We start from the raw sequence: 228,736 nt of genomic DNA, 5'->3' as shown, positions 1-228,736 counted from the left end.
CAACAAAGATGTTGAATGTTATGGCCTCATCGCGAGCAGGCTCGCTCCCACATGGAAATTAGTGGTTTTGAGGAGTGGGTGCGGCGGGCAACGGCCGTGCCGGCGTGGTGTTCAGCCAGCTGGCCAGCAGGCGGGTCGACAGCGGAATGAAGAAGTAGACCATCAGTGGGGTCAGGCACAAGGTGCTGACGAATACCCGGCTCAGCAGACCCATGTCGCTCAGCAACGGCCCGAGGACAAAGTTGAACAGCAGGGACACCGGAAAGAACGCCAACCATATCGCCACGGCCTGTTTCCAGCGTGGTGGTCGCTGGCCGGCCGCGCCGAACCAGCCTTCGATGCCACTGACACGATGTTCCGTTGGATGGGCAAACAAGTCACTGCCGCGTGCCAGCCATGCGGTGCGCGATACAGAATGCTCCCAGGCGTGCAGCGTCTGCTCGTCGGCAAAGCGGAAAATAATCTGGAATTCGTCATCGTCGGGCGGCGGAGCGAGTACGCCAGAACCGAGATAGCCGGGAAAATCGGTGGCCAGTTGTTCGCCTTCGTGCAACCAGGCGATCAGGTCTTGATAACGCCCATCGGTGACGCGGCGCGCAACCATCAGCGTGACGGGTGAGGTAGACATTGTGCATCTCCGTATAACAATCGCGTCGCTCCGGGTAGGAGTTTCGCCAGGCGCAGCGCCGGGGTGGTGGGCTGCGTCTTGGAACAAGCAAGGATTATTCCTGATTCTGTCGGGTACGTCAGTGATATTCGTCGCCATTAACGTCTTGAATGGTGTGGGGGCAGGAGAGGTAGAATGGGATCCAATTTCATACATGGACGTAGAAAATCAAAATGCCTGTCCTGACTGACGTGGTCACGGGATTACAGTCCAGTCTTCCTCTCGTACAGGAAGAACTGTTTCCGATTCGCGAAGTCGCGCGCCTGACCGGGGTCAACCCGGTCACGCTACGTGCATGGGAACGCCGCTATGGGCTGATACAGCCTGCGCGTACCGAAAGTGGGCACAGACTGTATTCGATGACCGATATCGAACGAGTCCGCAGCATTCTTGGCTGGATCGAACGCGGCGTTGCTGTCAGTAAAATCGGCAAGATCCTGGCCAGGATTGCACCGCTTCAAACCCTGTCGCACATCATCCCGAATGAACTCGTACACGCTGACTACACGCAATGGCAGCAACAGGTTCAGGCGGCAGTGAATGCCTTTGATGAGGTTCGACTGGAGCAGGTTTATGGACAGATCTTTTCCAGTTATCCCCTGACTGTCGTGTTTCAGGACATTCTGCTTCCGCTCTGGAAGCAACTGCTACAGCGCCATGACGCATTCGGTCAGGCCAGCGAGTGGTTTTTCCTGGATGGATTTTTGCGTTCTCGAGTGTTGCAACGCCTGCTGCTAGTGCGTGTCCTGCAGCCGCGACGGGTGATTGTCTGCGCCCTGAGCGATCAGTGTCGTGAACTCGAAGTGCTGGTCACGGCGCTGTTTCTGAGCGGTGTCGATTCGGCTATTCAAGTGTTGGCTATCGGTCAGCCATTCGATGAATTGACCCTGGTCTGCGAAAGAGTCAAACCCCGGGCGCTGGTGCTGGTTTCCAATCACTCGCCTGCGCCCGAGTTGCCACGGCGATTGAAACGCCTGGCCTTTAGCCTGGATTGTCAGTTGATGCTGGCGGGGGATGCGTCCGATCTGGTGCAGGAAAGCCTGGCTGGATCGTCGATTGGATGTCTGGGTAACGAAGGATTGGTCATGCGTCAGCGTTTGAAACAGTTCCTGACAGGCAACCTGGACACTTGAGTCAGAGATGCATGGCCGGATGCGTCAGCCGATGCTGTTGAAGGATGTACTGGCGCAGACGCTCGGTTTCGTCCTTGTCACCCTGATTCAACTGATAGGCAAAGAAGCCGTGCTCGGTTTCTTTCTCGAAGGTGCCGCGCAATGCGATGCGCTCGTAGCCAGACGGGCTGAACCACAAGGCGAAATGTTTGGGCGGTTTGGTCTTGTTGCGAACTTCCAGCAAAACCCCTTTGAACGACACCTCGTGCACCCACATTGTACCGGGCTGGCCATTGGCATTCTCCAACGCTACCGGTTCTTCGAGTACCAGGCGCCATGGCCGGACCATCGGTCCGTCTTCATAGATGCTGGGGACGCCGAGGCGTAAATGCATTGCGTGAAATTCGTCTTCCACCAGGTGCAGCGGGAAAGTCATTTGCTGATTTTCGAAGTTGGCCTGGATGGTGACTTGCTCATGAGCGGCAAGGCGCGTGAGCAAGTCACGGATTTGTGAACCACCGTTGACGAGCAGGCTCGACGTCGCATCCCGCACATTGAGTTGCGGGTTGTGTTGCATTGTCTGGATAAAATCCAGCTCATCCTGAGTCAGGAGTGCGTCGCGTTGCATGATCTGCTCGACAGAAATAGTTACAAAGTCACTGGTGATTGTAGTTAATGACAATCAATTCTTCGATTTGTTTTCGCCGTTCGTCGCTTTTAGTGCGGCAAGCTCGGCCTGGACCTCAGCCAATTGCGCCTCCAACTGCGCAACTCGCTGCTGCGCCTTGACCTGAAGGGTGACGTCTTTCTGTACACCGATGAAATAAGTCTGTCCGTCATCCGGGTTCTTCACCGTCGAAAGGGATAGCTCGTTCCAGAACGGCGTGCCGTCCTTGCGGTAATTCCTGAGGATTTCCCGGCAGGAACCGCCACTGCTCAACGCCTCGCGAATCAACGGGAGTGCTTCCTGGTCGCGGTCACCAGACTGAAGAAAACGGCAATCCTGGTAGAGGATTTCTTCGCTGGTGTAACCCGTCAGGCGCTCGAATGCGGGGTTGACGTAAATCAGGATGTTGTCCTGCTCGCCTTCCTTTTCGGCAATCACGATGCCGTCGTTGGAAGCGTTGATCACCATTTGCAGCAGTTGGGCGTTAATCATCGGAGAATCCTTTCCAATTTGATTGAGCGCTGCATTCTAGAAGAACACTGAGCACTGTCTACTGGCCATCAGCGTTAATTGAGAGTCAATCGCAGCTTTCTTGCCATGACTGTTAATATCCCCCGTCTTTTTACTCAGCTTCAGGATCAGATTGATGAAAGTCGCCATCCTTTCCGGCTCGGTGTACGGCACGGCTGAAGAAGTCGCCCGCCACGCCGCCAATATTTTAAAAGCTGCGGGTTTCGAAGCCTGGCACAACCCGCGTGCAAGCCTCGCCGATGTTCAGGCCTTTGCTCCCGAAGCTTTCCTGGCGGTGACCTCGACCACCGGCATGGGCGAGTTGCCGGACAACCTGCAACCGTTGTATTTCGCCATTCGCGACCAGTTGCCGGCTGCCTGGCGTGGCTTGCCGGGCGCCGTGATTGGTCTGGGCGATGCGAGTTACGGCGATACGTTCTGCGGTGGCGGCGAGCAAATGCGTGAATTGTTCGGCGAACTGGGCCTACGCGAAGTCCTGCCGATGCTGCGTCTGGACGCCAGCGAAAGCGTGACGCCGGAAACCGACGCCGAACCTTGGCTGGCGGAGCTGGTCAGCGCTCTGCGGGGCTGACCGGTCGCTCGCGCAGCAAGGCGAGCCAGGCTTGCGCGGCTTTTGACAAGTACGCGCCCTGACGCCAGATGAAGGCGATATCCCAGCGCAGATAGCTCGGCGCGTTCAAGGTCAGGCGCACCACGCCTGGCCGCACCAGCCCGCGAGCCACCACGCGCGGCAATAGCACCACACCTTGACCGGCAGCCACCAGCGCCGCAAGAAAGTCAGCCTGGCCGCTGCGACCACCTTCCTTCGGCGTAAAACCCAGTTGCTGGCAGGCTTGCAGCAAGCGGTCGTTGAGCACGAAGCTGCGCTGATACAGCAGGAATGGCGTGTCGGCCAATTCCTCCAGCCCAATCACCGTCTTCGACGCCAGCGGATGATCGGCCGGCAGCAGGGCGTCCAGCGGTTCATCGCAGAAAGGCTGGAAGGCGAACTGCGGGTCCTTCGTCAACAGGCTGCCACCCAGTTCCAGCTCTCCACTCAAAACGGCCTGTTCGATGTTCAGGCTACCGCCCTCAAGCAATTGAATGCTGATGTTGGGGTAGCGTCGCCGGTACTCGGCGAACAGTCCGGCGAACAGCGCGTCGCTGCCCAGTAGCGGCAAACCCAGGCGCAATTCCCCGCGGGCCAGTTGGCTCAAGTCATCCAGCTCACTGAGCAGTTCGTTGCGCAGCCGCAACATGCCTTCGGCCCGTAGAAGGACCACGCTGCCGGCCGCAGTCAGGCGCAGCTGCGAACCCTGCCGCTCGAGCAGCGCAGTGCCGAGGCTCTGTTCCAGCTGAGCGACCTGTTTGCTCACCGCCGATTGACTGATGTGCAGGGTCTTGGCGGCTTGAGTAAAACCACCCTGATGCATGACCTCGACGAAGCTGCGTAACTGTTTGAATTCCATGTGCATGATTCCATATTGGAATAGTGTCGAGTCTAACAATTCGTTTCTGGTATGGAAGCCCGCTCCGTAAAATGAGCACCAGCGAGGACCGAAGACATGAACGCATCAACCTTGAAAAGCTTGGCTCGACTGGCGACCGAATTGGCGGTGCTGCTCGCCATTTACCTGCTCGGCTGCCAGATGGCCGTGTGGTTTGCCTGGCCGATTCCCGGTGGTGTCATCGGCATGGTGTTGTTGCTGCTGGCGTTCGCTTTGGGAGTGGTCAAACCGGCAGCGCTGCAAATGGGCGCCGGCCTGTTGATGGCCGAGATGCTGTTGTTCTTCATTCCGGCGCTCATGAGCCTGCTCGATTACGGCGGTCTGCTGCGCAGCGACGGTTGGCGAATTTTGCTGGTGATTGGCGTCAGCACACTGATGGTGATGCTGGTGACCGCATTTACCGTGGAACTGGTGGTGCGGTTGAGGAGGTCTCGTGAAGCTTGAGCTGATGCCGATGTTCTGGCTGGCCTTCACGCTGCTGGCTTATTTATTCAGCCGCTGGATCTACCGTCGCACCGGGCGCTATGTGCTGTCGCCACTGATTCTGGCCCCGGCCCTTTTGTTGGCACTCGCTGTGCCGCTGCACACCGCGTATGCCGAATACTCGAGCAACACCCATTGGCTGATGCTGGTGCTGGGGCCGGTTACCGTCGCTTTTGCAGTGCCGATCTGGCAGCAGCGGCAGATGCTGATGCGGCATTGGTCGGCGTTGTTGCTGGGGATGCTGGCGGGCAGCGCGGCGTCCATCGGCAGTTCGTTCGGGCTGGCCAAGGCGCTGGCGCTGGACAGTTCGGTGACGATGTCGCTGGTGCCGCGCTCGATCACCACGCCTTTTGCCATGCCGCTGGCCCATGACCTGGGCGGCGTACCGGAACTGACGGCGGTGTTTGTGATGTTCACCGGCGTGTTCGGGGCGATGCTCGGTGGCGTTCTGCTCAAGTGGTTGCCCCTGCGCAGTGCCTTGGCTCGGGGGGCGCTGTTTGGTGTCGGTGCCCACGGTGCCGGGGTCAGTCGGGCACATGAAGTGGGGGGTGAAGAGGGCTCGGTGGCGGGGTTAGTCATGGTTCTGACGGGGCTGCTGAATCTGTTCGCCGCACCCTTGTTGGCGGCAGTACTTTGACATGGATCCACGTTCATTGGCGTACTGACTCGCTAGGCCATCAAGCTGGCTGCCAATGCAACTACACGATTGCCGGGGCGTGACTAGACTCCTGTAACGTCGGTAAACAATAGAAACCCCAAGAATAAAAATTAGAGGTTCCTTGCCGTGTACGTAGCCCCCGTCCAATCGCCACACAGTGTCAAAGACCAGGTCAGCGCCGCCGAGTGGCAAACCCGCGTCGATCTTGCCGCCTGCTATCGTCTGGTCGCCCTGCATGGCTGGGATGACCTGATTTTTACCCACATCTCGGCCAAGGTCCCCGGTACCGAAGACTTTCTGATCAACCCGTTCGGGCTGATGTTCCACGAGATTACTGCGTCCAGCCTGGTCAAGGTGGATCAGGCCGGCAACAAGCTGATGGACAGCCCTTACGAGATCAACCCGGCCGGTTACACCATCCACAGCGCGGTGCACGAGGTTCGTCACGATGTCGTCTGCGTGCTGCACACCCACACCGCTGCCGGTGTCGCCGTGTCGGCGCAGAAACAAGGCATTTTGCCGATCAGCCAACAATCGTTGTTTGTCCTGTCCAGCCTGGCTTATCACGCCTACGAAGGTGTTGCGCTTAACCATGAAGAGAAAGCGCGGCTGCAAGCCGATCTCGGCGAAAACAATTTCCTGATGCTGCACAACCACGGTCTGCTGACCTGCGGCGGCACCATCGCCGACACATTCCTGATGATGTTCACCTTCCAGCGCGCCTGCGATATCCAGGTGCTGGCGCAGAACGGTGGCGCCGAGTTGATCGCCATCGAACCGCAGATTCTGGCGGGCGCCAAGGCGATGATCGCCGGCGTCACCAAAAGTGCTCAAGGGATGGGCGGCGCACTGGCCTGGCCAGCGCTGCTGCGCAAACTCGATAAACAAGACCCGGGTTATAAACTCTAATGCCTCTCGCCGAGATCCCCCTGTGTGTCTGGCGCAAACGCGGCCAGACGTTCGTCTTCCGTGGCCAGACCATCCGTTACTGGACGGCGGGGCAGGGTGAGCCACTGTTGCTCATTCATGGCTTCCCGACCGCCAGTTGGGACTGGCATTTCCTGTGGCAGCCACTGACCCAGCGCTATCGGGTGATTGCCTGCGACATGCTCGGCTTTGGCGACTCCGCCAAACCGGTGGACCACGAATACAGCCTGCTGGAGCAGGCCGATCTGCAACAGGCTTTACTGGCGCATGTGAAGGTCGAGCAGCCAGTGCACCTGTTGGCCCACGATTATGGCGACAGCGTGGCCCAGGAACTGTTGGCCCGGCATTACGAAGCGCGCATTCATATCGCCAGTTGTGTGTTCCTCAATGGCGGCCTGTTTCCCGAAACCCATCGCCCGATACTGATGCAAAAACTCCTGCTCAGCCCCTTGGGCTGGATGATCGGGCGAGCCTTTTCCCGTGACGGTCTGGTGAAGAGTTTCCGGCAGATCTTCGGCCCCCAGAGCCGCCCCACCGAGAGCGAGATGGACGATTTCTGGAGCTTGATCGAGAGCAATCACGGGCCACGGATCATGCACAAATTGATCGCCTACATCCCTGAGCGGCGTGCCCAGCGCGAGCGTTGGGTCAGCGCGATGCAGCGTGGTGAAGTGCCGTTGCGGGTGATCGATGGTGAGGTCGATCCGATCTCCGGCGTTCACATGGTCAAACGTTATCGGGAACTGATCCCGAACCCGGACACGGTCTTGTTGCCCGGTATTGGCCACTACCCTCAAACCGAGGCGCCGGGGCAGGTGCTCAAGCATTATCTGGAGTTTCGCGATCAGCTGGTTTCACCGCCGCGCAAGGTCGCCTGTTCCTGATTATCCCCCTGCCTTATCACGCAACATTCAGCCTCACCCCAGTTCATTGTGACCCGCATCGCCGTGCCTGACACTCGGACTCATTGTCCCCTGGCCTGCTGGAGTCCCCCCAATGAATGAGTCTGTGCGCTTCGAAGATAAAGTCGTGATCATCACGGGTGCAGGCGGCGGTCTGGGCCGGGCCCACGCGCTGCTGTTCGCCAAACAGGGCGCCAAAGTGCTGGTCAACGATCTCGGCGGTTCGGCTCAGGGCGAAGGCGCAAACGCTTCGGCGGCCGACCGGGTGGTGGCCGAAATTCGTGAGGCCGGTGGCATCGCCGAGGCCAACCATGACTCCGTCACCGACGGCGACAAAATCGTTCAGAACGCCTTGGACACCTTCGGCCGTGTCGATGTAGTGGTCAACAACGCCGGGATCCTGCGGGACAAAACCTTCCACAAAATGGAAGACGGCGACTGGGACCTGGTTTACCGCGTCCACGTCGAAGGCGCCTACAAAGTCACCCGCGCCGCCTGGCCGCACCTGCGCGAGCAAAACTACGGCCGCGTCATCTTCACCGCTTCGACCTCGGGCATTTACGGCAACTTCGGTCAGTCCAACTACGGCATGGCCAAACTCGGCCTCTACGGCCTGACCCGCACCCTGGCCATCGAAGGTCGCAAGAACAACATCCTGGTCAACGCCATCGCCCCCACCGGCGGCACCCGCATGACCGAAGGCCTGATCCCGCCGCAAGTCTTCGAACAACTCAAACCGGAACTGGTCAGCCCGCTGGTGGTGTACCTCGCCAGCGAGAACTGCCAGGAAACCTCCGGGCTGTTTGAAGTCGGTGGCGGCTGGATGGGCAAGGTGCGCTGGGAACGAAGCCTCGGCGCGGGGTTTGATCCGCGGATTGGGTTCTCGCCGGAAGATGTGGCGGCGCATTGGCAACAGATCTGCGATTTCGAAGGCGCGGCGCATCCGCAGGACAACCTTGAAGCGCTGAAGGAAATGATGGCGAATTTGCAGAAATATTCGCTTTGATGGAAGCCGGCAAGGTCACCGTGCTTGACCTTGCCGGTTCTGGATAGTCGCCCCCGACATCTGGTTTGCAGCGGTCTTCAAGGAAAATACTTGTGAACCAATGCCGCCAGATTCGCGGCCGTTTGCGCATCCATGATCCCGTCGTACGTGTTCGGGCGAAAGTGCAGCTGAAAGGCCCGAACAAGGTGTGTGAAGCCTTGTTCGGTTGACGCATCGGAAACGTCATACCCGTAAGTCTTGAACAGTTTGAGCAATTCGGATCGGGCTGGAATGCCGGTCTCGCAATATTGCTGCAGATAGGTATCTCGGGTGGCATCGTCGAACCAGGCACCGACGCCTTTCAAGTAAAGGGCATGCCAGGGAAATTTCGGCCCTGGGTCACTCTTGCGACCGACCGCAATATCCGAGTGCCCCAGAACAAGGGTCGGGCTGATATCCGGGTAACGCTCAAGGATGTTTAACGCCAACTCTTCAATGGCGGCAATTTGTTCTGGCTGATACGGCGGAAAGTTGAAAACCCCTTGGCTAAACGTTGCAAGGTTGACGATTTCAACACCGATAGACGTGTCGTTCAGATTGCTTCTGTTGCCCCAGTGACTGACCCCCGCGTGCCACGCGCGCTTGGTTTCGTCGACGAGGTTGAAGACTTCCTGCCCGGTATAACCTGCTTTCAAGTAGCTCGGATCGGTGATGTCGGGAACCAGATAGTGGGCGCTGACATTCGGGCCGGTCAGTGCATTGACCGAACTGGAGAAGTTGCCGGCTGTGTAGTGGAAGATCAGAAAGCGTACGCGGGTGTTAAAACTTTTTGTAGAACGGTACTTGTTGTAGTCAATGGGTTTCATGAAAAGATTGCTCGCAATGAATAAGGTTAGAGTCAGCCCGTAAGTACAAAAGAATGGCTGACTTGTTTTTAACCTTAGTCGCAGGGGCGCTTCATCTGATTACATAACTATGTAGTCGATTTCCGAGAGTTATGTAGGTAATAAAAAGTTAGAGTGGATTAAGTAGTTGGCACCACTTTTAACGCATGCAAATCTTCACCGCCGTCACAAAACCACCGCCCATAAAAAAGGCCGCTGCAAACGCAGCGGCCAAAGTAAGACGATTGATCAAGGAGCAATAAATCAACGTCAGTGAACACGGGGCGATGAGTCGAAAACCTTCAACTCCTCTGAAATCTGTCACCAATGGCGTGGACGGGACACTCGCCATTGCTTCCTGCTTTTCGGCCCGATTGCCGTGAAAGCCCGGCAAGAATAAGCGCTTGAGCCCAAAGGAAAAATAGCAATTCACGACATGAACTGTTGCAGCATGAGTAACAGTGCTGACAGACCCCGCCTACACGCCATGCGCGACGTTGATAACCCCCCATCCAGCCCATCCATAACCCGCGCAAATCCCCGTCCCATGCGGGCATTCATCCTTTGGAGGTACATCGCGAATACCTCCTTGGTGCGCTTATCGCTCCCAACCTGCGGCAGTAGGGTGTGGCCTTCTGTCACTCACCGGGGAAGACGCATGACAAAAACAACAATGCGCGCCATCTTCACGCCGCAAGCGCTGGCCGCTGCGGTTGCCTTGGGTTGCTGCGCCCAGGCGCAGGCTGTTTCATTCAACATCGGGGAAATCGAGGGGACCTTTGACTCTTCGCTGTCCATCGGCGCGAGCTGGGGCATGCGCGATGCCGACAAATCCTTGGTGGGCATCGTCAATGGCGGGACCGGCCAGTCTTCGACCGGGGATGACGGGCGGCTAAACTTCAAGAAGGGCGAAACCTTCTCCAAGATCTTCAAAGGTATTCATGACCTCGAATTGAAGTATGGCGACACCGGGGTGTTCGTGCGTGGCAAGTACTGGTACGACTTCGAACTCAAGGACGAGGACCGCGAGTTCAAACCGATCAGTGACAGCGGCCGTAAAGAAGGCGCCAAGTCCTCCGGAGCACAACTTCTCGACGCCTTCGTCTATCACAACTATTCCATCGCCGATCTGCCGGGCACTGTGCGCGCCGGCAAGCAGGTGGTGAGTTGGGGTGAAAGTACCTTCATCGGCAACTCGATCAACAGCATCAACCCGATCGACGTTTCAGCGTTCCGCCGTCCCGGCGCCGAAATCAAGGAAGGCCTGATTCCGGTGAACATGCTGTTCGCCTCCCAAAGCCTGACCGACCAACTCTCGGTGGAAGGTTTCTATCAACTGGAGTGGGATCAGACTGTCGTCGACAACTGCGGCACCTTCTTCGGTAACGACGTGGTGGCAGACGGTTGCAACAAGAACTACACCGTTGCCAGCCCGGCGATTGCACCGTTGCAACCGATCGCTGCAGCGTTTGGCCAAGGCTTCGAGGTCAGCCAGGAAGGTGTGATCGTCCCGCGTGGCGGTGACCGCGACGCCCGCGACTCCGGGCAGTGGGGGACGGCGCTGCGCTGGCTCGGCGACGACACCGAGTACGGCCTGTACTTCATGAACTATCACAGCCGTAGCCCGACGGTCGGCACCACCACTGCCGGCCTGACAACGCTGGCACGGATCCCGGCCATCGTCGGTGCCGCCAACAGAATCGCGCCGGGCACCGGTTCGGCTCTAGCCCAGAGTGTGATGCTCGGACGCGGTCAGTATTACCTTGAGTACCCGGAAGACATTCGTCTCTACGGCGCGAGCTTTTCCACCACCTTGCCTACCGGCACGGCGTGGACCGGCGAGATCAGCTATCGCCCCAATGCCCCGGTGCAAGTCAACACCAACGACCTGACCCTGGCCTTGCTCAACCCGATCGCAGGCGGCGCGGCATCGCCTATCGCCACCACGCCAGGTGCCGACAACAAAGGCTACCGCCGCAAGGAAGTGACGCAGGTCCAGAGCACCCTGACGCACTTCTTCGACCAAGTACTGGGCGCCCAACGGCTGACCGTGGTCGGAGAGGCGGCGGTGGTACACGTCGGTGGTCTGGAGTCGCGCAGCAAACTGCGTTACGGCCGTGACTCGGTCTATGGCCAGTACGGTTTTGGTGGCGATACCGACGGCTTCGTCACCTCGACCTCCTGGGGCTACCGCGCCCGGGCGATCCTCGATTACGCCAACGTCATCGGCGGGATCAACCTCAAGCCCAACCTGTCCTGGTCCCACGACGTCGCCGGCTACGGTCCCAACGGGCTGTTCAACGAAGGCGCCAAGGCCGTCAGCGTCGGCGTCGATGCCGATTACCGCAACACCTATACCGCGAGCCTCAGTTACACCGATTTCTTCGGCGGTGACTACAACACCCTGGAAGACCGCGACTTCCTGGCGCTGAGCTTCGGCGTGAACTTCTGATCTGGCTGAGAAGGATGATTTTAATGCGCAAGATGATTCTGCAATGCGGCGCCCTGGCCTTGAGTCTGCTGGCTGCCAATGTGATGGCGGCGGTCTCGCCTGAAGAAGCCAACAAGCTTGGCACCAGCCTCACGCCGCTGGGCGCCGAGAAGGCTGGCAACGCCGACGGCTCGATCCCGGCCTGGACTGGTGGTATCCCGAAAAACGCTGGCGCGGTGGACAGCAAGGGTTTCCTGGCGGACCCGTTCGCCAGCGAAAAACCACTGTTTATCATCACGGCCGCGACAGTCGATAAGTACAAAGACAAATTGTCGGAAGGTCAGGTGGCGATGTTCAAGCGCTATCCGGAAACCTACAAGATCCCGGTCTACCCGACCCACCGCACCGTGGCCGTACCCCCGGAGATTTACGAATCGGCCAAACGCAGCGCACTGAACGTGAACAGCATCAACGAGGGTAACGGGCTGGCCAATTTCACCGGCAACCGTTACTACGCCTTCCCGATTCCGAAGACCGGCGTCGAGGTGCTGTGGAACCACATCACCCGCTATCACGGCGGGAACCTGCGACGCATCATCACTCAGGTGACCCCGCAAACGAACGGCAGCTACACGCCGATCCGCTTCGAGGAAGAGATCGCCGTACCGCAACTGATGAAGGAGCTGGACCCGGAAAAAGCCGCCAACGTGCTGACCTTCTTCAAGCAATCGGTGACGGCACCTGCGCGTCTGGCGGGTAACGTGCTGCTGGTGCACGAAACCCTCGATCAGGTGAAAGAACCGCGTCTGGCATGGATCTACAACGCCGGCCAGCGCCGTGTGCGTCGCGCACCACAAGTGGCTTATGACGGGCCGGGTACTGCCGCTGACGGCCTGCGCACGTCCGACAACTTCGACATGTTCTCCGGGGCACCGGATCGCTACGACTGGAAACTGGTCGGCAAGAAGGAAATGTACATCCCTTACAACAGCTACAAACTCGACTCGCCGAGCCTCAAGTACGATGACATTGTGAAAGCCGGGCACATCAACCAGGACCTGACCCGCTATGAGTTGCACCGGGTCTGGGAAGTGATCGGTACGGTCAAGCCGAGCGAGCGGCACATCTACGCCAAACGCCACATGTACCTCGACGAAGACAGCTGGCAAGTGGCGCTGGCGGACCACTACGACGGTCGCGGTCAGCTATGGCGGGTGGCTGAGGGTCACGCCCAGTACTACTACGATCACCAGACCCAGGCCTACACCCTCGAAGCGCTCTACGACATCATTGCCGGCCGATACATTGCCCTGGGAATGAAGAACGAAGAGAAGCACAGTTTCGAATTCGGCTTCGAAGCCAAGGCTGCCGACTACACGCCATCAGCATTGCGTGCCGAGGGCGTTCGGTAAGGGTTTTGATACATCGACAGTACAAAAGGCGACCGGGTGGTCGCCTTTTTTATGGCTGCCAATCAGCGTGCTGAATACTTCTCAACAAGCGGGTTAGAGAGGGCTAGGGTTGCCGGACAATTATAAAAAGGCACGCCGCAATGACCGCCATGATCCCGTGTCTCGACCGTTCTGGATTCCTGCCCCGTCTGTCCACTCATCACCAGTCACGGGCTCGCTTGACCGAGCCGTTGCTGGCCTCCACGGCACGGGTGAAATTGCTCTGCGCGCCCGCCGGCAGTGGCAAGAGCGCGTTGCTCGCCGAATGCCTGTTGCAGGCGCCAACCCAGTGCCAGGTGCATTGGTTACCATTGTCTGGCGTGGCGTCGAGTGCGGCGCAGTTTCGTCAGCGTCTGGCAGAGACGCTGGGGCAGGCCTCGTCGACTGAAACAGAGTTGCTGGGCTATCTGGCGCGATTGCAGACGCCGACCTGGTTGTTTCTCGATGACTATTGCCGTCTGCCAAACCCGGAGCTGGACCTGTTACTGGATCGCATCCTGGCGATCAGCAGCCCGATGCTGACCTGGTGGCTGGGTACTCGCCGCCGGCCGCCCTGCAACTGGCCAAGGTTGCTGCTCGACGATGAGTTGTACGAGTGCGAAAGCACTTCGCTGGCTTTCACGCCAGGTGAAGTCGAGCAGATAGTGCAGCCCTGGGTACCGGAGCAGGCCAGCAAGGTGGCCAGTCGGATCATCCAGCGCACCGGCGGCTGGTGTGCCGGTGTGCGGATTGCATTGCTGCACAAGTGCGACTGGTCGCGTCAGGACAAACCCCTGGGACGGGCGGACACCTTGCTCGATTACCTGGAGCATGAGTTGTTCGGCTCGCTGACGCCTGAGTTGAGCGAGGCCTGGCGCGTGCTGGCCCACTTGCCCCGCTTCAATGCCCGGCTGTGCGATCACCTGTTCGGGGCCGGAGAGGGCGCTCAGTACTTGCGGACCTTGCAAGCGCTGGGTTGTTTTATCGAACCTTGGGGGGACTCCACCGATTGGCTGCAGATATTCACCCCGTTCACGCAGTTGTTGCGCGATGAGCAATGGCCGGCGGGACGCTCCTGGCATCGGCGTGCCTGCCAATGGTTCTGTACCGAACAGGACTGGAAATCGGCCTTCGAACAGGCATTGCTCGCCGAGGAATACGAAGTGGCGGTCAGCCTGTTGCAGCACTTCAGTTTCGAGCATTTGTTCGAGGAGCAAACGGTGGTGCTGTTGTTGCGTTTGCATGAGCAGCAAGGCGAGGAACTGACGCTGGGCAGCCCGCAATTGGTCGGATTGATTACAGCTGCGCTGTTATTTGCCGGACGTTTCGAACAGGCGACTGCCTGTATCGCTCATTTGGCGCATTTCACACCTCAACCCTCGGCGGTGCTTCAGCGTCAACTGATTGCACGTTGGCAGGCCCTGCAGGGTTGGTTACTGCATTTACAGGGCCGAATGGAGGCTTCACGCGCGCACTTTCTTGACGCGTTGAGCGCGCTCGATCCCGAATATTGGACGGCGCGCCTGATGTGTTTGTCCGGTTTGACGCAACAGGCATTGCTAAGGGGCGAACTCGACGTGGCGCAAGCCCACAACCGCGAGGCACTGTGCCTGGCGCGGGCGCAAGGTTCGCTGGTGTTCGAGGGCCTGATGGAGCTCGATCATGCGCAATGGCTGGAGCAGCGTGGCGCCCCGGCACGCGCCGAGAGTTTGTTGTTCAACATACATGAACTGCTCTGCCAGCAGGCCGACCGGCCCGCGCCGTTGCTTGGGCGTATCGCTTTGCGACGTGGGCGACTGGCGTTAACCATGGGCCAGGATGAACACGCACGCGAGTGCTTTCAGCGCGGTCTCGAGTTGTGTCTGCGCAGTCACGACAAGCGTGTGTTATATGGATTTCTTGGTCTCGCGCAACTGGCGGCCAATCAGGGTGATTACACCCACGCGTTTGTCCAATTGCGCGATGCTGAACGGCTGATGCAGCAGCGACAAATTCCGGAGACCGTCTATCGTGGCGTCCTGTTGCAAGTCAGCAGTCAGTTCTGGTTGCAGCAGGGGCGACCGCAACTGGCCCATGAGGCACTGACGCGGGTATTGCGTCATTATTGTGGGCCGCAGGCTCGCCAGGCTCCCCCGGCAACACTGGAGCTTATTCCGCGGATTGAGTATCTGTTGATTCTGGCCGAGGTTTATCTGCAACAGCTCAGCAACGCCGCAGCGTTGCTTCAAACTCTGATCGACAATGCGCACACCAACGGTATGTACTCCCTCGAAGCGGAAATACATCTGGCGCGGGCCGAAGTGATCTGGCTTCAGGGTGAATCGCATCTGGCCACTGCAGCTTTGCAAGAAGGGGAGCAAATGATCAGCCGTTGCCAAGGGCGGCAAGCGTGGCGCGAGTTGCAATTGCGACAACCCCAGTGGCTGCGTACATCTGCAGCGCAGGTGTCGATCACCGAACTGTCTGTTGAGGCTCACAGTTCCAGTCCCCTCAGTAAGCGGGAACTTGAAGTTTTGAAGTTGATCGCACAGGGCAACTCCAATCAACAGATTGCCGATGTATTGTTCATCTCGTTACATACAGTAAAAACTCACGCCCGTAGAATTAATGGGAAGTTGGGGGTTGAACGCAGAACGCAAGCTGTGGCCAAGGCTAAGTTGTTAGGTGTGTGCTCGTAAAGTTGCCTGTATTTGATTTTGTTTATATGTGCTTGCTCTTGTGTGTTTTTGTTTCCGGTAATAAGTTGTTGGTGTCTATAATATTTTGTGCTTTTTGATTCGTGTTGCTTTGCATTGTTCTGGAGTAAGTTCTCGCTAAGTGCTTTGGCACCAAGTCAGGCATAAACGTGTTAACAAGGGACGATGAATATGAATAGTTTATTTAATGCAAAGACGTTGGTTGCCAACGCAATACGCTCGTGGCTGGACGGAATAACTAAGTATGATCGCGAACTCTATTTAGCGCATGAAGCATCGCTGGTTGCGAGAGAGACTGAGTTGAAAAAACAGTTGGGGCACTTCAGCTCGCTCAAAGACTATGCCCGTAGTATCGCCAATCTGAACATTAAATGGGAGTTTGGCCAGGACTTGGATGCCGATGAAATTGTGTGTAATGCCCGTTATACATTCCAGGCAGGAGGGCGGGAGATCGAGCAGGAAGATACTCGCACCCTGACCGAGCAGTTCATCTACGGTCTTTACGAGGAGGGGCAAAGGGCCAAACTCGTATTCAAGGGTGACGGACTTCCCGCCGAGCTGAATCAGCAATGGTTTGAAGAGATGATGACCAACGATGCCCAGGCTTCCTACGGTGCCCAGTTTCGTTCTCGGTATCAGCGTCAAGAAGTCATGCAAGCCTTGAAGAACGTCATGAGCCAGCGCCTGTTGCTGAGTGCGTTGGCTGCTCGCCATCAGGGGCACATCAACGACAAGAACTTCGCACGGATTCTCTCTGCCTTGAACGGCGACCTGGTATTCACCATTGATGGGGTGCGCCTCATCGACAACACGCGTGCGCTTCAGCAGTTGATTCTGGTCGCAAGACGCGATGGTCAGGACGGTTTCTTGCTGTATGCGCCAGGCTCGCCAGGTGGACAGGACTGGTACGAATGCCAGGATTTGCGAGGAGTAGGCGTGCGGGTTGGCGAATGGACAGAAGATGGCAAAGGTCGGGACTACCTGACCTGGCAGTCCCACGCTGTGGATCGAGAAGCCATTGCCACCTATCTGAAACAGGTCGAACGTCTACCGAGTACCTGGAAAGGAGTGAGCCTGGTTGCATCGCCTTACAAAGGCGCTGAAGTCCTGACTGCCACCATTGAAAACATTCGCGCCTGGCGAGTGGCCGAGGAAGAGTCCCGGACACCTTACGGTTATCGCACGGCTTCCGACGCTCAACGCCAGAACTTTGCCCGCACTCGGTGCGAACTCAAGGCCTTGCAGGTCATTGCCACACGTGAGGGCGGTTTTATTCCCTACGGCCAGTTCTGCTTCGATCTGATTAAACAGCGTATCGAGCAAGTGCTGGCTGACAGGGGGGAGCGGGCAACGGTCAATCCTGATCGCATCTTTGTATCCGTCAGTCCGCAATTGGGTATGACGCTGACCGAACTGATCAGCACCGAAACGCATTTTTACGCGAATGAAAAACAAACGCCTTGGAGCTATCCGCGATTTACCCTGGAACATGATCATCCGCCAATCAGCACACTTGATATCCGGGATATTGCCGGCTTGTCGCGTACGCTGCGCCCGGGCGAAAAGTACATCGAAATGCTGCGTTCGAAGCATTTGGATAGTAGCCATCCCGAGGGTGCGCTTAAACGAATGGTTCACCTGGAAGTCCAGCGCCGCCAAATGAAAGTGGGGGTGATGCAGGAACGTTTTAACGGTCGTTTGACTGACGAGCAGTATCGGGAACTGTTGAAGGTGATTGAAGCCCTGGAAAAAATTGATACACGAAGGAGTCCCATGACTGAAGAACCGCGTCATGTTCCCTTCAGCGCAATGTTCAAGTTGTATTTGCAAGACCGACTGGTGGTCGGCGTATTCGTTTTCCGATTGGTCTTTGGTGATCGGATTGAGGAGTTCCTGTATACGCCTGACGCACCTGACGGCCGACTGATTCGTCCGCATTCGGAATTTGTATCCGCCGTCAAGAAACTCAAATTCGGCAACTATTTCTATGACCGGGTTCGTAATAAGGATCAGCGGGTGGTGGGTACGTACATCACCGATCTGGAACAGCTTGGCAACTTCAATGAGGCCCCGGTTCTGCCACGCGACAGTCGCGTCATAGACCTGGGTAGCAGCTATAACGATGTGATTTTTCGCACGATTTTCGATGTCGATGAAAAGACCGAAAGCCTTGACGAGATCATCTTCAAGCTGTCGTTCGGCGCGGTGCAGGCTGCGGCCACTGTTGTCAGCGTGGTGATTCCGCCGGTGGGCATTGCAATGAGTGTGATGTTGTTCACCAAAAGTGTGCTGGACGGTGTCGAAGCCTATAACGACGGGGAACGCGCCACTGCGGCATGGCATTTTCTGGATGCACTGATCGAACTGGCGTCGCTGGGTAAAGCCGGTTACAGCAAGGGCCAGCCAACCAAGTTGCAGAAAGACCTTATCGGATTGTTGGGTGATGTGTATTCGGTTCAGAAGTTTTACACCCAGGCGACCGGGCACGAGAAATTGCATTCACAGGCGCTCGAGGTCATTCAAGCTATTCTCGATGACCCACAAGCCCTCGACAGCAAAACTCGTCTGCTGTAACGGCTGAGACAAGATATCCCTCCTGTATATCACGTTCACCCATCCATGGTCCGCGGCGAAGGCAATGACTGTCTGGTCGTCTGATGCATTACATTGTTTAACTTTAAAAGTGTCTTTTAAAGTTTGCTTGATAATGTTTGATGAAGTTGTTTGTGTGGTGCTGAGTTAAATATTGTACATGGGTGAATGGTGGAATTTTTATGAGCGGTTGGGATGTTTTGTTTGGTTATTAGCTGTATGTTTTGGCGTGATAAGTGCCGTCGTACTTGTCAAGTAAATATAGCGGCACCGATATAACGGGATAAGTGTCTTGTATTCATCGAACAGGAAATTGGCTTAATACGTTGAATACCATTGTGCTGCACAAATCTCATGTCGATGAAACCGGGATCGGCTGATACCCCATCCGCCAACTCACGGACCGCGTCGCAGCCAACAACCGCTGCGCCGCCGGGCCGTTTTCGTCAGCGTGAAACAGTGAGGTCGGACCGACAATGGTCATGACCGCCGCTACATTCCCTACCGCGTTGAATACCGGTGCCGACAAGGCGTCCACCCCCGGCATGAGCAAACCATGCACATGATGCAGGCCACGCTCGCGGATCTTTTCGCATAAGGCTGCATAGGTCTGATCGTCCGCCAAGACGTGGTCAGCGGCGTTGTGCAGTTCCTGCTCGCGCAGGTCCACGGTTTCCCGTTTCGGCAGAAAAGCACCGAACACCAGCCCTGTGGACGAACTGAGCAACGGCAACACCGAACCCAACTGCGTCACCACCGTCACCGCGCGCACCGCCGGTTCGATGTGCACCACGGTTGCGCCCTGATTGCCCCACACCGCTATAAAGCAGGTTTCATTCAGATCGTCACGCAACTCGGCCAAGGGCAGGGCGCCAACCTTCAGCACGTCCATACTGTTGAGTGCTGCCAGCCCTACACGCAAGGCTTCACGGCCGAGACCATAGTGGTTGGTGGCAGCATTCTGTTCAGCAAAACCGCTGGCAATCAACGCCTGCAAATAGCGGTGAACCTTGCTCGCCGGCATCTGTACGTGTTCGGCCAGGCGCGACAGTGAAGTCGATGGCGACAACTCGGCCAGGGCCTTGAGGATGTCGGTGCCGACCTCGGCCGAGCGGACTTTCTGTTTATCGTTGCTGCGCGGCGTTTCCATGGAGGCGGTCTGATCCCGGGACGAATGGGCGTCTTTATAGCTTGACGGTCAATACCAATCAAATTACGTTAAGCGTAATCGAATTACGATAAAAATAACCCGGGCGTGCCGAGACCTCTTGAATGGAGCGACGGGCCATGCCTACTCCCTGTTCAGGAGGCTCCATGAACCTCGATTCAACGGCGCCCGAGCTGGCTTATCAGTCCGGCTTCGGCAACGAATTCAGTAGCGAAGCGTTGCCTGGCGCACTGCCCGTCGGCCAGAACTCCCCGCAAAAAGCGCCTTACGGCCTCTATACCGAATTGTTCTCCGGCACAGCGTTCACCATGGCCCGCAGCGAAGCGCGGCGCACCTGGATGTACCGCATTCAGCCATCGGCCAATCACCCGGCATTCGTCAAACTGGATCGGCAACTGGCTGGCGGCCCATTGGGTGAAGTGACCCCCAATCGCCTGCGCTGGAACCCGCTGGACATCCCGAGCGAGCCGACCGATTTCATCGACGGTCTGGTGAGCATGGCGGCCAACTCTGGCGCGGAAAAACCGGCCGGGATCAGCATTTATAGCTACCGCGCCAACCGTTCCATGGAGCGCGTGTTCTTCAACGCCGACGGCGAGCTGCTGCTGGTGCCGGAACTGGGGCGTCTGCGCATCGCCACCGAATTGGGCGTGCTGGAACTGGAGCCGCTGGAAATCGCCGTGCTGCCGCGCGGTCTGAAATTTCGCGTTGAACTGCTTGACCCGCAAGCTCGCGGCTACATTGCCGAGAACCACGGCGCGCCGCTGCGCCTACCCGACCTCGGGCCGATCGGCAGTAACGGTCTGGCCAATGCGCGGGACTTCCTGACGCCGGTCGCGCATTACGAAAACCTCAAACAACCGACCACGCTGGTGCAGAAATTCCTCGGCCAGTTGTGGGGCTGCGAACTTGATCATTCGCCGCTGAACGTGGTCGCCTGGCACGGCAATAACGTGCCGTACAAATATGACCTGCGCCGTTTCAACACCATCGGCACGGTCAGTTTCGATCACCCGGATCCGTCGATCTTCACCGTCCTGACATCGCCAACCAGCGTGCATGGCCTGGCGAATCTGGACTTCGTGATTTTCCCTCCTCGCTGGATGGTCGCCGAGAAAACCTTCCGGCCACCGTGGTTCCACCGCAACCTGATGAACGAATTCATGGGCCTGATCAAGGGCGAGTACGATGCCAAGGCCGAAGGCTTCGTGCCCGGCGGTGCCTCCTTGCACAGCTGCATGAGCGCTCACGGCCCGGACGGCGAGACCTGCACCAAGGCGATCAACGCCGAACTGGCCCCAGCGAAAATCGACAACACCATGGCCTTCATGTTCGAGACCAGCCAGGTGCTGCGCCCGAGCCGATTCGCCCTGGATTGCCCGCAACTGCAAAACAACTACGATGCCTGCTGGGCCACGCTGCCCGCCACTTTCGACCCGACCCGGAGATAACCCATGACTCAGACTTCCATCACTCGTAGCTGGGTTGCCTCCGCCAACGGCCATGCTGATTTCCCTCTGCAGAACCTGCCGCTGGGCGTGTTCAGCGTGAAGGGTTCGGCACCGCGCAGTGGCGTTGCCATTGGCGAACATATCTTTGACCTGGAAGCTGCACTGGACTCCGGGCTGTTCGATGGCGTCGCAAAAACTGCAGTCGAAGCCACCCGTGGCGGTCAGCTGAACGCGTTCTTCGAACTGGGTCGTGACGCTCGCGTTGCCCTGCGCGAACGCCTGCTGGAACTGTTCAAAGAAGGCAGCACCCTGCACGGCAAGATCGAAGCCCAGGGCGCAAAACTGCTGCCACTGGCGGCGAATTGCGAGATGCATCTGCCAGCGAAAATCAACGACTACACCGACTTCTACGTCGGCATTGAGCACGCGCAAAATGTCGGCAAACTGTTCCGTCCCGACAACCCGTTGCTGCCGAACTACAAGTACGTGCCGATCGGTTATCACGGTCGCGCTTCGACCATTCGCCCGTCCGGCACTGATGTGCGTCGTCCGAAGGGTCAGACCCTGCCGGCCGGTCAGACTGAGCCGACTTTTGGCCCGTGCGCACGTCTGGACTATGAGCTGGAGCTGGGCATCTGGATCGGTCAGGGTAACGAGATGGGCGACTCGATCGCCATCGGTGACGCCGCCGATCACATCGCCGGTTTCTGCCTGCTCAACGACTGGTCGGCGCGAGACATTCAGGCTTGGGAATACCAGCCGCTGGGGCCGTTCCTGTCGAAGAGTTTCATCACCAGCATCTCGCCTTGGGTGGTGACTGCCGAAGCGCTGGAACCGTTCCGTCGCGCTCAGCCGGCACGTCCGGAAGGCGATCCGCAGCCGCTGCCGTACCTGTTCGACAAACGCGATCAAGCGGCGGGTGCCTTCGACATCGAACTGGAAGTGCTGCTGCTCACCGAAGGCCTGCGCGAGCAAAAACTGCCGGCCCATCGCCTGACTCTCAGCAATACCCAACACATGTACTGGACCGTGGCGCAAATGGTCGCGCACCACAGCGTCAACGGCTGCCAGTTGCAGGCCGGTGACCTGTTCGGTTCGGGCACGTTGTCGGGGCCTGAGAACGGTCAGTTCGGCAGCCTGCTGGAAATCACCGAGGGCGGTAAAAAGCCGATCGAACTGGCGTCTGGCGAGGTGCGTAAATTCCTCGAGGACGGCGACGAAATCATCCTGCGGGCTCGTTGCAGCCGCGAGGGTTTTGCCTCCATCGGTTTCGGCGAATGCCGCGGCAAAGTGCTGCCGGCGCGCTAAGAGGGTCGGGTCATGGAACTCTATACCTACTACCGTTCGACTTCGTCCTATCGGGTGCGCATTGCGTTGGCGCTCAAGGGGCTGGATTACCAGGCGCTGCCGATCAATCTGATCGCGCCGCCAGGTGGCGAGCATCGACAGCCGCCGTATCTCGGCATCAACCCGCAAGGCCGGGTGCCGGCCTTGCGCACCGACGAAGGTGAACTGCTGATCCAGTCGCCGGCGATCATCGAATACCTGGAGGAGCGTTATCCACAGGTGCCGCTGCTCTCCAAAGACCTCGCCGCTCGCGCCCATGAGCGTGGCGTGGCGGCAGTGATTGGTTGCGATGTGCATCCACTGCACAACGTCAGCGTACTCAACAAGCTGCGGCAGTTGGGGCACGATGAACCGCAAGTGGTGGAGTGGATCGGGCACTGGATCAGCCAAGGATTGGCGACGGTGGAGCAGTTGATCGGCGATGAGGGTTATTGCTTTGGTCCGACGCCTGGGCTGGCGGATGTTTACCTGATTCCGCAGCTGTACGCGGCCGAGCGCTTCAGCATTTCACTTGAGGCGTATCCGCGGATTCGTCGAGTGGCGGCGTTGGCGGCGACGCATCCGGCATTCATCAAGGCGCATCCGGCGAACCAGCCAGACACTCCTTAACACTTCACACCAGCCAATGTGGGAGCGAGCCTGCTCGCGAAGAGGGCGTGTCAGTCGACATTAATGCAGCTGACACACCGCGTTCGCGAGCAGGCTCGCTCCCACAAGGGATCAGTGGACGATTGAGTTTGGCGGCAGGTGCCCTAGCCGTTCAGTCAGGCGAATCCGCTGAATCGGGTCGTCACTAAGCAGCAGGGCATGCTCCAGGTCAAAGCGCTCGGCGTTCGGGCAATCCAGCCGTTGATAGAGGCTGGCCCGGGCCAGGTAGTCGGAGGCACTGGCGTTGCCCAGCTCCAGTACTCGTTCGGCGTCGATCAGAGCGCCGATGTAGTCATCGTTAGAAAGGTGTAACTGACGCAGGTTGCGCGACAGCCGCTGCAGCATTTGCACCGGTTCGGCGGTGAGCAAATGCTCGGCGCCAAGCTGCATGTTCGGGCCGTACTGGCGTTGCAGCAGTTCCCGGCAATCGTTGGGGTACAAACGACGCCCGCCGCATGGGTCGAGCAGGTGATCGGCGCCCGGTACCCGCAGCAGGAAATGCCCGGGGAAGTTGACCCCGACCATGGGGATTTCCAGGCCTTTGGCCAGTTCCAGGGCAATCAATCCCAGACTCAGCGGCTGCCCGCGTCTGCGTTCCAGTACTTTATTGACCAGCGCGACTTGCGGACGCAATGGCGTGGAGTCGTCCTGAGCGAATCCCATGTCATTCATACGCCGTAACAACGGTTGGGCCAACTCGCTGACCGGCAACATCGGCAAGCCATAACTGACCCGTTGTTGCAGGTCCTTGAAATCGTTCAGCACCGTTTCGGGATTGACCGCACTGTCGTGTTCGGCGGCAATCCACAGCGCCGCCTCGAACAGCGCGGGCGGTGAACGTTGCAGACAGTCGAAAAAACGTTGGCGGGGGGTCATCAAAATCTCCGGGCAATGCCTCGTTTTAGCCCCGTCTCCGCCATTCGTCCAGTGCGGAACATGGGCGGTTGCAGGTTATGTCCGAAAGTCTGCATGGCGGCGTCGCTTATTCCGGTGCGCTTCTGCAATTTTCGAGCGCAAGCCTATACTGGCGACTACAAGAAGTGATTCGGGAGCCCTACGATGTTCGCTCTCATGCAAAGCACTCGCCTTGAATCCCTGCATCTGAGCGTTGACTCGGTCACCGGGTTGAAGGCGGTCATTGCCATTCATAACAGCCGTCTGGGGCCTGCCCTCGGCGGGTGTCGTTACCTTGCCTATCCGAGCGACGAGTCCGCCGTCGAGGATGCGGTGCGCCTCGCCCAAGGCATGAGTTACAAGGCGGCGCTGGCCGGCCTGGCTCAGGGCGGCGGCGTGGCGGTGATTGTTCGACCGGTTCATGTGGAAAACCGTGCCGCGCTATTCGAAGCCTTCGGGCGTTGCATCAATCAGCTCGACGGCCGCTACATCACCGCCATCGACAGTGGCACCTCGGTGGCGGACATGGATTGCATCGCCCAACAGACCCAGCACGTCACCAGCACCACCTCGGCGGGCGATCCTGCACCGCACGCGGCGATGGGCGTGTTCACCGGTATTCGTGCCACCGCCATGGCCCGGCTGGGCAGCGATAACCTCGAAGGCCTGCGAGTGGCGATTCAAGGGCTCGGCAACGTTGGCTATGCCCTAGCCGAACAACTGCACGCCGCCGGAGCCGAACTGCTGGTCAGTGACATCGATCACGGCAAAGTGCAATTGGCGATGGAGCAACTCGGCGCTCACCCGATCGCCAACGACGCGCTGCTCAGCACCCCTTGCGACATTCTCGCGCCCTGCGGCCTCGGTGGTGTGCTCAACAGCCACAGCGTGACGCAATTGCGCTGCGCGGCGGTGGCCGGCTCGGCGAACAACCAACTGACCCATCTGGAAGTCGCCGATCAACTGGAGCGGCGGGGCATTCTGTATGCGCCGGACTATGTGATCAATTCCGGCGGGCTGATCTACGTTTCGCTTAAACACCGCGGCGAAGAGCTCGCGACCATCACCGCACACCTGTCGAAAATCAGCTCACGGCTGACCGAAGTCTTCGCCCATGCCCAGGCAGAAAAACGCTCACCTGCACGGGTGGCGGACGAGTTGGCGGAGAAAGTGCTGTATCGATGAGGTTGAACCGATGAAGGAGTGAGGGCCTATCCGGCAGACTTGCTCCCAAGGCCTGGCGCCACAAGCGTCAGGCTTGACTGATGCACGCTGACGCGGCGTGCCAGGAGCCCCTGTGATGCCTCACAAGGTTGAGCTGCCTTACACCCGATTTTTATCCCCTGACGGCCAATTGCTCGGCGAACTTCCTGCCTGGGCCGACGATTTCAATTTGCTGACGCGCCTTTATCGGCAGATGGTCCTGACCCGCCTTTTCGATCAGAAAGCCGTCGCCCTGCAACGCACCGGGCGCATTGGCACTTATGCGCCGACATTGGGCCAGGAAGCCATTGGCGTCGCCGTCGGCAGCGTGATGCACGCCGAAGACGTGCTGATTCCGTATTACCGTGACACCGCCGTGCAGTTGATGCGCGGGGTGCGCATGGAAGAAATCCTCCTGTACTGGGGCGGCGACGAGCGCGGCAGCGACTTTGCCGAACCGGCGGCGGCCCAGGACTTTCCGATCTGTGTGCCGATTGCCACCCAGGCCTTGCATGCCTGCGGCGTTGCCAGTGCATTCAAAATCCGTGGCGAACATCGGGTCGCCGTCACCACCTGCGGCGACGGCGCCACCAGCAAGGGCGATTTCCTCGAAGCCCTCAACGTCGCCGGTGCCTGGCAGTTGCCGGTGGTGTTCGTGGTCAATAACAACCAATGGGCGATCTCGGTGCCACGACGGATTCAGTGCGGCGCCCCGACCCTGGCACAGAAAGCGATCGGTGCCGGGTTCCACGGTGAGCAGGTCGACGGCAATGACATGCTCGCGGTTTACGACCGAGTACACGTGGCCCTCGAAAGGGCGCGTCACGGTAAAGGCCCGGTGTTGCTGGAATGCCTGAGCTACCGCCTCGGCGACCACACCACCGCTGACGATGCCACACGCTACCGGCCGGCGGACGAGGTCAAGCAGGCCTGGCTCGAAGAGCCGGTCAAACGCCTGCAACGTTTCATGGTCGACCAGGGTGTGTGGGACGAAAGCCGCGAACAGGCGCTGATCAGCGAATGCCAGGGCTTGGTGCAGCGCGCTGTGGATAACTTCGAAGCGGCGGGTATTCAGGCACCCGAATCGATCATGGATCACGTCTACGCCCAATGGCCGGCGCCCCTCGCCGGGCAGCGTGAAGAGTTGCTCGAAAGAGCGGCACGCCGCGCTGGAGATTCGAGCCATGAGTAACGGCAAAGTCACGTTGCTGGAAGCGGTGAATCTCGCGCTGCATCGGGCGATGAGTGAAGACGAGAACGTCATCGTCCTCGGTGAGGATGTCGGAGTGAACGGCGGCGTGTTTCGAGCCACCCAAGGGCTGCGTGACAGCTTTGGCTTCAAGCGAGTCATCGACTCGCCGCTGGCCGAAACCATGCTCGGCGGACTGGTGGTCGGCATGGCCGCTCAGGGCTTGAAACCGGTGGTGGAAATCCAGTTCATGGGTTTCATCTACGCGGCCATGGAACACCTGGTGTCCCACGCCAGCCGCATGCGTAATCGCACGCGCGGGCGGATCACCTGCCCGATGGTGATGCGCACGCCGATGGGCGCAGGGATTCGCGCGCCGGAACATCACAGCGAAAGCACTGAAGCATTGTTCGCGCACATTCCAGGTCTGCGGGTGGTGATTCCGTCATCGCCGGCCCGGGCTTATGGCTTGTTGCTGGCGGCCATCGATGACCCGGACCCGGTGGTGTTTCTCGAACCGACCCGACTCTATCGCATGAACCCGCAAACGCTGGTGGATGACGGTAAACGCCTGCCGCTGGACAGCTGTTTCACCCTGCGCGAAGGCAGCGACATTACGTTGATCAGTTGGGGTGCCAGTGTGATGGAAACCCTGCAAGCCGCCACCGCATTGGCCGAGCGGGGCGTCTCGGCGGAAGTGATTGATGTCGCAAGTATCAAGCCGCTGGACCTCGACACGATGGAAGCCTCGGTGCGCAAGACCGGTCGTTGCGTGATCGTTCATGAAGCGCCGCGCTCTTGCGGCGTCGGTGCGGAAATCGCCGCGAGCCTCTATGAGCGGGTGTTGCTGGAATTGCAGGCGCCGATTCAGCGAGTCACGGCGCCGGACATTCCGCCGCCGCTGTATCGACTGGAGTCGCTCTATATGCCCAACGTCGAAGACATTCTTCACGCCTGTGACACGGTATTGAATTTCGCCTGAACCCACGGAGGCCTTGATGAAATATTTCAAACTGCCAGATCTGGGCGAAGGTTTGCAGGAAGCGGAAATCGTCCGCTGGCACGTCAACGTTGGCGATACCGTCAAGGCCGATCAACTGTTGGTGTCGGTGGAAACTGCCAAAGCCTTGGTGGATATTCCCGCGCCATACGACGGCGTGGTGGCAAAACTCTACGGCGGTGAGGGCGACATTATTCACGTCGGTGAACCCTTGCTCGGCTACGAAGGCGAAGCCGATGCGGGCACCGTAGTGGGACGACTCGAAGGTGGCGGCAGCAGTCAGGAGGACTCGTTTTTCATCGGGGCGGCCCCCTCGACCCGAGAGCACCTGGCGACTCGCGCCACGCCGGCCGTGCGGCAACTGGCCCGGCAACTCGGCGTGGAGTTGAGCGGGTTGACGGGCTCCGGCCACGAGGGGCTGATCACCCGTACGGATGTGGAAAACGCGGCTCAAACTGAACTGGATCGCTTCGGCGGTGAACGGTTGCGCGGTGTGCGGCGCAGCATGGCGTTGAACATGGCGCGGTCCCATGCGGAGGTGGTGCCGGTGACGATTTTCGGTGACGCCGACCTGCATCGCTGGGGGCAGGCACGCGAACCGCTGATTCGTCTCGCCAAAGCGATGGCGGCCGCGTGCGCCGTGGAGCCGGTGCTCAATAGTGCCTTCGATGGCAAAAGCCTGTCGCTCAAACAACACGAACGGCTCGATCTGGGCATCGCCGTGGACACCCCGGACGGCTTGTTCGTGCCAGTGCTGCGCGATGTCGGTCATCGCAGCCCGGCTGACTTGAAGGAAGGCGTCATGCGATTAAGGGCCGACGTGCAGGCGCGATCGATTCCTCCGAAGGAAATGATGGGGGCGACTCTGACGTTGTCGAATTTCGGCACCTTGTTCGGGCGCTACGCCAACCCGGTGGTGGTGCCGCCGCAAGTGGCAATCCTCGCCGCTGGCGCGATTCGCGACGAACCGGTGGCGGTCGATGGCGCGGTGGTGGTGCATCCGGTCCTGCCACTGTCCCTGACTTTCGATCATCGCGTGGTGACGGGCGGGGAGGCGGCACGCTTCTTCAAGGCCCTGGTCGAGGCGCTGGAGCAACCCGAAGCTTAGGTTTATCGCAGACATGAAAAAGGCCCTGAGTCATTTGACTCAGGGCCTATTCAATTCGGGCGTTGCTTACTTGGCAGCCTTGGGCGCTTTAGCTGGCTTGGTCGGCTCAGCGACTTCAACAGGTGCAGGTGCCTCAACGGGGGCAGCTTTTTCAACGACTTCAGCAGGCGCGTTCAGCAATTCGGACAACGCGTCCGGCTGGCTCTTGAACGCCTTGGCGAACACATCGCGATTCTTCGCCATGTAGATCCCGGCTTCTTCCACTTGCTGTTCGGTCAGGGACGGAACGGCTTTTTGCAACACTTCAGCCAGCAATTCGGCCAGTTCGAGCATTTTGTCATGACGGTCAGCTTCGGCTTTATCCATGAACAAGCGCTCCAGATCTCGGCTGCTGCGGTATACCACTTCGACGGCCATTCACCACCTCACATGCCTTCACATTAAGTTGTCTTATTCGACCACTGTATTTATATACAGCGAAAAGGATAAGCGAATCCCTGCGCTTTGGGTAGTGGCTTTTTAATGTAGACCGAATTTGGCGTTTGTCAGGTGGACCTAGTTGCTCCCTTCGCGAGCAGGCTCGCTCCCACAGGGTATGGTTTGCTCCTTGTGGGAGCGAGCCTGCTCGCGAAGGCGCCAGTCCAGACACCACAAAAGTGTCCAGTAGCAGCCCATCGCCATCTCACCCAGCAGCCTCTGGCCTTTTTTCTGCATGCAGAACAACCGTCACGTCAAACCCGCATCATCCGCTCGAACCGAGCTAAGGAAGAATCATCGTGAAAATCAACTGGGCCGAGAACCTGCGGCAGAACGTGCATCAACTGGCCGAGTCCCTGGGCAACCTGTTCGTCGAGACCTTCCACTACCTGGCGCTGTTCGCCATCGGTGCGGTCACCGCGTGGGCGGCGGTGATGGAGTTTTTGCAGATGATCGAGGCGGGGCACATCAAGATCGATGACATCTTGCTGCTGTTCATCTACCTGGAACTGGGGGCGATGGTCGGGATTTACTTCAAGACCAACCACATGCCGGTGCGTTTCCTGATCTACGTGGCAATCACTGCGCTGACGCGATTGCTGATCTCCAACGTCTCGCACCACAACCCGCCAGATATCGGCATCATCTACCTGTGCGGCGGGATTCTGCTGCTGGCGTTCTCGATTCTGGTGGTGCGTTACGCTTCGTCGCAATTTCCTTCGGTGAAGATCGAACACCCACAACGCAAGATCGGTGCGGGTTCCGGTGAGCATCCCGAAGTCGAGAAGGGCGAGCTTTAAAACCGCATGGCTGGCCGGCTGTGGCCCTTGACGCGTGGCGGCGGCAGGCTGTGATTGTCGCCGTCGGTCATGGCTTCGAGGATGGCCACGGCGCTGTGGCCCTGTTCGATGGCGATGCCGAATTGAATGCTTTGCACCAGACGTTTGAGGCGCTGGGGGTCATTGCGTTGTTCGGCGCTGATCATCCGTTTGGCGACCACGTGACCGCTGTTGGACAGGGTCAGCATGATGCTGCCATCCAGACCCTGAATGCTCAGGTTGATCTGATAATCCGGTGCAAAAGCATCGGTAATGAGCTGAAAAGGGTTGTCCATTTTGCGTTACCGCCTGATTGAACGTGCAGTTGTTGACCCACCGTGATCGGGATTAGTTCGCAACACCAGACCACCGGCATTCCATGTTCATTACTTTTTTCCCTATCGCGTAGGAGTCATAGCAAGGGGCATGCCGGAAAAATTGTCGAACAATAGACACGGCAAAAAAGAGGCGGGCCCAGTGGCCCGCCTTCTTTTTGCCTACCCGTTTCAGGGCATGAATGAGTAGATGATCGCAGACAGTGCAATCAAACCGATCACCACCACGAACACGTTCGAGGCCTGACCCGAGTACTGGCGCAAGGCTGGCACTCGACGGATGGCGTACATCGTCATCAGGAACAACAGGCACGCGATGATGGGCCCGCCGAGGGTTTCGATCATGCCGAGGATGCTCGGGTTGAACGTCGCCACGGCCCAGCAGCTGAGGATCATGAACAGCGCGGTCACGCGGTTCAGCCAGCTCGCTGACATCACCCGGCCACGACCGCGCAGGCTTTTCACGATCAGGCCCTGAAAGCCTTCGCTGGCGCCGATGTAATGGCCGAGGAAGGACTTGGTGATTGCCACCAGCGCAATCAGCGGCGCAGCGTAAGCGATGACCGGTGTCTGGAAGTGGTTGGCCAGGTACGACAGGATCGAGATGTTCTGAGCCTTGGCAGCCGCCAAATCCGCCGGTGATAAGGCCAGTACGCAGCTGAAGCAGAAGAACATCACCGTCACCACCATCATCGCGTGGGCGATGGCGAGGATGCCGCTGCTTTTGCGTTCGGCCTGTTCGCCGTAACGCTGTTTCTGATCGACGGAGAAGGCAGAGATGATCGGCGAATGGTTGAACGAAAACACCATCACCGGGATCGCCAGCCACAACGTCTTGAAGAACAGGGGCATCGGCATGCCTTCACTGGCGGTGGCGAAGAATGCGCCGTTCCAGTTCGGGATCAGGCTCAGACCGAGCAGCAGCAACGCCGCAACGAACGGGTAAACCAGCACGCTCATGCATTTGACGATGACACCCTGGCCGCAACGGACGATTGCCATCAGACCGAGGATCAGCACCAGCGACAGAATCGCCCGTGGTGGCGGGGCGATGTGCAACTGATGCTCCATGAAGCTGCTCAAGGTGTTGGTCAGCGCCACGCTGTACACCAGCAGAATCGGGAAGATCGCGAAGAAATACAGCAGCGTGATCAGCTTGCCGGCACCGATGCCGAAGTGTTCTTCCACCACTTCGGTGATGTCCCCGGAGCGCCCGGACAACACGAAGCGGGTCAGGCCGCGGTGGGCGAAGTAGGTCATCGGAAACGCCAGCACTGCCAGGATCAGCAGCGGCCAGAAGCCACCCACGCCGGCGTTGATCGGCAGGAATAACGTGCCGGCGCCGATGGCGGTGCCGTAAAGACCGAGCATCCAGGTGGTGTCGTGTTTGCTCCAGCCCTTGGTGGCTGTTGCTGTGTCGCGTTTGAGTTCTACAGCTGGGTTATCGGCAGCAGGTGTACGTACATCGGTCATCGTTTGGCCTCGTTATTGTTCTTGCTCGGGCTCACGTGCGGACGGTCAGGGAGTGCTCCTCAGCACTCCACCCAGCTAACAGCCAGGCCGCCCCGTGAAGTCTCTTTGTATTTGTCATGCATGTCGGCGCCGGTATCGCGCATGGTGCGGATCACCCGGTCCAGGGAAATGAAGTGTTTACCGTCGCCGCGCAGGGCCATTTGCGTAGCGTTGATCGCCTTCACGGCGGCGATGGCGTTGCGCTCGATGCACGGCACTTGCACCAGGCCGCCGACCGGGTCGCAGGTCAGGCCGAGGTTGTGTTCCAGGCCGATTTCGGCGGCGTTTTCCAATTGCTCGGGCGTGGCGCCGAGCACGTCCGCCAACCCGGCGGCGGCCATGGCGCAGGCGGAGCCAACTTCGCCCTGGCATCCAACTTCGGCGCCGGAGATAGACGCGTTTTTCTTGCAGAGAATGCCTACAGCCGCAGCGCCCAAAAAGAACGCCACCACGTCATCGTCCGACGCGTCCGGGTTGAATTTCATGTAGTAGTGCAGCACCGCCGGAATGATCCCCGCCGCGCCGTTGGTCGGCGCCGTGACCATGCGCCCGCCCGCTGCGTTTTCCTCGTTCACGGCGAGGGCAAACAGGTTCACCCACTCCATGGCCGATAGCGTGGAAGTGATGACATTCGGCTTGCCGATTTCCAACAGGCTGCGGTGCAGTTTCGCAGCGCGACGGGGAACATTCAGACCGCCGGGCAGGATGCCTTCATGGCGCAGCCCTTGCTCGACGCATTCGCGCATCACCGACCAAATGTGCAGTAGGCCCTGACGGATTTCGGCTTCGCTGCGCCAGGCCAATTCATTGGCCATCATCAATTCGGAAACGCGCAGACCGTGCAGGTTGCAGAGCTTGAGTAGTTCGGCGGCGCTGGAAAAATCGTACGGCAGCACCACGTCGCTGGTGGGCGCGATGCCGGACTCGGCTTCGGCCGCTTCGATGATGAAACCGCCACCGATCGAGTAGTACGTTTGCTCCCACAACTCACCGGTTTCGCCGAAGGCTGTCAGGGACATGGCGTTGGGGTGGTAGGGCAGGCTCTCGTCGAGCAGCAGGAGGTCACGTTGCCAGTTGAAGGCGATGGTGGTTTTGCCCGCCAGAGACAGTTCGCCGGTTTCGCGCAGGGTCTGGATTCGACTGTCGATGGACGTGGGATCGATGCTGTCCGGCCACTCGCCCATCAGGCCCATGACGCAGGCGCGGTCGGTGGCGTGACCGACGCCGGTCGCCGACAGCGAGCCATAAAGCCGGATTTCTACGCGCCGTACGTCGGCCAGTAATTGTTGGTCAATCAGGGCTTGGGCGAAGGTCGCGGCGGCGCGCATCGGGCCGACGGTATGGGAACTGGACGGACCGATGCCGACTTTGAAGAGATCGAAAACACTGATAGCCATGCTAAAGCCTATACAAGCAATGGAAGAGAAATCGCTGCCATTTTTGTAGGACAAGCGCAATGTCGGCGATACTGCCTACCTCGGTCCTACGTGACCAACGAAACTTCCTAAGACAGCCTTTAGCAGGACTAAACAATGAGTCGCCAATTGCACGCCCAGACTTACGTCTGGCTGCACGTGTTTTCCTGTGCCGCGCGGCACTTGTCGTTCACTCGATGCGCCGAAGAACTGCACATCACGCCGGGTGCGGTCAGTCAGCAAATCCGACAACTGGAAGAACGGCTGGGGTTTCGACTTTTCCACCGTCGCGCTCGCGGTGTGGAACTGAGCGCCGAAGGCCAGCGACTGGCCATCACGGTCAACGAGGCTTACGGCAGCATCGATGCGGAATTGCGACGACTGGACGCCGGAATGATCAGCGGGATTTTGCGGCTGCGCTCGATTCCATCATTCCTGAGCAAGTGGTTGACCCCAAGATTGCCGCGGTTGCAGCAGCGCTTTCCGGACATTCAATTACGCCTGGTGGCCGAGGACAGCAGCGTGCCATTACACGAAGGCGACTTCGATTTGGCCATCGACCTGAATGACGGCAGCTATCCCGGTTTGTTATCCACAACCTTGCTCGACGAGCAGATTTTTCCCGTCTGTGCCCCAAGCCTGCTGCGCGGCCGGCCGCCGCTGCATGGGCCGGCGGACCTGCTGCATTTTCCGTTGTTGCACGACATCACCGCCTGGCGGGGCAGTTACGAGTACGCGGAATGGGAGTTCTACCTCAATGCCATCGGCTTCGAGGGTGCGGACGTGCGGCGCGGGCATACCTTCAATCGCAATCACCTGACCATCGAAGCGGCGATTGCCGGGATGGGTGTGGCGATTGCGCGGCGAACGTTGCTCAATGACGAGTTGGAGCGGGGGACGTTGATCGTGCCGTTTGGCCTGGCAGTACCCAATCACAAGCGTTACGTGCTGCTCTATGCGCCTGGGGCGCTGAGCCATCCAGGCGTGCGGGCGGTGCATGACTGGCTGGTGGAGGAGGCGGGGATATTTCGAAGCCTGCATCCGCTGGCGGAGCGGCAGATGTGAGCAATTGTGACAAAAGAGTCAGGCGACCCAACTCCCGACATTAACAGCGCTTTTGCTCCTTGTCCGGCTTTTTTTGCGTATGAAAAATTATCTTTTTTTAGGGGTTGAATTGTTCTGCGAGCAGACCGATTGTGTAAGTAAGAGGTCACGGTGATGACGCCCAAGGGCCAGCCGATGTGCCTCTCGCGAGCTAGCTGAAATAAGGGATGAACTATGCAAATCCAAGTCAACAGTGATAACCATATTCAAGGCAGCATCCGACTGGAGGAGTGGGTACGTACTACCATTGAGAGCACGCTCGAACGTTATGAAGAGGACCTGACACGCGTCGAGGTTCATCTGCGGGACGAGAACGGCGACAAGCCCGGTCCCCATGACATGCGCTGTCAGCTGGAAGCGCGGCCAAAAGGCCACCAACCGATTTCTGTAACCCATAAAGCCGACTCCCTGGAACTGGCGATCGACGGGGCGGCCGAAAAACTCGAACATGCGCTTGAGCACCTGTTCGGCAAACTGCGGGGCAAACCACGTGCCGCTGTGGTGCCGTTCGAAAGGGGCGCTCATGCTGATGTGCTGCTGGAAGAAGAGTTTCTCGAGAACGAACAGGCTGCACAAAACGGTTGAAGCCTGATTTAATTTTTACCTTTCCACCACTGAAAACGGGCCTGCTTATGCAGGCCCGTTCTTGTTTGTGCTGACTGACCGCTGACTGCTGTAACAACGATCCCGTCGGATCTGTTTTGCGCATGAGAATATTTATCATTATTATTGCGACCTTGTTGACCCCGTGACGTTCACGAGGCCTCACCCGTTTCAAGGTCGAAACATGAAAGGCAAAATCACCTCGCTCCCCGACTCCTACCGACTGGCCGTCACTTCCCGAGTGCTGGCCGCTGTGCTGGGGGGTTATCTCGTCGCGGCATTGGCCAGTGTCAGCCTGACGATGTGGCTGCCCATGGCTCGCGGCGAAGCGGTGGTCACCGGGATGATGACCTCGTTTCTGGCGTATCTGGTCGCCGTACTCTGGTGCTTTGCCTGTCGCAGTGCGTGGCAAGCCTGGTTCGGATTGATTGTGCCGAGTGTGGTTTTGGCAGCGGTGTCGGGGCTGGCCTACTGGATGGGCCACTCATGAAAGAGGGCTTTCGACAGGCCATGGCCTGGCTGCACACCTGGGCCGGGTTGATCTTCGGCTGGCTACTGTTCGCGATTTTCCTGACCGGCACGCTCGCCTATTTCAAGGATGAGATCAGCCACTGGATGCAGCCGGAAATTCCCGCCCGTTCGCTGTCCTCCGAAGCCAGTCTGACCCTGGCCCAGCACTACCTTGAGCAGCAAGCCGCGGGTGCCTCGCGATGGCTCATCGATTTACCGGATGCTCGCGAACCCGGGCTGTCGGTGAGGTGGCAGCAAGCACCGGCCAAGCCCGGCACGCGCGGTCAATTCACCGAAAAACGCCTCGATCCGCAAACCGGCGTAGAAGTGCAGGGCCGGGACACACGCGGTGGCGAGTTCTTTTACCGCTTCCACTTTCAGCTGCAGATGCCCTATCCGTGGGGTCGCTGGCTGTCGACGATCGCCGCGATGGTGATGTTCGTCGCGCTGATCAGCGGGATCATCACCCACAAGAAAATCTTCAAGGACTTCTTCACCTTCCGCCCGCGCAAGGGCCAGCGCTCCTGGCTCGACGGGCACAACGCGGTGGGCGTTCTGGTGTTGCCGTTTCATCTGATGATCACTTACAGCAGCCTGGTGATTTTCATGGCGATGGTGATGCCGGCGAGCATCCTTGCCTCGTACAAAGGTGATGTCGAGGCGTTTTACGATGAGGTGTTTCCGGCGTCCAATACGCCCGAGATGGCAGGCAAACCGGGCCAGTTGATTCCGTTGGCACCGCTGCTGGAACGGGCCCGCGAGCAGTGGTCGGGCGGGCGAACCGGGTGGCTGACGGTGAACAATCCGGGTGATGCGAATGCCTCGGTCATTCTTGCGCGTGACGGCGCCGACCGAGTGGTCCACGACTTTGGCAGCGCGGTGACATTCAGCGGCGTGACCGGGCAGCTACTCAGTACGACTCCGAAGCAAGCGCTGCCGATGGCGATTGCCGGGAGTTTCTACGGCTTGCACATGGGCCATTTCGCCGGTCCGGTGTTGCGCTGGCTGTACTTCATTTGTGGTTTGGCGGGCACTGCGATGATCGGTACCGGGCTGGTGATCTGGCTCGGCAAGCGTCAGCTCAAACATGTGAAGAGCGGTGTGATGCCATTTGAGTTGCGACTGGTGGAAGTCCTGAACATCGCCAGCATGTCGGGATTGATGGTCGCGGTGGCGGCGATCTTTTGGGCCAATCGATTGTTGCCGGTCGGAATGCCCGGGCGGGCGGATTGGGAAGTGAACGGCTTCTTCATCGTCTGGGGCTTGAGTGTGTTGCACGCCATGGTCCGCCGTGGTCGCTCAGCGTGGGTCGAACAGTTGACGCTGGCGGCGCTGTTGTTCTGTGCGGTGCCGCTGCTGAACGCGCTGACCACGCCTTATCACTTGGGCGTCACCCTGATTCAGGGCGATTGGGCCATGGTCGGTTTCGATCTGACGTGCCTGGGCAGTGGTCTGTTTTTCGCGTGGGCTGCGTGGAAAATGCAGCGCGCAGGGCAGCCTGGAATCGTCACCCGACCACGGGCGAAATCGATAATGCTTGAGCAAGAGGCGCACTGAATGTTCCTGGCCTTGTTGCTGTGCTACGGCGGTTTCACCGCGCTGTGTTTATCCATGGATCGGCATCACGCCGAACTGCTGGGGCGCAAGCCCTCGGCCCGTCGCCGCCAAGGGATGAAACTCAGTGGCTGGCTCTTGCTGGCGTTATCACTGTGGGCTGCGGTGTTGTCGACGGGTTGGGGGCTTGGGTTGGTGGAGTGGTTTGCCGTATTGATGCTCAGCGCTCTGGTGCTGGTGCTATTGATGCCGTATCGCCCGCGTCTGGCGCTGGTGTTGGCGGGTTTGAGTCTGCTCGCCAGCCCCGTTGCCGCGTTTGCGCGGTGCTGAACGGATGATCACCAGCCCCCCGGAATCCCATGACGATGAGCATCGCGGTGCGCGTGCGCATTTCCTGCAGGTGTTCCTTTCCCAGCGTTCGCAAATGGAAGCGCTGGTGAGCCGTCGTGTGGGTTGTCGGGCGACCGCCGCGGATCTGGTGCAGGATTTGTTCCTGCGTTTCTGGCGTCGGCCGCTGGTGCAGGTTGAAGAGCTCAGCACTTACCTGTTGCGCTGCGCCGGCAACATCGCCATCGACCATTTGCGCAGCGAAGGCACGCGGGTGCGGGTCAACGAGGGCTGGATGCCGGCTCAACCCGACAGCCACGGCAGCGAACCGCAAGCGGCGTTGGAGGCCGGCAACGACTTGCGTCACGTCGAAGCGGCGTTGCGCGCGCTGCCTGAGCGCACGCGGCAGATCTTTTTGCTCAACCGTATTCACGGGCGCAAATACGCCGAGATCGCCAAGGCCATGGGCTTGTCCCAAAGCGCCGTGGAAAAACATATGATGCGCGCCCTCGAGGCTTGCAAGGCCAGCCTGCGGGAACCCGAACCGCGCACGCCAGGGAAAGCACTGTGAACAACACCGAACGTGTCACCCCGACGCCGGCTCAGGAACAAGCAGCCTTCGCCTGGCTGAGTTTGTTGCATGATCAGCCCAGCAGCGGCGATCAGGCCACTTTCAGCCATTGGCTACAGGCCGACCCTGCCCATGCCGAGGCTTACGCCCAGGCGCAAGTGGTGTGGGAATTGACCGAAACACCGGCCCGAACATTGGCCGATGAAGACGCGTTTGCCTTGCAGGGTTACCTCAACACCATGAATCGCTCGCGCCGTACCAGCGTTCGGCGTTGGTCCGGTGCGTTGGCGATGGCGGCGTGCATGGTGCTGATGATCGGCTTCGGTGCTGGCTGGCAACCGTCGCGCTGGGTCGATGATCTGGGCGCGGACTATGTGTCGGCACCGGGGGAAATTCGCACCGTCACGCTGGCGGATCAGTCGCAAGTCACCTTGGACGCCGACAGTGCAATTGCGGTGGATTTCAGTCGTGGCGAGCGGCACGTTCAGCTGCGGCGCGGCGCCGGATTTTTCAGCGTGACCCACACCGGCGATCCGTTTGTGGTGGACGCTGAAAAAGGCCAGGCGCGGGTGCTGGGGACTCAGTTCGAAGTGCGCCTGCAACCGCACGGCGCGCAGGTCACGGTGTTGTCCGGGCGGGTTGGTGTGACGGCGGACAAAAACGCCGCGCAGCAAATCCTCATCGCTGGCCAGCAAGTGGCCTATGGCGAGGGTTCGGCGGAAAAACTCCATGCGGTCGACAGCGAAGCGCAATTGGCATGGCGTCAGGGATGGCTTAATTACTACAAGGTGACTCTCGCCGACGTGGTGCAAGACCTGGGGCGTTATTACCCGGGACGGATTGTGCTGCTCAACGATGAACTGGCGGCGCGGCGAGTCAGTGGCAGCTTTCCGAGCAAGGATCCGCAAGCGGTGTTGAGTTCGTTGCAGGGCGTTTTGGGGTTTGAGCAGACCAAAGTGATGGGGCATCTGATTATTTTGCGCTGAGGCTGCTGGCCTCTTCGCGAGCAGGCTCGCTCCCACATTTGAAATGCATTCCCTGTGGGAGCGAGCCTGCTCGCGAAGGCGTCAGATCAAACACTGCATCGCCCGAATGAAAATATTTTCAAATTTCTGGTGAGGTAAACCCCGACGCCATTCGTGTAGTGACTGAAACTGCGAGTCATTCGCATTACGTAGGTTCTACACAGGTCATGAGCAATGAAGTCCAGGGCAAAATCGGGTTCGGTCAAACAATGGTTGGGTACGTGTGCCTTGAGCTTTTCGGCATTGGCATTGCTGCCGTTGAGTATGGCGGTGGCGGCTGAGGCCGGCAGTGCCCGACAGAATGCGCCGTTCAGCTTCGCAATGGCCGCCAAACCGCTGCCCCAGGCCTTGAGCGACTTCAGCCGGATTACCGGCATCAGCGTGGTCTACACCGATGAGGCGCCGTACGGCCTCAATGCTCCAGCGCTCAGCGGGCAGATGAGTGCCGAGCAGGCGATGCAGCGTTTGCTCAGCGGTTCGGGGTTCACCTTCCGTCGAACCGATGGCCACACATGGGTGCTGGAGCCGTTGCCTACCGAGGGTGCCTTGAACCTGGGCGCGACCACCATCACCTCGGTGGCCGATCAATCCATGAGCTATCAGCCACCGCCCACCAGTTCGGTGATGCGCTCATCGGCCTTGCTTCAGGAAATCCCCCAGACCGTCAACGTGATCCCGGCGCAGGTTATTCGCGATCAGGCGCCGCGCAATCTGGATGACGCGCTGGCCAACGTCAGCGGCATTACTCAAGGCAACACACTGGCGAGCACTCAGGACTCGGTGATGACTCGCGGCTTCGGCGACAACCGCAACGGCTCGATCATGCGCGACGGCATGCCGATCGTGCAGGGCCGTGGCATGAATGCGACCGTGGACCGGGTCGAAGTGCTCAAGGGCCCGGCCTCGCTTCTTTATGGCATTCAAGACCCGGGCGGCGTGGTCAACATGGTCAGCAAGAAACCCGAGCTTGAGCAGTACAACGCGTTGACCCTGCGTGGCTCGACCTATGGCGACGGTAAAAACGGCAGCGGTGGCGGCCTCGACAGCACCGGCGCGTTGGGTGATTCCGGGTTGGCCTATCGCATGGTCCTGGACCACGAAGACGAAGATTACTGGCGCAACTTCGGCACTCACCGCGAGACACTGATCGCACCGTCACTGGCCTGGTTCGGCGACAGCACCCAGCTGCTGTTCTCCTACGAACACCGCGAGTTCCTGACCCCGTTCGACCGCGGCACGATCATCGACCCGCGTGACAACCATCCGCTGGACATCTCCCGCGAGCGTCGCCTCGACGAGCCCTTCAACAACATGGAAGGCCGCTCGGACCTGTATCACTTCGAGGCCGATCACGAGCTCAACGACAACTGGAAAGCCCACTTCGGCTACAGCTGGAATCGCGAAACCTACGACGCCAGCCAGGTGCGCATCACCGCCATCGACACCCAGAAAGGCACCCTGACCCGCAGCATGGACGGCACTCAGAACGCCATCAGCACTGACCGTTTCACCACCGCCAGCCTCGAAGGCAATGTCCAGCTCGCGGGGATGAAACATGACCTGGTGTTCGGCGTCGATGACGAGTACCGCAAGATCTACCGCGAAGACCTGATCCGTCAGAAAAGCCTGAGCACCTTCAGCTACGTCAACCCGGTCTACGGCCGCGAAGTCGCCGGCACCACGGTCAGCCCGGCCGACAGCGCGCAGACCGATGAACTGCGCAGCGATTCGTTGTTTTTGCAGGACTCGATTCACCTGACCGATCAATGGATTTTCGTCGCTGGCGCGCGCTTCCAGGAATACGACCAGTACGCTGGCAAAGGTGTACCGTTCCAGGCCAACACCGACAGCAACGGCCAGAAATGGGTGCCTCGCGCCGGTCTGGTGTATCGCTACACCGATGAACTGTCGTTCTACGGCAGCTACACCGAGTCGTTCAAACCCAACTCGACCATCGCACCGTTGAGCGGCAGTAGCACCGTGCTGGACGGCAGCATCGCGCCGGAAGAAGCCAAGTCCTGGGAAATCGGCGCCAAGCTCGACATGCCGGGCCGCGTCACCGGTAACGTCGCGCTGTTCGACATCAAGAAACGCAACGTGCTGGTGGCCAATTCCGAAGGTCCGGTGACGATCTACAGCGCCGCCGGTGAAGTGCGTTCCCGTGGTCTGGAAGTGGACCTGAGCGGGCAGCTGACTGATCGCTGGAGCATGATCGGCAGCTATGCCTACACCGATGCCGAAGTCACGGAAGACCCGATCTACAAAGGCAAGAAACTGCAAAACGTAGCGAAGAATAGTGGTTCGCTGTCGGCGGTTTATGACTTTGGCACCATCGTTGGCGGCGATCAGCTGCGGGTTGGCGCGGGTGCGCGGTATGTCGGTGAGCGAGCGGGTAACGCCGTGAACGATTTCGACCTGCCGAGCTACACCGTGGCTGATGCATTCGCCACTTACGACACCAAAGTCGAAGGGCAGAAGGTCAAGTTCCAGCTCAACGTGAAGAACCTGTTTGACCGCACCTACTACACCTCGGCGGCGAGTCGGTTCTTTGTGTCGATGGGGGATTCGCGGCAGGTGTCGCTCTCAAGCACGCTGGAGTTCTGATCGCAAACCGCGTCATCGTTCATCGCGAGCAGGCTCGCTCCCACAGGGGGAACGCGTTCCAAATGTGGGAGTGAGCCTGCTCGCGATGGCGTCTTGCCAGACACTGAAGACTTCAGGATTACCGCAAAAACGCCTGGCGATACTCCCCAGGCGTTCCACCCAATGCCTGACGAAACCGATGGGTGAAGTGACTCGCACTGGCAAACCCACACGCCAATGCAATTTCCCCCAACGGCTGCGACGTCGAACGCAACAACTCCCGCGCCCGGCTCAGTCGCCGCGACAACACATACTGATGCGGCGGCAAGCCAAAACTCTCGCGAAACATCCGTGCAAAGTGGTATTCGGATAGCGCACACAACGCAGCCAACTGCCCCAGGCTGATGGCCTCGGCCAATTGGTTGTCGATGAACTCCACCAGCTGCCGCCGCTGATGCGCTGCCAATCCGCCTTTCAGCCGCAAGCCCTCACGCATTCCAACCTGGCCGAGCAGTACGTGGCTGAGCATTTCATGAGCCAGGCTGCTGGTGAGCACGCGTTCGCCGGGCTCGTCCCAGTTGAGTGTGAGCATTTGCCGAAAGCGCCGGGCTTGCGCCGGGTCGTCCAGAAAGGTGGCTTCGCGCAACTGCAGCTCGCGAGGTTCGCGGTCCAGCAACGTGACGCAGCCGAGGGCAAATTGTTCGGGGCTGAAATACACGTGGGCCAGGCGTATGTCGCCGTTGATCACCCAACCCGATTGATGTTCGGCCGGCAGGATGCACAGCTTGTCGGGGCCGCCCTTGGTGCCGGGCTGGTCGCGGCGAAAGGTCCCGGTGCCGCCGGCGATGTAACAGGACAGGGTGTGATGACTTGGCGCTTCGTAATCCTGGGCGTCGTGATGGTTGCTCCACAAGGCTGCAGCCATGCCGTCACCGAGCTCGGCGCTGTGCTCCAGGCGAGCATTGGGCGAGCGGTTGAGGGCTTGAAAGACTTGCAGGGTTTCCAGTGCAGGCATGATGGCTTCTCTCCGACGCCTTGCATCCTACTCCGTAGCCGTTCGGCTGCCAGCCTGTGGCCCGACAAAAGCGCAAGTTTATGCAAGTGCGAAAGGCCTTGGCGCAGGACACTGAAGGCCTATTCAGGAGTCTTTGCCATGAACCTTTCGTTGTATCTGCTGACCGTGCTGATCTGGGGCACCACCTGGATTGCCTTGAAATGGCAATTGGGCGTGGTGGCGATTCCGGTGTCGATCGTCTATCGCTTCGGCCTCGCGGCGTTGGTGCTGTTCGTGATGCTGCTGCTGAGTCGCCGCCTGCAAGTGATGAACCGTCGCGGGCATCTGATCTGTCTGGCGCAGGGGTTGTGCCTGTTCTGCATCAATTTCATGTGTTTTCTGACTGCCAGCCAGTGGATACCCAGTGGTCTGGTCGCGGTGGTGTTTTCTACCGCCACGTTGTGGAACGCACTCAATGCACGCGTGTTCTTCGGCCAGAGAGTCGCTCGCAATGTGCTGATGGGCGGTGCGCTGGGGCTGCTTGGGCTTGGCCTGTTGTTCTGGCCTGAGGTGGCGGGCCACACCGCGAGCCCGCAAACCTTGCTCGGGTTGGGCCTGGCATTGCTCGGCACCCTGTGCTTCTCGGCCGGTAACATGCTGTCGAGCCTGCAACAGAAAGCCGGGCTCAAACCGCTGACCACCAACGCCTGGGGCATGGCTTATGGCGCGGCGATGTTGTCGGTGTGGTGCCTGGTCAAAGGCATTCCGTTCGACATGGAATGGAACACGCGCTACATCGGCTCGCTGCTGTACCTGGTGATTCCGGGGTCGGTGATCGGTTTCACGGCCTACCTGACGTTGGTCGGGCGGATGGGGCCGGAACGCGCAGCCTATTGCACCGTACTGTTCCCCGTCGTGGCGCTGAACGTGTCGGCGTTTGCCGAAGGCTATCAATGGACCGCGCCCGCCTTGGTGGGTTTGGTACTGGTGATGCTGGGCAATGTGCTGGTGTTTCGTAAGCCCAGGGCGCCGATGGTGCAAGGGAACGGCAAACTGGCGTGAAGGTTTGGTTAATCGAGCGCTGAAACTTCAGCGTTCGATTTTGAGAGCGATGTAAATCAGCAATGGAAACATGAAGTCCACGATGTGTCGAGCCCAATCCTTGGCGTTCCAGGTTGCAGATTCATCCATGTTGAACCATTCGGTGCCGATCACTTGCAGGCAGATGTAATAGACAAAAAGGCCAATCAATAATCCGACGATCGCAAACTTCTTCGCCTCGTGAAAAACGTCTGCAGGTGTATTGATGTTTCGATAAAGATGGTAAGTGCCCAGCAAGCAAAAAGCCGTGTAAACAACTTCCAGAGTGATGATGAACCAATAAATGCGGTGGTGGAGCATCGGCGAAGTGATTGCTCTGTAACTCAGGTTCAGGTTTTCTCGGGTGGTGTCCATGCTGAGAATGTGGCCGACGTATTCGTAATTGGACGGGTAGTCGGTAAAGTTGCTGAATATTACCATCAAGCCAAAGAAGCTTATATATCCCATTAGCGTTACTTTGCTGTATCTAATCAGTTTGTCGGTTGTAAGGTGGTTCAATGTAGGTGCCCTCCATAACTAAGGTCCGTAAGTTGGACTCAGTAATGGGGAGTCTATAGTGAGTATCTTTTTTTTAGCCGTTAACTGAATTGCAAGGTGTGTATATCACGGGCAGGCGGTTAAAACGCCTGCCCGTTTTAGTTAGTGCTTCCAGACTTGTGGGTTCACCAGATCTTGCGGTCGCTCACCGAGTAAAGCGCTGCGCAAGTTAGCCAAGGCACGGTTGGCCATGGCTTCGCGGGTTTCATGAGTCGCCGAGCCGATGTGCGGCAATGTCACCGCGTTTTTCAGTTGGAACAGGGGTGACTCGGCCAGCGGTTCTTTCTCGTAAACGTCCAGCCCGGCACCGCGAATCCGGTTGTTTTGCAGGGCTTCGATCAAGGCGGGTTCGTCCACCACCGGGCCTCGGGCGATGTTCACCAGAATCGCGCTTGGTTTCATCAGTGCCAGTTCACGATGGCTGATCAAGTGTTTGGTTTTCTCGCTGAGCGGTACGACCAGGCAGACGAAATCGGCTTCGGCCAGCAGTTGATCCAGTGTGCGGAATTGGGCGCCGAGCTCTTGCTCCAGTTCGGTCTTGCGGCTGTTGCCGCTGTAGATAATCGGCATGTTGAAGCCTAGCCGGCCGCGACGGGCGATGGCCGCTCCGATGTTGCCCATGCCGACGATGCCCAGGGTTTTGCCGTGTACATCGCAGCCGAATAAGGGTGCGCCGACGGTGGCTTGCCATTGGCCGGCCTTGGTCCAGGCGTCCAGTTCGGCGACGCGGCGCGCGCTGCTCATGAGCAGGGCGAAGGCCAGGTCGGCGGTGCTTTCGGTGAGGACGTCGGGGGTGTTGGTGAGCATGATCCCGCGTTCGTTGAAGTAGGCGACATCGTAGTTGTCGTAGCCGACCGAGACGCTGGAGACGACTTCCAGTTTGGCGGCGTTTTCCAGCTGTGCGCGACCGAGTTTGCGACCGACGCCGATGAGGCCGTGGGCGTGGGGGAGGGCTTCGTTGAATTGGGCGTTGATGTCGCCGTTTTTCGGGTTTGGCACGATGACGTCGAAGTCTTGCTTGAGGCGTTCGATCATTTCGGGGGTGATGCGGCTGAAGGCGAGGACGGTCTTTTTCATGGGGTCAGGGCTCGTCGGGCTTGGAGAATGCCAAGCACGCTAACATTCTTCTTTGGATTTGGGCGAGGCCGTTGGGCTCTTTTGTCCTTGGCGGCCTTTGGGCCGACCATGTTCCTGTTGTTGGTGTACATATCCGTTTCTGCGGTAACGGCCACTTAGGGTTTCGCCCTTACGGCGACTCACTTTTTTTACAAGCGCCTAAAAAAAGTAAGCAAAAAAAGGCTCGCCCCAAGCGTCCGGCCCCTCGCTTAGGCTCGGCGTTCCTTCGTTCCGGCATTCATCTGGGGGCATCGCCTCCGGTTGGCTTCGCTTCAACCTCCTCTCGATGTGTTCGACTTCGTCGAACGGCGCTGCGCGCCTGCCCCCCAGATGAACACCTCCACTCAGCCTCCCGAAGGGGCGGGTGAATCAAGATCAAAAGCCGCAGGCGAGCTAACGCTCGGCCTGTTGAGTGGTGAGGTGCGAAAGGCGTGCGCCGATTCCCTGTGGGAGCGAGCCTGCTCGCGATGGCGGCCTGACAGCCGACCAGGATTCCGCTGATATGCACAGTTTCATTGTGGGAGCGAGCCTGCTCGCGAATGCGGTGTGTCATTCAGCATGAATATCGACTGAAGCACCGCTTTCGCGAGCAAGTCGAATCGTCGCACCGCCGCTCCCACAAGGGGTTAGCAGTGTGGCGCAGGTTTTGGCACGTTGATGTTATCCAGCACCCGGTTCGCGGTGATCTCCGCCACCATGATGCTGTTTGAAATGCCCAGCAGGGCATAGCGCGACCCACCCTCTAGATGATCCACCAACTGATGGACCATCACATCGACCGAGGCCAGGGTCTCGACCAAAAAAACCACCAAGGTTTCGGTAGTCGCCTGTGGGTCCACGGAAAACAGGGTGCTGGGCGTGCGCGGGGTGGCTTTGATGTCGGCAATCGAGGGGAAGTGGAAGTCGAGGGCGCGTTCGGCGGCGTCGTTGAGTTTTTTGGAATCGAGGGATTCGTAGGGGGAAACGTCGTCGGTTTCCGGGGGATTCGGTGTTTCTTTGATCATGCGGAAGTTACTCATTGGCAGATGTAGAGGAACTGCCATCTTCCGTTTTCCAGACGAAAGGGTGGCAGCTGCGCGCGGACTGGAAAAACCGGAACACCCACCAAATACCGGCAGACCCGAAGGTCTCCCGCGCACAGCCGCCATAACAAGGAATTGCGTGCAGAAAAAAGCGCCGCAGTATGCCATGAGGTGTGGTGAGTGTTTGCCAGGTTTTCCAGACCTGATCGCTGATTTTGCAGCGACCCACAAAGCCTACCCATTTCCCTTCCGACCCAACAACCGACAGAACCCGTCGGAAACGTTCCCCAAAATCACCCCGTCTGTAGGACCGTGAAATCAGTTCGCCACCCGAACCCCACCCATGCTCCCACTCAATTCATAAGCCACCAATTCCGCCTGATGTGCCGCCAATATCTCCGGCAAGGACCCGCGCAAATACTCGACCCACGTTTTAATCTTCGCATCCAGATACTGTCGCGACGGGTAGATCGCATACAGATTCAATTCCTGCGACCGGTAGTTCGGCATCACCCGCACCAGCGTACCGTTGCGCAACCCTTCAATCGCTGCATACACCGGCAAAACCCCAACCCCCATGCCGCTGGTGATCGCAGTCTTCATCGCATCGGCGGAGTTCACCAGAAACGGTGAGCTATTGATCGTCACCATTTCCTGGCCTTCCGGGCCGTCGAAGGTCCATTTCTCCAGCGGAATCACCGGGCTTACCAAACGCAGGCACGCGTGGTTCAGCAAATCGCTGGGCTTCTGCGCGCAGCCATTGGCTTTCACGTAGGCCGGCGAGGCGCAAACGATGCTGTAGGTGATGCCCAAACGCTGGGAGACGAAGCCCGAGTCCGGCAGCTCGCTGGCGAGCACGATGGACACGTCGTAGCCTTCGTCCAGCAAGTCCGGCACGCGGTTGGCCATGGTCAGGTCGAAGGTGACGTCGGGGTGGGTTTTGCGATAGCGGGCGATGGCGTCGATCACGAAGTGCTGACCGATGCCGGTCATGGTGTGCACCTTGAGCTGCCCGGCCGGGCGGGCGTGGGCGTCGCTGGCCTCGGCTTCGGCTTCTTCGACGTAGGCCAGGATCTGTTCGCAGCGCAATAGATAGCGCTTGCCGGCTTCGGTCAGGGCGATACGGCGGGTAGTGCGGTTGAGCAGGCGGGTTTGCAGGTGGGCTTCCAGGTTGGAGACCGCGCGCGAAACGTTGGCCGTCGTGGTGTCGAGTTGCACGGCGGCGGCAGTGAAGCTGCCGGCCTCGGCCACGTAACTGAAGGCGCGCATGTTTTGCAAAGTGTCCATGGGGTGCTCTCGGAGGCGATGGCAAATTGTGACACGAAGTTTCAGGGTCTGAGACCCCGACTAACGGATTATCGCGTTAACGGTAACAAAGATTCACAGGATTCCCAGCTTATCGCCAACAAAGCCGACCCCTAGAATTGCGCACCTCAGGAACAACTCCCCACCTCAGGAAATCGCAGCAGTGCCGCGTCGCATCAACAGAGCGCTTCAGACGCTCAGTGTTTTGGCTTTAACCCTGGCAATCAGCGGCTGCATCGGTACCGGAGGTATTGCCCCGCAGGGCAAGGCACTGGAGGCCGATTCACTGGCCACCGACGAAGCCATCCAGAACGCTGCACAGGACGCTCACTGGCCTACCGCGCAATGGTGGCAGGCTTATGGCGACCCGCAATTGAACCGCTGGATCGACCTCGCCCTGCAAGGCAGCCCGACCATGGCCATGGCGGCGGCGCGAGTGCGTCAGGCCAAATCCATGGCCGGGATCGCCGAGTCCGCCGAGTCGCTGCAGATCGATGGCGAATCCACCCTCAAACGCCACAACTGGCCGACCGATCAGTTCTACGGGCCGGGTGAGTTGGCCAACACCACCACCTGGGACAACAACGCCGCGCTGGGCTTCAGCTATGCCCTCGACCTTTGGGGCCGCGAAAGCAACGCCACCGAGCGCGCCGTCGACATGGCTCACATGAGCGCTGCGGAAGCGCGTCTGGCCCAGCTCGAATTGCAGAACAACATCGTGCGCGCCTACATCGAGCTGTCGTTGCATTACGCGCAACGGGACATCGTCGAGGCGACCTTGAAACAGCAGCAGCAAATTCTCGACCTCGCGCAGAAGCGCCTGAACGGTGGCATCGGCACCCATTTCGAAGTCAGTCAGGCTGAAACGCCGCTGCCGGAAACCCACCGCCAGATCGATGCACTGGACGAAGAAATCGCCCTGAGTCGCAATCAGCTCGCAGCCCTGGCGGGTGTTGGTCCGGGGGAGGGCGCGCAGTTGCAGCGGCCAACGTTGTCGTTAGGCGCAGCGCTGAAACTGCCGTCGTCGTTACCCGCGCAGTTGCTCGGTCAACGCCCGGACGTAGTCGCCAGTCGTTGGCAAGTGGCGGCCCAGGCACGGGGTATTGATGTCGCTCACGCTGGTTTCTACCCCAACGTCGACCTGGTCGGCAGCCTCGGCTACATGGCCACCGGCGGTGGAGCGTTGGAGTTCTTGACCGGCAAGAAGCTCAACTACAGCGTCGGCCCGGCGATCTCGTTGCCGATCTTCGACGGCGGCCGCTTGCGCTCCGAGCTGGGTGAAGCCTCGGCCGGGTATGACATCGCCGTGGCCAAGTACAACCAGACGCTGGTCAACGCGCTGAAAAACATCTCCGACCAGTTGATCCGCCGCGAATCCATGGACAAGCAGCAAACCTTCGCCGCCGAGTCGGTGGCCACTGCGCAGAAGACTTACGACATCGCGATGATCGCCTACCAACGCGGCCTCACTGATTACCTCAACGTGCTCAACGCCCAGACCTTGTTGTTCAAACAGCAGCAGGTGCAGCAGCAGGTTCAGGCCGCGCGACTGAGTGCTCATGCTGAACTGGTGACGGCGCTCGGCGGCGGACTCGGTGCGGGCAACGATGTGCCGAAAGACAGCCAGACCGCCGTACCGAAAACCCCGGCCCTTCTTAAGTGAACACAAAACCTGTGGGAGCGAGCCTGCTCGCGAAGAGGGCGTGTCAGTCAATGATGATGTTGCCTGACACTCCGCATTCGCGAGCAGGCTCGCTCCCACAGGTTCCCAGCCTGACTGAATATCAATGAGCAGGACTCCATGACTCCCTTGCCCGCACCTTTGCGCTGGCTGTATTCCCTTGAATGGCGCCGGGGTTTCTTTGACTGGGCGCGCAGCGATGGCGTGACCTGGGTCTACATTTTCAAGGTGCTGTTCGCCGCGTTTCTGACGCTGTGGCTGGCCATGCGCCTGGAGTTGCCGCAGCCGCGCACGGCGATGATCACCGTGTTCATCGTCATGCAACCGCAAAGCGGCCACGTGCTGGCCAAGAGTTTCTATCGCTTCCTTGGGACATTGGCCGGCTCGGCGGTGATGGTCGCGTTGATTGCCTTGTTTGCGCAGAACACCGAGCTGTTCCTCGGTTCGCTGGCGATCTGGGTAGGCATCTGCTCGGCGGGCGCGGCGCGCTATCGCAACTTCCGCGCCTATGGTTTCGTGCTCGCCGGGTACACCGCGGCGATGGTTGGTTTGCCCGCACTGGCGCACCCGGACGGCGCGTTCATGGCCGCCGTGTGGCGGGTGCTGGAAATCTCCCTGGGGATTATTTGCTCCACGCTGGTCAGCGCCGCGATCCTGCCGCAATCCGCCAGTGCCGCCATGCGCAACGCCTTGTATCAGCGCTTCGGCGTGTTCGCATTGTTCGTCACCGATGGCTTGCGCGGTCGCAGTAAACGGGAGGCTTTCGAGGCGAGCAACGTGCGCTTCATCGCTGAGGCCGTGGGGCTGGAAGGGTTGCGCAGCGTCACCGTTTTCGAAGACCCGCACATGCGTCGGCGCAACGGTCGGCTCAGTCGACTGAACAGCGAATTCATGGGCATCACCACCCGTTTCAACGCCTTGCACCAGTTGCTCGAACGCTTGCGCAGCAGCGGCACCGATCACGTGGTGGCGGCGATCAAACCGGGTTTGCAGGACCTGGCCGAACTGCTCGACGGCTTCAGCGGCCGCGCCTTGACCAACGCTGATGCAGGGCGTCTGGTCATCGCGCTGACCGCCTATAAAGAAGGCCTGCCGGCGCGCGTTCGCAGCCTGCGGGCGATCTTTCAGGAGGGCGGCCCGAGCGACGCCGAGCAACTGGATTTTCATACCGCGTATGAACTGCTCTATCGCTTCGTCGACGATTTGCACGGTTATGCACAGACCCACGCGTCGCTGGCCGATCACAGCCATGCGCGCGAGCAATGGGATGAGCCGTTCACCCCGCAAACCAACTGGATGGCGTCGGCCGCCTCGGGGATTCGCGCGGCGTTCATTCTGGTGGTTCTGGGCAGCTATTGGGTCGCCACCGCGTGGCCGAGCGGGGCGACGATGACCCTGATCGCCGCCGCGACCGTGGGCCTTTCAGCGGCGACACCGAATCCAAAACGCATGGCCTTTCAGATGGCGTGCGGGACGCTCCTCGGGGCGCTGATCGGCTTCGTCGAGATGTTTTTCATCTTCCCGTGGATCGACGGCTTTGCGTTGCTCTGCGTGATGCTCGCACCGGTGATCGTGCTCGGTTCGTTCCTCACTTCAAGGCCGCAATACGCCGGTGTCGGTCTCGGTTTGCTGATCTTCTTCAGCACCGGTTCGGTGCCGGACAACCTCACCGTTTACAACCCTTACGCCTTTATCAACGACTACATCGCCATGGTGCTCGGCATGCTGGTGTGCGCGGCGGCCGGGGCGATCATTCTGCCGCCCAACAGCCGCTGGTTGTGGCGTCGGCTGGAGCAGGATTTACGCGGGCAAGTGGTGTACGCCATCAGCGGCAAACTCAAGGGTTTGGCGTCGAGTTTCGAAAGCAGTACGCGGGACTTGCTGCATCAGGCCTACGGTCTTGCAGCAGGGCAGCCGCAGGTGCAACGGGACTTGCTGCGCTGGATGTTCGTGGTGCTGGAAGTCGGCCACGCGATCATCGAGTTGCGCAAGGAACAGGCGATCCTGCCGGTGCATCCGGCCTATGCCGAATCCCAGCCGTGGCGTCAGGCGATCCGGGTGATGGGGCGCTCACTGGTGCGGCTGTTTCTGCAACCGAGCCAGAGCAATCTGGAGCGTGGATTGATCGCCGTCGATCATGCGATCAGCCGCGTACAAGCCACCGACGAACCTTTCGCGCCGCACTTCGACACCTCGGCCCTGCGTCGGGTGAAAAGCTATTTGCACTTCATCCGCACTTCGTTGCTGGACCCGCAATCACCGCTCGCCGGCTATATAAATGCCAACGCCACCGCCAAGCGCCAAGGACTTGAACATGCCTCGTGAAATCGCCTTCCACGGCGTGTACATGCCGACCATGACCCTGATGTTTTTCATCGCGGCGGCGTTGGCCTGGGCACTCGACCGGTTCCTGTCCGGATTCGATCTGTACCGCTTCTTCTGGCACCCGGCGCTGCTGCGCCTGAGTCTGTTTACCTGTCTGTTCGGCGCCCTGGCGCTGACTGTTTACCACTGAGAATGCCCTGATGAAAAAGCTTTTCAGCCTGCTCGCCACTCTATTGGTGCTGGCCCTTGCAATGTGGATCGGCCGGACCCTGTGGGTGCATTACATGGACACGCCATGGACCCGCGACGGCCGTGTGCGCGCCGACATCATCAACGTCGCCGCCGATGTCACTGGGGAAGTGGTGGACGTGCCGGTGCGCGACAATCAACAGGTGAAGAAGGGTGATTTGCTGATGCGGATCGACCCCGAGCACTACCGCATTGCGGTCAAACAGGCACAGTCGCTGGTGGCCTCGCGCAAGTCGACGTGGGAAATGCGCAAGGTCAACGCTCACCGTCGCGCCGACATGGACAACCTGGTGATCTCCAGGGAAAACCGCGACGACGCCAGCAACATCGCCGACTCGGCCCTGGCCGATTACCAGCATGCTCAGGCACAGCTCGAAGCCGCTGAACTGAACCTCAAACGCACCGAGGTCCGCGCAGCGGTGGACGGTTATGTGACCAACCTCAATGTGCATCGCGGCGACTACGCGCGCATCGGCGAAGCGAAAATGGCCGTGGTCGACATGAACTCGTTCTGGGTCTACGGCTTCTTCGAAGAAACCAAACTGCCCCACGTGCGGATCGGCGATAAAGCCGACATGCAGCTGATGAGTGGGGAAGTGTTGAAGGGGCATGTGGAAAGCATTTCTCGCGGCATCTACGACCGTGATAACCCGGAGAGTCGCGAGCTGATTGCCGATGTGAACCCGACCTTTAACTGGGTGCGTCTGGCGCAGCGGGTGCCGGTGCGGATTCACATTGATGAAGTGCCGGAGGGTGTGCTGTTGGCGGCGGGGATTACGTGCACCGTTGTGGTGAACTAGTCATTAGACCGAGTCGCGGCCTTCGCGAGCAGGCTCGCTCCCACAGGGGTTGGCGTCGTTCACAAAATCTGCATTCGAGCTCGGCCAATGTGGGAGCGAGCCTGCTCGCGAAGGGGGCAACTCGGTCCCGCAGCTAAAAGGCGACAACTCAGCCCTTGCAAAACGTCTCATGCAAATGCCGCCAAATGAGCTGGCCATCGGCCCGCTTCTCAAACACCACAGTCGAACGCCGGTCAGAGTGCAGACCGGTTGCATCCGTCTGTTGCTCGCGATAACTCACCGTCGCTCCACCGTCGTACAAAGCAATGCCACGCAACTCGCCGAGCTCAATTCTGAACCCGAGCTTCTTCCCGCCCGCCATCAAAAACAACTCACTCAACGCATCGAAATCCAGCACCCGGCCCAACGGCGAGACCATGGAAAACTGCGGCGAAAAACGCATCAGTAATTGTTCTAGCGCCGGCTCGTCTTGTTCCTCGGCCAACCATTGCTCGATGGCGACGTGGGCCTGGATCACTTCGTCAAAGTATTCGGTGTAGTCGGTCATGGAAGTGTTTCCTGAAATTTTCTGCGTTAGTTCTGACGCCATCGCGAGCAGGCTCGCTCCCACAGGGATCTTTGGTGTGAATGCAATTTATGCTACGCAGCAGAACCCTGTGGGAGCGAGCCTGCTCGCGATGGCGTCGACTCGGTCTCAGAGTTGCCCGCGCAACCCAAACCGCTTCATCAGCCCCGCCTCCAGCAGCCCTTTAGGCAACAACCCCGCCAGTAACGGTAACGCCCGACTGCCATTGCCCAGACGAATCAGGCGCGGTGGTTTGCTCTGCTGCACGGCCTTGAGCAAACCGACGGCAAATTCACTGGCCGGGGTCGGGTTGTCCTGGGAGGCCTTGGCCCGTGCGCGAATGCCTTCACGCAGCGGAAACCATGGCGATTGTTCGGTAATCAGCTGCTCCGCCTCATGGCCGGCATTCTTGGCAAAACTCGAGGCGATTGCGCCCGGCTGGACTTCCATGACCCGCACGCCAAACGGCGCCAGTTCCATGCGCAACGCATCGGTCAAGGCATGCACCGCGGCTTTCGAGGCGCAGTAGGCGCCGGCGAATGGCGTGACCAAAACCCCGGACACGCTGCCGATGTTCACCACCAGACCCTTGGCGCGACGCAGCACCGGGAACAGGGCGCGGGTGACGCCGACGATGGCGAACACATTGGTTTCGAATTGCCGCTGCATGGCCGGCACACCGCCGTCGAGCAACGGCCCCATGGCGCCATAACCGGCATTGTTGATCAGCACGTCGAGGCCGCCATGTTGCTGGTTGATGCGCTCGCTCAAGTGTTCGAGTGCTGCACCGTCGTTGACGTCCAGTTGCACGGCAGTGAAACCGGCAGCGGCCAGGGCCGTCACGTCTTCAGCCTTGCGAGCGCTGGCCCAGACGTCGTATCCGGCATTTTTGAAAACATCAGCGAGGGCGCGGCCAATGCCGCTGGAACAACCGGTAATCAACGCAACGGGCATGGCGCGGTCCTTGTGCAAAAGAAGAAGGGAATTAGTCGGAGAAACTACCTTGCAAATGCTCGGCGCGAAACTCCAGTGTTTGCGGGCGATAACCAGGGCGCAGCGGCGGCAGCGGCAAACAGTCTTCCCAGTTCGCGCCGGCCTGTAGTTCACCGGGGCCGCGATAGCGCGGGGCGGCATATTGATTGTCGGCCAGATTAACCGTATCGCCCGGGGCATAGGCGGCGATGCGCCAGCGCAGTTCGGTCAGCGGCACGTCGTTGCCGTTGTTCATTTTCAGTTGCAGGGGGCGGTCTGCCGGGCATTGTTCGGGCGCATAAGTGATGCGCAACTCCAGGCGCGCCAGTTGCTTGACCTCGCGGTTGTCCATCCAGATCACCCACGTTGCCACCACACCCAATCCAATGGCCGCCGCCACGGAGACCGGTAATGCCTTGGCCGGGTAGCGCAGCAACAAAATCAGCCAGGTAATGACCAGCAGGACGCCGATGAACATGTTTGAACGCTCCTTGAACTCGTGACCACCATCCTACCGAAGGGCTGAAGGAATGGACATTCGTCGATCAAGGGATGTTGCCGTTGGTCGGCACTGTAATTTCTGACAGTAGCCTGGCCTGTCCACGAACGGTTAGATGACTGCTGGTAAACAGGGACGCCACCGACATGCAGGCCTTGACGATGGGAATGCACCACAAAACACCCGGCTTGTCCGTTGTCGACCCGCGTGGTCTGCCGATCCGTTCGGTTGATTACTGGCGCGAGGTCGAAGGTGACCCCACTCAGGCACGCATCAATCGCACCTTTCACGATGCCGCAGGACGTGCGGTTGAACAGTGGGATCCACGGCTTTGGGCGCTGAAACAAGAAGAGCCGCTGACGCCCGCCAACCTCACCACGGTGTTTTCGCTGTCGGGTAACGCGCTGTTCACTGACAGCGTCGATGCCGGTTGGCAGCTCACCCTGCCAGGTCTGGGCAATGAGGTTTTGCTGGGGTGGGACAGTCGAGGCACCGGACGCAAGGTCGAGTACGACGATTTGCTTCGTCCCGTGGTGGTGTTCGAACAGGGCGTGGCTGAACCGCGAAGGGCGGTTGAACGCATGGCCTATGGCGGTCCCGATCATGGCGTCCGGAATCAATGCGGGCAGTTGATCCGTCATGACGACCCTGCCGGGACGGTGCTGTTCGAGGCGTTTTCAATCACCGGCCAGTGCGTGAAGCAAGTCCGTCACTTCACCCTGGACCCTGTTGCACCTGACTGGCCACAGTTGGAAGTCGATCGCCAGCGGCTGCTTGAGCCAGGGGAGGGCGCCGCTTCGACGTGGAATTTCGGTCCGCTGAATGATGTGCTGGAACAGGTCGATGCCAAGGGCAACCGCCAGGCCTTCAGCCTGACCCTTGACGGTCGCTTGCGTGAGACGCGCCTGCAGCTTCAGGGGCTGAGCACCTGGCAAACGCTGGTCAGCGATATCCAGTACAACGCCGAGGGGCAAGTGACGCACGAAACCGCCGGTAACGGTGTAGAAACCACCCTCCTTTACCGCGCAGAAGATGGCTTGTTGAGGGAGCGCCGGGCACAGGATGGGAGTGCCCGGTGGTTGCAGCATTTGATCTATGACTATGACCGAATGGGCACCGTCCTGCGCGTCGAGGACAAGGTACTGCCGGTGCGTTATTTCGCCAACCAGCGTATCGATCCGGTCAGCCGCTTTATCTACGACAGCCTTTACCAGTTGATTGAGGCCTTTGGCTGGGAAGCGGGCAGCGCCAATCAGGGACCGGCATCGGTGGGGCGGGCCGATCCGGCGGCGGTCAGCAACTATCACCAGACCTACAGTTACGACGAAAGCGGCAACCTGTTGAAGCTAACGCACGTCGGCGCGCAGGGGCCGGGACGTGATTTGAAGGCCGCGCGTGACAGCAATCGCTGTCTACCCTGGCGCAACGGCATGCCGCCCACCGAGGAAGCAATCGCCCTCGCGTTCGACAAAAGAGGCAATTGTCTGGAGCTGGATCAAGGACGGCTTATGAGGTGGGACCTGCGTAACCAGTTGCAGTCAGTCAGTCCGGTAGAGCGCGCCTCCGGGCTCAATGACCGGGAGGCCTATGTCTACGATGGCAGTGGCCAGCGCGTGCGCAAAATCCGCTCACTGAACACCAATGCCCGAACCGTGGTGGCCGAAGTACGTTATTTACCGGGGGTGGAAATTCGCACCGACAGCGGCACCGCAAAGGTGCTAGAGGTCATCACCGCTCAGGCCGGACTCAACAGCGTACGGGTGCTGCATTGGGAAACCGATCCGCCGTCCGGCGTGAGCAACGATCAGTACCGTTACAACCTGGTTGATCATCTGAACTCCTGCACGCTGGAACTCGCCGATGATGCGCGATTCATCAGCCGGGAAACCTATCATCCGTTTGGTACAACCGCCTGGTCTGCCGGCCCGAACGACACCAATGGAGATTACAAAACCGTTCGGTATTCGGGTAAGGAGCGGGATGCGACGGGCCTTTATTACTATGGGTTTCGGTATTACATACCGTGGTTGCAGCGTTGGTTGAATCCCGATCCTGCCGGGGATGTGGATGGTCTGAATTTTTATGCGATGGTCATTAATAATCCGATGACTCTTTGGGATGCAAATGGGTTAGCGAAGACTGGAAACTATGAGGTGGAAGTTGGGTTAAAACAGAAGTTGTTGCTGAAAGCGGCGAAATTGAAGAGCAAAATCAGCGTTTTTGATAAGTCATCGGGCAAGTACAAAGAGTCAAATGACTTTAAAGTTGTAGAGGTTGAAATGGAGAGCAAGTATCTGGTGAGTGGCGATGAGGTAAAGAAAAATTTGAGGGACTATAAGAATGTTTATAGTCGCCGCTTGAAAGCTTCGCCGCAAAGAAAGGTGGGAGGGGAAGAGTCTAATGATAGTCTCGGGGAAAGTGTTTCGGGTTACATGTTGCGAAGCGCCAATGACACGTTTGTGGCGGCGTCGAGCACTCTGGATGCCCCGAATATGCATCCTGATACTGTCGTTGAACGACGATTCTTTGCTGTTCTGAAAAGGGCGGATAAGAGCAAGCTACCTGAACAGCGAAAAATTTACGGGTTAACCGAGTTGAGCACTTTTACAGAAAAGGGTAGGACAGAAGTAACTGTTGTTCAAACCATCGTCCACCCTGACACCCAGGGTGCCGAGGAGCGACCGGGGGAGAAAGTGAGCAACGATGCTTCGATGGGAGGACTACCCCACATGCGAGGAGTAGGAACTTACTTGACGGTGCAGTCATTAGCGTCCGTGTCGAAGAGTATGAATGTTACAAAAGTTATAACCGAGGCGATAAATCCACGCTCCGCCAAGATCGCCAGCAAGTTCGGAGCCAAATGGGTCAAAAAAAGCTAAAACCCCCCACCCCACCCGCTGCGAAAAGGGAAGCGCAGCGGGTCGGACGGGGGCTTCTTGTGTTACAGATCAATCACTGCGATGGTTTTCACCGACACGCCGCGTTCGATTGGCACAGAGCGACGCACTCTATTAATGCCGTTGGTCGGCACTGTAATTTCTGACAGTAGCCGGGAATGTTCACGAACGGTTAGATGACCACTGGTAAACAGGGGCGACACGGGCATGCAGGCCTTGACGATGGGAATGCACCACAAAACACCCGGCTTGTCCGTTGTCGACCCGCGTGGTCTGTCGATCCGTTCGGTTGATTATTGGCGCGAGGTCGAAGGTGACCCCGCACAGGCGCGCATCAATCGCACCTTTCACGATGCCGCAGGACGTGCGGTTGAACAGTGGGATCCACGGCTTTGGGCGCTGAAACAAGAGGAGCCGCTGACGCCCGCCAACCTCACGACGGTGTTTTCGCTGTCGGGTAACGCGCTGTTCACTGACAGCGTCGATGCCGGTTGGCAGCTCACCTTGTCAGGTCTGGGCAATGAGGTGTTGCTGGGATGGGACAGTCGAGGCACCGGACGCGAGGTCGAATACGATGACTTGCTTCGCCCCGTGGCAGTGTTTGAGCAGGGCGAGACTGAGCCGCAAAAGGCTATTGAACGCATGGCCTATGGCGGGCCTGCTCTCGGCATCCGGAATCAATGCGGACAGTTGATCCGTCATGACGACCCTGCAGGGACGGTGCTGTTCGAGGCGTTTTCAATCACCGACCAATGCGTGAAGCAAGTCCGTCACTTCACCCTGGCCCCTGTTGCACCTGACTGGCCGGAGTTGGAACCCGATCGTCAGCGCCTGCTTGAGCCGGGGGAGGGCGCCGCTTCGACGTGGAGCTTCGGTCCGCTGAATGATGTGCTGGAACAGATCGATGCCAAGGAGAACCGCCAGACCTTCAGCCTGACCCTTGACGGTCGCTTGCGTGAGACGCGTCTGCAACTTCAGGGGCTGACCACCTGGCAAACGCTGGTCAGCGATATCCAGTACAGCGCCGAGGGAAAGGTTGAACGGGAAGTGGCGGGTAACGATGTAGAAACAACCCTCCTTTACCGCGCTGAAGACGGTGTGTTGATGGAGCGCCGGGCACAGGACGGGAGTGCTCGGTTGTTGCAGCATCTGATCTATGACTATGACCGAATGGGCAACGTCCTCAGCATTGAGGACAAGGCCCTGCCGGTGCGTTACTTCGCCAATCAGCGTATCGAGCCCATCAGTCGCTTTAACTACGACAGCCTTTACCAATTGATTGAGGCGTTCGGCTGGGAGGCGGGCGGCCCTAACCAGGGACCGGAATCCGTGGGGCGGGCCGATCCGGCGGCAGTCAGCAACTATCACCAGACCTACAGTTACGACGAAAGCGGCAACCTGCTGAAGTTAACGCACGCTGGGGCGCAAAGTCTGGGGCGTGAACTGAAGGCGGCGCGGTACAGCAACCGCTGCCTGCCCTGGCGCAACGGCGTGCCGCCCACCGAAGAAGCAATCGCCGCTGCGTTTGACGCCCGAGGTAATTTGCTGGAGCTGGATCAGGGACGGTTCCTGAGGTGGAACCTGCGTAACCAGTTGCAGTCGGTCAGCCCGGTGGCGCGCGAGTCGGGGCTCAATGATCGGGAGTTCTATATCTACGATGGCGGCGGTCAGCGCGTGCGCAAGATTCGCTCGTTGCAAACCAATGCGCGGACCGTGGGGGCTGAAGTGAGGTACTTGCCGGGACTTGAGCTGCGCACCGATGACGGGACCGCGAAGAGGTTGCAGGTGATTACCGCCCAGACGGGTCTCAATAGCGTGCGAGTGCTGCACTGGGAGACCGAACCACCGCACGGCATGAGCAATGATCAATACCGTTACGGCCTCGTCGATCACTTGAGTTCTTGCACACTGGAGCTTGCGAGTGATGCGCGAATCATCAGTCGGGAAACCTATTACCCCTTTGGTGAAAGCGCCTGGTCTGCCGGCCCGAATGACACCGATGGGGATTACAAAACCGTTCGCTATTCGGGTAAAGAGCGGGATGCGACGGGGCTTTATTACTATGGATATCGGTACTACATACCGTGGTTGCAGCGCTGGCTCAATCCCGATCCGGCGGGGGATTTGGATGGATTGAACCTGTTCTCGATGGTGCTGAACAACCCAATGACGTTTATTGATTCATCCGGCCTGCAACGTGATGAAGTAGGGAGCTACGAAATCAACCTCGGCACGCTTCAGCGGATGGGATTGAAGGCCAAGGCAATGGTCGCAAAAGTCGCGGTATTTGACGATAAAACCAAGGCGTTTAAAACCAGCTCCAAATTCAAAGCGGTGGAAGCGGGCGTGGACACCAAGTACGCCTTTGGCAAAGATGAGTTGAAACGCAGCTTGCTGGATTACAAAAGTGTGTACAGGCAAGCCTTAAGGATGTTTCCGGCCAGATCGGGCGAGGCCCAGAAGAATCTTGAATTAGGAGAATCACTCTCATCTTGGATGGCGGAGTTGGTGGAGGAGAGGTTTCAGAATCCCTGGATTATCGAGCCGGATTCAGGAAGTGCCGAGCCAACAACAATATACGAGGACAGGTTCTTTGCGATTCTGAAAAAAGAGGACAAGCTGAAATCTGCCGGAACCAGGCAAATTTACGCAATCGCCGCGATTTCCACCACTACGCTTAAGGGGGGGGCCAGTAATGATAATGATGTTGAGGCGAACGTGGATATTTTGGTGGCCAACCCCGCCTCCCAGCTGAAGCCAGACGAACTGAAAGAGGCCATAAACGCCGAGCTGATATCGAAAAACATCTCTAATGTACGAGGCGTGGGCAACTTTCTGACACTCAAGTCTTTGAACAGGATAAACAAGACCAGTAAGGTGGTAAAAATCACTACTCAAGCGGTCAACCCACGATCAGCGGCCATTGCCTCGAGATCTGGCGCCAAATTGACGTGATAAAAAAGCCCCCACCCAACCCGCTGCGGATAGGGAAACGCAGCGGGTCGGACGGGGGCTTCTTGTGTTACAGATCAATCACTGCGCGATGGTTTTCACCGACACGCCGCGTTCGATCGGGGTGGAACGACCGTAGATATCTTCAAACCGCTCGATATCGTCTTCGCCCAGATAGCTGCCCGATTGCACTTCGATGATTTCCAGCGAGATCTTGCCCGGATTGCGCAAGCGGTGGACCGAGGCGATCGGGATGTAGGTCGACTGGTTTTCAGTGAGCAGGAACACGTTTTCGTCGCAGGTCACTTCAGCGGTGCCGCTGACCACGATCCAGTGTTCGGCGCGGTGGTGGTGCATCTGCAACGACAGGCACGCGCCCGGTTTGACCGAGATGCGCTTGACCTGGAAGCGACCGCCCATGTCCACCGAGTCGTAGGAGCCCCACGGACGATAGACTTCACAGTGGGTCTGGGTTTCGCTGCGACCCTGCTCGTTGAGGGTGTTGACCATCTGTTTCACGCCTTGGACCTTGTCCTTGTGGGCGATCATCATGGCGTCCTTGGTTTCGACGACCACGATGTTTTCCAGGCCGATCACCGACACCAGTTTGCCGTTGCCGTGGATCATGCAGTTTTTGCTGTCCTGAATGACCACATCACCTTTGGTGACGTTGCCGTTGGCGTCTTTTTCATTCACTTCCCACAACGACGCCCAGCAGCCGACATCGCTCCAGCCCGCGGTCAGCGGTACAACGCAGGCGCGTTGGGTTTTTTCCATCACCGAGTAGTCGATGGAATTGTCCGGGCAGCAAGCGAAGGTGGCGGAGTCGATGTCGACCGTGTCGGCATCCTGCTCGCTGCGTTCCAGGGTCAGCACGCAGGTGTCGTAGATGTCCGGATCGTGTTTTTTCAGCTCTTCGAGGAAACGGCTGGCACGGAACAGGAACATGCCGCTGTTCCAGAAGTAACCACCGGACTCGACGAACTCGGTGGCGCGCTTCACGTCCGGTTTTTCGACGAAGTGCGAAACGCGGCTGACACCTTCGGGCAGCAGCGAATCATTGGCCGACTTGATGTAGCCGTAGCCGGTTTCCGGTTTGGTGGCCGGTACGCCGAACAGCACCATTTCGCCGTTTTCTGCAGCGACCGTGGCCAGGGCCAGCGCGCGTTGCAGGGCTTTCTGATCTTCCAGCACGTGGTCGGCTGGCAGCACCAACATCAATTCGTCGCGACCTTCGTTGACCAGCATCAGTGCGGTCAAGGCCACGGCTGGCGCGGTGTTGCGGCCGAACGGTTCCATCAGGATGCGCTGCACGTCCAGTTTACGGGCGGCCAGTTGCTCGTTGACGATGAAACGGTGTTCCTTGTTGCAGACCACGATGGGGGTGTCCATACCTTCGAACACCAGGCGTTCCAGGGTTTGCTGGAACAGTGTTTGTTCGCCGGTCAGGGCGAGGAATTGCTTGGGGAATTGCTTACGCGAAAGCGGCCAAAGACGTGAGCCACTACCACCTGACAAGATCACCGGAATCATGTTGTTACTCCTTGAAAATCGTATGGGTCAGAGCTACTGCGTTCTGTCGTTTCACTCTTGTTCTTATTCCGTGTCCGGGTAGCCCGTGGGCTACCCGACAAAATGATTAGCGCGTCGAAACCGGGCGTTTTACCCAGACTGGCGCCAGGCTGCTGCCGGTGCCGGTCACATACAGCACGGCGGCTTCACCGCGTTCCAGGGCAACCGGTTTCACGTCGCCGACTTTCTTTTCGCCATCGTATAGCGCCAGGCTGACTTTGACCGGGTTGATTTCACGTTCGCCACGGCCCTTGGCGGCCACGGTCGGGACCACTTCGGTCTTGCCGTCAGCGGTTTTCAGGGTCAGGGCCTTGTCGCTGAGGTTCTGCACGCGGACCAGGGATTTCTGCTTGTTCTTGAACGGCGGCTCTTCGATCAGTTGTGGTGCGCCGCTGGCGTTGTTGACCAGGGTGTAATAGTGATCACCGGCCAGTTTCACCGGCAGGGACTGGCTACCGACCTTGGCGCTGTAGTCGCCGCCCGGCATGAAGCTGAAGTCAGTGCTGGACAGCGGCGCGACTTCGGCCAGGTTGGTGGTGCCGACGGTGGCGCTGACTTCAGCGTTGCCGGCGTTGTAGACACGCACGAAGCTCGAGCCTTTCGGTGCGGTCGGGCCGTAGAGCGCGGAGTCGCCACCGGCGAAAGCGTTCATGGAAAGGACGCTGAAGGTCGCGGCCAAAGCAAAGGTCTTGGCGAGACGGCGAGGAGTAGTAGTGAAAGTCATGGTGTACCTCTCTTTCAGTTTTGCGCCCGGTCGGGCGTCTCGGATTTAGTGTTTGCTGCTACGTTTTGTTGGTTTACGCCGGCTTCTTTGAGCTCTGCGACCCACTGCGGGTCGGCGTCACCGATTTCGTTGTTCACAGGCAGATAACGTTCAGGAAACTCCCAGATCAGCACCTGTGGCGGGCTGTTCTTGAAAGCATCACTTTTCAGATAGGTGAGCATCGGCAGAATCGGGCCATGGCCGTCTTCGGCGTAATTGACCACGTCGCTGTTCAGCGCTTGTTTCAGCGCACCGACGAAGTTCCAGTTGGGGTTGGCGCTGTAGCTGGTGCCGATCAGGGCCACCGGCACTTCAGCGTTGGCGAACAGGGCGTCATCACCGGCAGGCTGGTCTTGCGCCGCGACGGTGTTGCGCTTCTGCAACGGCTCAGGCTTAGGCATCAGGTTTTCGAACAGCGGGTCCAGCGGCAGGAACAACCGCAGGTCGCCCTTGTGAGTCACCTTCTCCGCAGGTTCAGTGATGAAGTGTTGCGGCTCGCCGCTCAGCGGGGTTTTTTCGGCGATGGTTTTGGCCAGGGTCTCGGCAGCGATTTGCGCGCCTTCCGGCGTCCAGTGAGTGTCGGTGCGCAGGAACACTTGCTGACCGTCCAGCTTGGCCTTCAGCATTGGGCCGAACAGGTCGGGAGCGAGGATCTTGTTGGCCGCCACATGAGCGTGGAAGTCTTCATAGAGGTTGGCATGGATGCTCGAAGGCTTCACTTCACCCAGGTGTTCCGGGTACAGGCGAGTCTTGGCCGGCACGATCGCCATGACCAGTTTCACGCCTTTCGCCTTCAGTTCCTGGCGCACGCCTTCAACCAGCGCGTAGTTGCCTTGCAGGTTCAGCTCTTCGTTGACGATCGGGTTGAATTCCTCATCGCTGTACAACCACTGATCGCGGCCGAGCACGACGCCCGGGCGACCTTCGTTGAACAGTTTGAAATCCAGCGCAGCCCAAAGGTTGGTGCCCAGGCGCTTGATCGGAAATTCGTCGTCGTAGTGCGTCTCCACAGCTTTGGTCCAGCGGCCGTTGAGCACCGTCGTTTCGGCAGAGGTGCTGAAGCCCAGGAAACTGCGCGTGGACCACAGGCCCAGGACCAACAGCGTCACCATGAACAGGCTGATGTAGAGGATGCGTAATGAGCGGGTCATAGTCAGATCCCTCAGAACTGGAAGTAAAGGAACGGCGAGAAGCTTTGCGCCGAGAGTTTGAAAATCGAGGCGATGAACAGCACCAGTACCAGCGTGCGCATCACGTAACGAGACCAGTCCGCCGTCCAGTAGGCCGGTTGCACAGTCGCTTCAACGCCGACGGTGTAGCCAGGTTCGTGGATGCTGCCCGGGTTGTCGCCCGGTACGGCTTTGATCATTCCAGGCGTCGCGGTGGCCGGGCCATCGGCCTCGACGTTCACAACAGGCTTGGTCTTCTCAGGCGGCAGGTTGGTGTAGAAGTCACGGATGCCGAAGAACGCCAGGGTCATGTAAGCCACCACCAGAGTCGCCACTTGCAGGCCGGTGAGGCTGGCCGCGTTGAGTTCCGACAGTGACCATTCGCCGAAGCTGAACATCGCGCCGTACATACGACCGGCGACGTGCAGGTTTTCCGAGCGGAAGATTACCCAGCCCATGACCACGAGCAGGAAGGTCAGCGCCCAGCGGATCGGGTTGATGCTGCGCGGCGAGGTATTCAGGCCGAGGGCTTTTTCGATCGCCAGCCACATACCGTGCCAGGCGCCCCAGACGATGTACGTGATGTTCGCGCCGTGCCACAGACCACCGAGCAGCATGGTCAGGAACAGGTTGCGATAGGTCATCAGCGTACCTTTACGGTTACCGCCCAGCGTGATGTACAGGTAGTCACGCAACCAGGTGGACAGGCTGATGTGCCAGCGACGCCAGAACTCGGTGATCGACTGGCTGATGTACGGCTGTTTGAAGTTTTCCATGAAGCGGAAACCCATCATCAAGCCAAGACCGATTGCCATGTCGCTGTAACCGGAGAAGTCGAAATACAGCTGCGCGGTGTAGGCCAGCGCGCCGAGCCAGGCATCGCCCGTGGTCGGGTTCTGCAAGGCGAAGCAATGGTCGGCCACCACCGCGAGGGTGTCGGCGATGAAGACCTTCTTGATGAAACCCTGCATGAATCGCGTCGCACCTTCGGAGAACTTGTCGAGGGTGTGGGTGCGATTGTTGAACTGGTCGGCGAGATCGCGGAAGCGCAACACCGGACCGGCGATCAGGTGCGGGAAGATCGCCACGAAAGCGGCAAAGTCGATCAGGTTGCGGGTCGCCGGGGTATCACCACGGTAGACGTCGATGATGTAGCTGATGGACTCGAAGATGTAGAACGAGATCCCGATCGGCAACAGCACGTGGGTCAGTATGAACGGCGACAGACCGACGGAGGTCATCATCGCGTTGATGCTGTCGACGCCGAAGTTGGCGTACTTGAAGTAGCCGAGAATGCACAGGTCGACGGCCACGCCCAGGAGCAACCAGCGCTGTGCCGGTTTGGTCCGAACGCCTGCGGCACCCACTTTGAGGCCGATCCAGTAGTTCCACAGGGTGACGGCTGCGAACAGCGCAAGGAAGTCCACACGCCACCAGGCATAGAACACGTAGCTGGCGATCAGCAGCAGCAGGTTGCGATAGCGTATTCCGCTTAAGTAGTACATGCCGAGAAAGACCGGCAAGAACAAAAACAGGAACACGTTGGATGAAAATACCATCCCGGTCTCTCCATGTTTAACCAACAGTCAAGGGCCAACGGCCCCCCCAAACCCCCCACGGAATTCGGGGGGCAATACGGTGTTTCCTTGAGGGTTGTGGCTGGTCGCAAGACCGACCCCTCACCCCCGCCCTCTCCCCGGAGGGGAGAGGGAGCCTGATCTCAGTCGTTTCGGAACTTGAGATCGGCTCGATATCGCAGGTCGCCGAAGCTCGAACCGCCACCTCGGTCAGTCCCCTCGCCCCTCCGGGGAGAGGGTTAGGGTGAGGGGCTGGTTTTCAGCCCCACCACAACTCACGAACCTTTTTTGCCTTTTTCGTTGGCCGGGTCGTAGACCTTGGTCAAATCACCACCCAATCGAAAAGTCTTGAACGGCTGCATCTCGTGCTTTTTCTCAAGCACATCCGGCGAGCAGGTGTAGAGCGTGCAGAACGGTTCGAGCCAGGCGAATTTCGAGTCCTCTTTCAGGTCGGTCATGTCCTGTTCCTTACCGTTCTTCTTCTCGAATTCGTCCGGGTCTTTAACCCCGGCCAACACTCGATCACCCAGGCGTTTCAGCGCGCCGTTGTTTTCCTGACGCAAGTCCACACCGTTGACCTGAGCGAAACTGGCGATCATCGCCAGTGGCGGCAGGGCGTAGTTGTGGTAGGAGAGGGCGCGTTGCTGGCGCTTGAGTTCGTTGGGCAGGAAGCCTTGGGCGTCGATTTGATTGACGCCGACCTTGTATTCCTTCACGGACCAATCGAACAGATCGCGGCGATTGGTGGCGACCGAAGTGGCCATCACCGACCAGGCGGCCCAGTACGAGTGGTTGTTGGTCTTGTCGAGCGGCAGGTTGTCCCAATCGCTGACTACCTGATCGGCCATTTTGCTGAACCAGGCCTCAATCAGTTGCGACTCTTGCTGATGGTTCGCCAGCGGATGGGAGTCAGAGAACTTCAGGCGGATGTACGCCGACGCCATGCTGCCCAACGCCCATTTGCGCATGGACTTGCCGGTGTGGTTGAAGTCCTTGGACATCAACGCATCGGACTTGGCCCAGGCGGTCAACCAGTTCAGGGTGCATTCGAGTTGTTCCGGACGACCGTCACGCATGAACTGCATTACACGCTTGCTGGTGCCGCGTTCCATCTTGGTGATGTCGGCCGTGGTGTCGCGGAAGGCTTTTTCCGAGGCCTCGTTCAGGGTCGAACGGGCCTTGTCGGAGCCTTCGTATTTGCTGCGAAATTGCAGCGAGCCGGTGTACGGCGTCGGCATCGCATCACAGCCTTCGCTCTTGTCGCCGGTTTTGACTTTTTCAATCGGCGCGAAGTACCCCTGTGGCGGGCGCAGTGGCGCGGCGGCCTGAGTCGCACCGGCAAACATAGCCAGGCTCAGCAGGGACGGTGCGATCAATCTTTTCAAAGTTCGGGTTTGCATAATTGCCTCATTGCCCGGTCTGGGCGGTACGCTGCCCAGCGCCAGGGAATACGTTGCGTTTGCAGATTTTCGCTTCGACTTTTTGTGGCGTGGCACCTGCTTCAGCAGGGCCCTGGATTTCGACGGCCAGCAGATTCTGCGAGGCCCAGTCTTCGTCCGTGCGCAACTCAAAGGCGAAACGCCCGTCGGTATCGGAGGTTTCCGGTTTATCGATCTTGATGTCCTCGTGGCGACCGTTCATGTACCAGAGGGTGGCTTGCAGAGTTTTCACCGACGGATCGGCGAAGCGGATATCAACCTGGTGACTGCTGTTTTGCAGGTTCAGGTTCTTGCTGTTGACCATCAATTCGTTCTTGCCCGGTTTCAACGTGGTGCTGCCGGTCATCTGTGCATCCTTTCCTTCGCAACCGTTGTCCAGCAGCGCCATCATCTGGCGGTAGATGGTTTCCTGGTCGAGGCGATAGAGCGGCGAGAACTCCCAGATCAGAATCTTCGGCGGCTTCTTCTGGAACTCTTCGCTGCCCAGGTACTGCAGCATCGAACCTTCCAGGCCACCGCCGGGGAACGCCACGTTGAGGATGTCGGCGCCGATGGCCTCTTCGAGGAAACCGGCGAAGTTGTAGTTCTTGCCACTGTGGCTGGTACCGACCAGGGTGACTTCCGGATTGCCGGAATCACTGAACAGATCGCCATCAGCCGCTTCGCCTTTCGGCTCGGTGGTGAACTGATCCATGTACTGGATCGCGTAGCTAGTGCCACAGAGTTGACCAGCCATGTTGTGTAACGTTCCGGTCTTGCCCATGCGACCCGACTTATGGCTCTCGAATTCGCGTTTCGGCACGTCGGCAAAGGCCGGCATTTTCTTGATTTGCTCACCGACGATTTTCGCCGTGCGCTGGGCGCCATACGGCGTCCAGTGTTGGTCGCCCTGGAAGTAGAAATCGTGGGCCGGCAGGGTGTCAGGCAGCGACTCGTTGGTCAGCGGCGACAGGTCCGGCACGGTGTAGCCCATGGCGGCGAAACGCCCGAGCATGGTCTTGTAGTTCTTCAGGGCCTTGTCGAAATCGAACTTGGCCTTGTCTTCCGGGTTGAGCTTGTTGCGGTTCACCAGACCACGGGTCGGCTGGTAAACGATGACCAGTTCAATGCCTTTGCTCTTGAACGCATCGTGCAGTTCTTTCATGCGTTTGTAGCCGCCGGGGGTGGTGTCGAACTCGGTGCGCAAGTCTTCTTGCGTACGGAACAACCAGTCGCCCTGAGCCTGCACCAGCGTGGTGAAGTTCTGCTGGTAACGCGTGGTGTAGTTCTTCGCGTCGTGGGCTTCCGGACACAGGTTGCAGCACGGCTCGGCGCTGAAGGCAGGTGCTTTGGCTTCATCGGCACGAGCGCCGGCGCTGGCCGCGAAAATGCCGACGGTCAGGGCCGACAGGCTGAGTAATTTGATCAAGTGTGAGTGCATAAAATTATCCTCAGTCCCGTATTTTGGTCTGGCGTTCGACAGGGTCGATCAACACGGCTTTCTGCTGGCGCACCAGCAGGTCGAGAATTTCGTCCTGGCGCTCGCCGAGAATCCCCGAGAAGCTGATGCCGCTGGATTTGGTCGGCGCGAGCATGGACACGCGATACAACTCCACGCTCAACGGCGAGTCGATGGACAGCGGGCCGCTGCCGTTGCCGGCCAGTTCGCCGCCGACCACGATCAGGGACACCTCGGCGTCGAATGGGTCGAGCTTGATGTCCCGGTCGGTGTCGCTCAGGTCCTTGATGTGCCCGTAGACGCCGGTCAGGCCGTTGGCCATGGACAGATTTTCGTAGAGGCGGATGTTCACGCTGTTACGAATCCGGATGCCGTGGCGTCGGTTGCTGATCACCTTGTTGCCCCACAGCAGATTGTCGGCACTCTCGTAGAGGGTGATGCCGTCAGTGTGGTTCTTGTAGATCTCGTTGTAGGCGATCAGGTTGTTGACGCTGTTACGGTCGATCACCAGGCCCGACAACTTGTTGTCGTAGCTGCGGTTGTTGAAGATGAAGCTGTCGTTTACTTCACGGGAAATAATGATCCCGTGCTTCTTCTTGGTCCCGAACACTGTGTTGTCGGCAATGATCAGACCGTGGGAACGGTCATGCGGGTCAATGCCGTAGACGATGTTGTCTTTGTAGGTGTTGCCCTTGACCACAAAGTCGCGGGTTTCGTAGCAGTAGAAGCCGTACCACATGTCCGAGAACTCGGAGCCGACGATCCAGCCGCTCGGTTCAGGGCGCTTGAGCACCTTGGCCATGTTCGGCGTGTATTGGGAAATACTCACGCCATAGGACTTACTGTTGGCGTAGCCGAAACTGGCGATCTTGCTGTTGGCGATGTAGGTCTGGGTGCCGCCCCAGGACAGCAGGAACGGACGGAATTCCTTCGGCGACTTGAAGGCCGCCGGGCCGTTTGCCTTCTCGCTCCAGCCAGTGATTTTGGTATCGCGCACGAATAGCTGACCGTCGTTGACCAGGAACGACCCTCCCTCTTGGGACAGGCGCAGTTCCTGGGTCTGCTTGTCGATTTCCAGGATGCCTTTCTCACCCACCACGATCGGCAGCTTCGCCAGGAACACACCTGGCGAGGTTTCGCTGAAGTACTGCTTGGGTACTTTCTTGGCCAGATCCTTGAGGTTCATGTAGCCGTCGTCGATGAAAATCGCCTGTGGGATACCGTGCTGACGCACGACCCATTCGGCCATCTTGTTATCGCCGCCGATGAAGTCCTTCAGGGCGTTTTCCTGCATCATCCGGCGCACGCTGATTTTGCCGGGCTTGGTGCGCACGACTTTCGCGGCGATGGCTTCGGCGGTGTAGCCGGAGGTGTCCGGCAGTTTCGGCTTGGCCAGCTCCAGCGGCGCAGTCGGGGCGCTGCTGACGGTGTAGGTCTTGGCCTGTTGCAACCCTTTTGCAATGGTCGCCGGTTGCCCTTTTTGAACGGGCGAGGCCGGCTCCACTGTGGCGAAGGCTGCCGTGCTGGCCAGCAACATCGCGCCGGCCAGCAAGGTTATTGAGCCTCTCTTCGGACTGTTCATGTCAGGAACTCCCTTAGCGGTTCGCATCAGAAGCGCCAGATCACGTCGATAAACGCGCGGTGCATGTACGAGTCGACGCCTTTGCCATACGCATCGCCGGGCTTGAACACACCGCCACGCAACCGCACCAGGGCCGAAGGCTCATCGATCGACTGGCTCAAGGAGGCGGGCAGCAGGCCTTGCTTGAAGTACTTGGTGACGACCACGTCCATTTCCTGGCCGAGGTCCTTGCTACCGTCTTCCAGCGGCAGGGACGTGCTGGAAAGAATCGCGCCGGTCGCGTCGTCGGTGTTGTTCTCGACGGCGTTGATGCCATTGCTGCCGACTGGCTTGTTACCGTCGACACGCCAGAATTTGTGGTAGATCACACTGGCGTCGTATTCGTCGTTGAGCATCCACGAACCGAACAGAGTGGCGGACTGCATGTTTTGCATTTCGCCGCGGAAAGCCTCGCCGAAACGGTGAACACGCGAGCGCGTACCGGTGTAGTTCGAACGGTTGCTTTCCAGGCCGTTCTGTTCGTAATTGGCGCTGGCGCGGGCATACGCTGCACCGACTTGCCATTGCGGATCCAGGCGCAGACGCACGCCCAGGTCAGTGGCCCAGCCGTCGACGTCGCCGCTGGTCTTGGCTTGGGCCGGCGCGGTGCCGTCGGCGTTCAGCGGGTTGACCTTGTCGCGGTCGCCGCTCATGCCGGTGACGCTGCCCCAGTAGTTGACGGTGTTGGTGTTGCGCCAGTTGTAGGCATCGCTGTCGGCGGTAAGGCCGAGCCAGCTGATGTCGCCATTCTGTTTCTTGTCCAGGGAATCGGCGGGAACACCCGGCTGCGCGTAGTCGAGCTTGCCGTCATCGTGGGTGTGATGACCGCGAATGCCGACCCAGTTGCCCGGGGTCCACTGATACGACGCATCGGCGTAGGCGTGCAGGCGATCCTTGTCTTTTGGGGCCAGCTCGGTGAGGTCGGTACGGTATTCGCTGAAGCGTTCGGCGACACCGGCGTTGGCGCGCAACAGGGTGGTGTCGAAGGTCCAGTTCAGCGCTTCGATGTTGGTGTCGCGCCATTGACCGTCGTCGTTGTGCAGGCGCTGGCGACCGAGCTTGAGCATCTCGCCGGGGTAGGGCGTGAGGCCGCGGTAGCCGACCCAGAACTCACGCATCGCCAGGTAGTTTTTCTTGGTTTTGCGATCACCGTTGTCGGTGGCCTGGGTGCCGTCGCTGTCGGACTGTTGCAGGGTGTCCGTCTCGATGATGTCGGTGGCCGTCACGGCCTGCCCCATGGCATAGGCGCTCCACGCACCGCTCTCGCCATAAATCCATGGACGCAAATCGAGGCCGACGCCGTTGACGTCGCCGCCGCTCGCCGTACCGAGGTCAGTGTCGTCTTCGGACTGTGCGGTGACTTTCACGTCAAGGCCGTAGTTCTTGCTTTCCGTCAGGGCCGCCAGGGTCGGGCACGACCACAGCAGGGCGAATGACAGGCCAATACCGGCCTTAACGAATGGATTCAACTTCATAGGGATTCCTCGCCGTCTTCTTCTTCCAGGGCATGCAGTTCCAGCGTGTTCTGACTCAAGGCACCACGAACGGCCTGTTCTTGTTTCAACAGGCGTTGGGCCTCGGCGAGCTGGGCAGGCGGCAGTTGGGCTTCAAGTGTTTGTGCAAGCTCGGTGGCTTGCGGGGTGTTCTGGGCTTTGGCCAATTGGCTGAAGACATAAGCGTTAAGCGGGTCGGGCCGGGTGCCCTTGCCTTGGGAGAACAGTTGGGCAATGGCGAAGTCGGCGCTGTTCTGGCCGTTACGCGCAGCCTTGAGCAGGTGGTCCAGCGCTTTCTGCGAATAGACCTTGCCCAGGTAACCGCGACGGTAGATCTGGCCGAGGTAGTAATCGGCGGCCACTTCTCTGTCGACGGCTTTCTTGAAGTGTTCTTCGGCGACCTTCGCGTCGGCCGGCACCATTTTGCCTTCGTAGTAGAGCTTGCCCAGCAACAGTTCAGCGCGCGGCTGGTCGGCGGCGCGGCCGTTGTCCAGGTACTTCATCATCAAGTCGACGTCACCCAGTTCGGGGAAGTCGTAGAGCAGCTGCGCCAGGCTGACCCAGGAAGCGGGGTAGCCGGGTGCGATACCTTCGAGCAGCGACTGGGCGGTTTTCTCGTCGGTCGTGCCCAGGGATGCATCGCCCAATACGCGAGCCACGCTGTCCACCCGCTGGGCGGAAACCGTGCCGCGAGCCTGAGCGGCTTGCATTTGCTTGATCAGCTCGGCCTGTTTCTCTGGCTGGGCTTTTTTCTGATAGACCGTGGCCAGTTCGACGTAGCAGATGTCGGTGGTGTTCAACGCGGCTTTGCAGATCGTCTCCACTTCGTCCAGGTGCTGGTCGTAAGTGCCCTGGGTGCGATAGAGCAGCACTTGGGCCAGGCCCGCTTCCGGCTTGCCTTCGGCGCGCCATTGGCTGATCTGCTGTTGCGCGTTGACGTTCGGGAAACTGTGCGGGTATTGCAGGTACAGCATCGCCAGCGGGATCAGGGTGTTGCCTTCACCATTGGCCGAGGCTTTTTTCAACAGGCCTTCGGCTTCGTGCTGTTCGGCTTCGGTGGAGCCGGGTTTGGCCACCAGCAGACGACCCAGGCGAGCCTGAGCTCGCGGCGAGACGCTGGCCGCAGCGCGATAAGTCGCCTCGGCTTTCTTGATCTGCGCCGGGTCACGGCTGTCGACCTGGATATCGGCGAGGCCAACCTGTGCTTCGCTGTAGCCCAGGTCTGCCAGTTGCTGGTAATTCTGCGCCGCCAGCGTGGTATCACCGCGCTTGAGGGCTTCGTTGGCCAGACGCTGGTCGGGCAGGCCGGCGCATCCGGCCAGGGCAATTGCCATGGCCAGAGTCAGCGGGACTGGCAGGATTCTGAGTGGGCTAGTCACGGGCATGTCCTCTTTTTTAACGACCGGCGGCCATGGCTTTGTCGATCAGCCAGTTCAGGTTCGGACCACGGGTGGCGTTGACTTCAACCGGGCGACCGGCGAATTTGCTGTCCAGCGGCTCGTCAGGCTTGATCTGCACGCGGATGTCGGACGACAGGTCGGCGCTTTTCAGGCTGGTGCTGCTGATGATCGTGCCGGAGCGGGTTTTGTCTTCGCCGGCGATCTGGAAGCTGACCGAGCTGCCTGGCAGCACGTCGCCGAACTGGCGATAGGTGAAGCGCGCTTCAACGTTGGCTTCGCTGTTACGCGGCACCAGTTGGAAGATCACGTCGCCCTTGCTGGCGTACTGACCGTTGGCGACCATTTGCTGCGCTACGGTGCAATCGCACGGCGACGTCAGGGTGCCGGTCATTTGCTTGCCGAACAGTTCTTCAACCTTGGCCGGTTGCAGTTGGTCTTCGTCCAGATGGCCCTTGAGTACGTCGAGCATGCTGGTGCTGAACGTCGCCAGCGGCGCGCCTTTGGCCGCAACGCCGTCGGTTTTGATCAGGCTCTGCACCGTGCCGTCACGCGGCATGGTGATGTTCATGCCCGCCACGCTGACCAGACCGGCCTGGGCGTGGCTGACGAAGTACATGCCGTACACCGACTTGAAGATGAAGCCGAATGCCGTCAGACCGACGAGGAAAATCGCGAGGCTGAAGGTCACTGCACGCAGGCGACCGAACGGGGTCATGCCGTGGCCGCCATCCTTGTCCTTGCGCGCCTTGGTGAAGTTGTCGCGTTGCAGGGTGGCCAGCACTTCACCCATGGTGACGATGTCGCCGGCCAGGTGCGAAGTGATCAGGTGGCGCAGGGTGGAAATATCCTGGGATTCGAGGTTCTGGAACTGGCAACCGGTACGACCGGTTTCGCGGTCGTGGGAGCGCACCAGTAACTCGACGTCCATGGCCAGGCCGAGGTTATCGATGACGAACTGCAGGCGAGCCTTGTACACGTCGCCGACTTTCAGAGGCAGCTGACCGGCATTGAAAGCCAGGCCGCCAGCGGAAAGGTCGATGACCCGAGCTTCTACCGGGGTCCGGTCAGGACCGTAGAAGCGCAGCTTGGCCGGGATTTTTACCCGGGCGTGCTGACGCTGGGCTTCTGATTCATGCACTACGTTGGCGTTGACGGCGGTATTCATATGGACGATTTCCTAGTTAATTCAGGCGAGTTCGGTCAGACCATCATCAGCAGCACAGCAACAAAAATGCTGCCGGCGGAGAAGGTCATGGTCCGAGACGACCAAGTGTTGAACCAACCTTGAAAGCTGGCGAGATCACGGGTCAGGGAAGTGGGCTGGCGACTCCAGGACTGTCGGTCGAGGCGGAAGAACACGTAGATTTTCACCAGCGCGCCGACGATCTGGTTGTAATAGAGAATCGCAGGGTAGGCCGGGCCGATCGTGTGACCGGACAAAGACAGCAGCACGGTCAGGATCAGGCGGGTAATGCCGATCCACAGCAGGTAAACCAGGATGAACGCAACGCCGTACTTGAAGGTGGCGATGAGCGCGACGGTCAGGCCCAGCAGCGACGTCCACATCGACACACGCTGGTCGAACAGCACCACCGAAGTGAACAGGCCGAGACGTTTCATCCCCAGGCCCAAGGCGCGGGAGTTCTGCCGCAGGTTGTTGCCGTACCAGCGGAACATCAATTTGCGACTGGCCTTGATGAAGCTTTTTTCCGGTGGGTGTTCCACGGTGTGAATGGCGGCGTCCGGCACATAAAACGTGTCGTAGCCCAGGCGCATCAAGCTGAACCAGCTCGACTTGTCATCACCGGTGAGGAACTTGAAGCGACCCAGGCGCCAGTGTTGCAGCGAGTCGCTTTCCACGTCGGCGATGAAGTCCGGGTTGGTCACCACAGTGGCGCGGAATACCGACATCCGTCCGGTCATGGTCAGCACGCGCTTGGACAGGGCCATCGAGCACATGTTGATGTGGCGCTGGGCGAATCGCAGTTTGTGCCACTCGCTCATGATGTAGCCGCCGCGCACTTCGCAGAACTCGTTGGTGGTCAGGCCGCCGACATTGCCGAACAGCTGGAACCACGGCACGGTCTTGAGCACGACGCCTTCGGCGAGCACGGTGTCGCCATCAATCACTGCAACCACTGCGCGATCGTCCGGCAGGTGGCGGGAGATGGCGCGGAAACCGTAGGCCAGGCCGTCACGCTTGCCGGTGCCGGGAATGCGCACGAAGTCGAGCTTGACGCGAGCCGGTGGATTCATTTTGGTCCAGAGGCTTTTCACCAGCTTCTCATCGGACATTTCCACGATGGAGCAGACCATGGTGGTCGGCAGTCCGCAGTCGATCGCTTCGCGAATCACCGAGGCGTAGACCTGGGCGGTGGTCAGCGCGTCGATACGAAAACTGGTGACCATCAGAAACACATGGGACGGGTCTGCCGTTTTACCCAGCTTGCGCACTTTGCGCCGCAGGTGCGGGTAGACCACGTACAGAAACAGCATGCCGCGCAGAAAGTGCGTAGCACCCATCGAGTAGCGCCAGATACCGACGATACCGATCAGGAAGATGAAGTCCTTCGACTCGGAGTCGAACGTGGACGCAGGCAACGCCATGGCGATGCCCATCAATAAACTTAGGTAAAACAGCCAACCGGCGACCTGAAGTAGGCCGTGCTTTAGCCTGTGCATAATCTGCATCCGTCTCTATCTCGGGCGAGCCTGTGGGGTGGCCCGATGGGGTTAAGGCAGGCTTACGAAAACTGGCGACATCCGGTCTGGATGGCGCCAGAAATCCTGTAGGAGCTGGCGAAGCCTGCGATCTTTTGATCTTTCGCTTGAAACTCAAGTGGACCTGGAAAGATCGCAGCCTCGTTTCACTCGACAGCTCCTACGACCGCATTACCAGCAGATGCCTTCAGTCCGGCCACTTACGCTGGTGGCCTGGGACATGAAGCCGACCAGGTCGATCACTTGCTTGCCGTGTGGAGCGTTCTGCGCCAGGGCGCGGAATTTCTCGTCACGGTTGCCAAGGATGATCACGTCGGAGTTGTTGATCACGTCGTCGAAATCGGCGTTGAGCAAGGACGAGACGTGAGGGATCTTCGACTCGATGTAATCCTTGTTCGCACCGTGGACACGGGCGTATTCGACGTTGGTGTCGTAGATGCTCAGGTCGTAACCCTTGCCGATCAGCATTTCCGCCAGATCAACCAACGGGCTTTCGCGCAGGTCGTCAGTACCGGCCTTGAAGCTCAGACCCAGCAGGGCGACTTTGCGTTTGCCGTGGCTGGTGACGATGTCGAAGGCGTTCTGCACCTGGGACTCGTTACTGCGCATCAGCGAGTTCAACAGCGGTGCTTCCACGTCCAGGGAGCCGGCGCGGTAGGTCAGGGCGCGAACGTCCTTCGGCAGGCAGGAACCGCCGAACGCGAAACCAGGGCGCATGTAGTACTGGGACAGGTTCAGCGTCTTGTCCTGGCAGACCACTTCCATCACTTCGCGACCATCGACGCCGACAGCCTTGGCGATGTTGCCGATCTCGTTGGCGAAGGTCACCTTGGTGGCGTGCCACACGTTGCAGGTGTACTTGATCATTTCGGCCACTGCGATGTCCTTGCGGATGATCGGAGCGTCGAGTTCTTCGTACAGCGATTGCAGAACGTCGCCCGAAGCCTTGTCGAACTCGCCGATAACGGTCATTGGCGGCAGGTCGTAGTCGGCGATCGCGGTGCTTTCACGCAGGAACTCAGGGTTCACTGCAACACCGAAGTCGACACCGGCTTTCTTGCCGGAGCAGTCTTCGAGGATCGGGATCACTACGTTTGCCACCGTGCCTGGCAGTACGGTGCTGCGAACCACGATGGTGTGACGGGTGGTCTTGTCACGCAGGACAAAACCGATCTCGCGGCACACAGCTTCGATGTAGTTCAGTTCCAGGTCGCCGTTCTTCTTGCTCGGCGTGCCGACGCAGATCATCGACAGGTCGGTGTCGCGAATCGCCTCGGCGAAGTTGGTCGTGCCGCGCAATTTGCCCGTCTCGATACCCTTCTGCAGAAGCTCGCCCAGACCCGGTTCAACGATCGGCGATTTACCGGCGTTGATCATATCGATTTTGTCTTTGGCAACATCGACGCCAACGACGTCATGGCCCCGTGCAGACAGGCAACCGGCACATACTGCGCCGACGTAACCCAAACCAAATATGCTGATGCGCATCGCAATTACCTCTGTGTTTATCAAGCCATTACATGGCCGGAGTTAATGGTGTTCAGCGGTGATAGTGCACTCGGAAGTGCGCCTTAAAGGCGTCACAATGCCGCGTGCAGGCATATAAGTTCCGAGTGTCTAAATAAGTGCACTCAAGATGTGCGCAACTAGGCTTTTATTGTTATGGCGTGCCCTGTTATGCAGCAGGTCTTCTAATCAGAAGACATTCGTGCAAAGGTCTTGCGCGCTCAATGCCAGGCCAGAAGCCCGTAAATCAAGCGGTTGGGTGCTCAGGTGAGCACGTTTATAGGGGCGCTGCCTTGGCCTTGTAGGGGATATTTATGATGCTTATCTCCTGTCCTTCATGTGTTGCCCAAATCAGGGTCCAGTAAGCAGAAGTTAATGTGACAACTTTGCTACGTGAATCTCTTCTCTGCGTAAGTTATCTCGTACAAGCTCAGAGAGAATGGTTACCGGTGGTATGAGCGACGCATTTGGACATAGTTCCAGTCCGCCCATCGCGAATTCTGAAATTTCTTGAAATATTGAAAAAGATGGCACTGCTTTCATATTGATAGCAACGCCTGTTTGGCCCTTGATACATAGGGTTATTGTTGGATTAGATAGTTATGTGCCACTACCGATAAAAAAATTCAGTGCCACTACTGAAAAAAATCAGCAAAGTCGAGTGAAACTAAAGTTAGAAAACCGAGTGATTGATTTTTGACGTCAGTAAAGTGACGAATGAAGCGGGGGATTGTCGGACGATTGGACGTGGCGCACGCCCCGTTAATGAGGCGTGCGCCAACCGGGTGCTTACTCGGGTGCGTGATCGCGCAGGAACACCAGATTGTCCGGTTTAGACTGCTCGGCGCTGTAACGATAACCTTGTACGTCGAACTGCTTGAGGGCTTGCGGGTCGTTGATGCGCTCTTCAATGACGAAGCGACTCATCATGCCGCGGGCCTTTTTCGCGTAGAAGCTGATGATCTTGTACTGCCCGTTCTTCAGATCCTTGAATTCGGTATTGATGATGCGCGCGTTCAGGGCGCTGCGTTTGACCGCCGAGAAGTACTCGTTGGACGCCAGGTTCAGCAGCACGTCGTCGCCTTGATCGGCCAGGGCTTCGTTCAGCCATTCGCTGATCCGCGTGCCCCAGAAGGCATACAAGTCCTTGCCACGGGCATTCGCCAGTTTGGTGCCCATCTCCAGTCGATACGGCTGCATCAGGTCCAGTGGGCGCAGCAGGCCGTACAGGCCGGACAACATGCGCAAGTGCTGCTGGGCGTAATCGAAATCGGCCTCGCTGAAGGTTTGAGCATTCAACCCGGTGTAGACGTCGCCCTTGAAGGCGAGCAGTGCCTGCTTGGCGTTTTGCGGAGTGAACGCGGGCGTCCAGCTGCCGAAACGCGCGGCGTTGAGCCCGCCGATCTTGTCGGAGACGTGCATCAACTCGCTGATCTGCGCAGGGGCCAGCTCGCGCAATTGCAGGATCAGCTCCTGGGAATGGTCGAGGTATTGTGGCTGGGTGAAGCGCTGGGTCGCCGGCGGTGTTTCGTAATCGAGGGTCTTGGCGGGGGAAATCACCATCAGCATGAAGTCGTCTCCTTTAATCGTGGGGGCGATTCTAGGGGGTTGTCTGTGTGGACTCCAGCTATCAAGTCCATAGGTGATGATCGGCGGCAGTCCGCAAAACCTGTGGGATCGGCGCTGCTGCGGGATATAGAGCGGGATCAGCTATAGTGCCGCGCGGGTTTTGTTATGGAGACATCCCATTGCGTATCGTTTTTCTATTGTCGGCCTGGCTCTTGAGCTTCGGTGCCATGGCGGCGCCGGGCGATATGGCGACGCTTGATCGCAGCACCTGGCCTGAACAGCTCAACAGCCCGACCCTGTTTGATGTGGCATCACGGGCCGAGATCCTCATGTTTTCTCGCGTCCTGTTGGCCAGCGAATCCCTGGATGAAGTGAGCCTGGCCCAGCGCCTGGGGTTGCGCACGGTCAATCTGGAATCGATCAACAACCTGCGCCAGCGCATGTGGCAGCGGCTGCTGACCAACTACAACTACGCCCAGCAGAGCTGCGATCAGGATGCTTCCTTCTGCTTCCTGGTCGAGGACATGGACACCCTGCGCCAGCAAGCCGCCAAGTTTCAGGTCAGCGATGAGAGCTACTACATAAAGTGGGCCGAGCCGAGCCGACTGTTCCACGCCCAGTACCTGGACGAGCAATTGCGCAAGGCAGCGCTGTTTCCGCAAACCAGCAGCGAAGTCGATCGTTTTGGCGACTATGAGCGCAACGGCGATCAGATGCATGACCGGCTGTTTTTGCTGACCTTCGACAGTGCCGCCAATGCCGTGCCGGATAACACCGCCTGGGCCACGGAATACCTGCGCAAGTCGAACATGAGTGGCACGTTCTTCGTCCTCGGCAAGGACATCCAGGCCCGTCTGGCCGATCGTTCGGTAGCCAGCCTGCAAGCGACGTACTCGAAGCAGTGCATTGGCGCGCAAGGCTGGGAATTTCGCTCCCACAGCCACTGGCAGGACTGGCAGGACTCGGTGCGACGCAGCGTCGAGCTGGTCAAAAGCAAACTGCCCGAGAACTACGTGCCCTTGTTTCGGCCGCCTGATGGCCAGCGTCGGTCTGACGCTGAAGGATTTTTCAAATCCCAGGGCCTGCAGGTGGCGCTGTGGGATATCGATGCCCAGGATGGTGCCGGCAAGCTAAAAGCCAATCAGAGCGCGCAACGGGTGTTGAGCCTGATGTTGTTGTGGCGCCACGGGGTGATTAACTTCAACGTGAAGCAGGATGCGCTGAAAACGGCGATGCCCTGGCTCATCACGCAAACGGCGCAAAGCGGAATCGGCTGGGAAGACTGTCAGGACGCGTTTCGCTGAAAACGGCGAAAGGCCGTAAACATTGGGCGATGAGTGATTTTTGGCGAGAATTCGGTGCAGGCGGACTTCCGACTTTAACGGGGTGATGGCAATCCGCCTAGTGCTATTGGTCACTCTGAAAAATAAACTTCAAAAAAACGTCAAAGTACTTTTTTCTGTCACAGGTTTTGGAGTATTACGAAGACAGACCGCCGAAACCTGCAACACAGGTGGCGTCTTCCAAGACCCAGCTATGGATGCAGTTCACTTGAGTCCCCGCAGGTGAATTCGGTGGCCACTTCGAGGCGCAGCACTGTCACGGTATTGCGTCGACTGGCTCCCACAAAGGTGACCGAGTATGGATGATCACGGACGTAGCTTTTCCTCCAACCAGCCAATCCTTTATGTACTCGATACCAACGTATTGATTCACGATCCAAACGCCCTGCTTAACTTCGAAGAACACCACGTCGCCATCCCGATGACCGTGCTTGAGGAGCTCGACAAGCTCAAGAGCGGGCATCACAGTGTGGCTGCAGAATGCCGTCAGGCGATTCGCCTGATCGACAAGACCCTGGGCGATGCCAGTCCTGAAGACGTCGAGCTCGGCGTACCGATCCAGCGTGGTAAAAGTGGTCCCAAGGGTTTGCTGTCAATTTTGATGAGCAAACGTGCAGAACCGAACATCATTCTGCCCGAGCACCTGAACGACAACATCATCATCAACCAGTTGATCGACCTGCACGCGCGCGAACCAAAGCTGCCCGTGGTGCTGGTCACCAAAGACATCAACATGCGCCTCAAGGCCCGGGCTTGCGGGATTGCGGCCGAGGATTACAGCACCGACCAACTGGTTGACGATGTGTCGCTGCTGCCCAACGGTTATCACAACATGACCGGCTCCTTCTGGGACCGTGTGAGGAATGTCGACACCCGTCAGGACCATGGCCGCACCTGGCACCAGGTGCAACTGATCGACAACCTGCCGGCGGTACACGTCAACGAGTTCATCATCGATGAACAGGGCTTTGTCGGCTGGATCAAGGAGATCGAGGAAGACAAGCTGCTGATTCTCGACCTGCATCAGGAACCCCTGTTGCACCAGGAAGCCTGGGGCCTGAAACCGCGTGACATCTATCAAAGCCTGGCGCTGTACGCCTTGCTCGACCCGGATATCCACCTGGTCAACCTGACCGGGGCAGCAGGTTCCGGTAAAACCATCCTCGCACTGGCGGCGGCGATCGAGCAGACCATGGTCAGCAAACGCTATCGCCGGATCATCGCGACCCGAAGCGTGCAGGGCCTGGACCAGGAGATCGGTTTCCTGCCCGGTACTGAAGCGGAAAAAATGGAGCCTTGGCTGGGCGCCATCACCGACAACCTCGAAGCCTTGCACATGGATGACGAAAACACCCATGGCAGTGTCGATTACATCCTCAGCAAAGTGCCGTTGCAGTTCAAATCCCTCAACTACATTCGAGGCCGCAGCTTCCAGCAGAGTCTGATCCTGATCGATGAATGCCAGAACCTCACGCCGCACCAGATGAAAACCATCATCACCCGTGCCGGTGCCGGTTCGAAAGTGGTGTGCCTGGGCAACCTGGCACAGATCGACACCCCTTACCTGTCCGCGACCAGTTCCGGGCTGACCTACCTGACAGAACGCTTCAAGGATTTCCCCAACGGTGTGCACATCACCCTGCAAGGGGTGCCACGTTCGATTCTGGCCGAATACGCCGAATCGCATTTGTAATCGCGACCAGAACCGGGCGGCCCAAAGCCGCCCGGTTTTTTGTGCCTGACACAAATCCCCTGTGGGAGCGAGCCTGCTCGCGAAGGCGTCGCGTCAGCCAATATCAATGGTGGCTGATGCACCGCTTTCGCGAGCAGGCTCGCTCCCACAAGGGGATGGCGGTGAACGCATAATCAAACGTGCGGAATTTTGACCCACAGGTTTACAATCGGTGCTCCTGATCAGGAGTATCCCTGTGCTGACTCATCTCGATTCCCAAGGTCGCGCCAACATGGTCGACGTCACTGAAAAAGCCGTGACGTTCCGTGAAGCGACGGCCCAAGCGCTGGTGCGCATGCTGCCCGAAACCCTGCAGATGATCGTCAGCGGCGGTCACCCCAAGGGTGATGTGTTCGCCGTGGCGCGTATCGCCGGCATTCAAGCGGCGAAGAAAACCAGCGATCTGATCCCTCTGTGCCATCCGCTGCTGCTCACCGGCGTCAAGGTCGAGCTCAGTGCCGAAGGCGACGACACCGTGCGCATCGTCGCGCGCTGCAAGTTGTCCGGGCAGACCGGCGTAGAGATGGAAGCCCTGACCGCCGCCAGCGTCGCGGCGCTGACTATCTACGACATGTGCAAAGCCGTGGATCGCGGCATGACTATTGAAAGCGTGCGTCTGCTGGAGAAGCTCGGCGGCAAGAGCGGCCATTTCCAGGCGGATCAGCCATGAACGTCACCGTGAAGTTTTTTGCCCGTTACCGTGAGGCGCTCGGCGTGGACTCGGTGAAGGTTGAAGGTGATTTCGCCACGGTCGACGATGTGCGTGCGCTGCTGTCCCAGCGTGACGGTGCCGAAGTGTTGAGCGAGCAAAACCTGATGTGCGCCCGCAACGAAGACCTGTGCCAGCTCGATGAGCCGGTAAGCGATGGCGATGAAGTGGCCTTTTTCCCGACCGTGACCGGAGGCTGAGCCATGGCGATTCGCGTGCAATCCACGGCGTTCGATCCGGGTGCTGAAGTCAATGCCATGCACGCCGCCAATGTGGGCGTTGGCGCGGTGGTGAGTTTTGTCGGCTATGTTCGCGACTTCAATGACGGACTCGACGTCGCCGGGATGTTCCTTGAGCACTACCCGGGCATGACCGAAAAAGCCCTCGCCAAGATCGCCACAGAGGCCGAGCAGCGCTGGCCGCTGCTCAAACTTGAAGTGCTGCATCGCATCGGCGCCCTGGAACCGGGGGAGCCGATCGTCTTCGTTGGCGCTGCCAGCGCCCATCGCCAGGCCGCGTTCGACGCCTGCGCCTTTGTCATGGACTACCTGAAAACCCGCGCACCGTTCTGGAAGAAAGAAAACACCCCTGACGGGTCGCGTTGGGTTGAAGGGCGTGACAGCGATCATGCGGCGGCGGATCGCTGGAAGCAGTAGTTCCTGCGGTGTCTGCAATTACGCCTTCGCGAGCAGGCTCGCTCCCACAGGGAATCTATGTCGTACACAGAATTTGTGTACATGGAGATCAAATGTGGGAGCGAGCCTGCTCGCGAAGAGGCCATCAGCAACACCAAAAATCCCGATGACTCACCGCCCGACCACCGGCCCGCACATCCTCGATCGCCCTGATTGACGGGCCATACATAAAAGTCCAGTATGGAATTATAAGTACAAAAAAGACGTTCCCCTGTTTCTGCTCTTTCTTCTGTCTTGCCAAACCAACAACAACCCGCGAGAGAACGAACATGAAGAAATTCCCCCTCATCACCGGTCTGGCTCTGAGCCTGTTGGCGTGCAGCAGCCTGTTCGCCGCCGATAAAACCCTGCGCATCGGCATCGAAGCGGCTTATCCACCGTTCGCGTCAAAAACCGATAAAGGTGAGATTGTCGGGTTCGACTACGACATCGGCAATGCCCTGTGCGCGCAGATGAAGGTCAAGTGCGTGTGGGTCGAAGGTGAGTTCGACGGTCTGATTCCTTCCCTTAAAGTGAAGAAAATCGACATGGCGCTGTCGTCCATGACCATCAACGAAGACCGTAAGAAGTCCGTGGATTTCACCCACAAGTATTACTTCACCTCATCGCGTCTGGTGATGAAGGACGGAGCGGTCGTGGATGACCAGTACGCCAGCCTCAAGGGTAAGACGGTTGGCGTGCAGCGCGCAACCACCACTGACCGTTACGCCACTGAGGTTTTCGAGCCGAAGGGTATCAACGTCAAGCGTTACGGCAACAACGAAGAGATCTACATGGATCTGGCTGCCGGTCGCCTCGATGCCATTTTTGCCGACACCATCCCACTGAATGACTTCCTGACGATGCCGCGTGGCAAGGGTTATGCCTTTGTCGGGCCGGAGCTCAAGGATCCGAAATACGTGGGCGAGGGCGCCGGGATTGCGGTGCGCAAGGGCAACACTGCGTTGGTCTCCGAGCTGAACACGGCCATCGACGGTATTCGCGCCAGTGGCGAATACCAGAAGATTTCAGAGAAGTACTTCAAATCCGATATTTACGGCGACTGATCAAACGCATCGCCAGCAGGCTGGCTCCCACAGTTGGATGCATTCCAAAGTGGGAGCCAGCCTGCTGGCGATGCGGTCGTGGGATCATGCAAATCTCTGGAAATAGCCCGAAGTTAATCCCTTCTTAACCGGCTCGTCGTCTATTCCCCGATACCCCGCTGCGCGCACCGGACTCTCAAAGGTCAGGGCCAGCGTGTAGACTTCTGGGCAATCGATATTTAGAAGGGAAACGCAATGAGCGAGGAAACGATGCGGTTGGGCCGTGAACGGCGCTATCTGGTGTTGCTGGGCATCATCTGCCTGGCACTGATCGGTGGCGCGCTGTACATGCAAATTGTTCTGGGCGAGGCGCCATGCCCGCTGTGCATCCTGCAACGTTATGCGTTGCTGCTGATCGCGCTCTTCGCGTTTATCGGCGCGGCCATGCGCACCCGCCGCAGCATCACGGTATTTGAAACGCTGGTGGTGATCTGCGCCCTGGCAGGCGTCGGGGTGGCCGGGCATCACGTCTATACCCAGTTCTATCCGGCGGTGAGCTGCGGCATCGATGTACTGCAACCGATAGTCGACGGTTTGCCACTGGCGAAGATCTTCCCGCTGGGCTTCCAGGTCGACGGCTTCTGCTCCACGCCGTACCCGCCGATCCTCGGTCTGTCGCTTGCACAGTGGGCGCTGTTAGCCTTTGTGCTGGTCGTGGTGCTGGTGCCGCTGCTCACGTTGCGTAACCGTAAAGTGCTGCGCTGAGGTCATTTGCGGCATCGCTTCGTCACACAAAAAACGCCCCGGTCCTCGTTGAGAGGAGCGGGGCGTTTTGCATTTCAGGGCATCGGTGAAATGACCTTGATGCGCGACAAGTCTGGGTGCGACACATGTGCGACATGTTGTCACAGCGCGAGTGTCGCAAGGCATTTCAAGGCGCCGAATTGGTACATGGATTCGCAACAAAATTGGCCTTTTTTAGCGTCTGGCGGCTTCAGCCCCAAAAAACCGGAGCAGGCAGTTTTAACAGGCCTTGGTGAATTGCCAGAGCCCTTGTCATATGGGGGCTTGGGCAGGGTCGAAGGAGGGCGAAGAGCCTTCGATACTGTCTGAACTGCCTGAGGTAGACCTACAATTTTTGGTGTTTTTGTTGAGAATGAATTTCGATACCATGGCGCACTTTTGCAAATACCGTTAATGATTGTTGCTGGAATGGATAAAAATTATTTCGGGATGAGACATGGTTTATAAAACGTTACATATCTACAATCGCCCGCACTGAATTCCCGGCACTGCTCATCCCTGAGCAGGAATAGGGCGTCGAGAGGCTCTTTGGCTTCATGCGACTCCCAGGTGTCGGTGCCTTCCCATTATCCGCACCAAATGGAATTGGTCTGTAACAAGGCCTTTGACCACGAATTCGAATAAGAACTCAACGCTAGCCCAGGATTTGTCGAACAGCGTCTGACGCGCGACGGGCAGCCACTTATTCAATCCAAGAAAAATGCCAACCCTTGGCAGGGTGAAGTGTTGGCGATCAAAACCCAACTGCATTGCGCAAGCTGCTTTAGAGGTCGTGAGATGAGTAAAAACAGGTACCCCAGACTACTAGGCTTATTGCCGCTGATCGGCACGTTGTTGCTGTCAGGCTGCAACATGACCTTGCTCGATCCGAAGGGCCAGGTCGGCCTGGACGAGCGAAACCTGATCATCACCGCAACGCTGCTGATGCTGTTGGTCGTGGTTCCGGTCATCGTCATGACCTTCCTGTTCGCCTGGAAATACCGCGCGTCCAACACCGACGCTGTCTACACGCCGAAGTGGTCGCACTCCACCAAGATTGAAATCGCGGTGTGGGCTGTTCCAGTGCTGATCATCATTGCCCTGGGTTATGTCACCTACAAGTCGACCCACGCGCTGGATCCTTACAAGCCGCTGGAATCCGACGTCAAGCCGATCACCATTGAAGTGGTCGCGCTGGACTGGAAGTGGATGTTCATCTATCCGGAGCAAGGCATCGCCACCGTCAACAAGATCGTGTTCCCGGCGCACACGCCGATCAACTTCAAGGTGACTTCGGACTCCGTGATGAACTCGTTCTTCATCCCGGCCCTGGGCGGCCAGATCTACGCGATGGCCGGCATGCAGACCAAACTGCACCTGATCGCCAACCAGAACGCTGAAATGGACGGTATCTCCGCCAACTACAGCGGCGCTGGTTTCACCGGCATGAAATTCAAAGCTATCGCCACCTCTCAGGAAGATTTCGACGCCTGGGTCAGCGAAGTCAAAAAGGCACCTAAACAGCTTGAAAAAGCTGAATACGAAGCCCTTTCCAAGCCAAGCCAGAACAACCCAGTCGAGCTCTACTCCTCGGTCACGCCGAACCTGTTCCAGATCATCGTCGACAAGTACGAAGGTATGAATCCGGGCAAGCCGATGCACCACGAGAAGAAAGAGCACGAAATGGCCGCCATGGAAGGGATGGACATGAGTTCGCATTCAGCTGCCGGGGCAGAGGAGTAAACGATGTTTGGTAAATTAAGTTGGGAAGCGGTCCCGTTCCACGAACCGATCGTGATGATAACCATCGCCATGATCGCGCTCGGTGGTCTGGCGCTGTTCGCTGCAATCACCTATTTCAAGAAGTGGACCTACCTGTGGTCCGAGTGGCTGACCTCGGTCGACCACAAGAAAATCGGCGTGATGTACATCGTCGTCGCCATGGTCATGCTGCTGCGCGGTTTTGCCGACGCCATCATGATGCGTACCCAGTTGGCCATGGCCACCGAGGGTTCGCCTGGCTACCTGCCGCCTGAACACTATGACCAGATCTTCACCGCTCACGGTGTGATCATGATCATCTTCATGGCGATGCCATTCTTCACCGGCCTGATGAACCTTGCAGTGCCGCTGCAGATCGGCGCGCGTGACGTTGCCTTCCCGTTCCTGAACTCCTTGAGCTTCTGGCTGCTGGTGTCGGGCGTGGTGCTGATCAACCTGTCCCTGGGCGTCGGCGAATTCGCCAAGACCGGTTGGGTTGCCTATCCGCCGCTGTCGGGCCTGCAATACAGCCCTGGCGTGGGGATGGATTACTACATCTGGGCGCTACAGCTATCCGGGTTGGGTACGACGCTGACGGGGGTCAACTTCCTGGCCACCGTACTGAAAATGCGTACCCCGGGCATGAAGATGATGGACATGCCGATCTTCACCTGGACCTGCACCTGGGCCAACGTCCTGATCGTGGCTTCGTTCCCGATCCTGACCGCTACCCTGGCACTGCTGACGCTTGACCGTTACATGGATTTCCACATTTTCACCAATGAACTTGGTGGCAATCCGATGATGTACGTCAACCTGTTCTGGGCCTGGGGTCACCCCGAGGTTTACATCCTGATTCTGCCGGCGTTCGGGATCTTCTCCGAAGTCATTTCGACCTTCACCGGCAAGCGTCTGTTCGGCCACCACTCGATGGTCTACGCATCGGGCGCGATCTCGATCCTGGGCTTCATGGTCTGGCTGCACCACTTCTTCACCATGGGTTCGGGTGCCAGCGTCAACGCCTTCTTCGGTCTGGCGACGATGCTGATTTCGATCCCGACGGGGGTGAAGCTGTTCAACTGGCTGTTCACCATCTACCAGGGCCGTCTGCGTTTCACCAGCCAGGTTCTGTGGACCCTGGGCTTCATGGTGACCTTCGCCATCGGCGGCATGACCGGCGTACTGCTGGCCATCCCGGGTGCTGACTTCGTACTGCACAACAGCCTGTTCGTGATCGCGCACTTCCACAACGTGATCATCGGCGGCGCGGTATTCGGCTACATCGCAGGCTTCGGCTTCTACTTCCCTAAAGCGTTCGGCTTCAAGCTGCACGAAGGTTGGGGCAAGGCAGCGTTCTGGTTCTGGATTACCGGCTTCTTCGTCGCGTTCATGCCGCTCTATGTACTGGGTTTCATGGGCATGACCCGTCGTCTGAACGCCACCACCAACCCTGAGTGGGTGCCGTATCTGTACGTCGCCATGTTCGGTGCGGTGATGATCGCGGTCGGTATCGCCTGCCAGCTGATCCAGCTGTATGTCAGCGTGCGTGATCGCAACAAGCCAGAAAACATGTGCGAACACGGCGACCCGTGGAATGCGCACACCCTGGAATGGTCGACCTCGTCGCCACCACCGTTCTACAACTTTGCCGTGCTGCCAAAAGCGGAAACCATCGATCCGTTCACCGAAGCCAAGGAAAACGGCACCGCGTACAAGGCTCCGGCCAAGTACGAGCCGATCCACATGCCAAACAACACCGCGACCGGTGTGGTCATGGGTGCTCTGTTGACCGTGTTCGGTTTTGCGATGATCTGGCACATCTGGTGGCTGGCCATCGTTGGCCTGGTCGGCACCGTGGGCTACTTCGTGATCCACGCTGCACGTGATGACCAAGGCTACATGGTGCCGGTCGAGACAATCGAGCGCATCGAAGCCGAGCAGCACAAGCGTCTGGTAGCGGCCGGGAAAGTTCCAGCCACCGCCACCCGTGTTGAAACCTCGTTGGAACAGGCTTAAACCATGTCGAACTTAGTGACCAATGCTGGACACACCCATGTCGATGGACATGGGCACGATGACCATCACCACGACTCGGGCGAGATGACCGTATTCGGTTTCTGGCTCTACCTGATGACCGACTGCATTCTGTTTGCGTCGATCTTCGCGGCGTACGCGGTACTGGTTAACAACGTAGCGGGTGGCCCGTCGGGCCACGACATCTTCGAACTGCCCTATGTGCTGGGCGAAACCGCCTGCCTGTTGCTCAGTTCGATCACCTATGGCTTCGCCATGCTGGCGTTGTTCAAGGGCAACAAGAAGGCAGTCTTGGGCTGGTTGGCCATCACCTTCCTGTTCGGCCTGGGCTTCATCGGCATGGAGATCAACGAGTTCCACAAGCTGATCTCCGAAGGCTTCGGCCCTAGCCGCAGCGGCTTCCTGTCCGGGTTCTTCACCCTGGTCGGCACCCACGGTCTGCACGTGACCAGCGGTCTGATCTGGATGGCGATCATGATGTATCAGGTGCAGAAAAACGGCCTGACGGCGACCAACAAGACCCGTCTGAGCTGCTTGAGCCTGTTCTGGCACTTCCTGGACGTGGTGTGGATCTGCGTATTCACCGTTGTTTACCTGATGGGGACCCTGTAATGGCTAATGCACACTCCCACGGACACGATAGCCACGACGCCGGCCACGGCAGCGTCAAGTCCTACGCCATCGGCTTCATCCTGTCGGTGATCCTGACCATCATTCCTTTCGGCCTGGTGATGTATCCATCCCTGCCGAAAGCTCTGACCCTATGGATCGTACTGGTCTTCGCAGTGATCCAGGTGCTCGTTCACCTGGTGTACTTCCTCCACCTGGACCGTTCCGCCGCCCAGCGTAACAACGTGATCGCGTTTGTCTTCGCTGCCATGGTAATCGTCCTGTTGGTAGGCCTGTCGCTGTGGATCATGTTCAGCATCCACACCAACATGATGGCGCACTGAGGAAAGTCCGGATGTCCTTTAAGCACTTTATCCAAATCACCAAACCGGGGATCATTTTCGGTAACGTGCTTTCTGTGGCGGGCGGATTTTTCCTGGCCTCGAAAGGGCATGTCGATCTGGCCATTTTCCTGGCCGCCATGATCGGCACGTCGCTGGTGGTGGCTTCCGGTTGCGTGTTCAACAACTGCATCGACCGCGACATCGACCTGAAGATGGAACGCACCAAAAACCGGGCGCTGGTCCAGGGCTTGATCTCCCTGAAACTGGCCCTGGCCTTTGCGACCGTCCTGGGTGTTTTCGGCGTTGCACTGTTGTACAAAGTGGCCAACCCGTTGGCCGCGTTGTTCGCGGTGATCGGCTTTGTCATCTACGTCGGTTTCTACAGCCTGTACCTCAAGCGCAAGTCGGTTCACGGCACGCTGGTGGGCAGTCTGTCGGGCGCCATGCCGCCGGTGATTGGCTACGTCGCTGTGACCAACAGCTTCGACATGGCCGCACTGACGTTGCTGGTGATGTTCAGCCTGTGGCAGATGCCGCATTCCTACGCCATCGCGATCTTCCGCTTCAACGATTACCTGGCCGCATCGATTCCGGTGTTGCCGGTGAAGCGCGGGATTCAAGTGGCGAAGAAGCACATCCTGCTCTACATCCTGGCGTTCCTCGTGGCGACCTTGATGCTGACCTTCAGCGGCTACGCCGGCATGAGCTACCTCGCCGTCGCCGCGGCCATGGGCATGTACTGGTTGTACATGGCCTGGACCGGCTACAAGGCAGTGGATGACACGGTCTGGGCACGCAAGCTGTTCGTGTTCTCGATCTTCACCATTACCGCGTTGAGCGTGATGATGTCGCTGGACTTTAAAGTGCCGAGTGAGCTGTTGCTGACTTACGCGCCTTAAGCGTCGGATGCTGTAAAGAAAAACCCCGCCTTCGAGAGAAGCGCGGGGTTTTTTATTGGGGGCTCTGGTGGACCGAGTTGCCCCATTCGCGAGCAGGCTCGTTCCCCACACTGGATCTGCGTTGCCGCGAGTTATGGGTGGGAGCGAGCCTGCTCGCGAAGGCCGCACCGCGGTCTATCAGGAAAACTCAACTATCGAGCAACCGAAAAACCCGTTCCCGCACCTGGCTGTTATCGCAGTGCGCCACGTTGAAACGCAGGAAGTGGCTAGCGTCCGGCGCTTCGCTGAATCTAAGGGACATCAATTTGATCCAGGCTGATTTTCATAGGCCAGCCCCCGAGTCGAGATCTTTGGGCTAATCTGTAAGAAAAAATGGATCCAATTTTTGATCGGGGAGGAGAGATGACTGAACACATGACCTGTGATGAACGATTCATCGCACTGGCAAAAGAGCTCGGTTACGACATCTACGGTGAGAATACGGCCGGCGGGCATTACGCGCTGTTGTTGCGGCATCACGATGAGCTTTACGTCAGCGGTCTGGTGCCGCGGATGAATGGTGAAATTAAGTATCCGGGCAGGGTAGGCCTGGATCTGACGCTGGTGGATGCACAGAGCGCTGCCAGCATCAGTGCGTTGCGCGGTTTGGCATTGATTGTTGATTCCATCGGTTCGCTGGACAAGATCAAGTCGCTATTGCGCGTCACGGTTTACATAAAGTCCACCGCGGATTTTGTCGATTTGAGCGAAGTGGCCAACGGTGCGTCGGACGTTTTCAGTCATGTACTGGGCGATGCCGGTAAACATACCCGAACCACGATCGGCGTTTATCAACTGCCGAAAGACGCAGCCATTGAAGTTGACATGATCGTGGCGATACGGCCATCAACGCTCTAACGATGAACCTGCAGGCAATAGAAAGGCCCGCGCTGAATCCCAGTGCGGGCCTTTTCAGTCATCGATGACGTGTGTTACTGCGCGGCGATGCTGTAGCCATCGAACGCGGTTTGCTGCTGAAGCGCGGTGATGATGTTCTTGCGGTTAACCGCTTGTTCGGCCCCGGCATTGTCCAGGAAGGTCTCGCTTTCCAGCTCCGCTTCTTCGCCTTCGCCGACGAAGGTGAAGCCCAGGAACTCCAGTGCTTCACGGTCAACGTTCAGTCGCGAACGCGGGGTGCGCAGCGGCAGCGTCACGCTGATACCGTCTTTGCTGATGGTGAACACTTCGACATCTTTCTTGGCGCGAGCAGCCTTGCTTTTGCCACTGCTCGGGTTGCTGATGGCCTGGTGGGTCTGGTTCAGCACTTTCAGTGCGAGGCCATAGACCAATTCCTGAAATGCCGGGTCGTCCTTGAAACTGGAGAGAATCCGGCTGATCGGGAATTTGCTGCTCAAGTCTTCCAGGGCTGCAATGTCGGCAGCCTCTGCGTCCTTGAGCTGCTTGAGTTCGCCCATCAATTCGTAGGCTTTGTCGTCGTCGAAGCTGTCGTGAGCCTGGCGAATCGCGGCGCGCAGCTCGCGGATCTGGTCGCTTTCCCGGGTGGACTGGAAAGCGTCCAGGACCATCTCGCTGATGGTCTTGGCCTGGGGCACGTGCTGTGAAAGATTGATGGAGTTTTCGTATTCCGCTTTGGACGACAAGGTGACTACGGATTCAGCGGTATTGGAATCGGACATTGAAATTTCACTACTTCTTTTAACTTGGATTGAGGCGAGAAAGCACAGGGCCTTTTCAGGCCGCCTAATCTATTGGACCGAGGCGGCGTTGTCACGGATGAACAGGCGGCTGGTCATCATTTTTGGCACAGCGGCTTTTAACCGGTGGCTATCTGGGGGCGTTTTGCCTGAAGTGTCAGCAGCAGCCGATAAAACTTCAACGCCCGACCGCTGATCAATCCACAGACAAAGCCCGAAGCTGACGCCTTGAGCAGAATCATCTCAACGGTGGCGGCCATTTCCGGGTGAACGTCATCCTGGTAACCGAAGTAATAGTTCACCGCAAAAAACAGCAGGTAGAGCACCAGGGTTTTTGCTGTGCCCGGCACGATCAGGCCGGTTTGCGGATCATCCAGCTCAACGCCCTTGCGCGGAAAAATCAGCAGTGCCGCGAGGCTGCCCAGGATGACGGCGGCCAGCCAGCAACTGACCGATAGCTGCGGATTCAGCGTCAGGTTCAGCGAATACAGTGACCAGCCCAGCAAGATCGGCGCTGTGACGAGCAATGAAGTTTTGCTTTCACGGGTCGGGGACAGGGCTTTGACACCGTAGTAGCACAGCAGCAGAAATATCGCGTAAACCCACAGCGGGGTGTTTTGCAGGGTGTTGAGCATCGCGCAGCGTCCTTGCCGAAATGGGAGCCGGGATATTAGCCGTTGCTGTGGTCCAGTCTGTCGACTATTTCCCCAGCGTATTCAGATTCATCGACCGAACCGCCAATTGCTCAGCCGTTTGCTGATCCACCGCCAACGAAAAGCGGAAGGTCGCGCCGCGGCCGGGAACATCAATCAGCTGGATCTCGCGGCCGTGCAATTGCAGGATCCGGTGCACGATCCGCAACCCCAGTCCGCCGTCACGCCGTGCGCCGCCAATGTTGAACGGGCGCAGGAACAGACCTTCGCGCAATTCGGCAGCAATGCCGGGACCGGTGTCGCTGACGGTCACTTCGATAAAAGGTCCTTGAGGGCGCAGGCTGAGCTCGATTTCTCCTCCTGGCGGGGTGTGGCGCAGGGCGTTGTCGAACAGGTTGGTGAGCACCCGCTCGATCAATCCAAGGTCGGCGCAGGCCGCCGAAACATTGGGTGCGAAGGTGGCCTTCAGCTCGACCTGGCGCGCTTCGGCCGTCAGTTCGAATTTCTGGAAAATGTCCTGCACCAGATCGGTCAGCGAGAAACGCTCCAGTACCGGTTGCACGAAGCCATGTTCCAGGCGCACCAGTTCCAGCAGCGATTGCGCCAGCCCACCCACCTTGCGGCTTTGATCCAGCGCGATGCCCAGGTAACGGCGGCGGTCGGCGGGTGACAACGTGGCGTCCTTGAGCGACAGGGTTTCCAGGTAACCGTGCAGCGAGGCCAGAGGCGTGCGCAGGTCGTGGGAGATGTTGGCTACCAGTTCACGGCGTTCCTGATCCTGACGGGTCAACGAACGCCATTGCTCGCCGAGGCGCGCCTGCATCTGCCGGAAGGTCGCATCGAGTATGGCAATTTCATCGTGGCTGGCGGCTTTTTCCACCGGGACGGATGCAGGCGGCGTTACCGGAGCGCCATCAATGTCGAACCGGCTGACGGTTTCGGTCAAACGGCGCAAAGGTCGGGTGATGAGGGCGAATGCCGTGAGACCGGCAATCAGGCACAGCAACGCCACCAGCCCGATGGACAACAGCGCGGTATTCAGGGCGGCGCTGGTGGCGCCGCGTTCGGCGAAGCGGTCATGCTCTTCGCTGAGCAGCACCACATAGAGAAAGCCCACCGGTTTTCCATTGACCTGCAATGGCGCGGCGCTGAACACTTTGCGGCCATCGACGCTGCGCGGATCGTCACCGAGAACCGGCAGGGCATCGCCATTGAGCAGACGCTTGATCGGCGCCAGGTCGACCCGCTCCCGGCGTATCCGACCCTCGGGCGCAGCACTGCCGACAATCCGGCCCTCGGGGTCGAGCAGATAGACCTCGACACTGGGATTGACCAGCATCAGTTGGCTGAACAGGTCGCGCACGGCGTCGGGCATCAGGCCTTTGGTGTCCATCAGCACGGTGTCATGGGCGATGTGCCGGGCCAGATCCCGCGACAACCCTTGCACCACTTCCAGCTCATGCATCTTGTTGGACCGCACCTGCATCCAGGCCGACGTGCCGCAGCACACCAACAGCAACACGGCGAACACGAGCGACAGGCGCTGAGTCAGGGTCAGTCTCACGGTTGCTCCTCCCTGGCCGCGAACTTGTAGCCTCGTCCCCACACCGTGAGGATGCGCGCCGGTTGCGCCGGATCGGCTTCGATCTTTGCCCGCAGGCGGTTGATGTGAGTGTTGACCGTGTGCTCGTAGCCTTCATGGCTGTAGCCCCAGACCGCGTTGAGCAGGTCCATGCGCGAGAACACTTTGCCGGGCTGGCGAGCAAAGAAATACAACAGGTCGAACTCCCGTGGCGTGAGGTCGAGGCGGCGACCGTCAAGGGACACATCGCGCGTGATCGGGTCGATGGAGAGGCCGTCCGTGATCAGGCTGCCGGCGTCCATTTTCAGGTTGCGGGCCATGGCGTCGACCCGTCGCAACAGCGCTTTGACCCGGGCCACCAGTTCGAGCATGGAAAAGGGTTTGGCCAGGTAATCGTCGGCGCCGAGTTCGAGCCCGAGAATCCGGTGCACTTCGCTGGAGCGCGCACTGGTAATGATGATCGGTGTGTAGCGGGCCATGGCGCGGGCACGGCGGCAGATTTCCAGGCCGTCCACGCCGGGCAGCATCAGGTCGAGGATCAGTGCGTCCCAGCTTCCTTGCTGCAGCAGTCGCATGCCTTCATCGCCGTCGGCGCAGTGCACCACCTCGAACTGCTCATCGCGTAGATGCAGGCAGATAAGGTCGGCGATATGCAGGTCGTCCTCGACCACGAGGACGCGTTTGGTCTGTTCCATCAAGCTCAATCCTTCGGCGCAATGAGCGCATTGTGCGGGTTTTCCGGGGCCTGAGTTATCACGAATTGTTTAACTTCTCGTGAGGATTTGGCGATCAACCCAAGCCTAGGCTGTGTTCCATAACAGGCACCTGGAATTTTCGGAGACGACCATGTTTTCACGGCGACAGTTTCTCGTAGCAAGCGGCGGGCTAGGCGCTGCAGCCCTGGTCATCGGTGTATTGCCAAAATTTGCCGCCAGTTCTGCGCTGGTCAGTGACGCCAGCGCGGCGGAGGTGTTCGAGGTGACTCACAGCGACAGCGAATGGCGCGCCATGCTCAGCGCCGAGCAGTACGAAATCCTGCGCGAAGAAGGCACTGAACGGGCCTACAGCAGCCCGCTGAACAACGAGCATCGTGAAGGTATTTTTGCCTGTGCCGGTTGCGATCTGCCGCTGTTTTCTTCCGCGACCAAGTTCGACAGCCGCACCGGTTGGCCGAGCTTCTGGGCACCGCTGGAGAAGGCTGTGGCCACTCGTCAGGACCGTTCCTTCGGGGTGCTGCGCGAAGAAGTCCACTGTCGGCGTTGTGGCGGTCATCTGGGCCATGTCTTTGACGATGGCCCCAAACCCACCGGCCTGCGCTACTGCATGAACGGCCTGGCGATGACTTTTGTGCCGAAGACGGCTTGATCCGCGGGTACTCCCTTTCACTCATTTTTGCAGGTCGACGTTATGTGGCTTCTGGTCCTCGCTTATCTCGGTGGTGTGCTGACGATTGTCAGCCCGTGCATCCTGCCGGTGCTGCCCTTTGTCTTCGCTCGCACCGGGCAGCCGTTCATGAAGAGCGGGTTGCCGCTATTGGCGGGCATGGCGCTGACCTTCGCACTCGTCGCCTCGCTGGCAGCGGTGGGCGGCGGTTGGGTGGTGCAAGTCAATCAGTACGGTCGCTGGCTCGCGTTGCTGTTCGTTGCACTGTTCGGGCTGACGCTGTTGCTGCCTCGATTGGCCGAACGTCTGACCCGGCCGCTGGTGGCTGCGGGCAGCCGGTTGTCGGAAGCCGCGGGCGCCGATGCACAGCCGCGTCCTGGCGCTTCGTTCCTGATCGGCGTCGCCACAGGCCTTCTCTGGGCTCCGTGCGCCGGGCCGATTCTGGGACTGTTGCTGACTGGCGCCGCGCTGCAAGGGGCAAGCATCGCAACCACCCTGTTGTTGCTGGCCTACGCCGCGGGTGCCGCAACTTCCCTCGCGGTGGCGCTGCTGCTGGGCGGTAAAGTCTTCGCGGCAATGAAGCGTTCCATCGGCGCTGGCGAGTGGCTGCGTCGAGGTCTGGGCGCAGCGATGCTGGCCGGTGTCGCGGCGATCGCCCTGGGGCTCGACACCGGGATTCTGGCGCGGATGTCGACGGCGTCCACCGGCGGTATCGAGCAGGCTTTGGTGGGACGGCTGGCCGGCCGATCACCGAATGTTAGCGGGGCAATGATGGCGCAGGTTCCGAGCTCGGGAAATGCAATGAAAGCGGCTGACAAAGCGCCGGGTACACTGCCGATTGAAGGCAAACTTCCACCGCTGGACGGCGCGGTGCAATGGCTAAACTCGCCACCCCTTACAGCGCAGGCCTTGAAAGGCAAAGTCGTGCTGGTGGATTTCTGGACTTACTCCTGCATCAACTGCCTGCGCTCGCTGCCGTATGTGAAGGCTTGGGCCGAGAAGTACCGCGATCAGGGATTGGTGGTGATTGGCGTCCATGCGCCCGAGTTTGCTTTCGAACGAGACGTAGGCAATGTCACCAAAGCGATGAAGGACCTGGGCATCAACTACCCGGTGGCCATCGATAATGACTTCAAGGTCTGGCGAGCTTTCAACAACCAATACTGGCCGGCCCACTATTTTGCCGATGCTCAAGGTCGCATCCGTTATCACCATTTTGGTGAGGGCGAGTACGCCGAATCGGAACGGGTGATCCAGCAACTGCTGCGCGAAGCAGGTGCCGCGAAGGTCGCGGACGGTCTGATCAATGCCAGCGCCGAGGGTGTTCAACTGGCCCCGGACATGAACGAAGTGCAATCGCCGGAAACCTATGTCGGCTACCAGCGTGCCGAGCATTTCGTGCCTGAAACCAGCCTGGTGGCGGACAAGGAGTCGGCCTATAGCGCTCCATCGCAATTAGCACTCAACGACTGGAGCCTGGACGGTCAATGGAATGTCGGCCCGGAACGGGCGACTTCAAGCGCGCCAGCCAGTCGCATCGTCTACCGCTTCCATGCCCGCGATCTGCACCTGGTGCTGGGGCCTGGCGCTGACGGTAAACCGGTGCGTTTCAAAGTGTTGGTTGACGGAAAAGTCCCCAGCGATGCCCACGGTACCGACGTGGCGCCCGACGGTAGCGGCAGCGTGACTGAACAACGCTTGTACCAATTGGTGCGCCAAACGGGCGGCGTGACGGATCGGACCTTCAGCATCGAGTTTCTCGATCCCGGAGTGTCGGCGTATGCGTTTACGTTCGGTTGATCGTCATTTCAGTCATTTCAGTCATTTCAGTCATTTCAGTCATTCAGGAGTCAGCCTCATGAAAACCCTATTCACCTGGCGCCGCACCCTGTTGGGCCTGGCCGCTGCTGGCGTCATCGGCCAATGCCTGGCGTTCTCCTTCGGTGCAGCGGAAGACTCGGTCATTATTCCTCCACCCACCCTCGACGAAACCACCCAGGTCGACAGCGAAAGGGCGGTCTTTGCCGGCGGTTGCTTCTGGGGCGTCCAAGGGGTGTTCCAGCATGTCAAAGGGGTGAAGAAAGCGGTCTCCGGTTATGCCGGCGGTGCAGCCAACACCGCTCAGTACGAGCGGGTCAGCAGTGGCGATACCGGTCATGCGGAATCCGTCGAAGTCACCTTCGACCCCCGTCAGGTCAGCTACGGCACCTTGCTGCAAATCTACTTCTCGGTGGCTCACAACCCTACCGAACTCAACCGTCAGGGACCTGACAGCGGCACTCAGTATCGCTCGGCGCTTTTCCCGGAAAACACTGAACAGCAACGTGTCGCCCAGGCCTACATCGCCCAGCTCGGCACCGCCCATTCGTTCAACAAACCCATTGTCACCAAGCTGGAGACCTACAACGGTTTCTACCCGGCCGAGGAGGAACATCAGGACTTTCTGACCGAGCATTCGACCTATCCGTACATTGTGATCAACGATCTGCCGAAGGTCGCGCAGTTGAAGCAGCTGTATCCGGATCGGTATCAGGAGAAACCGGTATTGGTGAAGGCGGGGATGTGAGAAGTGAAGGGCATAGCCCTTACCCCGAAATCACATTCTTGCCCGCGATCTTTGACCGATACAGTGCCTGATCGGCCCTGGCCAGCAGTCCGGTCTGTTGTTCTTCTTCAAAGCGCTGAACCACGCCAAAACTCATGGTCACTTGAAAGTCCCCCACTGGCAGCAGGCTTGCGAGGCCATGGCGGATACGTTCGGCGAGGGTCCGGGCGTCGGCGAGTGGTGTATTGGGAAGGATCATGATGAACTCATCGCCGCCCCAACGCGCAAGCAGATCGCCTTCACGCATACAGTGCTTCACGCTCTCGACCACCTGCACCAATGCCGCATCGCCTAGCGCATGGCCATAGTGATCGTTGATGTTCTTGAAGTCGTCGATGTCCATGGCGATCAGCGACAGCGGTTGTCGAAAGCGCTGGGCGCGTTCGCATTCCTGGGGCAGGGCCTTTTCCAGAAGATAGCGATTGGCGATTGAGGTCAGTGCGTCGGTTTCCGCCAGTTTGCGGTTTTCTTCGAGTTGGATTTGCAGTTGCTGATTGACGCGAGACAACTCTCGGGTGCGTTCTTCAACGATCGCTTCAAGGGATTGGTTGCGCCGCTCAAGCGCTTCGTACAGGCGCTTCTTGTCGTCGATGCTGCGGTGTGCGCCGACCATCCGCGCCACCGAGCCGTCGGCATTGCGTGCCAAAACGTAGCCACGGTCTTCGATCCAGGTATAGCTGCCATCCTGCATGCGGCAGCGATATTCAGCCTGATAGCCGGGGGCGCGCTGACTCAGGTAGTCATCGAACTGCGCCATGACCTGCAGGTAATCGTCGGGATGGATCACGTTTTCCCAGGTCAACACGTTGTTATTCAGGGAATGAGGCGGGTAGCCGAGCATCTCGTACCACCCGGGGTTGCGATAGACGAACCCGGTGTTGGCGTTCCAGTCCCAGATGCCGTCGCTGACCAGTTCCAGAATGGTGTGCAGCATGTCTTCGTTCAAATCCGACAGATTGAACTTCAACGGCTCGATATTCGACGCCTCACCCATCTCCGCACTCCCTGCTTCTCTGATATCTAAGTGACTCGCCTGTCGAGGAGATTAGTGCATGGGGTATTCGGTCGGCTAGTGCTTGCCCCATCTCTGCAAGGCAAAGTCGACGAAACTACGCAGTTTTGGCAAACGATAGCGATCCTGGGCATACATCAGGTTCATCGGTCGGCTCGGCGGCAGGTAATTCTGCATCAATGCCACCAGTTTCCCGTCCTTGAGGTCTTGCTCCATCAACGCATCAGGCAACACCACGATGCCCATGCCGGTTCGCGCCGCTTGATGAAGTCCTGCCGAACTGTTGATCAACATCGGTCCATTGACCGCTACCGCCACTTCGCCCTCGGGACCGGTCAGGCGCCAATGTTTTTCCACCGACTGCCAGTCATCCCCGGCCGGATAGGCAAAGGACAGACAGTCGTGGTGTTGCAGATCATCAGGTTTCTGCGGTGTGCCTTTGCGCGCCAGGTACTCCGGTGATGCACACATGGTCAGGCTGTAGTCGAGGAGTGGACGGGCGATCAGGTGGGTCTCCTCGGTATTGCCCAGGCGAAACGCCACGTCGAAACCGTTTTCGAGCAGGTCCGGACGGCGATTGGTGAGGACCACATCCAATTTGACGCGTGGACACAGCAGGGCAAATTCACTCAGGGCGGGTGCCAGTTTTTCGCTGCCGAACGTCAGCGGCGCGGTGATGCGTAGGGTGCCGCTCGGCTCGTCGAGGGCCTGCTCGGCCAGCCGTTCGGAATCGGCCACCAGCCCCCGCACTTCGAGGCAGCGTTGATAGTAGGCCGTGCCGAATTCCGTTAACCGCTGGCGTCGCGTCGTACGGTTGAGCAGACGCACACCCAGTCGTTGCTCCAACGCCCGCAAGTGATTGCCGACCATGGTGGTGGACATTTCGCACTGCAACGCGGCGGCGGTCATGCTGCCGGTTTCCACCACCCGCACGTAAACAGTCATTGCCTGGAACAAATCCATTATCAAGCCCAGCTTTAAAATGATTGAAGTGTTGCAGCGTTTATCTAGCTCAGGTGGCTAACCATACTGCAAAAACACCGACCATTGATGGAGCTTGATGTCATGACCGCCGCCTGCCTGATGAGCACTTACCAACCCTTGGCCTTGAGTTTCACCAAGGGTCTGGGCACGCGCCTGTGGGATCAGGCCGGTCGTGAATACCTGGACGCGGTGGCGGGCGTGGCAGTGACCAACGTCGGTCACTCCCATCCGAAAATCGTCTCGGCCATCAGCGAACAGGCCGGGTTGCTGTTGCACACTTCCAACCTCTACAGCATCGACTGGCAACAACGGCTGGCGCAGAAACTGACGCAATTGGCGGGCATGGAGCGAGCGTTCTTTAACAACTCCGGTGCCGAAGCCAACGAGACCGCGCTGAAACTCGCTCGGCTGTATGGCTGGCAAAAAGGCATAGAACAACCGCTGGTGGTGGTCATGGAGAACGCCTTTCACGGCCGGACCCTCGGCACTTTGTCCGCCAGTGATGGCCCGGCCGTGCGCCTGGGCTTCAACGAGTTGCCGGGGGATTTCGTCAAAGTGCCATTCGGCGACCTCAAGGCGCTGGACAAGGTGCAGCAAGCCCACGGCCCGCGCATCGTGGCGATCCTGATGGAGCCGATTCAGGGCGAAAGCGGTGTCCAAATGGCCCCGCCCGGTTACCTGAAAGCCATTCGCGAACGCTGCACTCGGCGCGCGTGGCTGCTGATGCTCGACGAAATCCAGACGGGCATCGGCCGCACCGGCCAGTGGTTTGCCTTTCAGCACGAAGGCATCGTTCCGGACGTCATGACCCTGGCCAAAGGCCTGGGCAACGGTATTCCCATCGGCGCCTGCCTGGCCCGAGGCAAAGCCGCCGACCTCTTCACCCCCGGCAGTCACGGCAGCACCTTCGGCGGTAATCCACTGGCGTGCCGCGTGGGTTGCACGGTGCTGGAGATCATCGAAGAACAACGGCTGCTGGAAAACGCCAAACTTCAGGGCGAGCGTCTGCTGGCCAGATTGCGCATTGAATTGGCGGACGACCCGAACGTATTGGCGATCCGCGGCCAGGGTTTAATGATCGGCATCGAACTCAAACAGCCGATTCGCGACCTGACCCTCATCGCCGCACGGGATCACGGCTTGCTGATCAACGTGACACGGGGCAAGACCATTCGCTTGCTGCCGCCGCTGACGATTGATGAGCGGGAGGTGGAGATGATTGTGAGAGGGGTTTGCCGGGCGGTGAGCGCGGCCTGAGACTTATCTCAGTAGTGGTATCTACACATCACGATGCGTATTTCACCGTCCTCGACTGCATAGACCAAGCGATGCTCGGCTGTAATCCGCCGCGACCAGAAGCCGCTCAAATTGTATTTGAGCGGTTCAGGTTTTCCGAGTCCATCGAACGGCTCGCGCTGGATTGATTTGATCAGCAGGTTGATTCGCTTGAGTCCTGCCTTATCGTTTTGTTGGAACCACAGATAGTCTTCCCAACCTTCAGGAGTGAACTCAATATTCATTCTTCGATGAGTTGCCTGGTTTTAGTTTTCCCTGCCCGCAGGTTGCCGATCGATTTGATCAGGCGTTCAGCATTAGCAGGGGAGCGAAGTAGATAGGCTGTCTCTTCGAGGGCGTTGTACTCCGCCAGAGACATCATCACCACGGGTTCGCCTTTCTGGCGAGTGACCAACAGTGGAGCGCGGTCTTCATTGACCCGATCCATGGTTTCGGCCAGATGTGCACGTGCGGTGGTGTAGTTGATGGTTTGCATGTTGTAGTCCTCGCTCGATGCAAAGAACGTACAGAAATGAGTACAGGATGACAAGGTGATACCTACGAGTGGTCGTTGCGCAGACGATGCATCCGCGCTTGTCCTGAGTATCGCCGAAGATTCTTCAAGACGTTTCCGTGATCGATGTAATCCCGATCCGATTTACTCGACATCCCTCGGCCCCCAAGTTTTTTGATCGCTCCCCCAAACTCTCCACCAGGCGAACCAGATAACCGTCCGGATCCTGCACCAGAAATTCACGCTGGCCGACTTCCACCGCATCGGCGCGATACCAGACATCGGTGCTTGGGCGAAACAGCGGCCATTCAACGTCGGCCAGGCGCTGGAGTATCGGCTCGACGACATCGACCGTGATTTGAAAGTTTATGCCTCGACCGAACGGTGCTTGCAGTGCGCCGGTCATCCACTGGCCTTCGGTCGGGTCGTATTGCTCCAACATGACCTGAACGCCGTTTTGATCGAGGTAGGCAAAACCGACTTCGGGACGTTCATAGGCGATTTGAAAACCGATCAGGGATGTCCAGAAGTGAAGGCTTTTCTTGATGTCCGTGACCATTAATTCGGGGACTAATTTGCTCCGTGCAAACATACGTATCCTTGGTAAACAGTGTGAGTTAGTTGGCTTGTATCACGGTGTTCGTGAATGTTGTGATTTCGGTTCGATCCCTGAGTTTGAGTTTCGAACCGCTAAATCCTTCGAACAGTTGCTGATGCGCGGCGAATCCACTGGACTCTTCGCGCGTACGATAGCTGCTGGCCCAGTCGACCAAAGCAATCAACAACTCGTCATTCTTGTCCCGCTGCGCCTCTCGCTGACGAATATTGGCAACACATTCCTCATCTTCAACACACAGCCAGATCAGTGCTGTCGCCCGGGGCAAGAGTTCGGTGACGATCCAGCCGTAAACGCCTTCGATCACCCAGCGCTCTTTACTGGCAAGCACCCGTGCCATGCCCAACGCCTCGGCGCGGGGGCGGGGGAAGCTGTGTTCATCGGACAACCAGTGAATCGTATCGAGATCGACCCACGGCACTTGCAGGTGCTTGGCCAGTCGTTCTGCCAGCCAGCTTTTGCCGGAGCCGGAGTTACCAATGATCAGGGTTCGGGTGAGGTTCATGAGCGACACCGATCAAATAATGAAATGGCTACCCCCACCGATCGTTCCCACGCTCTGCGTGGGAATGCAGCCCGGGACGCTCCGCGTCCCTTTCGAGAGCTGGAACGCGGAGCGTCCCTTGAGGCATTCCCACGCAGAGCGTGGGAACGATCAGCCTTCAGTCGTCATTCTCAGGCGCAACCATCCGCGTCTTCGGCGAACCGTTTGAGTTGTGCTGATAGATCTCCTGCGGCTGTCCCTTTTCATTAAAGAACACTTGCCCGATCCCCGCCGAATTCCACAGCCGTTCACCCGCTTCAGCATGTTCCGGGACATGCGGAACAATGCGCATGCGCCGGCGTTTGGTCAGCCAGTTCAGTGGCGAGCGGGGCGAGTAGAGCCAGCGGTTGAGGCGGTCGAACCACTCGAGCAGGGCGGGAGGGAATTCGTTTTTGATGCCACTGCTGGTGATCTGCCAGATTCGCGGGCCGGCCTTGCGGTGTCGGATCAGTACTTCGTAGACGAAGGAATAATGCACATCGCCCGACAGCACCACGTAATTACCGGGTGTACGCGAGTGTCGGAAAATATTCAGGATCACCTGGGCCGCACCGCGATGAGCCATCCAGTTTTCGGCGTCCACCAGCAGGGGATAACCGCACCAGCTGAAGACGCGCTGCACGGTTTCGATCAGTTTGACGCCGAAGATCGGTGCCGGCGAAACGATGATGGCCGAAGGGTGATCGAGCAGTTCCTGTTGCAGTTCGCTGAGGGCTTCCCAGTCCAGCAAACCCGAAGGCTGCTTGAGGTTCATCTCGCTGCGCCAGCGCCGGGTGCGGGTGTCGAGCACCACGATGGCCGGGCGGGTGGGCAGCACGTAATGCCAGTTCTGAAATCTCAGCAGTTGGTCAATCAACTCGTCCTGAATGTCACTGTCGAGGTAGCGGTCATGCCCGGTCGCGCTCAATCCGCTGGCCTTCTCCAGCACAGCGCCGAACGCATCCGGGTTGTTGCCCCAGCCTTGGCACAGCATATAAGCAATCAGTGCGTTGCCGATGATGCGCCTGGAGAACGGATGGCCGTAGGCCGTTTCCTCCCATTGCGCGGAAAGATTCCAGTCATCGGTAATATCGTGATCGTCGAAAATCATCAGGCACGGCAGGTGCGCGAGTGCTCGGGCGACGCCTCCCAGACCGGCCTTGAAACCATCGATGCGCGTCTGCTCAAGCGCATAACGCTCGCGTCGTTCAGGTGTCAGTGCCGGCGGTTGCGGGGCGATCAATGTCCAGGGTGTTGGCGACCAGACCAGCAGGTACATGGCCATGACTTCGGCAAACGTCACCAGATGGTTGTCGGCACTGCTGCTGGTGAAAATCGGCTTACGCGCCCCACCGAAAAATCGCTCGCGCAGGGTTTCGTTGCTCTCCAGCGCCGGTAACAAATCCGCGCGATGGTAGTAGCTGGCGGGGTGCTCGTAGAGTTTGGCGCTGTCGCTGACCACTGCGCCTTCGAGGTGCTCTTCGAACAGACCAAGTCGCTTGATCAAGGCATGGATGGCTCGCAGCATCGGCCCCGCGACATCGTCGGCATACACCTGATCGCCACTCATCATCAACAGCGCCGGACGTTTGTGTGCGTCCGGCTCCGCCTCCAACAAACGATCGACGCACAGCAAACCGTCCGGGGCTGGATGGTGAGGTTTGCGGCAAGAACCATGCAGCAGATGATCGGCCCGTTTACGCAGGACAAAGTTTGGGCAACGGGCGTCTCCGTACAGCAAGTGCGGGGCCCAATCGGCGATGCCTGCGCCAGCGTCGTCAATCAACAGGTCGTATTCGATTAACGTGTCGCAGGGCAGGGCGGCGTCCAGCGACACATCGATCAAATGAACAAAGGCCTGGGTGCCCACCGCAATGACCGTGCACTGACTCGCGTCGAGGTGAATGGCGTCGCGATCTTGCAGGCGCAACCTCAGCGACAATGCCCGCGACCCCACCAGCCACATCACCAACCGCGTGGGCTCCAGACGCCGCAACAGCGGCCCGACCAGGACAGGGGGCAGGGATTGATGATCGTCAGGCAGCGGCAAAGACATGGACATCCAGGTTCTTGGAACAGAGAAGCGCGGGATGATAACGCAGCTGAGGTCAATGAATTGCAACTGGCTCGAATCCGACAGTCAAGACAACAGCTCGCTGTCCGCCTTCATTTCCTCCGTCTCGCCATTGGCCACAAGCCAGCGAAACAGCTCTGTCACGGACACCGTGTGGCTACGCTCAATCCAGCGCACCAGCGCCGGGCCGTAGTGTTCGGTGTAGCGGCTGAGCACCAGATGGCGACAGTCCGCTGACAGGCGCAGGGTGATTTCCCGACAGTGCAGAGTGGCCGGGTCGTGCTGGATGACCCGTTGCTGCAGAGTCAGGCCATTGCCTTCAGAAACCATCGGCCGGTGCTCCTGTGCATTGATGTTTGGTTGTCTGCGCCGAGCCTTGTTTGCCATCGGCGATGTAAGCGGCACGATGCTCGGCAACCACGTTGCGTAACGCGCTGTAGTAGTCCGGCAGTTTTTGCAGGCTGTCGGTCAGCGGTAAGGCTTCTGCGCGGCCATCGACGAAGCCGCCGACCGTGTTGATCGTGGACAGCGTGTCCACGGTGTCGCTGTTGCTGCCAAACGGATCGACCACAAAACCGAGCACGCGGCCGACGGCGTCGCGGCTGTTGGAAGTGCCAAGCAATGGCAACTCGACGATCGGCCCGTTGCCGATGCCCCACACGCCGAACGTCTGGCCGAAGTCCGCGTCGTGACGCGGGATGCCGGCCATGCCGGAGACATCGATCAAGCCCACTACACCGACCGTGGTGTTCAGCACGAAACGCCCCAGCGTATTGGCCGAGCGCATCGGGTTGCCTTGCAGCAGGTCATTGATGAACACCTTGGGCTCGCCGAAGTTCGCCACAAAGTTATGCACACCGGTCTGGAAAAAGTCCGGCGAGTAGCGATAGCCGCGAGCGACCGGCGCCAGCGCATAGTCGTCGACCACCCGGTTAAACGCGAAGACCCCACGATTGAACGGTTCCGCCGGGTCGTACACCGAATAGGCGATGTCGGCGCAACTCACATCGGTGGACGACGGCTGACTGCTGCAACCCGCCAACCCGGCGGCCAGGACGGCAACCGAGGTGTTGCGGGTCAGCCAGGGAACATATTTGAAAGGCAACATGGACGCGATTCTCGGGAGGAATTCGCCGAGATGCTGGACCCCAAGCCTTGCGCAAAGATGTCTGGTTTATTGCGGCGCTGACGTTTTATTGCAGGATTGAAATATATGACGCGCTGCCGTGAATGGTTTTAGATGGCGGTTCCATTCGCCCCTTAAGTGACTTTCGGTGATCAGCCTTTTAATTGTGGACGACGACCTTGAGGTTCTCGATCTACTGAAAAAATTCTTCGTGCAGCACGGCTACAGCGTCGAAGTCGCCACCGACGGCGCGTCGCTGTGGGCGGCCATCGAGCGCCAGCCACCGGACCTGATCATTCTTGACGTGATGTTGCCGGGGGACAGCGGTTTGATCCTGTGTCAGCAACTGCGGATTCGACATTCCATTCCCGTGATCATGCTTACGGCCATGGGCGAACTCAGCGACCGAGTGGTTGGCCTTGAACTGGGGGCCGACGATTACCTGACCAAACCCTTCGACGCCCGTGAGCTGTTGGCCAGGGTGCGCGCCGTGCTGCGTCGCGTGGACGAGCGCCGTCCGGTATCGCAGGAACGGCCACGGCCGCTGATCGACTTCGCCGACTGGCACCTGGACGTCACCCGTCGTGAGCTTCGCTCGCCGGACAACGTGATGATTCCGCTGTCGGCCGGTGAGTTTGACTTGCTGCTGGTCTTTGTCGAACACCCGCAGCGCATCCTCACCCGCGAGCAGTTGCTGGACCTGGCGCGTGGGCATTGTCATGAGGCGTTCGATCGCAGCATCGACGTTCAAGTCAGCCGCCTGCGGCGCAAACTCGAGTCCGACACCAAGCGGCCGGCGATGATTCGCACCGTGCGCAATGGCGGTTACCTGTTCACCCCCAGCGTGACACGGCGATGAGCTGGCTGAAGCGGATTCGCTCCCGAGACTGGCCACAAGATACGGTGGCGCGCTGGATCGCGTTGACGATCATCCTGGCCATGCTCATTTCATTGGCACTCAATGGGCTGTTTATCCAACTGGCCGGGGTATGGGCGCGCCCGCCGTTGACCGAGATCGGTTTGCTGGAAAAAGCCGCGGCCATCACCCGCGTCATCGAGGCTGCACCGGCGCCCCTTCGAAACTCATTGGTGCAAGCTGCCGGCGAGAACGGCTTCACCGTCAGTTGGCACCCTGATCGACACGATCTCCATCTGCCGCCCGTAGAAGATCCGAAGTCCGGCATCGGCTCGACCATTCTGCAGCCCATGCTCAAAACCCCTGACCGGCGCATCGAAGCCTATGAACCGGCCGACTGGACGGAACACACGGCGGACGCCCATTACGCGCTGCTGATCGAGCTATCGGATTCGACATGGCTGATGTTCTCCGCGCCTTCGCGCAGTTGGGGGCTCGACGAAGCGCCACGTTACCTGATCGTCATCCTGCTGGTGCTGATCTCCACTGCGCTGGTCGCACTGATCGCTACCCGGCGCCTCGCCACACCTTTGCAGCACTTTGCCGAAGGTGCCCGACGCTTCGGCGTGGACTTCCGCGCACCGCCGATCGAACCGCTCGGCCCCCACGAAATCCGCCAGGCCATTCTTGCGTTCAATGCCATGCAAGCCCAGTTGCAACACTTCATCCGCGATCGCACGCAAATGCTCGCCGCCATCTCCCACGACCTGCGCGCGCCTCTGACGCGGATGCGCTTGCGCGGCGAATTCATCGAAGACAGCGAGCAACAGCAACGGCTGTTTCGTGACGTGGATGAAATGCAGGCGATGATCAACTCGGCGCTGGAGTTCTTTCGTGATGATGCGCGGCTTGAACCGGCGACCCAGTTTGATCTGGCGGAACTGTTGCAAACGTTGCTGGATGATTACCGCGATCAGGGCATCGACATTACGTTCAGCGGGCCATCGCGGTTGGTTTATTTCGGGCGACCGTTGGGGCTTAAGCGGGTGATGACCAATCTGCTTGATAACGCGATCAAGTACGGTAGTGAGCCGGCGATTGAACTGATCCCGGGTACCGGAGAGGTGCGGATCAAAATACTGGATCGTGGGCCGGGCATTCCTGACTCCAGCCTCGAACAAGTGTTCGCGCCATTCTTCAGAATGGAAGGTTCGCGGAACAAAAGCACTGGGGGTGTTGGTTTGGGGTTGTCGGCGGCGCGGGCGATTGTGCTGGAACACGGAGGCGAGCTGACACTGCGTAATCGGTCGAAGGGCGGGTTGGAGGCGTTGGTGGTGTTGCCGGTGCATCGAGGTTGAGGATTCGGACTACCACGGGACCGATGCTGATGAGTAGCCCCTGTGGGAGCGAGCCTGCTCGCGAAAGCGGAGTGTCAGGCGCCATATAGGTCGATTGACACTCCCTCTTCGCGAGCAGGCTCGCTCCCACAGGTTTTTCGGTCAGGCTTAAGATCGTGTGGACCTAAGCCTCCCAGCCCGCCCCACTGACCGCCGCCTGCGCCAGCGGGTGCAAGTCTGCCCCCTGATGCTCCGTCTGCCAGGCCAGCAATTCCTTGCGCATGCCGGGCGTCCAGTACATCTGCAGATGATTACGCACGCCGAGCACGGCCTGTTGCTGGTCCGGTTCACTGGCGAAGTACTGGGCGATCTGGTTGACCATTTTGATCAGGTTTTCAGTGCTCATCGGCGTACCTCGGCTTTTGCTCCGGCGGTGCGTGCCTGGCGGCGTTCGTCGAGCAGGCGTTGTTGGTTGTCACTGAATTCCTGATAGCGTTTTTGCCACTCGGAAGGGTGGTAGACGCGGCTGACTTCCACGGCGGTGACCTTGTACTCCGGACAGTTGGTGGCCCAGTCGGAGTTGTCGGTGGTGATGACGTTGGCCCCCGATTCAGGGAAGTGGAAGGTGGTGTACACCACGCCCGGGGCGACCCGTTCGGTGACCCGCGCACGCAGTACGGTCTGGCCGGCGCGGCTGCCGATGCCGACCCAGTCACCTTCGTTGATGCCACGGCTCTCGGCGTCGGTCGGGTGGATTTCCAGGCGATCTTCGTCATGCCAGGCAACGTTTTCGGTGCGTCGGGTCTGAGCGCCGACGTTGTACTGGCTGAGGATGCGCCCGGTGGTCAGCAGCAGTGGATAGCGATTGTTGACCTTTTCCTCGGTGGGCACGTAACCGGTGAGCATGAAACGCCCCTTGCCGCGCACGAATTCCTCGATGTGCATGGTCGGCGTGCCGTCCGGTGCCGCGGCGTTGCACGGCCATTGCAGGCTGCCGTGGCGATCCAGTTCGGCGTAGCTGACGTTGGTGAAGGTCGGCGTCAGGCTGGCGATTTCATCCATGATTTCTGACGGGTGCTGGTAGTTCATCGGGTAGCCCAACGCGTTGGCCAGAGCCACGGTGCCTTCCCAGTCGGCCTTGCCGCCCAGAGGGTCCATGACCTTGCGCACTCGGGAGATGCGCCGCTCGGCGTTGGTGAAGGTGCCGTCTTTTTCCAGGAACGAGCAGCCCGGCAGGAACACGTGGGCGAACTTGGCGGTTTCGTTGAGGAAAATGTCCTGCACCACGATGCATTCCATGGCGGACAGGGCTGCGGTGACGTGTTGGGTATTCGGGTCGCTCTGGGCGATGTCCTCGCCCTGGCAATACAGGCCCTTGAAGCTGCCGCTGAGGGCGGCTTCGAACATGTTGGGAATGCGCAGGCCCGGATCGGGTTGCAGGGTGACATTCCAGGCCTGTTCGAATTGTGCGCGAACGACCTCGTTGGAGATGTGGCGGTAGCCGGGCAGCTCATGGGGGAAGGAGCCCATGTCGCAGGAGCCCTGAACGTTGTTCTGCCCTCGCAATGGGTTCACGCCCACGCCTTCGCGGCCGATGTTGCCAGTGGCCATGGCCAGGTTGGCGATGCCCATGACCGCGGTGCTGCCCTGACTGTGCTCGGTGACGCCCAGCCCGTAATAGATCGCTGCGTTGCCGCCGGTGGCATACAGGCGCGCGGCGGCGCGGATGTCGGCTGGGGCCACGCCGCAGATTTCACCAAGCACTTCCGGCGAGTTTTCCGCGCGGCTGACGAACTCGCGCCAGTGAGCGAATTCGTTGTCCTCGCAACGGGCGTCGATAAAGGCTTGGTTCAACAGGCCTTCGGTGACGATGACGTGGGCCAGGGCGTTGAGCATGGCGACGTTGGTGCCCGGGCGCAGGGCCAGGTGCAGTTCGGCGCGGGCATGCACCGAATCCACCAGATCAATGCGTCGTGGGTCGATGACGATCAGTCGCGCGCCTTCACGCAGGCGGCGTTTGAGCTGGGAGGCGAACACCGGGTGGGCGTCGCTGGGGTTGGCGCCCATCACCAGGATCACGTCGGCTTGCATCACCGAGTCGAAGCTCTGGGTGCCGGCGGACTCGCCCAAGGTTTGTTTCAGGCCATAGCCGGTCGGCGAGTGGCAGACCCGCGCACAGGTGTCGACGTTGTTGTTGCCGAAGGCGGCGCGTACCAGTTTTTGCACCAGATAGGTTTCTTCGTTGGTGCAACGGCTGGAGGTGATGCCACCAATGGAGTCGCGGCCATATTTTTGCTGCAACCGGCGGAATTCGCTGGCGGCGTACGTCACCGCTTCATCCCAACTGACTTCCTGCCAAGGGTCGTTGATGTGCTTGCGGATCATCGGCTTGGTGATGCGATCCGGGTGAGTGGCGTAGCCCCAGGCAAAGCGCCCTTTGACGCAGGAGTGGCCGTGGTTGGCCTGGCCGTTTTTGTCTGGAACCATGCGCACCAACTGGTCGCCTTTCATCTCGGCACGGAACGAGCAGCCCACGCCGCAATAGGCGCAGGTGGTGATGACGCTGCGTTCGGGCTGGCCCAGTTCGACCACGCTTTTTTCCATCAGGGTTGCGGTCGGACAAGCCTGCACACAGGCGCCGCAGGACACGCATTCCGAGTCGAGGAAGTTCTCGCCACCAGCGGCCGCAACCCGGGATTCGAAACCGCGCCCGGTAATGGTCAGGGCAAAGGTGCCCTGGGTTTCTTCGCAGGCACGGACACAACGGTTGCAGACGATGCACTTGCTCGGGTCGAAGTCGAAGTAGGGGTTGGACGTGTCCTTCACATCGGCGAGATGGTTGTCGCCTTCATAGCCGTAACGCACTTCTCGCAGGCCGACCTGGCCGGCGACGGTTTGCAGCTCGCAGTTGCCATTGGCCGAGCAGGTCAGGCAGTCCAGCGGGTGATCGGAGATGTACAGTTCCATGACGTTGCGGCGCAGGGTCGCGAGTTTTGGCGTCTGGGTGTGCACGGTCATGCCTTCAGTGACCGGCGTGGTGCAGGACGCGGGGTAGCCGCGCATGCCGTCGATCTCCACCAGGCACATGCGGCAGGAGCCGAAGGCTTCCAGGCTGTCGGTGGCGCACAGTTTGGGAATGGTGGTGCCCAGCAGCGCAGCGGCGCGCATCACCGAGGTGCCTTCGGGCACGCTAATGCTGCGGCCGTCGATGTTCAGGGTCACCTGCACGTCGCTGTCGCGGGCCGGGGTGCCTAAGTCGATATCGGTGTTCGGGTCGAAGAGAGTGATCATTGGTCGGCCTCCGAAGATTGCAGACCGAAGTCGGCGGGGAAGTGCTTGAGGGCGCTGGCTACCGGAAAGGAGACCATGCCGCCCAACGCGCACAGCGAACCGTATTGCAGGGTGTCGCACAGGTCCTTGAGGATGATCACCTGCTCATCGCGACCACTCTGGTCAGGCGCTGCCAGCAGGCGGTCGATCACCTCAACACCTCGGGTCGAGCCGATGCGGCACGGGGTGCATTTGCCACAGGATTCCTCGGCACAGAACTGCATCGCAAAGCGCGCCATGTGGGCCATGTCCAGGCTGTCGTCAGCCACCACCACACCGCCGTGACCGAGCATCGCGCCGATGCCGGCGAACGCTTCGTAATCCAGCGGTGTGTCGAATTGCGAAGGCGGCACCCAGGCGCCGAGCGGTCCGCCAACCTGCGCGGCCTTCAGCGGCCGGCCACTGGCGGTTCCGCCGCCGTAGTCTTCCACCAGTTCCCGCAGGGTCAGGCCAAAGGCCCGCTCCACCAAGCCGCCGTGACGAATATTGCCCGCCAATTGGAAGGGCATCGTGCCCAGGGAACGGCCCATGCCGTAATCGCGATAGAACTGCGCACCCTTGGCCAGAATCAGCGGCACCGAAGCCAGGGTCAGCACGTTGTGTACCAGCGTCGGCAAACCGAACAGGCCCTTCAACGCGGGGATCGGTGGCTTGGCGCGGACAATCCCGCGCTTGCCTTCCAGCGAGTCCAGCAGCGCAGTTTCTTCACCGCAGATGTAAGCGCCGGCACCGACGCGCACTTCCATATCGAAGGCCTGGCCGCTGCCGCCGACATTGGCGCCGAGGTAACCGGCGGTCCGGGCGATGTCCAGCGCCTCGCGCAAGGTGGCCACGGATTGTGGATATTCCGAACGCACATAGATGTAGCCGTAACTGGCGCCGACGGTGATGCCGGCAATGGCCATGCCTTCGATCAGCAGGAAGGGGTCGCCTTCCATCAACATTCGATCGGCGAAGGTGCCGGAGTCGCCTTCGTCGGCGTTGCACACAATGTATTTCTGCGCAGCCTGGGTCGCGCGCACCGTGCGCCATTTGATCCCAGCGGGGAAAGCCGCGCCGCCACGGCCACGCAGGCCTGAATCGAACACTTCTGTCGCAGTCTGTTCGCCACCGATGGTGACGGCTCTTTTCAAACCCTCGAAACCGCCATGGTCCCGGTAATCGTCGAGGTCCAGCGGCCGGGTGATGCCAGCACGGGCGAACAGCAGGCGTTGTTGAGTCTTCAGATAAGGCAGTTCTTCCACCAGGCCCAAGGCCAGTGGATGGGTGGACGGCTCGCTTTGCAGGGCTTCGAGCACGGAGGGCACATCGGCAGCCGTCAGCGGGCCAAAGCCGATACGGCCTTGTGGGGTGTCCACTTCCAGCAGCGGTTCCAGCCAATACAGGCCGCGCGAGCTGGTGCGTTGCAGGTCCAGCGGCAGGTTGTGTTCCTGGGCCTTCGCGGCAAGGGCGACCGCCACTTCGTCGGCACCCACGGCGCGGGCCAGAGAATCACTGGGCAGATAGAGGCGCGACATCATGCGTCCTCCCGGCAAGCATCAAGCAAGGCATCCAGACGCTCGGCACTGAGCCGCGCATGCACCTGACCATCCAGCTCCAGCGCGGGCGAACAGGCGCAGGCGCCGAGGCAATACACCGGGCGCAAACTGATGCTGCCGTCGGCGCTGCTGCCGTGATCGTCCAGTTGCAGGCGTTCGCGCAACTGCGCGGCCAACTGCTCGGCACCTCGGCTCTTGCAGGACTCGGCCCGGCAAAGACGCAGGATATGCCGGGCCGGAGGCGCAGTGCGGAAGTCATGGTAAAAGCTGATCACCCCGCGAACCTCGGCCTGACTCAGGTTCAGCGCGTGGGCAATCTCGGGGATGGCGGCATCGGGGATGTAACCGATGCCCTCCTGAATCTCATGAAGAATCGGCAACAGTGCGCCCGCAGAGCCCTTGTGGCGCTCCAGCACGCTATTGACCATAGGCAATTGCAACATCTCATCAGGCATTCAGCATTCCTCACGGTCACGGACAAACCAGATGGTTGTCGGTCGTCCGAAAGTGTCGGCTGCGGCACTCACACCACGTCACGGAATCGTGGCAATTTCAGGCCGTCGGCCAGGGCACCCTGTGCGGGCATCTTGTTGTGCCCGGTGCGGTCTTTGCCGCACCTCTTAAAGGGCATAAAGGCAGCTTGCCACGCTGCTTTTGATTCATCTGCACCAAAGCGACGTGTTCGGTTCTTTCTACGACCTTCTATTGAGTCTAGAAGAGTGCGGCCAGAGGCGTCGTCCCTGAATGGTCGGGGACTATGTGCAGCGCTATCGCGAATCATGCTTGAACCACCCCCAACCCGCTGCTGATGCACCGCGCCGCTTGGTTGACGTCATGGGGGGTGGAAATCAAGGATGTGATCAAGATGGAAGGGGAGTGGATCAGTTGGCCACCAGTTTCCCGCGCTTGTGCCAAGCTGATCGAGTGTTAATACGCGTGCCGCTCAGGCAAACCTCAGGAAGCCCATGACATGAAGCCCACTCATGCATCGCACGTCCGTCGAGAATTCTTCAAAGCAGTCGGGTTCTACTTGCGCGTTGTCTGGCCGATCTTTTCCGTACTGTTTTTTCTGATCGTGCTGTTCGGCCTCATCATCAGCTACCTGGAGGGCTGGGATCTTTTTGACGGCATCTATTTCGGCTTCGTGACCGGTTTGACCATTGGCTATGGAGAGCTCGTGCCGAAACTTGGCGTCTCGCGGGTTCTGGCGATTTTGCTGGGGTTCAACGGGGTGCTGATGACAGCGATATTTGCGGCGATCAGTGTTCGGGCGATTGAGATTGCAGTGCGGGCGGCGGGGCAGGAAGAGCCGGATAAGCCGACGGCGTGAAGTCATGCTTGGTTGCTACTGGAAGGGGAGGAAGTCATCGACACCTGCAAATCCATGCGCGACGGTGTGGTGTTTACCAACAAACGCATCATCGCGGTCAACCTGCAGGTTCGGTCCCCTTTCCCCGTTGGGGGACGCGACAAAAGAGGGCTGCGACAAAAGGGGACAGATTTATTATTCACGCACTCGGGTCAAGCGATGCCTGTCAGCTCACCAAAATCCCTGTGGGAGCGAGCCTGCTCGCCAAAGCCGTTAGGCCGGTTCCCCGATGCACCACCACTGTACTGCGACTTCATCGTCAGGTTGAGTTACGTCATGCCCGTGCTCGATGAAATTTGCTGGTGTGTGCAACGCAAGAGCATGACTGATCCGCTCTGGCATGAGAGCGTTAGTTTCACCGAGAAAACCCAGATAATAGTCCCGGTCATAGAAGACGGTGACCTCGCTTTGATGAACCCATGGCCACACCAGTAGGCAAGCGACGCGATAGTAACCCTGTGAGTGGTCAGCAGCGCTGGACAGGTGGTTAGCGGCTTCGAGCAGTTGCTGAATGCAGAAGGCCTGAACTTCGACCCTGGCTTGAGGGCCTTGAACCAAGGCCGCGTGTACCGGGATCTTCCAATGTGTGTAGCACTCCATGTGCACGGATCGCGGGTGAAACTCGTCGCGAAAACTGGAGGCCCAGCGTTCCAGGGCGCGAAGGCGTCGGGGAATGCCTCTTAGTGGCTTGTTGCTGAGGGCGATTTGCCGCATTGATACGTCCTTGTGATGCCGAAAAAGTCTTTCGTTGCTGTCTGCTGACGCAATTGAAAAGTGGGCAGATATATCTCCATATCAGCCAAGACCCCAGCCACTACTAGTCGGTGTAAAGGGTTAATAAACTTGCCCTGGCCCGCTCACTCATTGAATGTCTTTTAGGTAATCCTTGAGCGCAATAAGCGGCGCATTAAGCTGCTCCATTGTCCGCGCACTGCTGAAATCAGCTGACAACCGTTGCAGCTCTCGCCCTAGCGGCGTATCAGCCCCGCCTATAGCGTCTAGTGCCAAACCTACACAGTGCGCCACTCTAAACTGAATACCCTCAACATCCCCCCGCCGCACCAACAACCCAAACACCTCCCGCTCGTAATCGCTCATGATCGGATCGTCCCGCAGAATCGGACTTTCACCTTCCCTCTCATAAGCCAGCTTGAGCGCGAAAAGGGCAACGGTTTCCAGTGGCAATTCCATTGTGTGAATCCTTTATTCGTTAGCTGGGCGGGTTCGGGTTGTGGCGCCTTAAAAGCAAGATCAAAAGATCGCAGCCTTCGGCAGCTCCTACGGGGTGGCGGAGTGGGCTCACTTTTCTGTAGGCGAAAAAAAAGGCCTTGCAAAGCAAGACCTTTCTTAATTTTGGTGCCCCGAGGGAGACTCGAACTTTGGCTTGCAGACGCCATATTAAGCTGTGAGAGGGTTGGTGTCGCTAAAATCTACTCACATTTCTACTCACAACAATTGCCGCTGCTTTCTAACCAATGAAGAGTTTTCTCTGTTCGTTTACGCCACAGCGGTCGATCAGCACTCGCTGAGCCTAAACAAGCTTGCTCAGTCCATAACCAAGCAAGGTACCGATGCATATCAAGCCGATGGCCAATGCAAGGGGATAAAACAAAACCTCGCGCCAAGGCCCGTAAGGATACTTCAGTTGTTCGCTGGACCTAGCTAGCTGTTGCTCGCCGAACCTGGCTTGTATGACGCGTTGTTGCTCATAGAACAGTTTGGTCTGTTCTCTATGCTGTTTAATCATGATCCTGCTCCTTGGGGGAGGACTGTACGCAGAGTTTAAACCTTCATGACCTTTTCGGCAGGCGGACTAAGTGAAGGGAGCGGCTGACCGCTTTCGGCCCAAGCTGTGTAAAAACGCAGGCACCGCTTTGAAGTCTGCGTTGCTACGTAAAATCTGCCAGTGCTGGTTAATCAGCAGACCTGAAATTTGCGTAGGGACGCAATTCTGGTTTTGACCGTAAAACCTGCTCTTAAACGTTTTCACACAGCCTGGGCCAGAAGCGGACGTTCGCCAGAGGCTGCTTACGACACGAAGCTGCGATTGAGATGATACGAATTGGAGGGATAGGCAGCTAAATAGCCGTCCTCGGAAAATACTAGACTACGAAACACCCGCTGAATCAAAACGATACGGCAAAGCTGCGCCGGGTGTACGTCGCAGCATCGTCAAGAGGTTCATTCCCAATGTATGTGGCGTCCAAATCGGGACCGACCGGCTCATAGGATTTACGGAAACGTTACTCAGCAGAGCTACTCCATCGTACGTACCGTGCGCTTATAACTTTTTGGTTAATGCACCCCACTGAAAGCGCCGCTGACGTTGCTGCGTATGCCCCCCGGAGGGGTTTCCGCTCATGCAGGCGCTCTTATGGCCAGCAAATGGCCACCCTTGCAGAGTAATGATAGAGTGCAGCAATCAAAATCACCTGATGTGTAAAAATGAGCCAGGGAAAGCCAAACAGCGAAACTAGTCGACTTGTAGACAAGCTTGCAAACTCTGTGGATATAGAAGAGTTAGCGCATCGACTGGGGTTATCAATTAAACGTAGCGGTGGAACTGCTTCGACACTTTGTATCGATCACAATGAAGAAAATCCTTCAATGCGATTGTTCCCAGCCTCAAATAGCGACAAGCCTCACTATCACTGCTTTGTCTGTGGCACACACGGTGATATATTCACTCTTGTGCAGAAGGTAAAGGGCTTAAATTTTATAGAAGCTGTTAAATGGTTAGCCACTGAATATGGACTAAAGCACACAACAGCCACTACCAAAAACAAAATAGACCAGCCAAAAAAAATAAAACAACAATCTAGTGAGATTCAAAATCATACAGCATACGAATACGCACTAACTATTTACAAATTGAATAATCCAGAGTCAACAATACTAGTTGAATGGCTTAAAAACCGTAAGATATCTAAAGACACCGCAGATTCGGCGGAAATCGGCCTTTCCATACGTAACTGCCTAATAAATTATGCTGTTAACTCAGAAAATTATGGCAATTCGAGAGAAGTTCTCGGGGAGTTAGAAAGCGCGGGACTCGTTCGGCACCTTTATACGGACCCCACTACAGATCCCGCCACGCACTTGGATATTGGAGCAAAATACCGAGATTTTTTTTACGACAACAGAATTATCTTCCCAATAAGAGACATGACGAATGTCCTATTAGGGTTTGCCGCTCGAAAACTAGATGATACAAACAGCTCGCCAAAATACCTGTACACCCCAAGTTTACCAAAAGCTCATATACTATACCGAGCAAGAGAGGCAAGCATCAGAGTTGCCCAGCTTGCGAAAGATGGTGAGGCACCCATCATATATGTGTGTGAGGGCCTAATAGACGCTTTGCGATTAGAAAGCTTTGGGCTCGCAGCGGTAGCCGTTTTGGGATCTAAAGCATCAGAGAGCCAAGCAAAAATAATTACTCAGCTCGCAAAATCGCTACCTGAAGTAACACCACTTCAAGTACGAATTTTTTTAGACAGGGATACAGCAGGTTTAAAAGGAGCATCTTCAACAATTAAAACCCTGCTAACTCAAGATGCGGACAGGAGGCTTGAACTAGCGTTTGTTTGGCAAGAATCTAAACATACAGATCCAGGGCAGACGTCTAAAGATCCTGACGAACTTCTAAAAAACATCACATCTCCAATAGCAGCCAAGGAGCTTTTGGATGAAATCACACACTCTGCAGCCGTTGCCCTGATATCAGAAAAATTGGGGATTTTACCGGAAGAAATTCTCGACGACCAAAAATGGGAAAACCTACCCTACGGGCCAAAATCGCGAAGTATAAGTTACTTAAGAACTATTTCAGATAACGAAATAGCTCGAGTTACTCAATACTGGCGCGTTTCCAGAAATCCCGAACCAAAGTGGCTGAGTGATATTTCCTCGTTTACGCGGACAACCGAGAGCCATACGCTATCTGAGCGAACGGTGCCGACTCCAAATGATTTAACCGTAAAGCTAAATCATGCTCGCGAACTTGCGCAAACGGGTGCAAATAAGGGAGAAGTGCTTTCAGATATTGCTACTTGGAGAAGATTGTCGCTTGCCGCAACGGCTTTCAATGAAGGAATAATTAGCAGGCTGAAAGAAAATAACTATAAGCCTTCTGAGCCCTTCGACGCAGTGCATGTTTCTAGAGGCTTTGGCAAAAAAGAAGAACGCTTAAAAGCGATGCCATGTCCTGAAGATTTAATCATGCAGCAATATGTGATGAATGAGTTGCTGAGCGAACAACTAGACGGTGAAAGCTCAGTAAGATTCAGCAATTATATTCCGGCTGTCCGATATTACCGAGGCGAGAACACGCTTAGAACAACAGGCGAATCACCCGGTGCCGAGGAGACCGAGACTTTAAGTTTTGCATATCAGATCGATATGGATGCGGTCGAGTTACGCGCCCCCCCGAAAGACGGCGGGATGTTTCGACCCTACTTCGAGTGTTGGCAGGGTTTTATTTCGTCTCTGCTATCTCAAGGCCGAAATATGGATAACGTCCATATGGTCCGCCTTGACTTGAAGAGATATTACGACAATATAAAGCGCTCTACCGTCAAAAATGTACTCATTAGCGCAATTACACCTGCATATGAAAGCTTGGAATACGCAGAAGATTTTTTACCGCTATTCCAACCTACACAAGCTTTGGGCCAGCGTAATAACGCCATCGTAGATTTCCTGTTGGATCATTGCTTTGGTTTTACATATTACCACCCTGATACAGGCAAACCACAAAAATCCAATAGAGAAATAGGCATTCCCCAAGGTCCGTCCTTGTCAGCTTGGATTGGAAACATCCTCCTATTTAAATTAGACTCGGCACTCAGAAAGAAACTTAAAGAACTAAATTCTGACGGAGCAGTTAAAGTCGGGTATGCACGCTATGTTGATGACGTAGTCATTCTTGGGGATAGTCTTGATATAATAGATGTGCTGCGAGCGCTGATTGAAGAGATTGCTAACTCGTTAGGGTTAGAGATGATTTCTAAAGAAAGCTTCGCACCGATGACATCCGATGAATTTGAAAAACATCTAACATCAGGACGTGCTATTGCTGCTTCTGGTCCACGAGAAGAGCAAACATTGTTTGAAGCTGGCGACGGTGATGCTGGCTGGGAGCTGTGGCATACAAATGAGGTCAACAGACAGACATCTCTGGAGTTGCTTCGAGATAGTAGATTATATAGTCTCCCGCCCGAAATAATTGAAAACCAGATATTCACTGCGTTGCGCGCGAAAGACCTGAGACCATCCGAATTAAGCAAAGCAGCACGGTGGATTTGGTACCAAACTGTTATCAAGACTCTTGACCACGCACCAGAAAATATTTTCAAAGAATACTGGTCGACTTGGAATAAGGTGTGTACTGGCGCGCCGTTTATTCTTAATAGCGACTTACCGTGGGATGATCCAGCATTTTATGCCATTGAAGGCTTAGAGGGTCTATTAGAACGTGCCAATAATGCCAGCTTTAGATTAAGCCCTGAAGAAGAACAGTTACGCAGTTCCAGTATTTCTGTTTTAGCACATGTTGCGTGCTCTGACGATTTTATAAGCTTTTTCATACAACCAAATAATTTGGACGCACCAGCTGGTTGGGCATGCGGCACAGTAAAGCTAAGACGAATGATTTTTCAGCGGCTTATATGTATGCAATGGAAAGCCGCCCTGTTAAGCAATCACATTGCACAAGTTGAAAATAAACCTGCGCTCATAATCGAAAAGATCGTAAAGGAAGACCAAGCTCTTCAGGCATCGTTGAAACGGGCACTGACCACTCACATGGAAACTTGGAAAATTGAGTTTACCGAGTTGGCATCCACTGAGTACGAAGTTTATGACGAAAAAAGTAGCATTACTGGAGCGTTCGCATGGCTTCATAAAGCGATTGTTCAACTGTCAAATTCAAGTAACCAAGGGGGGGGCGACCCTCTAGAATATCTGCGCGCAGAACTTGATGAGATTAATAGGCGTCCGATAGAGAGTGATAAGTTAATTCCCATTCTCAATGCGCTATTAATACAAAAAGAACAACAGGAAGATAGCACTCCTGGTGAGATAGTTCTTCTTTCTCTTCAAACTATTGCCGCTATTTCACCTCGAGAAAAACTACCAAACTTACTAGCCAGCCGCCTCCACTTGCTTCAAAAAGGGGAGCCTAAGCTCCCCTTGCCTCCGCTTCCAGGGGTTCCAGCAAATGGATTGCTTTTATGCTCGCACGCAATCACAGGCGACTGGACAGAGCTTTCAAAAATCTGGTGGGTAACTTTATCTAATGAGACTCTCGCGGACTCCCCTCCAGAGTTCAAAATATCTTATCCCAATAAACCGGCGTTGCTATACGCCCCCGAGTGGAACTCAACTAAACTTGGCAGCCTAGCAATTCATGAGGCGAAATGGAGCGCTGGAGCTAACTGGGCTCTGAAAGCACCCACTACATTTAGGATAAATAGCGACAATCTACGATGGGTTGCTGATGCATTTGAAGCAATTGCTCGTTTGAATTACGAGAATACAGACGACAACCCTGATAACTCAAAGGAATATGCAGCCGCTTGGCCTTACTTGGTTGTGAACTCTAGACCTGATACAGAAGATGAAGCACCTCTAGAGCTATCGTTACTTACACCGTCATATTCGTCTAAGCTGCTTGACGGAGCAGCCTATATTAAAGATGGAACGAGAGGGCTTCGCACGTATGATGTGCCCGAGTTATATGGGCATCATTGGCGAGCCGGAGTTTTGCTATCCGAACTTTTTGGTTATCGTCGAGATCTCGATCAATTTGCATCTCTTGGTGCAGAGCATATTGAGTGTGATGTAAATGAAGTACTTTCGCCCGCCGATCATTTGCTTCGGAACGTTCTCCGAAAGTTACGCGGAAACTACGCTAGAGGCGCGCTGTTAAAATCCTACGAAACAGCTGAGTACCTACCAGCCACAATATCTCGCTCTCTCAATCTTCTCCGAAATTTCCCCGGCGATGGTGAAATAAGCCATAGTATCGCTTTCGTGCTTGCAAGTGAATCCGAGACGGCCGCGATGCAAGTTCGTCTTAGCCACGACTTGCAGCTCAATCAGCCTGGCATTAACTACTCTTTTTTTGAGCGTGTCGCATTTCGTGTGATTAACCAAATCCCGCTAAATTGGGCAGAAGAGCTAAACAAAAACACACCTCCGCTGACTCTAAATACTAGAAGATCCATACCTAGTTTTTATTTTGAATTATCATACAAAATACAACATCTACTTTTATCCAGCCAATACAAACAAGCTAGCAACCTCAGTTTCAAGATCCTAGTGACAGGTTTAAAAGTTGCGTCTGTTACCACTTGGCTTCGTGAAATTGCATTTTGCATAGAAGCTCACGACAGCAAGGACGCATGGCCTTTTCCTGTTAGCGGCGATCTAGCTGGAGACTGGCAAATCGAAGAGCAAGGATTCTTCTTCGGCAGCCCTGAAAACTCGATTAACGACCTTAGCGTATTTTTCACCAAAAATGTTAAGGAAAGCGCCCCGCTACAGGTTTTTTCCGATATAACGCCTCTTGGATGGCTTGTAATAGTTTGCGGCCGTATTGGACTATTTGGCAAAAACTCTAAGAGACCGCTTCTTAAAATAATTAGCACATCAGCCCAACAACAAGCTAAAGCTTTGGCGAGTCTTTTCGCCACCCCTTCTGCCATTGAACTCGACCCTACTGGATCAGTAAATTCTGACTGGCCGTTCGAGAAAAATCATGAGGACATTGCCGACTACTGGATGGGCCTTGCGTTAAATGAGCTAACAAGCTTTTTGGTTGAAATAGAATCATGCTTAGGCCTTCAAGTTAAAAAATCAATTGGCGCTTGGCGTTTAGAAGCGGGGAATGGAAGTTTTACAGACACAGCAGGCGAGAGCTGGAAAATAACGCGCTCGCAGTTATCCATCGGTCACGGAAACAAACCCGAGCGCATCGAGAATGGCACTCGACTTCTAAGTGCATGGGACGAAACTTCTGACCAAGAAGGTAATCTTTTATTTGTCGCAGCTAGGGGCGAGCGGTTCAAAAAATTATCCGAGAAAACGGCCGAGATTGGAGTTACCGAAACTCTCGAAAAACCATTCAATATTGTTTCTGAACCTGAAGACTTGGTCGCACCCCCATCACTGCCGCCTATTCTTCATCGCGCTTCAAGTGACAATACGACCAGCAATTCAGAAACTGCTGCCGCCTCACCTGAGTCGCAGGCGACAACTGACTCTTCAGGATTTAGCAACCTTGTATTGCCTCCGGGCCTAAACTCAGCCTTTGCCTCTAGCCCAAGTCAGTCATGGCGCGATTTACAGAGGGAAGCTTGGTCACTTCGGAAAGGCCGTTCTCCTGGCCATACCCGAATCGCCATAATGCAATGGAAGGTTGATGAAACTTATCATCACCCTGCAACTGAATCTGAACACTGGGGTAACAATTGGCCAACAGTGAAGCAATTGCTTCCAATGGAAAAAAGTCGGGCAGAAGGCCGTCGTCGCAAGTTCATCGCCGAGGCCCTTAACACTTGCGAAGCGTTTGGCGTTGACATTCTTGTTTTACCTGAATACTCAGTAAGACCCGACACAGTTAAATGGTTACGCGAGCAACTAAAAAGGAAGTCGAACTATCCAGCGGTACTGGCTGGGACCTATAAGTTACATGGGAATAGTACAGATGCTAACTTCGAAAAAACTCACAGCACCATACTTGGATATTCCGACCACTTGAAAACATTTGGGCAGCCAGCTGCTAACGGTACTTCCGGCCATTCAAGCGCGTACTTGTCCGGCGAGCATAGCGCAATAATGACGCTCTTGGCTCCTTTAGATCTCACTACTGGAGAGCGGGTTGTTTGTACATTCTCACGTCGCAAAAAATACTCATCACTTGCGGCATCGGAGGTCTTCTCACCTTTAATAGAGAATTTACGACCATTATTTTCCGCAGACAATTTGATAGATGAAATAGGAGCAAGATCTGTAACTGACCAGAGGATGATGCCAGGAATTCCGCTAACCCCTAAAACGTTTCTTCATTACTACAATAAGCTGGGTGTGTTAGACAATATTGCAGAGTTTATCTGCTCAGAACTATTCCTTCCAATGAGTCCCGTTAACTATAAAGCCTTAGCCGCGGAACTCAACAAGCTTGCTGTTCGATTCGGAGCCTCAATGTCCCCATCGAAAGCAGAGAAAAGCTTACTTGATGACTTAGCATCAATGGCGGAATACTTGGGGATTTCTGTTGCAAGCGGTAAGCGAAAATCAATAATCCTGGTACCTGCGATGACAACCCGTTCGGCGGATTACTGGATTTTCGGCCAGTCAACTTTATTATCTGGCGGGGCAACCACTGTATTCTGCAACGCAGTCCTAGACAAAGCTTCAATTGGGGGAAGTTGTTTTATAGGAAGAAACAGCTGGGTCAGGGGGAAAAAATCTCCGATTATAGATCAAATAACTCCGTACGCTGGTTGGTCTAAAGGAATTTATTATAATCAATCATCTGATGCTCTCGGCGAGTCAGAGCAAGCAATTGTTATCGCTGATATCGATCCGTCATTTATGCAAGAAGGCCGTCCTCGGCCCCAAGCTCTAGCCATTCCGCTACAGCTTGTAGCTTACCTCCCCATAGTAGAGACGGGAGTTTTCGATGCGTCAGGTTTCAATAAACAAATAGACCCGGTGCTCGCTCGCATCATTAAAAAGCCACTTTTAGGCCGAATTGTACATCCCAATGATCCTGACTTCGTGGCATTAAATATAATACTTAGCGGCCAACTTAATAAAAGTGACAACTGCTCCTTTTCAGAACGTTTTAATCACTGGGTTAAATATTGGCGCGCCAACCCGTTCGCGGGCACTCCTCCAGCTATCGTCGACTGGATCGGGATTGGTCCGACTCCCGACTCCGACACCCCCGATATTTTTATTCCACAACAATGCTAGATGCACAAATGATGCATGAAACCCCGTAGCGAGACTCTGAATGCCGTGTGTTGCAACACGGCCTCAGCGGTTTCTATTACTAATCCTGCACCCTGCTGTAAGTCGAATTGCCCTCCTCAAAACTCGATTTAGAACACGACTTTTTGGACTATTTATGGTCAATAAATCTCAATCTTAAAAGGTGTGGTAATCCTCCCGAAATAACTATTCGCCAGAAGTAGAATTTTCTTCTAATCGGATCAAGGAAGTTTTCCTTGAAGACACTCACGTTTTTCAGACAACCAGATCATCGCCATCCTCAAGCAGGCCGAAGTCGGCAGCCCTGCTCCCGAGTTGTGTTGCGAACACGGCACTAGCTCAGCGACCTTCAATCCGTGAAAGCGAACCCACAAACCTCACCGTAGGCCCTGCATTTCAATCTAAAACGCCAACTTTTCTGTCCGAGGAACCTAAACCGGCTTTTTCAACAGAATCGGCCGTAATCACTCCCTGGGTTTACCGTCTGCTTCTGGCCGATTTCTGCCTATCGCCACCCTCAGTTATGTGGCTTGGAGCTGACGACCAGTTAAACATTGAGAGTTGGATGGTTAAATCCAGCCCGGGATACGATTACCGCCCCTTATGTTTGAGGCTTCAATCGACACAAACCTGTTGGGTGATCCGTGGTAACCGAATGCGGTTTAATGCCAGGCGGACGAGCTAAGTGAGAGTACCCACTTACATCGACTTGACCGAGACCACTTCCACAAACCTGAATTTTTTTCTGGCCGTCTTAGTAGCTTCTTGTTCTGCGACTAGGGAGCTCAGCGTATCGGCCTCATGTACCATCTCGTGCATCTCACCTTCAAATTCATTTCCCACACGGAGCGTGACTCTTAACCTAGGTGTGAAGGCTTTTGAGACCGTCTTTTTCTTCGCAGCCTTCACCGGTTGCACGATCACAACATCCGGGACTGTGTCCTGCACGTTTGAGTCAATCGCCGGCGCAGAGGGCTCAGAGTCACCGAATAGCGCCCGGCGCATCTCATCTTCCATCAATTCTGTATTCATACCATTTCTCAGAAAGGTGTTATCTATAACCTGATCGATTCTATCAGGATGGCCGGACTCTATTGTAAAGCGTCGCTGGGGTGCGACCTCAACTGGTAAAGGGCTAGCAGATGCTGGCGAGCGTCAGCGGCTGTCCATCTGCCGCCTTTCATGGCGGACAGATATCGGCAAAGAGCAGCCACGCGGCGCCCGGCATCACGACCGGGCTTTAAACGACTACTCTGTTCTTTTCCAAGGAGGAATTGCGATGTCCCAAGCAGACCTGCTCCCGTCCCTGCTTCTGAAGATCAACCAAAACCAGCTCGCCCTTGAGGCCGCCATCATGGAACTCACGCTATGGGTCGAGCAGCGTGGATCGGGTGACGTTGCGAGCTACGTGCGCGTTGCGCTGGAAACAATTGGCAGGAATGAAGAGTTCATCAATATGACTCGCGCCGCTCATGACGCCGGAATGACTACCTATGAACGCGGGTAGTGAATGTAAGGCTTTATGTGTGATGCAGGCCCTTGATGTCTGTGGTCGGGGTTAAGATACTGGTCAGCGCCTGTCGGGTGCAAATTCCGCCGTACTGGCCGTCCTCGTCTAATAGCCGCCGGAGAGGCGGCAAATTGTGACTAACTGCTACCCTGAGTATTTACCGCAGTCAAGTAGGCCATGCCATCGCGACCCTAAAAGCGATATGACAGCCATGTGCTCAAAGAAACATCTACCAATTAGTTGAGTAATTGAAAATGGACTACCAAAAAAGCGTCGAGTTCGCCATAGCTCTTGGTTATGAGGGGATACCTGACAAGAGCGCCTACAAAGGTATTTTTTACAGTAAAAATGGAATGATATGGATTCATGACATTGAAGCGCTCAAGGCGTCTTTGGGGGGAGTTTCTAGTGAAGAACTGAAGAGTCTTAGCTATGATGTTGACGTATATAACAATTATAAAAACCATACAAACGAGATGGCTGATAATGAAATTAAATCTTTATATTCAGACCTTAGCCCTGGCGAAGGTGAACCTGCATACCTGATGGACGGCATGTACCTTTTTCCAGATGGCAGTATACGCGAGATGTAAACTGCTCGCTCTTTGAGTGTGCCGGCACGACTCGGCTCCGAGTACCATATGAAACAACGATTTGGCTCCCATTTCACCTCTATTCAGCTCGAAGTATTCCTGCCTAAGGAGCCATTTTCCGACTAAGCCCATGAGGCGAAAAAAGAAGAGACCAATAACATTCTTGGTATCTGCGAACTATTAGCGCTTGGAAGGTGACTCATGGATATTCTTCAACGACAGTTTAATGATGCGATAAAAGAGTTAATTGATGCAGCTAAAACAGAAGATGATCTGAAAGCCATCTCAGAAACTATAGCTGAGAAAAAATCAACATTGCTTGATGATCTTCCTGATTTGGTCCTGCGCTCCATAAAGAAAGTCGCGTTCGAGACAGGTCTTACCGATCGAAGAAATCAACACAAGAAATTTTTAGAAAAAACCTATGAGCGGTGGAAAGACGGTTTCGATACGCTTGAACTGCTTGTAGCCGTTTGCGTAGAAGCAGGAAGCAGTACTAACGAAAGGTTACGTCCAAACGCGGTTATGAGTGACGATATACTATTTGATGTTTTGACGAGATTGCATGCTAAGGGATGCCTAATTTCCAGAGAAATCGTCTGTTTACTCAACAATGGTTTCCCGGACGGCGCGCACGCACGCTGGCGTGCACTGCATGAAATAGCAGTGACTACTTTGTTTTTAGCTAAACATGAAAAAGACACAGTGGAAAGATACGTTTCACATGAAATAATTGATTCCTATAAAGGCGCATGCCAACATAAAAAATACGAGCATCGGTTGCAAGCGGCCCCACCGAGTGACGAAGATTTTCATACTTTAAAAACTCATTACGATGCAGCGATTCAACGTTTCGGTGTTGATTTCGGTAACGCCTACGGATGGGCAGAACCTGCTCTTGGAAAAAAAAGGGCAAATTTTTCCGACATCGAAAGGGCCGTTGGCCTTGATCATTGGCGACCTTATTATAAGTGGGCAAGTCAGAATATCCACGCAGGTGTAAAAACCATCAAGTCATCTTTGGGCCTTTCCGATTCAAAAAACGAAATACTTCTTGTAGGCTCCAGCGACTCGGGAATGGTGGATCCAGCCCACGCAATGGCCATCTCATTAACCCAAATCACCATTATGTTATTGACCCAATCATCTAACATAGACAGTGTCGTAACTATGAAAATTATCCAATCATTGTGTGACGAAACCGGCGATATTTTTCTGAAGTGCAGCAGAGAGTAGTGAAAAACCAGTGGGTTTGAAAGTCCGCTTTAGGTCTTTTTTTACCTGTCACGACTGACCGCTTTGGGGCGAATAGCGACCACCACTCATTGTGACTGATCCACCCTTGTCCTCCCTCAACATGGAGGACATGCCATGAACACTATTGCTAGATATAGCCATCAGCCTTGGAACAAGGGAAAGCTTGTCGGGCAGAAAGCCCCGCTCCGAGTCAGAGATATCTGGGCCATACGGGTAAGACTCCAGCTTGCTGAGAAGACGCGAGATTTGGCGCTATTCAACTTGGCCATCGACAGCAAACTGCGTGCCTGTGACTTAACCAAGCTGCGAGTACGAGACATAGCCCATGGGGAGCACGTGTCGTCACGGGCCATCGTGATGCAGCAGAAAACTCAGCACCCAGTGCAATTTGAAATTACTGAGCAAACCCGAACGGTTCTGGAGGCTTGGATGCATCAGGCCCACTTCCGCAGCGAGGACTTTTTGTTTCCGACCCGGTTGCACGACTCAGAGCATCTCTCCACCAGACAATACGCTCGGATAGTCAAAGCGTGGGTGAAAGCCATTGGCCTTGACCCAACTATGTACGGTACTTATACGCTACGGAGAACCAAAGCATCGCTAATCTATCGCAGGACGAAGAACCTGAGAGCGGTCCAACTCCTCCTTGGTCATACGAAGCTTGAAAGCACCGTCAGATACCTGGGAATCGAGGTCGATGATGCCCTGGAAATGGCGGAACAGACGGAAGTTTAACCACCCCACTGCGACAGTCGATGCTAGACCGTTGCTATCCGACCCAAAGCGGACAATTGCGACAGGCAGCAATGGGCCGAGGCGGTGTAAAAACGTTTTTGAGCGCGACAGGTACTCAAAACTGGACTGGAAATCGCGCTTCTACGCGAAATCCACATCTGCTGACGTGCCGATAAATTTCAGATTTAACGTAGACGCGCTCACTTCAATTTTGGCGAAGCGTTTTTACACACTCTGGGCCAATTGCAGACTACGGATACGCTGCTAGGCTCCGTGGTACGGCCAAAAGCCATATCGCCTTTCATCCTCGCTGTCTAGCGCGACATGCTGACCGAGCAGGGTGTTAGGCACAGGCAAGGAGCGCTATCAGACACAAGCAGCGGAACGCTACTTTTTTCACCTACTTCTAGTTAGGCGAAAGGGAAATGCTGGTTGCAGCACCGAGCCAGGAAAATCAGCCAAAGCAGCGCTGCGTGCTCCTGAATCGAATGGTCGCTTGACAGTAGAGGCCGTTACTTGCGCTTAGCAAAGGAGTTGCTTTCACACAATGCGTACACCACAAATAGCCTTCCGGGCCAAAACAGACACTCCGTGTATTCCGTCCGGTGAACACCGCACTGGCCCCGCTTGCCGCGTACGGCAGGGCAGTCTAACAATTGGCGCAAGTCGATCGCTCCGCTCACTCGGTCGTCTGCAGGGCGTGGTGCACTGTTTAAACTTCGGCTCCATCCTTCGATTTATGACTTTGCTTACCACTGTTTCAGTGGGCTATGTAGGATCAACTATCGCCGCAGATAGTCTTACGATTACATCCTGGAATGTCGCAAACCTCCACCATGTACCGGGCTATGCTTATCGTGGAGAAATTGGAACCTGGCGAACCATCGCGGATTTGTCGATCATCAAGAAAGTCATTAAGAGCCAAGACCCCGACGTAATCTTGCTGCAAGAGGCATCCGGGGAGCTGGCCGTCCGCGATGTACTGGGCAAAGGCTATACTATTCTCGGGACGAAAGAATACGACGATCGACGCGACCATGCCTATCTCCTGAAGCGAATCGTCTACCCTTTCACCGCAGTACGCACGAACCTTGGGTCAAACATCATTTTCCGTTCAAGCATTGGCTTGGTTGCCGAGGCTAATCCATCAGAGACAAGAGACATTCAATATTTTCGCATCAAGGTGACCGATAAAATAGTTGGACTGATACACATTCATGGCAAGAGTTCATGCCCTGATACTGTGAAAGTCGACAGCGATAATAGCTCATGTCAGCTGATTTATGCCCAGTTCCTTAAGGTCAGCGAAATTTTAAAAATGGCGGATGCGGATGATGTCGTTCTCGTCATCGGTGATTTCAATCGAGAACTCCTCAATCCCAAACTTAGAGTTTGGAGAGAACATTATGCGCCTTGGGCAAAGGCCATAATTGCTCCTCCGTCTTGTATTCTCAGGCCCTCCCTTCAACCCATTGACTTTGCTATCGTCGCCAAAATTCCAGCCGATAGTACCGTTATTCTGATAGAAGAAAATGAAAATGTGCTTTCAATTCTGAAGCACCCCGACCGTATCAGCGATCACTGCCCTCTGACCATTCGAATAAGTTTTAAGTGAGGTTTGATATGCGGTCTGCTTGTGGGGGAATAGTTGCTGCCCTTGCCATTACTCAATTGTTGGCGAGCGGATCTTTCGCCGCCGATCAAGCATATGCCAATGTTTTTGTCGGAAATATCCCAAAATGCACGGCACTTTCGAGTGGCCGTGTTGTGAACTCTCTCTCCGATGATTTTCTTCAGCAGCCTGCCTCAATGATATTTTGCGACGAGGTAGATCTACTGAAAAGGCAGAGTCCGCTTGTAGGCTTATTAAAGGCTCATCAGCCGGTTGACCGCATTGATGGAATGTACTTTGCAGTAGGTGATGTCGCGTTCACTCGAGCCCTTTGCGGTGTCGCCTCGGACACACTGCATCATCTTCGACTTCTTGGGGGAGGGGAGGAAGGAGCAGATTGGGTGAGTCGCCTCAAAACTTGTCTTACGCAGAAGCTACCTAAGGCGAACATAGTAGTGCAAGCGACCGGCCAGATACCCGGGATCAGCTCTTTTCACCCAAAGTTCCTGCTGATGAGCAATGACAATGACACTCTGGCAGACATCTTGATAAGTAGTGGAAATCCGACACGCCGAGCCCCGAACAATCTAGATGACTATCTATTGATTTCGATTCCGAAGCAGGATCGTATTTTTCTTTGGCATCTGTGCCTTTCGGAAATTTTTAACGTAAAAACTATCCGCCAGGACTTTGTCTCATTAGGTGACGCCTATCAACTCTGCTCTCTCGCCCATTTGCCTTCGTCTGAAGAAGAAACCCTTCCCTACCTTATGCCATTCGATCGGGAACCTTTTCTGTCGCAGTTTGCATTTTGGGCTGGGAAGTCGGATAAAATTGACATTGTCTCCCAAGGGTATAACTCTCTTGAACTTGCGAATATCTTAAGAACGGCGGCCGAGTCAGGTACTAAAATTAGCATTATTCGCGATGACGACCTGCTTATGTCAAATAATCCACCTATTGAAGGAGAGCTTCTAAATTCAATCGAAGAATATTACGCTTGGGATCGTCATATTTGTGGCCCGAACGTATCTACTAGGTTTCTGGTGACAAACAGTTCCGTAAACTATCTGCACTCGAAATTTGTAGTGTTCTCGGGCGCTTTCGGGAGGAGAGTTCTTTTCGGGTCAGCAAACCTTACGCATGCAGCGTTGCATTCGAATATTGAAAATGTTTATTTCAGCCGAAATCAAGAGTTGGCAAGACATTTTCAAGAATACTTCAACACCCTTTGGAGTGACTATGCATTGACAGCCTCTGAAACATATGTGGTTCTAGAAAAAATTGGATCTTTTATCTCGACAAGAAAGGTGAATTTCGATGAGTGTGACAACTACGCTTCAAAACTCAATAAATGAACTTAACATCGAATTGCAAGAGAAATTAGCTAAGGCATTTTCGGAGTCAGAGCGCATTACAGCATTACTCTCCAATGCTGTAGCTTTGCATGGCATTTTTCTAAAGTTTCGGCCCTTCCAGCAAGAGCTGACGACTAGTGGTGCCTGGAAGATTGTGACCAATGGTGAGGATTTTGCCCAGTCGTCAGTTCCTTCCTTTCTGAAGGTAATCGAGGCGAGAGTCAAGGGAGAGGCAGTTTTTGACGAAAGCGCCCAGATTATGACGACGTCAGATGACGATGGGCCATGGGACGCTACAAGAGAGTATCTCGAGCAGCTCTGGGATAATATCAAGGAAAATTGGGACAACGGTAGGGAGGCGATAGATCAGTTCGAGAAAGACGCTAGGGACTGGTATCAAGATCAGGTGGATTGGCTGGACCGTGTAATAGACGATTTATGACGGACGAGTCGGAATAGTTTGGCGACAAACCGTAAGTTGAATGGCCTCGGTTCAGCTACCTATATCCAAATCGGATAGAGCTAATAAATTATTATTCAAACCAAAAGGCCACTAAGAAGTGGCCTTTTGTGTGCTCTCCTATATAATAAATTTTAGAGGCAACTCAATTCTAATGAAATTCAAGTCATATCGAGATTGAGTAGATTGTAGGGCATTAATTTGCCCATGAACATCCAAACTTCGCCCCGCTGGCAATTACATGCTCACTGACATAGGTGAATATGTTGAACACGATGCCTAACCTTTGGGTCAGATAAACGCTCCGACAGCAAGCCAGCTACGCGCCCTCACCTTTAGAGAAAGTTACAAAGGAAGTGAGTGGGAGCGAACGATCAGCTGCTCCAATCTAATGGCCGCTTCTGGCCGTTCTCTGTCGGTCATCCTTGCGGCGCCTGTTGATAAAGTCGAATGCAAATGGTTGGTCAGTGGCAATGTAAATGGGTGGTCAAGTGGAATGCAATCTCCTAACCTGCAGCGCAGTACGTAGCCAGTTTGAGATGTCCCAAGCGTCCTCAATGGTAGTTGGCGTCTAGCCATAATCTGTTCAACGTATGCGTTCGGCGAAATCACCTACCCGATCCCTGCGATAAGGGCGATGTACTCCACTTTAAAATACGTGGACACCATCGCCCTTATTGTCAGGATTGTCATGCGCCAACGAACTTCTTATTCCAAACCTTTTAAAGCCAAAGTCGACGAGGAATGCTTGCAACCTAGCGTGTCCATGGCCAGCGTAGCCCTGCGCCATGGCATCAACGCCAACCTGGTTCGAAAGTGGATACCCGCTTATCGTGATCGTCAGCCGCCGGCGTTGCCCGCTTTCGTTCCGCTCCATATGGCTCGCCACCACCCATGGATATGCGCACCGGTACTGAGACTGCGTCAGCCAGAGTGATCGCGGTATTCGGTGCGGCGAAGCCCCACTGCGCTTACCTCTTCGCCAATCGACGCGCCAACGGATGAAAGTTTTTGTGCATGACGGGGTGGGTACCAACGCAACGGGTCAGCGAAATCGGCCAATTACTACCGCATCAATGGATGCCGGCCTGATCTGCGCAAGGTGTGTTCCTTATTCGCTTACCAACCTGTCTACCGAAACGTCCGTCGAGTCAAGCCAGACCGCGGTGGCAACCGCAGAACTGTCGATTCTCGCTACAGGTCTGAATAAGTTGGCCAGGTAGTTCCGGCTTTAGAAAGGAAGTTAGGTCGCACGGAGCGTCGCTGCGGCTTGTGTATGCGGACTATTCGCCAAAATCGAAGTATCGAGCTGGCGAATAGACTCAGAACTATGGCTGACCCGAAGTCGGAGGGGCTGTACTAATCCAAGAGTGAGCCTTGTCTAGGCACTGACGCAGCTTCTAGGCAGAACAGCTGGTTGATCAGCATAAATTCGCGCACCGCCTCTTTTGGGTTGCTGAGGATTTCCCGATGAGCGCGTGGATTACGGTACGCCGAAAATACCGTTACAAACAGTCCCACCTTCCCGGCGTGTTCTCCAAGGTCAAGGTCATTCCAGTGAAGCTTGGAGTGTTCGCCTTCGAAGGCTCGTTTTAAGAGCTGGACACCGCTTTTGTCGTAAACGCCTATCCTGGTTCGGACGATGTCTTCCAGCCGACGAAACGCCGTGGAGATCGCGGAATCCGGGTTTTCCAGAAATCCTACAGCTAGATCGATTAGACGTTCATCGAGCAGTCCAAAGCTCAGCGATACAGGAAAGTTCTGTAGGAGATCGAGCGATCGAATTTTCTCGCTCCATTCTGGACGACGGATGATGTAATCGTAAAAGCGCCATGGTCGAACTGGACGCGCCTGCTCTAGCTTCTCAAGATCGGCTGACAACAGGCATCCCGCTTCGCAGCGTTGAAAGACGTCGCGATCGATTATGTATTCTTCGGTCTCTACATCAAACATCTGCAAGAGTTGGATTGCTGTGGAGAGACCGCTTGGGCCCTCTCCGGGATAGCCAGAGGAAAATCCCGGTTTTATCAGCACCTGCTGCGAGGGGAAAATGTTGAGCAGAATGCTATGTGTTCCTGTATGGCCATCGAACCAAGACAACAGCCACGCCGACTTAACCTCGTCTCCTGAGCTGAGCAAATTTACGAGCGCATCGAGGCAACGCTGTGTGTAGCCAGGTGTTCCGTGATATTCGATACCAGCCAACTTGCTGATCTCAATTTTTGCGCCCATCTCTACTCCTGCGGCATTGTTGACAGTTTTCGAAGCTTCGCCGAAGGCGATGACAGATTACCAGCAGGCGCGACGTCCTTTCGCAACGCTGGCAGGGAAAGCCTGCATTGAATGTCATTAAAAATGATAGAAACCTGTCTGTTTCAGAGAGTTGCCAGAAAACGTAGCACCTGTAAAAGTGATATTATTTTGACATCTTTTTCTGTCTTGTTTATGGATTTTCCGATCAAATGACCAATCCTATCCGCGTGTACCTGGACAGCAGTGATTTCTCCAATTTCTCCCGTCCTACGGAGAAAAACGCAGCGTCAATACAAACCCTTCGATCCAAGTTGCTAAATTGGGTGGAAAACGGGGATATCGAAATCAGATATTCCATGGCGCACATCATGGAAGCAGTACCTGTTGACTTAGACACCGCTGAACTAGGTAGGCTACGCCTCAACTGCATAAAAGAATTGTGTGGAAAAAAAGTTTTTGCCGATCCAATCACCTTGGTCACACAAGAGCTTTCAGGAAGCAACAATGTCCCTCTGGTGAACGACGACGGACACTGGTTCCCTAGCGCGGGAGAGCTTTGGGGGGACGAAGTTGACGTCCCCCCCGAGCCTTTAAAAAACCGACAGCAAAGACGCTTCGAAAAATCAACGCTCAAAAAATCTGCAGTAAAAATGGGGGGTGAACTGCAGGAATTGCTCCAGGAATATCCGATCAAAAAAAGCAACGCACTCGTGATGTTTTCGAAGCAACGCTCTGGCGAAGCAGTCGCGAACGCCTTGCAAAACTCGGTCAATGATCTGGATTTTTTATGCGATTGGTACATCAATAATTGGAGTCGGTCGACCGAGTACTCGAAAGCAGTTCGTGGTGCAGGCAAAGAATTAAGCAATTTGCTCACAACTTCTGCCAATGAGATCAAGGATCTCCATCTGGAATTAGTGAACGGGGGTACGAGCAGTTCCGAGGCTCAAAAGCGCTTGATGATTCACGCCAGAGAACTCGCAGACAAAGCGTCGCAGGAGATGATCGATTCACTGTCCAAAGGGCAGGTGTCACCAGAACCTAAAGTGATGGCCAATCTAGAATCCACACCGTCCATGTACGTATTTTCGAAGCTTCTCGCCCAGATATTCTTGTCATCAGTGGTAGCAGTCAAAAACACACGAAAAGCACGGGATAGCGACTTTGGCGATCTGGTGCATTCGATGTACATCCCCTACGTAGACATCTTCAGGGCTGACTTGGCGACCGCGAGTGCGCTGCAAAACGCGCAACTAGGCTCTAAGACCAAAATCGTCACCAGTTTGGATGAGCTCGTGGTCGAGTTGGAATCGATGGTCGCTTCACGTAAATCCAGCGAACTCGGCCCCGAATAAGCTGCCAACCAGTACCTTCTGCATCGCAGCAACTGTCGTCTAAGCGTCACGAGCATCTCGGCTGATCAGCAAAGACCGCCCTACCGAGGACTTCCTTTCTGAGTGGTGCAGAAGCTGGTCTCAAATCAAGGCACAGCAACATAGGAAAATCGCACCAGGTACATCCCAAGCCCTGCCGTCAAACGTGGGGCCGAGGCTGTAGAAGAGACGCGGTTTTCGCGTCCGCGAAGCACAGAAAGGAAGCAATCTCATGCCGGTGATGACTGATCCCTACACGGGGCTGACCAGCTTTCAAAAAGCTCTTCTTAGCGGGACCATCAAGCCCAAACGATGCAAGTTGCGGCGCGAGTTGTATTTTCTCCGCGATAAGCCAACGCCGGACACAATCCGGATGACTTACGCAATGATTGTAGGACGTCAGGTAAAAGCCTTGGCTATCTACATCGAAGCTGAGCCCAATGAAGGAAAACGCTGCTTCGGAGTAGGGTATGCCGTAGCGGTTCCTTTCCGTAGACAGGGGCTCGCAAAAGCAGTAATCATCAGCAGTTTAGAGGATTTTTCCGGCTTATTGACGAACGAGTTGGCCGAGCCAGGTTTCTATTTGGAAGCTGTTATCGGTGTCGACAACGAGCCATCCAACCGGATTGCAAAGCAACTCATAAGCGAACCCGAAGCGATTATTGACGGTGAATCAGGCTTACCAGCTCTCCACTACATCAAACTCGTGGGTTGATAGGGGAAAACTGTGGATGGACTAACTTTCATCGCTGAAATAGCTAAGGCCCTGGCATGGCCTACAGCTGCAGTTTTACTGGGTGCGCTGTTTCGTAAGCAGCTATCTGATCTATCAAAGGCCATCACGAAAGGAAAATTCGGCAATCTGGAATTCGAGTTTGCCCGACGTGTTGCGGACGTAGCGGCATCCTTACCAGACTTGCCGTCTACATCTGTGTCTCCTAGCACTATGGGATTGGCAGCGGCTAACCCGCGTGGAGCGATATTAGAGGCATGGTTAGCTGTGGAAGAGCAGGTGATAACTCTTGCGCTTACGCGTGGTCTGACGAACGCAACTGCTCGACGCTATCCACTCGGATCTATCCAGGCTATCGCTAAATCTGGGCTGCTTAGCCCAAATCATGTACTGGCACTCAGCGAACTTCAGCAGTTACGCAATCGTGCAACCCATGACCCTGATTTTTCGCCCGACCCTTTCGCGGTGGTCAGTTATGTACAGCTCGCCAATGATCTCAAGAATGAGTTGAAGAGGCTTATGCCTCCAACATCTGGTGTGTAGGGAAAATGGACCTCATTACCGTCATTCATGCCTTTCGCAAATCGCTTGAGGCCCAGCACACTCAAGGCCAGCTTCCCCCAGGCCGGGAATACTTTCCCGAGGGCTGCGGTGGTGTTGTCTCAAAAATTCTTGCTGATTTTCTCAAAGACCGGCTTGGTTTGCAGGCTGAATATACTCAGCGGCGAACTGGGTCGTGGGACCCATGCGTGGCTAGAACTTGATGATATCGTCATCGATATTACTGGCGACCAATTCGACGGACGACCTCCTGTATTTTTTGCTCCAAGAGATGCTTGGTACTGTTTATGGGAAGACATAGAGCGATCTGATCCGAATCATGCCCCAAGCGGTAGAAACAGCCGTGAGACCCGCGAAGTTTTCTTAGCCGTGATTTGCGAAGCGGGACTTCCAAATCCTTACGCATAGGCGGTTATTCGAATTGGTATGAAGACTGATCAGTGTCTGCGTGACACTGCAGTTGATAGGAAAGGCGCCCATGAAATCGCCAGTGATGATTGAACAGATGATTCCTGAAGGACCCTGCACTGCCGCATGGGCGGCGAGCGCGGGTTACAGGTGGGATGCATTGATGATAGGCGGTGATGCGTCGGCAACGCGCAAGCGGTGGCTTGCGGCGCAGGTTTTTCAATAGCACTCCAGACGCATAGGAAAAGTCGCCCAGGTTCACCTAAGCCCAGCCGTAAAACGCTGGGCCGAGGACGTAAGAGCGGTGCGGTTTCCAGTCAGCAAATGGGGACGAAAAATCCGCATGGCCACGAAACGCATTGACGACGCGACCATTCGCCCGGTTGAGAAAATCGCTCCCGGTCATGATCGGTGCGAAGTCATCATTGGCCTGACAGATGAGTCACTGACGAATTTGTGCTTCGATGCTGAGGGTTCTACAGCGGCGCAGGCTGAGGGCTCCGCACTCAGCCGAGCGAAAGCTGCTATCGCTGCTGGGCAAATTAAGTACAAGCAACTCAAGGAAAATGCTGGGTAATGAGCACCTCACCAAAGAAAGCTTTCAGCTTCGGGCAAATCATGAAAGCCATCCACCTTGCACACAGTTTTGACGTGCTGGATGAGTTCCATTCGCTGCTGCACTCAGCTGCGACTCAGAGCGAGAAAAGCCTTCGTGAACAGTATGAAAGTTTGAGCGCGGCTGGTTTCGAGCATGAAGGCGAAATGGAAGCCTATCGGTCTTACCTTGAGGATGATTTTTGTCAACTCGGCGAGGTTAAAAAGCTCGGGCATGCCCTCGCGATCAGTGGGCTATACCGACAGGTCGAGACACATATAAAGCGTGTGCTGCGCACAACGTTTCCGGATATCGGTAAGAAGAAAATCGATAAGATTCTTCGTGGCGAACCCCAGTCAGAAATTGACGGTTCAAAGCTCGACGGCTTTGAGGCGGTGAATGAGCTGAGAATGCTCAATAACCTGATCAAACACGCCAGCTCGATTGCTGACGCGGAGCTGGCGAGCAAATTCCCAGTATGGGTAGAGAAAGTCGAGCTTCATGATCTCGACAAAGCTTACGACCGTTTGAAGCCGTTGGTTAAAAAGTACATGCACGCCTTTGTATACGAGGCCTTTAACCGCTCAACTGCCTTTGAAGCTGCACCCGCGAAGACGACTAGCTGACGGCGACTGACGGCATCCTTCTCGCGGCGGCAAAATGACCTAGGAAAAGTCATGATAACGATTTATCACACCCCAAAAGATATCGCTCTGAAGCTCTTTCGTGAGGCAGGCCGCACCTGGAAAGCAACGGACCTTCAATCTATGGCTGACCACCTTTTCAATTTCTGCGTCACGAACTCATCCTTGCGTGACTGGGTTATGCAGACCAAGCAGGTACAGAAGGGCGACCACGCGTTCAACTCCTCGTGGCGAGCCATGGCAGATGGCTTATTCGGCGACTGTGCCGATATCGCCAATGCCTCAAAGCATCTGTTGGTTTTGGAGACCCGCATTGATACCGCACAAGAAGCAGTGGTGGCTTTAGGGTTAGATGGCCACCCTATTAACGGATCGTTGAAGATGAAGGACGTCTATCAAATTCGTCGGCCCGGAGGTGAACTCGTTGACCTGACTATGTTCTTCTTCAAAACGTGCGGTGCATGGGAGGAATATTTCCAGGTAAACCACGATTTAGGAGGCGAGCTCCCGTCCTACATCGAACAGTTTATTGAGTACCGTTGATAGCTAGGGAAATCATGAAGCGTCTGAATGGATGGCACCGGCTTTGGCTAGTGTTCTGCGGTGTGTTTGGTGTGTTCTGCGGTGCTGTTGCCTGGCAAGTCCATGCTGATGAGCGGCTGTTTATGTTGTGGGTGTGGCTGGTTCCCTGTGCCTCACTTTATGTGCTTGGCTGGGCGTCGTCTGGGTCGTGCACGGCTTCAAGGGCCTTGATCAATAAGATCCTCGCCGCGTAATCGGACGTTGCGGCCAGCCCATTTGTTGAGGAAAAGCGCACCAGTAACACCCAAGCCCCGGCCTACAAAACCCGGGGCAGGGTCAGTAGGAGAGGCGCGAATCTCGTGCCCGCAGACAGGTAGCAATCATATGTCCACTGCGACAACTGAAATGGCTGTTGAAAACAAAGCCGACCGGCTCACTGCCAAGGCTTGGGTGTACATCGTTGGGGCAATGGGTGTAGGGATGCTTTTGGGCGCGAAGCTGATCAGCCCCCCTTTGCAGGCACAGATCGACGGTTGGAAAGAGATGGCCGGAGACTGGAAACTGCAAGCTCAGGATTACAAGACGGCATCGGAGCAGAACGCTGGGTATGCGAAGCGTTGGGAGCTTGAAGCAAATAATGCTCTTGCTCTCGTGGCGCGCTGCACATCCCCTTCAACCGGCGCTCACTGATCTCGGAAAAAAGAAACTATGACTATTGAGAAGCGGTACAGCGTGGCTCGCGACAAATTCTTCGCAGACAACCCTCGGGCTTTGGCTGAAATCGAATCGGTCAGACCGAACGTAATTGAGGCGTGTGGCATGACCGTTGATGAGTACCGGCAGCAACAACGCTGTGTGTTCTTCGCAGCAGCTGCCAAAAGCCATGGACTTGAAGTTGATGAGTTCGTAATCCGTTTGGTAGCTGAATCACCGGAGCAAGCTCAAGAATGGCGCTTGGATCGACAGCGTAAGGTTGCCAAAGTGCTTGGTATTGAATGGGATGACTACAAGCAGCTGAACCGCATCTTTGAGTAAGGGAAAATACGACATGCCCAGCGCCTTTGATGCTATTGAGTACCGTATGCGTCGTATCAGCAATACGACCGACCACCGGGATCTAGGAGAGGCCTTGGCCGAGGTTGATGGTTACATCGACGCGCTTCACGATTTCGGGCACATCACCGAGGACGATCATAGCCGCTTCCAAAAGGAATCTCGGGCCCTCCGTGATGAAACCAATGTGAAACTCCAGAAAAAGGAAGGTCACAGACGCTATTAAGTAGGTAGGAAAAGCCGTCCAGGTACCGGTCGCCTTGTCGCGGACTTTCGCAGTTCTAGGGCGCGGTTTTCACATCTAGGCAACGGGAGGGGATTCAAGTGACCAACAACATCAAAAACGAAGCTCAAGAAAGCGGATTGGCCGAACAAGTCCAGAGCGTCGAACTCGCCGACTTGGCGGTCACTTTCGATCTGCCTGCGACGCGCTTCCAGCGAGAGTTGGCGAACTTGGGCTGGGGCATGATTGTCGATGAGGCAACCCGCTTGGCGCATGCGGATGAGTTCGATCGTAACATTGGACAGCGGAAGCGGACTATCGATCTAGCGAGCCGAGATGTGAAGCCTACCTGGGCGCATTTGGTACAAGCTGCGAAAGAATTCCTCCCTCATCTTGCATCGCGAGTGCCCGGCACTCCAACGAGCCCGCCTGACCGGCTGACCGGATATGTCTATGTTTTGTTCGATGGAATGACGGGGCTCAGCAAGATCGGACATACCAAGTCGACGGGGCATCGTCAGCGCGCGCAGATGGGCGGCCATGGGAGCGCGCTAGTCAATGTAGTCAATGCCAAGGTAGCAGACTGTCTTGCGGCCGAGACGAAGTGTCACGAACATTTTGCCCGGTACCGCACAAACGGTGAGTGGTTCAGTGCGAAACTCGAAGACATTATGCAGTATGTTGATGCAGAGCTGGATTGGCTGGAGATCGACTACGAGAATGAGGCGAAGCTTGAGCAATACATCCTTCATTGCCAATCCGGAAATAGAGAAGAGGCAAAGGCGGTACTGATGGAGGGGCGAAGAAAACATTCACGTCTCAAGCCTACCAGCAGCGTGTAACCCCATCGTTAAGCAGAAGCGAAATTACGGGCTCAAGTGAGTCCTCACGAAGATCACGGGAAAGCCCAGGTACACCCCAGAAGGAGGGTGGCATCCAGTCTAGTGTGGCGCGAAGCGAACGACTTCACTCGTTCGCTTTTTACCTGTCACAATTGACAGCTATGAGTCGATTGCGCTCCCTCACGACAGCCGATTTCGACCTGTCACATCGGGCCGCAATCGACCCATAGATGCCGTTGGCAGCAGGAGGCCGGAGATGGATGTGACTATGGTCGATATTAATGGTCAAAAATGACCGGGATCTGCTGAAAGAAACCACTGCACGAATAGAATAATCTCCCCGAACAAAAAGTTATCATAGCCATTACGGTAAGGTCGGCGGCAATGCTATCTGCGTCAGCTTACTATTCATGTGATTTTCAAGTTGCGTTCCAGCATATATCCCAATAGCAATGGCTGCCGTTCCACATACAAGGAACCCCCAACCAGCGGTTGTGAGCCCAAATCCAACGCAAAACCCCATCATGAACTGTGAGGCCAAGGCATCTGCAAGCACCCCGCTTGTCTTAGAAGTGAGCGCAATCAATGCTGCCTGCTGTTCGCGTTCGTTGTTTGACGTCAGTAGCAACGATATTGCTGGCGCAAGCTCGACGACCACCATGAATTTTTCAAGTCCTTTAAGTCTTTCGGCTAACCGGAGATCTAGTTTGATTGGGTTCTCATCTACATAGGTTATCGCTTGTTGGCCACGCTTGATGATGTTGCGTGTAAAGTTTCGCTCCGGGCGTCCTGTTAATTTTGCTAATGCCGCCTCGTCTGCAACTAAGTTTTGGGTTGCTAAAGTTGATTCAAGTTCGTCAATAGGTACTGAGCTTTGAAACCGGCTCACCGCAGGAAAAATATCCTTGAGTGAGTGCGTCATAGTTTGACGCGCTTCAATCAGTTTTTGAGCCAGCTCCTTGGTGTATTTTCCGGAAGTGCGTACTTCTGTTGCAATCTCATCTGCTACTTTTGAAAAGCGCGCAACCGACTCCCTAATCTGGAGCTCATAGAGCTGACCTGCCCCCGGTGCTTTTAGAAGCCCTTGAAAAAATTTTCCTCCACTCTCTTCTGCCTTGGCATTTAAACTTATTGCGAAGTCACGAAACATTCTTCGCGACTGTTCCTCGTTGTCTGTTGGCAAGCAAATATCATAGGCTCCTCCATAGGTTACCGGAGAAGCAATGATTTCTTGGTGCTCACCCGCAACACGCGTTGTCGCACGCACTGCTGGTGTGCCTGCATAGGCTACAGCTCTAGCATTTCGGTCTGGCATTTCTCCACTCCAATTTATCTAGCCTGTAGTCAGATTACAAATGCCAGTTCCTGCTCGACGCTCTTGTGAACAATTCGTGCCAGCTCGGAATTGGATTGCTTCAACCATTGTTGAGCGTTCGTAAAACTAATGTGCTGCACAAGATCGGAGTTCGAGATCCTAAAATCACGTACGAACGCATTCGCAACATAAAGGCTCCAGTCTCCTATCAGTGGTGGCTTCTCAAAAGTTAGTGTCAAATTTCTGAGGTCGACTGCACTTCCTGTCACAACGTTACCTGGCTCTACCCGTGACAAACGCCTTGCCAGCGCGTCGCTATAGTTTGCTCTCGATTCTACGTCATGTACTTCAGCTAGCCCTTTTGCTATTTCTATTGTTCGCATTTCTTCTGAATAAGGCTCGGTGCTAGGGCGCACGCCCACGTTTGAGTCAAGATACAAGCCAGGCGAGCCAATTACTAAAGTTTGAGCGCTATTTCCACCAGGTCCAGGCGGAGTAATCAGTGAGCCAGTGTACTGAATCTTATTCAATTCCTTAGCCAGTAGGGCTATCTCTGTATCGGCGGGTGAATTGTTGTTGTCTGGGGGTAGTTGCACTTCAATGCTACCTGATGAGTCCGGCTTCCCGACCTTGTACTCTTCCAGTGCTGTCTTTATACATTTTACGATGATTTTCTTATAAGCGTTTTGGGCTGATTTTTGTGGGTCATTTGGGTATATTGACGTGTTTGGTTGTATCGGAAAATTTGTGACGTCCATTCGTTCAATTAACGTTGAAAGTTGATCTAGTGAGTAGACTTCAGGCAATACTATTCCACTCCCAGCGATAATTTCTCTTCCTGATAGCAGGGTAAAAGACATCCGCTCAAGTCGCAGCGAGAGAGTGTATATATTGTAGAGCTGGTAAAATATTAGATTTAAAGCGCGACCATCGTTTATATTTCTAATTGTAATTTTTGTACTTTGTCGCGAGGAGGTGCTGACCTTTGTCACGGATTCAGTCTTCAGCTCTTGGCGAGTTTGGCGAGTGACCGAGCGGGAAGCCTTATTGGCAACTTTCTGTAGGTCGCGTGCAAACTGGCGTGTAGTTTGTGTTGAAGAGGTCGAGCCTTCTGCCGAACCGGATGCAAGCCCATAACTGCCGCCTACCTTGGCACTCATGTTTTGGGTAGTGGTGCGTTCGCTGGAATTAGTGGCTTCTCGTTCCATCTCAGTTGAGAGGTCAATGCGATCTGATTCGGTTAGGTCGCTAATTGAAGTAGCAGTACGTCTCACTTCCTGCTCTGAGAGTGTGGTTTTTTCGATTAATATTTCACGTTCCTCACCGGGTGCCAAATTGATGGATTCGACAACTTCGCCAACCTCTACAGAATCGAAATGGGTCGAGAATAACAAGTCTTCTTCGATAAATAATCTCGGAAGATGTACTGGTTGAGTACCGCGGCGAGGTCTCAGAATCACGATGTAGCGAGAGAGAACTTCACCGGTTGCAAGTCCCTGCTCGTATACCGGAATTAGAACCGCGCAACGTTTAGAAAAGTTAACATCGATCTCGCAACGCTCAACGATTGCTTCAATAGACTCGCCCTGTGTCGTTAGATACTTCTCTCCTAGGCGTACGAATCGATAGACCATGAAGCCAGCGCTATTGAGTTCTCGTTCTTTCTCTATCCATGGGTCGAAGTCAGGTATTGTTTTTCGGTATTTTATAACCTGTTGCATGTGCTGAAGTTTATATGGCACCTGCATAACCCAGCTAGAATTGCCGAAAAGCCAGTTGCCGCTTCTTACTAATACACGGCGGTGATGTACGGTTTCCCAACTGATAACAGTCGCAAATGGCTGATAGATCTGGCCTGCTTCTAGCTCGTCAACATTTCCGTCGGGCAAGGTTATGGTTTCTTTTTCGAGCGCAAGGTAGTAACCCAAATCGCGCGCTCGATCTCGCAGACGCTCAAGTTTGAGCTCGACATCTGTTTTAAGTGACTTCATCTGCAAGTAAGACACCGTGAGAGCATCAATGTCCTGAATCGAAAGGAAGTTATCCAGTTCCCGTGATGCAATTTTATCCGCATTGTTTGAAAGTGCATCGCCTAACTTGCGCAGTGCGATCAGTTCACGATATTGGCGATAAATTATAGCTGGGGCTAAATCGACACACGACATTTCTGTTATGTTTCCATCCCGACTGCTAATAGTTTCAACGCTAGCCCAGAATTTATTGTAGGCAGTAACAGTTTTGAAGGCAGGGGGGAGCGGTGGTAATGTTCCGCTTTGGTTTGCTACTAATACTATGGTATATAATCTTGTTGAGTACGGTATAGAAAAAATTACAAGTGGCGGATCGACTGACTCAGTGAAAATTTCAATGCTGGCAACTTCTGCATCGCTCCCGATTCCATTCGGGAAGCCCCAAAGTCTCTCGAGTTCGCCACGCAAATATTCAACACCAATACCTAGCATGTAGGGAGCTGGTTTGAGTGGGGTAGAATTTATTACTTGGTCCCAGTCAATATTAACCTCGCGGCTACGTGAAAAACTAATCCGCTCAAGTTCGCGCTCACAGGATATTGCATGAAGTTCAGTGTGGCGTTCCAGCGTGCTAGGGTCGGAACAAGTAAGGCTAACTTTTCCGTCGAGTCCTGTAGAAAGGCGCAAAGTCATAGCAGCGCTCCATTATTGGACAGTGAATTCGCAAACGTGCCAATATGTCACAACCGAATCGGTTACATTGTCTTGGAAAGCCATTAGCCATACCGTAATTCTCGTGTGGCCAGACTGGGCTGTATATTGATAATCGGTACTGATCGTGTGATATAGCTCTTCAGGTGAAGCAGGAACGGTCAATATATATTTTTGCTCTTCTAAAACACTTCCGTGTGCTACTACTTTTATGATCAAAGTTATAGGAATCGCAATGCTGTTAGGATTAGTGAACTGCAAGCTCCCTGTGATTAGGAACCGATGAACACTTCCTTGTTGAACGAAAGGAGGTGGGCATGTGCTCGCAAGTCGCCCCTTGGCCGTAATAATGGAGCTGGGAGCGTGCTTCTTCATGATTGCCTCACGCGGAGTTAGTTCGGAGTTTGCGCTTGAGATTCACTTTAGAAGCCGAAATCCTGGTTTGCGAAAAATTAGCTTACGGTTCGTCGGATAATTTGAACTGCATTGTTTTCAAGGCGCAGCAGGTAATAGGTGAGTAACAGACTTGTGTCAGCGATTAGTGATTCACTACAGTTACAATAAATCTCTATTCTCATGCAAAACACTAGGGCGGGGAAAGGGGGCTGGAGAATTGCCCACCGCTTTTCTTAACAAGCGTGAATGGCTGCTTCGGGCCCAGAGTGTGTAAAAACGCCTTCGCGAACCCTTGCTATGATTTCTGAGGATTTCATCGCAGGGATCGCCCATGAAGCGCTTTATCCAAGGTGAACATTGAGGCCAAGGCACCTTACTTCCCGAGAGCCTCGACGACTACGTCAGCGATACCCATACGGTGCGTGTAGTCGACGTCTTTGTCGACGAACTTGACCTGGTCAATCTGGGTTTTGAAGGTGCCATTCCAGCCGATACTGGCCGGCCGGCTTACCACCCCGCGATCTTGCTGAAGGTCTACATCTACGGCTATCTCAATCGCATTCAGTCGAGCCGACGTTTGCAGCGAGAAGCTCAACGCAACGTCGAACTGATGTGGTTGACCGGACGTTTGATGCCGGACTTCAAGACCATCGCCAACTTCCGAAAAGACAACAGCAAAGCCATCCGAGGCGTCTGTCGCCAGTTCGTTGTGCTGTGTCAGCAGTTGGGACTGTTCGGAGAAAATCTGGTCGCCATCGATGGCAGTACATTCAAAGCCGTCAACAACCGCGACCGCAATTTCGCCAGCGCCAAACTGAAGCGGAAAATGGAAGAAATTGAATCGAGTATCAGTGGTTATCTGGTGGCACTCGATGCTGCCGATCGACAAGAACCAACAACCTCCGAGCCCAACACCGTGCGGCTGGAAGAGAAAATCGCCAAGCTAAAAACTCAAATGAAGGAGCTTCAAGCGATCGAAATCCAGCTCAACGAATCGCCGGATAAACAGGTCTCACTGACCGATCCAGACGCCCGTTCCATGATGACGCGCGGCACGGGAATCGTCGGCTATAACGTGCAGACAGCGGTCGATACGCAGCACCCTTTGATCGTTGCGCACGAGGTGACCAATATCGGTTCCGACCGCGATCAACTCAGCTCTATGGCCAAGCAGGCCCGCGAGGCGATGGCGTCAGATACGTTGTCGGTAGTGGCTGACCGAGGTTACTTCAAAAGCGAACAAATCTTCGCTTGTCACGATGCGGGTATCATCGCCTATGTGCCCAAGCCGATGACCTATGGAGCCAAGGCTGACAGGCGCTTCAATAACGATGCCTTCATCTATGACACGGTGAAAAACGAATACATTTGTCCGGCTGGAGAGGCGCTGATCTGGCACTACTCCTACGTTGAAAAAGGCCTGAAGTTACATCGTTACTGGAGTTCGAAATGCCAGGGCTGCGCGTTGAAATTGCAGTGCACACCGAGCACGGAACGACGAGTTCGACGCTGGGAGCATGAAGACGTATTGGAGGAGATGCAGCTTCGGCTGAGCAAAGCACCAGAGTTGATGCGAGTCCGAAAACGGACTGTTGAGCATCCCTTCGGGACGCTCAAACAATGGATGGGTGCAACGCACTTCCTGACGCGAAAGCTGGCCGGGGTGAGCGCGGAGATGAGCTTGAATGTGCCGCCTACAACTTGAAACGGGTCATGAAAATCATTGGTGCTAACGGTTTAATGAAGGCGCTGTCGGCATAAAAAAGGCTGGTTGTGGCCCATCCCAGAGGCTGTAAAAACAGCGTTATGTGTTCCAGGTCGCGACCGATGCGACTTGAAGCATTGACCGTGCGATCGCTCAGCCAACGAACGTCAATGACCCAAGACGATCAGGTTATGAGCGTTTTTACACACTCTGGGCCGATTGCTGCCTGTCACCACTGACCGGTTTGGGTTGTGGATTCAACCGGTCGAATCGAGGATCACATGAAGAGCGGATTCGGCCGAAGGCGGGAACTCGAGTGCGGCTGTATAAGCACGCGGTCAACTGCCCAATCCAGTCAAGGCAAACACGTATCTAGGCATTCTGCTGTGCTAGATTCTTGAGATTCCTCTTCTCAACGGAATCGACATGAGCGAAGTGGCGAACCAAACCGACAGACTCAGTCTGCTCAAACAAAAAGTAGATGACTTCTCGAAAGCTCGAGACTGGGAGAAATTCCATACGCCAAAAAATCTGGCCATGGCGCTGACTGTTGAGGCGGCAGAGCTGATGGAGATTTTCCAATGGCTTGGCGCTCAGGAAACCGTCCAGGGGTTCCCCTCCGAAAAACAGATCGCCGTGGAGCATGAGGTTGCGGACATCTTTATCTACCTTCTGCGTTTCTGCTCTGTCAGCGGAATTGATCTGATCAGTGCCGCCGAGGAAAAACTGAAGCACAATGCCGAGAAGTACCCAGCTGAGCTGGTTAAAGGACAATCCAAGAAATACACGGAGTATTGATGACTCAGTTGTTTGTTTTTACAGCAGGGATGGCTGCTGCTCGTGCTCACATCAAAGATTCGATCTCGGCTCCGGTCCCGTTTTCCAAGCTCGAGGCTGCTCTCCCTCCCCATGAGGCTGCTTACGTAAAGTCACTGTTGCCGGATGACCGGGGCTTCTTCGCCTGGGGAGCCATTCCAGGGGAAAAAAACATCCCTACCTGGGAAGCCATGAGCGAAGGAGACATCGTTCTCACCGCCTATGACAATCACTACCGATATGTGTCGTCTGTACTGTTCAAGCTGCACAACCGCACTTTGGCGGCGAGCATCTGGGACGAGGACTCCGATGGGAATACTTGGGAGTACATGTACATCCTTAGTGAGCCGAAGCCTGTCAATGTGCATGTGGCAGCGGAGCCGGCAATCAACTACCTCTACAACGGCTACCGAGGATTCACTCAAATTAAGGGTGATCGTCTCTCTCGAATCGACGATGATTTTGGTGACCTCAATGGCTTTGTCTCCGCTGCCTTCGGAATAGATGTGCCGAAGCCGACGGCTCCAATCGAGGTGCTTAAAGCAGAGGAAAAGGCTGAGTCCGCTGGTACCTTTGACCCCGACAATCTGGTCGATGAGCGTAAAAAAGTATTTGCGGCGATTGTTCGGCGCCGAGGCCAGCCGAAATTCAGGAAAGCTCTTTTGGACGCTTACGACGGTAAGTGTGCCGTGACCGGTTGCACGGTTGAGGCAGTTCTTGAAGCGGCTCACATCAAGCCATACGCAGGCGACCAAACGAACCACGTTACCAACGGGTTACTGCTCAGGGCGGATATCCATACCCTCTTCGATCTAGGCAAGCTAAAGATCGATGAAAAGGGCGTGATCCATCTCGCCAGCGGTCTTGAAGATTCAATTTATGGGGTTCATAACAGGAAGAAAATCAGCCTGCCCAAGGACGTAAAGAAGGCCCCAAATGTTACGGCGCTGAAGCAAAAATTCAGCGACAGCATGGAGTCGCCCCCCATGTTCGCAGGGGAACTCGAACGCCCACGTTTGGCGGAGAGCACAGTTTTCGCTTCGGTTTAAGCTGGGGCGTTGACTGGAGCAGGTAAAGACGCTGAGCAGATCTTTCATCGGATGCTGAATCGCCCTGTGCGTTAGCCCGCGCATAGTACTTGTCGAACTATGCGCGTGGCTCCTGCGACCCGTCTGTGAATCGACTGGCTTGCGTGAGCACCGTGTTATCACTGTTAGGTCAGCAGCTGTTATCGAATCACTCCGGCGTCATAAGCACCGCGAGCGCCATATTAATAAATTCTTCGTTCCTGCTGATGGTATCCAAGGCACCCCGAACGTTGTCGGCGACTTCGGCAGATCCACGCTGCTCAACCCAATTGGAAAGCTCCAGGATGGCAGCCTCCAGGGCAAGCTGATTTTGGTTGATCTTGTACAACAGCGAAGGTAGCAGGTCTGAGTTGGACATCGGGTTTCCTCCATGAAGTAAGGGGCAGCGTAGCAGTGAGGGCGTGGAAGGGCGACGGGAGATCGGAGAACGATTTCTGCCGGTCATGTGAGCAGCCGGTCTGTACATTGCCACCACTCGCTAGCGACCAGCATGGCCCCAAATATGGCGATCGATATTTTCAGCCGCAGATCTACTCCGCTAGACGCCATCCTCGAGCCTGGCTCAAAGTGAGTCGTCGGCTAACGGCTATCATCGCCAACAACACCTTTCATTGCCCAACAGAGTGCGCGCACCCATATGCCATCTGTCACCGAGTTACTTGCGACCTTGGAACGTGATCACTTTCTCAATGCATTCGAGCAGCTGGATGTCGGTGCGACGACCCGCTTCGCGGAGTCCATCAAGTTTGATGTGGTCTTTAATGAGAAGCGCTATGCGCCGAAGCAGGTAATTGGCCTCGCCCTGGAGAATGCTTACCGGCGTGTGTTCGGGCCCCGTGACTTCGTAGGCGGGGGAGAGACGAGCGCATTCCGTGCCTTGCATCGCTGCGGTTTCACCATTGTCCCTAAAGCAGGGTTAAATCCCGCCGTTGCCCTAAAGAACACAGTCGGCGAAATTCTGTTGCTGCAAACCAAGTACGACTCGCAAAACACCGACGACATGGTGCGACGGGGCTATCTGGTGCGCACCGAGCTCCCGGATTTATTGTGTGCACAGGTCGAGCGATACGAACCCCTGTTCTCCGCACACGGATACGCGTTTGCGGTAGAGGGGCGCGACGGCATTGGTCGTAAGGCGATGTCCGCCTGGACTCGTATTTATGACCCGGTAATGTCGCCGTCGGCAACGCAAGGTTGGTATGTCGTCATTCACTTCTCCAGCCGCGGGGACTTTTTTTACCTCACCCTGGGGTGTGGCGCGACGATCTTTAAGGATGGCAGCCTCGCCGATGTCGACCCCAAAGAGCTGTCCGACAAAATTCGGTGGGCACAGCGCTGCTTCGAGGATCAACCTCAGTCCACGGCGAATTTCGCCGATGCGGTGTTGCTCCATGGCAATCACCTTTCCTCCCAGTTTGAAAAGTCGATCGCATTCGCCAAACGCTACTCGCTGCAAGACTTTGACGAGAATGGCTTCTGGGAGGACTTAACGATCTTGACGGGTATGTTGATCGCCATCTATGAAGCCGAGCGACTCGGCAAAGCGCCTTTATCCGAAGCACCTGAAGTGCGGGAGTATCAGGCGCAACTGCCCCAGGTTGTGAAGACAAAATCCAAGACGGGCAGTGGACAAGGACGATTCTTGACCCAAGCGGAGAAAGTCGCCGTCGAACTGCATGCCATGGCGACAGCACAGCATGCGCTTGTTGAGCATGGTTTCACCGACATTGAGGACATGTCCTCAACGGCGCCGTACGATTTTTCAGCGAAGAAAGACGGTGGTGATTGGTTCATTGAGGTGAAAGGCACCACCAGTGCTCATGCCGATTCGTTCCTGCTCACCGCGAATGAGCTGTCCCTTCATCAAGGCAATAAAGGCCAGACAGTGCTGGCGATTGTTTACGATATTGATCTCAAGCGACAGGGAGAGACACCTTCGGCAAGCGGTGGAAGCCTCTCCATTAATATTCCCTGGGATCCGGATCAGTGGCTGTTCAAGCCCACCGCCTACTCGGCCTCGCGCAAGACCTAATATATTTAGGTTTTATCGATGATCTGAGAGGGGGGGCTCTGATCGAGCAGCTGTCCCCTCAGCCTGCCGGTCCGGCGAGGCGGCTGAAAGTGCGGCGACGAGTTCGTTGAGTGGCGGATGCAGAATCTCCATGTACTGAGCAGAATCGATGGGCGCCAAGAAACTCTTACCTCGCTAGGGCTAAAGGACGAAGGAAACAGCAGTCAGTCTGAAGTGTCCCGGCCGCCAGGCGCAGGCGCTCGCCTTCACTGATTGTACCTCCCTCTAGCATGGCCACCTCCTCGACCGGCAGGTCATCTGTGCCGTTGATCCTCACCCTCAAGAACCTTGCACGTTGCCAACGGCCTCCAGGCTGTCATCCACCCTGTTCCTTGAGGATGCCGAAAAAGAACCCTCATTGAGGGGGGGGAGTTCCGGTTTGGTCTGTCCTGTAGTGCGTCTTGAAACCGGTTGGACTTCATGAGGAGAAAGTGTTTTTTTGAAAAAACACCGAAACCTTGAAGGGCACGTAACAAGCCTTCTCCGAGCAGATTGACGATTAATCATTTGTTCGCCTCGAGCAGCTGATGTCACGAATGAGAAAGTCGGTAAAACGCCGGACCGGAACCGGAAGTGGGTACGCCGGAAAAAGTCATACATCGTTTGAAAGCGGGGCTCGAATTACCCCCAAAGGGGGGTGGGGGCCAGGAGTACCTTTTCACATTGGGAGCTCCGACTCCGACCGGGTTTGGCCTCTGCGGCCTTTTGAGGCGTTCGATTCGCCTCTACGCTTTTGCGGTCCCAGCTCGGGGTACAACGCGAGGTTCGCTGGTCAGACCATGGGCATCCACCGTCAGGCGTTTGCAGCGAAAGGTGTGATCCGCGTGAGAGATGAGGCCTTTCGTCCAATGTCAAAACATCCTCCTCGGCAATGGATCTTGGGATTGACCGAGAGCCTTGTGCACGGGGGCGTGCAGCACGGTTATCGAAGTAGCCTGTCCCGGTCCTGTCCCGTGATGCAGCGCCGCAAACCCTCGCTCGTCGAGCCATGCATGCCAGTCCTCCAGCGCCTTGCGTTTCAGCGTGTCGGCGCTGGTGTGGATGTAGGTGGCGGTCAGGGTTTTCATCGCATGGTTGACCAGCATCTCGCCCACCAAATAGTCCACGCCCAGGTCCATCCAGGCGGTGCGGGCCACTTTGCGCAGGTCGTGGCTGGTCCAGTTGCCCTGACCCAAACGAACAAACACCTGGCTGGCCTTGCTCGCACTCAAGGGGTGTCGCGTCTGGCCGGGAAACAGGTAGGCCCCGACGTAGCCGTGAGCTGCTTGGTGCTCGCGGTAGCGCAGCAGTAACGCACACACTTGATCGGTCAGGGGCAGCGTGAGTTCGCGCTTGGTTTTGGTGTCGTCGGCAGGGATGAACCAGTGGCGGCGGGTCAGGTCGATGTGCTTCCAGCGCGCCACCCGGGTTTCACCCAAACGAGTGCCATGGCAAAGCATCATCAATACCAGCATGCCCCCGACGGGGGATGTCGCGAACTCTGTGCTGAGGTTCGCCAAGACCTCTTCCAGGTCTTCCGCTCGTAAATGCGCCGGCTTGGGCTTGATCCGGGTCTGCACAAAATCGTTGAATTTTAAGCTGGTCATGGGATTGATCACGATCAGACCCAGTCGCGCGGCTTGGCGAAAGGCCACGGTCAACACGCCGTACACCGAGCGAACAAACGACAGGGCGTACTGTTCCTGCATCGGCCACAGCAACAGCTGGTCCAGGGAGGCACGGTCGAGGCCGGTCAGCGGCAAGGCGTTCAGTCGGGGTTGTAATTGGCAGCGCACGGCCGACTTGGCGCTGGCTTTGCGTTTGGCCGATAAACCGCGATCACGGGACATGCGCTCTAGGTACCACGTCAGCAGATCACCGACCGTTTGAAAGCGGTTGACCGTCGAGCGTGCACCCGGTTCGGCAGACCGTCGCAGCAGGATCGCCGGCAACGTGGCCTGCATGGCCTTTGCATTGATATCAGGGTAGTTGCCGGCCTTGCCCCATTTGTCACCCACCACCACAAACCACGAGCCTTTGGCGCGGTTGATGGAGGAGTAGCGAAAACGTAAAGCAGGGAAGCGCGGGTCACGTAATTGGCGGACAGTTGAGTCAGCCTGGCGACGAATTTCCGTGTCGGTAACGATCACGTGCAGCGTCTTGGAGGCGGTCATAAGGAGGTGCTCCCGTGGTCCAACAACAGTCGATGTATCCTGGCGGTCCAGGCATTTGTGCGCATTCAAGTTGTAGGCCTGAACCGCTACGGGAGGTCGGCATCTGGCCATCGCCACCGAACCTCGCTCAGTGCCTCATCCCTGGACAGGGGCTCACCAAGCATGATGCACAGGGGCTTGCCTGCTCGGATCACCTGCCAGTGACATCGCCGTTCCACGCCATCGTCAGCAACCAGTTCGGCGATCAAGGCCAAGCGGTTGCGTTTCACATATCGCCGAATTTCATCAGTCAATTTCGAGAGGGGTGACACACGGATACGCATACCGGTTCTGCGGGCGGTTAAGCCCCGATCCTTGAGGTAATCGAGAGCGGCCATCAGAGGTCCTCCCAATCGTTATCAAGGTGATTGCGGGCACAACCCGGCTCTGAGCGATCTGCGTTAACGGGGCTCATCAACTCTTGAAGGGGTTCACTGTTATGACTGAGCGCCTTCGGGGAACAACTCGGTTTATCCCAGTCATGCCCTTTTTCATCAGTCGTGCCCATGTCCTGCCGTGGGCATGATTGTTGTTTTGAGGGCGCGACGGCAGGGTAGGGGCGAGTCTCCTCTTCCGCTTGGGGCAATGACCAGTGGGTCACCGTCTCGCTTCCGAAGCCGGATCGAACCGTGACGACAGAGAGTCGCTCGCGGGCAGTCCTAATTTGTTTTTGGGTATAGCCGTTGCCCAGCATCAGCCTCTTGGCTTCCTTTCCGGACAGTGATCCGGAGCTGAGAATACGGCGCAGCGCTTCGGCGGGGTCGTCACTGTCGTTGAGTGACTCATCGTCCACGGACTCAACATCACGAAGAATGTCCCGAGCAGATCCTTGTATGAGGTCACCCCAGAGAACGTGGGTGGTCTCAATACCTCCTGCAATGGTGCAAGGTTCGATCGTGTAGGAGACGCCGCCCTCGTCGGTGCCAATATTGGACTTGGCGCGCGCCAGGACTCGGGCATCGGAATCCTGCTGTTTGGCGGCAACCAGCACCGTCCGAGCCAATGCGGAAAAGGCCTGTGAACCGATCACCCGATCGGCGGGTGTTGAGCCAGCTCCACCTTTGGCGAAGTGACTGATACCAATCACCGCACACAGGTGCTGTTCGGCAAAGTCCACCACGCCTTGAAGGCCGCGGCGAACGTCGTTGGCCTTGTGCATATCGCCTTTAACTGCGCTGACCACCGGGTCGAGCATCAGTAGGGACACCCCGCCGATCTCACGGGCTGTCTCTCGCAACAAGCCAATGTCGTTGGACGGATCAAAAGGGTCGACCTCGCCCCTGATGTTGATTCGACCTTGGATAATGTAAATACGCGACCGATCGGCGCCAGCGGCAACCAGGCGTGGCACCAGCGTATCCGCCGGGTCATCTTCGCTCGACCAGATCAGCACATTGCCGGCTTCTTCGCACTGCTCGCCGTCCGGCCAACGTCCACCGGTGGTGATGGTCGAGATCAGGCTCAGCAGTAACGTGGTTTTCCCGGTGCCGCCGGCACCTGCAAGGATGTGCAACTTGCCTTTGGCCAACCAACCTGGCCAAAGCCAGCGGATGGCCACCGGTTTAATACTGGCGGCGCTGACGGCATTGACCCTCCACAGTTGCGGTTTGGTATCCGGTCGCAGTGGAACCGTCATGCTGTTGTCTGCTGGCTTCATTGGGCGGCCCTCCAGGTGTGAAGGTCGTTGAAGTCAGTAAGGTCATCCGGTGAGCCAGCGGGCCATTCGGGGAAACTCACCCGTGCCCCAGATGCGTTAGCGGCATCAATTGCCGCCGCGCGGCCAGGGTTACCCCGCGTCTGTCGATCGTCGTCGCCAGCGATGATGATTTCGATATCGGGGTATTTGGCGCGCAGTAACAGCGCCACCGATTTGAGGTTGCCGGCGTTCATGGCCACGGCGACGGTACGCCCCCTCTGATGGAGAGTCGCTCCGGTTGCCCACCCCTCGCAGATATACAGCGGCCGACCCGGTGCGACGCGGCCCAGCGGCGAGTAGCTGGCACTGATCCGTCCACCTGAGAGGAACCGCTTGGAGCCGTCAAGGGCGATGCGTTGCAAGTTGACCAGCTGCCCACTGACATACAGCGGTACCAGCAAATGGTCGCCGCGCTGGCGCAGACCGTATGGCCGTACAGCTTTGACGATTAGATAACGGTGGTCTGGATCGGCGTGAGGGGCATTCACCCACCACCGCTGCGCGACTTCAGCGGTGGCCTGCTGGCGGCTGAACTGCGCGGTTGTTCGCTGTTGACGGGACTGCTCAATGTTCTGGCACAGTCGCTCAACGCTACGAGGCTCGGCAGAATCACGGCTATTCCAAGTGCTTTTCCCCCCCGCTTTCCAACTACCGAATGCGGCCGAGGCGATGCCATCCCAATACAGCACATACCAACCGTTCACTGTGCCGGGTTTGTCGTTCGGAACATGGAATCGATGGATTGCGCCGTCCGCCACCGGTAGCCAGTCGAGCTGCCCATAGACCGTTTGCAGGGCGTTACGAAAAAGGATCGAGGCGTCGGTCATACGGCCTCCTGAGGTGGTTCCAGCCTCGCTTGAACCGCGCACAGTTTGGTGGTGCTCATAGATGGCTGATCCGCGGGCAAGCGCTTGTGCTCTCTACCGCGCAGCGCCGTCAGCCCGTCGAAAATGCCGACCCGCTGCATGAGCAGGAAGTCGTCAACACCGAAGGGCTGGCCGTCCTGAACCCACAGTCCACGCGATACCCGAGTGGTTGTATTCGGGCAAGCCTTCGGCGTCACCGCCATTTGGCAGCGTTGAGAAATCGTCATGATTAAGCCCTTTTCTTAATGGCGTTGCGCCAAAAGGAGAATGCTGATCCCGCATCAATCAGGGGGGGCGATGGCTCACCCAGGCTTGCGATGGGGTTGCCCATTAGCCTGATGATTCGTTGATCTGGAGATGGCGCACATCAGGGGCGCCCTCCAGCGTCTTGGCTGGTTGATGGCGGACGGAACTCAGGCGTTTCGAGGTCTTCATTACGTGCCGCTGTCAGCGCCAGACTGCGGGCAGCTGCCATATGGCTGTTATAACGGGCGAGGCGGGCAGACACTGAGGCGTTGGCGCGAAGGGCGACGATGGCCATTGCGCGGTGCATGGCTACTTCACCCACGTTTGCCGATGGATTTTGGACGTGGAAGATCTGCATCGCTGAGACTCCTCGGTTAAAGGAAGCGCTAGCGGCCTTCCTACGGGATTGGATGACGGCGTGGTGTGGGCTTGGAATACTGGTTATTAAGGAAATCGGCGGGGCCGAAGCCTTCTCGCCCCTAGCTCGAAGTCGAGTGATGAACGTCAGTGGTATCAATCCGTCCATTTCCGCCAGTCGTGCCGCTGCGCTTTCAGTCGTGCCCAGTCCGGGGCATGGGCATAACTGGACCAAAAGGGCACGAGTGATCGATTGGGTAATCATCACGCCGCCTCGGTGCGTGATGCGGCGATGCGCTCGGTCACCCACGTGTCAACCTCGGACTGCACCCAAGCCGAATGGCCTGGCGCCAACTTCACTTGGGCCGGAAAAGTGCCGGTCTTGATTCGGCGATAGAGCTCCGATTGACTCAACGAGGTGATCGACAGAACTTCTTTGATGCGGATAAAGCGGCGGGGTTCTTGAGTAGCCATTCCGAGCACCTCCTGAGGTTGGCTGGGCATGGCTACGATTACACACGTTGCTAATTATTTGGTGGCAGGTTTCAGTGGTCGAAAATTACCAGAAAATTAGTCCACGTTCAGTTTTCCAGATTTGGGTGTGTTTGCGGTGGACTCAGTGGCGGCCTGTGCCAGAAGATCGCCTAAGCCGTTATCCATTAATTTTTTGGCCCATTTAATAGTGGTACGAAGACGGTCATTGGTGCAGTTCTGGCCAATTGCGAGAATCATTAGGCCGCGAGGGATTTTGATGCCTGTTTCCAGTTGCCAGATCCACAAATCCAAATATTGCAAAACGCCATAGCGCGCCAGGCTCTCCAAACTAGGACTGTAAAATTGTATTTCCTTTTGATCGTGTTTTGTTGCGGCTCGGATCTCTGGAAGCTTTACCGCGAAACCCGCCTTCAATTGCACGTCAGGTACTATTTTATCTAGGAGGAGAGGGACATATCGTTCATGGCTATTTTCCTTCCAGCCGGAGATTAGCAGCGGAGGATCATCATACATGCTCATAGGGAGGTTTTCTGACAAGAGTTTAAAGCTGTCAACAAACAGTTTTTCGGGTTGGTGTTCGTAGCCTGGTGTGTTAATCGCGTGGTTATACAAATCTCTCATTGTCATGAAAGCGACACCGCGCTTTTCATTTGCCAGATATCGCTCATACCCGGCCCAACCGTAAAAATCAGGAATGAGTGCGTGTTTTACATCTACTCCCCTTACGTATTTAATCATTACAGAAAATCTCTTAGCGTATGCCTCCGCCTGCACATGATTCTTATCTTTGCTCGTTTTCAAAACGAATAACATGCTTTCTTTTTGATGAAGTTGTCTGTACATCTCCGCAGCACTCAATGTTTTGGCAGATAGGTAGTGGTCGGGATTGAACCACGCTGCCAAGTCTCCTATTTTGTGGATTTTAGCCATTGTTGTGTGCTCCTTAGTCGCTCCGGTATTAAATGGATCGGCGAGCGAGGCAGATGGGGATCGGTTTTCACCACATAGACGAGGCCAGCCAAAGCTGTCATGCCTTGCGCTTGATGTTCACCACGTTTACGCCAGCACAAAGTGCATCAATCGAATCAGCCCAGGCTTGCATCATTTGCCGGCGCTGCTCGAGGTAGTGGGCGTGGTTGTAGGTATCGCGAATTTCATCCTGGTCGCCGTGGGCGAGCTGGCGCTCGATCCAGTCCCGGTTGTAACCGCGGCTGTTTAACTCGGTACTGAGCAGATGGCGAAATCCGTGGCCGGTCTGCCGACCTTCATAGCCAATCTGGTGAAGTGCCTTGTTAACGGTGTTTTCGGATTGAGGGCGTTCCCGGTTGTTCCGGCCCGGGAATGCGATGGGGTAACTGCCGGTGATCTCCTTGAGCTCCAGGAGGCTGGTCACCGCCTGGTGGGGGAGTGGGACGACATGCGGTCGACGGGCCTTCATGCGGGCTGCCGGTATCGTCCAGGTGGCTGACTCCAGATCGATCTCGCACCAAGGTGCGTGGCGCAGTTCTCCAGGGCGTACGCCCGTCAATAGAAGCAAGCGCACAGCGATGCGGGTCATGACATCGCAGTTGGCAGCATCGAGCTTGTCCAGAAGAATAGGGATTTCCGAGAGGGGGACGTGTGGGTGATTTTTGGTTCGTGGCGCGATTGCTGCGACCACATCCAAGTCGGTAGCAGGGTTCGACTCCACTGAGCCCTTGGCGAGACCGTAGCGAAAAATCTGACTTAACCACTGGCGAATTTTTCCGGCGACGTTGAGCGCACCGCGCTTCTCGACCTTGCGCACCAAGGCGACCAGTTCGGGGCGTGTGACTTCTTTGACCGGGCGCTGGCCGATAACGGGGAGAATGTCAGCCTCCATATATTGCAGCGCCTTGGCTGCTGTGGAGGTGGCCCAGCGGGGTGAGTTGTAGGCGTACCACTCGCGTGCCAACTCCTCGAAAGTATGAGCGAGGGCGGATTGAGCGGTTTTTTCAGCTTGCTTGTGGGCGGTGGGATCTATGCCGTTGGCCAGCAGGCGACGGGCCTCTTCGCGGCGCTCCCTGGCCTTGGCGAGAGTGACGGTGGGATAAGCGCCCAACCCCATCATTTTAGCTTTGCCGCCGAAGCGATATCGGAATCGCCATAGCTTTGAACCGCTAGGTGTTACTTCGAGGCACAGGCCCGCCGCATCTGCCATGCGGTAAAGCTTTTCGCGCGGTTTCGCTGTTCGAGCGGCTGTATCGGTGAGTGCCACGGCAATCCCCTCAGCGCTAGCGCTGGCGGGAGTGAGTACCCGTCGATGTGTGAGTAGATTTCTAGACCAAACTCATCTACTCACGAATCTACTCACATAACGTTGGGCTGGCAAGGGAGTGCTCGGGAATCGCAGGCACAAAAAAACCGGCGTAAGGGCCGGTTTATCTGCTTTCCAGGGTCTGGTAGGGACCGCTGGATATATGTACATGGTGCCCCGAGGGAGACTCGAACTCCCACTTCTTGCGAAAACGGATTTTGAATCCGCCGCGTCTACCAATTCCGCCATCAGGGCTCAATGGCGGCGAAGTATAGAGATGAGATAACCGTCGGTCAATCAGGTACATGGAGAATTTTTGATATTTCCGCTAGACTTCCCGGCCCTGCTAGACGAACCCCATCATGCGCGTTGCTGACTTTACCTTCGAGCTCCCTGATTTGCTGATCGCCCGCCATCCTTTGGCCGAGCGTCGCAACAGTCGCCTGTTGACCCTTGATGGGGTCAGCGGCGCCCTGGCACACCGTCAATTCACTGATTTGCTCGAGCATTTGCGCCCGGGCGATTTGATGGTGTTCAACAATACCCGGGTGATTCCGGCGCGGCTTTTTGGCCAGAAGGCTTCCGGCGGCAAGCTGGAAATCCTGGTGGAGCGGGTGCTGGACAGTCATCGCGTGCTGGCCCATGTGCGTTCCAGCAAGTCGCCGAAGCCGGGTTCTAAGATCCTGATTGATGGCGGTGGCGAAGCCGAGATGCTGGCGCGCCATGACGCGTTGTTTGAGCTGGGGTTCGCCGAAGAGGTGTTGCCGCTGCTCGACCGCGTCGGGCACATGCCGTTGCCTCCTTATATAGACCGCCCGGATGAAGGTTCGGACCGCGAGCGTTATCAGACGGTCTACGCCGAGCGTTTGGGTGCGGTAGCGGCGCCGACGGCGGGGCTGCATTTCGATCAGCCGCTGATGGAGGCGATTGCTGCCAAGGGCGTTGAGACTGCATTCGTGACCTTGCACGTCGGTGCGGGCACGTTCCAGCCGGTGCGCGTCGAGAAGATCGAAGACCACCACATGCACAGCGAGTGGCTGGAAGTCGGTCAGGGCGTGGTCGATGCCGTCGAGGCCTGCCGCGCTCGCGGTGGTCGCGTGGTGGCCGTGGGGACCACCAGCGTGCGTTCCCTGGAAAGCGCCGCGCGCGATGGCGTGCTCAAGCCGTTCAGTGGCGACACTGACATCTTTATCTACCCGGGCCGCCCGTTTCATGTGGTCGATGCCCTGGTCACCAACTTTCATTTGCCCGAATCCACGCTGTTGATGCTGGTTTCGGCGTTCGCCGGTTATCCCGAAGCCATGGCCGCTTATAAAGCCGCCGTGGAGCATGAATACCGCTTTTTCAGCTACGGTGATGCGATGTTTATCACCCGTAATCCCGCGCCACGTGGCCCTGAGGAAACAGAATGAGTCGCACCAGTCGCATGTCTTTTGAGCTCCTTGCCACCGATGGCAAGGCTCGTCGCGGTCGTTTGACCTTTCCACGCGGTACCGTAGAAACCCCGGCCTTCATGCCGGTGGGCACCTACGGCACGGTCAAGGGCATGTTGCCGCGGGATATCACCGCCACGGGCGCGGAAATCATTCTGGGCAACACCTTCCACTTGTGGCTGCGTCCTGGCACCGAAGTGATCAAGAAGCACGGCGACCTGCACGATTTCATGCAGTGGAAAGGCCCGATTCTGACTGACTCCGGCGGTTTCCAGGTGTTCAGCCTGGGCGCCATGCGCAAGATCAAGGAGGAGGGCGTGACCTTCGCTTCTCCGGTTGACGGCGCCAAAGTGTTCATGGGCCCGGAAGAGTCGATGCAGGTCCAGCGCGATCTGGGCTCGGACATCGTGATGATCTTCGACGAATGCACCCCGTACCCGGCTGACGAAGACGTCGCGCGGGTATCGATGGAGCTGTCGTTGCGTTGGGCCAAGCGTTCGAAAGAAGCCCATGGCGACAACACGGCGGCACTGTTCGGCATCGTTCAGGGCGGCATGCACCAGGATTTGCGCATGCGTTCCCTGGAAGGCCTCGACAATATCGGCTTCGATGGTCTGGCCATTGGCGGTCTGTCGGTGGGCGAGCCGAAACACGAGATGATCAAGGTGCTGGATTACCTGCCGGGTCAGATGCCGGCTGACAAACCTCGTTACCTTATGGGCGTTGGCAAACCGGAAGATCTGGTTGAGGGTGTGCGCCGCGGTGTGGACATGTTCGATTGCGTGATGCCAACCCGTAATGCCCGCAATGGGCATCTATTCATTGATACAGGCGTGCTGAAGATCCGTAACGCGTTCCATCGCCATGATGATTCGCCGCTGGATCCGACCTGCGATTGCTATACCTGCCAGAACTTCTCCCGTGCTTATCTGCACCATCTGGACAAGTGTGGCGAAATGCTGGGTAGCATGTTGAATACCATCCACAATTTGCGCCATTACCAGGTGCTTATGGCTGGTTTGCGCGAGGCTATTCAACAGGGTACATTGGCCGCCTTTGTCGATGCCTTCTACGCCAAACGCGGGTTACCTGTTCCGCCTTTGGACTGAGTTTTCTGACCCCAAGATTCAACATTTGCAACTGGAGTGCTAAATGAGCTTTTTTATCTCTAATGCCATGGCTGACGCTGCTGCACCGGCAGCTGCCGGCCCTATGGGTGGCGGTTTTGAGTGGATTTTCCTGGTCGGTTTCCTGGTCATCTTCTACCTGATGATCTGGCGTCCACAGGCCAAGCGCGCCAAAGAGCAGAAGAACCTGCTGAGCAGCCTGCAGAAAGGCGACGAAGTTGTGACCACCGGTGGTATCGCCGGCAAGATCACTAAAGTGGCAGACGACTTCGTTGTTCTGGAAGTTTCCGACACGATCGAAATGAAGTTCCAGAAAGGCGCCATCGCCGCCACGTTGCCAAAAGGCACGCTAAAAGCGATCTAAGTTTCAACTTCTACTCAATCGACGGGGCGCGCAAGGCGCCCCGCGTCATAAGCGGGCGGCGTGATGCTGAACAAATACCCTCTGTGGAAATACATTCTGATCCTGGCGGTGCTGGCGGTCGGTCTGATTTATTCCGCTCCCAATCTATATCCTGATGACCCGGCCATTCAGGTCAGCGGTGCAAGCACTGCGCTGTTGGTCAATCAGGCTGATCTGGACCGTGTGAGCGCTGCGCTCAAGGAGTCCGGGATCAACGTCAAGGCTGCCACTTTGGCCGCCAACGGCAAGGGTGGTCTGATTCGTCTGACCAAGGCTGAAGATCAGCTGCCTGCCAAGGACGTCGTGCGCAAGGCATTGGGTGATGACTACGTCGTTGCACTGAACCTGGCACAAACCACCCCGCAATGGCTGCGCAGCCTGGCCGCGCACCCGATGAAGCTGGGTCTGGACTTGTCCGGTGGTGTGCACTTCCTGCTGGAAGTGGACATGGACAAAGCGCTCGATGCGCGCCTGAAAGTCTACGAAGGCGACGTCAAGAGCCTGTTGCGTAAAGAGAAGCTGCGCTATCGCAGCCTGCCGCAACTCAACGGTGCCATTCAGCTGGGCTTCACTGATGAAGCAGCCCGCGAACAAGCCCGTACGCTGATCCGCAAGAGCTTCAACGATTTCGACATTGTTCCGGCCGACCTCAATGGCCAACCGGTACTGCGTCTGGCGATGACCCCGGCCAAGCTGGCGGAAATCCGTGAATACTCCATCAAGCAGAACTTGACCACGGTACGGAACCGCGTCAACGAGCTGGGTGTTGCCGAGCCAATCGTTCAGCGTCAGGGCGCCAACCGCATCGTGGTTGAGCTGCCGGGCGTGCAGGACACTGCCGAAGCCAAGCGTATTCTCGGCAAGACGGCCAACCTTGAGTTCCGTCTGGCCGCTGAGCCAGGTGCTTCGAAAGCCACTTCCGAAACCTTCGAGTTCCGTGAAGGCAAGCGTCCGCCGGCGCAGATCGAGCGTGGCTTGATCATCACCGGTGACCAGGTCACTGACGCCAAGGCTGGCTTCGGCGAGCACGGCACGCCAGAAGTGAACATCCGCCTGGATGGTCACGGTGGCGAGCTGATGAGTCGTGCGACTCGCAGCAACGTTGGTCGCAGCATGGCAGTGATCTTTATCGAGCAGCGTCCGGTTACCACTTACGTCAAGCAAGTGGTTAATGGCGTCGAGAAAGACGTGCCGGTCCAGACGTTCAAGGAAGAGAAAAAGATCATCAGCCTGGCGACCATCCAGTCGCCGCTGGGTGCTCAGTTCCGCATCACTGGCCTGAACGGCCAGGGCGAGTCGTCCGAACTGGCGCTGCTGCTGCGTGCCGGTGGTCTGGCTGCCCCGATGTACTTCGCTGAAGAGCGCACCATTGGCCCGAGCCTGGGTGCCGACAACATCGTCAAAGGTATCGATGCATCGCTGTGGGGCATGCTGTTTGTCTCGCTGTTTATCATGGCCATCTACCGCTTCTTCGGCATCATCGCCACCGTCGCTCTGGCGGTGAACATGGTGCTGCTGCTGGCCCTGATGTCGCTGCTGGGTGCAACGCTGACCCTGCCGGGTATCGCCGGTATCGTGTTGACCATGGGTATGGCTGTCGACGCCAACGTTCTGATCTTCTCGCGGATACGTGAAGAGATCGCGGCGGGCATGACCGTACAACGGGCAATCAACGAAGGCTTCGGCCGGGCATTCACCGCGATTCTCGACGCCAACCTGACAACCTTGTTGGTCGGCGGGATTCTCTTTGCGATGGGCACCGGTCCAGTCAAAGGTTTCGCAGTGACCATGTCCCTCGGGATCTTTACCTCGATGTTCACGGCCATCATGGTGACCCGCGCGATGGTCAACCTGATCTTCGGCGGTCGTGACTTCAAGAAGTTGTGGATTTAAGGGGCTGCCATGTTACGTACAATCAACTTCATGGGCGTTCGCAACGTTGCGTTCGGCGTCACATTGTTCCTTACCGCACTGGCGTTGTTCAGTGTTGCCACCAAGGGCATGAACTGGGGCCTGGACTTCACCGGCGGTACGCTCATCGAGCTGACCTACGAGCGTCCGGCCGATGTCACCAAGGTGCGTGAGCAGCTGGTTACATCGGGTTATCACGAGGCGATCGTGCAGAGCTTCGGTGCAACCACCGATTTGCTGGTGCGCATGCCGGGTGAAGACCCGCAGCTGGGCCATCAAGTGGCTGAAGCGCTGCTGAAGGTCGGCGGCGATAACCCGGCGACGGTCAAGCGCGTCGAATTCGTCGGCCCTCAGGTCGGTGAAGAACTGCGCGACCAGGGCGGCCTCGGCATGCTGATGGCGTTGGGCGGCATCCTGATCTACCTGGCTTTCCGCTTTCAGTGGAAGTTCGCGATCGGTGCCATCGTTTCGTTGATTCACGACGTGATCGTGACCATCGGTATCCTGTCGTTCTTCCAGATCACCTTCGACCTGACGGTGTTGGCGGCGGTGCTGGCGATCATTGGTTACTCGCTCAACGACACCATCGTGGTATTCGACCGGGTTCGTGAGAACTTCCGCGTACTGCGCAAGGCGACCCTGATCGAGAACATCAATATCTCGACGACGCAAACCCTGCTGCGGACCATGGCGACGTCGATCTCCACCTTGCTGGCGATCTCGGCCCTGTTGTTCTTCGGTGGCGATAACCTGTTCGGCTTCTCCATCGCGCTGTTTATCGGTGTGTTGGCGGGTACTTACTCGTCGATCTACATCGCCAACGTCGTGCTGATCTGGCTGAACCTGAGCACTGAGGATCTGATTCCTGCAGTGGCTACCGATAAGGAAGTCGACGACCGCCCATAACGGCTATCGTTTTCCAGCTGTCGGCCGAAAAGGCGCGAGTGTTGAACTCGCGCCTTTTTTTATGCTCCAAGGCTGGGAGAAGCGCGGGCATGTCCCGCATGTGATGGTCAGGAGGTTCATGTGAACAAGTCGATGCTGGTTGGTGCAGTATTGGGTGCTGTTGGTGTGACGGCCGGGGGTGCTGTTGCCACCTACAGCCTCGTTAAAAAAAGCGGCCCTGAGTATGCGCAAGTTCTAGCCGTTGAACCGGTCAAGACACAAATCAAGACGCCACGTGAAGTATGCAAGGACGTTGCAGTAACCCGGCAAGCGCCGGTGAAAGATCAACACCAGATCGCCGGTACGGTGGTCGGTGCGCTGGCTGGTGGTCTGTTGGGTAATCAGATCGGCGGCGGTACTGGCAAGAAGATCGCCACAGTGGCCGGTGCGGTCGGCGGCGGTTATGCGGGTAACAAGGTGCAAGAAGGCATGCAGGAGCGTGACACCTACACCACGACCCAAACTCGCTGCAATACGGTGAATGACATCAGTGACAAGGTCGTAGGGTATGACGTCCGTTATTCACTGGATGGCAAGGAAGGCAAGGTGCGGATGGATCGCGATCCAGGCAACCAGATTCCGGTCGATAAGGAAGGCAAGCTAGTCCTGGGGCAGAACGAAGAGAACCGCTAAATATTCAGGTTTGAGAGTCAAAAAGAAGCACCCTTCGGGGTGCTTTTTTTTGTGCCTGGATTTTCATGTCGCCAACTATCCCCTGTGGGAGCGAGCCTGCTCGCGAAGGCGTCGTCACATCCGACAATGGTGGTGGCTTATACACCGCTTCGCGAGCAGGCTCGCTCCCACAGTTGATCGGTGATGTTGTTGAGCTCGGATTCCAGGCATAAAAAAAGCACCCCGAAGGGTGCTTTTTTGTGGCTGCTCGCTTAGCGTTTCAGCGAGGCTGGCAGGTGCGGCTGGATGGCCGTCAGTACTGCTTTGAAGCATTTGGTGTTACCGGCAACGACGTGGCCTTTCTCAAGGAAGTCGTGACCGCCGGTGAAGTCGCTCACCAAACCGCCGGCTTCCTGGATCAGCAGGGCGCCTGCAGCCATGTCCCACTCGGACAGGCCCGACTCCCAGAATGCGTCGAAACGGCCGGCCGCTACGTAAGCCAGGTCCAGGCTCGCCGAGCCGGCGCGGCGGATGCCGGCAGTCTGGCCAACCAGGGCGCGGAACATGCCCAGGTAGTTGTCGAGGTTGTCCATTTGGTCATCGCGGAACGGGAAACCGGTACCCAGCAGGGCGCCGTCCAGGCTGGTGCGGCCGCTGACGCGCAGACGACGACCGTTCAGTTGAGCGCCACGACCACGGCTGGCAGTGAATTCTTCCTGGCGAACCGGGTCCAGAACAACAGCGTGTTCCAGGCGACCGCGGTATTTGCAGGCGATGCTGACAGCGAAGTGAGGAATGCCGCGCAGGAAGTTGGTGGTGCCGTCCAGCGGATCGATGATCCACAGGTACTCTTCGCCTTCGCCACTACCAGGGTGCATGCCGGTTTCTTCACCGAGAATGCCGTGGGTAGGGTAGGCCTTGCGCAGCGCGTCGATGATTTTCTGCTCGGCGGCGCGATCCACCTCGGATACGTAATCCTTGGCGTCTTTTTCGTCGACCTTGATGGTATCCAGGCGCTCGATGGAGCGGAAGATCAATTCACTGGCGCTGCGGGCGGCGCGCAGCGCGATATTCAGCATGGGCTGCATGGATGTGTCACCTAAGGTTGTTAAAGAAAGCCGGGCATTCTATCAGAAAGTTTCTACAGGTGAAGGTCAGTGTTCGCTTTCATAGCTTAACGGTAGGTTGAGCTGTAAGATTCTGCTCCCCATTAAAGTGTTCGAGAGCGCCTCCCTTGCTGCAAAACATTCGTGTCGTCCTGGTCAATACCAGCCATCCGGGCAATATCGGCGGGGCTGCGCGTGCCATGAAGAACATGGGCCTGTCGCGGCTGGTGCTGGTCGAACCGCGGTTGTTCCCGCATCACGAAGCCGATGCTCGTGCTTCCGGTGCCGGTGACATCCTTGAAAACGCGCAAGTCGTCGCCACCTTGGAAGATGCCTTGGTCGGCTGCAATCTGGTGCTCGGCACCAGCGCCCGTGACCGTCGCATTCCCTGGCCGTTGCTCGATCCCCGCGAATGCGGAGTGAAGGTTGTGGAAGAGGCCTCGCAGGGTGCTGAGATCGCCTTGGTCTTTGGTCGTGAAGATTCCGGCCTGACCAATGAAGAGTTGCAGCGATGTCATTATCACGTGCACATCCCATCGGACCCTGAGTTCAGTTCGCTGAACCTTGGGGCGGCGGTGCAGGTGTTGAGCTATGAAGTGCGTATGTCCTGGCTCGCGGCCCAAGGTCAGCCGAGCAAGGTCGAGAAGGATGAAGTGGCGTCCACCAAAAGTGGTGAGCTGGCGACCATGGATGAGCTGGAACGATTCTATGAACACCTGGAGCAAACCCTGGTGGCCATTGAATTCCTCGATCCGGAAAAGCCACGGCACTTGATGGCGCGCCTGCGCCGGTTGTACGGACGCAGCTCGGTCAGCCGGGCGGAAATGAATATATTGCGTGGCATCCTCACGGAAACCCAGAAAGCGGCCCGTGGTGAGCTTCTTAAGCGGAAGGATTAAAAATGTTCGAGCGTTTGCGTGAAGATATCCAGAGTGTTTTCCATCGTGACCCGGCAGCGCGCAACGCCTTTGAAGTTCTGACGTGCTACCCGGGCATGCACGCCATCTGGATCCATCGTCTGTCGTCGGCCCTGTGGGGCATGGGCTGGAAATGGCTGGCGCGACTGGTGTCGAACTTCGGTCGCTGGTTGACCGGGATCGAAATTCATCCGGGTGCCAAGGTCGGTCGTCGCTTCTTTATCGACCATGGCATGGGCATCGTCATCGGTGAAACCGCTGAGATCGGCAATGACGTCACTCTTTATCAGGGCGTGACCCTGGGTGGCACCAGCTGGAACAAGGGCAAGCGTCACCCGACTCTGGAAGACGGGGTTGTGGTGGGGGCGGGAGCCAAGGTGCTTGGCCCGTTCACGGTCGGCGCCGGCGCCAAGGTCGGTTCCAATGCTGTGGTCACCAAGGCGGTTCCGGCGGGTGCGACGGTGGTCGGAATTCCGGGTCGGATCATCGTCAAGTCTGACGATGAGCAAGATGCCAAGCGTAAGGCCATGGCCGAGAAGATCGGTTTTGATGCCTATGGTGTCGGTGAAGACATGCCGGACCCAGTGGCTCGAGCCATTAACCAGTTGCTCGATCATCTGCAGGCTGTAGATGGTCGACTTGAAGGGATGTGCGGGGCGCTGAAGGACCTGGGGAGCAATTACTGTGCGAAAGATCTCCCTGAACTGCGCGAAGAAGACTTTGCCTGTGTGAAGGACAAGGATCAGAGCCAGGCCGGCTAAACCGAGTCAACTTCATCGCGAGCAGGCTCGCTCCCACATTGGAATGCGGTCACCTGTGGGAGCGAGCCTGCTCGCGAAGAACGATAACGCGCAATTGCTGGCTGTACGCCGCCAGCCTTTGCTATGATGCGCGCGCTCTTTTGCGGGTAATCCTGACTAAAGTACTAGGTCTTATAGTTGACTTAAATACTCGGGAATTGCATACTCGCCCCATTCTGAACTCCGTGGTAATTGTCCATGCGACTGACTACAAAAGGCCGATACGCCGTGACCGCCATGCTTGACCTGGCGTTGCATGCGCAGCACGGGCCGGTGTCCCTGGCCGATATCTCCGAGCGCCAAGGCATCTCCCTGTCCTACCTCGAACAGCTTTTCGCCAAATTGCGCCGCAGCAATCTGGTGTCCAGCGTCCGTGGTCCAGGCGGTGGCTACCAGCTGTCGCGCGACATGCAGGGTATCCAGGTCGCCCAGGTGATCGATGCGGTAAACGAATCGGTCGATGCAACCAAATGCCAGGGCCAGGGCGATTGCCATCAAGGCGACACCTGTCTGACCCACCACTTGTGGTGCGATCTGAGCCTGCAGATTCACGAATTTCTCAGCGGTATCAGCTTGGCTGACCTTGTCACTCGCCGTGAGGTACAAGAAGTAGCCCAGCGTCAGGATCAGCGCCGTTGCAACAGCAAGGCGCCACGCCTGGACAAGATTGAAGCGTCCGCCGTCGAATGACAGCCAAAGAGCTAGCGGCACGCCAGCCAGCCTGATTTAGGAGATAGTCCATGAAATTGCCGATTTACCTTGATTACTCTGCGACCACCCCGGTTGATCCGCGTGTAGCGCAAAAAATGAGTGAATGCCTGCTGGTTGACGGAAACTTCGGTAACCCGGCGTCCCGTTCCCACGTGTTCGGCTGGAAAGCTGAAGAGTCCGTCGAAAACGCTCGTCGTCAGGTCGCTGACCTGGTCAACGCCGACCCGCGTGAGATCGTCTGGACCTCCGGTGCCACCGAGTCCGACAACCTGGCAATCAAGGGTGCGGCGCATTTCTATGCGACCAAAGGCAAACACCTGATCACCACCAAGATTGAGCACAAGGCTGTCCTCGACACCATGCGCCAACTGGAGCGTGAAGGTTTCGAAGTGACCTACCTCGAGCCTCAGACTGATGGCCTGGTTACACCAGCCATGATCGAAGCAGCACTGCGTGAAGACACCATCCTGGTTTCGGTCATGCATGTGAACAACGAAATCGGCACCATCAACGACATCGCAGCCATCGGCGAACTGACCCGCTCCAAGGGCATCCTGTTCCACGTCGACGCTGCTCAGTCCACCGGCAAGGTCGACATCGACCTGTCGAAGCTGAAAGTCGACATGATGTCGTTCTCTGCCCACAAAACCTACGGCCCTAAAGGCATCGGCGCACTGTACGTGAGCCGCAAGCCGCGTGTTCGCATCGAAGCGACCATGCACGGCGGCGGTCACGAACGCGGTATGCGTTCGGGCACCCTGGCGACCCACCAGATCGTTGGCATGGGCGAAGCTTTCCGCGTAGCCAAGGAAGACATGGCTGCCGAGAACGTGCGCATCAAAGCCTTGAGCGACCGCTTCTTCAAACAGGTCGAAGGCCTGGAAGAGCTGTACATCAACGGCAGCATGACCGCCCGCGTACCGCACAACCTGAACCTGAGCTTCAACTACGTTGAAGGCGAGTCGCTGATCATGGCGCTCAAGGATCTGGCGGTTTCGTCCGGTTCGGCCTGCACCTCGGCTTCCCTTGAGCCTTCGTACGTACTGCGCGCCCTGGGCCGCAACGACGAACTGGCACACAGCTCGATTCGCTTCACCTTCGGCCGTTTCACCACCGAAGAAGAAATCGACTACGCCGCGCAGAAAGTCTGCGAGGCCGTTACCAAGCTGCGCACTCTGTCGCCGCTGTGGGACATGTACAAAGACGGTGTCGACATTTCGAAAATCGAGTGGGCGGCACACTGATTTCAAGTCGCCGCAAACCGGCCCTGTAAACGCAGGTTTCAGGGCTCAAGAGCGACTCTCTGATGAGTGAGGATTAAGAATCATGGCTTACAGCGAAAAGGTCATCGACCACTACGAGAACCCGCGCAACGTCGGCAAGATGGACGCGGAAGACCCTGATGTCGGCACCGGCATGGTCGGCGCCCCAGCGTGCGGCGACGTGATGCGTCTGCAGATCAAGGTCAACGAGCAAGGCATCATCGAAGACGCCAAGTTCAAGACCTACGGTTGCGGTTCGGCTATCGCCTCCAGCTCCCTGGCGACCGAGTGGATGAAAGGCAAGACTCTGGATGAAGCAGAGACCATCAAAAACACTCAGCTGGCTGAAGAACTGGCCCTGCCGCCAGTAAAAATTCACTGCTCCGTACTTGCTGAAGACGCTATCAAAGCGGCCGTTCGCGACTACAAGCAGAAGAAAGGCTTGATCTGACTTTCAAGTTTTGGCGACGAGTAAGGAGTCACCGATGGCTATCAGCATGACAGAAGCGGCTGCTCAACACGTGCGACGCTCCCTCAACGGGCGCGGCAAAGGTGAAGGGATTCGTCTGGGTGTTCGCACCACAGGCTGTTCCGGCCTTGCCTACGTGCTGGAGTTTGTCGACGAGGTGGTTGCAGAGGATCAGGTGTTCGAAAGTCACGGCGAGAAAGTGATCATCGACCCGAAAAGCCTGGCCTACCTGGACGGCACCGAACTCGATTTCGTCAAGGAAGGGTTGAACGAAGGCTTCAAGTTCAACAACCCCAACGTGCGCGGTGAATGTGGCTGCGGCGAAAGCTTCAACATCTGAGGCTTGTCGTGGGTACTCCTTGTCATTTCGCTTTATTTGAGCTGCAACCGAGTTTCAATCTGGACCTCGACCAGCTGGCTACGCGCTACCGTGAGTTGGCGCGCAGTGTTCATCCGGACCGCTTTGCTGACGCTTCCGAGCGTGAGCAACGGTTGGCGCTAGAGCAATCCGCGAGCCTCAACGAGGCCTACCAGACGCTCAAAAGTCCACCCAAGCGCGCGCGTTACTTGCTCGCCTTGAATGGTGGTGAGCTGCCGCTGGAGGTCACGGTGCATGATCCGGAGTTCCTTCTGCAGCAGATGGAACTGCGTGAAGAGCTCGAAGACCTGCAGGACAGTGCCGATCTGGCCGGTGTTGCAGTGTTCAAGCGTCGCCTGAAAACCGCCCAGGATGTACTGAACCAAAGCTTCGCGGCTTGTTGGAATGATGCGGCGCACCGCGAGCAGGCCGAGCGCCTGATGCGGCGCATGCAGTTCCTCGACAAGCTCACCTACGAAGTGCGCCAGTTAGAAGAGCGCCTCGACGATTAACCCAGTGCCGCTCCGGTCGCACGCCTGATATACAGATAAGTCCTGATAACGATGGCCCTACTGCAGATCGCCGAACCCGGCCAAAGTCCTCAACCGCACCAGCGTCGTCTGGCTGTGGGGATCGACTTGGGCACTACCAATTCGCTGGTCGCTGCATTGCGCAGTGGTCTTTCCGAACCCCTGGCTGACGCAGACGGGCAGGTCATCCTGCCGTCTGCCGTGCGCTATCACGCCGATCGTGTCGAGGTCGGCGAGTCGGCCAAACTGGCTGCCGCCACCGATCCCTTGAACACCGTGCTGTCGGTCAAGCGCTTGATGGGTCGTGGTCTGTCCGACGTCAAGCAATTGGGCGACCAACTGCCGTACCGCTTCGTCGGCGGCGAGTCGCACATGCCGTTCATCGACACGATTCAGGGCCCGAAAAGCCCGGTCGAAGTTTCCGCCGATATCCTGAAAGTGCTGCGTCAACGCGCCGAAGCGACGTTGGGTGGCGAACTGGTGGGCGCGGTGATCACCGTTCCGGCCTATTTCGACGATGCTCAGCGTCAAGCCACCAAGGATGCGGCCAAACTGGCCGGTCTGAATGTGCTGCGTCTGCTCAATGAGCCGACCGCTGCCGCTGTGGCCTACGGTCTGGATCAACACGCCGAAGGCCTGGTTGCCATTTATGACCTGGGTGGCGGCACCTTCGATATTTCGATTCTGCGCCTGACCGGCGGTGTGTTTGAGGTTTTGGCTACCGGCGGCGACAGCGCGCTGGGCGGCGATGACTTCGACCATGCAATCGCTGGCTGGATCATCGAGAGCGCCGGTCTGTCCGCCGACCTCGATCCGGGTGCACAACGCAATCTGCTGCAAACCGCTTGTGCGGCCAAAGAAGCTCTGACCAATGCCTCGACCGTTGAAGTCGCTTATGGCGACTGGAAAGCCGAGCTGACCCGTGAAGCCTTCAATGCGCTGATCGAGCCAATGGTTGCCCGCAGCCTGAAAGCCTGTCGCCGCGCTGTGCGTGATTCCGGCATCGAGCTGGGCGAAGTGCATGCGGTGGTCATGGTGGGCGGTTCGACCCGTGTGCCTCGCGTTCGCGAAGCGGTCGCAGAAGCCTTCGGTCGCGAGCCGCTGACCGAAATCGATCCGGATCAAGTGGTAGCCATTGGTGCTGCGATCCAGGCCGATACATTGGCTGGCAACAAGCGCGATGGCGATGAGTTGCTGTTGCTTGACGTGATTCCGTTGTCCCTGGGGCTGGAAACCATGGGCGGACTGATGGAGAAGGTGATTCCACGGAACACCACCATCCCTGTCGCCCGCGCTCAGGACTTCACGACGTATAAAGATGGCCAGTCGGCCATGGCGATCCACGTATTGCAGGGCGAGCGCGAGCTGATCAGCGACTGCCGCTCCCTGGCGCGCTTCGAATTGCGCGGCATTCCGGCGATGGTGGCCGGTGCGGCGAAGATTCGCGTGACCTTCCAGGTCGATGCCGACGGTCTGCTCAGCGTCGCGGCACGCGAACTGGGTTCGGGCGTTGAGGCCAGCATCCAGGTCAAGCCGTCCTACGGTCTGACGGATGGCGAAATTGCCAAGATGCTCAAGGATTCGTTCCAGCACGCCAATGACGACAAGGTCGCTCGTGTGTTGCGTGAACAGCAGGTCGATGCCCAGCGCCTGATCGAAGCGGTGCAGGGCGCCCTCGATGTTGATGGCGAGCGTTTGCTCGACGCCGAAGAGCGCATGGTCATCGAATTGCAGATGCAGGAGCTGACCGAATTGATGAAAGGCACCGATGGTTACGCCATCGAGCAGCAGACCAAGCGTCTGTCGCAAGTGACCGACGCCTTTGCTGCCCGCCGCCTGGACTCGACGGTGAAAGCCGCGCTGGCGGGGCGCAACCTGAATGAGATTGAGGAATAACGATGCCGCAGGTCATTTTTCTGCCACACGAAAAGTTTTGCCCGGACGGCATGGTTGTGGAAGCTGAGCCCGGTATATCCATTCTCGAGCTGGCCCATGAACACCATATCGAGATGGAAAGCGCCTGTGGCGGCGTCTGCGCCTGCACTACCTGCCATTGCATCATCCGCGAAGGTTTCGACTCGCTGGAAGAGGCGGATGAGCTGGAAGAAGACTTTCTTGATCGTGCCTGGGGTCTGGAGGCGCAATCGCGTCTAGGCTGTCAGGCGATCGTCGGGACTGAAGACCTGACCGTCGAAATTCCGAAATACTCGGTCAACCATGCGGCTGAAGCGCCGCACTGATTCAAGGAACTGAAATGAGTCTGAAATGGGTTGATGTGCTGGAAATCGCGATCCAATTGGCTGAGTCCAAGCCGGATGTGGATCCGCATTATGTGAACTTCGTCGATCTGCACAAATGGGTGCTGGCATTGCCGGAGTTCAGTGATGATCCGACCCGCGGTGGCGAGAAGGTGCTTGAAGCCATTCAGGCCGCCTGGATCGAAGAAGCAGACTGAGTCTGCGCCGTATGCAGTTAGGCAATACCAAAGAACCCGCGTATAATTCGCGGGTTTAATTTTTCGCAAATTACCGTTTCTGGAGTTACACCATGGCTGTTCAACGTACTTTCTCCATCATCAAGCCTGACGCTGTTGCAAAAAACGTTATCGGCGAGATCACCACTCGTTTCGAAAAAGCTGGCCTGCGCGTTGTAGCTTCGAAACTGAAGCAACTGTCCAAAGCTGAAGCTGAAGGCTTCTACGCTGAGCACAGCGCTCGTGGTTTCTTCGGTGACCTGGTTGCTTTCATGATCTCCGGTCCGGTTGTCGTTCAGGTTCTGGAAGGCGAAAACGCTATCGCTCTGAACCGTGAGCTGATGGGCGCTACCAACCCTAAAGAAGCTGCAGCCGGTACCATCCGCGCTGACTTCGCTGACTCCATCGATGCCAACGCTGTACACGGTTCGGACTCCGAAGCCGCTGCTGCTCGCGAAATCTCGTACTTCTTCGCAGCTACTGAAGTAACCACTCGCTAAGCATTGGCTTAAGAGTGAAGGTGAATCCATGACTACATCGACTGTAAAAACCAACCTGCTGGGTCTGACTCAGCTGGAAATGGAAAAATTCTTCGACTCAATCGGGGAGAAGCGTTTCCGTGCCGGTCAGGTAATGAAATGGATTCACCACCTTGGCGTCGATGATTTCGACGCCATGACGAACGTCAGCAAGGCCTTGCGCGACAAGCTCAAGGTTATTGCCGAGGTTCGCGGTCCTGAAGTGGTCAGCGAGGACATCTCCACCGACGGCACCCGTAAGTGGGTGGTGCGCGTGGCGTCCGGTAGCTGCGTCGAGACCGTGTACATTCCCCAGGGCAAACGCGGCACTTTGTGCGTTTCGTCCCAGGCAGGCTGTGCCCTGGATTGCAGTTTCTGCTCCACCGGCAAGCAAGGTTTCAATAGCAACCTCACCGCCGCCGAAGTCATCGGCCAGGTGTGGATTGCCAATAAATCGTTCGGCAGCATCCCGGCGACCGCCGACCGTGCCATCACCAACGTGGTGATGATGGGCATGGGTGAGCCGCTGCTGAACTTCGACAACGTCGTGGCTGCCATGCATCTGATGATGGATGACCTGGGCTACGGGATCTCCAAGCGCCGCGTAACCCTGTCTACCTCGGGTGTGGTGCCGATGATCGATGAGCTGTCCAAGCACATCGACGTCTCCCTGGCGTTGTCCCTGCACGCACCGAACGACGCATTGCGTAACCAATTGGTGCCGATCAACAAGAAGTATCCGCTTAAGATGCTGCTCGAGTCGTGCCAGCGCTACATGTCGTCCCTGGGCGAGAAGCGCGTATTGACCATCGAGTACACTTTGCTCAAGGACATCAACGACAAGGTCGAACACGCGGTCGAAATGATCGAGTTGCTCAAGAACATCCCGTGCAAGATCAACCTGATTCCGTTCAACCCGTTCCCGCATTCCGGTTACGAGCGCCCGAGTAACAACGCGATTCGTCGTTTCCAGGATCAGCTTCACCATGCCGGCTTCAATGTCACCGTACGCACCACCCGCGGTGAAGACATCGACGCCGCGTGTGGCCAATTGGTAGGACAGGTGCTGGATCGCACCCGTCGCAGCGAACGTTATATCGCCGTGCGCGAGTTAAGCGCCGAAAACGATATCGCAACAAACGCTGCGAACAATAATTAAGAGAGGATCTCTATGTCCCTGCGCTTCGCGCTGCTTTTGCTGTTGGCCAGCCTGTGTGCTGGCTGTGTCCTGTCGGGCGATTTCAACCCGATGAAGACCAGCAAGGGCCGCGATGAAGCGCGCGTTGCCTATGTGCAGCTGGGCTTGGGGTACTTGCAGCAGGGCATGACCGAACGGGCGAAAGTACCGTTGAAGAAAGCGCTGGATCTGGATGACTCGGATCCGGATGCCAACGCTGCGCTGGGTCTGGTATTCCAGGCCGAGATGGAGCCGGAGCTGGCGGATCAGCATTTTCGCAAGGCGCTGTCTTCCCGCCCCAACGATGCGCGAATCCTGAACAACTACGGCAGTTTTCTTTTCGAAGAGAAACGCTACAAAGAAGCTTACGAGCGCTTTGAACAGGCCGCCGCCGATACCTTGTATCCTGAGCGTTCGCGGGTGTTCGAGAACCTCGGAATGACCGCTTCAAAGCTGGGGCAGCGTGATCTGGCGCAGCAGCAGCTGGAAAAATCCCTGCGTTTGAATCGCCAACAGCCACGTGCATTGCTGGAAATGGCTGAGTTGTCCTTCGAAGACAGGCATTATGTGCCCGCGCGTGACTATTACGATCGTTTTAGCCTGCTCACCGAGCAAAATGCACGTAGTCTATTGCTCGGCGTTCGGCTGGCAAAAGTGTTTGATGATCGCGACAAGGCCGCCAGTTTTGGCCTGCAACTAAAACGACTCTATCCCGGTACGCCGGAATATCAGCAATACCTGTCGGAGCAATGATGAAAGCGGCGCATCCCGAAGTTGTAGCAGCGAATCGCGTTAATCCCGGTGAAACTTTACGCCAGGCCCGCGAAAGCAATGGCTGGTCGCTGGCCGAAGTGGCCCTCAAGCTCAACCTCACCGTCAATTCCCTGAGCAATCTGGAAGCCGGCGCTTTCGACAAGCTGCCTGGGCATACCTTTGCTCGCGGTTATATTCGCGCCTACGCGAAATTGCTCGGCATGGATCAAACCGTACTGGTCCAACAGTTCGACCAATCCACCGGCACTGACTCCCAGGGCAGCAACGTTCATAGCCTGGGACGTATCGAAGAGCCGGTTCGGGTTTCCCACACCATTTTGCGAGTTGTCAGCCTGCTGTTGCTGTTCGCAGTGATTGGTGGTGGTTTTATTTGGTGGCAGGATCAGACCTCATTGCGCACCAAAGACCTGACTAGCCTGAGCCCGGAACACGTTGAAGTCGAAGGCGCTGACGGCACCACCCAGATCCATCCGCTGGACGAGCCGGAAGACCAGGCTGTCGCGGAAGGTCAGGTTGATGGCACAACCGCTCTTGCGTTGCCGCAAGCCGAGACGTCGGCTGAAGCGCCGGCCGAAGGTGAAGCGACTGCGCCTGCTGCACCGGTTGCACCAGCGCCAACGTCCGCTACACCTGCGCATAGCACTGCTCCGGTTGTCGCGACTCCGGCCGCGACATCCCCGACTGCTCCTGTTGTATCGACCCCGCCTGCGAGCGCCTCGGTTACTCCGACCATTCCCGCTCCAGCAGCGGCTGCTCCGGTTGCTGGCCAGGGTCAGGTTCAACTGCAATTCACTGCTGATTGCTGGACGCAAGTGACGGACGGCACCGGCAAGGTGCTGTTGAGCGGTCTCAAGCGAAAAGGCGAAAACGTTTCTGTCAGCGGCAAACCGCCGTTTTCCGTGCGTCTGGGCTACGCCCGTGGCGCGCAGATCAGTTACAACGGTCAGGTGGTTGATGTTGCTCCATTCACCAGTGGCGAGACTGCTCGCCTGAAGTTGGGTCAATAAGTCATGCACGGCGAATCTCCAATCAAGCGTCGCGAATCCCGCAAGATCTGGGTCGGTAACGTGCCCGTTGGCGGCGATGCACCTATCGCTGTGCAGAGCATGACCAACAGCGACACCAACGACGTCGCCGCCACCGTGGCCCAGATCAATCGTCTGGAAGCTGCTGGCGTCGATATCGTGCGAATTTCCGTGCCCGACATGGATGCCGCTGAAGCCTTCGGCAAGATCAAGCAACTGGTCAAAGTACCTTTGGTTGCCGACATCCACTTCGACTACAAGATCGCTCTGCGCGTAGCCGAACTCGGCGTTGACTGCCTGCGAATCAACCCGGGCAACATCGGTCGCGAAGACCGCGTGCGTGCGGTAGTCGATGCCGCCCGTGATCGCGGGATTCCGATCCGCATCGGCGTGAACGCCGGTTCCCTGGAAAAAGACCTGCAAAAGAAATACGGCGAGCCGACTCCGGCTGCGCTGGTTGAATCTGCCCTGCGTCACGTCGAGCACCTTGAACGTTTGAACTTCCAGGACTTCAAGGTCAGCGTGAAAGCTTCCGACGTGTTCATGGCCGTCGCCGCTTATCGCTTGCTGGCCAAGGAAATCGTCCAACCGCTGCACTTGGGCATCACCGAAGCCGGTGGTTTGCGTTCAGGCACGGTGAAATCCGCCGTGGGCCTCGGTATGCTGCTCGCCGAAGGGATTGGCGATACTATTCGCATCTCGTTGGCGGCCGACCCGGTCGAGGAAGTGAAAGTCGGCTACGACATTCTCAAATCCCTGCATCTGCGTTCCCGTGGCATCAACTTCATCGCCTGCCCGAGCTGCTCGCGGCAGAACTTCGATGTGGTCAAAACCATGAACGAGCTGGAAGGGCGCCTCGAAGACCTGCTGGTGCCGCTGGATGTCGCGGTCATCGGTTGCGTGGTCAACGGACCGGGCGAAGCCAAGGAAGCCCATATCGGCTTGACCGGCGGCACGCCAAACCTGATTTACATCGATGGCAAGCCGTCGCAGAAACTGACGAATGACAATCTGGTGGATGAGCTTGAACGCTTGATCCGCCAGAAAGCGGCCGAAAAGGTCGAAGCTGACGCAGCAGTCATTGCGCGCGGCTAAGTCGAACGAATTTAAGGATTTATAGTGAGCAAGTCTCTGCAAGCCATACGTGGCATGAACGACATCCTGCCCGAGCAGACCCCCCTGTGGCGTCATTTCGAAGGCACCGTCTCGCGTTTGCTGGATAACTACGGTTACAAGCAGATCCGCATGCCGATCGTCGAGTTCACCGAGCTGTTCAAGCGCTCCATCGGTGAGGTGACCGACATCGTCGAAAAAGAGATGTACACCTTCGACGACCGCAACGGCGACTCCCTGACCCTGCGCCCCGAAGGCACAGCGGCCTGCGTGCGTGCGGTGCTCGAGCACGGCATCACCGGCGGCGGTCAGGTACAGAAACTCTGGTACATCGGCCCGATGTTCCGCCACGAACGTCCGCAGAAAGGCCGTTATCGCCAGTTCCACCAGATCGGTTGCGAAGTCTTCAACCTCGACGGTCCGGACATCGATGCCGAGCTGATCGTGCTGACCTGGCGCCTGTGGGGCGAGCTGGGCATCCGTGATGCGGTCAAGCTTGAACTCAACAGCCTGGGCACTGCCGAGTCGCGCGGCCGCTACCGTGAAGCGCTGGTCGAGTTCCTGTCCGCGCATCTGGACAAGCTGGACGAAGACAGCCAGCGCCGTCTGAAGACCAACCCGCTGCGGGTTCTGGATACCAAGAACGCCGATACCCAAGCGATCCTGGTCGACGCGCCAAAAATGGCCGAATACCTGGATGAAGAATCCCGCGTGCACTTCGAGGGCCTCAAGGCTCGCCTGGACGCCGCCGGCATTCCTTACGTGATCAACCCGAAGCTGGTTCGCGGGCTGGATTACTACAGCAAGACCGTTTTCGAATGGGTCACCGACAAGCTGGGCGCCCAAGGCACCGTGTGTGCCGGTGGTCGCTACGACGGTCTGGTGGAACAAATGGGTGGCAAGCCGACCCCTGGCGTTGGTTTCGCCATGGGTATCGAGCGCCTGGTGCTGTTGCTTGAAACCCTGGAGCAGATCCCGGAAGAGATTTCCCGTCAGGTCGACGTCTACCTCTGCGCCTTCGGTGAGGCCGCCGAGTTGGCCGGTCTGGCCCTGAGTGAACGTGTTCGTGATCAATTGCCCAACCTGCGCCTGCAAGTGAATGCTGGCGCCGGCAGCTTCAAAAGCCAATTCAAGAAAGCCGACAAGAGCGGTGCGTTGTACGCGCTGATCCTCGGTGACGACGAAATGGCCCAGCAAGTGGTAGGTTTCAAACCCCTGCGTGGCCAGGGCGAACAACAAAGCATTGCCTGGGATGCGCTTGCTGCACACCTGGCCACCTGCGTCGTGCAGGGTTGAAGCTGTCAAACAGCCGATTTAGCGATTAAGGAGTATTGGGGTGTCGAGTACCGAAGACGAACATCTGGCGGATTTGAAGGACTGGTGGACACGCAACGGCAAGCCCCTGGTCACTGGCGGCCTGTTGGCGCTGGTCATCGTGTTCGGCTGGCAGGCCTTTCACAAGTATCAGAGCAATCAGTCGCAAGGCGCCTCGATGCTCTATCAGCAACTGCTGGAAACCACGCTGACGCCAGACGGCAAGCCTGATGCCGCCCGTGTTGCGGACCTGGCCGGCAAGCTCAACAGCGAGTTCGGCGGTAGCGCTTACGCGCAGTACGGCAGCCTGTTTGTGGCAAAAGTTGCGGTCGACAGCGGCAAGCTGGATGACGCAGCCAGCGAGCTGAAAGCCATTGTTGCCAAACCGGCCAACCCGGCGCTGGGCGAAATTGCTCGTCAGCGTCTGGCGCAGGTGCTGGCCGCGCAGAACAAGGCCGATGAAGCCCTGAAACTGCTCGAAGGCGATGCCGATAAAGCATTCCTGGCCACTCGCGAAGAACTCAAAGGCGACCTGCTGGTGCAGTTGGGTCGTACCGACGAAGCGAACACGGCGTATCAAAAAGCCAAGGCGGCACTGTCGGATGAAGCGGCAGTGGGTGGCTTACAAATCAAGCTGGACGACCTGGCTAAAGGGGATGCGTGACGTGATTCGTTGGAAACATGCAGCATTGCTGGCTCTGGCCATATTGGCCGCGGGTTGCAGCAGCAACAGCAAAAAAGAATTGCCGCCGGCCGAGCTGACCGACTTCAAAGAAGAAGTGGTTCTGCACAAGCAGTGGAGTCGTTCGATCGGTAACGGTCAGGGCGAAACGTATAACATGCTGGTTCCGGCAATCGAAGGCGATACCATCTATGCCGCCGACGTCACCGGTGTGGTGATGGCGATGGATCGCAGCAATGGCGACGTCAAATGGAAGAAGGACCTTGAACTGCCTGTTTCCGGCGCCGTTGGCGTGGGTTACGGTCTGGTCATGTTCGGTACGATCAAGGGTGAAATCGTTGCCCTGGACGCCATCAACGGTGAAGAGAAATGGCGCGCTCGCGTGTCCAGTGAAGTCCTCGCACCGCCGGCTAACAACGGTGATGTTGTTGTCGTTCAGACTCAGGATGACCGTCTGATCGGTCTGGATGCCGCTACCGGCACCCAGCGCTGGTTGTATGACAGTACTCCGGCGGTATTGACCCTGCGCGGCACCAGTGCGCCGATCGTCACCAACCGCCTCGCGGTGGCTGGCCTGTCGACCGGTAAAGTGGTCGCTCTCGATATTTCCAACGGCGTGCCGGTGTGGGAACAACGGGTAGCGATTCCACAAGGTCGTTCGGAACTGGAGCGCGTTGTCGATATCGACGGCGGCCTGCTGCTTTCCGGCGAAACGCTGTATGTCGCCAGCTACCAGGGTCGCGTTGCGGCACTGGACCTGCAAAGCGGTCGTCAGCTTTGGCAGCGTGATGCTTCCAGCTATGCCGGTGTCGCCCAGGGTTTTGGCAGCGTCTACGTGAGCCTGTCTTCGGGCACCGTTGAAGGCGTCGACGAACGTTCCACCACAGCTTTGTGGAGCAACGATTCGCTGGCCCGTCGTCAACTGTCGGCTCCGGAAGTGTTCTCCAGCTATGTTGCAGTCGGTGATATGGAAGGTTACCTGCATCTGCTGAGCCAGGTGGACGGTCGTTTCGTCGGCCGCGAGCGCATCGACAGCGATGGCCTGCGTGCCCGTCCGCTGGTGGTGGGTGACACGATTTATCTGTATGGCAACAGTGGCAAACTGGAAGCCCTGACCATTAAGTAAAGGTTTGACTATGCTTGGGGTTAAACCCCAGGCAGCCCCGTTTGACGGGGTTCGCAGCGCCCTCAAGCGCTGCCCCGAGCACCAGCCGCTGCCTCGCAGCGGCTTTTGTATTTTCTGAAATAACGAAGTGGAGAGCCGCATGGTTCCCGTAATCGCCCTGGTGGGCCGACCGAACGTCGGCAAGTCCACCTTGTTCAACCGCCTGACCAGGACTCGCGACGCCATCGTTGGCGACTTGTCCGGTCTGACCCGTGATCGCCAATACGGTGAGGCCAAGTGGCAAGGGCGTTCCTACATTCTGGTCGACACCGGCGGTATCTCCGGTGACGAGCACGGTATGGACGAAAAAATGGCCGAGCAGTCGCTGCTGGCCATTGAAGAAGCGGATGTCGTTCTGTTCCTGGTAGATGCCAAGGCCGGTTTTACCGCCGCCGACCAGATGATCGCCGAGCATTTGCGCAAACGTAACAAGCGTTCTTACGTGGTTGCCAACAAGGTCGACAACATCGACCCTGAAATGGCCCGCGCCGAATTCGCCCCGTTGGGCATGGGCCACGCGATCCCGATCGCCGGTGCTCATGGTCGTGGCATCACCCAGATGCTGGAAATCGCCCTGAGCGACTTCCCGAAAGACGATGACGAGCTGGAAGAAGGCGAGGAAGAGATCGTTGCCGAAGGTGAGGAAGCCAAGCGCATTCCTGGCCCTAGCGAAAAAGACGGGATCAAGATCGCGATCATCGGCCGCCCGAACGTCGGCAAGTCGACCCTGGTCAACCGGATGCTCGGTGAAGACCGGGTCATCGTCTATGACGAGCCCGGCACCACCCGCGACAGTATCTACATCCCGTTCGAGCGTAACGACGAGAAGTACACGCTGATCGACACCGCCGGTGTGCGCAAGCGCGGCAAGATCCACGAAGAAGTCGAAAAATTCTCCGTGGTCAAGACCCTGCAGGCGATCAAAGACGCCAACGTGGTGATCTTTGTGATGGACGCCCGCGAAGGCGTGGTCGATCACGATCTCAACCTGCTGGGCTTCGCCATTGAGTCGGGTCGTGCGCTGGTGATCGCGATCAACAAGTGGGACGGCATGACGCCGAGCGAGCGCGACTTCGTGAAGGTCGAGCTGCAACGTCGACTGTTCTTCGTTGATTACGCCGACATTCACTTCATCTCGGCCCTGCACGGCACGGGCGTGGGCAACCTCTACGCCTCCGTACAGAACTCGTTCAAGTCTGCGGTCACCCGCTGGCCAACCAACCGCCTGACCACGATTCTGGAAGATGCGGTGGGTGAGCACGCACCGCCGATGGTCAACAACCGCCGGATCAAGCTGCGTTATGCCCACTTGGGTGGCGCGAACCCGCCGATCATCGTGATTCACGGTAACCAGATCGAGAAAGTGCCGAAGTCTTACGTGCGCTATCTGGAAAACACTTATCGTCGTGTCTTGAAGCTGGTCGGTACGCCGATCCGCATCGAGTTCAAGGGCGGCGAGAACCCGTACGAAGGCAACAAGAATTCGCTCACCGACCGTCAGGTCAACAAGAAGCGTCGGATGATGTCGCACCACAAGAAAGCCGACAAGAAGCGCCGCGACAAGCGCTGATTCAGGTTTTTCCCGTGGAATGAAGAGGGCGCCAATGGCGCCCTTTTTCATGCCTGTCGTTTGGGCTATTCTCGGGCTCTCCCGCGCCGCCGTTAGAGCCGGGTGTAGAGCAGGGAATCACCGATGATCACCAGTAAGCTGCCGAATGTCGGCATCACTATCTTCACTCAGATGTCTCAGCTCGCGGCGCAAACCGGGGCGCTGAACCTGTCCCAGGGTTTTCCCGACTTCGATGCCCCGCAGGCCCTGTGCGATGCGGTCGGTCGGCATATCGCCAATGGCCATAACCAGTATTCGCCGATGACCGGCCTTCCGGCATTGCGTCAGCAGATTGCGGCGAAGATCGCCCGCAGCTACGGCGTCAATGTGGATGTCGACCATGAAGTGACCGTCACTCCCGGCGCAACCCAGGCGATCTTCTGCGCCATTCAGGCGGTTATCCGAAGCGGCGACGAAGTGATCGTGTTCGATCCGGCCTACGACAGTTATGAGCCCTCGGTTGAGCTGGCCGGCGGTCGTTGCGTTCACGTGCAGTTGGGCCTGAATGACTTCGCCATCGACTTTCAGAAGCTGGGTGAAGCCATTACGCCGCGCACGCGGATGATCATCCTCAACACCCCACATAACCCAAGCGGCGCGCTGATCAGTCGTGCCGAGCTGGATCAGCTGGCGGCGTTGATTCGCGACCGCGACATCTATGTCATCAGTGATGAGGTCTACGAACACCTGGTGTTCGATGGCGTGCCCCACGTCAGCGTGCTGAATCACGAAGAGCTGTATCAGCGGGCTTTCGTGGTCAGCTCCTTTGGCAAGACCTATCACGTCACTGGCTGGAAAACCGGCTACGTAGTCGCACCTCCGGCCCTCACAGCGGAGCTGCGCAAGGTTCACCAATACGTCAGTTTCTGCGGTGTAACGCCGCTGCAATATGCCTTGGCCGACTACATGGCCGAGCACCCGGAACACGTTGAAGAATTGCCGGCTTTCTATCAGGCCAAGCGCGATCTGTTCTGCGATCTGCTGACGCCGTCGCGCTTCAGTTTCACCCGAGTGACCGGCACGTATTTCCAATTGGTCGATTACTCGCAGATCCGCCCGGACCTCAATGATGTCGAGATGGCGTTGTGGATGACCCGCGAACATGGCGTGGCGAGCATCCCGATCTCGGTGTTCTACCAGACCCCGCCCGAAGGCCAGCGCCTGGTGCGCTTGTGCTTCGCCAAACGCGAGGAGACCCTGCGTGAAGCAGCGGCAAAACTATGCGTGATCTGAGTGCACTGCCCAATCTGAACATTGCGCTGATCCAGACCACCCTGGCCTGGCACGATCGTCAGGCCAATCTGGAGCATTTCGAGCCGTTGCTGGAACAGGCTCGCGGCGCTGACCTGATCATCCTGCCGGAGATGTTCACTACCGGTTTCTCGATGGAGTCCGAGACCCTCGCCGAGTCGGAAAACGGTCCCACCCGCAAATGGCTGCGGGTTCAGGCGGCAAAACTGGATGCGGTGATCACCGGCAGCATCATCGTCCAGGTGGCTGACGGCAGCCATCGCAATCGCCTGTTGTGGGCGCGGCCGGACGGGGAGGTGTGGCACTACGACAAGCGCCATCTGTTCCGCATGGCCGGAGAGCACAACCACTTCACCCCCGGTGAGCGTCAGGTGCAGTTCGAACTCAAGGGGTGGCGAGTGCGGCCGCTGATTTGCTACGACCTGCGCTTCCCGGTCTGGAGCCGCGATGCTCAGGACACCGATTTGTTGCTGTACACCGCCAACTGGCCGGGGGCACGGCGTCAGCACTGGAACCGTTTGCTGCCAGCGCGGGCGATCGAGAACCTGTGTTATGTGGCGGCGGTGAATCGCGTTGGTACTGACGGCAAAGGGTTTGCGTATACCGGTGATAGCCAGGTGCTGGATTTCCAGGGGGAGACATTGCTCAGTGCGGGCGAAGCGGATGGCGTGTTTAAGGTCGTTCTGAATGCTGCGGACCTGCAAGCCTATCGCACGCGATTCCCGGCGAATCTGGATGCCGATACGTTCGAGTTCACCTGAGACTTTCGCTGTCTGCCCCGCTCTCTTCGCGAGCAGACTCGCTCCCACATCTGATCATGGTGAACACAGATTTTGCGTACACCAACAATCCACTGTGGGAGCGAGCCTGCTCGCGAAGAGGCCATCACAGGCAGCACAAAAACAGCAGGCAAACAAAAAGGCCCCGAGGTTCACACCCCGGGGCCTTTTGCATTTCAGCGAAGGCTTACGCAGCTTTCGCTTCCGGCTGGCTCAGCGAGCGGTTAAGCGCGCTGAACAAGGCCTTGAAGCTGGCGGTGGTGATGTTTTCATCGATACCGACGCCATGCACCGCACGTTCACCGTTCACACGCAGCTCGATGTAGGCCGCCGCCTTGGCGTTGGTGCCCGAACCGATGGCGTGTTCGTTGTAGTCCATGATCTCAACCGGAATCGGCAGACCCGCCACGAGCGCTTCCAGGGCTCCGTTGCCCTTGCCACGCCAGTGCAGGTTGGTTTCACCCTGACCTTTACCGGAGACTTCCACTTCCACGGCGCTGTGGCCGTTTTCTTCCTGCAGGCGATGGCTGACCAGCGCGTACGGGGTGTTGGCCTGCAAGTATTCGCTGTGCAGCAGCGCGTGGATCTGCTGAGCCGTCATCTCGAGGCCCAGACGGTCGGTTTCACGCTGCACAACCTGGCTGAACTCGATCTGCATGCGACGCGGCAAGCTGATGCCGTATTCCTGTTCCAGCAAGTAAGCGATACCGCCCTTGCCCGACTGGCTGTTGACGCGGATCACCGCCTCGTAGCTGCGGCCGATGTCGGCCGGGTCGATCGGCAAGTACGGCACTTCCCACAGGGCGTCCGGTTTCTGCTGGGCGAAGCCCTTGCGGATGGCGTCCTGGTGGGAGCCGGAGAACGCGGTGTGAACCAGGTCGCCGACGTACGGGTGGCGTGGGTGCACCTGGATCTGGTTGCATTCTTCGACGACTTTGCGCACGCCGTCGATGTCGGAGAAGTCCAGCTCAGGGTGAATGCCCTGGGTGTAGAGGTTCAGCGCCACGGTCACGAGGTCGACGTTACCGGTACGTTCGCCGTTACCGAACAGGCAGCCTTCGACACGGTCGGCGCCGGCCATCAGGCCCAGTTCGGTAGCCGCAACGCCAGTGCCACGGTCGTTGTGGGTGTGCAGGCTGATGATCACGCTGTCACGACGGTTGATGTGACGGCCGAACCATTCGATCTGGTCGGCATAGATGTTCGGGGTCGCGCATTCGACGGTGGCTGGCAGGTTGAGGATCACCTTGTGCTCAGGCGTCGGGTTCCAGACTTCGATGACTGCGTCGCAGACTTCTTTGGCGAACTCGAGTTCGGTGGCGCTGAAGGTTTCTGGCGAGTATTCGAAGGTCCACTCGGTGTTTGGCTGCTGGGCGGCATATTTGACGAACAGCTTGGCCGCGTTCACGGCGATGGCCTTGACCCCTTCCTTGTCCTGGTTGAAGACAATGCGACGGAAGGAAGGGGAGGTGGCGTTGTACAGGTGAACGATGGCTTTCTTCGCCCCGCGCAGGGATTCGAAGGTGCGCTCGATCAAATCTTCACGGCCCTGGGTCAGCACCTGAATGGTGGTGTCGTCCGGGATGTGGTTGCCTTCGATCAGGGTGCGCACGAAGTCGAAGTCGGTTTGCGAAGCCGCCGGGAACGACGCTTCGATTTCTTTAACGCCGACCGACACCAGGGTTTTCCAGAAACGCAGCTTCTTGACCGCGTCCATTGGCTCGATCAGCGACTGGTTACCATCACGAAGGTCGGAGCTGCACCAGATCGGCGCGGCGGTAATGGTCTTCGACGGCCAGGTGCGGTCCGGGATGTCGATGGTCGGGAACGCGCGGTATTTCGAAGACGGGTCTTTGAGCATGCTCATCGGGAAATCCTTATTGTGTGGGCCGAAAAAAGGCGGCCTGCCGGTGGATCAAATGTTCTGGGGATAAAGCGTAGGACGAGGCACCGCGATTCAGCCTGGCAGTCGTGCACTGACAAGGCACAGGCTGCGGTGCTGGCGAAGCTGAATGAGGGTGTGAGAGGTTTTCATGCCTTCAACCCTAACCGCGAGGGTGAAGGATGGCAAGCGGTCGAAAAAAATTGAGAGGAATCCTCGAAAAGTCGTAGTTATCGAGATTTTATTGCGGTGAACGGCAGTGATTGTTTTTATGTTTGCGCGAGGTTTGAGCGATGCGCAATTGAAGGCTTTCGGTGATGGGGCGTGTCAGCGCGGCTATTCTTAAAGCCTCACCAAGGACTACTGGCAGGCAGGAGTCGACAATGAACGAGTCGGATTGGAAGCTTTATAGTGCGCTGCGTCCGATGGCCCATGAGCGGTTATGCATCCGGATCATGGAAGAGGTCGAGCGCATAGTGCTGGATAAAAGCATTACGCCTTACGAGCGTATTGAAGCCAGTGAGGAAAGGCTGAAGGCGGGTCAACAGGAGCTGTATTGGGCGTTTGGCGTTTTCCGTCACTCACGCAATGAGGCGCCTGCTCACTTGCTGGGGCTGTGTACTCATGAGTTGATCAGCGCTGAAGAGTTGGCCGGTTTTTCTGAGGAGACTCAGGCGTGGGTCAAAGAGTGTCTGGCGCACAGGGAAATTCATGGGATAGAGGATCTGGAGGCTGAATAGCGGCGTCAATGAGACCGCCTTCGCGAGCAGGCTCGCTCCCACATTTGATCTCTGTCGCGCCGATGATCCAATGTGGGAGCGAGCCTGCTCGCGAAGGGGCCATAGGCGTCAAAAACTATCTAGGGCTGAAATGCACCTATAAAGATGGCCGGATCCACCCGCGCATCATTCAGGCTGACATTCCAGTGCATATGCGGCCCGGTCGCGCGCCCGGTCGAGCCGACTTTGCCGACCACTCCACCACGGGCCAATTGCTGGCCCACCTTCACGTCGATTTTCGACATGTGGCAAAACATGCTGATAAACCCCTGCCCATGGTCGACAAACACCGTGTTGCCGTTGAAGAAGTAGTTGCCGATCAGGATTACCTTGCCGGCAGCCGGGGTCTTGATCGGCGTACCAGCAGGCACGGCGAAGTCCAGGCCGGCGTGAGGATTACGCTCTTCACCATTGAAGAAGCGGCGCACGCCGAACTTGCTCGACAGCGGGCCGTTGACCGGTTTGTCCAGCAACAGGTTGCTCGGGGTGTTTGGGCTGAAGCTGCGGTAAGCCTGGATCTGTTCGGCCAACTCGCCTTCGATGCGCTTGAGATTCTCCGGGTTCGGATTGACCTGCTGCGTGTTCTTCAACGTGATGTACTGTTCCGGGTATTTCTTGTTGCCGACCGTGAAGCTCAGATTCCGCCCGTCACTGCTGACCTGCTGCGTGCCCGGTTTCACCGTCAGCGGCACACCTACAATCGCCAACCAGTTGTTCTGTTCCTTGACCACCAGCACAGGCTTGCCTTGATATCTGGCCTTCGGCGCCTGGGCAGAGGCACCCAGATCCACCACGGCCACGCCGCCCGGCACCGGTTTGTTCAACAGGCGGGTGATGTAACTGTCGGCGTGGGCATTGAAGGTCAGGCACAGCAACAGCAGCGGAGCTAAAAAACGCGGCATGGATCAATCCAGTAAAGAAAGGGTGACAGGCGTCAGGTGATTGTCTTCGACCCGCACTTGCAGCTCGCCTTCGCCAAGTCTGGCTTTCAGGCGCTGACCATTGTGGGTTTGCGCGGCGTTGCGGATCGCGTTGCCGCGTTCGTCCAGCAAAATGCTGTAGCCACGGCCAAGGGTCGCCAAAGGGCTGACCACATGCAGCGTCTGCATCTGGCTTTGCAGTTGCAGGCGACGGGATTTGAGCCCTTCGCGCATGGCGCGGGGCAGGCGTTCGGCGAGGCTGTCGAGGCGCTGACGAAGCATCGCCAGTTGCCGCCCGGGATGTTGCCCGGCGAGACGGGTTTCCAGGCGAATCAGCCGTTCGCGGCGGGTGTTGAGGCTGCGTTCGAACGCGCGGCGCATGCGCATGTCCAGATCGTCCAGGCGCTGCGCTTGCTGGCGCAGACGTTCGCCGGGATGGCGCAGGCGGCGGGACATGCCTTCCAGGCGCAGTCGATCACGCATCAATCGATCGCGGATACGCATCACCAGCCGTCGATGCAGGCTTTCGACCCGACGGACCAGGTCACTGGAATCCGGCGCGAGCAGTTCGGCGGCGGCGGACGGCGTCGGGGCGCGGACGTCGGCTACGAAGTCGCTGATCGATACGTCGGTTTCATGGCCGACGGCGCTGACAATCGGCGTCACGCAGGCATCCACGGCGCGGGCTACGGCTTCTTCGTTGAAGCACCAAAGGTCTTCCAGCGAGCCGCCGCCACGGGCCAGGATCAACGCGTCGAAACCACGGGCGTCCGCCAGTTTCAATGCGCGGACAATCTGCGCAGTGGCTTCGCGACCTTGCACGGCTGTGGGAATCAACGTCAGTTGGATCTGCGGCGCGCGGCGGCGGAATACGCTGATGATGTCGCGAATCACCGCGCCGGTGGGCGAGCTGATGATGCCGATGCGTTGCGGATGCGCGGGCAGCGGCACTTTGCGTTCGGCGCTGAACAGGCCTTCGGCGCTGAGTTTTTCCTTCAGCGCATCGAAGGCCAGACGCAGCGCACCGTCACCGGCCGGTTCCACGGTATCGAGGATCAGCTGATAGTCGCCACGGCCTTCAAACAGCGAAACCTTGCCGCGCACTTTGACCGCCAAGCCATCCTTCAGCGCCTGACGAACCCGCGCGGCGTTCTGCCGGAACAGTGCGCAACGGACCTGGGCGCCGCTGTCCTTGAGGGTGAAATACACGTGGCCGGACGCCGGACGGGCGAGGTTGGAGATTTCGCCTTCGACCCAGATGTTGCTGAACACGTCTTCGAGCAACACCCGCGCGCGGCCGTTGAGCTGGCTGACAGTCAGGACTTCACGGTCCAGGCCGAGTCTTGCAAAGGGATCTTTAATCATGGGGCGCATGATAAAGGCATTCGTCGAACAATCTCTATGATCCAACGTAAATCCCCTGTGGGAGTGAGCCTGCTCGCGATAGCGGTTTAACATTCAATACTGTTGTCGACTGATAGACCGCTATCGCGAGCAGGCTCGCTCCCACAGGTATAAAGTCGCTCCGGGATTCAAGGAAGATATGGAATGAATGTGCTTGAGTTGTTGCATCAATGGCCCTTCGGCGCTACGGATTGGCTGATGATCGGGCTGGGCATTGCCCTCGCTTACATCGTGTTCGGCATAGCCGGCTTCGGCACGGCACTGGTGGCCGGGCCGGTCCTGATCCTGTTCATGCCGTTGTCGAAAATCGTGCCGCTGCTGGTACTGCTGGATTTCGTCGCGGCGTTCGGCAATCTGCTGCCTTCGCGACGGGATGTGGCGAAGCCTGAGTTGCTGCGGCTGCTGCCGTGCATGGCGGTGGGCTGCACGCTGGGGGTGATTTTTCTGCTGAATTTGAAATCCGATGTGTTGCTGCTGTTGATGGGGCTGTTTATCAGCGCCTACGCGATTTACAGCTTGTGGGTCAAAACCCGTCCGACACAATTGTCCGCCGCTTGGGCCGTGCCAATGGGTACGGTGGGCGGGATGTTCGGGGCATTGTTTGGCAGTGGCGGCTTTTTATATGCGATCTATTTGAACAGTCGGCTGCCCAAAGAGGCGGCCCGTGCGACCCAGAGTGCGCTGATCAGTTGCAGCACCGTGGTGCGCTTGAGCCTGTTTGCTGTCGCGGGTGTGTATGCCGAGCTACCCTTGTTGGTATTGGCGCTGTGTTTATTGCCGGCCATGGCATTGGGGCTGTGGATCGGGCGGCGGTTGACCATGAGATTGTCCCGTGAGGCCTTCGTGCGGCTGGTGACCTGGTTGGTGCTGGCCAGTGGCATTGCCTTGATCGGGCGTTATTTGAGTACTTGACCGGATTTCGTCAGGGATTAAGCTGCCGCCCGCTCTATAGCCTTCGCGAGCAGGCTCGCTCCCACATTGGATCTACGTCGTAGGGTGATCATGTGGGAGCGAGCCTGCTCGCGAAGGCGTAAATCGGCGCACCGCAGAACATCCATTTGACGCAGCAGGCTTGCACCATGAATTCCCAAAGCATCATCGTCCCGAAAATCTCCACACTGCCGGTGCACGAACCCCGGGCGCGGGCGGTCGTGCGTTGGCTGGTGCGCAAGAACATCGTCAAGGAAGAACTGACCACCTGTGGCCGCACAGGTAACCGCATGGCTCATGCCATCGGCGACGGTGCCCGCGCTGTCGTGCTGCATCCTGAAGCGCTGCCGTTCGGCGAACCGGTCAATGGCCTGGAAATCATCACCAAGCGCTGCATCTATACGCCGGCCAAGGGTTTCCTTGAAGAGGCGGGCTGCGCCGAGTGCCGCAAGGAAGTCGGCGAAGCGCTGTTCGAAAGCCTGGAAGAGTGGATGCCGGGGCGCACCGATAACTTCACCTGTCCGGAATGCGGGCATGAAGATGACATCAACGGCTTTCTTTTTCTGCAGGAATGCGGCTTTTCCAACCTGGGGTTTATCTTCAACAACTGGGCCGAGGCCGGGTTCAAGCAGAGCTTTATCGACGAATTTGCCGATTGGCTCGATCAGCCTGTCAGTTGGGTGAAAGTGGAACTGTAGGAAGCGACAATCCCCGTATATCAGTAATGCTAATAATAGACAGAGTTTTACATTGAACCCGAGGGGGTGTCTGACTATAATGGCGCGCTTCCATTTTCCCGCTCGGGAGCCCCCGCGATGCTGCGTATCAGCCAAGAAGCTCTGACATTCGACGACATTCTCCTAGTGCCTGGTTATTCCGAGGTGCTTCCTAACGAAGTCAGTCTCAAGACCCGCCTAACCCGTGGCATCGAGCTGAATATTCCCCTGGTTTCTGCCGCCATGGACACCGTTACTGAAGCCCGTCTGGCAATTGCCATGGCTCAGGAAGGTGGCATCGGCATTATCCACAAGAACATGACCATCGAGCAGCAAGCTGCCGAAGTGCGCAAGGTCAAGCGTTATGAGGCCGGCGTGGTCAAGGACCCGATCACCATCGAGGCTGACGCCACGGTTCGTGAACTGTTCGAACTGACCCGCATGCACAACATCTCCGGCGTTCCGGTACTGCACGATGGCGACCTGGTCGGCATCGTCACTTCCCGTGACGTACGTTTCGAAAATCGTCTGGACGCCACCGTCCGTGAAGTGATGACGCCTAAAGAGCGTCTGGTCACGGTCAAGGAAGGCGCCGACAAGAACGACGTCCGCGAGTTGTTGCACAAAAACCGCATCGAACGCGTGCTGATCGTCGACGACAAATTTGCCCTCAAAGGCATGATGACCGTCAACGACATCGAAAAAGCCAAGGCTTACCCGCTGGCCAGCAAGGACGATCAAGGTCGTCTGCGTGTTGGCGCTGCTGTCGGTACCGGTAAAGACACCGGTGATCGCGTCGCTGCCCTGGTCAATGCCGGCGTTGACGTGGTGGTGGTCGACACCGCTCACGGTCACTCCAAAGGTGTGATCGACCGCGTTCGCTGGGTCAAACAGAATTTCCCTGAAGTGCAGGTCATCGGCGGCAACATTGCCACCGGCGCTGCCGCCAAGGCTTTGGCCGAAGCGGGCGCCGATGCGGTCAAGGTCGGTATCGGCCCAGGCTCGATCTGCACCACCCGTATCGTCGCCGGTGTCGGCGTCCCGCAAATCAGTGCCATCGCCAACGTCGCCGCTGCCCTTGAAGGCACTGGCGTTCCGTTGATCGCCGACGGCGGCATCCGTTTCTCCGGTGACCTGTCCAAGGCCATCGTTGCCGGTGCTTCCTGCGTGATGATGGGCTCGATGTTCGCCGGTACTGAAGAAGCACCGGGCGAGATCGAACTGTTCCAGGGGCGTTCGTACAAGGCTTACCGCGGCATGGGTTCGCTGGGCGCCATGTCCCAGGCTCAAGGCTCCTCCGACCGTTACTTCCAGGACTCCTCGGCAGGCGCCGAGAAGCTTGTACCTGAAGGGATCGAAGGGCGTGTTCCTTACAAGGGCACACTGAGCGCCATCATCCATCAACTGATGGGCGGCCTGCGTTCCTCGATGGGTTACACCGGCAGTGCCGACATCGAAGAAATGCGCACCAAGCCTGAGTTCGTGCGGATCACCGGTGCTGGCATGGCCGAATCCCACGTTCACGACGTGCAAATCACCAAAGAAGCGCCAAACTACCGCGTAGGTTGAGCCTTCCAGCAATAAGTTAAGTAACCGGGGCTGTTTTCAGCCCCGAGTTGTTTCTGATTCTCTTCACCGAACTGCATAGACGAGACTGACCACATGGCCCTCGACATTCACGCCCACCGCATCCTGATCCTCGACTTCGGTTCCCAGTACACCCAGCTGATTGCCCGCCGCGTGCGTGAAATCGGCGTGTACTGCGAACTGCATCCGTTCGACATGGACGACGAAGCGATTCGCGAATTCGCACCGAAGGGGATCATCCTCGCCGGCGGCCCCGAGTCCGTACACGTCGCCGACAGCCCGCGCGCACCGCAAGCTGTCTGGGACCTGGGCGTACCGGTCTTCGGTATCTGCTACGGCATGCAGACCATGGCTGAACAGCTGGGTGGCAAGGTCGAAGGTTCCGAGCTGCGTGAGTTCGGTTACGCCCGTGTTGACGTGGTCGGCAAGAGCCGTCTGCTCGACGGCATCGAAGACCACATCGACGCCGACGGCCTGTTCGGCCTCGATGTCTGGATGAGTCACGGTGACAAGGTCACCAAGATGCCTCAGGAATTCCATATCCTGGCCAGCACCCCAAGCTGCCCGATCGCTGGCATGTTCGACGATGCTCGTGGCTACTACGGCGTGCAGTTCCACCCGGAAGTGACCCACACCAAGCAGGGCGGTCGCATCCTCTCGCGCTTTATCCTCGACATTTGCGGCTGCGAAGCCTTGTGGACGCCTTCGAAGATTGCTGAAGACGCCATCGCCAACATTCGCGCCCAGGTCGGTACTGACAACGTACTGCTCGGCCTGTCCGGCGGTGTGGACTCCTCGGTGGTTGCCGCGCTGCTGCACAAAGCCATCGGCGACCAGCTGACCTGCGTCTTCGTCGACAACGGCCTGCTGCGTCTGCACGAAGGTGAGCAAGTGATGGCCATGTTCGCCGAGAACATGGGCGTCAAGGTGATCCGCGCCAATGCTGAAGATCAGTTCCTGAACAACCTGGCTGGCGAAAGCGATCCAGAGAAGAAGCGCAAGATCATCGGCCGTACCTTCATCGACGTCTTCGATGCCCAGTCCAACAAACTGGACAACATCAAGTACCTCGCCCAAGGCACCATCTACCCGGACGTGATCGAGTCGGCTGGCGCGAAAAGCGGCAAGGCGCACGTGATCAAGTCGCACCACAACGTGGGTGGCCTGCCGGAAGAAATGAACCTCAAGCTGGTTGAACCCCTGCGCGAGCTGTTCAAGGACGAAGTCCGTCGTCTGGGTCTGGAACTCGGTCTGCCGTACGACATGGTCTACCGTCACCCGTTCCCGGGCCCCGGTCTGGGCGTGCGGATCCTCGGTGAAGTGAAGAAGGAATACGCCGACCTGCTGCGTCGCGCCGACCACATCTTCATCGAAGAACTGCGCAAGGCCGACTGGTACCACAAGGTCAGCCAGGCATTCGTGGTGTTCCAGCCGGTGAAATCGGTTGGCGTTGTCGGCGATGGCCGTCGTTACGCTTGGGTCGTGGCCCTGCGTGCCGTGGAAACCATCGACTTCATGACCGCGCGTTGGGCGCACCTGCCTTACGAGCTGCTGGAAACTGTTTCCGGCCGCATCATCAATGAAATCGAAGGCATCTCCCGCGTTACTTACGACGTGTCGAGCAAGCCGCCCGCGACGATTGAGTGGGAGTGATCCCGGTTTTAACTGATCGTCCGTAACACCCAAAAGGCCCCGTGAACGTGAGTTCACGGGGCCTTTTGCGTTTCAGCGCCGAGCCACATCCGAAAAGTAAAACTTGTCCAGGGTATGCCGTGATTCGGTGTACTCGAATTGCCGACCATCCTGCAAAAACGTCTGGTTGCTGACCACAATCACATGGCTCTGGCCGTCGAGGTCCAGGTGTTGCTGGTCGTCCTTGCTCCGGGGCACGGCTTCAATGGTGCGCTGGGCATAGGCGATTTGCAGTTGCAGCGTCTGCTCGATGAAGGCGTAGATTGACTGCTCGGCAATGTCTCGGGACAAGCCGGGGATCACGTCGCTGACGAAATGGTTGATGTCCAGGATCACGCGTTTACCGTCGATCCGCCGTACTCGCTTGATCCGCGTGATCAGGCTGCCTTCTTCAGCCTTGATGTGTTCGATCAATGGACCTTCGAGGGGGATTTGAGTGAACTCGACCACCTCGGTGCTGACGTCGTTACCCAGGCGCGGGTACGTTTCCTGAAAGCTGACGATGCCGCCGAGCTGGAATTCGATCGGGTTGGTCGACAGCACGAACGTGCCTTTGCCATGGACCTTCTGAGCGAAACCGCGCTCCTGCAATTGTTCGATCGCCTTGCGCACGGTGCCGCGACTGGCCTGGTAGCTGTCCATCAGTTCGGTTTCAGAAGGCAATCGGGCGCCGCGTTCCAGACGTTCGGTCGTGATGCTGGCAAGCAGATCGCTGTAGATCTGGTTGTATTTACTCATGGGGATGGCTCTATGCCGCGCTGTACTCAAGGCTTCGAACCTTAAGGGCAGGGTAGGGGTTTGTCCATGCGGCGTTAGGTTTCTTTGACTTTGGAGGTAGGAAAGATCGCCGCCTGTCGGGTTCAGGATAAACAAAATCAAACTCGTCTGTACGAGTTGTTGCTTTAACTCGTACAGACGAGTACTTTTCGTTTCGGCGTGCTGCCAATAACAAAAAACTACAGTGGAAGAACAAGCATGAGCCACGACTATCCGAATATCGCCAGCGAGCTGCTGCAAAGCCTCGGTGGCAGCGACAACCTCGAGCAGGCCGCGCACTGCGTCACCCGCCTGCGCCTGGCCCTCAAGGACCCGAGCCTGGTCAACAGCGCCACGCTGAACCAGATCGACCTGGTCAAGGGTTCGTTCTTTACCGGCGGCCTGTTCCAGGTGGTCATCGGCCCCGGCGAAGTGGAAAAGGTCTACGCCGAACTGCGCCGTCAAACCGGTCTTGCGGCTTCAACCATCGCCGACGTTAAACAGAAAAGCGCCGACAAGATCAACGCGATGCAGCGTCTGGTGCGGGTGTTTTCCGACGTCTTCATGCCAATCCTCCCGGCGTTGATCATTGCCGGCCTGTTGATGGGCATCAACAACCTGATCGGCGCCAAGGGCATGTTCATCGAGGGCAAGACCCTGCTGGACGCCTATCCGAAGCTTGACGGGCTCTGGAGCCTGATCAACCTCATGGCCAATACCTCGTTTGTGTTCCTGCCGGCGCTGGTGGGCTGGTCGGCGGCCAAACGGTTTGGCGGCAGCGAAATCCTCGGCATCGTGCTCGGCCTGATGCTCGTTCACCCCGATCTGCTCAATGCCTGGAATTACGGCAAAGCGGTGGCCGGGCTGGACGGGCAAAGCCTGCCGTACTTCGACATCCTTGGCTTGTTCCAGATCGAGAAGGTCGGTTACCAAGGGCAGATCCTGCCGATCCTGCTGGCGGCCTATGTGATGAGCGTCATCGAGAAATGGTTGCGGGCGCGGGTGCCAAACGCGGTGCAATTGCTGGTGGTGCCGATCACTACCATCGTTGTGACCGGCGTCCTGGCGCTGGCGGTGATCGGCCCGGTGACCCGGCATCTGGGGATTCTCATCACCGAAGGCGTGGTCATGCTGTTTGACCTGGCGCCAATGGTCGGCGGGGCGATTTTCGGTTTGCTCTACGCGCCGCTGGTGATCACCGGCATGCACCACATGTTCCTCGCGGTCGACTTGCAGCTGATCTCCACCCAGGGCGGCACCTTCATCTGGCCGATGATCGTCATGTCCAATCTGGCCCAGGGCAGCGCAGCACTGGCGGTGTTCTACATGACCCGCAACGTGCGGGATAAAAGCATGGCCTCGACCTCGGCGATTTCCGCTTACTTCGGCATCACCGAACCGGCCATGTTCGGGGTCAACCTGCGCTACAAATTTCCGTTCTATTCAGCCCTGATCGGCTCCGCTTTGGGCTGCATTTTCCTGTCGCTGAACAAGGTCCAGGCCTCGGCGATCGGCGTCGGTGGCTTGCCCGGTTTTATCTCGATCATTCCGCAGTTCATTCCGATGTTCGTGATCGGGATGGTCATTGCCATGGTGGTGCCGTTTGTTCTGACCTGTGGGTTGAGCATGAAGATTGTTCGGCCTGGGTATCGGGTTGCCTGACAGATCGCTATCGCGAGCAGGCTCGCTCCCACATGGGAATGCAATCAACTGTGGGAGCGAGCCTGCTCGCGATGAGGCCCTAAGGGCCGCTACAAAACTTACTGAAGGAATCCCGCCATGCAAGACTGGCAACGTTCGGTGATCTACCAGATCTACCCGAAGAGTTTTCACAGCCACGCCGGCAACCCCACGGGTGATTTGCTGGGCGTTGTGGCCAAGCTCGATTACCTGCACTGGCTGGGTGTCGATTGCCTATGGATCACGCCGTTCCTGCGTTCGCCCCAGCGCGACAACGGCTACGACATCAGCGACTACTACGCCATCGACCCGAGTTACGGGACCATGGCCGATTGCGAGTTGCTGATCGCCGAGGCCGGCAAGCGCGGGATCAAGTTGATGCTCGATATCGTGGTCAACCACACGTCCATCGAGCACACCTGGTTCCAGCAGGCCCGCAGCAGTCTCGACAACCCGTACCGGGATTTCTATATCTGGCGCGACCAGCCGAACAACTGGGAATCCAAGTTCGGTGGTTCGGCCTGGGAGTATGAAGCCCAGACCGGTCAGTATTTCCTGCACCTGTTCGATCACACTCAGGCCGACCTGAACTGGGATAACCCCAAGGTGCGTGCCGAAGTCTTCAAGATGATGCGTTTCTGGCGCGACAAGGGCGTAGGCGGGTTCCGTCTGGACGTCATCAACCTGATCTCCAAACCGGCGGACTTCCCCGAGGACAACACCGACGGGCGACGTTTCTACACCGATGGCCCGAACGTCCACGAATACTTGCAGCAAATGCACCGCGAAGTGTTCGAAGGCCATGACCTGATCAACGTCGGCGAGATGTCCTCCACCAGCCTGGAACACTGCATCCGCTACTCGCGACCAGAGTCGAAAGAACTGTCGATGACCTTCAACTTCCATCACCTGAAGGTCGACTACCCGAACCTGCAGAAGTGGATTCGTGCCGATTTCGATTTCCTCGAACTCAAGCGCATCCTCTCCGATTGGCAAACCGGCATGCAGGCCGGCGGTGGCTGGAATGCGCTGTTCTGGTGTAACCATGACCAGCCACGGGTGGTCTCGCGTTTTGGTCATGACGGCGAATACCGGGTGCTCTCGGCGAAGATGCTCGGCACGGCGCTGCACTTCCTCCAGGGCACGCCGTTCGTGTACCAGGGCGAGGAACTGGGCATGACCAATCCGGGCTTCGATCACATCGATCAGTACCGCGATGTCGAGACGCTGAACATCTTCCGGCTCAAGCGCGAGGCGGGTGCGAGTGATGCCGACAACATGGCGGCGATCATGCAGAAGTCCCGGGATAACGGCCGTACGCCGATGCACTGGAATGCCGAGCCCAACGCCGGTTTCAGCGCTGTCGAGCCGTGGATCGGGGTGCCGGCGAACGCCGGGCAGATCAACGTTGCCGCTCAGCTCGATGACCCGGATTCGGTGCTGCATCACTACCGTCAGTTGATCGCCTTGCGTCGCACTGAGGCCCTGATGTCCGACGGCGTTTACCGGCAATTGTTGCCCGAGCACACGCAAATCTGGGCGTACGTGCGCGAAGGCAACCGCGAACGGTTGCTGGTGCTGAACAACTTCTACGGCACACCGTGCGAAGTCGACCTGCCGGATGAAGTGATCAGCGAAACCATGGCCCAACGTCTGGTCATCAGTAATTACCCGGACTGTCCGACGCGAAATAGCCAGGTCCTCTTACGGCCTTATGAATCGTTCGTGCTGCATATGACCGACTGACCGACCGCAAAAAAACACTGACTTCAAAAAACACGCAGAACGCTGCGCGGGGGAGTTTTGCGCGCCGATTTTGCCGCTGCACACAATAAAAATAATGGGGTAGCTCTTGAAAATAACAATAAATCGCAGCCTTGTAGTGGCGGGCATGTGCCTGACTTTGCCTCTTTCGGCCCAGGCGCTGGAGTTCGCCGGTTACTTGCGTAGCGGCGTCGGCACCTCGGTCAACAGCGATAAACAGCAGTGCTTCCAGCTGCCGGGTGCGCAGACCAAATATCGGTTGGGCAACGAATGCGAGCAGTACGCTGAACTTGAGTTGCGCCAGGATCTGTACACCCTGGATGACGGTTCGGTGCTGAGCGTCGACGGCATGGCTTCGTTGTACAACCAGTACGACAAGGACCTGACCTTCAACGGTGACAACGGCTCGGTGCGCCTGCCGCAGGCATACGCGCAGTGGTCGAACATGCCAAGCCTCAACGGCGGTTCGCTGTGGGCTGGCCGGCGTTACTACAAACGGAACGATATTCACATTTCCGACTTCTACTACTGGAACCAGAGCGCCACCGGCGGCGGTATCGAGGACGTGCTGATCGGCGATCTGAAATACAGCTACGCCTTCTCGCGCAAGGACAACCTGTACCAGAAGGACTACATCAACCGTCACGACTTCAACGTCGCCGGCTTCAACACCAACCCCGGTGGTGCGTTGGAGTTCGGGCTGAGCTACATCGACAAACCCGACAGCCGCGACGCTCACCGTGGCTGGGCGATCACCACCCAGCATGTACAGAAAGGCTTTTTGGGCGGCAAGAACAAACTGGCTTTCCAGTACGGCGAAGGTCCCGGCACCGGGTTGGGTTATACCGGTAACGTGAAGCTGGACGACAGCAACAAAAGTTACCGGGTGGTGGAGTTCTTCGACTGGCAAGTGACGCCGCGATTTGGCGGGCAGATCGAGGCGGTTTACCAGAAAGACATTCGCACGGACGGCAGTGATCAGAACTGGATTTCCCTGGGTGTTCGCCCGACCTATGCGCTCACCGAGCAGTTCAAACTGGTGACCGAACTGGGTCACGATCAGGTCGAGGCCACGGGCGGCACGCGCAAGCTGAGCAAGTTCACCTTCGCCCCGACCTGGTCGCCCAAAGGTCCAGAGTTCTGGGCACGGCCCGAGGTGCGTCTGTATTACACCTATGCGAGCTGGAACGAGGCGGCCAAACGGGCGGCCAATGAAATGGCGCAGGGGTCGGCATTGTCCGACACCGGCGCCTTCGGCACGGCGCGGCACGGTTCGAATGTCGGATTGCAGGTCGAGTACTGGTGGAAATAAGCGATGCTGTCGGAGCCTCGCGCTCCATCGGCACTTCAAAGAACAAAACAGCAGGTGACGTCATGGCCACACCCCAACAATTGCAACTGCACGCGCCCCTGTCCGGCGTATTGATGCCACTGGACCTTGTGCCCGATCCGGTGTTTTCCAGCCGCGTGATCGGCGATGGCCTGTGCATCGATCCGACTTCAACGACGTTGTGCGCGCCGCTGGCAGGGGTTGTCAGCAATGTGCAGGCCAGTGGGCATGCAGTCAGCATCACCGACGAAAATGGTGTGCAGGTGTTGATGCACATTGGCCTCGACACGGTGAACCTGGCCGGGAAGGGGTTCACGCGGTTGGTGGAGGAAGGCCAGCAGGTTGAGGTGGGGCAGGCACTGATCGAATTCGATGCCGATTTTGTTGCGTTGAATGCCCGCAGCCTGCTGACGTTGATGCTGGTGGTCAGCGGTGAGCCGTTCACTTGGCTGACACCGGAAACGGGTTTGGTAGACAGTGGCCAGCCGCTACTGAGTTTGAAGCCCATCGAGCAGGCAACGGATGAGCCAGTGCCGGAAGAGGGCGAAGCACTGTTTTCCAAACCGGTGACACTGGCCAACCCGAATGGCTTGCACGCCCGACCGGCAGCGGTATTCGCTCAGGCGGCGAAAGGTTTTTCGGCGAGCATTTACCTGCATAAACAGCAGGCGAGTGCGAACGCGAAATCCCTGGTGGCAATCATGGCGTTGCAGACGGCTCACGGTGACGTTGTGCAAGTCAGCGCGGCCGGCCCGGATGCTGAAGCGGCGATCAAGACGCTGGCCGAATTGCTGGTGACTGGATGCGGTGAAGCGGTGGCGGCCTCGGCGCAGGTTGAGGCGAAGGCGATTGAGGCCTCATCGCTGACGGTGTTGCGTGGGGTTTGCGCATCGGCCGGGTCGGCGTTTGGCCAAGTAATGCAGATAGCCGAACAACACCTGGAAGTGAATGAACTGGGCGCCACACCACAGGTTGAACGCGATCATCTGTCCCGCGGCTTGGCCGAGGCGTTGCTGGCCCTGCAACAATTGCGTGACAACGCCGTTGGCAGCGCGCAGGCAGACATCTTCAAGGCTCACCAGGAACTGCTCGAAGACCCGGGTTTGTTGGAAGTGGCTCACGTGCTGATCGACGAAGGCAAAAGCGCCGGGTTCGCCTGGCGTGCGGCCACCGAGTCGGCGGCAACCTTGTTCAAAAGCCTGGGCAATGCCTTGCTGGAGGAGCGGGCGGCGGATCTGGCCGATGTCGGCCAGCGAGTGCTCAAGCTGATTCTCGGCGTACAGGATCAGGTGATGGAGCTGCCTGAAGGGGCGATCCTGATCGCCGAACAACTGACGCCGTCACAGACCGCCGGGCTCGATACCCGCAAGGTACTGGGTTTCGCCACGGTCGGTGGCGGCGCTACCAGCCACGTCGCGATCCTCGCTCGGGCGTCCGGTTTGCCGGCGATCTGCGGGTTGCCCATTCAGGTGCTGGGGCTGGCCAACGGCACTCAAGTGTTGCTCGACGCCGACAAGGGCGAGCTGCATCTGGACCCGGATCTGGCGGCCATCGAGCAGCTGCAAGCCAATCGTCAGCGCCAGCAGAAGCGCCATCAACATGAGTTGGCGCACGCTGCGCTGGCGGCGTGTACCCGCGATGGACACCACTTTGAAGTCACGGCCAATATCGCCTCGCTGGCTGAAGCGGAGCAGGCCGTGGCACTGGGAGGCGAGGGCGTCGGCTTGCTGCGTTCGGAGTTTCTTTATCTGGATCGCAATCATGCGCCGAGCCATGACGAACAGGCATCCACCTACAGCGCCATCGCCCGCGCCCTGGGGCCGGCGCGCAATCTGGTGGTGCGGACTTTGGATGTCGGCGGCGACAAGCCGTTGGCCTACGTGCCGATGGACAGCGAAACCAACCCGTTCCTCGGTATGCGCGGAATTCGTTTGTGCCTGGAGCGCCCGCAGCTGTTGCGCGATCAGTTCAAGGCGATCCTGAGCAGCGCCGGGCTGGCCCGTCTGCACATCATGTTGCCCATGGTCGCGCAGCTGTCGGAGTTGCGCCTGGCCCGGCAGCTGCTTGAGGAGGAGGCGCTGGCATTGGGCCTCACTGAACGGCCGAAACTGGGGATCATGATCGAAGTGCCGGCAGCGGCACTGATGGCCGACCTGTTTGCGCCCGAAGTGGATTTCTTCTCGATCGGCACCAACGACCTGACCCAATACACCCTGGCCATGGACCGCGATCACCCGCGTCTGGCCAGTCAGGCCGACAGTTTTCATCCGTCGGTGCTGCGTTTGATTGCCTGCACCGTGAAGGCCGCCCACGCCCATGGCAAATGGGTCGGTGTGTGTGGCGCCATGGCTTCGGAGACGCTGGCGGTGCCGTTGTTGCTGGGACTTGGGGTGGATGAACTGTCGGTGAGCGTGCCGTTGATTCCGGCGATCAAAGCGGCGGTACGCGAAGTGGATCTGCTGGACTGCCAGGCCATTGCCCAGCAAGTGCTGGGTCTGGAAAGCGCCGAGCAAGTGCGCGAGGCGTTGCGGCTGTATCACGAGGCGACGGTCGATACTTCACTGGTACTGGAGAACTGAGCATGTTCGAGAAAATGCAGCGGGCGTTCTGGAAAGCGTTGACTCCGGACCTGATCGTGGATGAGCCGAAAGTGGTTGCTCAGCCTGTTTCTGGTCTGGCCCCGGATATTGTGGCCGCGCTGGGCGGTGTGGATAACCTGAAGTCGCAGCAGCCGGTGGCGCTGACCCGGATTCGGGTGGAGTTGCGGGATGTGGGGCGGATGGATCGGCAGGCTTTAAATAGGGCAGGTGTGCCGGGAATCATGGGGCTGGATGACGGGGTGGTGCATCTGATCACTGGCCTCCAAGCGTAAACATAACCCTGTGGCGAGGGAGCAAGCTCCTTCGCCACAAAAGCCGCCCGGCGCTACTCCGAAGGCCGAGCCTTCAATCGTCGCCCTAATACATCCAGCACATCACACCCATCCCGCAACGGAATGGCACAGAGCAAAGCAAAATCACTGAGAAGGAAGGACTGACACTCGATCGAACCACGCATGGACAAGTTCTCCATCACCTGGGTGACGGCACGAATTCGGTAGTTGGCAGCGTCATACAAAACGTCCAGCGGCGCTTGGGTGTCGACGAACAGGGTTGGCATGTCGTCGCAATTGCTGGTGAGCGCCATGAAGCGGCTTTGGGGGTGAGGAGTTGGTTTTACGTAGGGTGGATCGGGGTGAAGTGTTTTCATTTTTCAAGTTCCAAAGGCAACAAATAGGAACTGCCATCAGCCTTCCTACAGGCTAGGGTGGCAGCTATGCGCGGGGTAGGAATATCGAGGCCTTTGGAAAACTCGACCACGCCGAAGCGTGCCCGCGCATAACCGCCGCAACTGATCTTACGGACGCACGTCAACGGCCGCAAACCAAGCTTCGACGCTAATACATTTCCAACGACTTTGAAGGGTTCCTACACCCTGCCACTGAGCTTTCAGTGACCACCAAAGACTATCGATGGAAAACATTTCATGCCAGTTCACGGAAACCGCCGCAGGTTGAAGGAAACTTCCGACGACCTTGCCCAGAAATTTCGCTGCCAGCGACGTAGGGCTATCTTAACCAAAGAGCACCAAATTTTTTCAGTACAATTCGCCAGCATAATTTCACCTCTCCCCGCATTCTAAGTAGCCATTGACCTCCCCAACCATTTTTACGCAACAACAAATAAAAATTGATGGATCGTTTCAGATACCTGTCGGAAAAACATTTATATTTTTAACCTTTAAATCCACGAGCACAGAGTCATTCTCCGTACGGCCAATCAAGTCAATAAGTATTATTGAACCACCCACATCAACAACTGCGCCGCCCTCCATATCATTTGATATTAACGTCCCCGTCATAGTTACGATGCCATCCGCCACTTCAATCGAGTGAGCATTATTGAGCGAGGAACAGGCGTTCTCTCCCCAAACAAACTCATCATTGACTTCTAACTCGACATCATACTGATCACCTACTTTCGGTGGGGCAGCACGCCAAACTGTGGTTGCGAACCCGACACTGGTTGAAAATCCGACAAGAACTTCTTTAGCGACAAGAGTCACGAGATCTATGGTTATTTTCATACTTATTTCTTCAGTAATGGGACGCGAACAACGGTATTTTCAACGTTCATAACGTTCTCCTTTAACTGGAGTATCCACTTCTCCTCGTGGTAGTGATGCTTACTCGGCTTGCCACCCATTTCATGTGCTCAGTATTTTTCAGCAGTGTATCCACTAGCTACTATTGTCAGAATAACATTGCAATCGCGAGCACAAGTAAAGCAGTAATTAAGTCCTGCTTCCGAAGGGTCAATCAAAGTCAACTCCTGCGACAAGGAAGTGACATCTCTCACAAACATCTCAGAGACCTCCGCTCCTACCGCGCCAACAGACTTGAAACCTAGAACATTTTCAAAAGTGATTATCCAACGCTCTTCCCGCCAATCCAAAAACTCTAGAAAAATGCGTTCACGCTCACACGTTATCTTTTCAATGGTGCCGTCTGAAACTGGAAATTCTGTCATTTTGAAGTACCCGGGTGTTTTTCGCCCGCAATGAAGCCAGTTCCATGGCCGAGTTTATATCCGTCAGGCTTTACTTTCACTACAGCCCTCTTCTTATCCGCCTGACTCCAACTTAAGTGGCTGGGTTTTAGTTCCAAATGATAGTGCTCACCATGGTGTCTCGCATTAAATTTCCCGGCATCTCCAGGATGACTTTCAAATCTAATAATTGTGTCGGAATTAGGTCGCCACGCCATTCTCTGACTTCCATGTTGTGTTTTTGAAACTTTGGGCTGGACCCCTAACGCTTCTGTAAGCTCGTTTGGATCTTCAGGAAAGTGAGTGCGCGCGTTAGGCCGCGGCGGCTCACCCTCATCAACCGTAGCACCAGTCGTATCATCCGGCGCCTTACACCCTGGCTTATTCGGTGGCGGACAATTCGCGGTCAACCCCAACGGATCAACCCACCCCGTCGGATTCGGCGTGTACTGATACTGGTTCAGCCCGCCCGCCAACTTGACCGGATCCGGCGTCAGGTACCGACCCACCTCCGGATCATAGTACCGATGCCGGTTGTAGTGCAGGCCGCTCTCGGCGTCGAAGTACTGCCCCTGAAACCGTAACGGTTGCTCGAGCTGCTCTCCCCCACCGAATGCAAGGCGCGTGACTTTGCCGTAGGCGTTGTACTTCGCCGACCAGACAATCTCGCCACCAAAATCGATCAGTTCCTGCGGCGTGCCGAGGTGGTCGAGTTGGTAGTAGAACGGGCAGGCCTTTCGCGGCCCTTTGCCGTCGAGCATCGCCAGTGGGCGGAAGCTGCCCGGCTCATAGACGTAGCTGCGGTAATGCTCGCGGCTGCTTTCGGCGATGAGGTTGTCGCCTTGCCAGAAGAACTCGGTGGTTTTTCCATCGATGGTTTTGGCGATGCGGCGGCCGAAGGCGTCGTAGCGGTAGCTGGCGCCGCGGCCGTCCGGGGTCGTGACGCCGACCAAGCGGTGCTGGCAGTCGTAGCGGTATTCGGTGACCAGTTTTTGCCCGGTGCCGCGGCGCTCGCGGATGAGGTTGCCGAAGGCGTCGTAGTCGTAGTGGCGGTCGCCTTGCATGAGCAGGCGATTACCCAGCACCTTCGCGGCGCCGGGGCGGTCCTGTATCAGCAGGTTGCCCGCCGGGTCGTGGGCGAAGGTTTCCGGTGGGTCGTCACGGGTGTGGCGAACGCGGGTCAGGCGGTTGAGCGGGTCGTATTGGTAATTGCGTTGGCCGTGACGGGTGTCGGCGATGCTGTCGAGATTGCCGTTGGCGCTGTAGGCATAGTCGCGGCGATACAGTGTTTGGTGCTGTTGACTGACAGCGTGGGCCTTCAATCGCCCCTGATCGTCGTAGGCATATTCGCTGAGCAGTTGCCCCTGCTGGCGTTGCTGTTCGCGACCGAAGGCAAATTGGTGACTGGTAAGCCGCGCGCCGTTGAGGTCGATGGCCGTCAGCGCACCGCCCTTGGCGTGGTGGTAGTCGAGTTTGCTGCCGTCCGGCAGGCGCAGGCGATTGAGCTGGCCGCAGGCGTCGTAGCCATAACGCAGCGTGCCCCAGCCTTGGTGTTCGGTGATCAGGCGGTCCTGTTGGTCGTACTCGAACTCCAGCGGATGGTCGTGGCCGTCGTCGACGCTGACCAGTCGGCCGAGGCTGTCGTAGCGGTATTGAACCTTGATGCCGTCGGGCAGGGTTTTGACCAGCAGGCGTCCGGCCGAGTCCCGCTGATAACCCGTCACCCGTTGCGAGCCGTCCTCACCGAACTCGGTTTTCTCCAGCAGATGGCCATTGAGGTCGTAGGCGTATGCCGTGCGTTGACCGTCGAATCCGGTTTCCTGTCGGATCAAGCCGTTGGGCGTGTAATCCAGGAGATATTTTTCGCCGGATTCGTTTTCGATTTCCGTGAGCAACAGCTGGGCGTTGTCGTAGCGGTACTTCAGTTGGGTGCCGTCGGGATTGATACGGCGGCTGACCAGGTGCAGATCGTCGACGTATTCGTAACGGGTGACGCGCCCCAGTTCATCCCGTTCGGCGGTGATCTTGCCGTAGGCGTTGTAGCTGAATGCGCGACTGGCGCCTGTAGGAAGCGTGGTCTGGATCAGTCGGCCAACGGCATCCCATTGGTACTGGGTGACGGCGCCGTGTTCGTCCTGACGGGTAATCTGCCGCCCCATCGCATCGTAGGAAAACCGCCGCACACCACCATCCGGCAGCGTTTCCTCAACCAACTGCCCCAAGGCGTTCCAGACGAACACATGCCGACTGGTGTCCGGGTAGCGGATCGACAGCAGCTGACCTTTTTTGTCGTAGTGATAGTGGCTGACATGGCCGTCAGGATCGGTCGCTTCGGTGATGTCGCCTTGGGCGTTGCGCTGATATTTCCATACGGCTTTGCCGCGAAACCGCGCATGCAGGAAACCGTTGCGGTACTCGTAGGCCGTCGGCTCCTCTTCCGGCGGAATCAGCGCGATAAGCCGTCCGACCTCGTCGTAACGGTATTCGGTGACGGCACCGAGCGGATCCTGCTCAGCAAGCAACCGACCGTTGTCGTCGTAGGCCTTGAGGTGCTCGCCGCCGTCCAGCTCGACCTTGCGCACCAGTCGCGCCCGGTCGTCATGGACGTAAACCTCTTCGCTGCCATCGATGTTCTGGACGGTGACACTGCCCTCGTCATCCCAGACGTAACGCGCGTCCATCTGCGCAAACGACGCCCAGTGTCGGATGCATCGGGCCGCCTTGCCGGACCGTTCCCACTCCCAGAAGAAACTCGCCCCACCGGTCAGTTGCCGCTGCAGGATGACGTGCTGATCGTCGTAGTCGTAGCGCTCGCTTTCGCCGGCGGCATTGGTCGCTTCGATCAAGCGATGACAAGCGTCGTAGCGGTAGGCAACCAGTGTCTGCTCGGTGTGCCAAGCCTCGTCGAGGGTCTTGGCCGGGACAAAAACCTGATAGTCGACGGCGACCAAATGGCTGCGGTCATAGCGCAAGCGCAAGGCACGGCCGGCGCCATTGTCGAGGCGGTTGATGCGGTCTTGCCGGTCGCGGGTGATGCGCAGGCGGTTGTCGTAAGCGTCGCTGATGGTGGTCAGCCGGCCGTTTTGAAAGTGATAGAAGCGCGCATCGTCGCCAGCCTGGGCGAGGATCAATTCTTCGGGTTGATCGCCCAGATAAATCGCCGCCCGCGACAGGCTGTTGTGGATCGCCGGGCGTTCACTGTTTGGCAGCGGGAAAGTGGTGCGACGGTTTTCGTGGTCGATCCAGATGACAGTGTCGCCGTCGATTTCCAGGCGATGGGCGAGGCTGTGACTCCAGCCGAACCCGAGGCCGATATCGATCTCGGCGGCGCTGGTGCGATAGAGCCGGGTGAAGTCGAACGGCAGGATGCCGTCCAGCGCACCGTCGGTCAGCGTGAGCAGTTCTTCGCCGGTGACCATCGACACCGGGCATTTATTGGTCGCGGTTTTATCAACGGAATCGGCGCTGTCGCCGTTGGGGTTTTTCGCCTGATCAGGGACGTTGTCGTGGTGTTCGTTTTGCTTGAGCGTGGTATTGCGCTTGGCATCCCAGCGCAGTTGCATCCGGCCTTTTTTCATACCGGCCGCGATGCCCCTCGCGGCAACTTTTTTATAGCGGTCGACGTAGCTGATGAAGCCATTGATGATCGTGAAAATCGCTTTGACGAGGCGCAGGACAGCGCTGAGTAATTGCGCAGCTCGATTAGCCAGCCGCATCGTCAAATAGGCGATACCGGCCCCTGCTGCAGCGAACGTCAGAACGATGCCAATCAGGATGTCGATCAACAGTTGCACCACCATCGTCGACACGGCTTCGGCGGTTTTGCCGGCGATCTCGCCGGGCGGCAGCATGTCCAACCAGAGGCTGGCGGTGCGTAACAGCAGGCACAGCGCCGCTTCGTCACTGGCTAGCAGCTGGGCTTTTTCCATGACATCGGGGGCGGTTTCCGCGAGGTTCTTCAGCGCTGTGGCGCTCTCGCCCAACCGCTCACCAAACTTCCCGGGATCCTTGAGGATGTCCGAAAGCAGGCCGATGCCGTCCCACACGCCCTCGATTGCCGCCCAACTTCCCGCGAGCAATCCATTGCCTACGGCAACCGAAGACGATTGCGGCCACTTCGGCTTGAATGTCTTCCATTCATCACGCAGCCATTTCTCAAGTTCCTTCGTCAGGCCGTTGTAGGAAGAGAAAAGATCTTCAACGTGCTGCGGTGTGACTTCGTTGTGGACGTGAATGCGGTAGAACTTGCCCTCGTCCCCCTTGAACGTCCCTTTGCCATTTTCATCAAGCGTAACAAGCGTCGTTTCGCCGCTTTCAAGCGCAATCACATCGACCTGAATATTCCCCACGGGGATGTCATAAACCGATTCAAACTTGCTCTCGATTTCCAGCAATCCACCTTTCGGGCACTGCACGACGGTGGATAAAAACTCGTCATCGTCGCTGCTGACAGCGGTGCTGGAGTTGCCGAACCGGATGATCCGCTCCATGCCCATCAACGACGGCAGATCAGCGGCGCGGCTGGCCGTGTCCGCCGCTTGGCTGAACCAGTGCTTCAACTGTTCGCGATAAAGAGAAAGGGTGCCTGGAAAACTGTCGAGTTCCTGCTCGATACGGGCGACGTGCTCCATCAACGCACCGAACGACAGGAGGCGGGGTTAAAAACCGGGTCAAACATGAACAATCCCTCGCGCAGAAAATTAGGCGCGGGGACTTTGCGGGGGATCAATCAGGAAAGAAGTAGGGAAAGGTGGGAATTGATGTAGGGCAATTCCTTGATTAACAGCGCTTCGCAGCCGAGCAAGAGGAAGCTCCCTCGCCACAGGTGATATGCGGCCCTCGGTCGCCCTTACTGTTTCTCATCCGCAGGTGTATCGTATTCGCCTTTTACAGGCCCCATGCCTGTCGCTGATACGTGAGGTAGTTGAGTTCATGTCCTTTACCCGTCGCCAAATCCTCGGTGGCCTGGCCGGTCTTGTTGTCGTTGGTGTCGGAGCGGGGGGCGCGTCGCGGTACTGGTTGGGCAAGATGGCCGACGCCGCCGAGGGCCACGACTACGAGCTGATCGCCGCACCGCTGGACGTTGAACTGGTGGCCGGGCACAAGACTGAAGCCTGGGCGTTCGGCCCGTCGGCACCGGGCACCGAGTTGCGCGTGCGTCAGGGCGAATGGCTGCGGGTACGTTTCATCAACCACCTGCCGGTGGCCACCACCATTCACTGGCACGGCATTCGCCTGCCGCTGGAAATGGACGGCGTGCCCTACGTCTCGCAGCTTCCAGTGCTGCCGGGCGAATACTTCGACTACAAATTCCGCGTGCCCGACGCCGGCAGCTACTGGTATCACCCGCATGTGAACAGCAGCGAAGAACTCGGTCGCGGGCTGGTCGGCCCGTTGATCATCGAAGAGCGCGAGCCTACCGGCTTCAAGTACGAAAAGACGTTGAGCCTCAAGAGCTGGCATGTCGATGAAGAGGGCGCTTTTGTCGCGTTCAGCATTCCTCGCGAAGCGGCCCGTGGTGGCACGGCCGGGCGCCTGTCGACCATCAACGGTGTCTCGCAAGCGGTGATCGAGTTGCCCGCCGGGCAGATCACCCGGGTGCGCCTGCTCAACCTCGATAACACCCTGACCTACCGACTCAACATCCCTGGCGTCGAAGCGCAGATCTATGCGCTGGACGGCAACCCCATCGAACCGCGGCCACTCGGCAAGGAATACTGGCTCGGCCCGGGCATGCGCATTTGTCTGGCGATCAAGGCCCCGCCGGCCGGTGAAGAACTGTCCCTGCGCAATGGCCCGGTACGACTGGGCACGTTCCGTTCGGTGGCGAACACCGATACACCGACCGAATGGCCACCTGCGTTGCCCGCCAACCCGGTGGCCGAGCCGGACCTGGCCAATGCCGAGAAACTCAACTTCAATTTCGAATGGGTAGGCTCGGTGTCGGTGAACGTCGACAATGGCAAGCCGCCGAGCCTGTGGCAGATCAACGGCAAGGCCTGGGACATCACCGACAAAACCTGCGCCGACCGCCCGATTGCCAAGCTCGAGAAGGGCAAGAGCTACATTTTCGAATTGAAAAACATGACTCAGTATCAACACCCGATTCACCTGCACGGCATGAGCTTCAAGGTGATTGCGTCGAACCGGCACAAGGTTATTCCGTACTTCACGGACACCTACTTGCTGGGCAAGAACGAGCGAGCTCAAGTGGCGCTGGTGGCGGATAACCCAGGAGTATGGATGTTCCACTGTCACGTGATCGATCACATGGAAACCGGCCTGATGGCCGCTATCGAGGTGGCCTGATGCGTCAAATACGCCCGACAGCAATTATCGACCGTAGCCGTGATTGTGACTTCATGCGCGAAGCCCTGACCCTGGCCGCCCAAGGCGCGGCCCTGGGCGAAGTGCCGGTGGGCGCAGTGCTGGTTCAGGACGGTGAAATCATCGGTCGGGGTTTCAACTGCCCGATCAGTGGCAATGACCCGAGTGCTCACGCCGAGATGGTCGCGATCCGCGCTGCCGCGTTGGCAGCCAGCAACTATCGTCTGCCCGGCAGCACGCTGTATGTGACGCTTGAGCCGTGCAGCATGTGCGCCGGGCTGATCGTGCATTCGCGGATTGCGCGGGTGGTGTATGGGGCGCTGGAGCCGAAGGCCGGAATTGTGCAGAGTCAGGGGCAGTTTTTTACCCAAGGCTTTCTCAACCATCGGGTGCTTTATGAAGGCGGGATGTTGGCCGAGGAATGCGGGGCAGTGCTAAGTGAATTCTTCAAGGCCCGAAGAGCAAAACCAGCAGACTAAACACCGAACTAATGTGGGAGCGAGCCTGCTCGCGATAGCGGACTGACATCCAACATCTTCGTTGGCTGAAAGGTCCTCATCGCGAGCAGGCTCACTCCCACAGGTTTTTCTGGTGTCTGGGAGATTGGGGGGTTACTTGCGGGCGACGATCACGGCGCGCATCGGTGCCGGCAGCCCTTCAACCGTCTTGCTGTGATCTTGCGGATCAAGGAAATCGCTCAGCGACTGATACTTCATCCACTGCGTCCCGCGCTGTTCCTCGACCGTCGTCACGCTCACGTCCACACAGCGAACATCCGTGAATCCGGCCCGACGCAGCCACAACTCCAGCGCTGGTACTGACGGCAGGAACCACACGTTACGCATCTGCGCATAACGGTCTTCCGGTACCAGCACCTGCTGCTGATCGCCTTCAATCACCAACGTCTCCAGCACCAATTCGCCGCCCTTGACCAGGCAATCCTTCAGCGCCAGCAAATGCTCGATCGGCGAGCGGCGGTGATAGAACACCCCCATGGAAAACACCGTGTCGAAGCCTTCCATGTTCGGCGGCAGGTCTTCGAACGGGAACGGCAGGTGCCAGGCATTGGGTTCGGACAGGTAACGCTGCACCGCCTGGAACTGACAGAAGAACAGCCAGTTCGGGTCAACACCAATCACGCTATCGGCCCCGGCACCGAGCATGCGCCACATGTAATAGCCGTTGCCGCAGCCGACATCGAGGATGCGTTTACCCTTCAGATCCAGATGCGGTGCAACCCGCGACCACTTCCAGTCCGAACGCCATTCAGTATCGACATGCACACCAAACAAATCGAACGGCCCTTTGCGCCATGGCGACAAGCCCATCAGCGCGGTGCGCATTTGCGCACGGGTTTCGTCGTCGCAATCGGTGTCCAGCGTCAGACCATTCAGTAAATCGACGACCCTCGGCTGAATCTTCGGCAAAGCGTCCAGCGCACTCTGCCAGCGCTCCAGGTCGCCATGACCCTTTTCCATTTTCTTGTCGAGTTGCGCCTGCAGGGTGTTCGCCCAGTCGGCCAGCGGTGTGCCGGCCAGACGGCGGGCGAGGGGAGAGAGATCAATCATGGCAAGGCAATCAACGAGGCAAAGTTAAGACACTGGAACCACGGCACGACTTTCGAGAACCCGGCGGCCAGCAGGCGCTCGCGGTGTTCTTCGAGGCTGTCGGGCTTCATGACGTTTTCGATGGCGCTGCGCTTCTGGGCGATTTCCAGTTCGCTGTAGCCGTTGGCGCGCTTGAACGCGACATGCAAGTCCGTGAGCAGCGCGTGTTCTTCGAGGTCGTTGAAGCGCAGCTTCTCCGACAGAATCAATGCGCCACCGGGCAACAGCGACTGGCGGATGCGCGACAGCAACGCGGTACGCTGGTCCGGGGCGATGAATTGCAGGGTGAAGTTCAGCGCCACCACCGAAGCTGGCTGGAATTCGAGGGCAAGGATGTCGCCTTCGATCACTTCCACCGGCAGCAGCTCCTGGAACATCGAGTCTTGACCGTTGAGGTATTCGCGGCAGCGTTCAACCATTGCCGCCGAGTTATCCACAGCGATGACGCGGCAGCCATCGGTGCGTACGTGTCGGCGTAGCGCCTGAGTCACGGCGCCCAAGGACGAGCCGAGGTCGTAGAGCACGCTGTTGGGCTGGGCGAACTGCGCGGCGAGCACGCCAAGGTTTTCAACGATAGTCGGATAACCCGGCACCGAGCGCTTGATCATGTCCGGGAACACCCGCACCACGTCCTCGTTAAAGGCGAAGTCAGGCACCTGGGCCAAAGGCTGGGCGAAAAGGCGATCGGGTTCTTTGCTCACGGCGGTTCCAGCGGCGTAGGTGGAAAAGGCCGGCATTTTAGCCAAATTGACGGGGGGATGCGCGGGTTGTCTGATAAACCGCCGGGCAGGATCCGAGGTTTGCGTGTTCAGTGAGACCGCTTTCGCGAGCAGGCTCGCTCCCACAGTAGTTCTGCGTCGGACACAAGAAGTGCGTTTAACACTAATCAAATGTGGGAGCGAGCCTGCTCGCGAAGGGTTCAGCGCGGTTTTGCGCCGAACGCCGATGCAGTGATGCCCCATTGCCCTAGCCAGTAACTGAGGATGATCACATAGGCCGCTGCCTCGAACGGCACGACAAACCGGTTGATGCCAATCACGCTGTCCGAAAACACAAACGCCACCGCACCTGCGGCCGCCAGCAGCGCCGAGCGTTTGGGCACGTCAGTGCCGAGCCGGGCCAGCGCCCGCCAAAGCATGGCGCTGATGGCCAGACCGTAGACGATCACCGGGATGAGCAACGGACCCAGTCCATTGGACATCAAGATCCCCAACAACACCGCGCCGACGCCCAAAGCGATGATCAGCGGTAACAACGCCAACCGCCGGCAATCGCTCAAATAGGCTTTCAGATACGCCAGATGCGCGACCAAAAATGCCCCGAGACCGAACACAAACAAGTCCCCGGGCCACGCCAGCAACACATCGCCGACCAGAGAGAAAATCAATCCAAGGCTGATCCAGCGCCGATATTCGCTGGGCGGTGCGTCATGCAACCATCCGAGCAGCGCCAACACCGGCAGCGGCTTGACCAGCAGACAGAGCAACGCCGCATGCACACTGACGCCGTAGAGGAACGTCACCGCACCCATCAGCGCCAGAATCAGCCAGCCCACGATCAGTTAACCGAGATTGCGCAGTCGAAGGTTTCCACTGCCGGTACTTCCGGTGCCCATGGCTGTGAGTAGGTCAGGCGCAAACGGCCCGTGCCCGCGGCGAAGGACTGGAAGCGCCAGGTCGAGAGGCCGGCGCTGCCGACGATCCCTGCATCTTCCGGGTTGCTGTAGACCTCGGGGCTGAGCGCGCGCAATACGCCACCGGCCGAATCCTGGATCGCCCAGCGATAACCTGTGGTCGGGTTGCTTGGCAGGGTCAGGATCAGGTTTTGCCCGCTGTGCAGTTTCACCGGGCATTCGCTTTGTTTTTCCACAGTCACGTTCTGTTTCGGTTGCGTGGCGCACGCGGCCAGCAAGGAGAGGGCGAGGGGGACAAACAGGCGGGTGGGGGACATAAGGTCAGTGGCTCCGGCATTCACGACGAACGGCGAGCATAACTGAAGATGAGACAAAGTGTGACAGCGCTGCGGGAGATGATCGTTCCCACGCAGAGCGTGGGAACGATCAGTTACGGGGTCAGAACAGGATTTTCGCCACATCCGCAAACCGCTTGGCAAAGTGCACGGTGATCCCTTCTTTCAGATAATCCGGCAATTCTTCAAAGCTACCGCGATTAGGCTCCGGCAGAATCAATTCAAAGATCTTCTGCCGCCGCGCCGCAATCACCTTTTCGCGCACGCCGCCAATCGGCAGTACATGCCCGGTCAACGTCAGTTCGCCGGTCATGGCGATGCCTTTTTTCGGCGCCTGGTTTCGGGCGAGCGAGAGCAGGGCGCTGGCCATGGTCACGCCGGCACTCGGGCCGTCTTTCGGGGTGGCGCCTTCCGGGACGTGGAGGTGAACGAAGGCTTCGTCGAAGAACTTCGGATCACCGCCGAACGACTTCAGGTTGGAGCTGACGTAGCTGTAGGCGATTTCCGCCGACTCCTTCATCACATCGCCCAATTGCCCGGTGAGTTTGAAGCCACGGTTCAGGGTGTGAATGCGCGTGGCTTCGATCGGCAAGGTCGCGCCGCCCATGCTGGTCCAGGCCAGCCCGGTGATGACACCGGTACCGGACAGCACTTGCTCGTTGCGGAAGACTGGATGGCCGAGTGAGGCTTCGAGGTCTTTCGGGCCGATCTTGATCACCGCTTTCGGCTCGTCGATCAATTTCACCACGGCTTTGCGCACCAGTTTGCCCAGTTCTTTTTCCAAGTGGCGCACCCCGGCTTCACGGGCATATCCGTCGATCAATGCTTTCAACGCGCTGTCGCTGATGCTCAGGCTGCCTTTGGACACGCCGGCCTTTTCCAGTTGTTTCGGCCACAGGTGACGTTTGGCGATGGCGATTTTTTCTTCGGTGATGTAACCCGACAGACGGATGATTTCCATCCGGTCCAGCAACGGGCCGGGGATCGAATCCAGGGTGTTGGCGGTGCAGATGAACAGCACTTTCGACAGGTCCAGACGCAAGTCCAGGTAGTGGTCGAGGAATTCGACGTTCTGTTCCGGGTCGAGGGTTTCCAGCAGCGCCGAGGCCGGGTCGCCCTGGTAGCTCTGGCCCATCTTGTCGATCTCGTCGAGCATGATCACCGGGTTCATCACTTCGACGTCTTTCAACGCATGGACGAGTTTGCCCGGCTGCGCGCCGATGTAGGTGCGGCGATGGCCCTTGATCTCGGCTTCGTCGCGCATGCCGCCGAGGCTGAAGCGGTAGAACGGCCGACCGAGGGATTCGGCAATGGATTTGCCGACGCTGGTTTTACCCACGCCCGGCGGGCCGACCAGCAGCACGATGGAGCCGCTGATCTCGCCTTTGTAGGCCCCAACCGCGAGGAACTCGAGGATGCGGTCCTTGATGTCGTCGAGGCCGGCATGGTGTTTGTCCAACACCTTGCGCGCGTGCTTGAGGTCGAGTTTGTCCTCGCCGTACACGCCCCACGGCACCGAGGTCGCCCAGTCGAGGTAGTTGCGGGTGACCGCATACTCCGGCGAACCGGTCTCGAGGATCGACAGCTTGTTCATTTCCTCTTCGACGCGTTTTTGCGCCTGGGGCGGCAGAACCTTGCCTTCCAGGCGTTGCTCGAACTGTTCGATGTCGGCGCTGCGGTCGTCCTTGGTCAGCCCCAGCTCTTGCTGGATGACCTTGAGTTGTTCCTTGAGGAAGAACTCGCGCTGATGCTCGCCGATCTTGCGGTTAACTTCGGCGGAAATCTCTTTTTGCAGGCGCGCGACTTCGACTTCCTTGCGCAGCATCGGCAGGACTTTTTCCATGCGTTTGAGCATGGGCACGCAGTCGAGTACTTCTTGCAGCTCGCTGCCGGTGGCCGAGGTCAGTGCGGCGGCGAAGTCGGTCAACGGCGACGGATCGTTGGGACTGAAGCGATTGAGGTAGTTCTTCAGCTCTTCGCTGTACAGCGGGTTGAGCGGCAGCAGTTCCTTGATCGCATTGATCAGCGCCATGCCGTAGGCCTTGACCTCGTCGGTCGGCTCGGTGGGCTGGTGAGGGTATTCGACTTCCACCAGGTACGGCGGGCGATGGTGCTTGAGCCAGGTGCGGATGCGCACGCGGGTCAGGCCTTGGGCGACGAATTGCAGTTTGCCGTTTTCGCGACTGGCGTGATGCACCTTGACCAGTGTGCCGTAGAGCGGCAGGGCCGAGGTGTCGAAATGGCGCGGATCTTCCTGGGGCGTGTCCATGTAGAACAGGGCCAGGGAGTGGTGATCGGATTTGCTCACAAGATCCAGTGTTTCAGCCCACGGTTCTTCATTGACGATGACCGGCAGCACTTGGGCCGGGAAGAACGGGCGGTTGTGGATCGGGATGATGTAGACCTTGTCCGGCAGGTTCTGGCCTGGCAGGGCAAGGCCTTTGCCGGGGGAGTGGTGTTCGACGTTCTCTGGGTCGGCGTATTCGCTCGGGTCTTCGGGGAATTCTTGCTGGTCGCTCATGGGGCACCTGCGCAATTGGGTATGGGTGTTAGATGGGGCGGGTGGGGGTGGTTTCAATGGCTTGGGGTATTTCTGGGTGTGTGTTCAGGGGTTTGACAGGTGCTTTTGACTTGACGGCCTTTGGGCCGACCATGTTGGGGGTTGAATGGGGGCATATCCGTTGCTGCGGTAACGGCGGCTGGCGGTTTCGCCCTTACGGCGAGGCACTTTTTTCAAACGCCAAAAAAGTACCCAAAAAGGCTCGCCCCGAGCGTCCGGCCCCTCGCTCAGGCTCGGCGTTCCTTCGCTCCGGTATCCATCCGGGGACACTGCCCTCCGGTCTGCTTCGCGACGACCTACATGCAGCGTGTTCGACTGCGTCGAACGGCGCTGCGCGCCACTCCCCGGATGAACACCTCCACTCAGCCTCCCGAAGGGGCGGGTGGATCAAGATCAAGGGCTGCAGGCGAGCTAACGCTCGGCCTGATAAGTGGTGAGAAGCGAAGTTGTATGCCGATCTATTTGTATGAGCCCGCGTTGCCCGCGAAGGCGGCCTGACAGCCGACCAAGATTTCGCTGATGTGCACCGTTTCAATGTGGGAGCGAGCCTGCTCGCGATTGCGACCTGACAGCCGACCAATATTTCGCTGATGTGCACCGTTTCATTGTGGGAGCGGGCTTGCTCGCGAATGCGGTGTGTCATTCAGCATTAATTTCGACTGAAGCACCGCTTTCGCGAGCAAGCCCGCTCCCTCAGGGGGGATTAGCTGTGCGGCGAAGGTTTTGGTAGGTCGATGTTATCCAATACCCGGTTTGCCGTGATCTCCGCCAGCATGATGTTGTTTGAAATACCCAGCAGGGCATTGCGCGATCCACCCTCTAGATGGTCCACCAACTGATGGACCATCACATCGACCGAGGCCAGGATCTCGACCAGAAAAACCACGAGGGTTTCGTTCGAGGCCTCTGAGTCCACGGAAAACAGGGTGCTGGGCGTGCGCGGCGTGGCTTTGACGTCGGCAATCGAGGGGAAGTGGTAGTCGAGGGCGCGTTCGGCGGCTTCATTGAGTTTGTTTGAATCGAGGGATTCGTAGGGGGAAACGTCGTCGGTTTCCGGGGGATTCGGTGTTTCTTTGATCATGGTGAAGCTCCATTCGAAGAAAAGGAGTTCGCCACGACTGCGACCAAGCAGTTGGGTGGCAAACCGTACGCAGGTTGGTCGACCAGGGAATGGAACCCGGCAGGGCCAAAGCCCTCCCACGCACAGCTCGCCATGAAGCAAGCACGAAAAGTGCGCCATTCTAAACCTGGGCGACCAAACCCGTTCGCTGAATTTGCAGCGACCCTAAAAGCCTATCGCCCTGGCTTCCGACCCGACAACCGATAGAACCTGTCGGAATCCTCCTCCAGAACAGCCAAACCTGTAGGACGTTCGCATTTTTTTCAGATCAACCTAGATCCAAATGTGGGAGCGAGCCTGCTCGCGAAGGCTGTTTAACATTCAACATCAATGTTGCCTGATACACCGCTTTCGCGAGCAGGCTCGCTCCCACCGGTGGCGGGAAATCCAGCGGCCACAAAAAAAGGCGACCCCCATCACAGGAGTCGCCTTTCCTTTAACCGCCGCTAAAACTTACTCGGACAGTTTGTACGCAATCACATAGTCACCCTGCTTGGTGCCCAGCGACCCATGACCACCTGCAACAACAAGCACGTATTGCTTGCCGTCCTTGCCGGTGTAGGTCATCGGCGTGGTTTGTGCGCCTGCTGGCAGGCGTCCTTCCCACAGTTGCTTGCCGTTTTTCACGTCGTAGGCGCGCAGGTACTGGTCAAGGGTGCCGCTCAGGAAGGCGACGCCACCGGCGGTGGTGAACGTGCCGCCCAGGCTTGGAACGCCCATGCTCAACGGGATCGGAACCGGCGAGCTGTCGCGCACGGTGCCGTTTTTGTGTTTCCAGATGATTTTGCTGGTGGTCAGGTCGACCGCTGTCACGTAACCCCAGGCCGGTGCCTGGCACGGCAGGCCCACTGGCGAGAGCAGGGGTTCGAGGATGACGCCGTAGGGCGCGCCTTTGTTCGGCTGCACGCCTTCGGTTTCGCTTTTACGCGGGCCTTGGGCTGCGATTTCGGCGGCCGGGATCAGTTTCGATTTGAACGCCATGTAGTCCGGGTTCATGAAAGCAATCTGACGCACCGGGTCAACCGAGATACCGCCCCAGTCGAACACGCCGAAGTTGCCTGGATACACGATCGAACCTTGCAGCGATGGCGGCGTGAACGGGCCGTCGTAGCGCAGGGATTTGAAGTCGATCCGGCAGATCAGTTGGTCGAACGGCGTCACGCCCCACATGTCGCGCTCTTTCAGCGGCGGCGGCATCAGGTTCAGGTCGGATTTCGGTTGGGTTGGCGAAGTGTGATCACCTTCGACAGCGCCTTGTGGCACCGGCACTTCGTTGATCGGCACGATGGCCTTGCCGGTGCTGCGGTCCAGCACGTAGATGCTGCCTTGCTTGGTGGACGCGAGTACCGCTGGCTTCACGCCGTCTGCGGTTTTCAGGTCCATCAGGGTTGGCTGGCCACCGACGTCCATGTCCCACAGGTCGTGGTGGGTGAACTGGAAGTGCCAGCGCACCTTGCCGGTGCCGATGTCGAGTGCGGTCAGGCCGGCGGCGTGCAGTTCCGATTCAGGGGTGCGTGCGCCACCGAACTGGTCCGGGGTCTGGTTGCCCATCGGCAGGTAAAGCATGCCGAGTTTTTCGTCGACGGCGAACATGGACCACATGTTCGGCGAGTTGCGGGTGTAGACCTTGCCTTCGGCAATCGGCGTGGTGTCGTCCGGGTTGCCGCTGTCCCAGTTCCACACCAGTTTGCCGGTGTGCACGTCGAACGCGCGGATCACGCCGCTAGGCTCGTCGGTGGAGACGTTGTCGGTGACGTGGCCGCCAATCACCACCAAGTCTTTAGTCACGGCCGGTGGCGAGGTGGAGTAGTAACCGCCGGCGTTGAAGCCGCCGATGTTGGCGCTCAGGTCGACCTGGCCTTTGTTGCCGAAGTCTTCGCACATTTTGCCGGTGTCGGCGTCGAGGGCGATCAGACGGGTGTCGGCAGTCGGCAGGAAGATCCGGCGTGGGCAGACGCTGCTGACCGGCGCAGGGTTGGCGGTGCCGGTCGGGCTTTGCTCGGAGGCATAAACGGCGTCATCGTGATACGTCACGCCACGGCAGGTCATGTGCGCCCAACCCTTGAAGTTCGCCGCGTTTTGCGTGGAGAGCTTCGGATCGAAACGCCAGATTTCCTTGCCAGTGTCCGGGTCCAGCGCGATCACCTGGCTGTGCGGCGTGCAGACGTAGAGCATGCCGTTGACTTTCAGCGGGGTGTTTTCGGCAGTGGTTTCACCCGGGTCGTTCGGCCCAGGCAGGTCGCCGGTGCGGAAGGTCCAGGCCGGAACGAGTTTGTTCGCGTTCTGCGGGGTGATCTGTGCCAGTGGCGAGTAACGATCGCCATGGGCGCTGCGGCCGTAGGAGTTCCAGTCACCGTCGGGCATGGCCGGGGCGGTGTTGGTCATGCCCGGCACGCTGTCGCGGTCCAGTTGGCCTTTGATTTCACCGGGGTTGGTGAACTGGCTGGCCAACGCAGCAACGCCCGCCAGCACCACGGCCACGCTCAGTGCGCCGGTGCCCATCGGCGCAGGGCCTGTGAGCAACAGCGGACGGCGGAACCACGGCAGCAACATGACGATGCCCAGCGCAAACAGAATGGCCAGACGCGGCACCAGTTGCCACCAATCGAGGCCGACTTCCCACAAGGCCCAAACGGTGCTGGCGAACAGCACCAACGCGTAGAGGCCCAGTGCAGCGCGGCGAGCGGCAATCAGCAGCACGCCGGTCAGCACCAGGCCGATACCGGCCAGCAGGTAATACAGCGAGCCGCCGAGCATGCTCAGCTTGATCCCCCCGGCCAGCATGGCCAGGCCCATTAGCAGAAGCAGGATACCGAGCAAGCTCGGCAGCAGACGGCTTCGACTCAAAGCACCATCAGTGCTCATAGTGTGGTTCTCCGTGACGTTTTAAGTAGTCCCGCGCAAGTTCACTGTAGATGACGATCTGGCGTGGGCATGGTTCAGATAAAAACTGTTTGGTTGATGCGATCCCCTGTGGGAGCGAGCCTGCTCGCGAAAGCGGTGTGTCAGTCAGCATTGATGTTGAAGCTGACGGCCTCTTCGCGAGCAGGCTCGCTCCCACAGGTTTTGTGGCGTTGGTTAGAAGGATGACTGGATCTTGATCCCGCCAATCAGCGCGTCATCGACCTTGTCCACGCCACCGGGGTGGCGGATGTATTGCAGGTTCGGGCGCACGGTCAGCCAGTTCGTGACGTGCACGCCGTAATAGAGTTCGGCGCTGTATTCGGTGTCCTGCGGCGGCAGGAAGGACGGGTCGTCGTAGTCGAAGACAGCGCGGGCCTGATTGGTCGCCTCAGCGTTTTTGCGGTAGGCCGGGTTGACGTGGACGCGAGCCAGGGCGAAACCGATGTCGTCCTTGGCGCGTGCATCGAACAAGCCTTTGTAGACGACGCCTGCCTGGACATAGTTGTCGATGGCGTTGGTCTTCTTGTCGTGCATCGTGCCGTTGGCGAACACGCTCAGGCCGCGGGAGTTGTCGCTGGCGCGGCTGGTCAATTGCTGCTGCACACCGAGCCACACACCGTGTTTGCTCGACGCGCTGCGGTAAGCCTCGCCACTCAGGGCTGCCGGCTGACCGTTGCTGTCCTTGTAAGCGTCGGTGGCGTTGGCACTGCTGTAGTAGTAGCCGGCGCGGTATTCACCCGGCAGGCCGTTGAGCTTCGGCGACCAGACCAGTTCCACCGGCAGGATCGCCCCCTGGGTGCCACTGCCGCTGAGCTTGAAGCCATTGTCGCGATCAAGGTTCGACGGGTTTTGCTCGTAGGCGCCGACCTGCGCGTACAGCTCCGGCGTCAGGTGATATTTAACGCGCATCGCCCATTGGCTGACCGGCCAGTTGTACCAGATGCCACCGACCCAGTTGCCGACCTGCGAGCCGCAGAACGCCAGGTTCTGGAAGTCGCAGGGGAAGCTGTTGAAGTCTTCGCCTTCGCCGAAACGGCCGACCTTGATGTCGAGCTTTTGATCGAAGAATTTCTGCTGATACCACATCTGCGTCAGGCGCCAGGTCTGGCCACGGCCCCAGACTTCCTGAGCCGAGGTGAACCCGCCCACGCGCGGATCATTGATGCGGTCGTTGCTGATGTTGTTGCCGTTGCGCTCGGTGATGGTCAGCTGAAATTCGGCATCGTCCCAGCCCAGAATCTTCTGCAGGTCCAGGTGCGTGCCGAGGCCGAACTGGTCGCTGTAGCGGGCGGTGCGGTCATGGTCGTAGCCGCCGTGCAGATTGCTGCCCATTTCGCCGGTGTAATCGACTTTGAAGTCGTAGCCTTTTTCCGAAAGTTCGGTGCGCGTGCCGTTCCAGTCGCCGAGCATCCACGGTGACTCGCTATCGAAGGCCGGGGCCGCGTGAACGCAGGTGGCGAGACCGAAGGCGCTGAGGCCACCGATCAGGTTCAGGGCTTTTCTATGAGCAATAGCGTTGCAGACAGCGCTGTCTCGCGGAGTTTGAAAATAAGGCATAGGGGAAGTAATTCTGGGTCTTTTTCTGGGAAGTGAACTGAAGCGGCAGTATGTCGCGGGCAGCGGAAGCGTTTCAGCTTGACGGGCGCAAGGATAATGTCCTCTTACAAATAGAGAAAGCGCTTTTACTGACATGGAGCGTTTCGGATTTGGTAACAGTCCATGGGGAAAGATCGCAGCCTCGTTTCACTCGACAGTTCCTACAGGTGAACGCATTCCAATGTAGGAGCTGTCGAGTGAAACGAGGCTGCGATCTTTTGCGTTTCACCTACATTTAACTGACAGCACACAGATCGCTTCCCCCCAAGGAAGCCCTCGGCTAAGGTGCGCGGCTTCCCATTCTTTCACCGCTCGAAGGCCCGGCATGACCGAACAGAACAACAACCCGCTGCACGGTGTGACGCTGGAGCAAATCCTCAACGCGCTGGTTGAACACTACGAATGGTCGGGGCTGGCCGAGCGCATCGATATCCGCTGCTTCAAGAGTGACCCGAGCATCAAGTCGAGCCTGACATTCCTGCGCAAAACCCCGTGGGCGCGGGAGAAAGTCGAACGCCTGTACGTGAAGTTGATGCGCACCAAGCGCCCGGTCTGAGCATGGTCAACCCACCGACGCCAGGTTCTGCCGCGAGGCGTCGTGTTGTCGCCGTGGCTGCAGTGCTTGGCTGGGCGGGACTGAGCATTCAGCTGTACCTGATTTTCTACTCACGCTGGACGCTGGCGGCCAGTCTGCTCGGTGGACTGGTCAGCTTCTTCAGCTATTTCACTGTGCTGAGTAATACGCTGGTGGCGACCGTGCTGACGTGTGAGCTGACGTCCCGCGAGTCGGCGGCGCGACGCTGGTTTTTGCAGCCGTCGGTCAGCAGTGGGATTGCTGTGAGCATCGCCGTGGTCGGCCTGGCGTACAACGTGTTGTTGCGCCATTTATGGCATCCGCAAGGCTGGCAATGGTTGGCCGATGAGCTGATGCATGACGTCATGCCGCTGCTATTTCTGGCTTATTGGTGGCGCTGTGTGCCGAAAGGCACGTTGCGACTGCGGCATATCGCTGCGTGGGTGATCTATCCAGCGGTGTACTTTGCGTATTCGTTGTGGCGCGGGCATCTGCTGGCGGTTTATCCCTATCCTTTCATTGATGTCAGCAAGCTCGGTTATCCACAGGTGTTCATGAATGCCGGGGGGCTATTGGTAGGGTTTGTGGTGATTGCCTTGCTATTGATGGGGATAGATCGACAGCTTTGGCGGCGCCGATAGCGCCGCCCGCACGGATCACTCCTCCTCGCTGTCATCCAGCCGCCAGTAGCCGACGGCTTTGACGAACTGCTCGTTAAGCCCGTGCTCATCCAGTAACACCCGGCGTATCTGCCGCGACACTTTGCTCTCGGTCGCCACCCAGGCGTACAGATTGCCGCTGGGCACTTGCAGCTGCTTCACTGTCTTCAGCAGGTTGTCCTTGCCGCCCTCGCGCAACACCCAGATCACGTTGACCTGCGCGGCGCTTTCCAGACGCTGCTGTTCGGCACCGTTCTCTACTTCCACAATCACCAATGCCCGGCGATTGGCCGCCAGGCCTTCCAGCCGTCGAGCGATCGCGGGTAGCGCGGTTTCGTCACCGATCAGCAGATAGCTATCGAAGATGTCCGGCACGACCATCGAGCCCCGTGGCCCGCCGATGTGCAGGAATTGGCCGGGTTTGGCTTGCTCGGCCCAGGTCGAAGCAGGGCCGTCGCCGTGCAGCACGAAGTCGATATCCAGCTCCAGTGTGTTCAGGTCGTAACGACGCGGTGTGTAGTCGCGCATCGCCGGCATCGGCCCGTTGTCTTTACCGGCACCGAGCACCAGGGTTTCCAGGGCCGCTTGTTCCGCCGCGTTTTGTGGAAACAGCAGTTTGACGTGGTCGTCCGTGCCGAGGCTGACGAAGCCCGTTAATTCCGGGCCACCCAGCGTGATGCGGCGCATGCACGGCGTCAGGTCGACCACCCGCAACACTTCCAGGCGACGGCGTTTGATCTCGTGGCTGACACGGTGGATGGTTTGCACGATCACTTCAGTCATTCGGCTTGCTCCTGAGCGGGTTGAACGACAGGGCCATCGACGATGGCTTTGGCGGTGTTGTTAAGCAGGTCGCGTACCCGCAGGATTTCTTCCGGGCTCCAGCGGCCGTGATGCATCTGCAAGGCATGACGCAAGTTGTGCACTGCTTCGTGAATCTCGGCGGGGCGGTCATGGCCGCGCAATGAGCGCTTGCTGACCTCGATGCGCATCCGCACGCCATCCAGTGCGATCGCCTGATCGCTTAACGACAGACGTCCGGCCTCGGTGATGGTGTAGCGTTTTTTTCCACCCTCGGCGTCGCCCAGGATCATCTCGCTTTCTTCAAGGAAGGTCAGGGTCGGGTAGATCACACCGGGGCTGGGGCTGTAGGCGCCGTCGAACATGCTTTCGATCTGGCGGATCAGGTCATAGCCGTGGCACGGCTGTTCGGCGATCAGGGCCAACAGCAGCAGTTTCAGATCGCCTGGGGCGAAAACCCGCGGGCCTCGGCCACCCCGTTCGCGGCCGGGGCCTGGGCGTTTTTCGAAGCCGTCGCGGCCGTCGCTGTGTTCTCTGTGGGAATGATGGTCTCTCATTTTTTTGCTTTCTCTTGTCGTGTTTAGATACAACTTAAGATATATCTTTACGGAGGAGCAAGGTTTTTCGACCAACGGTGCAAGACGCTGCTCGGCAGCATGTGGGATTTCTTCCCGCGAAAACGTCCGTGAAGCGTTGGCGGGCAGAAAAAGAAAAAACTGGTGTATATCCGCGCAGTCAGGTTTAGTGCTAATTCTCTAAAGCAGTGTTTTCGTCTATTGTTTATTGAGGCTGTCATGCGTTTCTTACAGTCGTTGTTTCTGTATGGAAAAACCAACTAATCTGTTTGTAGTCTAGTTCTTACGGTCACTCTTCTCTTTTTTCAATTCTCGGCGTTTTTTCGCTGTTTCAAATGCCTTGCGAACTACGTGTTCGCAGGACATGTCCTGCTTACTTCATATTTCAATTGGTTGATCATGCCCCGGCGTTGAATGTTCAAGTTTATGACTTGTTCGCACCTTTAATGATCTTCTCTATTGAAATAACAGGGACTTAACCATGTTCAAGAAGTTTGCAATCGCCGCCCCTCTGGCTGTTCTGGTTTTCGGTTCGACTGCTGCACTGGCCAAGGATGACGCCAGCACCACCATCAACATCAAGGCTGATATTCCACCGAAACAGTTCCATGCCCAGCCTCGGGATCCGAACTTCGGCCGGGACGAAATCATGACCTACAACAATGTGAGCGGTGAGCTGAGCACGCTGCGTCAGACCTACGACCTGAAAAACACCGACGGTTCGATCGACGCCTACATCGAAGGCGGCACTGCTGCGCTGTACAACGGTTCCACTGCCATCCCTCTGACCATCGCCATCGGCGGCGTAGAGCTGGGCGCCACGCCAACCGAAGTCGCTGCTGACGCGCCTTCCAATCCTGGCATGCAGGCCGACATGGTGATCACCGCCGCTAAACCGACCGAAAGCCAAACCGGCCTGTTCACCGGCAACCCGGTGGTGATGTTCGACGCCGTACCGCGCACGGTCGCGCGCTGAAGGGCAACCCTTCTGTTCGTTGAATGACACGCCCCGATCGGCCCGTCTACCTGACCGGCCGATCGGGTTTCAACGTATTTACTGTCCGCATTCAGAGTATCTGGTTCATGTTCCCGATGACGCCCATCGCGGCAGCGCTTGCCTTGCTGTTTTGTTCAGCAGCCCTGGCCGCGCCCACTAACGGTAATTATATGCCGCGCTCTTTGCTCGCCCAGGCCAAGGGTTTGCCGGCCGAGTTTGAAGAGCACTTCTTTGATGTTCCGCTGGCGGTTCGAATTGAACGTGATCAACAGTTTCTGGGTGAGGCGATGGTGGTGTTATCCCGTGATGACCGCATCACCTTACTTGAAGTAACCGATGTTCGTGACAGCGACGTGAAAGCCACTGAGCGCGAGGCATTGACCACTTATCTGAAACAAGGCGTGCCACTGGGGGCCTGCACTAACAGTTGCCCGGAAAACCTGTTGGCCGTGCATTACAACCTTGAAAATTCCCTGGTCTCGCTCGTCACCGAAAACGCCGAGCGCGCCGACCAGCCCCAGGCTTATTACGAGCAGCCGCCAGGTGGCAGCACCGGCCTGATCGTGCGCAATCAGCTGAATCTCAACGGCGGGCAGGATCAAGACCTCGGCGGCCGGTTCGGTCTTGAGGCCAGCAGCAGCCT

General features: G+C 57.4%; 201 protein-coding genes, 1 tRNA gene and 5 pseudogenes (1 of these 207 cut by a window edge). 122 read left to right on the top strand and 85 right to left on the bottom strand.

The window, feature by feature from the left end:
- Positions 1–58: 58 nt before the first annotated feature.
- Positions 59–628, bottom strand: coding sequence for an antibiotic biosynthesis monooxygenase (locus JFU47_RS12870; RefSeq protein WP_201183384.1), 570 nt, complete (start codon positions 626–628; stop codon positions 59–61).
- A gap of 212 nt (positions 629–840) precedes the next feature.
- Between JFU47_RS12870 and JFU47_RS12865 the strand changes: the two genes are divergently transcribed.
- Positions 841–1,800, top strand: a complete 960-nt coding sequence (locus JFU47_RS12865; RefSeq protein WP_201183382.1) for a MerR family transcriptional regulator — start codon at positions 841–843, stop codon at positions 1,798–1,800.
- Between the two features lies 1 nt (position 1,801).
- Here JFU47_RS12865 and JFU47_RS12860 read toward each other — a convergent pair whose 3' ends face one another.
- Together JFU47_RS12860 and JFU47_RS12855 are read right to left on the bottom strand one after the other, a co-directional pair.
- A complete protein-coding gene (locus JFU47_RS12860) occupies positions 1,802–2,407 on the bottom strand; it encodes a hypothetical protein (protein WP_140681498.1) in 606 nt (201 codons plus the stop codon).
- 54 nt (positions 2,408–2,461) lie between these two features.
- Entirely contained in the window at positions 2,462–2,938 is a 477-nt protein-coding gene (locus JFU47_RS12855) for a PAS domain-containing protein (protein ID WP_201183380.1), read from the bottom strand.
- Positions 2,939–3,092: 154 nt separating this feature from the next.
- Between JFU47_RS12855 and JFU47_RS12850 the strand changes: the two genes are divergently transcribed.
- Positions 3,093–3,548: a flavodoxin gene (locus JFU47_RS12850; protein WP_201183378.1), complete on the top strand. Its 456-nt coding sequence runs from the start codon at positions 3,093–3,095 to the stop codon at positions 3,546–3,548.
- Here JFU47_RS12850 and JFU47_RS12845 read toward each other — a convergent pair.
- Positions 3,529–4,425 (bottom strand): LysR family transcriptional regulator, encoded by an 897-nt coding sequence (locus JFU47_RS12845; protein ID WP_046052913.1) that lies wholly within the window; start codon positions 4,423–4,425, stop codon positions 3,529–3,531. The genes JFU47_RS12850 and JFU47_RS12845 overlap by 20 nt on opposite strands.
- 96 nt (positions 4,426–4,521) lie before the next feature.
- On the opposite strand from JFU47_RS12845, the gene JFU47_RS12840 reads away from it, so the two are divergent.
- The 5 genes from JFU47_RS12840 (at position 4,522) to JFU47_RS12820 (ending at position 8,440) form a co-directional block, all read left to right on the top strand.
- Positions 4,522–4,908, top strand: coding sequence for a CidA/LrgA family protein (locus tag JFU47_RS12840; RefSeq protein WP_033057893.1), 387 nt, complete (start codon positions 4,522–4,524; stop codon positions 4,906–4,908).
- A complete protein-coding gene (locus tag JFU47_RS12835) occupies positions 4,898–5,584 on the top strand; it encodes an LrgB family protein (RefSeq protein WP_201183376.1) in 687 nt (228 codons plus the stop codon). Before JFU47_RS12840 ends, JFU47_RS12835 begins: the two co-directional genes overlap by 11 nt.
- Positions 5,585–5,731: 147 nt before the next feature.
- Positions 5,732–6,514 carry a class II aldolase/adducin family protein gene (locus tag JFU47_RS12830; RefSeq protein ID WP_201183375.1) on the top strand — a complete coding sequence of 261 codons (783 nt, stop codon included), beginning with the start codon at positions 5,732–5,734 and terminating at the stop codon, positions 6,512–6,514.
- On the top strand, positions 6,514–7,416 hold the full coding sequence (locus tag JFU47_RS12825; protein ID WP_201183373.1) for an alpha/beta fold hydrolase: 903 nt from the start codon (positions 6,514–6,516) through the stop codon (positions 7,414–7,416). Before JFU47_RS12830 ends, JFU47_RS12825 begins: the two co-directional genes overlap by 1 nt.
- A gap of 112 nt (positions 7,417–7,528) precedes the next feature.
- Positions 7,529–8,440 carry an SDR family oxidoreductase gene (locus JFU47_RS12820; RefSeq protein ID WP_201183371.1) on the top strand — a complete coding sequence of 304 codons (912 nt, stop codon included), beginning with the start codon at positions 7,529–7,531 and terminating at the stop codon, positions 8,438–8,440.
- A 77-nt stretch (positions 8,441–8,517) separates the two neighbouring features.
- Here the strand turns inward: JFU47_RS12820 and JFU47_RS12815 are convergent, their stop codons facing one another.
- The gene (locus JFU47_RS12815; RefSeq protein WP_201183369.1) at positions 8,518–9,285 is read right to left on the bottom strand and encodes an N-acetylmuramoyl-L-alanine amidase; all 768 of its coding nucleotides are present in this window, start codon (positions 9,283–9,285) and stop codon (positions 8,518–8,520) included.
- A gap of 676 nt (positions 9,286–9,961) precedes the next feature.
- On the opposite strand from JFU47_RS12815, the gene JFU47_RS12810 reads away from it, so the two are divergent.
- The 4 genes from JFU47_RS12810 to JFU47_RS12795 all read left to right on the top strand — a co-directional run bounded on the left by JFU47_RS12810 (position 9,962) and on the right by JFU47_RS12795 (position 18,434).
- Positions 9,962–11,755, top strand: a complete 1,794-nt coding sequence (locus JFU47_RS12810) for a DUF1302 domain-containing protein (RefSeq protein ID WP_201183367.1) — start codon at positions 9,962–9,964, stop codon at positions 11,753–11,755.
- 23 nt (positions 11,756–11,778) lie between these two features.
- Positions 11,779–13,146, top strand: a complete 1,368-nt coding sequence (locus JFU47_RS12805; protein WP_201183365.1) for a DUF1329 domain-containing protein — start codon at positions 11,779–11,781, stop codon at positions 13,144–13,146.
- 140 nt (positions 13,147–13,286) lie between these two features.
- On the top strand, positions 13,287–15,842 hold the full coding sequence (locus tag JFU47_RS12800; protein WP_201183363.1) for a LuxR C-terminal-related transcriptional regulator: 2,556 nt from the start codon (positions 13,287–13,289) through the stop codon (positions 15,840–15,842).
- Between the two features lie 189 nt (positions 15,843–16,031).
- The gene (locus JFU47_RS12795; RefSeq protein WP_201183361.1) at positions 16,032–18,434 is read left to right on the top strand and encodes a dermonecrotic toxin domain-containing protein; all 2,403 of its coding nucleotides are present in this window, start codon (positions 16,032–16,034) and stop codon (positions 18,432–18,434) included.
- Between the two features lie 370 nt (positions 18,435–18,804).
- Here JFU47_RS12795 and JFU47_RS12790 read toward each other — a convergent pair whose 3' ends face one another.
- A complete protein-coding gene (locus tag JFU47_RS12790; protein ID WP_201183359.1) occupies positions 18,805–19,602 on the bottom strand; it encodes an IclR family transcriptional regulator in 798 nt (265 codons plus the stop codon).
- Positions 19,603–19,766: 164 nt separating this feature from the next.
- Here JFU47_RS12790 and hmgA point away from each other — a divergent pair, with 164 nt between their 5' ends.
- The 3 genes from hmgA to maiA are packed head-to-tail and all read left to right on the top strand — an operon-like array spanning position 19,767 to position 23,027.
- Complete coding sequence (gene hmgA / locus JFU47_RS12785) at positions 19,767–21,071, top strand: homogentisate 1,2-dioxygenase (protein ID WP_201183357.1); 1,305 nt, start codon at positions 19,767–19,769, stop codon at positions 21,069–21,071.
- Positions 21,072–21,074: 3 nt separating this feature from the next.
- The gene (gene fahA, locus JFU47_RS12780; RefSeq protein ID WP_201183355.1) at positions 21,075–22,379 is read left to right on the top strand and encodes a fumarylacetoacetase; all 1,305 of its coding nucleotides are present in this window, start codon (positions 21,075–21,077) and stop codon (positions 22,377–22,379) included.
- 12 nt (positions 22,380–22,391) lie between these two features.
- Positions 22,392–23,027, top strand: a complete 636-nt coding sequence (gene maiA, locus JFU47_RS12775; RefSeq protein ID WP_123365321.1) for a maleylacetoacetate isomerase — start codon at positions 22,392–22,394, stop codon at positions 23,025–23,027.
- Positions 23,028–23,138: 111 nt separating this feature from the next.
- Here the strand turns inward: maiA and JFU47_RS12770 are convergent, their stop codons facing one another.
- The gene (locus tag JFU47_RS12770; RefSeq protein ID WP_201183353.1) at positions 23,139–23,942 is read right to left on the bottom strand and encodes a SirB1 family protein; all 804 of its coding nucleotides are present in this window, start codon (positions 23,940–23,942) and stop codon (positions 23,139–23,141) included.
- Positions 23,943–24,125: 183 nt separating this feature from the next.
- Between JFU47_RS12770 and JFU47_RS12765 the strand changes: the two genes are divergently transcribed.
- The 4 genes from JFU47_RS12765 (at position 24,126) to JFU47_RS12750 (ending at position 28,460) form a co-directional block, all read left to right on the top strand.
- Entirely contained in the window at positions 24,126–25,145 is a 1,020-nt protein-coding gene (locus JFU47_RS12765) for a Glu/Leu/Phe/Val dehydrogenase family protein (protein WP_123365323.1), read from the top strand.
- A gap of 115 nt (positions 25,146–25,260) precedes the next feature.
- Positions 25,261–26,355, top strand: a complete 1,095-nt coding sequence (gene pdhA / locus JFU47_RS12760; RefSeq protein WP_207202907.1) for a pyruvate dehydrogenase (acetyl-transferring) E1 component subunit alpha — start codon at positions 25,261–25,263, stop codon at positions 26,353–26,355.
- Positions 26,348–27,334 (top strand): alpha-ketoacid dehydrogenase subunit beta, encoded by a 987-nt coding sequence (locus JFU47_RS12755; RefSeq protein ID WP_123365325.1) that lies wholly within the window; start codon positions 26,348–26,350, stop codon positions 27,332–27,334. Before pdhA ends, JFU47_RS12755 begins: the two co-directional genes overlap by 8 nt.
- 16 nt (positions 27,335–27,350) lie before the next feature.
- On the top strand, positions 27,351–28,460 hold the full coding sequence (locus JFU47_RS12750) for a dihydrolipoamide acetyltransferase family protein (protein ID WP_201183349.1): 1,110 nt from the start codon (positions 27,351–27,353) through the stop codon (positions 28,458–28,460).
- Positions 28,461–28,622: 162 nt separating this feature from the next.
- Here JFU47_RS12750 and JFU47_RS12745 read toward each other — a convergent pair.
- A pseudogene (locus tag JFU47_RS12745) lies at positions 28,623–28,877 on the bottom strand (YebG family protein); the annotation flags it as partial.
- Positions 28,878–29,236: 359 nt separating this feature from the next.
- Between JFU47_RS12745 and JFU47_RS12740 the strand changes: the two are divergent.
- Complete coding sequence (locus tag JFU47_RS12740) at positions 29,237–29,737, top strand: phosphate-starvation-inducible protein PsiE (protein ID WP_008150634.1); 501 nt, start codon at positions 29,237–29,239, stop codon at positions 29,735–29,737.
- Here the strand turns inward: JFU47_RS12740 and JFU47_RS12735 are convergent.
- The 3 genes from JFU47_RS12735 to JFU47_RS12725 form a co-directional block, all read right to left on the bottom strand.
- On the bottom strand, positions 29,734–30,051 hold the full coding sequence (locus JFU47_RS12735) for a DUF3509 domain-containing protein (RefSeq protein ID WP_123365327.1): 318 nt from the start codon (positions 30,049–30,051) through the stop codon (positions 29,734–29,736). The two genes, JFU47_RS12740 and JFU47_RS12735, sit on opposite strands and share 4 nt — an antisense overlap.
- 210 nt (positions 30,052–30,261) lie before the next feature.
- Positions 30,262–31,563 (bottom strand): serine/threonine transporter, encoded by a 1,302-nt coding sequence (locus JFU47_RS12730; protein ID WP_201183347.1) that lies wholly within the window; start codon positions 31,561–31,563, stop codon positions 30,262–30,264.
- A 59-nt stretch (positions 31,564–31,622) separates the two neighbouring features.
- Entirely contained in the window at positions 31,623–32,999 is a 1,377-nt protein-coding gene (locus tag JFU47_RS12725) for an L-serine ammonia-lyase (RefSeq protein WP_140684256.1), read from the bottom strand.
- Between the two features lie 135 nt (positions 33,000–33,134).
- Between JFU47_RS12725 and JFU47_RS12720 the strand changes: the two genes are divergently transcribed.
- The 8 genes from JFU47_RS12720 to JFU47_RS12685 all read left to right on the top strand — a co-directional run bounded on the left by JFU47_RS12720 (position 33,135) and on the right by JFU47_RS12685 (position 41,315).
- Entirely contained in the window at positions 33,135–34,082 is a 948-nt protein-coding gene (locus tag JFU47_RS12720) for a LysR substrate-binding domain-containing protein (protein ID WP_123365330.1), read from the top strand.
- Between the two features lie 213 nt (positions 34,083–34,295).
- Complete coding sequence (locus JFU47_RS12715; RefSeq protein WP_123365331.1) at positions 34,296–34,706, top strand: HPF/RaiA family ribosome-associated protein; 411 nt, start codon at positions 34,296–34,298, stop codon at positions 34,704–34,706.
- A 202-nt stretch (positions 34,707–34,908) separates the two neighbouring features.
- Complete coding sequence (locus JFU47_RS12710) at positions 34,909–35,214, top strand: DUF3649 domain-containing protein (RefSeq protein WP_201183345.1); 306 nt, start codon at positions 34,909–34,911, stop codon at positions 35,212–35,214.
- On the top strand, positions 35,211–36,791 hold the full coding sequence (locus JFU47_RS12705) for a PepSY-associated TM helix domain-containing protein (RefSeq protein ID WP_201183343.1): 1,581 nt from the start codon (positions 35,211–35,213) through the stop codon (positions 36,789–36,791). Before JFU47_RS12710 ends, JFU47_RS12705 begins: the two co-directional genes overlap by 4 nt.
- Positions 36,792–37,118, top strand: coding sequence for a DUF3325 domain-containing protein (locus JFU47_RS12700; protein WP_201183341.1), 327 nt, complete (start codon positions 36,792–36,794; stop codon positions 37,116–37,118).
- A 4-nt stretch (positions 37,119–37,122) separates the two neighbouring features.
- Positions 37,123–37,686 carry an RNA polymerase sigma factor gene (locus tag JFU47_RS12695; RefSeq protein ID WP_201183339.1) on the top strand — a complete coding sequence of 188 codons (564 nt, stop codon included), beginning with the start codon at positions 37,123–37,125 and terminating at the stop codon, positions 37,684–37,686.
- On the top strand, positions 37,683–38,672 hold the full coding sequence (locus tag JFU47_RS12690; protein WP_201183337.1) for a FecR domain-containing protein: 990 nt from the start codon (positions 37,683–37,685) through the stop codon (positions 38,670–38,672). Before JFU47_RS12695 ends, JFU47_RS12690 begins: the two co-directional genes overlap by 4 nt.
- A 213-nt stretch (positions 38,673–38,885) precedes the next feature.
- Positions 38,886–41,315 carry a TonB-dependent siderophore receptor gene (locus JFU47_RS12685; RefSeq protein WP_201183335.1) on the top strand — a complete coding sequence of 810 codons (2,430 nt, stop codon included), beginning with the start codon at positions 38,886–38,888 and terminating at the stop codon, positions 41,313–41,315.
- Positions 41,316–41,433: 118 nt separating this feature from the next.
- Here JFU47_RS12685 and JFU47_RS12680 read toward each other — a convergent pair whose 3' ends face one another.
- The gene (locus tag JFU47_RS12680; RefSeq protein ID WP_201183333.1) at positions 41,434–42,309 is read right to left on the bottom strand and encodes an AraC family transcriptional regulator; all 876 of its coding nucleotides are present in this window, start codon (positions 42,307–42,309) and stop codon (positions 41,434–41,436) included.
- Between the two features lie 138 nt (positions 42,310–42,447).
- Here JFU47_RS12680 and JFU47_RS12675 point away from each other — a divergent pair, with 138 nt between their 5' ends.
- On the top strand, positions 42,448–43,350 hold the full coding sequence (locus JFU47_RS12675) for a DMT family transporter (protein WP_201183331.1): 903 nt from the start codon (positions 42,448–42,450) through the stop codon (positions 43,348–43,350).
- 27 nt (positions 43,351–43,377) lie between these two features.
- On the opposite strand, the gene JFU47_RS12670 is transcribed toward JFU47_RS12675, so the two are convergent.
- From JFU47_RS12670 to JFU47_RS12655, 4 genes are all read right to left on the bottom strand, one after another.
- Positions 43,378–43,887, bottom strand: coding sequence for a DUF2165 family protein (locus JFU47_RS12670; protein ID WP_201183329.1), 510 nt, complete (start codon positions 43,885–43,887; stop codon positions 43,378–43,380).
- 141 nt (positions 43,888–44,028) lie between these two features.
- Entirely contained in the window at positions 44,029–45,003 is a 975-nt protein-coding gene (locus JFU47_RS12665; RefSeq protein WP_201183327.1) for a 2-hydroxyacid dehydrogenase, read from the bottom strand.
- A gap of 665 nt (positions 45,004–45,668) precedes the next feature.
- A complete protein-coding gene (locus tag JFU47_RS12660) occupies positions 45,669–46,046 on the bottom strand; it encodes a DUF6124 family protein (RefSeq protein ID WP_140684292.1) in 378 nt (125 codons plus the stop codon).
- Between the two features lie 336 nt (positions 46,047–46,382).
- Positions 46,383–47,351: a LysR family transcriptional regulator gene (locus tag JFU47_RS12655; RefSeq protein ID WP_008150590.1), complete on the bottom strand. Its 969-nt coding sequence runs from the start codon at positions 47,349–47,351 to the stop codon at positions 46,383–46,385.
- A gap of 181 nt (positions 47,352–47,532) precedes the next feature.
- On the opposite strand from JFU47_RS12655, the gene JFU47_RS12650 reads away from it, so the two are divergent.
- The 4 genes from JFU47_RS12650 (at position 47,533) to JFU47_RS12635 (ending at position 52,424) form a co-directional block, all read left to right on the top strand.
- Entirely contained in the window at positions 47,533–49,032 is a 1,500-nt protein-coding gene (locus JFU47_RS12650; protein ID WP_201183325.1) for an efflux transporter outer membrane subunit, read from the top strand.
- 138 nt (positions 49,033–49,170) lie between these two features.
- A complete protein-coding gene (locus JFU47_RS12645; protein WP_201183322.1) occupies positions 49,171–51,375 on the top strand; it encodes an FUSC family protein in 2,205 nt (734 codons plus the stop codon).
- Entirely contained in the window at positions 51,365–51,565 is a 201-nt protein-coding gene (locus tag JFU47_RS12640; RefSeq protein WP_008153498.1) for a DUF1656 domain-containing protein, read from the top strand. Before JFU47_RS12645 ends, JFU47_RS12640 begins: the two co-directional genes overlap by 11 nt.
- Before the next feature lie 10 nt (positions 51,566–51,575).
- Entirely contained in the window at positions 51,576–52,424 is an 849-nt protein-coding gene (locus JFU47_RS12635) for an efflux RND transporter periplasmic adaptor subunit (protein WP_140684284.1), read from the top strand.
- Positions 52,425–52,572: 148 nt separating this feature from the next.
- On the opposite strand, the gene JFU47_RS12630 is transcribed toward JFU47_RS12635, so the two are convergent.
- The 3 genes from JFU47_RS12630 to JFU47_RS12620 all read right to left on the bottom strand — a co-directional run bounded on the left by JFU47_RS12630 (position 52,573) and on the right by JFU47_RS12620 (position 54,439).
- On the bottom strand, positions 52,573–52,971 hold the full coding sequence (locus JFU47_RS12630) for a DUF4440 domain-containing protein (protein ID WP_201183320.1): 399 nt from the start codon (positions 52,969–52,971) through the stop codon (positions 52,573–52,575).
- A gap of 147 nt (positions 52,972–53,118) precedes the next feature.
- The gene (locus tag JFU47_RS12625) at positions 53,119–53,943 is read right to left on the bottom strand and encodes an SDR family oxidoreductase (RefSeq protein WP_123365346.1); all 825 of its coding nucleotides are present in this window, start codon (positions 53,941–53,943) and stop codon (positions 53,119–53,121) included.
- Between the two features lie 31 nt (positions 53,944–53,974).
- Positions 53,975–54,439 carry a multidrug transporter gene (locus JFU47_RS12620; RefSeq protein WP_140684290.1) on the bottom strand — a complete coding sequence of 155 codons (465 nt, stop codon included), beginning with the start codon at positions 54,437–54,439 and terminating at the stop codon, positions 53,975–53,977.
- A 167-nt stretch (positions 54,440–54,606) separates the two neighbouring features.
- Here JFU47_RS12620 and JFU47_RS12615 point away from each other — a divergent pair, with 167 nt between their 5' ends.
- Both JFU47_RS12615 and JFU47_RS12610 read left to right on the top strand, forming a co-directional pair.
- Positions 54,607–57,339, top strand: a complete 2,733-nt coding sequence (locus tag JFU47_RS12615) for an RHS repeat domain-containing protein (RefSeq protein WP_242485118.1) — start codon at positions 54,607–54,609, stop codon at positions 57,337–57,339.
- Between the two features lie 225 nt (positions 57,340–57,564).
- Complete coding sequence (locus JFU47_RS12610; RefSeq protein ID WP_242485117.1) at positions 57,565–60,312, top strand: RHS repeat domain-containing protein; 2,748 nt, start codon at positions 57,565–57,567, stop codon at positions 60,310–60,312.
- Between the two features lie 78 nt (positions 60,313–60,390).
- On the opposite strand, the gene JFU47_RS12605 is transcribed toward JFU47_RS12610, so the two are convergent.
- The 13 genes from JFU47_RS12605 to yaaA form a co-directional block, all read right to left on the bottom strand.
- Positions 60,391–61,842, bottom strand: coding sequence for a mannose-1-phosphate guanylyltransferase/mannose-6-phosphate isomerase (locus tag JFU47_RS12605; protein ID WP_123365348.1), 1,452 nt, complete (start codon positions 61,840–61,842; stop codon positions 60,391–60,393).
- A gap of 106 nt (positions 61,843–61,948) precedes the next feature.
- The gene (locus JFU47_RS12600; protein ID WP_201183318.1) at positions 61,949–62,605 is read right to left on the bottom strand and encodes an alginate O-acetyltransferase AlgF; all 657 of its coding nucleotides are present in this window, start codon (positions 62,603–62,605) and stop codon (positions 61,949–61,951) included.
- Positions 62,606–62,619: 14 nt separating this feature from the next.
- A complete protein-coding gene (locus tag JFU47_RS12595; protein WP_123365350.1) occupies positions 62,620–63,795 on the bottom strand; it encodes an alginate O-acetyltransferase in 1,176 nt (391 codons plus the stop codon).
- Between the two features lie 11 nt (positions 63,796–63,806).
- Positions 63,807–65,372 carry an MBOAT family O-acyltransferase gene (locus tag JFU47_RS12590; protein ID WP_201183316.1) on the bottom strand — a complete coding sequence of 522 codons (1,566 nt, stop codon included), beginning with the start codon at positions 65,370–65,372 and terminating at the stop codon, positions 63,807–63,809.
- A 293-nt stretch (positions 65,373–65,665) separates the two neighbouring features.
- The gene (locus JFU47_RS12585; protein ID WP_201183314.1) at positions 65,666–66,790 is read right to left on the bottom strand and encodes a mannuronate-specific alginate lyase; all 1,125 of its coding nucleotides are present in this window, start codon (positions 66,788–66,790) and stop codon (positions 65,666–65,668) included.
- 7 nt (positions 66,791–66,797) lie between these two features.
- Entirely contained in the window at positions 66,798–68,249 is a 1,452-nt protein-coding gene (locus JFU47_RS12580; protein WP_201183312.1) for an alginate O-acetyltransferase, read from the bottom strand.
- Between the two features lie 10 nt (positions 68,250–68,259).
- Complete coding sequence (gene algG, locus JFU47_RS12575) at positions 68,260–69,849, bottom strand: mannuronan 5-epimerase AlgG (protein WP_123365354.1); 1,590 nt, start codon at positions 69,847–69,849, stop codon at positions 68,260–68,262.
- Positions 69,850–69,875: 26 nt separating this feature from the next.
- Entirely contained in the window at positions 69,876–71,363 is a 1,488-nt protein-coding gene (locus tag JFU47_RS12570) for an alginate export family protein (RefSeq protein WP_201183310.1), read from the bottom strand.
- Positions 71,360–72,766, bottom strand: coding sequence for an alginate biosynthesis TPR repeat lipoprotein AlgK (gene algK / locus JFU47_RS12565; RefSeq protein WP_201183308.1), 1,407 nt, complete (start codon positions 72,764–72,766; stop codon positions 71,360–71,362). Before algK ends, JFU47_RS12570 begins: the two co-directional genes overlap by 4 nt.
- Positions 72,767–72,776: 10 nt before the next feature.
- Entirely contained in the window at positions 72,777–73,946 is a 1,170-nt protein-coding gene (locus JFU47_RS12560) for an alginate biosynthesis protein Alg44 (RefSeq protein ID WP_201183305.1), read from the bottom strand.
- A gap of 35 nt (positions 73,947–73,981) precedes the next feature.
- Positions 73,982–75,463 carry a mannuronan synthase gene (gene alg8 / locus JFU47_RS12555; RefSeq protein WP_430539809.1) on the bottom strand — a complete coding sequence of 494 codons (1,482 nt, stop codon included), beginning with the start codon at positions 75,461–75,463 and terminating at the stop codon, positions 73,982–73,984.
- 210 nt (positions 75,464–75,673) lie between these two features.
- Positions 75,674–76,990, bottom strand: coding sequence for a nucleotide sugar dehydrogenase (locus tag JFU47_RS12550; RefSeq protein WP_149628755.1), 1,317 nt, complete (start codon positions 76,988–76,990; stop codon positions 75,674–75,676).
- A gap of 807 nt (positions 76,991–77,797) precedes the next feature.
- Positions 77,798–78,577 carry a peroxide stress protein YaaA gene (gene yaaA / locus JFU47_RS12545; RefSeq protein WP_201183303.1) on the bottom strand — a complete coding sequence of 260 codons (780 nt, stop codon included), beginning with the start codon at positions 78,575–78,577 and terminating at the stop codon, positions 77,798–77,800.
- Positions 78,578–78,756: 179 nt separating this feature from the next.
- On the opposite strand from yaaA, the gene JFU47_RS12540 reads away from it, so the two are divergent.
- The 13 genes from JFU47_RS12540 (at position 78,757) to JFU47_RS12480 (ending at position 91,408) form a co-directional block, all read left to right on the top strand.
- Positions 78,757–79,881, top strand: a complete 1,125-nt coding sequence (locus JFU47_RS12540; RefSeq protein WP_201183301.1) for a polysaccharide deacetylase family protein — start codon at positions 78,757–78,759, stop codon at positions 79,879–79,881.
- A gap of 337 nt (positions 79,882–80,218) precedes the next feature.
- Entirely contained in the window at positions 80,219–81,613 is a 1,395-nt protein-coding gene (locus tag JFU47_RS12535; RefSeq protein WP_140683819.1) for a PhoH family protein, read from the top strand.
- 235 nt (positions 81,614–81,848) lie between these two features.
- The gene (moaC, locus tag JFU47_RS12530; protein WP_033061025.1) at positions 81,849–82,322 is read left to right on the top strand and encodes a cyclic pyranopterin monophosphate synthase MoaC; all 474 of its coding nucleotides are present in this window, start codon (positions 81,849–81,851) and stop codon (positions 82,320–82,322) included.
- Positions 82,319–82,561, top strand: coding sequence for a molybdopterin converting factor subunit 1 (gene moaD / locus JFU47_RS12525; RefSeq protein ID WP_140683817.1), 243 nt, complete (start codon positions 82,319–82,321; stop codon positions 82,559–82,561). Before moaC ends, moaD begins: the two co-directional genes overlap by 4 nt.
- Positions 82,562–82,564: 3 nt before the next feature.
- A complete protein-coding gene (gene moaE, locus JFU47_RS12520; protein WP_046045949.1) occupies positions 82,565–83,017 on the top strand; it encodes a molybdopterin synthase catalytic subunit MoaE in 453 nt (150 codons plus the stop codon).
- Between the two features lie 308 nt (positions 83,018–83,325).
- Entirely contained in the window at positions 83,326–84,102 is a 777-nt protein-coding gene (locus JFU47_RS12515) for an ABC transporter substrate-binding protein (RefSeq protein WP_201183299.1), read from the top strand.
- Between the two features lie 234 nt (positions 84,103–84,336).
- Positions 84,337–84,846 (top strand): disulfide bond formation protein B, encoded by a 510-nt coding sequence (locus tag JFU47_RS12510; protein WP_201183297.1) that lies wholly within the window; start codon positions 84,337–84,339, stop codon positions 84,844–84,846.
- Positions 84,847–85,662: 816 nt separating this feature from the next.
- Entirely contained in the window at positions 85,663–86,607 is a 945-nt protein-coding gene (gene cyoA / locus JFU47_RS12505) for a ubiquinol oxidase subunit II (protein WP_008147621.1), read from the top strand.
- A gap of 3 nt (positions 86,608–86,610) precedes the next feature.
- Positions 86,611–88,641 (top strand): cytochrome o ubiquinol oxidase subunit I, encoded by a 2,031-nt coding sequence (gene cyoB / locus JFU47_RS12500; protein ID WP_123365368.1) that lies wholly within the window; start codon positions 86,611–86,613, stop codon positions 88,639–88,641.
- A 3-nt stretch (positions 88,642–88,644) separates the two neighbouring features.
- Positions 88,645–89,271 (top strand): cytochrome o ubiquinol oxidase subunit III, encoded by a 627-nt coding sequence (locus JFU47_RS12495; protein WP_123365369.1) that lies wholly within the window; start codon positions 88,645–88,647, stop codon positions 89,269–89,271.
- Entirely contained in the window at positions 89,271–89,612 is a 342-nt protein-coding gene (cyoD, locus tag JFU47_RS12490; protein WP_123365370.1) for a cytochrome o ubiquinol oxidase subunit IV, read from the top strand. Before JFU47_RS12495 ends, cyoD begins: the two co-directional genes overlap by 1 nt.
- 11 nt (positions 89,613–89,623) lie before the next feature.
- Positions 89,624–90,511, top strand: a complete 888-nt coding sequence (gene cyoE / locus JFU47_RS12485) for a heme o synthase (protein ID WP_095132943.1) — start codon at positions 89,624–89,626, stop codon at positions 90,509–90,511.
- 402 nt (positions 90,512–90,913) lie between these two features.
- On the top strand, positions 90,914–91,408 hold the full coding sequence (locus tag JFU47_RS12480) for a RidA family protein (protein WP_201183295.1): 495 nt from the start codon (positions 90,914–90,916) through the stop codon (positions 91,406–91,408).
- Positions 91,409–91,482: 74 nt separating this feature from the next.
- Here the strand turns inward: JFU47_RS12480 and JFU47_RS12475 are convergent, their stop codons facing one another.
- From JFU47_RS12475 to JFU47_RS12460, 4 genes are all read right to left on the bottom strand, one after another.
- On the bottom strand, positions 91,483–92,187 hold the full coding sequence (locus JFU47_RS12475) for a hypothetical protein (protein ID WP_076028557.1): 705 nt from the start codon (positions 92,185–92,187) through the stop codon (positions 91,483–91,485).
- A gap of 137 nt (positions 92,188–92,324) precedes the next feature.
- Entirely contained in the window at positions 92,325–92,840 is a 516-nt protein-coding gene (locus JFU47_RS12470) for a hypothetical protein (protein ID WP_201183294.1), read from the bottom strand.
- 64 nt (positions 92,841–92,904) lie between these two features.
- The gene (locus tag JFU47_RS12465) at positions 92,905–94,422 is read right to left on the bottom strand and encodes an ATP-binding protein (RefSeq protein ID WP_201183292.1); all 1,518 of its coding nucleotides are present in this window, start codon (positions 94,420–94,422) and stop codon (positions 92,905–92,907) included.
- Positions 94,419–95,135, bottom strand: coding sequence for a response regulator transcription factor (locus JFU47_RS12460; RefSeq protein WP_123365373.1), 717 nt, complete (start codon positions 95,133–95,135; stop codon positions 94,419–94,421). Before JFU47_RS12460 ends, JFU47_RS12465 begins: the two co-directional genes overlap by 4 nt.
- Positions 95,136–95,286: 151 nt before the next feature.
- Between JFU47_RS12460 and msrB the strand changes: the two genes are divergently transcribed.
- The 3 genes from msrB to msrA are packed head-to-tail and all read left to right on the top strand — an operon-like array spanning position 95,287 to position 98,389.
- Entirely contained in the window at positions 95,287–95,805 is a 519-nt protein-coding gene (gene msrB / locus JFU47_RS12455) for a peptide-methionine (R)-S-oxide reductase MsrB (RefSeq protein ID WP_201183290.1), read from the top strand.
- Positions 95,806–95,847: 42 nt separating this feature from the next.
- The gene (locus tag JFU47_RS12450) at positions 95,848–97,623 is read left to right on the top strand and encodes a cytochrome c biogenesis protein DipZ (RefSeq protein ID WP_201183288.1); all 1,776 of its coding nucleotides are present in this window, start codon (positions 95,848–95,850) and stop codon (positions 97,621–97,623) included.
- A 58-nt stretch (positions 97,624–97,681) separates the two neighbouring features.
- Complete coding sequence (gene msrA / locus JFU47_RS12445) at positions 97,682–98,389, top strand: peptide-methionine (S)-S-oxide reductase MsrA (RefSeq protein ID WP_201183286.1); 708 nt, start codon at positions 97,682–97,684, stop codon at positions 98,387–98,389.
- 19 nt (positions 98,390–98,408) lie between these two features.
- Here the strand turns inward: msrA and JFU47_RS12440 are convergent, their stop codons facing one another.
- Positions 98,409–99,422, bottom strand: a complete 1,014-nt coding sequence (locus tag JFU47_RS12440; RefSeq protein WP_201183284.1) for a sensor domain-containing diguanylate cyclase — start codon at positions 99,420–99,422, stop codon at positions 98,409–98,411.
- Between the two features lie 75 nt (positions 99,423–99,497).
- Positions 99,498–100,403 carry a LysR family transcriptional regulator gene (locus tag JFU47_RS12435; protein WP_201183275.1) on the bottom strand — a complete coding sequence of 302 codons (906 nt, stop codon included), beginning with the start codon at positions 100,401–100,403 and terminating at the stop codon, positions 99,498–99,500.
- A 102-nt stretch (positions 100,404–100,505) separates the two neighbouring features.
- Here JFU47_RS12435 and JFU47_RS12430 point away from each other — a divergent pair, with 102 nt between their 5' ends.
- A complete protein-coding gene (locus JFU47_RS12430; RefSeq protein ID WP_140893430.1) occupies positions 100,506–101,681 on the top strand; it encodes an aspartate aminotransferase family protein in 1,176 nt (391 codons plus the stop codon).
- Positions 101,682–101,689: 8 nt separating this feature from the next.
- Here JFU47_RS12430 and JFU47_RS12425 read toward each other — a convergent pair whose 3' ends face one another.
- The 7 genes from JFU47_RS12425 to JFU47_RS12395 form a co-directional block, all read right to left on the bottom strand.
- The gene (locus tag JFU47_RS12425; RefSeq protein ID WP_140683793.1) at positions 101,690–101,944 is read right to left on the bottom strand and encodes a Txe/YoeB family addiction module toxin; all 255 of its coding nucleotides are present in this window, start codon (positions 101,942–101,944) and stop codon (positions 101,690–101,692) included.
- Positions 101,941–102,195, bottom strand: a complete 255-nt coding sequence (locus JFU47_RS12420; protein ID WP_134096615.1) for a type II toxin-antitoxin system prevent-host-death family antitoxin — start codon at positions 102,193–102,195, stop codon at positions 101,941–101,943. The genes JFU47_RS12425 and JFU47_RS12420 overlap by 4 nt, the downstream gene beginning before the upstream one ends.
- 124 nt (positions 102,196–102,319) lie before the next feature.
- Complete coding sequence (locus JFU47_RS12415) at positions 102,320–102,805, bottom strand: bleomycin resistance protein (RefSeq protein ID WP_242485116.1); 486 nt, start codon at positions 102,803–102,805, stop codon at positions 102,320–102,322.
- Positions 102,806–102,830: 25 nt separating this feature from the next.
- Entirely contained in the window at positions 102,831–103,334 is a 504-nt protein-coding gene (locus JFU47_RS12410) for an adenylate kinase (RefSeq protein WP_201183273.1), read from the bottom strand.
- A 157-nt stretch (positions 103,335–103,491) separates the two neighbouring features.
- Positions 103,492–105,414, bottom strand: a complete 1,923-nt coding sequence (locus JFU47_RS12405) for an alkaline phosphatase D family protein (protein WP_201183271.1) — start codon at positions 105,412–105,414, stop codon at positions 103,492–103,494.
- Positions 105,415–105,492: 78 nt separating this feature from the next.
- Positions 105,493–105,756, bottom strand: a complete 264-nt coding sequence (locus JFU47_RS12400) for a hypothetical protein (RefSeq protein WP_201183269.1) — start codon at positions 105,754–105,756, stop codon at positions 105,493–105,495.
- Complete coding sequence (locus JFU47_RS12395) at positions 105,746–106,534, bottom strand: MlaA family lipoprotein (protein ID WP_201183267.1); 789 nt, start codon at positions 106,532–106,534, stop codon at positions 105,746–105,748. Before JFU47_RS12395 ends, JFU47_RS12400 begins: the two co-directional genes overlap by 11 nt.
- Positions 106,535–106,700: 166 nt before the next feature.
- On the opposite strand from JFU47_RS12395, the gene JFU47_RS12390 reads away from it, so the two are divergent.
- Together JFU47_RS12390 and JFU47_RS12385 are read left to right on the top strand one after the other, a co-directional pair.
- Positions 106,701–107,411, top strand: coding sequence for a response regulator (locus JFU47_RS12390; protein WP_201183265.1), 711 nt, complete (start codon positions 106,701–106,703; stop codon positions 107,409–107,411).
- Complete coding sequence (locus JFU47_RS12385) at positions 107,408–108,766, top strand: sensor histidine kinase (protein WP_201183263.1); 1,359 nt, start codon at positions 107,408–107,410, stop codon at positions 108,764–108,766. The genes JFU47_RS12390 and JFU47_RS12385 overlap by 4 nt, the downstream gene beginning before the upstream one ends.
- Positions 108,767–108,929: 163 nt before the next feature.
- On the opposite strand, the gene JFU47_RS12380 is transcribed toward JFU47_RS12385, so the two are convergent.
- The 4 genes from JFU47_RS12380 to JFU47_RS12365 are packed head-to-tail and all read right to left on the bottom strand — an operon-like array spanning position 108,930 to position 114,068.
- The gene (locus JFU47_RS12380; protein WP_046045986.1) at positions 108,930–109,151 is read right to left on the bottom strand and encodes a formate dehydrogenase subunit delta; all 222 of its coding nucleotides are present in this window, start codon (positions 109,149–109,151) and stop codon (positions 108,930–108,932) included.
- Positions 109,148–112,036 carry a formate dehydrogenase subunit alpha gene (gene fdhF, locus JFU47_RS12375; protein WP_201183261.1) on the bottom strand — a complete coding sequence of 963 codons (2,889 nt, stop codon included), beginning with the start codon at positions 112,034–112,036 and terminating at the stop codon, positions 109,148–109,150. Before fdhF ends, JFU47_RS12380 begins: the two co-directional genes overlap by 4 nt.
- Positions 112,033–113,592, bottom strand: a complete 1,560-nt coding sequence (locus tag JFU47_RS12370; RefSeq protein ID WP_446739633.1) for a formate dehydrogenase beta subunit — start codon at positions 113,590–113,592, stop codon at positions 112,033–112,035. The genes fdhF and JFU47_RS12370 overlap by 4 nt, the downstream gene beginning before the upstream one ends.
- Positions 113,592–114,068 carry a formate dehydrogenase subunit gamma gene (locus JFU47_RS12365; RefSeq protein WP_123365388.1) on the bottom strand — a complete coding sequence of 159 codons (477 nt, stop codon included), beginning with the start codon at positions 114,066–114,068 and terminating at the stop codon, positions 113,592–113,594. The genes JFU47_RS12370 and JFU47_RS12365 overlap by 1 nt, the downstream gene beginning before the upstream one ends.
- Before the next feature lie 515 nt (positions 114,069–114,583).
- On the opposite strand from JFU47_RS12365, the gene JFU47_RS12360 reads away from it, so the two are divergent.
- On the top strand, positions 114,584–114,943 hold the full coding sequence (locus tag JFU47_RS12360) for a potassium channel family protein (protein WP_201183257.1): 360 nt from the start codon (positions 114,584–114,586) through the stop codon (positions 114,941–114,943).
- Positions 114,944–114,955: 12 nt separating this feature from the next.
- Positions 114,956–115,051, top strand: a pseudogene (locus JFU47_RS12355) (PH domain-containing protein); the annotation flags it as partial.
- A 144-nt stretch (positions 115,052–115,195) separates the two neighbouring features.
- Here JFU47_RS12355 and JFU47_RS12350 read toward each other — a convergent pair.
- From JFU47_RS12350 to JFU47_RS12340, 3 genes are all read right to left on the bottom strand, one after another.
- Complete coding sequence (locus JFU47_RS12350; protein WP_201183255.1) at positions 115,196–115,696, bottom strand: DUF3916 domain-containing protein; 501 nt, start codon at positions 115,694–115,696, stop codon at positions 115,196–115,198.
- A 147-nt stretch (positions 115,697–115,843) separates the two neighbouring features.
- Complete coding sequence (locus tag JFU47_RS12345; RefSeq protein WP_201183254.1) at positions 115,844–116,173, bottom strand: hypothetical protein; 330 nt, start codon at positions 116,171–116,173, stop codon at positions 115,844–115,846.
- A 340-nt stretch (positions 116,174–116,513) separates the two neighbouring features.
- On the bottom strand, positions 116,514–116,729 hold the full coding sequence (locus JFU47_RS12340; RefSeq protein ID WP_201183252.1) for a hypothetical protein: 216 nt from the start codon (positions 116,727–116,729) through the stop codon (positions 116,514–116,516).
- A 698-nt stretch (positions 116,730–117,427) separates the two neighbouring features.
- Between JFU47_RS12340 and JFU47_RS12335 the strand changes: the two genes are divergently transcribed.
- On the top strand, positions 117,428–124,966 hold the full coding sequence (locus JFU47_RS12335) for a CHC2 zinc finger domain-containing protein (protein ID WP_201183250.1): 7,539 nt from the start codon (positions 117,428–117,430) through the stop codon (positions 124,964–124,966).
- Between the two features lie 264 nt (positions 124,967–125,230).
- Positions 125,231–125,335, top strand: a pseudogene (locus JFU47_RS32920) (hypothetical protein); the annotation flags it as partial.
- Between the two features lie 348 nt (positions 125,336–125,683).
- On the opposite strand, the gene JFU47_RS12330 reads toward JFU47_RS32920, so the two are convergent.
- A complete protein-coding gene (locus tag JFU47_RS12330; RefSeq protein ID WP_201183248.1) occupies positions 125,684–126,016 on the bottom strand; it encodes a hypothetical protein in 333 nt (110 codons plus the stop codon).
- A gap of 247 nt (positions 126,017–126,263) precedes the next feature.
- Here JFU47_RS12330 and JFU47_RS12325 point away from each other — a divergent pair.
- From JFU47_RS12325 to JFU47_RS12290, 8 genes and pseudogenes are all read left to right on the top strand, one after another.
- Positions 126,264–126,471 (top strand): annotated as a pseudogene (locus JFU47_RS12325) (hypothetical protein).
- Positions 126,472–126,748: 277 nt separating this feature from the next.
- Positions 126,749–127,087 (top strand): hypothetical protein, encoded by a 339-nt coding sequence (locus JFU47_RS12320; protein WP_201183244.1) that lies wholly within the window; start codon positions 126,749–126,751, stop codon positions 127,085–127,087.
- 201 nt (positions 127,088–127,288) lie between these two features.
- Entirely contained in the window at positions 127,289–128,323 is a 1,035-nt protein-coding gene (locus JFU47_RS12315; RefSeq protein ID WP_201183227.1) for a DUF5677 domain-containing protein, read from the top strand.
- A 135-nt stretch (positions 128,324–128,458) separates the two neighbouring features.
- A complete protein-coding gene (locus tag JFU47_RS12310) occupies positions 128,459–129,079 on the top strand; it encodes a tyrosine-type recombinase/integrase (protein ID WP_201183225.1) in 621 nt (206 codons plus the stop codon).
- A 547-nt stretch (positions 129,080–129,626) separates the two neighbouring features.
- The gene (locus tag JFU47_RS12305) at positions 129,627–130,694 is read left to right on the top strand and encodes an endonuclease/exonuclease/phosphatase family protein (RefSeq protein ID WP_201183223.1); all 1,068 of its coding nucleotides are present in this window, start codon (positions 129,627–129,629) and stop codon (positions 130,692–130,694) included.
- A gap of 8 nt (positions 130,695–130,702) precedes the next feature.
- On the top strand, positions 130,703–132,049 hold the full coding sequence (locus JFU47_RS12300) for a phospholipase D-like domain-containing protein (protein ID WP_201183221.1): 1,347 nt from the start codon (positions 130,703–130,705) through the stop codon (positions 132,047–132,049).
- Positions 132,012–132,491, top strand: coding sequence for a hypothetical protein (locus JFU47_RS12295; RefSeq protein ID WP_201183219.1), 480 nt, complete (start codon positions 132,012–132,014; stop codon positions 132,489–132,491). Before JFU47_RS12300 ends, JFU47_RS12295 begins: the two co-directional genes overlap by 38 nt.
- A gap of 709 nt (positions 132,492–133,200) precedes the next feature.
- On the top strand, positions 133,201–133,446 hold the full coding sequence (locus JFU47_RS12290) for a transposase (RefSeq protein WP_201183217.1): 246 nt from the start codon (positions 133,201–133,203) through the stop codon (positions 133,444–133,446).
- 422 nt (positions 133,447–133,868) lie between these two features.
- Here the strand turns inward: JFU47_RS12290 and JFU47_RS12285 are convergent, their stop codons facing one another.
- The gene (locus JFU47_RS12285; protein WP_201183214.1) at positions 133,869–134,741 is read right to left on the bottom strand and encodes a TIGR02391 family protein; all 873 of its coding nucleotides are present in this window, start codon (positions 134,739–134,741) and stop codon (positions 133,869–133,871) included.
- Positions 134,742–134,971: 230 nt separating this feature from the next.
- Here JFU47_RS12285 and JFU47_RS12280 point away from each other — a divergent pair, with 230 nt between their 5' ends.
- The 10 genes from JFU47_RS12280 to JFU47_RS33290 all read left to right on the top strand — a co-directional run bounded on the left by JFU47_RS12280 (position 134,972) and on the right by JFU47_RS33290 (position 141,716).
- Positions 134,972–136,117, top strand: a complete 1,146-nt coding sequence (locus JFU47_RS12280; RefSeq protein ID WP_201183212.1) for a hypothetical protein — start codon at positions 134,972–134,974, stop codon at positions 136,115–136,117.
- A 250-nt stretch (positions 136,118–136,367) separates the two neighbouring features.
- Positions 136,368–136,850: an N-acetyltransferase gene (locus JFU47_RS12275; RefSeq protein ID WP_201183210.1), complete on the top strand. Its 483-nt coding sequence runs from the start codon at positions 136,368–136,370 to the stop codon at positions 136,848–136,850.
- A gap of 12 nt (positions 136,851–136,862) precedes the next feature.
- Positions 136,863–137,411: a hypothetical protein gene (locus JFU47_RS12270; protein ID WP_201183208.1), complete on the top strand. Its 549-nt coding sequence runs from the start codon at positions 136,863–136,865 to the stop codon at positions 137,409–137,411.
- A 769-nt stretch (positions 137,412–138,180) separates the two neighbouring features.
- Positions 138,181–138,414, top strand: coding sequence for a hypothetical protein (locus tag JFU47_RS12265; protein ID WP_201183206.1), 234 nt, complete (start codon positions 138,181–138,183; stop codon positions 138,412–138,414).
- Positions 138,414–139,058 carry a hypothetical protein gene (locus JFU47_RS12260; RefSeq protein ID WP_201183204.1) on the top strand — a complete coding sequence of 215 codons (645 nt, stop codon included), beginning with the start codon at positions 138,414–138,416 and terminating at the stop codon, positions 139,056–139,058. Before JFU47_RS12265 ends, JFU47_RS12260 begins: the two co-directional genes overlap by 1 nt.
- A 51-nt stretch (positions 139,059–139,109) precedes the next feature.
- Positions 139,110–139,619, top strand: a complete 510-nt coding sequence (locus JFU47_RS12255) for a hypothetical protein (RefSeq protein ID WP_201183202.1) — start codon at positions 139,110–139,112, stop codon at positions 139,617–139,619.
- Positions 139,620–139,982: 363 nt separating this feature from the next.
- Positions 139,983–140,288: a hypothetical protein gene (locus JFU47_RS12250; protein WP_201183200.1), complete on the top strand. Its 306-nt coding sequence runs from the start codon at positions 139,983–139,985 to the stop codon at positions 140,286–140,288.
- Between the two features lie 18 nt (positions 140,289–140,306).
- The gene (locus tag JFU47_RS12245; RefSeq protein ID WP_201183198.1) at positions 140,307–140,633 is read left to right on the top strand and encodes a DUF6388 family protein; all 327 of its coding nucleotides are present in this window, start codon (positions 140,307–140,309) and stop codon (positions 140,631–140,633) included.
- Positions 140,634–140,646: 13 nt separating this feature from the next.
- A complete protein-coding gene (locus tag JFU47_RS12240; RefSeq protein ID WP_201183196.1) occupies positions 140,647–140,877 on the top strand; it encodes a hypothetical protein in 231 nt (76 codons plus the stop codon).
- A 98-nt stretch (positions 140,878–140,975) separates the two neighbouring features.
- Positions 140,976–141,716: a GIY-YIG nuclease family protein gene (locus JFU47_RS33290; RefSeq protein ID WP_201183194.1), complete on the top strand. Its 741-nt coding sequence runs from the start codon at positions 140,976–140,978 to the stop codon at positions 141,714–141,716.
- 364 nt (positions 141,717–142,080) lie between these two features.
- Here JFU47_RS33290 and JFU47_RS12230 read toward each other — a convergent pair whose 3' ends face one another.
- Both JFU47_RS12230 and JFU47_RS12225 read right to left on the bottom strand, forming a co-directional pair.
- The gene (locus JFU47_RS12230) at positions 142,081–143,031 is read right to left on the bottom strand and encodes a hypothetical protein (RefSeq protein WP_201183193.1); all 951 of its coding nucleotides are present in this window, start codon (positions 143,029–143,031) and stop codon (positions 142,081–142,083) included.
- Positions 143,032–143,060: 29 nt separating this feature from the next.
- Positions 143,061–145,694 (bottom strand): hypothetical protein, encoded by a 2,634-nt coding sequence (locus JFU47_RS12225; protein WP_201183191.1) that lies wholly within the window; start codon positions 145,692–145,694, stop codon positions 143,061–143,063.
- A gap of 745 nt (positions 145,695–146,439) precedes the next feature.
- On the opposite strand from JFU47_RS12225, the pseudogene JFU47_RS12220 reads away from it, so the two are divergent.
- The 3 genes and pseudogenes from JFU47_RS12220 (at position 146,440) to JFU47_RS12210 (ending at position 149,678) form a co-directional block, all read left to right on the top strand.
- A pseudogene (locus JFU47_RS12220) lies at positions 146,440–147,869 on the top strand (IS1182 family transposase).
- Positions 147,870–148,239: 370 nt separating this feature from the next.
- A complete protein-coding gene (locus JFU47_RS12215; protein ID WP_201183189.1) occupies positions 148,240–148,611 on the top strand; it encodes a nucleotide pyrophosphohydrolase in 372 nt (123 codons plus the stop codon).
- The gene (locus JFU47_RS12210; RefSeq protein ID WP_242485115.1) at positions 148,611–149,678 is read left to right on the top strand and encodes an HNH endonuclease; all 1,068 of its coding nucleotides are present in this window, start codon (positions 148,611–148,613) and stop codon (positions 149,676–149,678) included. The genes JFU47_RS12215 and JFU47_RS12210 overlap by 1 nt, the downstream gene beginning before the upstream one ends.
- A 187-nt stretch (positions 149,679–149,865) precedes the next feature.
- On the opposite strand, the gene JFU47_RS12205 is transcribed toward JFU47_RS12210, so the two are convergent.
- A complete protein-coding gene (locus tag JFU47_RS12205) occupies positions 149,866–150,075 on the bottom strand; it encodes a hypothetical protein (RefSeq protein WP_154501622.1) in 210 nt (69 codons plus the stop codon).
- Positions 150,076–150,384: 309 nt separating this feature from the next.
- Here JFU47_RS12205 and JFU47_RS12200 point away from each other — a divergent pair, with 309 nt between their 5' ends.
- Positions 150,385–151,749: an MrcB family domain-containing protein gene (locus JFU47_RS12200; protein WP_201183187.1), complete on the top strand. Its 1,365-nt coding sequence runs from the start codon at positions 150,385–150,387 to the stop codon at positions 151,747–151,749.
- Positions 151,750–152,639: 890 nt separating this feature from the next.
- On the opposite strand, the gene JFU47_RS12195 is transcribed toward JFU47_RS12200, so the two are convergent.
- From JFU47_RS12195 to JFU47_RS12155, 9 genes are all read right to left on the bottom strand, one after another.
- The gene (locus JFU47_RS12195; protein ID WP_201183185.1) at positions 152,640–153,941 is read right to left on the bottom strand and encodes a tyrosine-type recombinase/integrase; all 1,302 of its coding nucleotides are present in this window, start codon (positions 153,939–153,941) and stop codon (positions 152,640–152,642) included.
- A 376-nt stretch (positions 153,942–154,317) separates the two neighbouring features.
- Positions 154,318–155,637 carry an AAA family ATPase gene (locus JFU47_RS12190; protein WP_201183183.1) on the bottom strand — a complete coding sequence of 440 codons (1,320 nt, stop codon included), beginning with the start codon at positions 155,635–155,637 and terminating at the stop codon, positions 154,318–154,320.
- Positions 155,634–156,503, bottom strand: a complete 870-nt coding sequence (locus tag JFU47_RS12185) for a toprim domain-containing protein (RefSeq protein WP_201183180.1) — start codon at positions 156,501–156,503, stop codon at positions 155,634–155,636. The genes JFU47_RS12190 and JFU47_RS12185 overlap by 4 nt, the downstream gene beginning before the upstream one ends.
- Positions 156,500–156,769, bottom strand: a complete 270-nt coding sequence (locus tag JFU47_RS12180; RefSeq protein WP_201183178.1) for a hypothetical protein — start codon at positions 156,767–156,769, stop codon at positions 156,500–156,502. Before JFU47_RS12180 ends, JFU47_RS12185 begins: the two co-directional genes overlap by 4 nt.
- 140 nt (positions 156,770–156,909) lie before the next feature.
- On the bottom strand, positions 156,910–157,146 hold the full coding sequence (locus JFU47_RS12175) for a hypothetical protein (protein ID WP_201185288.1): 237 nt from the start codon (positions 157,144–157,146) through the stop codon (positions 156,910–156,912).
- Positions 157,147–157,409: 263 nt separating this feature from the next.
- Positions 157,410–157,619 carry a helix-turn-helix transcriptional regulator gene (locus JFU47_RS12170; RefSeq protein ID WP_150616285.1) on the bottom strand — a complete coding sequence of 70 codons (210 nt, stop codon included), beginning with the start codon at positions 157,617–157,619 and terminating at the stop codon, positions 157,410–157,412.
- A 96-nt stretch (positions 157,620–157,715) separates the two neighbouring features.
- Complete coding sequence (locus JFU47_RS12165; RefSeq protein ID WP_201183176.1) at positions 157,716–158,570, bottom strand: DUF6387 family protein; 855 nt, start codon at positions 158,568–158,570, stop codon at positions 157,716–157,718.
- 97 nt (positions 158,571–158,667) lie between these two features.
- Positions 158,668–159,876 (bottom strand): integrase arm-type DNA-binding domain-containing protein, encoded by a 1,209-nt coding sequence (locus JFU47_RS12160; protein WP_201183174.1) that lies wholly within the window; start codon positions 159,874–159,876, stop codon positions 158,668–158,670.
- Positions 159,877–160,085: 209 nt separating this feature from the next.
- Positions 160,086–160,170, bottom strand: a tRNA-Leu gene (locus JFU47_RS12155).
- 107 nt (positions 160,171–160,277) lie between these two features.
- Between JFU47_RS12155 and queA the strand changes: the two genes are divergently transcribed.
- From queA to JFU47_RS12125, 6 genes are all read left to right on the top strand, one after another.
- The gene (gene queA, locus JFU47_RS12150; RefSeq protein WP_201183172.1) at positions 160,278–161,327 is read left to right on the top strand and encodes a tRNA preQ1(34) S-adenosylmethionine ribosyltransferase-isomerase QueA; all 1,050 of its coding nucleotides are present in this window, start codon (positions 160,278–160,280) and stop codon (positions 161,325–161,327) included.
- Positions 161,328–161,341: 14 nt separating this feature from the next.
- Positions 161,342–162,457 (top strand): tRNA guanosine(34) transglycosylase Tgt, encoded by a 1,116-nt coding sequence (gene tgt, locus JFU47_RS12145; RefSeq protein ID WP_161990833.1) that lies wholly within the window; start codon positions 161,342–161,344, stop codon positions 162,455–162,457.
- Positions 162,458–162,500: 43 nt separating this feature from the next.
- Positions 162,501–162,839 (top strand): preprotein translocase subunit YajC, encoded by a 339-nt coding sequence (gene yajC / locus JFU47_RS12140; protein ID WP_111450288.1) that lies wholly within the window; start codon positions 162,501–162,503, stop codon positions 162,837–162,839.
- 63 nt (positions 162,840–162,902) lie between these two features.
- The gene (gene secD, locus JFU47_RS12135; protein WP_123368310.1) at positions 162,903–164,771 is read left to right on the top strand and encodes a protein translocase subunit SecD; all 1,869 of its coding nucleotides are present in this window, start codon (positions 162,903–162,905) and stop codon (positions 164,769–164,771) included.
- Positions 164,772–164,780: 9 nt separating this feature from the next.
- Positions 164,781–165,695, top strand: a complete 915-nt coding sequence (secF, locus tag JFU47_RS12130) for a protein translocase subunit SecF (RefSeq protein WP_201183170.1) — start codon at positions 164,781–164,783, stop codon at positions 165,693–165,695.
- A gap of 120 nt (positions 165,696–165,815) precedes the next feature.
- On the top strand, positions 165,816–166,367 hold the full coding sequence (locus tag JFU47_RS12125; RefSeq protein ID WP_123368311.1) for a glycine zipper 2TM domain-containing protein: 552 nt from the start codon (positions 165,816–165,818) through the stop codon (positions 166,365–166,367).
- 251 nt (positions 166,368–166,618) lie between these two features.
- Here the strand turns inward: JFU47_RS12125 and suhB are convergent, their stop codons facing one another.
- On the bottom strand, positions 166,619–167,434 hold the full coding sequence (gene suhB / locus JFU47_RS12120; protein ID WP_008147729.1) for a type III secretion system regulator SuhB: 816 nt from the start codon (positions 167,432–167,434) through the stop codon (positions 166,619–166,621).
- 146 nt (positions 167,435–167,580) lie between these two features.
- Between suhB and trmJ the strand changes: the two genes are divergently transcribed.
- The 21 genes from trmJ (at position 167,581) to JFU47_RS12015 (ending at position 186,361) form a co-directional block, all read left to right on the top strand.
- Positions 167,581–168,351: a tRNA (cytosine(32)/uridine(32)-2'-O)-methyltransferase TrmJ gene (trmJ, locus tag JFU47_RS12115; protein ID WP_140683976.1), complete on the top strand. Its 771-nt coding sequence runs from the start codon at positions 167,581–167,583 to the stop codon at positions 168,349–168,351.
- A 2-nt stretch (positions 168,352–168,353) separates the two neighbouring features.
- Positions 168,354–169,130, top strand: coding sequence for a serine O-acetyltransferase (cysE, locus tag JFU47_RS12110; RefSeq protein ID WP_140683978.1), 777 nt, complete (start codon positions 168,354–168,356; stop codon positions 169,128–169,130).
- Between the two features lie 237 nt (positions 169,131–169,367).
- Positions 169,368–169,859 (top strand): Fe-S cluster assembly transcriptional regulator IscR, encoded by a 492-nt coding sequence (gene iscR, locus JFU47_RS12105; protein WP_007903581.1) that lies wholly within the window; start codon positions 169,368–169,370, stop codon positions 169,857–169,859.
- Between the two features lie 50 nt (positions 169,860–169,909).
- On the top strand, positions 169,910–171,124 hold the full coding sequence (locus tag JFU47_RS12100) for an IscS subfamily cysteine desulfurase (RefSeq protein ID WP_201183168.1): 1,215 nt from the start codon (positions 169,910–169,912) through the stop codon (positions 171,122–171,124).
- Positions 171,125–171,206: 82 nt separating this feature from the next.
- Positions 171,207–171,593, top strand: a complete 387-nt coding sequence (gene iscU / locus JFU47_RS12095) for a Fe-S cluster assembly scaffold IscU (protein ID WP_003443374.1) — start codon at positions 171,207–171,209, stop codon at positions 171,591–171,593.
- A gap of 34 nt (positions 171,594–171,627) precedes the next feature.
- On the top strand, positions 171,628–171,951 hold the full coding sequence (iscA, locus tag JFU47_RS12090) for an iron-sulfur cluster assembly protein IscA (RefSeq protein WP_007903589.1): 324 nt from the start codon (positions 171,628–171,630) through the stop codon (positions 171,949–171,951).
- A gap of 8 nt (positions 171,952–171,959) precedes the next feature.
- Positions 171,960–172,481, top strand: coding sequence for a co-chaperone HscB (gene hscB / locus JFU47_RS12085; protein ID WP_123368315.1), 522 nt, complete (start codon positions 171,960–171,962; stop codon positions 172,479–172,481).
- A gap of 51 nt (positions 172,482–172,532) precedes the next feature.
- Positions 172,533–174,395 carry a Fe-S protein assembly chaperone HscA gene (gene hscA / locus JFU47_RS12080; RefSeq protein WP_201183166.1) on the top strand — a complete coding sequence of 621 codons (1,863 nt, stop codon included), beginning with the start codon at positions 172,533–172,535 and terminating at the stop codon, positions 174,393–174,395.
- A gap of 2 nt (positions 174,396–174,397) precedes the next feature.
- Positions 174,398–174,739 (top strand): ISC system 2Fe-2S type ferredoxin, encoded by a 342-nt coding sequence (gene fdx / locus JFU47_RS12075; RefSeq protein WP_201183164.1) that lies wholly within the window; start codon positions 174,398–174,400, stop codon positions 174,737–174,739.
- Positions 174,740–174,753: 14 nt separating this feature from the next.
- Entirely contained in the window at positions 174,754–174,954 is a 201-nt protein-coding gene (gene iscX / locus JFU47_RS12070) for a Fe-S cluster assembly protein IscX (RefSeq protein WP_123368318.1), read from the top strand.
- Between the two features lie 92 nt (positions 174,955–175,046).
- Positions 175,047–175,472 (top strand): nucleoside-diphosphate kinase, encoded by a 426-nt coding sequence (gene ndk / locus JFU47_RS12065; protein ID WP_007916882.1) that lies wholly within the window; start codon positions 175,047–175,049, stop codon positions 175,470–175,472.
- A gap of 28 nt (positions 175,473–175,500) precedes the next feature.
- A complete protein-coding gene (gene rlmN, locus JFU47_RS12060; RefSeq protein ID WP_008147747.1) occupies positions 175,501–176,649 on the top strand; it encodes a 23S rRNA (adenine(2503)-C(2))-methyltransferase RlmN in 1,149 nt (382 codons plus the stop codon).
- 12 nt (positions 176,650–176,661) lie between these two features.
- Positions 176,662–177,420, top strand: a complete 759-nt coding sequence (pilW, locus tag JFU47_RS12055) for a type IV pilus biogenesis/stability protein PilW (protein ID WP_123368320.1) — start codon at positions 176,662–176,664, stop codon at positions 177,418–177,420.
- The gene (locus JFU47_RS12050) at positions 177,420–178,448 is read left to right on the top strand and encodes a RodZ domain-containing protein (protein ID WP_201183162.1); all 1,029 of its coding nucleotides are present in this window, start codon (positions 177,420–177,422) and stop codon (positions 178,446–178,448) included. Before pilW ends, JFU47_RS12050 begins: the two co-directional genes overlap by 1 nt.
- A gap of 3 nt (positions 178,449–178,451) precedes the next feature.
- On the top strand, positions 178,452–179,561 hold the full coding sequence (gene ispG, locus JFU47_RS12045) for a flavodoxin-dependent (E)-4-hydroxy-3-methylbut-2-enyl-diphosphate synthase (protein ID WP_010457850.1): 1,110 nt from the start codon (positions 178,452–178,454) through the stop codon (positions 179,559–179,561).
- Between the two features lie 24 nt (positions 179,562–179,585).
- Positions 179,586–180,875: a histidine--tRNA ligase gene (hisS, locus tag JFU47_RS12040; protein WP_123368322.1), complete on the top strand. Its 1,290-nt coding sequence runs from the start codon at positions 179,586–179,588 to the stop codon at positions 180,873–180,875.
- Positions 180,876–180,915: 40 nt separating this feature from the next.
- On the top strand, positions 180,916–181,557 hold the full coding sequence (locus JFU47_RS12035; protein ID WP_129438184.1) for a tetratricopeptide repeat protein: 642 nt from the start codon (positions 180,916–180,918) through the stop codon (positions 181,555–181,557).
- A complete protein-coding gene (gene bamB / locus JFU47_RS12030) occupies positions 181,550–182,701 on the top strand; it encodes an outer membrane protein assembly factor BamB (protein WP_201183160.1) in 1,152 nt (383 codons plus the stop codon). The genes JFU47_RS12035 and bamB overlap by 8 nt, the downstream gene beginning before the upstream one ends.
- A gap of 139 nt (positions 182,702–182,840) precedes the next feature.
- The gene (der, locus tag JFU47_RS12025; protein WP_046046039.1) at positions 182,841–184,310 is read left to right on the top strand and encodes a ribosome biogenesis GTPase Der; all 1,470 of its coding nucleotides are present in this window, start codon (positions 182,841–182,843) and stop codon (positions 184,308–184,310) included.
- Positions 184,311–184,433: 123 nt separating this feature from the next.
- A complete protein-coding gene (locus JFU47_RS12020; protein ID WP_201183157.1) occupies positions 184,434–185,582 on the top strand; it encodes a pyridoxal phosphate-dependent aminotransferase in 1,149 nt (382 codons plus the stop codon).
- The gene (locus JFU47_RS12015) at positions 185,570–186,361 is read left to right on the top strand and encodes an amidohydrolase (protein WP_140683992.1); all 792 of its coding nucleotides are present in this window, start codon (positions 185,570–185,572) and stop codon (positions 186,359–186,361) included. The genes JFU47_RS12020 and JFU47_RS12015 overlap by 13 nt, the downstream gene beginning before the upstream one ends.
- A gap of 205 nt (positions 186,362–186,566) precedes the next feature.
- On the opposite strand, the gene leuA is transcribed toward JFU47_RS12015, so the two are convergent.
- Positions 186,567–188,246 carry a 2-isopropylmalate synthase gene (gene leuA / locus JFU47_RS12010; RefSeq protein WP_008147766.1) on the bottom strand — a complete coding sequence of 560 codons (1,680 nt, stop codon included), beginning with the start codon at positions 188,244–188,246 and terminating at the stop codon, positions 186,567–186,569.
- 398 nt (positions 188,247–188,644) lie between these two features.
- Between leuA and JFU47_RS12005 the strand changes: the two genes are divergently transcribed.
- Positions 188,645–189,001 (top strand): hypothetical protein, encoded by a 357-nt coding sequence (locus JFU47_RS12005; RefSeq protein WP_201183155.1) that lies wholly within the window; start codon positions 188,645–188,647, stop codon positions 188,999–189,001.
- 119 nt (positions 189,002–189,120) lie between these two features.
- Here JFU47_RS12005 and JFU47_RS12000 read toward each other — a convergent pair whose 3' ends face one another.
- On the bottom strand, positions 189,121–189,942 hold the full coding sequence (locus JFU47_RS12000; protein WP_201183153.1) for a peptidoglycan DD-metalloendopeptidase family protein: 822 nt from the start codon (positions 189,940–189,942) through the stop codon (positions 189,121–189,123).
- Positions 189,943–189,945: 3 nt separating this feature from the next.
- Entirely contained in the window at positions 189,946–191,325 is a 1,380-nt protein-coding gene (gene xseA, locus JFU47_RS11995; RefSeq protein WP_033061484.1) for an exodeoxyribonuclease VII large subunit, read from the bottom strand.
- 183 nt (positions 191,326–191,508) lie between these two features.
- Between xseA and JFU47_RS11990 the strand changes: the two genes are divergently transcribed.
- The 4 genes from JFU47_RS11990 to guaA all read left to right on the top strand — a co-directional run bounded on the left by JFU47_RS11990 (position 191,509) and on the right by guaA (position 196,250).
- Entirely contained in the window at positions 191,509–192,276 is a 768-nt protein-coding gene (locus tag JFU47_RS11990) for a sulfite exporter TauE/SafE family protein (protein ID WP_201183151.1), read from the top strand.
- Positions 192,277–192,443: 167 nt separating this feature from the next.
- Positions 192,444–192,992 (top strand): sugar ABC transporter ATPase, encoded by a 549-nt coding sequence (locus JFU47_RS11985; protein ID WP_123368330.1) that lies wholly within the window; start codon positions 192,444–192,446, stop codon positions 192,990–192,992.
- Between the two features lie 117 nt (positions 192,993–193,109).
- A complete protein-coding gene (gene guaB / locus JFU47_RS11980; protein WP_123368331.1) occupies positions 193,110–194,579 on the top strand; it encodes an IMP dehydrogenase in 1,470 nt (489 codons plus the stop codon).
- A gap of 93 nt (positions 194,580–194,672) precedes the next feature.
- The gene (gene guaA, locus JFU47_RS11975) at positions 194,673–196,250 is read left to right on the top strand and encodes a glutamine-hydrolyzing GMP synthase (RefSeq protein WP_046046047.1); all 1,578 of its coding nucleotides are present in this window, start codon (positions 194,673–194,675) and stop codon (positions 196,248–196,250) included.
- Between the two features lie 72 nt (positions 196,251–196,322).
- Here guaA and treR read toward each other — a convergent pair whose 3' ends face one another.
- Positions 196,323–197,027, bottom strand: a complete 705-nt coding sequence (gene treR / locus JFU47_RS11970) for a trehalose operon repressor (RefSeq protein ID WP_123368334.1) — start codon at positions 197,025–197,027, stop codon at positions 196,323–196,325.
- 237 nt (positions 197,028–197,264) lie between these two features.
- Between treR and treP the strand changes: the two genes are divergently transcribed.
- The 5 genes from treP to JFU47_RS11945 all read left to right on the top strand — a co-directional run bounded on the left by treP (position 197,265) and on the right by JFU47_RS11945 (position 204,691).
- Positions 197,265–198,707 (top strand): PTS system trehalose-specific EIIBC component, encoded by a 1,443-nt coding sequence (gene treP / locus JFU47_RS11965; RefSeq protein WP_140683999.1) that lies wholly within the window; start codon positions 197,265–197,267, stop codon positions 198,705–198,707.
- 117 nt (positions 198,708–198,824) lie between these two features.
- The gene (treC, locus tag JFU47_RS11960) at positions 198,825–200,471 is read left to right on the top strand and encodes an alpha,alpha-phosphotrehalase (RefSeq protein ID WP_201183149.1); all 1,647 of its coding nucleotides are present in this window, start codon (positions 198,825–198,827) and stop codon (positions 200,469–200,471) included.
- A 106-nt stretch (positions 200,472–200,577) separates the two neighbouring features.
- The gene (locus tag JFU47_RS11955; RefSeq protein ID WP_201183147.1) at positions 200,578–201,801 is read left to right on the top strand and encodes a maltoporin; all 1,224 of its coding nucleotides are present in this window, start codon (positions 200,578–200,580) and stop codon (positions 201,799–201,801) included.
- 62 nt (positions 201,802–201,863) lie between these two features.
- Complete coding sequence (gene ptsP, locus JFU47_RS11950) at positions 201,864–204,398, top strand: phosphoenolpyruvate--protein phosphotransferase (protein WP_201183145.1); 2,535 nt, start codon at positions 201,864–201,866, stop codon at positions 204,396–204,398.
- A 2-nt stretch (positions 204,399–204,400) separates the two neighbouring features.
- Positions 204,401–204,691, top strand: coding sequence for a PTS transporter subunit EIIB (locus JFU47_RS11945; RefSeq protein ID WP_201183143.1), 291 nt, complete (start codon positions 204,401–204,403; stop codon positions 204,689–204,691).
- Between the two features lie 53 nt (positions 204,692–204,744).
- Here the strand turns inward: JFU47_RS11945 and JFU47_RS11940 are convergent, their stop codons facing one another.
- The 4 genes from JFU47_RS11940 to JFU47_RS11925 form a co-directional block, all read right to left on the bottom strand.
- Positions 204,745–205,068 carry a hypothetical protein gene (locus JFU47_RS11940; protein ID WP_201183141.1) on the bottom strand — a complete coding sequence of 108 codons (324 nt, stop codon included), beginning with the start codon at positions 205,066–205,068 and terminating at the stop codon, positions 204,745–204,747.
- Positions 205,069–205,560: 492 nt separating this feature from the next.
- On the bottom strand, positions 205,561–205,944 hold the full coding sequence (locus JFU47_RS11935) for a hypothetical protein (protein WP_201183139.1): 384 nt from the start codon (positions 205,942–205,944) through the stop codon (positions 205,561–205,563).
- A gap of 128 nt (positions 205,945–206,072) precedes the next feature.
- A complete protein-coding gene (locus tag JFU47_RS11930) occupies positions 206,073–206,387 on the bottom strand; it encodes a hypothetical protein (RefSeq protein ID WP_201183137.1) in 315 nt (104 codons plus the stop codon).
- On the bottom strand, positions 206,384–211,036 hold the full coding sequence (locus JFU47_RS11925) for an RHS repeat-associated core domain-containing protein (protein WP_201183135.1): 4,653 nt from the start codon (positions 211,034–211,036) through the stop codon (positions 206,384–206,386). The genes JFU47_RS11930 and JFU47_RS11925 overlap by 4 nt, the downstream gene beginning before the upstream one ends.
- A gap of 301 nt (positions 211,037–211,337) precedes the next feature.
- On the opposite strand from JFU47_RS11925, the gene JFU47_RS11920 reads away from it, so the two are divergent.
- Positions 211,338–212,714 (top strand): multicopper oxidase family protein, encoded by a 1,377-nt coding sequence (locus tag JFU47_RS11920; RefSeq protein WP_201183119.1) that lies wholly within the window; start codon positions 211,338–211,340, stop codon positions 212,712–212,714.
- The gene (gene tadA, locus JFU47_RS11915; protein WP_201183117.1) at positions 212,714–213,211 is read left to right on the top strand and encodes a tRNA adenosine(34) deaminase TadA; all 498 of its coding nucleotides are present in this window, start codon (positions 212,714–212,716) and stop codon (positions 213,209–213,211) included. The genes JFU47_RS11920 and tadA overlap by 1 nt, the downstream gene beginning before the upstream one ends.
- 132 nt (positions 213,212–213,343) lie before the next feature.
- Here tadA and cmoB read toward each other — a convergent pair whose 3' ends face one another.
- From cmoB to JFU47_RS11875, 8 genes are all read right to left on the bottom strand, one after another.
- Complete coding sequence (gene cmoB, locus JFU47_RS11910) at positions 213,344–214,300, bottom strand: tRNA 5-methoxyuridine(34)/uridine 5-oxyacetic acid(34) synthase CmoB (RefSeq protein WP_201183115.1); 957 nt, start codon at positions 214,298–214,300, stop codon at positions 213,344–213,346.
- Positions 214,297–215,076 carry a carboxy-S-adenosyl-L-methionine synthase CmoA gene (cmoA, locus tag JFU47_RS11905; protein ID WP_154501569.1) on the bottom strand — a complete coding sequence of 260 codons (780 nt, stop codon included), beginning with the start codon at positions 215,074–215,076 and terminating at the stop codon, positions 214,297–214,299. The genes cmoB and cmoA overlap by 4 nt, the downstream gene beginning before the upstream one ends.
- A gap of 182 nt (positions 215,077–215,258) precedes the next feature.
- Positions 215,259–215,894 (bottom strand): lysoplasmalogenase family protein, encoded by a 636-nt coding sequence (locus JFU47_RS11900; RefSeq protein ID WP_201183113.1) that lies wholly within the window; start codon positions 215,892–215,894, stop codon positions 215,259–215,261.
- 2 nt (positions 215,895–215,896) lie between these two features.
- Entirely contained in the window at positions 215,897–216,289 is a 393-nt protein-coding gene (locus JFU47_RS11895) for a protease inhibitor I42 family protein (protein ID WP_201183111.1), read from the bottom strand.
- 121 nt (positions 216,290–216,410) lie between these two features.
- Complete coding sequence (gene lon, locus JFU47_RS11890; RefSeq protein WP_201183109.1) at positions 216,411–218,828, bottom strand: endopeptidase La; 2,418 nt, start codon at positions 218,826–218,828, stop codon at positions 216,411–216,413.
- 742 nt (positions 218,829–219,570) lie between these two features.
- Positions 219,571–219,948, bottom strand: a complete 378-nt coding sequence (locus JFU47_RS11885) for a DUF6124 family protein (protein WP_201183106.1) — start codon at positions 219,946–219,948, stop codon at positions 219,571–219,573.
- Between the two features lie 492 nt (positions 219,949–220,440).
- Positions 220,441–222,852: a glucose/quinate/shikimate family membrane-bound PQQ-dependent dehydrogenase gene (locus JFU47_RS11880; protein ID WP_201183105.1), complete on the bottom strand. Its 2,412-nt coding sequence runs from the start codon at positions 222,850–222,852 to the stop codon at positions 220,441–220,443.
- 213 nt (positions 222,853–223,065) lie between these two features.
- Positions 223,066–224,448 carry a carbohydrate porin gene (locus JFU47_RS11875; RefSeq protein ID WP_201183103.1) on the bottom strand — a complete coding sequence of 461 codons (1,383 nt, stop codon included), beginning with the start codon at positions 224,446–224,448 and terminating at the stop codon, positions 223,066–223,068.
- A 364-nt stretch (positions 224,449–224,812) separates the two neighbouring features.
- Here JFU47_RS11875 and JFU47_RS11870 point away from each other — a divergent pair, with 364 nt between their 5' ends.
- On the top strand, positions 224,813–225,043 hold the full coding sequence (locus JFU47_RS11870; protein ID WP_007944895.1) for a VF530 family protein: 231 nt from the start codon (positions 224,813–224,815) through the stop codon (positions 225,041–225,043).
- Positions 225,044–225,045: 2 nt separating this feature from the next.
- Positions 225,046–225,702 (top strand): Pr6Pr family membrane protein, encoded by a 657-nt coding sequence (locus JFU47_RS11865; RefSeq protein ID WP_201183101.1) that lies wholly within the window; start codon positions 225,046–225,048, stop codon positions 225,700–225,702.
- 15 nt (positions 225,703–225,717) lie between these two features.
- Here the strand turns inward: JFU47_RS11865 and JFU47_RS11860 are convergent, their stop codons facing one another.
- Both JFU47_RS11860 and JFU47_RS11855 read right to left on the bottom strand, forming a co-directional pair.
- Positions 225,718–226,503 carry a siderophore-interacting protein gene (locus JFU47_RS11860; protein WP_201183100.1) on the bottom strand — a complete coding sequence of 262 codons (786 nt, stop codon included), beginning with the start codon at positions 226,501–226,503 and terminating at the stop codon, positions 225,718–225,720.
- Positions 226,500–227,078: a PadR family transcriptional regulator gene (locus JFU47_RS11855; protein WP_201183099.1), complete on the bottom strand. Its 579-nt coding sequence runs from the start codon at positions 227,076–227,078 to the stop codon at positions 226,500–226,502. The genes JFU47_RS11860 and JFU47_RS11855 overlap by 4 nt, the downstream gene beginning before the upstream one ends.
- A 499-nt stretch (positions 227,079–227,577) precedes the next feature.
- Here JFU47_RS11855 and JFU47_RS11850 point away from each other — a divergent pair, with 499 nt between their 5' ends.
- Complete coding sequence (locus JFU47_RS11850) at positions 227,578–228,072, top strand: CS1 type fimbrial major subunit (RefSeq protein ID WP_201183098.1); 495 nt, start codon at positions 227,578–227,580, stop codon at positions 228,070–228,072.
- Between the two features lie 107 nt (positions 228,073–228,179).
- Positions 228,180–228,736, top strand: partial view of a CS1-pili formation C-terminal domain-containing protein gene (locus JFU47_RS11845; protein ID WP_201185221.1) — the beginning only. It continues 1,966 nt past the right edge of the window; only the first 557 of its 2,523 coding nucleotides appear in the window; its start codon is at positions 228,180–228,182; its stop codon lies beyond the right edge, outside the window.

This window comes from Pseudomonas sp. TH39(2020) (genome assembly GCF_016650715.1).
Lineage (GTDB): Bacteria > Pseudomonadota > Gammaproteobacteria > Pseudomonadales > Pseudomonadaceae > Aquipseudomonas > Aquipseudomonas mandelii_C.
The sequence above is the reverse complement of the archived record's forward strand: the minus strand, read 5'-3'. Positions and strand labels throughout refer to the sequence as shown.

What these genes read in the sequence shown, in the direction of transcription:
- JFU47_RS12870 (WP_201183384.1), bottom strand. Translation starts at nt 628, where the DNA reads ATGTCTACCTCACCCGTCACGCTGATGGTTGCGCGCCGCGTCACCGAT.
- JFU47_RS12865 (WP_201183382.1), top strand. Translation starts at nt 841, where the DNA reads ATGCCTGTCCTGACTGACGTGGTCACGGGATTACAGTCCAGTCTTCCT.
- JFU47_RS12860 (WP_140681498.1), bottom strand. Translation starts at nt 2,407, where the DNA reads ATGCAACGCGACGCACTCCTGACTCAGGATGAGCTGGATTTTATCCAG.
- JFU47_RS12855 (WP_201183380.1), bottom strand. Translation starts at nt 2,938, where the DNA reads ATGATTAACGCCCAACTGCTGCAAATGGTGATCAACGCTTCCAACGAC.
- JFU47_RS12850 (WP_201183378.1), top strand. Translation starts at nt 3,093, where the DNA reads ATGAAAGTCGCCATCCTTTCCGGCTCGGTGTACGGCACGGCTGAAGAA.
- JFU47_RS12845 (WP_046052913.1), bottom strand. Translation starts at nt 4,425, where the DNA reads ATGGAATTCAAACAGTTACGCAGCTTCGTCGAGGTCATGCATCAGGGT.
- JFU47_RS12840 (WP_033057893.1), top strand. Translation starts at nt 4,522, where the DNA reads ATGAACGCATCAACCTTGAAAAGCTTGGCTCGACTGGCGACCGAATTG.
- JFU47_RS12825 (WP_201183373.1), top strand. Translation starts at nt 6,514, where the DNA reads ATGCCTCTCGCCGAGATCCCCCTGTGTGTCTGGCGCAAACGCGGCCAG.
- JFU47_RS12820 (WP_201183371.1), top strand. Translation starts at nt 7,529, where the DNA reads ATGAATGAGTCTGTGCGCTTCGAAGATAAAGTCGTGATCATCACGGGT.
- JFU47_RS12815 (WP_201183369.1), bottom strand. Translation starts at nt 9,285, where the DNA reads ATGAAACCCATTGACTACAACAAGTACCGTTCTACAAAAAGTTTTAAC.
- JFU47_RS12810 (WP_201183367.1), top strand. Translation starts at nt 9,962, where the DNA reads ATGACAAAAACAACAATGCGCGCCATCTTCACGCCGCAAGCGCTGGCC.
- JFU47_RS12805 (WP_201183365.1), top strand. Translation starts at nt 11,779, where the DNA reads ATGCGCAAGATGATTCTGCAATGCGGCGCCCTGGCCTTGAGTCTGCTG.
- JFU47_RS12800 (WP_201183363.1), top strand. Translation starts at nt 13,287, where the DNA reads ATGACCGCCATGATCCCGTGTCTCGACCGTTCTGGATTCCTGCCCCGT.
- JFU47_RS12795 (WP_201183361.1), top strand. Translation starts at nt 16,032, where the DNA reads ATGAATAGTTTATTTAATGCAAAGACGTTGGTTGCCAACGCAATACGC.
- JFU47_RS12790 (WP_201183359.1), bottom strand. Translation starts at nt 19,602, where the DNA reads ATGGAAACGCCGCGCAGCAACGATAAACAGAAAGTCCGCTCGGCCGAG.
- hmgA (WP_201183357.1), top strand. Translation starts at nt 19,767, where the DNA reads ATGAACCTCGATTCAACGGCGCCCGAGCTGGCTTATCAGTCCGGCTTC.
- fahA (WP_201183355.1), top strand. Translation starts at nt 21,075, where the DNA reads ATGACTCAGACTTCCATCACTCGTAGCTGGGTTGCCTCCGCCAACGGC.
- maiA (WP_123365321.1), top strand. Translation starts at nt 22,392, where the DNA reads ATGGAACTCTATACCTACTACCGTTCGACTTCGTCCTATCGGGTGCGC.
- JFU47_RS12770 (WP_201183353.1), bottom strand. Translation starts at nt 23,942, where the DNA reads ATGACCCCCCGCCAACGTTTTTTCGACTGTCTGCAACGTTCACCGCCC.
- JFU47_RS12765 (WP_123365323.1), top strand. Translation starts at nt 24,126, where the DNA reads ATGTTCGCTCTCATGCAAAGCACTCGCCTTGAATCCCTGCATCTGAGC.
- pdhA (WP_207202907.1), top strand. Translation starts at nt 25,261, where the DNA reads ATGCCTCACAAGGTTGAGCTGCCTTACACCCGATTTTTATCCCCTGAC.
- JFU47_RS12755 (WP_123365325.1), top strand. Translation starts at nt 26,348, where the DNA reads ATGAGTAACGGCAAAGTCACGTTGCTGGAAGCGGTGAATCTCGCGCTG.
- JFU47_RS12750 (WP_201183349.1), top strand. Translation starts at nt 27,351, where the DNA reads ATGAAATATTTCAAACTGCCAGATCTGGGCGAAGGTTTGCAGGAAGCG.
- JFU47_RS12735 (WP_123365327.1), bottom strand. Translation starts at nt 30,051, where the DNA reads ATGGACAACCCTTTTCAGCTCATTACCGATGCTTTTGCACCGGATTAT.
- JFU47_RS12730 (WP_201183347.1), bottom strand. Translation starts at nt 31,563, where the DNA reads ATGACCGATGTACGTACACCTGCTGCCGATAACCCAGCTGTAGAACTC.
- JFU47_RS12725 (WP_140684256.1), bottom strand. Translation starts at nt 32,999, where the DNA reads ATGGCTATCAGTGTTTTCGATCTCTTCAAAGTCGGCATCGGTCCGTCC.
- JFU47_RS12720 (WP_123365330.1), top strand. Translation starts at nt 33,135, where the DNA reads ATGAGTCGCCAATTGCACGCCCAGACTTACGTCTGGCTGCACGTGTTT.
- JFU47_RS12715 (WP_123365331.1), top strand. Translation starts at nt 34,296, where the DNA reads ATGCAAATCCAAGTCAACAGTGATAACCATATTCAAGGCAGCATCCGA.
- JFU47_RS12710 (WP_201183345.1), top strand. Translation starts at nt 34,909, where the DNA reads ATGAAAGGCAAAATCACCTCGCTCCCCGACTCCTACCGACTGGCCGTC.
- JFU47_RS12705 (WP_201183343.1), top strand. Translation starts at nt 35,211, where the DNA reads ATGAAAGAGGGCTTTCGACAGGCCATGGCCTGGCTGCACACCTGGGCC.
- JFU47_RS12700 (WP_201183341.1), top strand. Translation starts at nt 36,792, where the DNA reads ATGTTCCTGGCCTTGTTGCTGTGCTACGGCGGTTTCACCGCGCTGTGT.
- JFU47_RS12695 (WP_201183339.1), top strand. Translation starts at nt 37,123, where the DNA reads ATGATCACCAGCCCCCCGGAATCCCATGACGATGAGCATCGCGGTGCG.
- JFU47_RS12685 (WP_201183335.1), top strand. Translation starts at nt 38,886, where the DNA reads ATGAAGTCCAGGGCAAAATCGGGTTCGGTCAAACAATGGTTGGGTACG.
- JFU47_RS12680 (WP_201183333.1), bottom strand. Translation starts at nt 42,309, where the DNA reads ATGCCTGCACTGGAAACCCTGCAAGTCTTTCAAGCCCTCAACCGCTCG.
- JFU47_RS12675 (WP_201183331.1), top strand. Translation starts at nt 42,448, where the DNA reads ATGAACCTTTCGTTGTATCTGCTGACCGTGCTGATCTGGGGCACCACC.
- JFU47_RS12665 (WP_201183327.1), bottom strand. Translation starts at nt 45,003, where the DNA reads ATGAAAAAGACCGTCCTCGCCTTCAGCCGCATCACCCCCGAAATGATC.
- JFU47_RS12660 (WP_140684292.1), bottom strand. Translation starts at nt 46,046, where the DNA reads ATGATCAAAGAAACACCGAATCCCCCGGAAACCGACGACGTTTCCCCC.
- JFU47_RS12655 (WP_008150590.1), bottom strand. Translation starts at nt 47,351, where the DNA reads ATGGACACTTTGCAAAACATGCGCGCCTTCAGTTACGTGGCCGAGGCC.
- JFU47_RS12645 (WP_201183322.1), top strand. Translation starts at nt 49,171, where the DNA reads ATGACTCCCTTGCCCGCACCTTTGCGCTGGCTGTATTCCCTTGAATGG.
- JFU47_RS12640 (WP_008153498.1), top strand. Translation starts at nt 51,365, where the DNA reads ATGCCTCGTGAAATCGCCTTCCACGGCGTGTACATGCCGACCATGACC.
- JFU47_RS12635 (WP_140684284.1), top strand. Translation starts at nt 51,576, where the DNA reads ATGAAAAAGCTTTTCAGCCTGCTCGCCACTCTATTGGTGCTGGCCCTT.
- JFU47_RS12630 (WP_201183320.1), bottom strand. Translation starts at nt 52,971, where the DNA reads ATGACCGACTACACCGAATACTTTGACGAAGTGATCCAGGCCCACGTC.
- JFU47_RS12625 (WP_123365346.1), bottom strand. Translation starts at nt 53,943, where the DNA reads ATGCCCGTTGCGTTGATTACCGGTTGTTCCAGCGGCATTGGCCGCGCC.
- JFU47_RS12620 (WP_140684290.1), bottom strand. Translation starts at nt 54,439, where the DNA reads ATGTTCATCGGCGTCCTGCTGGTCATTACCTGGCTGATTTTGTTGCTG.
- JFU47_RS12615 (WP_242485118.1), top strand. Translation starts at nt 54,607, where the DNA reads ATGCAGGCCTTGACGATGGGAATGCACCACAAAACACCCGGCTTGTCC.
- JFU47_RS12610 (WP_242485117.1), top strand. Translation starts at nt 57,565, where the DNA reads ATGCAGGCCTTGACGATGGGAATGCACCACAAAACACCCGGCTTGTCC.
- JFU47_RS12605 (WP_123365348.1), bottom strand. Translation starts at nt 61,842, where the DNA reads ATGATTCCGGTGATCTTGTCAGGTGGTAGTGGCTCACGTCTTTGGCCG.
- JFU47_RS12600 (WP_201183318.1), bottom strand. Translation starts at nt 62,605, where the DNA reads ATGACTTTCACTACTACTCCTCGCCGTCTCGCCAAGACCTTTGCTTTG.
- JFU47_RS12595 (WP_123365350.1), bottom strand. Translation starts at nt 63,795, where the DNA reads ATGACCCGCTCATTACGCATCCTCTACATCAGCCTGTTCATGGTGACG.
- JFU47_RS12590 (WP_201183316.1), bottom strand. Translation starts at nt 65,372, where the DNA reads ATGGTATTTTCATCCAACGTGTTCCTGTTTTTGTTCTTGCCGGTCTTT.
- JFU47_RS12585 (WP_201183314.1), bottom strand. Translation starts at nt 66,790, where the DNA reads ATGCAAACCCGAACTTTGAAAAGATTGATCGCACCGTCCCTGCTGAGC.
- JFU47_RS12580 (WP_201183312.1), bottom strand. Translation starts at nt 68,249, where the DNA reads ATGCACTCACACTTGATCAAATTACTCAGCCTGTCGGCCCTGACCGTC.
- algG (WP_123365354.1), bottom strand. Translation starts at nt 69,849, where the DNA reads ATGAACAGTCCGAAGAGAGGCTCAATAACCTTGCTGGCCGGCGCGATG.
- JFU47_RS12570 (WP_201183310.1), bottom strand. Translation starts at nt 71,363, where the DNA reads ATGAAGTTGAATCCATTCGTTAAGGCCGGTATTGGCCTGTCATTCGCC.
- algK (WP_201183308.1), bottom strand. Translation starts at nt 72,766, where the DNA reads ATGCCCGTGACTAGCCCACTCAGAATCCTGCCAGTCCCGCTGACTCTG.
- JFU47_RS12560 (WP_201183305.1), bottom strand. Translation starts at nt 73,946, where the DNA reads ATGAATACCGCCGTCAACGCCAACGTAGTGCATGAATCAGAAGCCCAG.
- alg8 (WP_430539809.1), bottom strand. Translation starts at nt 75,463, where the DNA reads ATGCACAGGCTAAAGCACGGCCTACTTCAGGTCGCCGGTTGGCTGTTT.
- JFU47_RS12550 (WP_149628755.1), bottom strand. Translation starts at nt 76,990, where the DNA reads ATGCGCATCAGCATATTTGGTTTGGGTTACGTCGGCGCAGTATGTGCC.
- yaaA (WP_201183303.1), bottom strand. Translation starts at nt 78,577, where the DNA reads ATGCTGATGGTGATTTCCCCCGCCAAGACCCTCGATTACGAAACACCG.
- JFU47_RS12535 (WP_140683819.1), top strand. Translation starts at nt 80,219, where the DNA reads ATGGATGATCACGGACGTAGCTTTTCCTCCAACCAGCCAATCCTTTAT.
- moaD (WP_140683817.1), top strand. Translation starts at nt 82,319, where the DNA reads ATGAACGTCACCGTGAAGTTTTTTGCCCGTTACCGTGAGGCGCTCGGC.
- moaE (WP_046045949.1), top strand. Translation starts at nt 82,565, where the DNA reads ATGGCGATTCGCGTGCAATCCACGGCGTTCGATCCGGGTGCTGAAGTC.
- JFU47_RS12515 (WP_201183299.1), top strand. Translation starts at nt 83,326, where the DNA reads ATGAAGAAATTCCCCCTCATCACCGGTCTGGCTCTGAGCCTGTTGGCG.
- JFU47_RS12510 (WP_201183297.1), top strand. Translation starts at nt 84,337, where the DNA reads ATGAGCGAGGAAACGATGCGGTTGGGCCGTGAACGGCGCTATCTGGTG.
- cyoA (WP_008147621.1), top strand. Translation starts at nt 85,663, where the DNA reads ATGAGTAAAAACAGGTACCCCAGACTACTAGGCTTATTGCCGCTGATC.
- cyoB (WP_123365368.1), top strand. Translation starts at nt 86,611, where the DNA reads ATGTTTGGTAAATTAAGTTGGGAAGCGGTCCCGTTCCACGAACCGATC.
- JFU47_RS12495 (WP_123365369.1), top strand. Translation starts at nt 88,645, where the DNA reads ATGTCGAACTTAGTGACCAATGCTGGACACACCCATGTCGATGGACAT.
- cyoD (WP_123365370.1), top strand. Translation starts at nt 89,271, where the DNA reads ATGGCTAATGCACACTCCCACGGACACGATAGCCACGACGCCGGCCAC.
- cyoE (WP_095132943.1), top strand. Translation starts at nt 89,624, where the DNA reads ATGTCCTTTAAGCACTTTATCCAAATCACCAAACCGGGGATCATTTTC.
- JFU47_RS12480 (WP_201183295.1), top strand. Translation starts at nt 90,914, where the DNA reads ATGACTGAACACATGACCTGTGATGAACGATTCATCGCACTGGCAAAA.
- JFU47_RS12475 (WP_076028557.1), bottom strand. Translation starts at nt 92,187, where the DNA reads ATGTCCGATTCCAATACCGCTGAATCCGTAGTCACCTTGTCGTCCAAA.
- JFU47_RS12470 (WP_201183294.1), bottom strand. Translation starts at nt 92,840, where the DNA reads ATGCTCAACACCCTGCAAAACACCCCGCTGTGGGTTTACGCGATATTT.
- JFU47_RS12460 (WP_123365373.1), bottom strand. Translation starts at nt 95,135, where the DNA reads ATGGAACAGACCAAACGCGTCCTCGTGGTCGAGGACGACCTGCATATC.
- msrB (WP_201183290.1), top strand. Translation starts at nt 95,287, where the DNA reads ATGTTTTCACGGCGACAGTTTCTCGTAGCAAGCGGCGGGCTAGGCGCT.
- JFU47_RS12450 (WP_201183288.1), top strand. Translation starts at nt 95,848, where the DNA reads ATGTGGCTTCTGGTCCTCGCTTATCTCGGTGGTGTGCTGACGATTGTC.
- msrA (WP_201183286.1), top strand. Translation starts at nt 97,682, where the DNA reads ATGAAAACCCTATTCACCTGGCGCCGCACCCTGTTGGGCCTGGCCGCT.
- JFU47_RS12440 (WP_201183284.1), bottom strand. Translation starts at nt 99,422, where the DNA reads ATGGGTGAGGCGTCGAATATCGAGCCGTTGAAGTTCAATCTGTCGGAT.
- JFU47_RS12435 (WP_201183275.1), bottom strand. Translation starts at nt 100,403, where the DNA reads ATGGATTTGTTCCAGGCAATGACTGTTTACGTGCGGGTGGTGGAAACC.
- JFU47_RS12430 (WP_140893430.1), top strand. Translation starts at nt 100,506, where the DNA reads ATGACCGCCGCCTGCCTGATGAGCACTTACCAACCCTTGGCCTTGAGT.
- JFU47_RS12425 (WP_140683793.1), bottom strand. Translation starts at nt 101,944, where the DNA reads ATGAATATTGAGTTCACTCCTGAAGGTTGGGAAGACTATCTGTGGTTC.
- JFU47_RS12420 (WP_134096615.1), bottom strand. Translation starts at nt 102,195, where the DNA reads ATGCAAACCATCAACTACACCACCGCACGTGCACATCTGGCCGAAACC.
- JFU47_RS12415 (WP_242485116.1), bottom strand. Translation starts at nt 102,805, where the DNA reads ATGTTTGCACGGAGCAAATTAGTCCCCGAATTAATGGTCACGGACATC.
- JFU47_RS12410 (WP_201183273.1), bottom strand. Translation starts at nt 103,334, where the DNA reads ATGAACCTCACCCGAACCCTGATCATTGGTAACTCCGGCTCCGGCAAA.
- JFU47_RS12405 (WP_201183271.1), bottom strand. Translation starts at nt 105,414, where the DNA reads ATGTCCATGTCTTTGCCGCTGCCTGACGATCATCAATCCCTGCCCCCT.
- JFU47_RS12400 (WP_201183269.1), bottom strand. Translation starts at nt 105,756, where the DNA reads ATGGTTTCTGAAGGCAATGGCCTGACTCTGCAGCAACGGGTCATCCAG.
- JFU47_RS12395 (WP_201183267.1), bottom strand. Translation starts at nt 106,534, where the DNA reads ATGTTGCCTTTCAAATATGTTCCCTGGCTGACCCGCAACACCTCGGTT.
- JFU47_RS12385 (WP_201183263.1), top strand. Translation starts at nt 107,408, where the DNA reads ATGAGCTGGCTGAAGCGGATTCGCTCCCGAGACTGGCCACAAGATACG.
- JFU47_RS12380 (WP_046045986.1), bottom strand. Translation starts at nt 109,151, where the DNA reads ATGAGCACTGAAAACCTGATCAAAATGGTCAACCAGATCGCCCAGTAC.
- fdhF (WP_201183261.1), bottom strand. Translation starts at nt 112,036, where the DNA reads ATGATCACTCTCTTCGACCCGAACACCGATATCGACTTAGGCACCCCG.
- JFU47_RS12370 (WP_446739633.1), bottom strand. Translation starts at nt 113,592, where the DNA reads ATGTCGCGCCTCTATCTGCCCAGTGATTCTCTGGCCCGCGCCGTGGGT.
- JFU47_RS12365 (WP_123365388.1), bottom strand. Translation starts at nt 114,068, where the DNA reads ATGCCTGATGAGATGTTGCAATTGCCTATGGTCAATAGCGTGCTGGAG.
- JFU47_RS12360 (WP_201183257.1), top strand. Translation starts at nt 114,584, where the DNA reads ATGAAGCCCACTCATGCATCGCACGTCCGTCGAGAATTCTTCAAAGCA.
- JFU47_RS12350 (WP_201183255.1), bottom strand. Translation starts at nt 115,696, where the DNA reads ATGCGGCAAATCGCCCTCAGCAACAAGCCACTAAGAGGCATTCCCCGA.
- JFU47_RS12345 (WP_201183254.1), bottom strand. Translation starts at nt 116,173, where the DNA reads ATGGAATTGCCACTGGAAACCGTTGCCCTTTTCGCGCTCAAGCTGGCT.
- JFU47_RS12340 (WP_201183252.1), bottom strand. Translation starts at nt 116,729, where the DNA reads ATGATTAAACAGCATAGAGAACAGACCAAACTGTTCTATGAGCAACAA.
- JFU47_RS12335 (WP_201183250.1), top strand. Translation starts at nt 117,428, where the DNA reads ATGAGCCAGGGAAAGCCAAACAGCGAAACTAGTCGACTTGTAGACAAG.
- JFU47_RS12330 (WP_201183248.1), bottom strand. Translation starts at nt 126,016, where the DNA reads ATGAATACAGAATTGATGGAAGATGAGATGCGCCGGGCGCTATTCGGT.
- JFU47_RS12320 (WP_201183244.1), top strand. Translation starts at nt 126,749, where the DNA reads ATGGACTACCAAAAAAGCGTCGAGTTCGCCATAGCTCTTGGTTATGAG.
- JFU47_RS12315 (WP_201183227.1), top strand. Translation starts at nt 127,289, where the DNA reads ATGGATATTCTTCAACGACAGTTTAATGATGCGATAAAAGAGTTAATT.
- JFU47_RS12310 (WP_201183225.1), top strand. Translation starts at nt 128,459, where the DNA reads ATGAACACTATTGCTAGATATAGCCATCAGCCTTGGAACAAGGGAAAG.
- JFU47_RS12305 (WP_201183223.1), top strand. Translation starts at nt 129,627, where the DNA reads ATGCGTACACCACAAATAGCCTTCCGGGCCAAAACAGACACTCCGTGT.
- JFU47_RS12300 (WP_201183221.1), top strand. Translation starts at nt 130,703, where the DNA reads ATGCGGTCTGCTTGTGGGGGAATAGTTGCTGCCCTTGCCATTACTCAA.
- JFU47_RS12295 (WP_201183219.1), top strand. Translation starts at nt 132,012, where the DNA reads ATGAGTGTGACAACTACGCTTCAAAACTCAATAAATGAACTTAACATC.
- JFU47_RS12290 (WP_201183217.1), top strand. Translation starts at nt 133,201, where the DNA reads ATGCGCCAACGAACTTCTTATTCCAAACCTTTTAAAGCCAAAGTCGAC.
- JFU47_RS12285 (WP_201183214.1), bottom strand. Translation starts at nt 134,741, where the DNA reads ATGGGCGCAAAAATTGAGATCAGCAAGTTGGCTGGTATCGAATATCAC.
- JFU47_RS12280 (WP_201183212.1), top strand. Translation starts at nt 134,972, where the DNA reads ATGACCAATCCTATCCGCGTGTACCTGGACAGCAGTGATTTCTCCAAT.
- JFU47_RS12275 (WP_201183210.1), top strand. Translation starts at nt 136,368, where the DNA reads ATGCCGGTGATGACTGATCCCTACACGGGGCTGACCAGCTTTCAAAAA.
- JFU47_RS12265 (WP_201183206.1), top strand. Translation starts at nt 138,181, where the DNA reads ATGGCCACGAAACGCATTGACGACGCGACCATTCGCCCGGTTGAGAAA.
- JFU47_RS12260 (WP_201183204.1), top strand. Translation starts at nt 138,414, where the DNA reads ATGAGCACCTCACCAAAGAAAGCTTTCAGCTTCGGGCAAATCATGAAA.
- JFU47_RS12255 (WP_201183202.1), top strand. Translation starts at nt 139,110, where the DNA reads ATGATAACGATTTATCACACCCCAAAAGATATCGCTCTGAAGCTCTTT.
- JFU47_RS12250 (WP_201183200.1), top strand. Translation starts at nt 139,983, where the DNA reads ATGTCCACTGCGACAACTGAAATGGCTGTTGAAAACAAAGCCGACCGG.
- JFU47_RS12245 (WP_201183198.1), top strand. Translation starts at nt 140,307, where the DNA reads ATGACTATTGAGAAGCGGTACAGCGTGGCTCGCGACAAATTCTTCGCA.
- JFU47_RS12240 (WP_201183196.1), top strand. Translation starts at nt 140,647, where the DNA reads ATGCCCAGCGCCTTTGATGCTATTGAGTACCGTATGCGTCGTATCAGC.
- JFU47_RS12230 (WP_201183193.1), bottom strand. Translation starts at nt 143,031, where the DNA reads ATGCCAGACCGAAATGCTAGAGCTGTAGCCTATGCAGGCACACCAGCA.
- JFU47_RS12225 (WP_201183191.1), bottom strand. Translation starts at nt 145,694, where the DNA reads ATGACTTTGCGCCTTTCTACAGGACTCGACGGAAAAGTTAGCCTTACT.
- JFU47_RS12215 (WP_201183189.1), top strand. Translation starts at nt 148,240, where the DNA reads ATGAGCGAAGTGGCGAACCAAACCGACAGACTCAGTCTGCTCAAACAA.
- JFU47_RS12210 (WP_242485115.1), top strand. Translation starts at nt 148,611, where the DNA reads ATGACTCAGTTGTTTGTTTTTACAGCAGGGATGGCTGCTGCTCGTGCT.
- JFU47_RS12205 (WP_154501622.1), bottom strand. Translation starts at nt 150,075, where the DNA reads ATGTCCAACTCAGACCTGCTACCTTCGCTGTTGTACAAGATCAACCAA.
- JFU47_RS12195 (WP_201183185.1), bottom strand. Translation starts at nt 153,941, where the DNA reads ATGACCGCCTCCAAGACGCTGCACGTGATCGTTACCGACACGGAAATT.
- JFU47_RS12190 (WP_201183183.1), bottom strand. Translation starts at nt 155,637, where the DNA reads ATGAAGCCAGCAGACAACAGCATGACGGTTCCACTGCGACCGGATACC.
- JFU47_RS12185 (WP_201183180.1), bottom strand. Translation starts at nt 156,503, where the DNA reads ATGACCGACGCCTCGATCCTTTTTCGTAACGCCCTGCAAACGGTCTAT.
- JFU47_RS12180 (WP_201183178.1), bottom strand. Translation starts at nt 156,769, where the DNA reads ATGACGATTTCTCAACGCTGCCAAATGGCGGTGACGCCGAAGGCTTGC.
- JFU47_RS12175 (WP_201185288.1), bottom strand. Translation starts at nt 157,146, where the DNA reads ATGCAGATCTTCCACGTCCAAAATCCATCGGCAAACGTGGGTGAAGTA.
- JFU47_RS12170 (WP_150616285.1), bottom strand. Translation starts at nt 157,619, where the DNA reads ATGGCTACTCAAGAACCCCGCCGCTTTATCCGCATCAAAGAAGTTCTG.
- JFU47_RS12165 (WP_201183176.1), bottom strand. Translation starts at nt 158,570, where the DNA reads ATGGCTAAAATCCACAAAATAGGAGACTTGGCAGCGTGGTTCAATCCC.
- queA (WP_201183172.1), top strand. Translation starts at nt 160,278, where the DNA reads ATGCGCGTTGCTGACTTTACCTTCGAGCTCCCTGATTTGCTGATCGCC.
- tgt (WP_161990833.1), top strand. Translation starts at nt 161,342, where the DNA reads ATGTCTTTTGAGCTCCTTGCCACCGATGGCAAGGCTCGTCGCGGTCGT.
- yajC (WP_111450288.1), top strand. Translation starts at nt 162,501, where the DNA reads ATGAGCTTTTTTATCTCTAATGCCATGGCTGACGCTGCTGCACCGGCA.
- secD (WP_123368310.1), top strand. Translation starts at nt 162,903, where the DNA reads ATGCTGAACAAATACCCTCTGTGGAAATACATTCTGATCCTGGCGGTG.
- secF (WP_201183170.1), top strand. Translation starts at nt 164,781, where the DNA reads ATGTTACGTACAATCAACTTCATGGGCGTTCGCAACGTTGCGTTCGGC.
- suhB (WP_008147729.1), bottom strand. Translation starts at nt 167,434, where the DNA reads ATGCAGCCCATGCTGAATATCGCGCTGCGCGCCGCCCGCAGCGCCAGT.
- cysE (WP_140683978.1), top strand. Translation starts at nt 168,354, where the DNA reads ATGTTCGAGCGTTTGCGTGAAGATATCCAGAGTGTTTTCCATCGTGAC.
- iscR (WP_007903581.1), top strand. Translation starts at nt 169,368, where the DNA reads ATGCGACTGACTACAAAAGGCCGATACGCCGTGACCGCCATGCTTGAC.
- JFU47_RS12100 (WP_201183168.1), top strand. Translation starts at nt 169,910, where the DNA reads ATGAAATTGCCGATTTACCTTGATTACTCTGCGACCACCCCGGTTGAT.
- iscU (WP_003443374.1), top strand. Translation starts at nt 171,207, where the DNA reads ATGGCTTACAGCGAAAAGGTCATCGACCACTACGAGAACCCGCGCAAC.
- iscA (WP_007903589.1), top strand. Translation starts at nt 171,628, where the DNA reads ATGGCTATCAGCATGACAGAAGCGGCTGCTCAACACGTGCGACGCTCC.
- hscA (WP_201183166.1), top strand. Translation starts at nt 172,533, where the DNA reads ATGGCCCTACTGCAGATCGCCGAACCCGGCCAAAGTCCTCAACCGCAC.
- fdx (WP_201183164.1), top strand. Translation starts at nt 174,398, where the DNA reads ATGCCGCAGGTCATTTTTCTGCCACACGAAAAGTTTTGCCCGGACGGC.
- iscX (WP_123368318.1), top strand. Translation starts at nt 174,754, where the DNA reads ATGAGTCTGAAATGGGTTGATGTGCTGGAAATCGCGATCCAATTGGCT.
- ndk (WP_007916882.1), top strand. Translation starts at nt 175,047, where the DNA reads ATGGCTGTTCAACGTACTTTCTCCATCATCAAGCCTGACGCTGTTGCA.
- rlmN (WP_008147747.1), top strand. Translation starts at nt 175,501, where the DNA reads ATGACTACATCGACTGTAAAAACCAACCTGCTGGGTCTGACTCAGCTG.
- pilW (WP_123368320.1), top strand. Translation starts at nt 176,662, where the DNA reads ATGTCCCTGCGCTTCGCGCTGCTTTTGCTGTTGGCCAGCCTGTGTGCT.
- JFU47_RS12050 (WP_201183162.1), top strand. Translation starts at nt 177,420, where the DNA reads ATGAAAGCGGCGCATCCCGAAGTTGTAGCAGCGAATCGCGTTAATCCC.
- ispG (WP_010457850.1), top strand. Translation starts at nt 178,452, where the DNA reads ATGCACGGCGAATCTCCAATCAAGCGTCGCGAATCCCGCAAGATCTGG.
- bamB (WP_201183160.1), top strand. Translation starts at nt 181,550, where the DNA reads ATGCGTGACGTGATTCGTTGGAAACATGCAGCATTGCTGGCTCTGGCC.
- der (WP_046046039.1), top strand. Translation starts at nt 182,841, where the DNA reads ATGGTTCCCGTAATCGCCCTGGTGGGCCGACCGAACGTCGGCAAGTCC.
- JFU47_RS12020 (WP_201183157.1), top strand. Translation starts at nt 184,434, where the DNA reads ATGATCACCAGTAAGCTGCCGAATGTCGGCATCACTATCTTCACTCAG.
- JFU47_RS12015 (WP_140683992.1), top strand. Translation starts at nt 185,570, where the DNA reads ATGCGTGATCTGAGTGCACTGCCCAATCTGAACATTGCGCTGATCCAG.
- leuA (WP_008147766.1), bottom strand. Translation starts at nt 188,246, where the DNA reads ATGAGCATGCTCAAAGACCCGTCTTCGAAATACCGCGCGTTCCCGACC.
- JFU47_RS12005 (WP_201183155.1), top strand. Translation starts at nt 188,645, where the DNA reads ATGAACGAGTCGGATTGGAAGCTTTATAGTGCGCTGCGTCCGATGGCC.
- JFU47_RS12000 (WP_201183153.1), bottom strand. Translation starts at nt 189,942, where the DNA reads ATGCCGCGTTTTTTAGCTCCGCTGCTGTTGCTGTGCCTGACCTTCAAT.
- xseA (WP_033061484.1), bottom strand. Translation starts at nt 191,325, where the DNA reads ATGATTAAAGATCCCTTTGCAAGACTCGGCCTGGACCGTGAAGTCCTG.
- JFU47_RS11990 (WP_201183151.1), top strand. Translation starts at nt 191,509, where the DNA reads ATGAATGTGCTTGAGTTGTTGCATCAATGGCCCTTCGGCGCTACGGAT.
- JFU47_RS11985 (WP_123368330.1), top strand. Translation starts at nt 192,444, where the DNA reads ATGAATTCCCAAAGCATCATCGTCCCGAAAATCTCCACACTGCCGGTG.
- guaB (WP_123368331.1), top strand. Translation starts at nt 193,110, where the DNA reads ATGCTGCGTATCAGCCAAGAAGCTCTGACATTCGACGACATTCTCCTA.
- guaA (WP_046046047.1), top strand. Translation starts at nt 194,673, where the DNA reads ATGGCCCTCGACATTCACGCCCACCGCATCCTGATCCTCGACTTCGGT.
- treR (WP_123368334.1), bottom strand. Translation starts at nt 197,027, where the DNA reads ATGAGTAAATACAACCAGATCTACAGCGATCTGCTTGCCAGCATCACG.
- treP (WP_140683999.1), top strand. Translation starts at nt 197,265, where the DNA reads ATGAGCCACGACTATCCGAATATCGCCAGCGAGCTGCTGCAAAGCCTC.
- treC (WP_201183149.1), top strand. Translation starts at nt 198,825, where the DNA reads ATGCAAGACTGGCAACGTTCGGTGATCTACCAGATCTACCCGAAGAGT.
- ptsP (WP_201183145.1), top strand. Translation starts at nt 201,864, where the DNA reads ATGGCCACACCCCAACAATTGCAACTGCACGCGCCCCTGTCCGGCGTA.
- JFU47_RS11945 (WP_201183143.1), top strand. Translation starts at nt 204,401, where the DNA reads ATGTTCGAGAAAATGCAGCGGGCGTTCTGGAAAGCGTTGACTCCGGAC.
- JFU47_RS11940 (WP_201183141.1), bottom strand. Translation starts at nt 205,068, where the DNA reads ATGAAAACACTTCACCCCGATCCACCCTACGTAAAACCAACTCCTCAC.
- JFU47_RS11935 (WP_201183139.1), bottom strand. Translation starts at nt 205,944, where the DNA reads ATGAAAATAACCATAGATCTCGTGACTCTTGTCGCTAAAGAAGTTCTT.
- JFU47_RS11930 (WP_201183137.1), bottom strand. Translation starts at nt 206,387, where the DNA reads ATGACAGAATTTCCAGTTTCAGACGGCACCATTGAAAAGATAACGTGT.
- JFU47_RS11925 (WP_201183135.1), bottom strand. Translation starts at nt 211,036, where the DNA reads ATGGAGCACGTCGCCCGTATCGAGCAGGAACTCGACAGTTTTCCAGGC.
- JFU47_RS11920 (WP_201183119.1), top strand. Translation starts at nt 211,338, where the DNA reads ATGTCCTTTACCCGTCGCCAAATCCTCGGTGGCCTGGCCGGTCTTGTT.
- tadA (WP_201183117.1), top strand. Translation starts at nt 212,714, where the DNA reads ATGCGTCAAATACGCCCGACAGCAATTATCGACCGTAGCCGTGATTGT.
- cmoB (WP_201183115.1), bottom strand. Translation starts at nt 214,300, where the DNA reads ATGATTGATCTCTCTCCCCTCGCCCGCCGTCTGGCCGGCACACCGCTG.
- cmoA (WP_154501569.1), bottom strand. Translation starts at nt 215,076, where the DNA reads ATGCCGGCCTTTTCCACCTACGCCGCTGGAACCGCCGTGAGCAAAGAA.
- JFU47_RS11895 (WP_201183111.1), bottom strand. Translation starts at nt 216,289, where the DNA reads ATGTCCCCCACCCGCCTGTTTGTCCCCCTCGCCCTCTCCTTGCTGGCC.
- lon (WP_201183109.1), bottom strand. Translation starts at nt 218,828, where the DNA reads ATGAGCGACCAGCAAGAATTCCCCGAAGACCCGAGCGAATACGCCGAC.
- JFU47_RS11885 (WP_201183106.1), bottom strand. Translation starts at nt 219,948, where the DNA reads ATGATCAAAGAAACACCGAATCCCCCGGAAACCGACGACGTTTCCCCC.
- JFU47_RS11880 (WP_201183105.1), bottom strand. Translation starts at nt 222,852, where the DNA reads ATGAGCACTGATGGTGCTTTGAGTCGAAGCCGTCTGCTGCCGAGCTTG.
- JFU47_RS11875 (WP_201183103.1), bottom strand. Translation starts at nt 224,448, where the DNA reads ATGCCTTATTTTCAAACTCCGCGAGACAGCGCTGTCTGCAACGCTATT.
- JFU47_RS11870 (WP_007944895.1), top strand. Translation starts at nt 224,813, where the DNA reads ATGACCGAACAGAACAACAACCCGCTGCACGGTGTGACGCTGGAGCAA.
- JFU47_RS11865 (WP_201183101.1), top strand. Translation starts at nt 225,046, where the DNA reads ATGGTCAACCCACCGACGCCAGGTTCTGCCGCGAGGCGTCGTGTTGTC.
- JFU47_RS11860 (WP_201183100.1), bottom strand. Translation starts at nt 226,503, where the DNA reads ATGACTGAAGTGATCGTGCAAACCATCCACCGTGTCAGCCACGAGATC.
- JFU47_RS11855 (WP_201183099.1), bottom strand. Translation starts at nt 227,078, where the DNA reads ATGAGAGACCATCATTCCCACAGAGAACACAGCGACGGCCGCGACGGC.
- JFU47_RS11850 (WP_201183098.1), top strand. Translation starts at nt 227,578, where the DNA reads ATGTTCAAGAAGTTTGCAATCGCCGCCCCTCTGGCTGTTCTGGTTTTC.